Here is a 230,686-nt window from a genome sequence, read left to right on the forward strand (position 1 = left end):
CTTCTTTAAATTCATCAATGGTCATATCTTGTTGACCTAAGATTTCCTCTAAATCTTCATCAGATTGAATCTGGTACATCGCTTTAATCTGATCAAGTTGTTGGTTGGCATCTTCTTCAGACACTTCAATTCCTTCTTCATTGGAAGCCTGATTCAGTAGTTCGGTATTCACTAACATGTCTACCGACTGATCCTTCAACGCATCGTCCACTTCCGTTGACTCAGAATCAACTTCTCCACCCATCATCATCTGAGATTGTTGTTTCGTTTGTTCATATTGCTCAATAAAAGCATCTTTTGACACATCAATTCCATTTATAGTTGCTACAACATCTGGAATCTCATCATAATTTGTTTGTACGGCTGGAACTTCCGCTGCTTGCTCATCAGCCTGGTCTGGCTGTTCATTGGAGTCAGCATTTTCTTCTGCATCTCCTGAGCAGGCTGCAAGCCCAACAGCAAGAGCAAAAGCAGATAAACCTAAAGTGAATTTACTATACATTTATTTTTGACCCCTTTCTATATCTCAAGTCTAGGGGCAGTGTACCATAGGTTGACCAATGGAAGAAATCATCGTGCGCACCAGATAAGATAATTGTGTAATGATCTCAAAAAAAAACACGCTAAAACACGCGGGAAATACCGCTACTACTGGCTTCCTTCCTAAATTAACAAAAACTTTGTGAAATCACAGAACAGCCTTATTGAGGGATCGAACGAAGGAAATTACCAGAACAAAAATCTCTAATTTGTTCATCTGAATAGTGTTTTGCTAACTCATCAATGAAGTTTGAGTAACACCCGGCGTGTTCTAGCCCGACCACATGATCAGAGATCCCATCAAAGTCTGAGCCAAATCCAATAGACTTCTCTCCTCCAATTGAGCATAAATACTCCATGTGACGCAGCACATCTGTTATTGTCGCTTCTTGTTGCTCTGTTTCTGTCAAAAACTTCGGGAAAAAGACCATACCCATATATCGATTCTGCTTAAATAATGCTTGAGCTTGTGCATCATTTAAATTTCTCGGGTGTGGGCAAATAGAGGTAGAATTGGAATGACTAGCTATGGCATAATCGGCAACCTCTATCGTATCCCAAAAACTTGTTTCACTAAGATGAGAAACATCGGTTAGAAGTTTATGTTCATTATGTCGACGAATGGTTTGTCGACCAAAATCGGTAATGCCTGCTCCTCTTGATTCTAGAACCCCATCCGCACAATGATTTGCTTCATTCCACGTTAACCCAACAGAAAGTACACCCTGCTCAATGAGGATCAAATGTTTTTCTTCATCCGCTCCAACTGCATCCATGCCTTCTAACGTTAAGATGGCTCCAATTTCTCCTTCTTTAAGTGACGCAAGCTCTTCCCATTTCTTGATGTGTTTAACTTGAGGAAAAGGACGAATGATCTTTTGATGGAACAAACGAATTTGCTCAAGCACCGCCTGAAATTTAAGTTCTTGTTTGATAAACGGTTCAACAAATAGCGCAAAACATTGGACTTTCACCCCACCGGATTGAAGACGTTGTAGATTCACGTCCAACGCCTGACTATCTAGAAACGATTGCTGAGGATTCATCCATAGTTTTAATAAGACATCACAATGTGTATCGATCACTTGTATTTGCGTGCTTTTTTGTACCATACCATCAGCACCTTTCAGAATGATTCATCATAGTTATATAGAAGAATAGCGAAATCGTTTGGAGGAGTTTTTTTATGAGTGACCAAAAATCAAATGAATCAAAAAGTTCAGGTTATCAGGATGTGATGCGCTCCATTGATGATTTTTTTCATCAGACTTATCGACGGTTTCAACCGCCTCCATTTTTCTCTCAATCTATAGCGATTCGGACAACTGATTCTGAGGATGCCTTTATCATTCACGCTGAGCTTCCAGGTGTAGATAAGCAGCTTATTCGTATTGAAGCCTTACCACATGTGCTCGCTATCCGTACCCTATCGGCCGAATCTTCCGAACAATCTGTCGAAAGAGAACGGTTGGTCTCAGTTCCATTTGTTTATAACGACAGTGATATAAAAGCAAACTATGAAAATGGCTTATTGCGTATTACTATCAACAGACATCGACAAAATATTACCATCGATTAAGGAGGGATCCATTATGTTAAAGCCTTATCAGGATCGCCGCCACCCGCACTATCATCATTCTTATCAAGGAAGACCACCCTACTATCAGGGACCAATGAATCCAAGAAGAATGCGCGGAGCAGGTGTACGGCCTCATCCACATGCACAGCCCGTTTCAAAAACAGGATTTATAAAAAAAGCCTTTACTTCAGACGATGGAAAATTTGATGTTTCTCGCACAGCTCAAACGGTTGATCAAGTCATTAAAACCGTTCAACAGGTGTCCCCTTATGTCAGAAAGGTAGGCGCATTTTTTATAAAGTAATGCTTATTTCAACAACAGTCCATAGGCAAGGGTTTGATTCTTATTTATCAGCTTTAAGCCTTGACTTGATTTATAATCAATTGTGACTTGCGAGCCGATTTCATCGCTCGCTTTTTTGTTATAAACAAACGGTTGACCCGCAATTTCTTCTTGTTGATCTTCGCCTGGAATGAACTTGGACCGTTCTAAATAAAATTCAATCATCGTACTACATTCATACGTATCTCTTGCCACAATACGAATCGCCTGGTCTGGCTTATGATTCTCGTTGAAAAACTTTTTTGCTTCTTCTGTAACTATGATGTTCATTTTACTCTCTCCCTTTTCATTTGTTCTTGTGTTCCACTATAGTAAATCATCTTGGTCAAATAAGTATTCATATGGAATATCCATGAACATGTACAATGAGTCCGAAATCGGATATGCAAATGTTCGGATCTGTTCATCCCGTTCAATATCTGTATATAAATCGGAGAGAATTCCTTTTTTCTCGACATCCATACGAACAATATTCTCCAGAAAGTAAGGTCGCCAACTCCAGTTTTTGTGGAGTCCCTCCATTTTCAAAAGCCAGTTGCCACTGTCATCTTTTTCAGCATTGGCTGTTTGTTGGAAGCCTTCTTCATTACATACATAGATTCGAAAAACATACTGATTAAGATTTTTTGCAATATCAATAATCATATTGTCTAAAGGTGTATGAGGTTTTATTTGTTTCATTGTTGCACGAAGGGCAAGACTTAATTCGTTAGAGAGATCGAGCTGAGCCTGCACCTTTCTTCGTTCATACGTAATAAAATGGTGAAAGTCCTTTTGCATTCTGTCCTTACATGCATCTTCAGAGATCATCTCTTTTGCTGACGTCTTTAGATAGGGACCTTGATAATAACGTGCTCCATTTCTCCATGCATAATTAAGCTGGTTAAACGTTGTAATTCCGTCAAAGAGCAACGTCGCGCCAATTTTTCTAGATAGCATAGTGAGCGATTGATGGACATCCCCGTAAAGATGAGGGAGAGAATCTTGATCCAAAAATGAGACATTCACCCGGATAACATTTGGATTAGTCAAAGCAATTTGATCAAGCTGACTGCTACTTTGACCAAAATTATCAATCCCGATTCTAATCCCAAGGCTCTGAAAATATGTGAGTACATGTTTAATTTCTTTATAATATGAATGAACATCTTTTTCATTAAGTCCAATAATTATTTGATTATACGTAATAGACTGTTCAAGTATATATGGTTCAATTCGGTTTAATAAACTTTCTCCTGCATCTTTTACTAGCTGTCTCGCATCATAGTTAAAGTATATGGCCCCTTTAAATCCGGTTGCAGAATATTGGTCCAATGCAAGCTTTTGCAAATGATCATCTAATTCATTTCGGTATTCAGAGGGAATACTTTTGTCAGAGAAAAACCAACCAAGTCTTTTAACACCTTCTGGAGTGACTAATCTAGCCACAACTTCATACCCGACAACAACCTGTTTTTCTGCGCTAAAAATCGGCAAGAAATAAGGAATGACATGTTCTTTATCCATCATAATATCTAACGGGTCCACCTTAAGACCACCTCCCTAGCAAACGTAGCCATTTAATTATAGCATATGTGGGGACTCATTCAGCTAAGGAAACGCCTGATCAAACGGGCTGTTTTTTTAGGCTGCTCTTCCGGAACAAGGTGACCGGTGTGCGGAAGAACAATTAACGATGCGTTCGGTAAATCCTGTTGAAGCTTATAAGCAGAAGAGACGGGAATAAGGGAATCCTGTTCTCCCCAAATAATTAAGCATCTATGTTGAATTTGATGAATATCAGTTGAGCTCATATCACCTTCTCTTTGTCTAATCAAACAAATGATCGACTCATAAAACGCTTTATCTTTTAATGGTCTACCATACTGGCTGACCATTTCGTCTGTGACTTGCTCTTTTTTATACATGATCTGTTCAATATATGAGCGACAATCCGTCGAACTTCCCCATTTATGGAGGATTGGTGCAACGAAAGGAAGATAAGATGCATAAAAATAAATTTTTTTCACTTGATGTAAATAAGCGGATGCAGATAAGAGGACCAGCGAATCGACAAGCTCAGGTGATTGTTTCGCTGTATAAAGAGCAACCTGCGCACCCATTGAATGGCCAACGATTGTTACATTTTTCAAATGATAGAGTGTTATGAGCTCTGAAACTAACTGAGCGTAGCTTTTGAATTCGTAGCAAAATGTTTTTTGTTTTCCACTCAGGCCAAACCCAGGCAAATCTAAACAGACGAACTCATAATTGGAGGGGAGAGAAGCGATCAACTTTCTAAAGCTAAAGCTTGAGGATAAAAATCCATGGATAAAAAGTAGTGTACCCTTGCACTCTTTTCCTTCACATGGCCACCTCTCAACATATACATGAGTCCCTTGCATATATAAGGTGGTTTTAAGATGGGTTCGCTGCATACATTTCTCCTCCTTCACACTTGTAGGATATCCGTATACTGTCGACCTTACTCAGTGCATAATAAAAAGGGCATATAGCTTTTAGCTATATGCCTTGCAACTCTATTTGGATAAATCATACGGCGTTTCTTGGTATACATAATAGTTCAACCAATTCGTGAATAATAAGTTCGAATGCGCCCGCCAACGAAGGGTTGGTGGAACCGTTTGATCATTATCTGGAAAATAATTAATCGGCGGTTGAATATCTTCTCCTCTACTTATATCTCGTTTGTACTCTTCATCAAGAGTGGTTACATCGTATTCAGAATGCCCTGTTACAAAAATATGCTTTCCATCTTTTGAAGAGACGAGATAAAGTCCTGCGTCTTTTGACGTACTTAAAATGTCCAATTCGTCTACAGCCTGTACATCCTCAATACGTGTTTCTGTATGTCTAGAATGCGGAGCAAAAAATACGTCATCAAACCCTCTAAGTAGCTTAATCGGGGCTGGATTTACAGCATGCTCAAACACTCCAAAAAGCTTTTGGTCAATCTTGTGTTTTGGGACCCCATAATGATGATACAAACCTGCTTGTGCACCCCAACAAATATGTAAGGTAGATGTGACGTTTTCTTTGCTCCAATCCATTATCCATTGTAGCTCTTCCCAGTAGTCAACTTCTTCAAAATCTAATTGTTCAACCGGTGCACCTGTAATGATCATCCCATCAAATTTCCGTTTTTTAATGTCATCAATCGTTTTGTAAAAGGTTCGTAAATGCTCATGAGTCGTGTTTTTAGAAACATGCGTTGATGGGTATAAAAAAGACACATCTAACTGTAATGGTGAGTTACTTAATAGCCTTAATATTTGGGTCTCTGTTGTTTCTTTAATAGGCATTAAGTTCAAAATCACAATGGATAGAGGTCGAATATCCTGGCTATACGCCCTACTTTCATCCATAATAAAAATATTCTCAGCGTTTAGTATCTCTCTCGCTGGAAGGTGATCTGGTATTTTAATTGGCATCTCTCTATTCCTCCCTAACCATTACCGAAAAGCTTTTATTATATTTAAAATAACCTCATTATTAAAATAACGTATCATGAATACCATCAATCTGCAATCATGCAGAAGGAGGAGCACGTTATGCAGCTTCGGCTAGAATGGCAATACAAACCCCCCAAATCCAAAAAATCGTACTGGATGAAATCAGAGTCTATGCCAGCAAAAGAGGCCTTACTTTTAGAAGAGGATCTGACTCGAACAGGCCGAATGATCTCTGTAGATTTCTATGATGAGCTTGACGATAAGTGGACCAAAAAAGAAGTCCTGACTTTCTTCAAAAAGATGGAGACAGAACCTCAGGATATCGTTGCTTTTATTGATGGAGGGTATCATCGAGAAAGTGGCACTGCCGGATTAGGGCTATCTATTTATTATACACAGAACCAACAACGATGGCGTTATCGTGTCAATGAACGAATTGAGGGCATTGATAATAATAACGAAGCTGAATTCGCAGCTCTAGCGTATTTGTTTACGATCTGTGAAGACGTTGGCATACACCATCAGTCGATCACGATTCGAACCGATTCCAAAACACTCTACCACCAGGCAAATGGTGATTGGCCTTGCTATGAGAAAGAAATGGTTCAATGGTTAGATCGAGTTGAAAAGAATAGTGTAAAACTGGGTCTACGACCGCAATATGAACTAATCGGCAGACAAGATAATAAAGAGGCTGATCAATTAGCCTCGCAAGCGTTACAATCCATTTTCATTCAAGGTAAAAAAGAACAAACAAAAAACTTGCCTGGGAAAAAAGTCTTTTAAACACATAAAGGGTAGAACAATCACCACGCTCATCGCTCCAGGAGAAACCTACGCTACTGTTTTTGATCAGCCTAACGGCGGTCGTACTATATCCATTACTCTGGACTCTTCCATATAAAAACAGCCTTCCATTTCTTAACTAAAAGAAATGTAAGGCTGTTATATCTTTATAAGGGATCTCCTAATTACAAATCGACCCATTTTTTTATCCGCAAATATTATAGCTAGTCCCTTTGCCGTATACTGAGCTCTGTTATGATTTGATCAGCATAGTAATCTTGAAGTCTTGTTACACCGAGTGGTTCCTGCTTTCGTCCATATGTTTCGTGATGAAAGTCAGAACCGCCAGAGCGGAATATTGCGCTGCCGGTTACTTGTTCGGCTTCTTCACAAATCTGTTCATATCTTTCTTGATCCTGCTTTTCATGGTCTCGATGGTATACTTCAATTCCATCCATTCCCCACTTAGTAATCCAATGAATAAGCTCATGATCCAACCCATAATATCCTGGATGAGCAACGATTGAAAGACCACCGACTTCATGAGTCCAATCAATGGCTTCTTTGACCGTCATCTCACGCTCTTTTTCTACATAACAGGGCTTACCTTCTGCTAGGTACCGGTCAAAAGCTTCGGCTACTGTCTTCACCACATCATGTTTAATCAGGACCTTTGCTACATGAGGTCGGCCGATACTTCCACCGTCTGCCTCAGCCAAAACTTCGTCGGCCGTCACATGAACTCCAACATCTGAAAGCTTCTGAAGCATAATGTTCATACGCCTTTGTCTCATGTCCCGTTGCTTAGATAACATCTGTTGAAATGCTTCATGATGAACATCGACACCTAAACCAAGCATATGCACACTCTTTTTCTCAAACACACAAGAAAATTCAATGCCTGGTAACACTCTTACTCCAAGGCGTTCGCCTACCTTCATGGCTTCAAATGTGCCATCAACCGTATCATGGTCTGTTAAGGCAATTTGTTTTAAACCAACAGCATGGCACTTCTCAACAAGCACAGATGGAGAGTATCCACCATCTGAAGCTGTTGAGTGCATATGAAAATCACTATCCGTTCCCCCAGGAAGTTTCATCTACTCTCTCCTAATGTTTATTGCCATTCTCTAGCTATGAGATACTTAGTTCTTCCACCAAGTATCATAAATGTTAGCTGGCAGCTGACGTTTATGCTCGGTTATTTTATATCGCTCTTCAAGTTTTGCTGCGATCTGAGTATCAATCTTTTTACCTTCCAAGTAATCGTCAATTTGATCATAAGTCATTCCCAACGCTTGCTCGTCAGGTATACCTGGCTGATCATCTTCTAGATCAGCTGTAGGAGCTTTTTTGTATAAATGCTCTGGAGCCCCTAGTTCTTTAAGTAGCTGTTTGCCTTGTCGTTTGTTTAGTCCGAAAAGTGGTGTGAGATCACATGCACCATCTCCAAATTTTGTATAGAATCCTGTTACTGCTTCTGCAGAATGGTCTGTACCAATAACAAGGCAACCAAAGTGGGCACCAAGATCATATTGAGCCTTCATTCGCTCACGTGCTTTTGTATTACCCTTTAGGAAATCAGATAGTGGCTCTCCAACAACTGTTTCAAATGTTTTGGCAGAAGCGTCTACTGCTGGTTTGATATTAACGGTGTGAGTTCTAGTTGGCTCGATAAATTGAACTGCATCACGCGCATCCGCTTCATCCTTTTGCTCTCCATGCGGAAGACGCACAGCATGAAATTCATAAGATGCCCCAGGATGCTCAATGTTTAATTCGTTAATGGCAAGTTGAGCTAGTTTTCCTGCAAGGGTGGAATCTTGTCCCCCTGAAATACCGAGAATATATCCTTTTGCTTTACTCTTAAGTAAATAATCTTTAAGGAATTGCTTACGTGTTTGGATTTCTTCAATCGAATCCACTGCAGGTTGAGTATGTAGATCCTCAATAATAGATAACTGTGTTTCGTTCATAGTGTTTCCCTCCACATAATTAGTTTACTTTTTCTTTTCCCTTAATTGATGAGGACTACTCTTTTTTTTACCCAATTGATCTAATTGATCCATTTTTCCTTCGGATGCAAGGATATCTCGTTGCCATTCTCCAAATAAATCATAATGTGGATAGCCTTCTCGAATGTGGATCCATTCTTTTTTTAACCCGTACTGTTCTCCCCAGGTTGCTAGTCTATCTAAATCACGGCAGGCAACCTTTGTAACGCTTGTACAATGTGGGAATCGCTCATCTAGCCAAAAGTGCGTCAAAAATGCAATCTCGCCTGCGGTAACTTGCTCTTTCCATTCGCTTAGTATGTTTCGGTTAATTCCAAATGCCATCGTTTAATCCTCTTTCACATTAACCTTAATCTCTTCATATTTCGCAAACCATTCCGGAAAAACTTTTTTAAAGGCTGCTGGCTTAAATGTCTCTTTATTTACAATAATGTGTGTAGTGGACCCCTCAACACATACCTCATCCAACTGATTGATAATTTGATAGGCGTAAACGGTCCTCAACCCATCATTTTTAGCAATCCACGTCACCACGGTTGCGGTATCACCATAACGAACTGGTTTTTTATACGTGGCCTGCACATCATAAACGGGTGCATAATAACCTAGATTCTCCATCTCTACATAATTGTAACCAATGTCTTCAATGAGACCTGTCCGACCTAGTTCAAAGTATTTCAGATAGTTGGCGTGATATACGACACCCATTGCGTCTGTGTCTGCGTATAACAATTGTATGTCTCGTTTACTTTGGAATTCCACGACATGTACTCTCCTTTACCTACTGCTTCTCAATCTGTTCTCTCTGGGTAATTATAACATAAGAGCAGTGGTTCTCAATTGATAGCTCCTTGCTATGCCTTCTCTACATCTAGCTTTGTAATTTCTTGAAGCGCCTTTGTATCAGGCGATTCTATCTGTGATACTCTGATTGCCTGCTGTTGTACAATGCGTTCAAATAGTGAATCAATATACCGTCCGTTTGAAAGATGACCTTCTTCTGGAACAATTTGTTTCGTTTCTACCATGGCATCCTCTGTGAAATGATAGCCATTCCTCTCAGCCAAATGACTTAACATGATGATAAGCTCGTCATGAGTATAGTCATCAAACACAATATGCTTTCGAAAGCGCGAGCGCAAACCTGGGTTGACTGCAAGTAATTGTTCTATTTCTTGCTCATAACCCGCAAGAACCACCACTAGGTTTTCATCATGAATCGTCATCGCTTCAACCAGCGCAGCCACTGCCTCTTGGCCATAATCGGACCCTGCACCCTGTATTAATGAGTACGCCTCATCAATGAACAGGACCCCACCCAATGCATCTTTGATGACTTCCTTCGTTTTGATCGCTGTTTGTCCACTGTATCCGGAAACAAGATCAGCACGGCCAACACGGACGAGATGACCACGTTTTAAAAGTCCGATTTCCTTTAATGCCTGAGCATAGATAGAAGCCACTGTTGTTTTTCCTGTTCCAGGAGATCCACTAAATACCGAGTGGAGCTGGACTGGCATCGCTTGAAGGTTTTGCTCTCTACGTAATCGTTGTACCTCGGCATACGCAGTTAACTTGCTCACTTCATCCTTAACCTGTTGCAAGCCGACGAGTTCATGTAATTTTGAAAAGGCTAGCTGTCGATTGCTTTGATGACCCTGTTTAAAGTGATTAGCTTCTAATAAGACAAAATCTTCCTTTTCTTCTTGAAGAGCTTCTGATGCACCTTTTTCAAAAATGGCTTCTAATACTAGATTCTGAACGGTTCGAGCATTCCCAAATGTTTGATCCACTTGAGCGCGTTCAATCTCTTCACGCAATGAAACCAATGCCTCTTCTGTAAGGATAAAATCATTTTCAATTGCCATGTGCTCACTTATTTCAATGAGTTCATCTATGCTGTAATCAGGCAAATGGAGATGATTCTGTTCAGGGAATCGACTTCTCAGACCTGGATTTGAACGAAGGAACGTTCTCATTTCTTCAGGATATCCGGCCATGATCACTGCAAATGTTCCAGCATATTGACCACTAGTCATAGCTGACACCAAAGTATCAATAACCGTTTGCCCATAGTCATTCCCTGATGCATCTGCTCGCTTCAAGCTATATGCTTCGTCAATAAATAACACACCACCCGACGCTCGTTCTATCGCCTGAAGGGTCTGCTCTTCTGTTTGACCTACATATCCTGCCACAAGCTGTGAACGATCTACTTCTAATACCGATTCTTGTTTTAATAAACCTAGCTCATAATAGGTTTTAGCCAATAATCTAGCTATCGTTGTTTTTCCTGTACCTGGATTACCCGTTAAAATCATATTCAGATTGATTCCATCCTTGGTCTTGTATCCAGAACGTTCTCTCTTTTTTTGATAGGTTAAAAATTGATAAAGCTTCTGAACACGTTTTTTGACCTCTGTTAAGCCAATCATCTCAGATAACTGATTCAGTGCAGATTCATCAACTGTGTTACCTGTGATTTTTTCTAACTGCTCCTGCCACTGTTTCTGGAGGACCTTTATCTCTTCTACAGCCTGCTTGAGCTCTTTAAACTGAGAAGCAGAGTAATAAACGCCATCTAGAGAATGCGCATAAGCCTCTGTCGTTTTAGCAATACGCAGAAAAGGATCTCGAAACTGGATAAAGAGATCCCATAATGCTTGGATCGTCTCTACTCGTTCTGGAACCACATCTTTTGCACTCTCTTGTATTTGACTATATTGAGTCTTCAGCTTCTCCTCTGACTGGAAAAATTGTTCTGCTAGATGGTAATAGGCTTCTGCTGTTTTTCGCTTTGCTGAACCATGATCCGTCTCACGTATAGAAGGATAATCTGAAGGCACAGCTACACGTACAAACTCATCTAGTAAGATTTCCACCTGCAAGGTCTGAGTCATGTTGTTTTTTGGATCGTATCGGTTTGCTTCATTGATCCACTCTGTAATTAATGAGTCCATTTTAGATAATCGATTAAATCGAACAAGTGCTAGATGAGACAATGCATCTGCATAAAGCTGACTCTCTTCACTTTTCAGATGATCATCCCACTTTGAAAGGCTTCGCCACAATCTGGTCTCATCTAATTCCGTTCGACCCTCTTTAATTTCGACCATCCAGTTCTTTAATTCTTGAACTGATTCCATTGACTGTAGCATGTGCAACACTCCTTAACGCTCTACGTACATATTTATTTCACTATAGCAGAAATTTTTTTATTGCTAAAGAACAATACCTTTTCCTGTTCGGCAAAAAAGAAATCATCCACCCCAATAAGTCAGGATGAATGATTTCTGTTGTTACCCTTTTGGTGGAACATAATCGGGGTGTTGATTTGATTTTGTGTTCATGGTTTTACCCTTGTTAGAATCAGACTTCCTAGGTTGAGTTCCTAAATGATCCGGACGAAACTGCTGCCCTCTTTGATTAGGTTTGCTCATATGACACCTCCTACTAGATATACCATTAGGATGAGCAGTGCTGAACAATCCTATCCGCTAAATCAACCTTATTCGTCTTTATCTTTGCGACGATTCTTCAGTAAATCTTCAAGCGCATCTAAAATCTCATCTTGAGATAAATTTGAATCATGGTCAGATTCCTTTTTAGATGGTTTATCTGGTTGATCAATGATTTGATCTTCAGTTGTTGTTTCCTGTTCTGAAGGCTCTTGAAGTTCAACCGGTTTTCTCTTCTCCTGTTCATGTTGGACGAGACTACTTGGTTCATTTACTTCATAAAAGTCACCTTCAACCGTCACATACTTCCGCTTCCTTCTTGTCTCTCCGTCTAATAAACTATAGATTACCGGAATGACAACCAATGTTAGGAACGTCCCACTAATTAAGCCACCAATAATTGCAACGGCCATTGGTTGCTGAAGTTCAGCACCTTCTCCAAATGCCAGAGCAAGTGGAACCATCCCTAAAATTGTGGTTGCTGATGTCATGATAATTGGACGTGTCCGCAGTTGGACAGATTCGACCAGTGCATCATGTGTGGACATCCCTTTTGCTTTAAGTTGATTAACAAAATCAAGCATCACGATTCCGTTATTGACAACAATACCCAGCAGGATAATGAGTCCAATAAATGCGGTGATCCCAATAGCTGTTTGTGTAACCACTAATGCAATCGACAATCCAATGACAACAAGTGGAACAGTAAACATGATAATAAATGGTAGTTTGAACGACTCGAATTGGGCAGCCATAATTAAATAAATGAAGACAGCTGCTAAGACAATCGCTAAAATCATACTATTGATCGAATCATCTAGAATTTCCTGTTCACCACCATATGTAAACGTTGTGGTGTCCTCCAGTTCTAGATCATCAACAATCGTATTCACCGTGTTTGTAATATCACTTAAATTTGAGGATTGTGCGTACGTTATCGTAAATTCGACAGCACCCTCTTGATTCATTCTCTGGATTGCTGCAGGACTTTCTCCTTCTTCGATACCTGCCACATCACTTAATACAATATATTCACCCTCAGAATTCCGAATGGTTAAATCCTCTAATTCAGAAATTGTTTCAGTCGCTTCCGACTCAAGCTGAACAATAACATCCAGAAACTGATTATTTTCTTCGATGACCGTTGCGGTTTCACCGCGAGTAGATGTATTGACCTGTTGGGCAATTTCACCAGGAGTCAGTAGATTCTCTCTAGCTGCTTCCTCATCAACCTCAATCACAATTTCAGGTACTTGTTCTTCAATACTTAATGCGATATCTCTCACATTTTGCTCTGAATCCAATTCGTCTTGTAACTCTTCTGCCTGCTCATATAACCTTGTTTGATCGCTATCGGTTATCGTAAACTGTAGCGTATTAGCTTCCCCACCAAAAGCAGCTGAAGAAGTAAAGGCACGGATTTCTGCATCAGAATCTGCACGCTCTAATTCACGCTCAATCGATTCCACAAATTCAGCCGAACTTTGAGTTCGATCATCCTGATCAACCAGAGATACTGTAATATCAGCCGTATAGCTTGATTGATTGCCACCCATCGCTTGATTGTCACCTGAACCCGCTGAACTTACATAATTCTCGATCTCACGGTAATCATCTAACACCGATTCAATCGATTCAACCGCCTCTTGGGTACGCTCTAAACTCGTTCCCGGCTCCATTTCAACTTCAATAGTAAAGCTGCCTTGGTCGCTGTCTGGAATCAGTTCAGTACCAACTGTTGTTAAGCCACCTATCCCAACTAGTAATAGTAAAAAGGTCATAAATAATACAGCAATTCGGTGCTTAAGTACCCAAATCGTTGACCCTCTAAGCCAGCTCATCATTGGTGACTTACGTCTCTTTTCTTCTGATGATTCATTTGGCATTTTAAGTAATCGACTTGCAAGCATAGGTACGACCGTCATCGCCACTAGCAAAGAAGCTAATAAACTAAATGAAACAGTGTAAGCAAGCTCTTTAAATAAATCACCTACAATGCCACTGATAAATACAATTGGTAAGAAAACAGAGATTGTTGTTAATGTTGATGCAATGATTGCTCCACTTACTTCTTTTGTGCCATCAAATGCGGCTTGCTTAGGTTCTTTTTTCATTGATAAATGCCTGTATATATTCTCAATCACAACAATGGCATTATCGACAAGCATTCCAATACCTAAAGCTAAGCCACCAAGACTCATAATATTCAACCCTATATCGGCAAAAAACATAAAACCAAACGTCACTATCACTGAAAATGGAATAGCTATTCCTACTATGAATGGTGTTTTCAAATTTCTAAGGAAAAAAAGTAAAACAACCATTGCGAGTAGCCCACCAAATATCAGTGCACTTGTCACACTATCAATAGAAGCTGAAATAAATTCCCCTTCATCGTATAGAACCGCTGTATCTAAATCTTCATAGGTGGATTCAAGTAAGAGTTCATCTATGCGATCATTCACCGCATTTGATATTTGAACGGTATTCGCACCGGATTCGGGCATAATGCTAAGCTGAATCGCTTCTTGCTGATTCGAACGAGTGATCACCTGCTGATCCTCGAGCTCAACACTTACATTAGCCACATCATTTAACGTGATTTCAGCATCAGTAATTGAACTGCCTACCACTACATTCTCTAAGTCTTCAACATTATTTAATTCACTAATGACTCGAGTCGTTAAACTCAAATCATCACGGATAACTGTTCCCCCAGGCAAAGAGATGTCACTGGCCTGAATCGTTGAAACAATATCACTTTGACTTAATCCAGCCTCTTCTAGTTCAGATTGGATTAGCTCTACCTGAATCTCTTCTGTCAAACTCCCACTTTCACCAACACTGGCTACTCCTGGAACTTTCAATAATTCATCTTCAAGATCTTTTACTTGATCTTGAAAATCAATTAAATCATCGTTTGACGTTACAGCCATTTGAATCATTGGCATCATGGATGGATCGAACTTTACAAAGCTCGGTTCATTCGCATCACTTGGTAAGTTAGCACTTCTGATCGTATTAATAATGTCTAATTCCACATCATTAATGTTCGTCGACCAATCGAATTCAAGAATAATCATCGATGTGCCTTCCGTTGAATTTGAAGTCATGTTTTTTAATCCCGAAGTTGTAGCTAATTGCTGTTCTAATGGGATGGTAACCGTATCTTCTATTTCGTTCGGATTCACATCACTATAACTTGTTATGACAGCAGCAACTGGAGGATTAATCTCCGGAAAAAGCTGTAGAGGCAGCCGTGATATGGAAACAATACCGATAATAATAAATAATATCATCCCCACTATCGTAAAAACTGGCCTTTTAATTGAAAAATTGATCATGTATGCTGCTCCTCCATCTTCCTATTGTCATTTTTGTATGTATGTAGTAATGAACACACTAATTCAGTCATTATATTCCCTCTTTTTAAAACAAGAAACCTTTTCTACCGTGTCAATTATATGAACAAAAAACAGCCTGTTAAAAACAGGCTGCTTCTATTGTGCTTATTAAGCAAGTTTACTACGTAAAACCATTGGTAGAATTCCACCGTGGCGGTAGTAATCAACATCTACGTCACTATCAAAACGAACAAGCGCTTCAAATGTCGTAACGTTTCCGTCTAAGTCTGTTGCTGTTACCGTCACATGCTCACGAGGTTTTACTTCATTCGTGATATCAACACTAATCGCTTCTTTACCGGTTAAGCCTAGAGATTCTGCCGTGTCTCCATCTTTAAATTGCAATGGAAGTACACCCATTAGAACGAGGTTACTACGGTGAATACGCTCATAGCTTTCTGCGATAACCGTTTTGATTCCAAGTAGATTCGTTCCTTTAGCCGCCCAGTCTCTTGAGCTTCCCATTCCATAATCCTTACCTGCAAGAATAGCAAGGCCTGTCTGGGTTTCTTTGTATTTCATTGCCGCATCATAAATAGGCATCACTTCATCCGTTGGCCAGTAAGTAGTGAATCCACCTTCTGTACCTGGAGCTACTTCATTACGAATACGGATGTTAGCAAATGTTCCACGCATCATCACTTCATGGTGTCCACGACGAGAACCATATGAGTTAAAGTTACGAGGCTCAACACCCTTATCGATTAAGTATTTCCCTGCTGGCGTTGTTTTACCAATCGCACCTGCTGGTGAAATGTGATCCGTTGTAACGGAATCACCAAATTTACAAATGACTCGTAAATCAGAAAGTGACTCAATCGTACCAGGCTCCTGCGTTAATCCTTCAAAATAAGGAGGGTCCGCAATGTATGTGGAATCCGCATCCCATTTGTATAGAGAATCATCTGTTGTTTCAATTTCGTTCCAACGCTGATTAGCAGTGAATACATCCGCATATTGCTCTTTAAACAACTCTGGTGTCACTGTTTCAGCGACAACTTTTTTAACTTCGTCCGTTGTTGGCCAGATGTCTTTGAAATAGACGTCTTTTCCATTCTTGTCTTTTCCAAGTGAATCATTTTTAAGATCCACATCTACATTACCAGCAATAGCATACGCCACAACTAACGGTGGAGAAGCTAGATAGTTTGCTTTAACAAGTGGGTGGATACGTCCTTCAAAGTTACGGTTACCAGATAATACTGAAGTAACAGTCAAGTCGTTAGCAGAGATCGCATCTTCAACCTCAGGCTCAAGTGGCCCCGAGTTCCCAATACATGTTGTACAGCCATAACCAACATTATTAAATCCTAATGTGTCCATATATGATTGCAGACCTGCTTTAGCTAAGTAACCTGTTACAACCTTAGAACCTGGTGCAAGTGATGTCTTAACGTATTCAGGAACTGTAAGTCCAAGCTCAACTGCTTTCTTCGCAACAAGACCTGCCCCAAGCATTACGTATGGGTTAGACGTGTTTGTGCAGCTTGTGATCGCAGCAATCGCAATGGCACCAGTTTTCATGCTTGTTGTACGACCATCTTTATATTCAACATCAACTACTTTGTTGAATTCTTTTTTATCAAGACCAAGACCTTGAGTACCAGATGGAGCTACAACTGCCTTATGGAATTGTGACTGCATATCTGTCAGTTTAATCAAATCCTGTGGACGTTTTGGTCCAGATAGATTTGCTTCAATTTCAGATAAGTCAACTTCTAAAATATCTGTGTACGTTGGATCTGGTGTTTCACCCGGTACGTAGAATAGTCCATTGGCTTTGCTGTAGTCTTCAACAAGCTTAATTTGCTTTTCTTCACGACCAGTTAGTCTCATGTAATCAAGTGCCTCACTGTCAACTGGGAAGAACCCACATGTTGCACCGTATTCAGGAGCCATGTTAGAAATGGTTGCACGATCAGCTAAAGGCATTTCAGAAAGACCTGGACCGAAGAATTCAACAAACTTTCCAACTACTTTTTTCTCACGAAGTACTTGTGTTACTTTAAGAGCAACATCAGTCGCTGTGGTACCGCTTGCTAAATTACCAACAAACTTTACTCCAACCACTTCTGGAACTGGGAAGTATGATGGCTGTCCAAGCATTCCTGCTTCAGCTTCAATTCCTCCAACACCCCAACCAAGGACTCCAATACCATTAATCATTGTAGTATGAGAATCTGTACCAACTAGTGTGTCAGGGAACGCAACGGTCTCGTCTCCTTGTTTCACTGCTTGTACAACATTAGCTAGATATTCTAAGTTCACTTGGTGAACAATACCTGTAGCTGGTGGTACTGCTTGATAATTATCAAACGCTTTTTTTGCCCAGTTTAGAAACTCATAGCGTTCTTCATTACGTTCGAATTCAAGATTCATATTAAATGCTAATGAATCATCTGTACCAAATTTATCAACCTGTACAGAGTGATCAATAACTAGATCAACTGGGATTTCCGGATTAATTTGCGCTGGATCTCCACCCATTTTAGCCATTGCCTGTCTGAGGGCAGCCAAATCAACAACTGCTGGAACTCCTGTAAAGTCTTGTAGAATAACACGTGCTGGTTTAAATGGAACATCGATTTCTTGCTGACCAGATGTACCCCATTTCGCCAAATTTTCTACGTGCTCTTTTTTGATTACGTAATCATCATATTGACGCAGAACAGATTCAAGGAGCACTCTCACTGAAAATGGTAGCTTGCTTACTTGGCCTATTCCTGCCTTCTCTAGAGCTTCAAGTGCATAATAGTGATATGTTTCTCCCTCGCTCTGAAAGGAAGAACGTGCATTAAATACATCATTGCTTTTTGACATGTTAGACCCTCCTTCTCCAAACTATCTTACCTTAAATCGACAATATTGTCTAAACGTGCGACTGCTTAGAAAGCGCTTTAATATATGTGGTTTCGCTCCCCTTAAATAGAATAGCAAAAAAAGGACAGATTAGAAACCATTTTGACGTAAATACTAAAATGAAGACATTAAACTTTTAAACATTAGGAGGATGCTTTGTGACAGAACACCATAATGCAAAGGACAGTAGAAGAAACGCTGGAAAAGAAAGACGCTCCGGTCAGCCTGAACCACTAAGCGGATCAAAAAAGGTTAAAAAATCGAATCATGTCAACCAAACCAACGGGGAAGGCTAACTCACCCCTTACAATCGGGCGTTTTGGCAGTCCAATATGAACCCATCGCATATGATGTACCATCCGTATAACAAGGAGGTGCTTTATATGGGTGGGTACGAAAAAAGTAGTGGATTTGCACTAATCGTTGTGCTTTTCATTTTGCTAGTAATTGTTGGAGCGAGCTGGCTATAAAATGTGATGAAATAGCGTTATATATAGTAAAAGGAGAGGACGCAGCTGATGCGACCTCTCCTTTTGTGTACCGATTTATTGTGACCATCCTGGCTCATATGTATAAATGGTTACTCCATGATGCCTTGCTTTGCCTCGAAAATGTTTTAAATCATCTGCATCCATTAATACTTCTCTAAACAATAGAAAATCTGCCTTTTCTACACTTACATCTGCTCTAGATCCTGTGCGCAGTTCTTCTAATAGAGAAATTGCTTGCTCTTTTGTCATTGTCTCCACCTATTTCTATGTTATTCTAAGATTATCTTAGTAGAGGATGTGTTAACATGCAACTAACCTATCACGTAAATGCTCCCGTAACAGCGATAGAAATGGCAGAAGTGTTCAAATCATCAGGGATCAAAAGACCGGTAGATGATCTTGCTAGAATAGAGGCTATGCTTGATGCTAGTCCGTTAGTTATTTCTGTCCGGGACCAAGATCGATTAGTGGGCATCGCTCGTTCTTTAACAGACTTCTGTTACTGCTGTTACCTATCTGACTTAGCTGTTTCAAAAGAATATCAAGCTGCTGGAATTGGTAGCGCTCTACTAGACGCAACCAAAAAAGAAATCGGTGAACAATGCGCCTTAATTCTTTTATCTGCTCCTGGAGCCATGGACTATTATCCGAAAGTTGGATTTCAACACGCATCCAATGCTTTTATAATTCCACGAAATCGCTAATATAAAAAGTTGAATAGAATTACTTAGAAAGGATGACCTCTAAATGTCGGATTGGTTTATATGGTTTATTATCTTTTGGACTATTTTCTTAATTACCATCATGTTTATTGGCGGCTACTTCATGTTCCGCAAATTTCTCAAACGCCTTCCAAAGGAAGATGGGAAGTCTATACTTGATTGGCAGGACCACTATATTCAAACAGCCCTTCCTCTATGGAATGAACCACAAAAAAAATTACTGAATGAATTGGTTGAACCTGTTCCTGAATTATTTCGCGATATTGCCAAAGGAAAGATTGCAGGCAAGATCAGTCAAATTGCTTTAGAAGAGAAAGCCTCTTCTATTACAGAACCACATATCATCCGAGGGTATATTTTGGCTACACCAAAACGTGACCACAAGTTTCTTGTTAAAACCTTAGAAAAAAAGAAAATAGATCTTGATCCATATAAACATTTATTTGATGCTACTTCGTAAATTTATGTAAAAGATTACAAGTATTCTTTTAGTTATAACCGTTGCCATTTATGGCCTTTATCAGTACTCTTGAACTTGAGTGATATAAAGAAGGGACGTCTTGATGTTGACTAGTAACTTATATGAAATCATTGAAAAGAAACGCCAACAGCTAGTTAAGGCGTCTCGTTCAAACGACTTGTGTTCTTCTCAAGTATTAAAACTTAGCCAGGAACTAGACAGGCTTTTAAACCAATACGACAAAGAATTAAAGCGCACCTCTTGCAGCTGACTGCAGGGTGCGCTTTATTTTTTTAGGAAACAGCTTCTGCTCCCTTTTGAAGTTCATACATGTTTTGATATAGTCCATTTTTTGCTAGTAACTCATGATGATTACCTTGTTCAACAATCTCACCCTGATGCAATACTAAAATATGATCTGCATCTTTAATCGTCGAAAGTCGATGGGCTATAGCAATGGTTGTTCGATTGGTCTGCATTCGCTTTAATGCGCTTTGTATGACTTCTTCTGTTTCTGTATCAATACTAGCCGTCGCTTCATCTAAAACAAGGATTTTCGGCTTATGTGCCATCGTACGTGCAAAAGAAATCAATTGCCTTTGTCCACTAGATAACGTAGATCCTCGTTCACTTACTTCGGTCTCCCATTGATCTGGAAGCTTATCGATGAACCCATCTGCTCCAACAAGTTCCATTGCTTCCCTCACTGCTTCACTAGATATCTGAGGACGTTGAAGGGAAATATTGCTTTGTATGGTGCCGCTGTACAAAAAGGAATCTTGAAGAACCAGTCCCACATTCGAACGAATCTCTTCATTTGTAAGCTTAGAGATTGACTGACCATCTATCAAAATCTCACCTTTTTCTAGTTCATAAAACCTCATCAACAAATTAACAATGGAGCTTTTTCCGCTTCCACTGTGCCCTACCAAAGCAAGTGTTTGTCCTTTATTTACTTTAAACGATATATTCTTTAGGACATCTACATTCTGATCGTACGAAAACGTTACATTTTTAAATTCAATACTACCATTTGTAATGGCTACTTCCTCTTCTCCTTTTTTATCAGGAGCATATTGCTTGTGGTCCATTAGTGAAAAAACTCTTCCTGCTGAAACGATGGCTTGCTGATACATGGATAGGCGCATCATTATTTGATTCACTGGCTCAAAAAAACGATCGAGGTAATTCACAAAAGCATACAATACGCCTATTTCAATGGTTGTCTGTAGTGATTGTACACCAAAGAAACTTAACACAACCACCAATGCAGCAATCGCAAGGATATCAACCATGGGCCGCAGTAATAGTCCATCGACTTTCATTGCTTTTAATCCTGCTGCCATGTGTGAGTCATTGATCTCAGAAAACTCTTTTCTAAGCCTCTTCTCTTGACGAAACATTTGTACGATCGCCATACCTTGAATTGATTCATTCATTTTTCCATTCAGTTGACTTAGTCGCCCACTCATATTGGCATAGAACTTAGCACTCATTGATCGATAAATTCGCATAAGAACTAAAATGAGTGGAAGAAAAATAAGACAATATAGGGCAAGCGTTGCATTCAGATAAAACATAGCAACAAAGGTCCCAATTAAAAATAAAAAGTTTTGAACAAACACAGCTAAAACACTCATATAAAGCTCTTTTATAGACTCCGTATCATTTGTGATTCGCGAAATGAGTCCACCCGCAGCCGTGTTATCAAAAAAGGATAAGCCTAGTTTTTGAACATTTTTAAATACATCCATACGTAGAGTTTGAATAATCTTCAGGGCGATCTCCTGAAACATGTATCCTTGTATATAAGAGATAACCACTGCCCCAATATGTAGAATGATGTAGGTTACCGCAAGCCAAACAATTGGAGTGGTTGGAAATTGTGCAGGAGCTAAATAGTCGTCGATAAAAATTTTAACCAAAATCGGTCCAACGAGTTCAGCCGCTGTGGCCACTAATAAGAGCAAAAGCGCAATCGTTATCTTTACTCGGTGTGGCTTTATATAGCGTAATAATCGGAACAAGATCTGCTTCTGGTCTTTCCCTGTTAAGACACGATCATCATGCTTCACGATTAGCCCCTCCTTTCTCAACCAAACTCTCTAGCTGTTGCTGATTATACATAGTGCTATACCAGCCTCCAGAAGACATGAGCTCCTGATGGTTTCCTTGTTCGATAATTTCTCCATCACTTAACACAATAATGTTTTCAGCATGGTGGATTGCGCTTAACCGATGTGCAGTAATTATATTGGTTTGACCTTTTCGATGTTCTTTAAGTTGCCCAAGTATGTATTCTTCCGTTGCCGCATCTACAGCTGATAACGAGTCATCTAAAATGAGTACTTTTGGATCAATAATCAGTGCACGCGCAATGGAGATCCGTTGTTTCTGCCCACCTGATAACGTGACTCCACGCTCTCCCACTAATGTATCGTACCCTTCTTTAAACGTCACAATATCTCGATGAATGCCTGATAACTTACAAGCATGTATAATCTCATCCATCGTTGCTTCAGGTACGGCAAATGCCACGTTATCAGCAATACTTGCTGAGAATAAAAAATGATCTTGAGGAACCATGCCATACATCTCTCTTAATCGATTCATTTTTATAAGCCCAATGGACTGTTCACCAACTTTTATGCTTCCGTCCGTCACATTATATTCTCTTTGCAATAACCGCAGTAACGTGGTTTTTCCACTTCCTGTTTTCCCAACGATGCCAAGTGTTTGACCCTCTGGAATTGTGACATTCATATTATGCAACGCAATGGATGGTGAACCAGGATAACTGAAAGTAGGAATAGCAACTTGAATCGGTCCATGAACCGCTTCATCCCCTAAGCCTTCATCATCTTGAATATCACGTTTCTCTGCTAATAATTGTTGAATGCGATCATAGGAGGCTCGACCACGTTCTACGGTGTTAAAGAACATCCCTAATGCCAACATTGGCCAAATCAATAAACTAAGATATACAGTGAAGCTGGTTAATTCACCAATTGTCATCTCTCCACTTATGACATATCTCGCTCCAAAGGCAACAGCTAAGAAATAGCAGATTCCAACGATTAAAGAAATCGTAGGCGAGAATAAGGCATCAATGCGTGCAACTTTTATATTTTTATCAACGACATCCAATGACTTCAGACGGAATTGTTCTGTTTCCGCTTGCTCTTGGCCAAAAGCCTTTGTCACTCTGACACCGCTAATGACTCCTTGCACATTATCATTCAATTCTGAAAACGAGCCTTGTGCAGCTCGAAAACGTTTATGTAAAAGTCCCCCATAATAACTTGTTAATATCGCCATAAGCGGCATAGGAGCTAAAGTAATCAACGTGAGTTTCCAATTAATCACGATGGCCATGGTTAGAACCACAAACCCACCCATCGTAATGGCGTCCACAATCGTTAAAACACCTTGCCCTGCTGTCATTTGAACTGCTCGCACATCATTCGTCCCATGGGCCATTAAGTCACCCGTTCGATAGCGTTGGTAAAACCGACTAGACATCGCCGTAAAATGCTGATAGAGCTGGTTTCGAAGCGTTCGTGCTAAACGAATCGAAGCACCAAATATCATAATACGCCAGACATAACGTAACACATAGGTGAGAACCCCTACCCCTACAAGTAAACCAATCCATCCCCATAAAACGTCCATCGTTAACGTAGCATCATTAATATGGTCAACGACTCTCCCAATGACATAAGGAGGGACAAGAACAAGGAGCGAGACAACAATTAATACAAGAATTCCAATTAAATACGCTTTCTTTTCTTGCTTAAAAAACCACCACAAATCTTTATATACCCGCATATTATGTCTCCCCATAGCAGAAAACACCCCGGTTAAGAGGTGCTTGCATCATTTATTTAGTTTGCTGCTTCTGCATCGCCTTCATCATTTGATTAATCTTTTTCTGTGATGGGTTTTGTCCCATTTGCATCATCATCACTCGTAACATTTGCTCATTAATAGGTGGGTTCTTTTTCAAGTAAGACATCATTGTTTTACGTGCAATAAAGAATCCGATAGCCAATCCTGCAAGAACGGCTACAGTATAACCAATAATATGAATCCACATCTCGGTGTACGTCCTCCTTCAAACTAGATCAAACGTTCGGATGCATTCCGAACATACTCGTCTATTATATCGTATATTGATGCGCTTTAAAAGGATCGCTTTTCAATTCGAATGAGTGTTTTGGAAGGCTTGTACTTTTTTTATCGGACCTAACCAGCCAAACCGCTGTTGACCAACATTTACAGCAAAGAAATACGCATTCAATTCTTTTAATCGTTCAAATAATCTTGTTTCAATTTCCATCTTTCCAAAAGCCATTAAGAGCAAATGATGATCTCTTAACTTCACATCTACCCAGCTTCCCGTTGAATGATGCTCCATACGATACGTAGAAATATTCACACGTTCACTACTTAAATAATGGTCTTCTTTCGCCAGGGTCTTAAGAAGATCACTTGTTGGTAGTGGTTTTGTAATGTACTCAATCTGTTTAGTTAACAAGGGTTTAAGCGTATGATCTGCCTGGAATCGTTCACAAAATAGGTTAAATAGTTTGATTTCCTGTCCATAGTAACGATTGACAATCTCTTCATCAAGCAGATATAGCTGATAGCTTCTCATCTAAACCCTCCAGTTTAACGGAATTTGAGCTTAGTATACACCTTGTCAACTAAAAAGGTTGTTTGTTGGTGTCGAACAATTCGTCGACCTATGTCTAATCTAGACAAAGAAAAAAGGAGCTAGGACAAAACGTTTTTAGCTAGCTAAAAAACCCGAATCCTTATGCTGTTTAACGAGCATAAGGATTCAGGTTTTTGTAAATCAAAATATGAGAGTGGGATACCGATTCGGACATACACTGCGCTGGTTATTCTGAACTGTAATTAGAGTTGAGTTACTTACAGTTTAGTGTTGCTACAGCTGTGCATTTCTTTCAAATCCCATACGCTTTTTATACCGAATTATTGAAGCAATGCTTTAGCTTGTGCTACTACATTACCTACAGTAAATCCATACTCAGCTAAAATTTCAGAGCCTTTACCAGATGCTCCAAAACGATCTATTGCAAGAATTTGACCTTCATCCCCTACATAACGATCCCAACCAAGTGAAGAACCAACTTCAATACCTAGGCGAGCTTTAATATGTTTTGGAATGACGCTATCCTTGTATTCTTTTGATTGAGCTTCAAAACGATCCCAGCTTGGCATGCTTACTACACTAGCAAAGATTCCTTCTTTTTCAAGCTCTTTCTTCGCTTCAATGGCAAGAGATACTTCAGAACCAGAAGCAAGAAGTAAAAGGTGTGCGTCGCCATTTGCAGCATCCACCACATAAGCTCCTTTTTTAGTTCCTTCGTATGCATTCTCAGCCGTACTTTCAAGCGTTGGAAGGTTTTGACGGCTCAAAATAAGTGCTGTTGGCTGATCTGTAGACTCCAGAGCCAGTTTCCAAGCAGCAGTTGCTTCATTTCCGTCAGCAGGACGAATAATCGACAGGTTTGGCATCGCTCGAAGTGCAGCTAACTGCTCAACCGGCTCGTGCGTTGGACCATCTTCTCCTACCGCAATACTATCGTGAGTAAATACATACGTAACAGGAAGACCCATTAACGCTGCTAATCGGATAGCTGGACGTAAATAGTCAGAGAAAACAAAGAACGTTCCTCCAAATACTTTTAATCCTCCATGAAGAGCCATACCATTCAGGGCTGCTCCCATGGCGAACTCACGTACACCAAACCAAATGTTTCGACCATCATATTGGTCACGGCTGAAATTATCTTGGCCTTTTAACGTTGTGTTATTAGACCCAGCTAAGTCAGCTGAACCACCAAATAGCTCTGGAATTTGTGTAGCAAATGCATTTAATGCTTGTCCCGCAGATGCACGACTTGCAACACTAGTACCAACCTCATGTACAGGAGCTTCTTTGTCCCAGCCATCAGGAAGTTTGCCAGATAGAGCTCGTTCATACTCTTTTGCAAGCTCTGGAAACTCAGCCTTGTAGTTTTCAAACAGTTGGTTCCATTCTTTTTCTTTTTCAGCGCCTTCTTCAACCACACGAGCAAACAATTCTGCTGCTTCGCTAGGAATATAGAAATCACCTTCGTAATCCCATTTGTATGCTTCTTTTGTTAATTTCACTTCATCTGCACCTAGTGGCGAGCCATGAGATGCTGATTTTCCTGATTTATTTGGAGAACCAAAACCAATTGTCGTCTTCACTTCTATTAATGTTGGACGTTCATCAGCCTTAGCTGACTCAATTGCTTTAGAAATCTCAGTTACGTCATTTCCATCTTCAACACGAATCACTTGCCATCCGTACGCATTGTATCGATCTTCTACATTCTCAGAGAATGAATGATGTAGGTCTCCATCTAATGAAATATCATTAGAATCATATAGAACAACCAATCGACCTAATTTCAAGTGACCAGCAAGAGAAGCAGCTTCAGCAGAAACGCCTTCCATTAAGTCACCATCACCACAAATGCTATATGTGAAATGGTCAACGACAGGGTAATTTGATTTGTTATACGTAGCTGCTAAATGTCTCTCAGCCATTGCCATACCAACAGCCATAGCAACACCTTGTCCAAGTGGACCTGTTGTTGCTTCTACACCAGGTGTATGACCATACTCTGGATGACCAGGTGTGCGGCTTCCAAGCTGTCTAAATTGTTGAAGATCCTCTAAGCTTAAGTCATAACCTGTTAGATGCAAAAGGCTATACAAAAGCATTGAGCCATGCCCCGCAGATAAAACAAAACGGTCTCTATTGCTCCATTCTGGATTACCAGGATTATGATTCATAAATTTTGTCCATAAAGCAAAAGCCATAGGAGCTGATCCCATCGGCATTCCCGGGTGTCCTGAGTTGGCTTTTTCCACACTATCGATAGAAAGTGTTCGAATGGTGTTAATTGCAATATTCTCTGCGTTTGTAGACATATGTATGTTCATCCTCCCATTTAACTTTCATTTTTCTTTATTCACCCTCATCATATACAATCTAAATCAATTCTACAAGGTCAGACAACTGCAATTGAGTACAAAAAAAGGACTACTTATAGTAGTAGTCCTTAATGTGTTGGCCCATTATTGTGCTTCTTGCTCTCTTTTAACGCTTCTGGAGTGACGTCTGTACCTTCCTCATCAACAACGGTTACAGAGTGAAGCTGATTTTCAAAAGATTTTCTAAAGCCCTTTAGGTATTCCGTACGTAATTCTTTTTGTTCCTTTGCTTCTGAAAGTGTTAGTCCACTTTCTTTCGCTTTTTTGGCTAATTGATTAATGCGGTTTAATTTATCTTCATGAAGCATCCTAAACACTCACTTTCTAGTACAGTTCTATGAGTGGTATGTTACCATGACTGCCGAAAACCAGCAAATTCAATGACTTGAATTCTTATTTCTCTTCAGATGGTAAGTCATTCATATATTCCTTATACCTTCTATGAACAGTTGCTTTCGATAAATTATAACCAAGTCCTTTTAATGTTGCAGAGATATCGTAAAATGCCAAGCCGCGTTCACGTAACCGAATAATCTCCTGTAAAGGAACATCAAGCCGTTCTCTGCCACCGCCACCAAGGTTAGAGAAATTACGTTCAGGCTGATAGCCATCAGCCATCGCCCTTCTCATGCCTCTCTTAATCTTGAGGTTATGTAGCTTTCGTTGATACTCCTCTACAATAGACACAATACTAAGCACCATTTCATCTGCTTCAGAAAGATGAAGTTGTTCTTGGTCCTGAAGCGTATAAATATGGATACCGTACTTTTTTAATTGATAAAGCAGAGCCATTCTTGCATGTCCGCGAGCCAATCGTGTTTCATCCTGAATGACTAAGCAATCAAATGCTTGATCTTTTGCAAGGTCAAGAATATTTAATATTTCTTCTCGTTCAATTTCATACCCACTTGCTTTTTCTTTTATGACGGACACTAGTGCCCAGTTATTTTGTTTAACCATCAATGTGAGCTCTTGCTCTTGTCGGTCTAGCGACGTTTGTTGTTCTTCCTTTTCTGTACTTACTCTACAATAGATTAATGCCCTATTCGTTGTTGTTACCATCTTCTTCTCCACCACTAAATTTGTAAGCAAACTTCTCATTGCCCTCAGATCTATTATCTGTTTCTATCACTTGATTATCTTCTATCTGTTCAGACTCAACAAATTGATGAGACTCTTGATTATGATCCTCTATACCATCCACCACTCGTTGATCACTCACTGACCCGGGAAGTAAAATCGTTACATACATAAGAAACAACGTACAAACAGCTGCTCCTAGTAAAATAAATTCCTGACCTGTCCACTTTTTACTCATAACACTCACCTCTTATAGAATGTTTGTTCGCCTTTTATGATAAAGGGAACATTCGTTTGTGTCAACTAATAATTCAGAACTTATGTTTGCGTTACATATGTTCGTATGGTACGATTTATCTATAAAGGAAACGTTAGAGGAGTGTACTCGTATGACAAAGCTTTCGAGGCGTCAGGAAGAGATTCTTGGCTTTATAAAAGTAGAGGTTCGTAAGAAAGGCTATCCACCTTCCGTTCGGGAGATTGGAGAAGCAGTTGGACTAGCATCTAGCTCGACTGTACATGGTCATTTATCAAGACTAGAGAAAAAAGGTTATATCCGACGAGATCCAACAAAACCAAGAGCCATTGAGGTTTTAGACTTAGAAGAGCTAACTTCTGAGAATGATACACCTAAGCGTCAGGCGAGTTATGCGCCAATTATCGGTAAAGTTACAGCAGGTCTTCCTATCACAGCAATTGAGAGTATAGAAGACTACCTTCCGTTACCTGAGCATATGTCGGCTGATGATAATACATATGTGTTGGTGATCGAAGGTGAAAGTATGATAGAAGCCGGTATTTACGATGGTGACATGGTCATTGTCCGCCAGCAACAAACAGCTAATAACGGTGATATCATTGTAGCGATGACAGACGAGAATGAAGCCACGGTTAAACGATTCTTCAAAGAAAAAGACCGTATCCGACTTCAACCCGAAAATGCTTCAATGGATCCTATTATTCTTTCTTCTGTTACCATTCTAGGAAAAGTCATTGGTGTATTTCGTACGATTCATTAACATCCAAAACCCGCGCTGGATTCAAGCTCGGGTTTTTTTGTACAATATTGGTGATATGTTTCTTTGAATTCTATTTTTAAATACGGTACATGAAATTAATTGAAGAGGGAGAGTTATGTATGAAAATAACGTATAAACAGACAACGGATCAAATTACCACGGATATGTTAGAAGGTTTCTTTGATGGCTGGCCATCCCCACCTTCTACTGATAAGCATTTAGAATTACTTCAAAAAAGTAGCCATATTACTCTTGCCATTGACGAGAATACACAACAAGTTGTTGGCTACATCACAGCGATATCAGATCAGGTTCTATCTGCTTATATCCCGTTATTAGAGGTCTTACCAGATTACAAGAATAACGGGATAGGCAGTGAATTAATACATAATCTTTTAGATCAACTAAAGGGTCTTTATATGATTGACCTGCTATGTGATGCACCCTTACAGGAATATTATAAAAAGTTTGGGATGCAACCAGTATCAGGTATGTGTATACGCAACTATTCGAAGCAAAATGGGGAATAAAGTTACTAGAATTACCCGCCCTCTCTATAGATGACAAACAATAAGAACCCTCAGTTCCTAGAAACTGAGGGTTCTTATTTCTATTATCCTTTTACACCAGTCAAAGCAATACCTTCAATGATTTGTCGTTGTGCAAAGACGTAGATCACGAGCACTGGAATAACCGAAATGGTGGCGCCTGCCATCATAAGCGGCCAGTTGGTGACATACAGCCCTTTAAAGGTTGCAAGCAGAAGTGGAACGGTATAAAGATTCTGATCACTTAGGAATACGAGTGGCTGAATAAAGTTGTTCCAGATCCCAATGAAAGAAAAGATTCCAAATGCTGCAAGGGCAGGTCGCACTAACGGTAAGATGATTTTTAAATAGATGTATAGTGGATTTGCTCCATCCATGACCGCTGCCTCTTCCATCTCCTTAGGAATACCCATGATAAACTGACGTAGAAGAAAAACGCCAAAGGCATTAAATAAGGCGTTCGGTACCAGAATGGATAAATGGCTGTTCACCCAGCCAATGGTATCCATAATAAGGTACAAAGGAATTAGCGTTACTTGCATCGGTACCATCATTGTAGCCAAAAAGGCGATAAAAAGAACACGTGAACCTGGGAACTTAATTTTCGCAAACGCATACGCCGCCATAGAGCAAGTCAAAAGCTGACAGAAGACAACAACAAAGGAAATATAGAAGCTGTTGAAATAGGCGCGCCCAAACGGCATGGCACTTAATGAGTCGGTGATGTTACTCCACATAATCGGGTCCGGAATCCATACAGGTGGAACCGCAAAAATTTGCTCAAATGACTTCAAGCTACTTAATGCCATCCATATGAATGGACCTGCCATAATAAACGAACCAATAATCAGCACAATGTGCAGAGCAATACGTGATGGTCTGAATTGAGATGTCCGAGTTGGTTTTACCTTTCCAGGTTTCTCAGGGCGTATTGGTGTATTACCTTCCTCCATCTTCATAATGCACCCACCTCCTTGATACTGAGAATTGTATTAATGTAAAAATTAAGATAATGACAAACAGTACCATGGCTGACGCCGTACTTGGACCAAATGCAGATCGACCAAATGCCGTTTCATAGATATGGTATACCAGTGTATAACTTGCTTTACCTGGTCCACCCTGTGTCATCACATACGCTTGGTCAAATACTTGGAACGAACCAATAACCGTCATGATGGCAACAAAAAAGGTTGTTGGTGACAAAAGCGGGAAGGTGATATGCAAGAATTTCTGCATTGGACTTGCGCCATCGATATCGGCGGCTTCGTAATAGCTTCTTGATATGCCTTGAAGTCCTGCGAGGAAAATCACCATATTTGTGCCGAGTCCCCACCAAATACTTAAGCCTGCAATCGACGGGAGAACGAGGTTACGATCGGTTAACCAATTGGGCCCGTCAATCCCCACCATGGCAAGTAATTGATTAATAAGACCTATGTCTCCATTTAAGAGCCACATCCAGATAACACCAATGGAAACCGAGCTTGTTACGACTGGCATAAAGAAAAAGACACGGTAAAAGGTTTTACCTTTGACTTTGTTTAAGGCTAATGCCACCAGCATGGCCAACGTTATGCCAAGAGGAATCACAAGAATAGAATAGTAGGCGGTGTTCACTAGGGCTGTGATAAAGTTATCATCTCTAAATTGACCTATATAATTTGCAAAACCAACAAATTTTCTTTCTCCAAACCCATCCCATTGCATAAAGCTTAGTCCAAAAGCAAAACCCAATGGAAGAATCGAAAAAGCCAGCATGCCAATTAACTGTGGGGCAATAAAGAAATATCCCCACCACTTGCGCTTAGAGTCATTCATCTGAGGTTCCCCCTTCTCTATCCATCATTTGCGAAAAGGAGTCAGGGATCGTTACTCTGACTCCTTTCACTTATTCTGTTAGGATTCTTCAAGCATCGTTCGCGCCATTTCAGAAGCTTGATCTACGGCTTCTTCAGGAGTAAGATCACCTAAAAGCATAACTTCGTATATATCCTCAAGTTCTTTATTTAAGCCTGGTGCTGTAAACTCATACCCAACCACACGACCTGTTTCACGTGCATCCAGTAAATACGATCCATGGTCTGGTTTTTCTTGATTCACTACGACGTCGTCAATGCCTTCAACGGATGGTACTGCGTTACCTTCTCCATCAAGTCTTGTTTCCTGTCCTAACTGTGAAGTATAGAATGAAACAAATTCTTTTGCTTCTTCAACATGATCACCTTTAGCATTTGCACTCATGTAAGCGGTTGCAATATTAACGCTAGGAATTTGTTCATCCGTGTTTGTTGGCCACGGGATGTAATCGAACTCGATACTTGTTTCTAAAAACATCGGCGTTAACCAACGTCCAGCTGCCACCATTCCCACTTGATTGGACATAAACATGGCATCCATTCCTTGACCCTCAGGCAAGGTACCAGAGAATATAAAGTTATCTTCACTGACCATACGTTCTACAAATTCAAAGGCTTCTAACGTTTGTTCGTTCTCATCAGCAACAATTTTATTATCTTCCTCAAACAATCCACCATTAGCCCAGATCCAGTTAATGATGTTTCCATGGCCACCTTCTTGTACAAAACCATACTTACCTGCGTCTCGTAACGCTGAGGTTACCTCTTCCATCGCTTCCCAATTCCAATTTCCTTCATCAAAATACTCTTGTGGTGATTTAATACCTGCTTCCTCAAACATGCCTATGTTGTAATACATCAGAAACGGATTACAATCAACTGGTAATCCGTATATCTGATCATCCTTTTGGGAAGCTCCCCATAACCCTTCAGCAAATTCATCTGCTTTTACGTGAGAGGCATCTGAATCTAGAAAATCATTTAATGGCTCGATCGTTCCATTTGAAATCAATGTGGATATGTCCTCGGCGCCAACATAAAAGAGATCTGGTGCCTGACCTCCTTGAAGTCTTGTTGTTAGTGTTTGGAAATAGTTGTCGTTCGGAATCCCTGTTAACTCAACCTCAACATCTTCACTCTGCTCGTTAAAAGCATCAACCGCACGCTGATACACTTTTAACTCGGCTGGGTTGCCCCACGCAGAAAATGTAAGCTCAATCTTACCATCGCCTCCAGAAGACCCTGAGCTACATCCACTCAGAGCCACTAATCCAATAGCTAAACCTCCCAATACTAACACACCAGATCTTTTTTTCATGTTGTACTCCCCCTGTTTTTTATGATCGTTCCATCATTGGTACTGAGGTAGGTAATCTCCATGGGCGTCAATTAGTTCATCACACATCGCTACGATGTCATCAATGGATAACTCAGCTTTTGTGTGTGGATCAAGTAAAGCTGCTTGATAAATATAATCTCTTTTCTTAGTTACTGCTGCTTCGATGGTCAAAAGCTGTGAATGAATGTTCGTATGATTTAAACCTGCAAGCTGTAATGGTAAATCTCCAACATATGTCGGTGTGATTCCACTACGATCAGCTATACAAGGAACTTCTACCGTTGCTTTGGCTGGTAGATTACTAATAAGGTTACCAGTGTTTAAAACGTTCCCACCAAATTTAAACGGCTGGTTCGTTTCAATCGCTTCAATGATTAGTGAGCCATATTCTTTAGAGCGTGTATGAGTAATGCCCTCAGCTGTGAGTGTTTTTTGTACCTTCTGCCAGTTGGCAATTTGCTCTTCACAACGTCTTGGGTATTCATCAAGTGGAATATTAAGCTGTTCAATCAGCTCTGGATAGTTTGACTTAATGAAATAAGGATGATATTCAGCATTATGCTCAGATGACTCTGTCACATAATGACCAAAGTGCTCCATTAACTTAAATCGAACCATGTCATTATGGCGTTCCTTTTGCTTCTCTTTTGCTCTACGCTTAATCTCAGGATAAAGATCTACACCGTCCTGCTTAACCTCAAGCAACCAGGCCATATGATTGATGCCGGCAATTTTTTCTTGAACACGCGTATGATCCATATCTAAACTCTTAAAGAGATCCTTCGTACAAATTTGAACGCTATGGCAAAGACCTACAGATTGAATACCTGTATGCTGCTGTAATGCCCCCATTAATGTCGCCATTGGATTCGTATAATTCATAAATAAGGCATCAGGAGCTACCTCTTCAATATCTCGTGCAAAATCAAGCATAACTGGTATCGTTCTCAACGAACGGAAAATTCCACCAATTCCTACTGTATCAGCTATCGTTTGTCGTAAACCATACTTTTTTGGTATCTCAAAATCTATAACAGTACTAGGCTTATATCCTCCAACTTGGATCGCATTAAACACATACGCTGCACCTCTTAATGCTTCTTTTCGATCTGTATACGAACGAATTGTTACATCCGAATCAAGAGCTTCAGCTAGTTGAGTTAATAAGTTTTGTGATTCACTCATTCGTTTCTCATCAATATCGTATAGTGCAAATTCAAAGCCTTTAAGAGCGGGGACCAACATACAATCTCCCAACACATTTTTCACAAATACTGTACTGCCTGCTCCAATAAACGTAATTTTAGACATACAAATATCCCTCCATCATCAATTGGTTCTGTTATCAAATAGAAATTCTTGCTATACTATCTATAAAATCATCATACAATGAAAACGCTTACTTATATACGGTAATTAATGCGGCGTTAAGGGTAAATTAGTTGCATTAGTTTTCCATCCTCATGTAACCATTTTGCTTCACTGGAGGGTAAATCTATGCTAGAAAAGAGTGCCATGATGAATCAAATGTACGAATTTGACTTTAATCAGTTGAACCATAAACCATCTGTTTTACTTACAAACCTTGGCTGGGAAACACGTTCTGAAACGAGTTATGATTACCATGGTCTAAAACGAAGTCACAGTCATGGATTTTTGATCTTTCAATATACATTGTCTGGCGTTGGTTGTTTAGAATACGAAGGCACGCATTATCGCTTGAAAGCCGGAGACGCCTTCTTTGTCTCTGTACCAAGTAATCACAGATATTATGTTCCGGAAGATGAAGAGCCATGGGAATTTGTTTTTTTAACATTAGGAGGCGAGGAAGCTGAACGAATATGGAGAGATATTGTTTCGGTAAAAGGTCCTGTTACTTCAATTGGCATTAATGAACCCATCATCAAACTGTTAATGTCCATCATTCAAGAAACCATGTCTGACCGACTCGATGATCCGTTTCAAGCGTCGCTTCACGGCTATCAGTTTTTACTTACATGCATGAAACATTTTCTTTGTTATACAGAACCGGATACGGAACCACATAGCTATAAACAAGCCATTCGTTACATGGAAGAAAACTATCATCAATCGATGTCTCTGGATGATATTGCCGAGCAAGTGTTTTTATCACGTTATGCACTGATACGTTTGTTTAAAAAGTATGCTGAGACAACGCCGATCCAATATTTAAATAACTTACGCATTCAACAAGCATGTAAGTTATTAATTCATACAAACAAACCAATAAAAAATATTGCGGTAGATGTTGGCTATGCAAATGCTAATTATTTTAATAAGGCTTTTCGAAAAGCAATGGGCTTATCTGTCGGCAGATACAGAGAAAGTGGAAGGTATACTTAATTGAAACAGACATTTTTAATTATCATAGAAAACGAACCAGTATGCTCGTTAAACAGCATACTGGTTCGTTTTTTGTGCGATATCATAATAAAAGCTTTAGTGTATTAATAGCTACTATTCCATTGCTTCACAAACATTGCTGTACCACTGATCGCAACGGAGAGGTCGGTCTTTGCATTTTTTACATGAACAAATACACGGCCATCCCGTCCGATCTCCTGGCCTTGTTCAACAACTAGCTCATATGCTTCAGCTCCTGGATGAATATAGCGTGCGTAATAAGCACCCATTACTCCTGATGCCGTTCCTGTTACGGGATCTTCAACTGTTCCTGAAAAAGGAGAGGAAAAGTGCCTTGCATGCATATCAGCCTTAGGATCAAACGTTTCGACACAAAATGGGTGAACCGATACACGCGGCATGTCTGTTAATATGCTTGGAAATTTCTCTTGATCTGGCTTCATGTGAGAAAATGCCGTTAACGACCGGATGGGAATGAGTAATGTCCAAATTCCCGTACTGCCATATGTAATCGGTAGTCGTTCGTCTAGATCTTCAATGGTTAAGCCAATGGACGCCATCAAAGAAACCTTCTCCCCTTCGAACGGAGAAAATCGCGGAGCAGCTTGCTGCATACGACAAACGTTATGAGCCATCTCAACAGGCAAAATGCCCGCCTTGGTTTCAATCGTAATGGTTTCTTTTTCAGGGAGTTGTTCTAATTGTTGTAGAGCAAAACATACAGCCATTGTTGCATGACCGCACACATTCATTTCATGTCCTGGGGTGAAATAACGAACACCAAAATCCGCTACGTCAGATGAGACAATAAAGCTAGTCTCGTTAAAGCCTACTTCTTTCGCAATATGTTGCATGTCATTATCCGTCAAATGCTCCGCGTCTAGAACAACGCCTGCAGGGTTCCCTTTATCTATTTCCTGACTGAAAACATCCCAGTGTAGAACGGCAACAGATCCCATGATATGACCACCTAATCTTTTGATAGATTATGAAAATCGGGTAGATCCAATTGATAAAAGGCTAAATCTAACCACTTCTCAAACTTAAATCCAGCTTTTGTAATGGTTCCAGCATGTGTAAAGCCTAGTCGTTCATGAACCGCTATACTATTTGTGTTAACGGCATCAATGCCTGCAATTAAGGTGACAAATCCAGAATCCTTTGCCATTTGTATGAGTTCCACTAATAACTTACTTCCTATGCCTTTTTTACGATAATCACTATGTACATATACGGAGTGCTCTACCGTATATTGATAAGCCGCATGAGGTCGGAACGATCCATACGTTGCAAAACCGTAGACTTGCCCATCTTGCTCCCCTTCAAAAACAATGACTGGAAAACCAGCCGACATTTTTTCATCAAACCATTGTTTCTGCTGTTCTAATGTATTTGCTTTATAGTGATAAACAGCCGTTGTATGTAGAATGGCCTCATTATAAATCGTAAGTATAGCGTTCACATCTTGTTCCTGTGCAGGTCTAATCATTCAACTATCTCCCTTTGTCAAAAATCTAGCAACCACTATCTTGTGCCTTACATTAATTCAGCTAATAAGCTCCTTACTGAATTTGCTGTTCGTATATCGCTTGCCAGCATGCCATCCAATTCAATCGCTTTAGCAGCCATTTTACTTGAAACACCACTTAAAATTAACTCAGCACCTAAAAGCTTTAGAACATCTCTCAACTTTATCAAATCTCTTAACACTAAATCATTAAATGTCGTTAAACCCGATAAGTCTACAATTAGAGTTGTAATTTTTTGATGCACAACCTCTTTTGTCGAAATATCAAAAATGCTGTTAAATCGATGTTCATTCATTTCACCAATTAAAGGTAAGACCGCAATATCTTTTAGAAGAGGAACAATTGGACAGGCAAGCGATTTAATCTCTTGCAAGGATCGCTCATAGCTCTCCTCCACTTCTCTTCTATACGTCACATCTTTTTGTACACCAATAAAGTATGTCTTATCTTCATAGTCCATATGGAGACAATCTACTGAAAGGTTGTTCCAAAATGACTTTCCGTCTTTTCGATAGTTTAACAATTCAACGGTAACCGACTTCTTTTGATGAATGGCTTGTCTTAAAACATCCACTTCGTTTGAATCCGTATCCTTCCCTTGAAGAAAGCGACAATTTTGACCAATGATTTCATTCTGTTCATATCCTGTCATCTCAAAGAACCCTTGATTTGCATAAATGATCGGATTATCGTCTTGGTTGGGATCCGTAATAATGATTCCTGCCCGCGTATGATTTAATGCCTCAATGAGAAGCTTATGATTTGCAAAGATGCGTTCCATGTAATGAACCCTCCGACTAAAATGAAGTACGTTTATTCTTTATCATACCAAATTAAGCAGAGAAAAAGAATGGAGTGTGTTTCCATCCTTTTAAAAAAAGCTAGTCTAATCTGTTTTGTTAGTAATGTAGTCATTGTTCGCAAATTAGTCATAACTATTTTAATGAAAGACTATGACAAAAGTCGTAATCCCTTTATAATGTGTAATGGAATTAAATACATAAATAAGGGGTATATTATGAAAAAATTACTATGTTCAGCTGGACTAATCAGCTTATTAGCTCTCACAGCCTGTGGAGAGAATCAAGAAGCATCATCAGAGGACGCTGAATCCACATCTGCTGAGTCCGTTGAAGAAACAAATAATGGGGAAGAAGCAGCGGATGAGTCAACAGAAGAAACCGAAGATATTGAGGAAACGGTTGATAATGATTGGGATCATCAAGTAGGAGACACAAATGACGATGGTTCGTTATTGTTATTAGCACGTAATGACTCATTTGATGAAATCGAAACTGGATCGATGACACTTACTTTGCCTCAAGTGACGGTAAGTGAAGTTGTAGAATGGCCATCTGAAATTGCCGAGTTTTATGAATTTGAACCAACAGGTATTATTCAAATTGATATGGAGCTTTCGAATGCATCAGAAGAAACCATCTTATTCTATGCAGACCAAGCTACAATCACTACAAGCACAGGCGAGCAATTAGAAGCAGATTTCTTAGCAAGTGATCATATTGACGGAGATTTCATCGGAGCCGTAAATAAAAGCGGAAGCGTACGATATATGCTCAAAAATTCTGACCCTAACGAAATTGAATGGGTACGCGTACTCATTGACGCACCGCATGATGAAGAAAGTTTTGATAATGTCGGTGAAAAAGTAGATGTACAGATTGATTTTTAAAGATTGAGCCTTTAATGGCTCTTTTTTTTTGAGAATATAATCAAATATTCACCTACATTCTATCTATAAATCTATCTGGCAAAATATCATCTTCTTGTATTCGTAGTAGTAGCCACACAGCTTGTTCTATATCATTTTCTTTTTCGGCAAAATATAACAAGATTCTGTTTCTATTCTATAGCTACCTCATCGGCATGTAGCAATCGGGCCGAAAGTATTCCTTATAGCTTTCCTATGTTTCAAGGAATCTCAATGTCCAACCCTATCAATGCTTTGTAACACAAAAAAAGAGGGACATCTCCATTTAAACGCCCCCTTTTTATGTATTATTCCTTTCTCAAAACAGCCGACTGCTCATTGAAAGTAATACCGAATATCATATAGGATTGTAAAAGGTGATCTAATATCCAACCATTTGCTGCTTCCTCGTTTAAAATTTCACTTAACTTCTCTCGACTTTTTTCGGTTGTTACATAAGGTAATTTAATTACTTTATATTCCATATCATCGCCTCCATCCATATTATAGCAGAAGATTATATGTTAAGGTTTACCATTCTAATTTTTTGAAAGGGAATCTCTTATATGTATAATTTAGATTTAGTTTTCTGTCGAAAAGATGGTAGATATGAAGTTTATTCAAGAAACACTTGGACACGAATCAATGCAAATTACCAACGAAATATTGTTCCATGTAAATCACAATGTTTTCTGAGCCAATCAAACAGCCCTTCTCTGAAGACTCTTTCTACCAATTCTTATCAGAGGAAAACCTTTCCGCTCAACAAATTCATAAATACCTTTTTCTCATGTATCTTAGTCCCAAAAGGGCATTTTTCACAATCGGATGGCATGATCATGAATGGTTTCATGTTCTTTCTCCCCATATTAAAAAAGCCTGCGTCATTCGCATGACCTTTTACATTAATATTCTTATTCCTTGGTAGATAACCGATAGGATAAACAAACCACCAAAAATAAATGCTAACATGTTTACTATATTTTTCGAATCTTTTCTTATATCCAATAAAATCATTAGATAAGTAATCGCTGCGATAAAACACCAACTTGCATCTAACACCTTATTATCAGTGAAGAATGCTAAAACGAATATCACTACGCTAAGCAATACGAACCAAGGCCATACATTTTGGATTCCCTTCACACCATCACCCCACTACCAAATAATAGCATATGAGTGGGTAAGCCGTAATGCTGAGTCAGACCCTAGTATGAAATGTATTCAATTAATTATTTGGAGACGGCTCAGAGAGTATCACATCAGATGTCTACGCGCATATCAGCGAGAATATTGAAAGAGACACCATAGAAAGCTACAAAAATTATATAGAATCCATTTTTCATCGGTCAAATAACGGTCATTTAAAAACCTCAGCCTCTTCCACCTCTAAACAAACGGTCAAAATAAAAAACCCCCAACACCAAAAGCGTCAGGGGTCCAACTTATTAATAGGTTTCTAAATATTGATCTCTTTCCCACGGATGTACTTGTGTACGGAACATATCCCACTCGATTTCCTTCGCTTCGATGAAGTGCTCTATGGCGTGTTCGCCTAGGGCTTCGACGATGACTTCATCGCCTACGAGTTTGTTAAGAGCGTCTTTAAGTGTAGCTGGAAGGTCATTGATACCTTCTTCGACACGCTCTTCTTTGCTCATTACATAGATGTTGCGGTCGGTTGCTTGTGGTGGAGTCATCTTGTTTTTGATTCCGTCAAGACCGGCTGCAAGCATTGCTGCAATAGCAAGATAAGGGTTAGCTGCTGGGTCTGGGCTACGAACTTCAATACGTGTGCTGATTCCACGAGATGAAGGGATACGAATAAGTGGTGAGCGGTTACGCATCGACCAAGCAACGTATACTGGTGCTTCATAGCCTGGAACTAGGCGCTTGTAAGAGTTCACAATTGGGTTCGTTAATGCAGTGAACGCCTCTGCGTGCTCAAGGATTCCAGCAAGGAACTGCATAGCCGTTTTGCTTAGCTGTGATTCTGTATTTTTATCAAAGAACACATTTCCTTTTTCATTAAAAAGGGACATGTTGCAGTGCATACCTGAACCGTTTACACCAAACAATGGTTTAGGCATAAAGGTAGCATGAAGTCCGTGCTTACGTGCAATCGTTTTAACTACAAGCTTAAATGTTTGGATGTTATCGCATGTCGTAATCGCATCCGCATATTTGAAATCGATTTCGTGTTGTCCAGGAGCTACTTCATGGTGAGATGCTTCAATCTCAAAGCCCATGTCCTCAAGTTCAAGTACGATATCACGACGACAATTTTCACCTAGATCCGTAGGAGCTAAGTCAAAATATCCACCTTTATCATTTAACTCAAGTGTCGGCTCGCCTTTTTCATCATTTTTGAATAAGAAGAATTCAGGCTCTGGCCCAATGTTAAAGTCTGTGAAGCCAAGTGCTTCAGCTTGTTTAAGAACTCGCTTAAGAATACCACGTGGGTCCCCTTCAAACGGAATCGGCTCTTCACCTGGTTTAGTTGGCTGATAGATATCACAAATTAGACGTGCTACTTTACCCTTTTCAGGTGTCCAAGGGAATACAACCCACGTATCTAAGTCAGGGTATAGATACATATCTGATTCTTCAATGCGGACAAAGCCCTCGATTGATGAACCATCAAACATCATCTTGTTGTCTAATGCTTTAGAAAGCTGATCAATTGGAATCTCTACGTTTTTGATTGTTCCTTGCAGATCAGTAAACTGCAAGCGAATAAAACGGACATTATCCTCTTGAGCAATGCGTGTAATGTCTTCTTTTGAATATGATGACATGGTATGTACCTCTCCTTTATTCGAATGAATTTATAGGAAGAACATCTGCACAAGGCATAGTTCGACTTATTTATTTTATATTTTTAATACTTTCCCTCTTTCTCATCCTACTAAACGTCGGTGTTCGCGTCAAATTCTGAATCTTCTAGTTATTATGGGATAGAATACCATCTAATGCTTGCATCACAGCTATTTTTACATGTTCATATGTTAATCCACCTTGCACATACGCTGTATAGGGTGGACGAATAGGACCGTCGGCTGTTAATTCGATGCTTGCTCCTTGGATAAAGGTACCCGCTGCCATGATCACGTCATCACTATACCCAGGCATAAACCCAGGCTGCGGCGTAACATGTGCATTTATTGGTGAAGCCGCTTGAATAGCTTGGCAAAAGGACACCATCGACTTGGCATCTGGAAAGTGCACGGCTTGAATTAAGTCCGTACGAGGCTTGTTCCAAGCAGGTGTGGAGCGATGACCAGCTAGTTCGAGCAGTGAAGCAGTAAACACTGCTCCTTTTACAGCTTGAGAGACAACATGAGGGGCTAGGAAAAAACCTTGATACATTTCAAGTAAGCTATAAAGGCTCGCTCCGCCCTCTGCCCCAATACCTGGTGCTGCTAGTCGATAGGAAGCCAATTCGACATATTCAGCCTTGCCTGCTAAGTAGCCACCTGTTTTCACAAGGCCACCACCTGGATTTTTGATCAATGAACCTGCCATTAGGTCTGCGCCTACATGGCATGGCTCAAGCTCTTCAACGAATTCTCCATAACAGTTATCGACAAAAATGACGACATCCTCTTTCACGCTGCGAATGTCTTTAATCATAGCTTCTATTTCCTTGATTGTAAAAGACGGTCGATCGGCATACCCACAAGAACGTTGAATACCAATCATCTTAGTCTGAGGGCCAATGGCAGCTTGAACAGCTTGCATATCCACTGCTCCATCTTCAAAAAGATCAATAGCTTGATAGGTTATGCCAAATTCCTTAAGAGATCCTTTTCCATTTCCACGGATTCCGACAATCTCTTCTAGCGTATCATATGGATTTCCTGTGATATAAAGCAGCTCATCTTTAGGACGAAGCACACCGAATAAAGCTGTTGCAATCGCATGTGTGCCAGAGATAATTTGTGGTCTAACAAGAGCAGCTTCTGCTCCAAATACATCAGCATAGACCTTCTCTAAGGTGTCTCGACCTGCGTCATCATAGCCATATCCTGTTGACGGAGTGAAGTGAAAGTCTGATACTTGATGCTTTTTAAACGATTCCATCACCCTAGCCTGATTATGCAAGGCTACCGCTTCAATTCTTTGGTGGGCTTGTTTAATTTGTTCTTCCGCTTGTGTTGCTAGAGAAACTATTTTTTCTGCATTCTGTAAATTCATGAGGTCTACTCCTGTTCTGGTTCTTCAGCACGTAACACGGATACAAGCGGACTATCCGCCATGACATATCCTGATACACTATAGCTATTTTTGTCTTCATCCCATTCCAGGTTTTTGACAATTGTATTGGTTTTAATCGTAGACAATAGTTTGCCATCGGAAGGCTCCACTTGTACTTGGTATTCAAGCATTTGCTTAATAAGCTCTCGTTCGATTTGCTCTGTTAATAATGTGATGTCTTCTGGCTTATAGGCACTCATCTCAACTGAAGGATATGAATGATCCGGGTAAAAAGCTCCAGTCCGCTTCTCTTCTTTATTATAAATAATCAATTGCGGAATGTGATCCACTTTTAATTCGTTGATCAGCTCTTGTACTGTATGCTGATGCTGCTCATATTCCTGGTGGGAACTATCCACAACATGCAAAATCAAATCAGCCTCAGCCAATTCCTCTAACGTGGAACGAAAGGCAGCGATTAAAGAGGTCGGTAAATCACGAATAAAACCTACTGTATCTGATAGCACAACGCCTAGACCCGATGGTAAACGAAACTGTCTAGTTGTCGGATCCAGTGTAGCAAACAGCATGTCCTGCTCAAGAATGTCGGCTTCAGTTAACCGATTGAGCAATGTTGATTTGCCTGCATTTGTGTAGCCAACAAGTGCAACCTGGATTATATTATTTTGTTGACGACGCTCTCTATAGCGTTTACGATGCTCTACCACCGTTTTTAGCTGTCGCTCAATATCAGTCATTCTACGCTTAATGTGACGACGATCCGTTTCTAGCTGAGTTTCACCTGGCCCTTTACTACCAATTCCACCACCCTGTCTAGACAAGGCAAGACCTTGACCTGCTAATCGAGGCAATAGATAACTAAGTTGCGCCAGTTCAACCTGAAGTTTACCTTCTCTTGAATTCGCTCGTTTTGCGAAAATATCTAAAATAAGTTGGGTACGATCAACCACGGTTACACCTGTCTCACGGTTCACATTACGAACCTGACCGGTGGTTAGTTCGTCATTAAATACGATTAGATCCGCTTCCACTTCTTCTGCTAGCAAAGCCAGTTCTGCGACTTTACCCGCACCAAGGTACGTTGAAGGTTCTACTTTATCTCTATTCTGTGTAAGTGATGCCACAATATCTCCGTCAACCGAGCGAACTAAACCATCCAGCTCTTTCATCGATTGTTCAAAGCTTGCTTCGTTCCCGTTAAACTGGCACCCAACAAGGATTACCCGTTCTTTTTTATTCTTAGTAAATGTCAATAGTCTCTTCCTTCCTAACACACGTAAGAAGCAGAATCTATGTTCTGCTTCCCTTTCACGATTCATAATCTCATTTATGCCGCTCTTTAGAGTTTATCATGACTATCCTGAAATTTAAAATCCTCGGCTGTTAAAGTGATAAGTGCCTGCTTATCATACAGATGATATTTCATTAATCGAACAGCTTGTTGCCTTACTGCCTTTTCAATTAGGTTCCGCATATACCGTCCATTACTAAAGGTAGATTCATTTTCTAAGCGAATGATTTTCATATGATCTCGCACTAAAATCTCTGCTTCTTTATTCAGCTGATAATCACGATCTTTAGCCATTCCGTGAATCATTTCCATCAGTTCCTGAGTGGAGTAATTCGGAAAATCAATGGTAATTGGGAAGCGGGATGGGAGTCCAGGATTTAAGGAAAGGAAATGGTCCATCTCTTTGGAATAACCGGCAAGAATGAGAATAAAGTCATGTAATTTATCCTCCATCCCCTTTACGAGGGTATCTATTGCTTCCTTTCCAAAATCCTTTTCTCCTCCTCGAGCAAGCGAATAGGCCTCATCAATAAATAAGACTCCACCACTTGCCTGCTTCATCAACTCCCTCGTTTTCTGGGCCGTATGACCAATGTATTCTCCTACCAGATCCGCACGTTCTGCTTCCACAAAATGTCCTTTTGATAGCACATGCATGTCGTGAAAAAAACGCGATATGACCCGAGCCACTGTTGTTTTACCTGTACCTGGATTTCCCTTGAATATCATGTGTAAAACCTGTTTATGTGTCTTTAATCCTTGAAGCTCTCTTCGCTGATTCATATAAAGCCAAGCGTAGATCTCCTTGACTAATCGTTTCACTTCTTCTAAACCAACATATTGCTTTAATTGTTCCTCAAACCGAATGAGCGTATCATGTGTTTGACGCTCTTCCTCGGTTTGCATCCAATCATCTGTTCCTGCTGTCTGACCTTGCTGATTCAATACGACATTTATTCGAGCATTTTTCTTCAAGTTTGTTGGGTGATTCATCTCACATCCCCCTTTTCCAATCTAAAACTGTATTTACTACGTACACTACTATACGCTTTTGCACAAAAAGCGTGACAATCGCCTATTTTCTTCTTGATTCAAGTGTATGTATTGGTATACTAAAAAGAAAAGTGAGGAACCAGCTTATGACTGATTTGTATACTCATCCTGAATTTGTTATTGATTTTCTTGATTCATTGAAGGAAAAGGGACGTGCATCTTCAACTATTAAGCGGTACAGCTATGATTTAGAGGACTTTTTTAAATGGATGATGAACTACCATGACAAAGATGCGTTTACGGTCTGGTCCACATTGACCTATGACCAGTTAGATGAGTTCTTTTTGTATCTTATGGAGAAAAGAGCGTACAAAGTACGAACAATTCGTAGAATTATTTCCGTTACAAAACAATTAGCTAAATTTACGATTACTAGTGACTTAATCACTCGACATCCTGCCACCATTTATGATGCTCCTAAGCTTGAGGTATCCCCTTTGACACGAGATGAATGGCTGTCTCATGAAGAGGTAGAACGCTTGCTTACATCCGTTCAGTCTGAAGACGGTCTGACAGAAAATCAAAAGCTAGCTCGTCCTATGCTAACCAAACGAAATGATTGGATTTTTTCGTTATTTTTAATTTACGGGTTAACCTTACAGGAAGTCGCTCGAATCTCGATGTTTGATATTCAGTTTGCGCGAAATCAACTGCTCATCAAATCAAGCATGGATGCAACAAAATCGAGGACGATTGATTTGAAGGAAGAAGACAAACAAAAGGCGTTTACATATTATCAAATGATCCCTGAGCCTGTTCGACCAAGACAGCATAGCAAGGAACCATTCCACATTGCCTTTGATTTTCAGCGAAAGACTTTTCACTGGTCGTATGAACAAGATCATCCAAAGGCACTGACGGAAATAGCAATTCAAAAAATGATACGGAATGAAGTGGAGCGTGCCGGTTTACGTAAAGGGATCTCCGCTCAGCATCTCCGTCATACCTTTATTCTACAGCAGCTTTGCTCTGGAACATCGGTTAGTGAATTACAACAGTACCTAGGCTTTTCAAGCGCCTTATCATTAGATCGTTGTTTATTAACATTAGACCATTTAAATGAGCAAGAGCGCTTATTATTAATTAGTTAAAATAAAACAAGCTGTTCCTAGCCTAATGGGCTTCGGGACAGCTTGTTTTTTTGATGAGGGTTCGACCTATTCGTCTGCTTCGGTTTTTAACTGAACATTTCGCTGAGGTGCAAAGGTTGAGATCGCATGCTTATAGACAAGCTGTTGCTTTCCTTCTGTTTCCACAATCACCGTAAAGTTATCAAATCCTTTTATTTGACCACGTAATTGAAAACCATTAAGTAAAAATACTGTAATAGGAATCGAATCTTTACGTAGTTGATTTAGAAATTGATCTTGAATGTTAATTCCTTGTTTCATCTGTATAGACCTCCTCTGTTTATATGTATACATTCGTCATTTACGAATCGTTTCCTTCAATGAAATTCTTAATTTGACTAAAAAGTACATCTTTCTCTTCCATTCCAGCATCAAACCATGTGATATCCATCTTGTTACGGAACCAGGTCAGCTGGCGTTTCGCATATCGACGTGAATTTCTCTTTAATAAATCAATCGCTTCTTCTTTTGTGCACTCACCACGTAGATACATGATGATTTCTTTGTAACCGATCGCTTGGGCGGATGGTTGGTCGTTTAATCCTTGTTCCATCAACGACTGTACCTCAGATAATAAGCCATCTTCCATCATCTTGTCTACACGTTGATTGATTCGTTGATACAGAAGATCACGATCGAGATCTAAGCCAATAGCTAGAAATGGACGCGTTGGCTCTTGAATTTGTTGCTTAGAGAACGGCTCACCTGTTACATGATGCACTTCTAACGCCCGAATCACTCGTCTCACATTGTTTTGATGGATATCAAGGGCTGCCTGTGGATCAACAGCTGCTAGTAGCTTATGAACGGATTCATTGCCATCTGTAGCCGCCATATTTTCCAATCTAAGACGAAACTCTCTATCTTCCGGGCGATCAGCAAATTGATAGCTGTGGGTTATGGATTGAATATATAAGCCTGTCCCACCTACTAAAACTGGCTGTTTGTTCCGCTTCGCTAGATCATCAAGCAACACCGTACACCGTTCTTGAAATTCAGCAACCGAAAAGGATTCATCCGGTTCTTTGATATCAATTAAATGATGCGGCACACCGTCCATCTCTTTCGTGGTGACTTTGGCTGTTCCAATGTCCATGCCCTTATACACTTGCATGGAATCACCACTAATCACTTCTCCATCTAGTGCTTTGGCTAGCTTGATTCCCAAATCTGATTTCCCTACAGCTGTAGGCCCTGCAATGACCAAAAGCTTTTTCATGATATGCAGCCTCACTTTATCTCTGTTTCCTTATCTATTATACCGTAATGGAACTTGGCAAGCTTTCTTTTTTTTACTTGAAAGCCATACTCTGAAAAACGTGTACTTTGCCAATGATCCTTCAAGACCACTCGTCGCTTGGCGACTCGAATCGCCTCATTCACAACTTCTTGGCTTAGTCCTTGGTATCTAGCAAAGTGTTTAAGTCCTTGAATGCCAGTTGATGCATCAAGTGCCACTTCAAACATTGGATCAAAGTAGACCACGTCGTAGGATTCGTCCGGCAATTGTGCTAATAGATCCTCATGTTGACCAGAGAGGACCTTTATCGATCGCATGGCTTTGAGTAATGGTTCGTCTGCATCTTCCCATGTCGTTAACCCCGACTGAACCATATACGCAACCACTGGATTGGCTTCGATCCCACACACTGTTCCGGTTGGTCCAACGGCAAGCTTCGCGATGACAGCGTCCGCTGCGAGCCCTAATGTACAATCTAATACCTGATCCCCTGCCCGCAACCCGCATGCTTCAACAAACACATCGTAGCCGGAATTCAAGTAGGCTTTTGATCTAACCGCCGCAGCATTTGGGTGATAAAAAAAAGGAACGCTTGTACTTTGTGAATAAAGGGTTAAACGATTAGCCCCTACCACTAGTAAATCTGACTTCCATTGAGCGATCAACTCTTCTACAGATCGATCATTTCTCGCTTTATACGAATGACCTACATCTTGCGCTACTTTTTTGGCAGCTGATTCTAATTGAGCGGCTCTCTTTCGTGCGGTTGTTATAATCAAATCCGTTTCCTACTTCCTACATGACCCGCTTAAACATTTTTTCCATTTCATAGGTCGTAAAGTGAATAATAACTGGTCGGCCGTGCGGACACGTAAAGGGGTCCTCACAGGTTCGTAACGTCTGAAGCAACGACTCAATTTCATCGTCTCTCAAATGACGGTTTGCTTTTATCGCCGCTTTACAAGCCATTAAAATCGCGGCATCTTCACGCAACTTTCCGATATCAATTCGAGCGTTTGTAAGAAGCTGATCTAGCAGCTCTCGAACCGTTTCCTCTTCCAATCCATTTGGAAACCAAACGGGATGGGAGCGTACACGGAACGTTTGATGACCAAATGAGTCCAAAAAAACACCAACGGCCTCAAGCTTATCTAAGTTCGACTCAATAACAGACGCTTCATGCGCAGTAAATTCAATTGTAAAAGGTGTTAGTAATTCTTGAATATGTGGTGTCTGTTCAGCAACCTTCACACGAAAATATTCATAATTAATTCGTTCCTGGGCTGCATGCTGGTCAATTAAATATAAACCATCTTCATTTTGAGCAAGGATATAGGTTCCGTGCATCTGACCAATTGGATAAAAAGCAGGAATCCTTGGTTGATTGGTAGATTCCGTTACACTAGGCCTCTCAACATCCTCTACAAGTGGCGTAGTGTCTTTCGTCTCAAGAACCTCATCTTCTTGCTTACGTTCTTGAGTCTCAGCCGGTTTATTAAAGCTAATAGGCTCGGTTTCCCGAACGTGTAACACCGAATGGTCTTGAGCGTTAGCATGAGGTTGTTGCATAGGACTCTTTTGATGTTCTTCCTCAAAAGCTAAAGGAAGCTGTGTTGAAACATCCGCTGCTTTTGTTTGCTTTGGCTTTGACTGATGTTGTTCTGGAATAAGCTGTTCTTGTTGAAAGGCTGTTTTGATTGCAGTCGTTAACAGTGTGCCAAGCTCAGCTTCCTTGCTTAAGCGAACTTCAAGCTTAGCTGGATGAACATTCACATCCACTAACGTAGGATTCATTTCAATTTGGATCACAGCAACCGGAAAGCGGCCTATAGGCAACAACGTATGATATCCTTGCATAATCGCTCCTGCAAGCGCGTAGTTCCGTATATAACGTCCATTAATATAGACTGACATATATTGACGGGAGGAGCGGTTAATCTCTGGACGACAGACAAAGCCAGTAACCTTATAATCTAGTGACGATTCTTCAAACGTAACGAGCTTTGTCGCAACTGATCGCCCATAGATTTGAGCCATTACCTGTCTGATATCCCCGTTTCCAGATGATTTGAGGACCTGCTTGTTGTTATGAACATACTCGAATGAAACATGTGGATTTGACATGGCTAATCGATTCATGACATCACTCACATGCCCTGCTTCTGTATGAGACGTTTTTAAATACTTCAAGCGAGCAGGTGTATTATAAAAAAGCTGAGAAATGACAAGCTCAGTGCCCTTTCTTGAATGGGCGGCTAATCGTTTAATTAACCTTCCCCCCTCAAGCTGTAGCTCCACACCTTCACCAACACCTGTGCTAGTTTTTAATAATACATGCGATACAGAGGCTATACTTGGCAATGCCTCGCCTCTAAAACCTAATGTGTGAATGTTAAATAAATCACGATCGGTTTGAATTTTACTCGTCGCATGGCGTAAAAAGGCCGTTTCTACATCCTCAGGAGCCATGCCACTACCGTTATCTACGACCCGAATTGAACGTAGTCCGGCTTCCTCTAGCTCTACGAGAATCGTTGTACTTCCTGCATCAAGAGCATTCTCCACAAGTTCTTTCACAATGGAGGCTGGTCGCTCCACCACTTCTCCAGCTGCAATTTTGTTGGAAAGTGCATCATCTAGCTGCCGAATCGCTGCCATCGTCAACCCTCTCCTTTCTATCTCTTAGTTCTTCAAATTCTTCTGCCACTCATTGATTAGCTGCATCGCTTCAAAAGGGGTTAAATGCATGAGATCTGCTTGTCCAATTGCCGCAAGCACTTGCTTTTCCTTTTTAGTCGGAGCTTTTTTGGATACTTTCTCATCATCGTCTGATGCAAATAACGAGAGTTGGTGATCTGATTCTGCTATTTCAGTAGGTTGAACGGTTTCTACAGATTGATCAATTGAAGCAGCCGTTTCCCTTTCAGCACCTTCAAGCTCAGCTAAGAGCTTTTCTGCTCTCGCCGTGACAGTATGAGGTAGTCCTGCTAATTCGGCCACATAAATTCCATAACTTCGATCAGCAGGCCCATCGATTACTTTGTGCAAAAATACAACATGTCCATCTTGCTCTGCGGCTGATACATGGATGTTTTGTAATTGGGTTAAGCTGTGCTCCATCTCTGTCAATTCATGATAATGAGTCGAGAACATGGTTTTAGCTTGAATCCGGTCATGAATAAACTCCATGATGGCTTGAGCTAAGGCCATGCCATCATACGTTGATGTACCCCGTCCGATTTCATCAAGTAATAACAGACTGTTTTGCGTTGCTTTTGTTAAGGCATGTTTTGTTTCAAGCATTTCAACCATAAACGTACTTTGACCACTGGCCAAATCATCAGCCGCTCCAATCCTTGTAAAGATCTGGTCAAACACTGGCAAGTCCGCCTCGTCTGCCGGAACATAACATCCGATTTGAGCCATGACCGCACTTAACGCCAGCTGTCTCATATATGTACTTTTCCCGCCCATGTTTGGACCAGTCAAAAGCAACATGCCACGATCTTCACCCATCGACACATCATTTGGAACATATTGTCCACGTGGGATCACCGTTTCAACAACCGGGTGACGATTGTTTACTAGCGTAATCTTACGGTCCTCAGAGAATGTAGGTTTTACATACCTACGTTGCTCACTAACAGTGGCAAAGCTTGCATATACATCAAGCTCACTCATGTGACGCGCCAAGCGCTGTAGATCAGGTACAAAGGTTTTGACTTGGTCACGAATTTCCACAAACAAATTATATTCAAGCTTTTCCGTTTGGTCATTTGCTTCAAGAATGAGCGCTTCCTTCTCCTTTAATTCCGGAGTAACAAATCGTTCTGCATTCGTGAGCGTTTGTTTTCTTTCGTATCGTCCTTCTGGAATAGAAGCCGCGTTTGCACGTGTGATCTCAATATAATAACCAAACACACGATTATAGCCTACTTTCAAGGTACGAATGCCAGTTACTTGACGCTCTTTCGCTTCAAGCTCAGCTATCCATTGTTTACCGTTTGCACTGGCATCACGGTAGGTATCCAAATCATCATGATAACCTGATTGAATGATGCCACCCTCCTTTAAAGAGATCGGTGCGTCTTCAATTAAACTCTTATCTAATAAATCAGCGATTTGTTGATATGTATCAGAATCGTTGAACCAGTCCTTAGCAAAATCAGCCTTCATGTTAACGAGTAGCTGCTTAATAGCTGGCAATCGTTGCAATGACCGTTTTAATTGGACAAGCTCCCTAGGTGATACACTTCCATACGCCACACGGGCAGCAAGGCGCTCAAGGTCATACACAGCCTTTAACTCATCTCGAAGCTCTTCCCGCTCAAAAAAGTGAGTCAAAAATGTCTCAACCGCACTCTGACGATCTACAATCTGATCCTTAGAAACAAGCGGGCGTTCAATCCATTGTCTTAGCATTCTGCCGCCCATTGCTGTTACCGTTTGATCCACAATCGATAGAAGCGATCCTTGCTTGCGCTTTTCTCTTAATGTTTCGGTTAATTCCAGATTACGCTTTGTATGCTGATCCATCTTTAAATAAGAGGAGGATGCATAATAGGTAGCCGGTTGCAGATGGGCTAGTGATCGTTTTTGTGTACGAACAAGGTAACGAAGCAAGCGAGCATAGGTTGCCTCGAGCTTTGACTGCTTCAAGTCTTTATACACCCAAGCATATTCTTGTTGATCGTCTAGTTCATCTTCAAACGAGATCGTTAGCTGTCTTTCTTTTTTTAGACGGTCCAGCAAAGAAGTATCACTTGTACTCGCTACTATGACTTCTTTAGACTTGGAGGCGAGCACTTCCTGGACTGCATCTTCCTGCTCATCTCCTGTAACCGTTACCCGACCTTCACCTGTCGACAAGTCCGCAAATGCTACGCCATAGGTTCCATCCTCACACAGATGAATGGTCGACAAATAGTTATTTTCTTTCTCCTGAATAAAACGATCACTCATCATCGTTCCTGGTGTTAAAAGCTTCACCACTTCTCGCTTTACAACACCTTTGGCTGTTTCAGGATCTTCCACTTGTTCACAAATTGCTACCTTATAGCCCTTTTCAATTAATCGGGTCATATAATTCTCAGCCGCATGGTGCGGGACACCACACATTGGGATGCGCGTTTCACTTTGTCCTCGCGCCGTGAGGGTAATCTCTAACTCTCTAGATGCTTTGATCGCATCTTCATTAAATAATTCATAAAAGTCACCTAATCGAAAGAATAAGAACGCATCCTCATACTGTGCTTTTATCTCTAAATATTGCTTCATCATTGGGGTTACTTGTGCCATACCTGCCTCCAACCGTACATTCATTCATTAAGCTATTATATCATATTGGCTACTTTGCCTGCACTTCAAACAGAAGTCAAACTCCTAGAATTTATAGGGAATGAACAAAAAAAGAGCGGTGTGTACACCACTCTTCGTTTGTTACTTATCTAATTCTTCGTGCATAAAATGTGGGTCTAAGTTCTCTAATTCTTCATCCGTCACTTGATCCACATAGTCAGCAATTGGATACTCTTCAACAATTCCCTGTGGATTCACAGCAACAGCTACTTTGGTTTCGCCAATACATTCAACAATAAATTCTCTTTCCACTTGCACGTCCACGGTTGTTCCATTTTCAGAAACGACCGCTTCAAGTGTATTTGGCTGCTGAACTGCCCGTGCAACGACATCCAAATCCTCTGTTAACACATTCTCATCCTTCATGGACAATGGCACAATGTCGGTGTACGTGACTGTCTGAGTAGCTACGTCTGTTTTCGTATTATTGGTATACGAGAACCAAACATTAATGTCATAGGTACCTTGCACTTCTACGGTATCTCCCCGTTTTTCTGCATCGTAGCTATGATTGATGATCCAGCATCCTAGAATACTGGTCGGCCTATGTGCAGGCGTAATATGGTGTGTTGCCTCTGAGAATTTACGTCCTTTTCCACAAACGGCCTTTGTAATAATCTCTCGGTAACTAATCTCATTTTCAGACATTTGTTGACCCTCCTATTCTCATACTTGCTGGCTGGATGATTTGTCGGCTATTGCCTACCGTTCCGCCTAATCACCCCCATCCTATGCAGGGAGTCAAACGAATGTGAACCAAAATGATAGGTAGAGCAAACCGTTTCTATACAAGATATGAGCGGACAAAACAGAATAGTACATGAATCTCTGAACAAAAAAAGAGAGCCACACACCTCTATAGGCATATGACTCCTCGTTTTTTATTAAAATGGGCTTTTTACCGTACGTCCCTTTAACAAATCACCGTCTGTAGAAATAATAATTTCATCCGTCACGGTTTTTGAGATCGTATTCGAAATCATTTGAAGCAAATAATTCACTTCTACTTGACTGTGTTTAAATTCCTGAACTAAAGGAATTTGGTCAATCTCTTCATGTAGTGCATCAATTCGTGCATCCACTGCTCTTAAAGCTTCGGTTTTTCCGTAGTGCTTTAAGTTTACCGCTTCTTTTTGCTCTTTTTTTATTTGAGCAATCAGTTCCTGAATACGAAGATGATCATTCACCTGTTTTTCAGCACGCTTATAAAAATCTACTTCTTCTGTCTCCGCAACCATTTTAGCCAATTCCTGTGCTTTTTGGCGAACATCTTCTTTCGAATAAAGTTTTTTCATGCGCTTAGACCTCCACCATTTCTGTTATTTCTCCATTTAAGGACCAGGTTTTTGCTTCAGTAATTTTCACGTGAACAATCGTACCAATCATTGATTCAGGTGCTCGGAAGTTTACCGTACGATTCGTACGCGTACGTCCTGCAAGAACATTCGGGTCTTTTTTACTTTGACCTTGGACAAGTACTTCAACCACTTGATCTTGATACGCAAGATTTTTCTTTGCAGATAGCTCATTTACTAACAAATTCAGTCTAGCTAATCGTTCCTTTTTCACGTCCATCGGCACATTATCTTCCATCTTAGCTGCTGGTGTTCCTTCACGAGGTGAATAAATATACGTATACGCACTATCAAACTCGACTTCTCTCATAAGTGAAAGGGTTTCTTCGAATTGCTCGTCCGTTTCATTAGGGAAACCGACAATAATATCCGTAGTGAATGAAGCATTTGGTATCGCTTGTTTGATCTTCCCTGCGAGTTCCAAATAACTTTCACGTGTATACTTACGTGCCATGAGCTTTAAGATTTGGGAGCTGCCATGCTGAACAGGTAAATGAATATGTTCAACAAGATTACCACCTTGAGCAAGTACCTCGATTAAGCGATCATCAAAATCACGTGGATGACTCGTTGTAAAACGAACACGAGGAATATCAATTTTGTGAATTGCGTCCATTAAATCGCCTAACCCATACCCATTCTTTAAGTCTTTTCCGTATGCGTTAACGTTCTGTCCTAGCAATGTAACTTCCTTATACCCAAGTCTTGCAAGCTCTCGAACTTCAGCAATGATATCCTCTGGAAGTCGGCTCCGTTCTTTACCACGAGTATAAGGCACAATACAGTAGGTACAGAACTTGTCACAGCCATACATAATGTTAACCCAGGCTTGTGTTTTGCCTTCGCGTTTACGAGGCATGTTCTCGACAATATCGCCTTCTTTTGACCACACTTCAACAACCATTTCTTTACCAAAAACAGCATCACGAAGCAAATGAGGCAAACGATGAATATTGTGCGTTCCAAAAACAAGATCAATGTGTTGATGCTTTTGGAGGATACGATTGACCACGCTTTCTTCTTGTGACATACAGCCACACACACCAATAATTAATTCTGGTTTTTCAAGTTTCAAAGGTTTAAGATGTCCTATTTCACCGAACACTTTATTTTCAGCGTTTTCACGAATCGCACAAGTATTTAGTAAGATGACATCTGCTTCTTCAGTTACGTCTGTTGACTCAAATCCCATTTCGGTTAACAGACCCGCTATATTTTCTGAGTCATGTGTATTCATTTGGCAGCCATACGTTCGAATTAAGAACTTTTTCCCTGCACCTAAATGACTTAGTTCAGGGGGAATGACGTGCTCGGGACGAATAACTTGTGTCGTCTCTTTCCCTCGGCGTTTTCCTTGTTTGTAATCAGGTTGCTCATGAATCGTAATATCTCGTCCATTAATTCGCATAACCTTTTTGTCTTCATCTTCAGAGATGATTTTAGCCTTAGAAAAGTCAAAATACTGACTGTAATCCTTTTTAGGCGGGCTTTGCTTTTGCTTTTTATTTATATGAGTGTTACCTGTTTGTCCTAATCGTTGTTCCTCGTTCATATTGAGTCAAACTCCTTCCAAAAACATACCGTTCTACTAATCGTATATTATACGTGCCAAACGCTATAAACACAATGCAAAGCAAACAGAGAAACAAAGAAAAAAAGCGTTTATCTGTTGAAATAATCAATAGATAAACGCTTTTTTTGCTTACAGAGAATTAACGAGGTTCAATAATCAGTTTAATGGCCGTACGCTCTTCCCCATCAATCTCAATATCAGTAAAAGCAGGAATGCAGATAAGGTCTATTCCACTCGGTGCCACAAAACCTCTAGCAATGGCGACCGCTTTGACTGACTGATTGAGCGCTCCCGCTCCAATCGCCTGTATCTCTGCTGAACCGCGTTCTCGAATGACTCCAGCTAGAGCGCCAGCTACAGAGTTTGGTGTAGATTTTGCTGAAACTTTTAAGACATCCATTTCCGAACCTCCTCTGAGTATGAGTCATTAGGTTTGCTTGCCGTAGATCAACAGGTGGTTAAAAGTAGGATCATTCCTCTATCGTGGAGAGAAACGTACTTCATACTTATTAAAAGAAAGCGTAAATATTCCTACTTACATCTCTAAGTATGGGCGATCATCATTAATAAGCACACGTTTGATAGATGTTGCCTGTCCTGTTTTGGAATTCACATCTACAACCACACCACTCAACTGTTCCCTGCCTGATGCTACTTCAAACCTTGCAGGAAGATTTGTCAGAAATTTATGGAGAACTGGTTCTCGCTCAACACCTAATATTCCATCGTAAGGACCCGTCATGCCAACATCCGTGATATAGGCTGTTCCTTTTGGCAAAATTCGTTCATCTGCAGTTTGAACATGAGTATGAGTTCCCACAACAGCTGTTACTCGTCCATCTAAATACCAGCCCATCGCAATCTTTTCGCTCGTCGCTTCCGCATGAAAGTCAACAAAGATATAAGGAGTGCGTTTTTCTGCTTCTGCAATTAACTCGTCTGCTTTTCTAAAAGGGCAGTCGTTTGCAGGAAGAAATGTACGTCCCATTAAATTAATGACCGCAATTTCAATTTGATTAATTTGAACAAAAACCATACCAGTCCCTGGTGTTCCCTCAGGATAATTGGCAGGACGCACAAGCCATTTTGCCGAATCAATAAATTCAAATACATCACGGTTCGCCCATGCATGATTTCCTAATGTAACTGCCTGAGCACCGGCATCTAAGAATCCTTTATAAATCTTTTCTGTAATCCCTTTACCTGACGCGGCATTTTCCCCATTAATCACTGTTAATGTGGGTTTATGTTGTTTCTTTAACCGCTTCAAATATTCTTGAATCATATGACGTCCTGGGGAGCCTACAACATCTCCAATAAATAAAATTTTCATGATAACCTCTTTCTTTGATCATAGAAACAAAATAAAGCGGCATTAGCCGCTTTACTTCGCATACTCAACTGCCCTTGTTTCTCGGATAACCGTTACCCGAATGTGTCCTGGATAGTCAAGTTCATCTTCAATTCGTTTTGTAATATCTCTTGCCAGTTTATGTGCAAGAATGTCGTCTACCAGATCAGGGCGAACCATAATCCGTACCTCTCGTCCTGCTTGAATCGCGTAGGTTTTTTCTACACCTTCAAATGACTCAGAGATCTCTTCAAGCTTCTCTAAACGACGAATATACGTCTCAAGTGTTTCGCGTCTTGCGCCTGGGCGAGCTGCTGATAAAGCATCTGCTGCAGCAACAAGGGTTGAAATCACCGATGTAGACTCCGTATCTCCGTGGTGAGAAGCAATGGCATTAATGACAACAGGATGCTCCTTATACTTCGTAGCGAGCTCCACTCCAATTTCAACATGGCTTCCTTCCACTTCATGGTCAATCGCTTTCCCAATGTCGTGAAGAAGACCAGCACGTTTTGCAAGCTTCACGTCTTCACCCAGCTCAGCTGCCATCAATCCACTTAAGTGCGCAACCTCAACGGAATGCTTAAGGACATTTTGTCCATAACTTGTGCGGAATTTCAAGCGTCCAAGGATCTTAATTAAATCTGGATGTAAACCATGAATACCCATTTCAAATGAAGTCTGCTCACCATATTCACGAATCGCTTCATCCACCTCACGTCGAGACTTATCAACCATCTCCTCGATACGTGCTGGGTGAATTCGTCCATCTTGAACTAACTTCTCAAGAGCAGTACGGGCAATTTCGCGACGGATTGGATCAAATCCAGAGAGAATAACAGCTTCAGGTGTATCATCAATAATGAGATCAATACCTGTTAATGTCTCAAGCGCTCTGATATTACGACCTTCACGACCAATAATCCGCCCTTTCATTTCGTCATTTGGAAGGTTTACAACAGAAACTGTTGTCTCAGCTACATGATCAGCAGAACAACGTTGAACCGCTAACGAAAGCAATTCTCTTGCCTTTTTGTCTGCCTCTTCTTTTGCTTGGGACAATCGTTCTTTAATCAGAACAGCTGTTTCATGTGCAATCTCCTGCTCAACCTCTGATCGAACAGATAGTTTCGCTTCCTCACGACTCATACCAGATATACGCTCAAGCTCAAGCTGTTGCTTTTTAATGAGCTCATCCACTCTACTGTTCATCTCTTCAATTTGTCGTTGTTTTTTGGTGAGAGATTCCTCCCTTTTCTCCAAAGAATCTTCTTTTTTATCGAAGGTTTCGCTTTTTCGGTCTAGAATCTCTTCTTTTTGTACCAAACGATGCTCTTGTTTTTGAATCTCATTCCTACGTTCACGAACCTCACGTTCCGCTTCTGTTCGAAGAGTATGAACTTCATCCTTTGCTTCAAGAATGACCTCTTTCCTATTCGCTTCAGCATCACGTTTTGCATCTTCTACAAGTTGATTCGCAGCATGCTCGGCGCTCACGATCTTCGCTTCTGCAATGGATTTTCGAACAAGATATCCAACAACTGCACCTAATGCAGAGACAACAAGTATAATGAGGATGAGAATATACAGTGGTATATTCATTTTTTCACCTCCTCTTGCTATCTAATTGTTGGTTCAATAACTCAGTTTTGCATAGATCTCTTTAATAGTAATCTTAAGTTCCATACATGAAAGCGGGAATAAAAAGGTAAAAATAAAAGCCGCTCCATGTCTTAATTGTAAAGTGCACTACCCTTGATGTCAAGCTGTGGAAATAGGCGTAACTTCACTAATACCATCGCGAATAGACACGTCAAATGCTCGGTCTGCAGACTCCGTTAAATGGTGGTTATGCGTTACCATTATAATTTGTCTACCAAACATCGTACTTAGAGATTTCAGAAACTCATATAAGTAATACACATATTCATTTGAAACATGTTTTCCAGGTTCATCAAGAATCAGGGGTCCACTCACTTTAGGTTGAACGGTTTCCATTAATGCAACACGTAAAGCTAACGTAACGATATCAACGACTCCGCCCCCACGAGAATCTTGAGGTTTGGTTTTCACCTGAATCCCTTCATATTCTGTCGTAACGTAAAACTCTGCTACTGTACGATTCCCATGCTCCTCTAGCTCAATCTGGAAAAAGAACAATGGACCGAATACATATTGAAGAGCATTTGTAACAAGTGTCTCCATTTGTTGCCTGGCTTGCTCTCGCGCATATTCTGCAGATTGCTGTAGTAACACTCGTGCTTTTTCATATACATCAATCGTATCCAGGTACTCATTTAATTTGGCTTCCGCTTGTTCTAATTGATCGGTTAACACTTGCCTACGTGCATCAAGCCTTGTCCACGTATCATGTGCTTGTTTTAAGGATTGTTGAAGCTCAGCGATTTTCTCACGACTCATGACGGATCAACTCTTTTGGAATTAATGTCCACGTCTTCTCCATAGCTTGCTGAATCTCCGTCTCTAGCCTACTAATCTCCTGATCTAAGCCTTCTGGCTCGACACCCAGCTCTTCCAATTCCTTAAGGATTCGTTCTTTCTGATTCTCAAGCTCTTCAAGCTTTGCCTCAGCACGGTATCTAACATCTCTCGCTTGATCAATGGCTTGCTTCATTTTTTTTAAATCCTGTTCGATTTGATTCATAGTCTAGCTCCCCTTTATATCAAAATTAATGTGAATGGCTATGTTGAATCACTTGTCCACAAGTTGGGCAAATCCCGTCTTTTTTTAGTAATTCCTCATATCGAGACTGAAGAGTGTTCATTTCTTGTTTTTTGTTCTCGACAAATTGGTTGCCTTCTATGATTCGTTTCTTAATATCCGTATACTCTTTTTGCTTTGAATACATCTGCTGATAGGTTTGAAGATTTGTCTGAATGTGATCTATGGTAGGGCTGAGTTTTTCTACTTCGATCGTTTTTTGCGCACGGGTACGCTGTTCTACTAACTGCTTTTGTAACTGTTGATATTGATCAGATAGGAGGGATAGCCGTTGGCGCTTTTGTTCCAACTGTTTCATGTCTTCCTGCCAATTTGTATCAATCTCTTGTACAAATGTCGTTTGTTCCATCACGTTCTCTGCTTTTGCTTTCACCTGAAGCAGCTTCATGAACTGTTTATTAAGATAGGCAAGCTTACTACGCCTTGTCTCTAATTCCTCACTCTTACGACGTGTGAGTTCTGCTTGTTCAATTTCTTTTGTTGATTCCAGCTGTTGTTTAACTCGCTCGGTTTGTTGCTCATAACTTTGATATTGATCCCTTAGTTTAGTAAAAGCAGTAAGACGCATGGTCGTCGTTTGTATGGTTTGAAACAGCTGATCGATTTTAGGGAGTTCTGCTACAGCTTGCAGTTGACGTTTGACTTCATGAATGGACTCTGTATTTGTTTGTAACGTCTTTTGTTTATCTTGAAGAGTCTCTAACGCAGTCTGTTTCGTTGTTATCTCTTCTAGTTCACTATAGGCTTGTTGAAGCTTTTGGCCTGTTGTAACGATATCCTTATAGGGCTCCAGTTCTTGTTGGAGGTTCTCCGTCTGTTCTTCACTCCAACGTTTGCTTTGATTTAAGGAGCTTAAGTCTCTTGATGTATCGCGAATCGCAGCATCTAAAAAGTGAGCTCCACTAATACGACCTATCGTTTTGGCTCTCATAGATCCTGGTTGTTCGAGTAAAAACGGACCATCAAGCTGTTGTGCCAGATGAATCGTCAATTCGTGGTCTCGATCAATCTTAAGAGCTCGCATACCATGAAGCTGCAAAACCTCTTCGGGAACGTGCTGACCAAAACTTTCAAATACCTGTTGCGGCTCTCCAGCTTTTTCAATCATATAACGGTTTTTAGAAGAGGTACGTTCACGAATCACTTTATTCCCGTTATCAAACTGTACCGTCACTCTTACAAAATCACTGCCAGCACGAATAAAGTCTGTACCTCTTGGTTGGTTAAACAATGCCCATCGAATGCCACGGATAACAGCCGTTTTCCCACTGTCAGATTGACCAATTAATACATTAAGTCCATCTGTAAATGAAAATCTAGAATCGAGATGCGACTGAAAATTTTCAAGTCGTACATCGGTGATTTTACTCATCCATGTCACCTCCCCAGCTCTCTTCCACCTGAGTCATGCGACGAAGAGCCTCCTGTTTGACCCGCTCCTCTACGCTTGATAGGGATGCAAGCTCACGAATAATATCATTCATATGTAGATTTTTAAAATCACTTTGCTCCTTCACCTGCTGAACAAAAGCATTTAATTTTTCTTCTTGATTTAATGCCTTTTCCACATATGAACGATCAAGTACTTCTTCGCCTTTTTTTGCCGTGGTTAATACTCGTTCTTTTAGTGTAATCCCTTCTTTTGTTACTTCTCCAATCACTACCTTAGGCATTCGATTAAGTTCCATCCAATGGTTGTTTATCCGAGAAATAGCTCCTGGGTTACAGATGAATTTCCCGTCTCGTTCTTTTATCCCAAAACCTCCATGGAAGTGACCAGTCAAAATCACGTCAGCTGGTGTTGTCCAAATATGATCCACTAACGTGTGAGGAATGCCTTCTGGTAGTGCCTTTTCTACTAACATACTATGAACAAGGTGAATCATAAAATCAGCATTGTGTTGATTAAGAGGATAATAATCTAGCTTTACATCCCGTTGATCTAGATCATAGTGATAAGGTTGTCCAGATATCTGAACCTTCACTCCATCCTTCTCAATAACCAATGGTTCATTTGGATGAATGATTGTCATAATCCCAAACGAATCTAGCAAACCTAACATCGTTCGAGAAATCGTCTCTGGATTATGACCAAACGTATCATGATTGCCCGAAATCGCATAAATCGGGATATTTACTGCTCGAAATAACTTCGCAAACTGACCAACTACATTTGGAGACAAATCCGGACGATCAAACACATCTCCACCATGTAGCATCAAATCTACTTGTTCTTTCTCAGCAATGGACATTACTTCTGTCAACTTTTCTTTGATTGTTTCCGAGAAGCTGTCTAGTCTGTTTTTTGGGGTTGTTCCCCTGATATGTGTATCCGTAAAATATAGAAATTTCATCTATTTTTTCACCTCAAACTGAAAAGAATAAGCACCAATACGGTGCTTATTCAGCTAGCTATTTTATTTTAGATCCAATGGAACATCTTCAAAGTCTTCTTCTTTTGGAGCAGGTACATTCACTTGGCCATCTAAGCCGTGATGAGCCCGAATAAGCCCTTCAATCTCATCCATCATTTCTGTGTTTTCTTTCAAGAAAATCTTAGAATTTTCTCGTCCTTGTCCAATTCGTTCTTCCTTAAAGGAATACCATGCTCCACTTTTTAAGATGATATCTAACTCAGCAGCGATATCAAGAACAGAACCTTGCTTCGAGATTCCTTCTCCATACATGATATCAACTTCTGCCTGTTTAAATGGAGGAGCTACTTTATTTTTTACAACCTTAATTCGTGTCTTGTTCCCGACCATCTCATTGCCTTGCTTAAGTGTCTCTGCACGACGTACTTCTAGTCTAACAGATGAATAAAACTTCAGTGCACGACCACCTGGTGTTGTTTCCGGGTTACCGAACATCACACCGATTTTCTCACGGATTTGGTTAATAAATAGGGCAATCGTTTTGGACTTGCTGATCGCACCTGAAAGTTTACGAAGAGCCTGAGACATCAAGCGAGCTTGCAAACCTACGTGACTATCTCCCATATCCCCTTCAATTTCTGCCTTTGGAACAAGGGCAGCCACACTATCAATGACAACGATATCCACAGCTCCACTACGAACAAGTGCCTCAGCAATCTCTAAAGCCTGTTCTCCTGTGTCTGGTTGTGAAAGAAGTAATTCTTCTACATTAACACCAAGCTTTTGCGCATAGACAGGATCAAGAGCATGCTCAGCATCAATAAATGCAGCCGTCCCACCATTAGCTTGAACTTCAGCAATCGCGTGAAGAGATACGGTGGTTTTACCAGACGATTCAGGTCCGTATACCTCGATAATACGTCCACGTGGGTACCCACCCACTCCTAATGCAATATCCAAAGCAAGTGATCCACTTGAGATTGTGGCGATTCGCTGATCGGTCTGATCTCCTAATTTCATAATAGAACCTTTACCAAATTGTTTTTCTATTTGGCGCAGAGCCATATCTAATGCTGCTTTACGGTCACTCATAGCAATCTCTCCTCTATATAAGCTCAAATTATTATTGTTTGTTCATTCATCACTTACGTTCTTCTTTCAATCTACTGTTCTATCATAACTCGTTTTTTGAGATTTGCCAATAGAAAACCGAACATTTATTCGTATTTTTTTCAAGCAGGCAGAGTGGGGTCATAATTAGGTGGAATGAGTGGTGGTTTTTTTCAAAAGAGAGGATTGAAAGAATAAGAAGGATGCAGCCTTATCATTAAAACTGCATCTTCACATGTTATTTCGGAGGTGTTTGGTGTCGATTTGTCCGTTTCGGACGAGGTTTAGCTGGTTCAAGATTCACTTTTGCTCCATTTAGACGAGAATGGCGTAACGCTTCGTATACAAAAGGTGCAGATTCCTCGGGGACATCTACAAACGTAAAGTTGTCAAACACATCGATACGGCCGATGCTTTTAGTTGGAATGCCAACCAATTTAGCAATTTCATCGGAGACGATCTTGGGGTTGAGTTTGACGTTACGCCCGACATTAATAAAGAATCGGATCATGCCGGCTGCTCCACCTGTCTCACCAAACTGATATCCAGGTTCGTCTTTACTTGAATCTGACGAGAAATGAAGCTGAAGCAAAGCCCTGACAACATCCTCTCCTGAATATTCATTTAGAAGCTCATTGACCAAAGGATCAAATAACTCTCGATCGTTCCCTTTTGAATCAATGGTATCCATCACAAGCTTCTTCCACGAGCTTTGTTGTTTAAAAACAACATCCTCAAGTGTTGGAACAGCATGAGAAGGGATCGTCATCTTAATCTCATGTTCAATCGAACGTAAATGCTTCATTTCTCGAGGTGTCACTAATGTTAAGGCGAGACCTGTTCGACCCGCTCGACCTGTTCGACCAATTCTGTGAACATAGCTCTCAGGATCCTGTGGAATGTCATAGTTAATTACATGACTAACATTTTGAACATCAATTCCACGTGCCGCTACATCTGTAGCAATGAGAAATTCAATAGAGGAATCTCTAAACTTCTTCATCACATCATCACGTTGCGACTGAGACAGGTCACCATGTAAACCATCTGCTAAATAACCACGTGCCTGCAAAGCTTCCGTTAATTCTGCTACCCCTTTTTTTGTTCGACAAAAGAGAATACCGAGCTCCACCTCGTCACTGTCAATAATCCGGCAAAGTGAATCCACTTTATTGCGCTCAAGCACTTTAAAGTATCTTTGCTCAATTAAAGGAGCTGTCACTTCTCCTTTGTTAATCGTGACGGTTTTTGGATGACTCATATATTTTGTAGATAGCTTCCGGATTGCTTGCGGCATGGTTGCCGAAAAAAGTAATGTCTGTCTTTTTGTATTAACCTGACTGAGGATCGATTCAATGTCTTCTACAAACCCCATGTCAAGCATTTCATCTGCTTCATCTAGCACAACCGTATGAACCCGGTCTAGCTTTAATGTTTGGCGACGCAGATGGTCTAGAATACGTCCCGGTGTACCAATAACTACGTGAACACCTTGATTCAATGCACGGATTTGATGGCCAATTGACTGACCTCCATAGATCGGAAGAGTTCGGATCCGTTTATGAACGGAAAGTTTCTGGAGCTCTCCAGAGACTTGAACCGCAAGCTCCCTAGTTGGAGTCAATATTAAGGCTTGAACATAAGGCTCGTTTGAAACCTTATCAACAATTGGAATACCAAAAGCGGCCGTTTTACCTGTTCCGGTCTGCGCCTGACCGATGACATCTCCACCTTCAAGTATGACTGGAATAGCCTTTTCTTGAATCGGAGATGGTTCTTCAAAACCCATTTCCTCAATGGCTCGTTTAATTGCTTCAGAAATCTGAAAGTCTTTAAAATAAGTCATTGTGTTGCATTCCACCTTTTAAGTTCGTTCAACAAGTAGAAGCAGCTATACTTAACAGCACGTTCTCGAATGGCTTGGCGATTTCCGCTTAACTGAATTGGAAAAACGACCGTTTGCTGATCAAATCCCGCAATACCGATAAAGACCGTTCCGGGATCTTTCCCTTCTTGAGCATCAGGACCTGCCACTCCAGTAAAAGAAACACCAATATCAGCGGACATGATCTTCCGGACATTACTTGCCATTTCAACTGCACATGCTTCACTTACTACCCCACTCTGCTTAATGGTTTCTTTCGACACTTGTAATAAGTTTTCCTTCACCTCAGCTGAATAAGCTGAGATTCCTCCATTAAAAATAGCTGAAGTTCCTTTAAAAGCTGTTAGTCCAGATGTAAAGAGGCCAGCAGTAAAACTTTCTGCGGCTGAAATCGTTAATCCAGCCTTCTTCAACTGAATCACTAATTGCTCCATGAGACCAATTTCTCCATAGCCATAAAAATGCTCGCCTACTCGGTCTTGAATTAGACGTTCTGTCTCATCTAATAGCCGTTCAGCTTCATTGGCATCCGTATGTTTAACTGTCAGTCGAAGTTTAACCTCACCATGACTAGCCAGAGGAGCAATGGTTGGATTTGTTTGCGCATCAATAAGATCTTCAAGATCTGTTTCAAGCTGAGACTCACCAATTCCGAAGTAGCGAAGCACTCGGGATGTAATCGCTGTTCCTGAGCCATCTAATAGCTTTGGTTTCAACTCCATCTCAAACATCGGTTGAAGCTCTCTAGGAGGACCAGGCATCAAAACTAGCTTACATTTCTCTGTTTCAAGATACATTCCTGGAGCCATACCTGTATGGTTTGTTAATACAGTTGACCCTTCAATGACAAGCGCTTGTTTCCTATTGTTTGGAGACATTGGACGATTACGTTTCTCAAAATAGGACGTAATCGATTCCAAAGCAGCTTCATCATGAACTAATGTACGCCCGCAGAAAATAGCAGCTGTTTGTTTTGTTAGATCATCTTTTGTTGGTCCAAGCCCGCCTGTCAGAATGACAAGATCCGCTCGTTCACTGGCAAGCTCTAACGACTCGGCAAGTCTTTTTTCATTATCACCAACAACTGTATGTACGTACACATCAACGCCTATTTCAGCCAGTTGCTTTGAAAGATACTGTGCGTTTGTATTTGTAATTTGTCCAAGTAAAAGCTCTGATCCTACGGCAATAATTTCAGCATTCATTTAACTTTCCCCCGTATCATTTCGATTTTAAAAGCACATGCTTACTTTTAATAAAATAATCAACTCCGGAAATAATCGTTAAAATCGTCGCAATCCAAATCATAATTTGATCAAATGGGATCGATAACGCCGCAAATGGAACATTATGTAGCAAACAAGCTGAGATGGCAATAATCTGAGCTGTGGTTTTCCATTTTGCTAACTGACTAGCCGCAATCACATCACCGTCCGCCGCAGCTACCAGACGAATCCCCGTCACTGCAAATTCACGACTTAGGATGACAATAACCATCCAAGCTGCAACTACTCCAGACTCCACTAGTCCAATAAGCGCCGCTGTAACAAGTAGTTTGTCAGCTAAAGGATCAAGGAATTTCCCGAAATTTGTAATCAGGTTTAATTTTCGAGCAAAATAGCCATCGAGCCAATCTGTTGCTGATGCAAAAATGAAGATAAGAGCTGCAATTAAATCTGAGACAGCAAGTTCAGTTCCGTAAAATTCAATGACACCAAATGGCCAATCAATTAACAAGAACAACATAAAAACTGGAATTAATAAAATGCGAGAAATCGTAATTTTGTTTGGCAGATTCAAAATAGGCCCTTCTTTCTTAAGCAAAGTTCTTTATCATTTTTATTCTCTTCTCTCTGGTTCAGATAAGAGATAACCGTTTCATTATTGTATCATATCCTCCCTACAAACATTCAAGTATAGCCACCCTTATTGAGTAGAGTTAAAAAAGTCGCCCCTGTTAGAAACAGGAACGACCATGTTTTATTCGGCATTATACGTAATTTCGAGCTTTTGATGAACAAGATCAAGCGGCATGTCTACCTCTTCACCATTAATAAACACTGTAGCATTCTGAGAAGCACCTAAGTTAATTAGGATGGACTCTTCGTCACTATAATCCTCAGATATTTCATCACCTTCACTAAACAGTCCGGATGACACAATAAAGTCTCCATCTGCATTTCGAATATCTGCACTACAGTCACCACTGAATTCAATCGTCAGTTCAAACTCAGATGCCTCTAGATCAAACGAAGACGTATTACCAGTACTATCATTAAGTGTTAACTCACTTGTCGGCTCTTCTTCCGGTTCAGGCTCTTCACTTTCTTCATCATTACCCGCTTCCTCACCCTCTTCAACAGGAGCTGGATCTTCCTCTTCTGGTTCAGGCGTTTCTCCAAGTTCAACCTCTATTGGAGAGTCTGGTTCAGAATCAGCTGGGTCTTCTGAGTTTAAGAACTGACTCCTAAACAGCGAAATACCTGCTGCAATGATAATGATAAAGACGACAACTGCTACAACGGGCAAAATAGAAGATGCACGTGATTTTCGTTGTGGTGGACTCGATACAGGTTTTCGTCGTTCTGACCTAGACGGGATATTCTCTGCATCTTTACTTGGCTGTGGTAATTCATTTTTATGTTGCTCTAACAGCTCCGTTGCGTCTAACCCTACGGCTTCAGCATACGTCTTCACAAATGCTCTTGCATAAAACAACCCAGGCAATGAATCGAATCGTCCTTCTTCAATTGCCACTAAATATCTTTTTTGAATTTTTGTCGTTCGTTGTAAATCCTCAAGAGAAAGTTGTTTCTCTTCGCGTGCTTGCTTTAATTGCAATCCTAAATCTGACATCTTTCCACCTACCTACACCTTTAGCTTATATCAAAGGAAGAGAATCCAGGCTCGACTACATCATAGGTGATTTTTTCATTCTCATCATTACGCAATTCAATTATGCAGTCAAAATCCTTGAGTTCATATTCCGTTTCTCTGACAAAAATATCTGGATGTTCAACAACCTTCACCACTGGTTGCCTCATTACTTCAGCAACTAACGTTCTATGCTTCTCTGTTGATCTCATCGTTGACACAATTCCATCAATAATAAATATATGGTCTCCGCCGAGCTCATCTTCAGCTAGCTGACTACGCACAGTCTGCCGAAGTAACGTTGACGATATGAATGACCAGCGTTTATTCGCACATACACTTGCTGCGACCACAGATTCGGTTTTACCTACACGAGGCATACCTCGTATCCCTACTAAATAATGGCCCTCACGCTTGTACATTTCAGCCATAAAATCAACCAAAAGACCCAGCTCACGTCGGATAAACCGAAATGTCTTTCTTTCAGCTGCATCTCTTTCAATGTAACGTCCGTGTCTAATCGCCAAACGGTCTCGCACTCTTGGTTCACGAAACTTGGTGACTGAGACACTTCCAATCGTATGTAAAATGGATTTAAATCGCTCAACCTGGTCATCATTGTCGCTACTTAGCAACATCCCACGTCGGCTGTCGTCAATTCCGTTAATCGTCATAATGTTAATAGAGAGCATTCCTAATAAAGAAGAAATATCACCCAGAATCCCTGGTCTGTTTTCTAATAATTGATACTCAAAATACCATTCCTTCACACTACAACACCGCCTCATCTAATCAAAGAGTGGTCAATCATATGATCTGACAAATTAAGCTAAAAATTTCACTACTTTTGTTAATGATAATGGATTTTTAACGCAATTGAAAGGATTTTATAGATGCAATTTATTTTATTTAGACATAGCTTACAATCATATAGAAAAAAAGGCGCCGCTCTTATTATATGCGGCACCTTAAAAACATATGACTATTTGTGATCAACCAGTTTAACCATCATGTTTGCAATGGCGTGCTGTTCTTCTTCATCTGCTACTTGCCAAAGTTCAGCTAGAACCCGTTCCTGTTCATTCTTTGGCTCTACTTGACTTGCAAGGTATTCACCAACTTGATACGCCACATCTGAAATAACTCCTTCAGATAAGCCTTTATCCTGAGCTTGATCCAAACGTACATTTAAAAATTCTTTCCAGTGGTCCCAGTTATCAACAACTGACATCGTTAGATTCCTCCTTTTATTGTACTACGCAATTAGCATTCGTTATTTGTACAATTTTATACAGAGAATTTTGTTCTTAATGCCAAGCACCATTAATTTCAATGATTTGTCCATTGATATAACTAGAACCAGAACTAGCTAAAAACTCAACAGCATTCGCAATATCTTCTGGCGAGCCTAATTTCCCAGCTGGAATTTCCTCTTTAATGAGTCGCAGATCCTCCGAATTATAGGTTTGCATCATCTTGGTATCAATAGCTCCAGGTGCCACAGCATTCACTTGAATGCCACTTGGAGCCACTTCTTTAGCTAAGCCTTTTACAAAGCTATTCATTCCACCCTTTGCTGCTGAATAAGCGACTTCATAGGAAGCACCCGTGACTCCCCATATAGACGTAATCGCAATGATTTTACCAGATTGTTTTCTAATCATTGCCGGTAGCAGTTGTCGTGTGATTTTGATGGGATTTAACAAATGGACCGTCATAAGCTCCGAAAGCTCTTGGTCTCCTACATCTGTTAAAAGCCCCTCTAATGAATGGCCCGCTGTATGAATCAGAATATCAATCGAACCAGCTACCTGCTCAAGGAGACGGCTTGAACCGTGCTCATGAGACAAATCTGCTTGAATGATCACTGCATCAGCACCTTGGCTTACACAATCTTGTTGCGTCTGCTCAACAGATTCTTTGTGATGACAATAATGCAAATACATTGTCACACCTGGTTTGGCAATTTTTTTTGCGATAGCTGATCCAATATCTCCTGATGCACCCGTTATTAAAATATGTGCATTCGCTACACTCAACTCTCGGCTCTTACTTGGCAAACCGTTGACCTTGAGAGTTGAAAATGATCTTGAAGGATTGTCTCTAGGTCTTCCTTTGTAAAGGATTCAAGGACTGGTACCACATCAAATAAATTCATCTGATTAAATTGATAACGTGTAAATTGAGTCGCAATAAAATCAGGTGAGTTTAATGATCGTAAGAATGAACCAATCTTTTTCTTCACGGCACGTTCCATGCTTGTTTGATCGATCTCTGCTGCTACAAACGCCTGAATCATCTCTTTAATTTGATCAGCCAGTTTGTCTGGGTCCGGCGAATCTCCTCCAATAATCGTAAACCCGAAACCACCTTCTCCTGTGTATTCGTAAGAAAAGCTATCGTCAATTAAACCAGACTGATACAGCGTCTGATAATTACCTGAGCTTTGACCAAACATCAAATCTAAAATAATCTTGATGCCTAGTTCACGTTTCAAAAGGTCCTTGCCTTGACGCTCAGTACCGATTTCTTTAATTCCAACAAGACATTTTGGTGCTTGAACAGGCATACGAATAATCGATTTTTCCTTGGCAACGTGTTCTGGTTCCTGATCAAAAAAGCGTTTAATATCCTGTGGAGGCGCAAAGCTTTTTCCTGCTTGGTTTGCTTTAACTTGCTTCATCACTTCTTCTGGATCAACCGGTCCCACTACAAATAACAACATGTTGCTCGGGTGATAGAAGGTATGGTAACACGTGTAAAGCCAATCCTTTGTTATGTGTGAAATCGATTCAATGGTACCAGCAATATCAATTTTGACAGGGTGATGGACAAAAAGGTTTTCAATCACACCAAAATACAGTCTCCAGTCAGGGTTATCATCATACATCGTAATCTCCTGATTAATGATACCCTTCTCCTTCTCCACGCTTTCCTCCGTAAAATAAGGATGTTGCACAAAATCAACTAACGTCTCTAAGTTCTTAGGGACATTAGATGTGCTTGAGAATAAGTATGCCGTACTCGTAAAGCTGGTGAAGGCATTTGCCGAAGCCCCTTGTCGACTAAAGTCATGAAAAACATCACCATTCTCATCTTCAAACATTTTATGCTCCAAAAAATGAGCGATGCCATCTGGTACAAGTCGTTCTTCGTCTCCATCAATCGGTACAAATCGATTATCAATAGACCCATATTTTGTTGTAAACGTGGCGAATGTTTTATTAAAACCTTCTTTTGGAAGAATATAGACATGAAGTCCATTATCTAAGGTTTCATGATAAAAGGTTTCGTTTAATTGCTTAAACGGTACTTGATTCATTCTATTCATCTCCCTTCAAGAAATAGATCGTGTCTAACTCACATTTTTTTGCAGCCTCTATGATTTCTTGCTTACTGACTTCATCAATTTGTTGAAGTAAGTCTTCAATTGACCCTGAAGCACCACTCAAGACTTGACGGTAATTTAATTCAATTTGTCCAGAAGCCGAATCAGACGCCTCAAGCAACTGGTTTCGAAGCATGGATTTTGTTTGATCGATCTCTTCATCAGTGAAATCACCCTGTTTCATCAAATCAAATTGTTCCTGAATGATTTCAACCGCTCGATCATATTTCGCAAACTCAATTCCAGCCATCACCATTAATATGCCTTTATGACTTTCTAATCGTGAGGCTGCATAATAAGCAAGACTCTCTTTTTCACGAACATTTACAAACAGCTTGGAGTGTGTAAAGCCACCATATAACCCGTTAAAGACCTGCATAGCTGCATAATCTGAGTCCCCGTAGTGAGTGTGGGTTCGAAATCCAATGTTCAACTTACCTTGTTTAATCTCTTGTGCCTCTGCCACCACTTTAACGTCTTTGACAGAAGGAGATTTAGAAGGAACCGCTTTTTCATGGCTGTTTGACTGGTTTAATTGAAAAGCTTGGTGAATTTGATCTGTGACTACTTTCTCGTCTACATCTCCTACTACATACAGGTCTATGTTGTCTGTTTGCAAAAGCTTCTGATAGTAATCATAAAGCGCTTTTGGTGTGATAGCCTCAACCCCACTGCGATCTCCGAATGCAGGAATTGCATAGGCCTCTCCCTCACACATGACCTCTGTTGCCCTCATATTGGCGTAACGCATTTTATCATCATACACAGACTCAATGCGTTGAATTAATGTTCTTTTCTCGGTCTCTACCACTTCAGGTACAAATGCGCCTGCCTCTGTATGCGGATGAAGCAATACGTCAGAAAGGACATCTAAAGCTTGCTGAAGCAACGAATCTGTATCACGTAAATAGCGTTCATTCGCTACATCCATAAAAAACGTCATAACATGTTGTTCACCACTTTTACGAACATCTCCACTAAGACGCGCTCCGTACAAATCGTCCAAATGAACTCGTAGTTTTTGACGTGATGGCCATTGTTTCGTTCCGCCTTGAAGAACATGAGGCAATAACGCTCGAAGTGAAACCGTTTCTTTTTCAAGTGGCGCACGAAGCATTACCATGATTGTTGTTGTTTTATACTTATCTGTCTTCATCACATGCACGTGGATGCCATGATGGTCAAATACTTGTTCTTTTTGTTCCATATTAGCACTCATCCCTCTCAATTTAAGCCGTAAAATGCAAGCCTGCATATCCTTCTAGTATACCATATTAAGGAATCATTCATGCCTCCCCAAGGCTTCAACACGCAAAAAAACCAACCGATTTCATTGAATCGGTTGGGTAAAGCTTACGACATAAATCGTTTTCGGAGAACATGAAATTTAAACTTATCAGCGCGAAAGTAATTTTGTGAATATAAGATTGGTTGATCATGTTGATCATAATGAGTTTGATTAAGAAGAAGCAATGCAGATCCAGCATCCGATTCGAGCAGTTCAGACACCGTTTCGTGATAGCCTATAGGTTCTATATACGTTACAGCATAGGTGATCGTTTTTCCAATTTCACTTAAAAACTGAAAAAGCGACTTTGTTTCATGTACAGAACGATTAGAAAGAAGATGATAAGGCACACGATCAAGACAATAAACGACAGGTACATCATCTGCCGTCCGAAGACGTTCCACTTGAAATACTTGATCCAGATCACGTTGTTTAAATAACTCTTGATCTTGTTCAGTGGCTTCTTGAACGGAATCAGATAGAAAAATGGTCCCCGGTTCCATATTCGCTTTTTTAATCATATCTGTTACACTCGATAATTCCTCTATGCCTGCCGAGAGCATCGGTTTTGCATTCACAAATGTCCCCACTCCATGCCTTCTGACCAAAAGACCTTCATCTTCCAATAGCCGGAGTGCTTCACGCAAAGTGGCTCGACTCACACCTAATAATTTAGCTAATTCAAATTCAGAAGGAAGCTGCCTTCCCTCTTCATATTTCTCTATGTCTTGACGAAGCTTATCTATAACTTGCAAATATAGCGGTCTGTAATCAGTTTTGATCACAGTCTCTCCCCCCATTCATCTTCTTCACAGCCTAAGACGAAGATGCTTCATCCTCTGGATTGGCTGAAATTAACACTTCACGCGGTTTACTTCCTTCATACTTCCCTACTACTCCACGTAATTCCATTTCATCAATTAACCTAGCTGCTCGCGTATAACCAATGCGAAATCTACGCTGTAACATGGAAACAGAAGCTGTATTCATTTCAACAACAAGATCAACTGCAGAAGAATAGAGCTCATCTTGCACTTCTTGTTTTGGTGCTTCCACCTCTTCAGTTGGTGTCATTTCCTCTTGATATTGTGCTTTTTGTTGTGATATTACAAAACTCACAATGTCCTCTACTTCTTCATCTGATAAGAACGCGCCTTGAATTCGTGTTGGTTTATTTGCTCCAACCGGCAAGTACAACATATCGCCGCGACCTAATAACTTCTCCGCTCCACCAGAGTCCAAGATCGTCCTTGAGTCTGTCTGAGAGGAAACTCCAAAAGCAATCCGAGAAGGAATGTTTGCTTTAATAACCCCTGTAATAACGTCAACTGATGGCCTTTGCGTAGCAATAATCATATGAATTCCAGAAGCTCTTGCCATCTGCGCAAGTCGTGCAATGGAATCTTCCACGTCACCAGATGCAACCATCATAAGGTCAGCTAACTCGTCTACAATCACAACAATGTACGGGAGAAACGGTTGCTTCGCGTCTCCAGCTTCATTTTGTTTTCTTATTAATTCATTATAGCCTTCCAAATTCCTTGTTCCACTATGTGAAAATAAATCATAGCGACGTTCCATTTCCGCAACAACCTTTTTCAAAGCTTGAGACGCTTTTTTAGGCTCTGTCACTACTGGCGTTAAGAGATGTGGTATCCCATTATACACATTTAACTCAACCATCTTAGGGTCAATCATCATTAATTTTACTTCATGAGGTTTTGCTTTCATTAAGATACTCGTAATAATTCCATTAATACATACACTTTTCCCACTACCCGTTGCACCAGCAACTAATAAATGCGGCATTTTATTTAATGGAGCTAGCACCGGTTCCCCGGAAATATCGCGACCAAGCCCAACAGCAAGAACATGTTCCTCTGCCTTTGATGGCGCTGAATCTAATACCTCACGTAAGGAGACAATCGCCACCTCTTTATTTGGCACTTCGATTCCGATCGCTGATTTGCCTGGGATTGGTGCTTCGATACGAATATCCTTTGCGGCAAGAGCAAGGGCAAGATCATCAGCTAAATTAACAATTTTACTTACCTTCACACCAATGTTTGGATTCACTTCATATTTTGTAACGGCTGGTCCTAAATGAACCTTAGTCACTCGAGCTTTCACACCAAAGCTATCCAACGTTTGCTCAAGCTTTCTAGCATTCGATGTTAGCTGTTGTTTTTCTTGATGCTGCCCCGGAGTGGATGCAGCCTTAAGTAGTTCAAAAGAAGGTAATATGTACGATTCGTTTGTTTCTCCAGCTGTTACAAGTGAGGTTGTGACTAACGTATCATCCACAACCGTTTCTTCATTTGCAGGCTCTTTGTCTTTCGATTTGTTAACCTCATTCTGCACAGTTGCTGTCGGCTCATTCACATGATTGTCTTGGTATGCATTTTGTGAGAAATCAACAATTTCCGGAATTTCCTCTGAATACGTTTCTTCAGGCACACTAGAAGGAACACGATCCGTCCTAGTCGGTTTACTTTTTTCCTTATTTTTCTGTTCTGTCTTTTTCTCTTCACGTAAGGTCCGTTCTTCCTTCATCTTTTCACGTGACTGCTTACTCCATTGAAGGCTCTCTTTAAAGAGTGAGGTTATAAAATCCACAAAACCTAGATAGGTTCTTCTAAACCCTTTGCCAAGCATTTCAGAAACAGATCTACCTGTAATTAGGATCACACCGATCACCATTAAAACGATACATAAAAAGATCGTTCCTCCACTTGCAAAAAGAAAGTGACTAACAGCAAATGCAACGGCACCAATCATTCCGCCTCCAAGCTCACCACCTGAACTGTTCCCACTTGCTTCAAGCCAAAACAAGTCCCAGGTGTTACGTATGACGGAGGTGTCAGCAAATCCTTCACCTGCCCCTAGCGTGCGGAATAAACTCCAGTGCCCAAGTAAAGCAAGCGAGAGAACAACGATATAAAAACCTGCCATACGCCTTGACCAAAACGTGGGCTTTGTTCTCTTAAACATAATGTACAGAGAAATAACAAGCAGCCCGATAGCCAAAAGAAAGAACCATTCTCCTAGAAAAAAACGAAACAAACGAACAAAGGCTTCTCCTACACCGCCTAGTCGAGCCAGTGTGACAACCGCCATAACAAGTAATCCCAAGCCTACAATTTCATAAGTCAGCTGAGATTTCCAATTTGTCTTCTTTCGCTTTTTACGTCTTGCCATAGTACGGTCACCCTTTTATCCATTCGTCTATCCAGTATACGAATAAGCAGCCAGACTGGCTGCTTATCATGTATTCGATGGCTACTATTATAGCATATTAAAGATGGAGAACGAGCAATTAAATTAGCGGATTTGCATCTATAATTGCACCCGGGGAGAAGCGCGGATCTAAATAAAGAGAGGAATCTCCACAAACTAGACGAACAACTTTGTATTTTCCTGTTTCAAATGGCTCGACAATTAGTTGACCACTACCAATAGGAATACTCATCTGCTGACTGAAGGCATCCGATTCCTCTGGATACACTTCTTCTAGTGGCATCATCGTATATAAGATCATTGAATGATCTCTCCTTGCTTATAATCTTCTATCAGCTGATTAAGTTTCTTCATTGCTTGTCCAATCCCGCCCACTTCATTAATCAATCCGCACTCCACAGCGTCTATTCCTATCACATTGGTTCCAATATCTCGAGTTAGATTGCCCTTAGAAAACATGAGCTCTTTAAATTTTTCTTCGGAAATATCAGAATGAGCCGTCACAAACCGAATGACTCGTTCCTGCATTTTATCGAGGTATTCAAACGTTTGTGGAACACCGATCACCATGCCTGTTAAACGAATTGGATGAATCGTCATCGTAGCCGTTTCAGCAATATAGGAATAATCAGACGCCGTTGCAATAGGCACACCAATTGAATGACCGCCACCGAGCACCAACGTAACAGATGGCTTTGACATAGAGGCAATCATCTCTGATATGGCTAAGCCAGCTTCAACATCCCCACCAACAGTGTTTAAAATGATGAGTAAACCCTCAATTTTCGAATTCTGTTCCGCTGCAACGAGCTGAGGAATAATATGTTCGTATTTTGTTGTTTTATTTTGTGGAGGCAATTGCATATGTCCCTCAATTTGACCTATCACCACTAAACAGTGAATGTTGGACCCTTCCATCTCTGGCACATTGGTCTGCCCAAGTTCTTGAATTTTTTCAACTAGTGATGCTTTTTTAGCATCTTGATCCGTTTTTCCATCATTCTGCTGCTGTTCTCGTTTCTCGCTCACACGATCCACTCTCCTTCTTTGTGTACATAGCCGTAGTATGGTCGATTCCAGCTTTCATCATGCGTTCGATCCATTTAACTGATTTACGAAGATAGTATTTAATTGGATAGGTGAGGAGGTAAATACGGATGTATGGATGAGGAGGTAGAAAGGGTCTGGATAGAACCTTCTCTTTCCATGTTAGAACCTCTGATCCCGCGTTAGATCCTTCTCTCTCCATGTTAGGCGCTCTGATCCCACGTTAGATCCTTCTCTTTCCATGTTAGAACCTCTTATCCCATGTTAGATCCTCCTCTTTCCATGTTAGCTCCTCTTATTCCACGTTAGATCCTCCTCTTTCCACGTTAGCGCCTCTTATCCCACGTTAGATCCTCCTCTTTCCACGTTAGCGCCTCTTATCCCGCGTTAGATCCTCCTCTTTCCATGTTAGATCCTCTTATCCCACGTTAGGTCTTCTTTTTCCCATGTTAGCTCTTTCTTCCAAGTTCCCCTTCCTTTATCAATCCTTCTCAACAAAAAAAGGACAGCCATCAGGCTGTCCTTTTTCTTCCTACTATTATACTTCCATTATGATTGGTAAAATCATTGGACGTCGTTTGGTTTTTTCGTAAAGGTGGCGGCTTAAGCCTTCTCTTACATTACTCTTTAACGATGACCATTCGCTTACTTTTTCAGACATGCATTTTTTTAGAATATTGCTCACTAATTCATTCGCATCTTCTAAAAGCTGTTCTGATTCGCGAACATATACAAATCCTCGAGAAATAATATTTGGACCTGACTCAATGGTTCCGGTCTTTTTGTTAAGTGTAACAACAACAACTAGTATGCCGTCTTTTGATAGAAGTCTACGATCACGTAAAACAATATTACCAACATCACCAACACCTAATCCATCGATTAGTACGTTTCCTGAAGGAACTTTGCTGGCTTTGCGAGCTTGTTTGTTTGTGAACTCAATCACTTCGCCTTTTTCAACGATGAAGATATTCTCATCAGGGATACCTACCCCTAAGCCTAGTTGGCGATGCGCATGCTGCATACGAACTTCACCATGAACAGGTAGGAAGTATTTTGGTTTCATCAAATTAAGCATTAACTTAAGTTCTTCCTGACTTCCGTGTCCAGAAGCATGAACCTTAGATGAACCATAAACAACTTCTGCACCAATGCGGTGAAGCTTATCGATGACAGCAGAAACAGATTTTTCATTACCAGGAATAGCAGAAGCTGCGATAATTACTGTATCGTATGCATTAATCGTAATTTGGCGATGTGCGCCTTTTGCCATACGCGTTAAAGCAGACATCGGTTCACCTTGGCTACCCGTTGTTAAGATAACTAATTGTTCGGGCTTGTACTTGTTGACTTCATCCAGCTCGATAATTAAATCTTTTGGCGGAGCTAAATAACCCAAACGTGTAGCAATCGAAATGACACGAATCATACTTTTTCCAACAATAGCTAGCTTACGATTGGCTTTGGCTGTTGCTTCGATAATTTGTTGAATTCTGTGTACGTTAGATGCAAAAGACGTCACGATGAGGCGGCCTTCCGTTTTACGGAATACTTCCGTAATTCCTACCCCAACTTCTGATTCAGATTTTGTTGTACCAGGACGTTCTGCATTTGTACTATCAGAAAGAAGACAAAGGACGCCTTTATGACCAATGTTCGCCATCTTACCAATATCAGCTTGCTTACCATCTACAGGAGTTTGGTCAAACTTAAAGTCACCAGTATGTACAATTGCTCCTTGTGATGTTTCAACACATACTCCTACGCAATCAGGAATACTATGGCTTGTCCGGAAAAACGAAACCGGTGTAGAGCCAATCTTAATTCGTGACTTGGCATCAATCGTTTTTAATTTTACTGAACGCAGGATGCCTGCTTCTTTTAATTTCTCTTCTACAAGTCCAAGTGTTAGCTTTGTGCCGTAAACAGGTACATTTACTTTTTTCAACACATAAGATAATCCACCAATGTGATCCTCATGTCCGTGTGTTAGCACAATTCCTTTTACTCGCTCAGCTTGTTCCGTTAAATAAGAAACATCAGGTATCACAATATCTACACCTAACATATCGTCATCAGGAAACATTAAGCCGGCATCTACAATAATAATATCTTCGTCTACTTCAATTCCATACATGTTTTTTCCAATTTCGCCTACTCCACCTAAGGCAAATACGCGAATTTTCTCAGTGATCTGCTTCGACAATGGTCTTTCCTCCTATACATTTATGCAAATTTCTCATATCAAAATCGGCGGCATTATGAATAGTCGCCTGGTCGATTCCGTTCCCCAGTTAATACTAATGAATATTTCACTTATTCATCATGAATAAGCACCCGAACGCATCACTTGAAATTAGTATACCTTATTTTTCTAATGAAAAACAAGGTACAACCAAAAGGAAAAACCCGACTTAATAAGTCGGGTTTTAAACATTCTATGAAAAAAAGGATTCAACAAGCACTTCTTCTTCAGGAGATAGCGAAATGAGTGGCATTCTTGTTGCCCCTGCATCCACACCTGTTTGCTTTAAAATATGTTTTACACACACTGGATTTGGTGCCAGAAATAAAGCTTTCATTTTTGGCAATAGGAATCGGTGCAGCTGTGCAGCGCGTTCGATCTCTCCTGTCTTAAAGGCTGTAACTAGTTCTTGCATTTGTTCACCTATGACATGAGAGGCTACAGACACTACACCATGAGCGCCGATTGAAAGTGCGGGTAAAGCCATTGAATCGTCCCCACTATATACAAAAAAGTCTTCATCCGTTTGTTCTATAATCGCTGCCATTTGCTCAAGATCGCCACTGGCTTCTTTTAGTGCTGTTATATTTGGAAGTTGCGACAACGCAATCACTGTCTCCGGTAGCATATGTGCACCTGTTCGATGAGGAACATTATATAACATCACAGGTAAGGAAACGGACGCTGCAATTTCCTTGAAATGAGCGAACATTCCCGTTTGTGATGGGCGGTTGTAATAAGGCACAACTGCCATAATTCCATCTGCTCCAAGTGCTGTTGCTTGTTTTGACATAGCTACAGACGAAGCGGTATCGTTTGTACCCGTTCCCAAAATAACTGGCACTCTTTTATTGGTATACGTAATAACAAAACGGAATAATTCTTCTTTTTCTTTAGCTGACAACGTGGGAGATTCACCAGTTGTTCCAGCTACAACTAGTGCATCCGTACCCGTTGTAATCAAATGGTCAATCAAGTTGGCTCCTGCGTCGAGGTCTAGCTTCCCTTTTGAATCAAAAGGGGTCACCATCGCTGTCCAAACATGCCCGAAATCCATTTGCTCACTCTCCTCGATGTCCGAAATACTACCCTTTTCCAAGACCTACTTTTTCAAGCTGGAACATGTGGTGCAGGGCATTCACTGCCTTAATCATGTCTTCATTTTTGACTAATACCCAAATGGTTGTATGGGAATCAGCTGATTGTAGGATTTGTACATTTTCAGATGATAAGGCGCTCACAATTTTTGCAGTTACCCCAGGAACACCTGTCATACCCGCACCAACTGCTGAAACTTTAGCACAATTTCGCTGTACTTCTGGTCGAAAGCCCATTTTCGTTAATGTCTCAATAGCCCGATCAGCCGCTGCATCCATAACCGTGTATACCACACCACTTGGTGAAATATTTATAAAGTCAACACTGATCTTTTCCATAGCCATTGATTTAAATACTTTTTCCTGAACATCATAATGACCTTCTTGAGCAGACACCTTGATTTGTGTCACATTAGCTAAATGTGCAATTCCCGTTATTAGCTGTTCCTGCACATCACTGCCTGCTCCTCCAGAGTGCATCGTCGTAATTAATGTCCCTTTTTTATTCGAATACGTTGAGCGGATATGAATAGGGATTTTAGCTTGCATGGCAATCTCAACCGCCCGCGGATGTATAACTTTTGCCCCTTGGTACGCCATATTGCAAATTTCATTATATGTCATGGTTTCAAGTGGTCGAGCTTTCTCTACAATACGTGGATCAGCTGTCATTACACCTTCTACATCCGTAAAAATATCTACCCACTCAGCATGGACTGCAGCTGCAAGAGCCGTCGCTGAAGTATCACTACCTCCACGTCCAAGTGTTGTTGTTTCTCCTGATTTGGATTGACCTTGAAATCCAGCTACAACTAATACATCGTGTTGAGATAACAATGTACGCAGGTGATCTGATTTCATATCGAGAATTTTTGCGCTTGAAAAATCTTCATTTGTACGAAAACCTGCCTGCGCGCCAGTCATAGCCATTGAGCTCAGTCCCAAAGAGGAAAGAAGATTGGAGAATACCACAGCAGAGATGACCTCTCCACATGAGGCTAATAAATCTTGTTCTCGTTTAGGTAGACCTTCTCCTGGCAGTGAAAGTAAGGTATCCGTTGCATATGGATCTCCTTCGCGTCCCATTGCAGAGACAACCACAATGACTTTTAATCCGTCGTTTATGGCCTTTCGTACATGATTTGCTGCTAGTTTTCTTGTTTGATCATCTTTAACAGAGGTTCCTCCGAATTTTTGAACGATTAGTTTCATAGCTCACACTCTTCTTAAGATAATAGTTCTTGCTTAATGAGACTTTCTGCGATTTGAACAGAGTTTAATGCTGCGCCTTTTAGTAAGTTATCTGACACAACCCAAAAATGATAGCCATTTGTGCGATCTAGATCTTGACGAATTCGACCAACAAACACATCATCTTCACCCACACAATTAGCTGCCATTGGGTATAGTTGCTGAGTTGTATCATCTTGGAGTGTTACGCCTGGTGCATTTGTTAACAGACTTTTCAGCTCGGCAACCGTTGTGCCCCCTTGTTCTGTCTCAATATATACAGACTCTGAATGGCCTGTTTCTATTGGTAAGCGGACACATGTTGCAGCCACTTCAAGATCTGCATTATGAAGAATTTTTTTGGTTTCATTCATCATTTTCATTTCTTCAAATGTATAGCCATTTTCTTGAAATACATCGATTTGTGGAATCGCGTTAAACGCAATCTGGTAGTGCTTTTTATCTCCACCCACTGGCAGGATCTCAGCTTTTGCTTCTTTACCTGCAAGCACATCTGCTGTTTGGCTCTTCAGTTCGTTAATTGCTTCTAATCCTGCACCAGAAACCGCCTGGTAGGTTGAAACAATCACTTTCTTTAATCCAAGCTTTTGACGAATGGGCTCAAGTGCTACCACCATTTGTATAGTTGAACAATTTGGGTTTGCAATGATGCCTTTGTTCCATGTTAGATCCTCTGCATTCACTTCAGGCACAACGAGTGGAACAGTGGGATCCATGCGGAAAGCACTTGTGTTATCAACAACTATTGCACCTCTTTTTACTGCTTCTGGTGCTAAAGCCTTTGAAACGGATCCTCCAGCACTAAATAAGGCAATTTGTACTCCCTCAAATGATTCTGGTGTTGCTTCTTCTACCGTGTAAACTTTTCCTTTATAGGAAATCTCTTTCCCTGCAGACCTTTTTGAAGATAATAGTTTCAGATTCGCAATCGGAAATTCTCTTTTTTCTAACGTGGCCAGCATTTGCTGTCCTACTGCACCTGTTGCCCCAACAATCGCAACATGGTATCCATTCTTAGACATAATAATAATCTCCCTTCCCATCCAACAAGTTCATTTTCTCTTTGGCAAACGCCAATATACTCTATTAAACTGTACGGGAAAAAGGGGTTTTGTGCAACCTTGGTACTCTAATCTCGGAACTTTTCAATAATTACTGGTTGAAGTTGCTTGCCTAAGATTGCAGCTTCTACGGTTTCTGGCAAAGATTCCATTCTTGCAACCAAAGATGTGGGTTTTTTGTCTGGAGCGTCTTGACCAAATGGGATGAAATAAATATGTTTGGCTCCCATTAACTTCATAATATTCACCCCATTTAAACCCAGTGCATCATTTGTGGAGATACCTAGTACAACTGGGTTTCCATTACGTAAAGTTGCTTTTGCTCCCATCAATACCGGGTTATCTGTTAATGCATTTGCAAATTTACTAGCTGAATTCCCTGTTAGGGGTGCTATGACCATACAATCAAGTGGAGTAGTTGGTCCAAAAGGTTCAGCCTTTACAATCGAATTAACTAGAGGTTCTGGTGTAATAGCTGCGATTTGTGCTAGCCAATCATCACTATCACCAAACTTTGTATCTGTTGACTCCACGGTGAACGTTGCAAATGGAGTGACTTTAGCTCCTAACTCTACTAACTTCTTCATTTGTGGCAGCACCTCACCATATGTGCAATGAGAACCCGTTAATCCAAAACCAATATGTTTGCCTTTAAGCGTCATCTTGATCATCCTCCTCTTCTTCACTTTTCAGTAAATCTGCAAGAATATTAGCGAGAATCTGTCCTGCGGTTTTTGGTGCCACGATACCTGGCATACCCGGGACTAGCATAGCCTTCATGCCGCGTTTTTCCGCATATCGGAAGTCCGTTCCTCCTGGTTTGGATGCCAAATCAATAATAAAGGCGTGAAGTGGCATTTCAGCAAGGACTCGAGCAGTAATCATACGAGCAGGAATGGTGTTAATACATATATCAATGTCTTTAAGCTCCTGTTGAATATGCTTTGTGTGGAAAGGTTTTAGACCCATTTCACTGATTCTGGCAAGATTAGCTGTTTCACGGGCACCTACCTTAACATTCGCGCCCAAAGCAGCAAAGCTCCGTCCCAATGTCATGCCAATTCTACCTAATCCAAGTATGGCTACATTGGCATGATGGATCGTGAAATCCGTATGCTGAATGGCCATCATTAAAGCTCCTTCAGCCGTTGGAATTGAATTGTAAATGGCCACATCATCTCGTTCCATTAATTTAACAAGCGGCCTGTTTGCCTGTGTTTGAAGTTGATCTAGAAAGGCATTACTAATCCCTGTATAAATCGTACAGTGTTGAGGCGTGCTCTTTAACTGGTTAATCGTTAATGTTAAGCTCTCATTTGAAAACACCGTATCAATCCAGCCATCAGCACTCATCCCACTAACTGGTAGGATAATGGCATCAAGCGTTTTCCAATCAATTTCATCCATCGTGTATTTTGAAGCTCCAATAAAACCATCATCTAACTGATCAAAACCTGCTAGGGAGATCTTGGCATCTAACGTTGAGAGCTTTCTTATAATTTCTAAATGCCTGGCATCTCCACCGATTAATAAAATATGTTTACCCGTTAACACATGGCCCCTCCTTTGATTCATAGTTAAGAGCCCTGGCAAAAACACAGGGCATGCTTACTAGGAGTTATCTGTGTACCATCATATGTAACGAAAGATAATCAGTGAATACTGCTTACAGCTCTTAACCCAATAGACAAAAAGAGACCGCCCCAGTTGTTGGGCGATCTCTTTTTGTCTATTGGATGGTGTCTACATCAATAATAATCATGTCTTCTCCGATTTTTTTTATTTGTTGCCAATAAACGGTCACAACTTGATCTTTCTTGCCAAATTGAAACCAACGAGAAGTAGGAATAATAAATGCTGTAATTTCACCTGTTTCTTCATTAATTAACAAGTCTGTTTGTCCCAACACACCTAATCGTTCACCCTTTTGATAATCCACAATTTCTTTACTAGAGATCTCACTTAATCGCACGATCGATCCTCCTCTATTCCGCCATACCTATCACTATGTTTCTTTGCATGTAAAAAGACCAGCCTCAAGAGGCTGGTCTCAATAACATTATGATTTTAGTGAAGCTGGCCACTCGCCTGTAGTGCTGACAAGTGATAAAGCAGGTTTAGACGTCAAAACACGCTCTGATAACGCATTAACAGAATCAAGAGTGACTCCGTTAATTTCATCAAGCATTTGATCGAGTGTTCTATGTTGTCTAAGCATTAGTTCATTTTTGCCGTTACGACTCATGCGACTGTTGGTGCTTTCTAAGCTAAGCATTAAGCTGCCCTTAAGTTGCTCTTTTCCATTTTTTAGTTCTTTGTGAGTCATTCCTTTTAAAGCCATCTCACGCGTTGTATCATCAATCGCTTCAATAAGAGCATCAAGCTGAGATAATCCGGTACCTGCATAAATGGTTAACATGCCACTATCCGTGAAGGAGGAGTGGTAAGAGAAAACCGAGTAACATAATCCACGTTTTTCACGAATTTCTTGAAAAAGTCGGCTACTCATACTGCCACCAAAAGCATTGTTCATCAGTACAAGTGAGTAGATAGATGGATCGTCAATAGAAAGGCCATCATAACCAATACATAAATGTGCCTGTTCCGCTTCTTTCGCACGAATCCGTCGGTCTTGAACAAATTGAGGCTTAGTCAACAACTCAGTATGGACGCTTGGTTTGACTTTTGAGAACGTTGCTTTTAACTGTTCAATTAATGTCTCATCAATATTTCCTGCTACTGAAATAACCACATAGTCACCTGTGTAAAACCGGTCCATATATGCGCGTAAATCATCTGCGGTAAAGGAAGCAAGCGTATCGTCTGTTCCTAGAATAGGATACGCAAGAGGATGCGTGCCATAACAGGCTTCACTTAATAACTCATGAACCATATCGTCTGGTGTATCTTCAACCATACGGATCTCTTCACCAATGACATTTTTTTCTTTTTCTAATTCTTCCTCATCAAATGTTGAATTAAAAAACATATCTTGAAGGACATCTAATGCAATCAGCGAGTGCTCATCTAGCACTTTAGCATAGTAACATGTGTACTCCTTAGAGGTAAACGCATTGACCTGACCACCGATTTGGTCAAAAGCCTCTGCAATGTCTTGCGGTGTTCTGGTTTCTGTTCCTTTGAAGAGCATATGCTCTAAAAGATGAGAGAGACCATTCTCGGATTGCGTTTCATTCCTGGATCCTGTTCCAATCCAGATGCCCATTGAAACCGAGCGAACGGTTTCGATAGGCTCCACTAAAATTCGGACTCCATTAGCTAAATCAATTTTTTGTATCAAAGTCTGACCCCCTACTTTTGTCCGATGACTGAGGGAAATTCGTTCGTGTCTCAGCCATTAACTCGGACAGCGTTCCAATTTCATATCCTTGTTCTTTAATCCCCATTATTAACTTTTCTAATCCTTTTGCCGATGCATCAGTAGGATGCATCAAGATCGTTGCACCTGGATGCAGCTTGCCTAACACACGATCGACCATTTCCTGTGGTTGTGGCTTACGCCAATCTATTGTATCTACAGACCAAAGAATGGTATTCATATCTAATTTCGCCGCTTCTTCTACAACTACATCTGTGAAACTCCCCCCAGGGGGTGCAAACCATCTAGGCGTAACGCCTAATGTAGCGTCAATGACATCGTTCGTTCTTTTCATTTGATCTATGATCTCAGCTCGTGATATTTTCTGCATATCTGGATGAGAATACGCATGACTTCCGATTTCATGACCTTCCTCATAAATCATTTGGGCCACTGTTGCATTATTATGAACCCATGATCCATCTAGAAAAAAAGTAGATTGAACCTGTTGCCGATTCATTGTTTTTAATAGCTCAGGAATATATTCATTCCCCCAAGCAACATTCACAAGTAAGGTAACCATTTGTTTTTGTTCATTTCCTCGGAAAATCGGAGAAGGAGGGAGATCTTCAAGGTGAACGTGCGGCTCCACTTCTTTAAAAACAAGTTTCTTTTCATCAAATTCCCCAAGCTTCTCCATCTTATCATACGATTTTTGAACGTCAACCTCCACTCCATTATAGCCAGGAACGGCTTTCCATACTTTATCAACCCGAGCATCCATAGGAGAAATGTGGTATTCCTTTGCTTTTTCCGTAATTTGTTGAACCATTGGATTGTCTTTTGTTGAGACGATCTCTACTTGAGTTTCACGGATAGCTTCAACATAAGAAAGAGTGAATGGATTCTGCAGTGCACCAGCTGTTAACATGATCAAAACAAGAACAATACCAGTATGAATTAAGGTTTTCTTCATAGCGAAACCCCCTCTTCATCGAATCTATGTAAGAGGAGGACAAGGTAGAACTTAGTATAAAGCAAAAAAAGACTGGATTACACCCAGTCCTTCGTTACAATCTTATTGTTTAGCTTCCGCCTGTTTTTCTTTCTCTTCTTTTAAGATAACTTTTCGAGAAAGATTCACACGACCTTGGTTATCGATTTCGGTTACGCGAACCATAATCTCATCACCAAGTTTAACGACATCTTCAACCTTCGCAATGCGCTCTTCAGCAAGCTGAGAAATATGAACTAATCCGTCTTTGCCTTTAAATAATTCAACAAAGGCTCCAAACTTTTCAATTCGTTTGACTTTACCTAAGTAGGTTTCGCCTAACTGTACTTCTCTAACAATATTCTCAATAATTACTCGAGCTTTTTCATTCATTGGCTTCTCAGTTGAAGAGATGTAAACTGTTCCATCTTGCTCAATGTCAATTTTGACACCAGTCTCTTCAATAATCTGATTAATGATTTTACCACTTGGTCCAATGACATCACGAATCTTGTCAGGGTTAATTTTCAGCGTCATAATCTTCGGAGCAAAGTCAGAAAGATCCGTACGATGTTCACTAATTGCTGTCAACATATTCTCTAAGATGACCATGCGTCCGCGTTTTGCTTGAGCAAGGGCTTCTTCTAGAATTGTGCGATCAATCCCTAAGATTTTAATATCCATTTGTAACGCTGTGATTCCGTCTTTTGTACCAGCAACTTTAAAGTCCATGTCTCCAAGTGCATCTTCCATACCTTGAATATCAGTTAGCACACTGACATGTTCTTCATGCTTAACTAGACCCATGGCAATTCCGGCAACTGGTGCTTTAATAGGAACACCCGCATCCATCATAGCTAATGTACTAGCACAAATGCTTGCCTGTGAAGTCGAACCATTTGATTCAAGTACTTCTGATACTAAACGAATTGTATATGGGAAATCTTCTTCAGATGGAATAACCGCTTCTAAGGCACGCTCACCTAAAGCACCGTGTCCAATTTCACGACGACCAGGTCCTCGAATTGGTCCAGTCTCCCCTACACTAAATTGTGGGAAGTTATAATGGTGCATAAAACGTTTCGATTCTTCTAGGCCAAGGCCATCAAGAATCTGAACATCTCCAAGTGCGCCAAGCGTACAAATACTAAGTGCTTGAGTTTGACCACGTGTAAACAAACCAGAACCGTGTGTTCTTGTTAAGTAGTTAACCTGTGATGACAACGGACGAATTTCATCAATAGCTCGTCCATCAGGGCGTACTTTCTCAACTGTAATTAGGCGGCGAACTTCTTCCTTCACAAACTTTTGAAGAATCACCTTTACTTCTGATACAGAAACCGTTTCGTCTTCTTCAAATGGTTCCACTGTCTTTTTGATAACGGAATCAATCGCTTCTTGACGAGCATGCTTTTCATGTATCTGAACCGCTTGCTTTAATTCTGTCTCTGCTAACTCACGAATTCTTGCCTCAAGATCAGCGTCTGTTGTTTTTAAAACAACTTCTTTTTTCTCTTTGCCCACTTGTGCAATAATTTCTTCTTGGAAAGCGATAAGACGTTTGATCTCATCATGACCAAACATAATGGCTTCTAGCATAAGTTCTTCTGATAGCTCTTGCGCTCCAGCTTCAACCATATTGATGGCATCTTTTGTTCCTGCAACAACAAGGTTCAGATCACTTGCTGCTAATTGATCAGTAGACGGGTTAATAATTAATTCTTCCCCGTTACGTCCTACAGTTACACCTGCAATCGGGCCAGCAAAAGGAATATCTGAGATCGATAAAGCCAATGATGATCCAATCATTGCAGCCATTTCAGAAGACGCGTTCAAGTCAGAACTCATAACGATGCTGATAACTTGAACCTCATTACGGAAACCGTCTGGAAATAGAGGGCGAATGGGACGGTCAATTAAACGACTTGTCAAAATAGCACGTTCGCTCGGACGCCCTTCACGCTTAATAAATCCACCTGGAATTTTACCAGCAGCATATAAACGCTCTTCATAGTTAACAGTAAGAGGGAAAAACGGCAGATCCTTTGGTTCCTTTGAAGCAGTTGCTGTTGAAAGTACAGCACTATCTCCATAACGGACAAGTACTGCGCCGTTTGCTTGCTTAGCAAGCTGACCTGTTTCGATTGTTAGAGTGCGGCCTGCCCACTCCATTGAAAATTCTTGTTTACCTTGTTCCATTAGCGCGTACTCCTCTCTTGCATAGAATAAATCACGTTCATCCTAGTATGACCAGCATGTTAGGTGAGCATAATTGGTATTTGAATAATTAGTATCTAACCAAGAAAAAAGCGGGAACATGTCCCCGCTTTTGTCGTGTTTATCGGCGTAAGCCAAGCTTGTCAACTAGATCACGGTAGCGCGCTACGTCTTTATTACGTAAGTACGTTAATAAGTTACGACGCGAACCAACCATTTTCAAAAGACCACGTCTTGAATGATGATCCTTCTTATGAGTACGTAAATGCTCATTTAGTGTGTTGATTTGCTCAGTAAGGATAGCTACTTGAACCTCTGGAGAACCAGTGTCAGTATCATGCGTTTTAAATGTAGCAATTAGCTCATTTTTACGCTCTTGTGTTAATGCCATCCTAGTCACCTCCTTTAAATTTTATCCAGATTCCGAGCAGACGTTGGTGAAGCGCCATGCCAAGAAACGGCTTTGTACATGAATTACTATACCTTGCTTTACCACAAAATGCAAGGGGTGAACATCAGTTAGTCTAGCTTATGACCTTTTGCGAACGTTTCTGTTTGCTGCTTATCTAAGGCAAGCTGCTCTTTCAGTTCATCAATTCCGTTAAATCGTTTTTCATCACGAATACGAAGAAGCCAAGAGATGTGTACAGTTTCCCCATAAATTTGCTTATCAAAATCGAGCAAATGCACTTCAATGTTAGGGACATCTGGGCGTTCATTATGAAACGTCGGTTTATAGCCAACATTACACATTCCCATATAGGATGAACTTCCAATTTTCACTTCCACAACATAGACACCTAATTTAGGGATAAGATAACGCTGTGAAAGTTTGATGTTAGCCGTCGGAAAGCCGATGGTTCTCCCACGTTTTTCGCCATCCTCTACTGTACCCTGCACTTGATAATAACTACCTAACAGTTCAGGAACATCCTCAACTCTTCCTTCTTGAAGCAGCGCTCTTAATGCAGTTGAACTCACTTTTATCCCTTCTTTTTCTACCTTAGATACGGATGTTTGGCTAAATGCATCTTCTGCATGCTGCGGAAGAGTCTCCATCGTTCCCTTCCCCCACTTGCCATATGAAAAGTCAAATCCAGCCACTACATGCCTAGCACCTAAGGAAATTAGATATTGATGTACAAATTCCTTTGGTAGTAAATCAGCAAATGATTGATTAAATTCTACCACATACGTCCGATCAACACCTAGTTCTGCTAGCTTTGCTAATTTATCTGGCAAAGGTGTTAAAAAACGCATCGGCTGCTTTAACTGCTGAAGAACTTCTTTAGGATGAGGATGAAACGTCATGACTGCACTAGTCATGTTGTTTTCATTCGCATAGTCAACCGCTTGTTTGATCACATACTGATGACCTTTATGAACACCATCAAAGTAACCTAAGGCAAATACTGTCGGCTCTGAAGAAAGCGAGGAATGATCAAAAGGATGACTCAAGTAAATAGTCTGCATCATTCCTCATCCTTTCTATTTTGTTGTTCCGGTGGAGAAAATAAAATCTTCTCGGGTTTCATTTTATCCGGCTTAGTTGAATGTGGTTTATAAATAGCAAGTAGCTCTTCTTTGCTAGAATAAACCACCACTCTTTCGCTTGCTCCAAGTTCTTCTGTAGTCAGTACAGCACCATTTCTTATTCTAGCTTCTATCGCTGCATTCACTTGAATAACTGGCCAATCGCTTAAAGCTTCTTCAAAAGGCCGAAGTTCTTCGAGACGATGTTCCATCTCCATGTTTTCTAACTGCTCCAAAGTCACACAATCCGTCAACGTAAAAGGACCAGATGCCGTACGGACCAAAGTTGACATATGGGCCGGATACCCAAGTGCTTCTCCAATAGATACTGCTAATGTACGTATATACGTTCCTTTACTGCATGTGACAGAAAAACGGATGGAATATGTATCATCGGATCGTTTTTCAAGATCTATTAGATTGATTTCATGTATGGTAATACGTCTTTTTGGTCTCTCTACTTCCTGGTTTGCTCGGGCATATTCGTACAAGCGTTTCCCATTTACCCTCACGGCTGAATACATAGGGGGAATCTGTTCCTGTTCTCCTAAAAATGAGTCTAGAACGGATGTGATCTCTGTTTTTGTCCATTCTTGACGAACCGGCTGTTGTTCAACGACTTCGCCATCAGCATCCTCTGTGGTAGTCGAAAACCCAAGCGTCACTTCTCCCTCGTATGTTTTTCCGAAATCGGACATGTATTCAGCAACCTTTGTTGCTCTTCCAACACAAATAGGAAGCACACCTGTAACACTTGGATCCAGCGTCCCAGTGTGTCCTACTTTTTTGGTTTGGTACAATCGCCGAATTCGATACACACAATCATGTGACGTCATGCCAGCTGGTTTAATAAGCGGTAGTATTCCTGTAGGCACCGGTCGCACTCCTCTCCAAACAATTCCATCTGCAAAAAAAGGATAGGAAGCTATATGCTCCGCTATCCTTCCTTTTAGTTTGAATCGTTGTTTTTGTTAAGATCTGATAGCAATGTCTCTATCCGATTACCATAAGCAATCGATTCATCCATCTCAAACTCAAGCTCCGGTGTTTTACGTAAACGAATTCGTTTACCTACTTCAGAGCGTAAAAAACCTTTTGCTTTATTTAATCCTTTTAAGCTGGCTTCTTTATCTTCATCACTGCCAAGAACCGTAATAAATACTTTCGCTTGTTGTAAGTCACCAGTCACGTCAATACCTGTTACTGTAACAAACTTCACACGAGGATCTTTTAAGCCACGAAGTAAAATATCACTTAGCTCTTTTTTCATTTGTTCTGCTACTTTATTTGCACGAACTTTACTCATATTGTCACCTCATTGAATGGCTAGAGCCAGTCCATTTGTGTCAGCGTCCGTTCAGAGTCAGGATCCGCATCAATGAGCGCTAACGCTTTTTGCAATTCCTGATCACATCGTTTTTTTGTGGTAGAAACCACTACGATGCTAAGCTCTGCACGCTGCCACAAATCCTGATAGCCTGTTTCTGCAACGGACAGATTATATCGCTGTCCCAAGCGAACGAGCAGACTTTTTATAACAGCTCGCTTCGCTTTTAACGAACCTGCCTCATAAATAAACAGCTCACACCGGACAGCACCTATAATCATTTCCGTTCGATTTCTTCCATTACATACGCTTCAATTTGGTCGCCCTCTTTGATGTCGTTAAAGCCTTCAAGAGTGATTCCGCACTCATACCCTGCAGAAACTTCTTTTACATCATCCTTAAAGCGTTTCAGCGCGTTAATGGCACCTTCATAAATAACAATTCCATCACGAATTAAACGAACCGTTGAATTACGTGATACTTTTCCTTCTGTTACATAAGAACCGGCAATCATACCGATCTTAGATACCTTAAAGGTTGTGCGGATTTCAACTTGACCAATTACTTTTTCTTCATACTCTGGGTCAAGCATTCCTTTCATAGCTGATTCAACTTCATCAATCGCATTATAAATAACACGATGAAGACGAATATCTACTTTCTCAACATCAGCTGTACGCTTAGCATTTACATCTGGACGAACGTTAAAACCAATAACAATCGCATTCGATGCAGAAGCAAGAATGATATCAGACTCAGCAATAGCCCCAACACCTGTATGAATGATGTTAACCTTCACACCTTCTACTTCGATTTTTTCTAATGAGCCGCGCATCGCTTCAACAGAACCTTGCACATCCCCTTTAATGATAATGTTGATGTCTTTCACTTCACCCTGTTGGATTTGGTTAAAGAGATCATCCAAGGAAACGCGTGATGTTTCTGTACGGTTATCATCACGATGACGCGCATTTCTAGCTTCCCCAATTTGACGAGCTTTTTTCTCATCTTTGAACGCTTGGAACTGATCTCCAGCAAGAGGGACATCGTTTAAACCAGTAATCTCTACAGGTGTAGATGGTCCAACTGATTTCACTCTACGACCAAGATCATTCACTAATGCACGAACACGACCGAATGTATTTCCTACAACCAGAGGATCTCCTACATTTAGTGTACCTGCCTGAACAAGTAATGTAGCAACTGGTCCGCGTCCTTTGTCTAACTGTGCTTCAACAACAGAACCGACAGCTAGCTTATCAGGGTTCGCCTTTAATTCCTCTACTTCAGAAACGAGTAGAATCATTTCAAGAAGTTCATCAATTCCTGTACCATTTATTGCCGCAACATTGACAAAGATTGTTTCTCCGCCCCATGCCTCAGGAACCAATTCAAACTCTGTAAGCTCCTGCATTACACGATCAGGATTTGCACCTTCTTTATCTACTTTATTCACAGCTACAATAATGGGAACCCCTGCCGCTTTCGCGTGGCTAATTGCTTCTTTTGTTTGTGGCATAACACCATCATCTGCCGCTACAACTAAAATCGTAATATCGGTAACCTGAGCTCCACGAGCACGCATCGTTGTAAATGCTGCGTGACCAGGTGTATCAAGGAACGTAAGCTTTTTGCCATTCGTTTCAACTTGATAAGCACCAATATGTTGCGTGATGCCTCCTGCTTCTCCTGCCGTTACCTTTGTGTTACGAATAGAGTCTAAAAGCGTTGTTTTACCATGGTCAACGTGACCCATAATTGTCACAACTGGAGGACGCTCTTGAAGCTCCTCTGAAGAATCATCAGCATTGTAATTATCAATATCCAATTCATCAACTGGAATAATTTCCTCAGCTTCAACTCCATAATCTGTAGCAATCAGTTCAATCGTATCTTTATCAAGTTCTTGGTTAATGGTAACCATCACACCAAGACCCATTAATTTTTTAATAATCTCAGACGCTTCTCTATGAAGCTCTTTTGCAAGCTCACTAACCTTTAACGAACCAACAAATGTAATTTTTTCTGGAAGCGGCATCTGTTTCACAGGCTGCTGAGTACGGTTTCGTTGGTTGTTATTACGGTTCCGATTTCGGTTGTTATTACGGTTTTGTGGCTGATTGCGATTTTGGTTATTTGGTCGTTGACCACCACCTGGCTTCTTCGCTGCAGGTCTTGCAGCTTGACCACCCTGGTTAGTGTTCGTTGGCTTTGGACGGCTTTGTTGACTTTGTTGGCTCTGCTGCTGTTTCGGAGCAGCAGGTTTGCTTTCTTGTTGAGCCGGCTTAGCTTGATTTGACGATTGATTAGATGCCTTTTTTAATGTATCCTCATCCACAACAGACATGTGATTTGACACCTCCACACCCATACCTTTAAGTTGGTCGATTAATTGTTTACTTTGAAGATTATGTTCTTTTGCGTATTCATATATTCTCATTTTTTTCATATACTTACCTCCACATTCATTGGTCCAATAATTCGGTTATTTTTCCTGCAAATCCCCTGCTTTTGATGCCAATGACTACTCGTTCTGCTTTGCCTACTGCCGCTCCTAAACTCGCCCGATCCGCAACCTGTTGAAGCGGGATATTGTAATAAAGGCATTTATCTTTCACCTTTTTAGCGGTTGATTCAGAAGCATCTCCAGCCAGCAAGACAAGACAGACGCTTTTTTTCCGTACATCCTTTAACACAAGCTCTTCTCCTGTTACAAGCTCTCTAGCTCTGGCAGCAAGTCCAAGTAGAGATAGCCACTTTTCTGATTGTGATGTCATTTGCCACCAGTCCCTTTTGGTCTCGCCTCAAGGAGCTCATCGTATTGTAATGGAGTAACCGTTACGTTCAGATGCCTCGAAAGAACATCCTTCTTTTTGGCTAGCAAAAAAACCTTCTCATCATTTGTCAGATAAGCACCACGGCCGTTCTTTTTCCCAGTGGGATCGAGTAAAACGTCTCCCTCTGGTGAGCGAACAATCCGAATTAAATCTTTTTTAGGTTTCATCTCATTCGTTACAATACATTTTCTCAGAGGAATCTTTCGCTCGCTCACAGATCCATCTCCTTTTAACTTCTATTCCCGTTCGTCCGAAGTATAATCCGTTGATTCTTCAAACGTATTATCTTCTGTCACCGGGACCGGTTCAAACTCTTTATCGTTCAGCAGACCAAGTTCTTCTGCTTCCGATTCGCTTTTAATATCAATTTTCCAGCCTGTAAGCTTTGCAGCTAAACGAGCATTCTGACCACGTTTACCAATAGCCAGGGAAAGCTGATAATCGGGAACGATAACTTGAGTCATTTTATCTGCCTCATTCACATTTACGCGCACCACTTTTGATGGGCTTAATGCGTTGGCAACATATTCAACTGGGTCTTCTGACCATTTGACAATGTCAATTTTCTCACCTTTAAGTTCATTTACAATCGTCTGAACACGTTGTCCCCTCGGTCCAACACAAGAACCAACTGGATCAACTTCAGGATTCTCAGAATGAACGGCGATTTTTGAGCGATCTCCTGCTTCACGGGAAACAGACTTGATTTCTACGGTACCATCATAAATTTCAGGAACCTCTAGCTCAAACAAGCGCTTTAGTAAACCAGGGTGTGTACGAGAAATAAGGATTTGTGGACCTTTTGTTGTTTTTTCAACCTTGGTAATAAAAGCTTTCATACGGTCATTATGCTTATAAGATTCGTTAGGCATTTGTTCATTAAGTGGAAGCAATGCCTCTACCTTCCCTAGATCAACATAAATAAAGCGATGATCTTGACGTTGAACAATACCTGTCATGATATCTTCTTCACGGTCAATAAAGTCCGAATAAATAATTCCGCGTTCTGCTTCACGAACCCGTTGTGTTACAACCTGTTTAGCCGTTTGTGCTGCAATACGACCAAAATCTTTTGGTGTTACTTCAATTTCAATAATGTCATCAAGAACATAGTTTGGGCTCATTTGGTGCGCATCTTCTAATGTAATTTCTAAGCGCGCGTCAAAAACTTCCTCCACAACTACCTTACGTGCAAAAACACGAATGCTACCATTATCGCGATTAACATCCACACGAACATTTTGTGCTTGATTAAAGTTACGTTTGTATCCTGAAATCAAAGCAGCTTCAATAGCCTCTATGATGATATCTTTTTTAATTCCTTTATCATGCTCTAGCGTAGATAATGCTTCCATAAATTCAGTATTCATGAAATGATGTCCCCCTTTCAAACTTAGGCCTTACTTAAAATAAAATGGCTAAACGCGCATTTGCGACTTTTTTGTATGGAATGTGGAACACTTTCTTTCTTGTTTTGATCTTGACTTCTAACTCAATAGTCTCATCATCAAAAGAAATCAAAGTCCCCTCAAATCCTTTTTGTCCTTCAACCGGTTCATAGGTTGAAATGGCAATATATTTCCCGATCGCTTTGTGGAGATCTGTTGCTTTTTTTAGTGGACGTTCTGCTCCTGGTGATGATACTTCCAGAAAATAAGCTTCAACAATTGGATCAGTACGATCCAACTCTTCGCTCAAACGCTCACTTACCGTTCCACAATCATCTAAATCAATGCCTGAATCGGAATCTATAAACACACGCAAAAACCAATCAGGCCCCTCTTTCTTGTACTCAACTTCAACGAGTTCAAGATTAAGTTCAGCTAAAATTGGTGTCACTAAAGTTTCAACTGTTGATGTGACGTTCCTGCTCAAGCTTTACCCTCCTTACATTCTATCTATTGAATCATTCGTTTCGACTAACATATGAGGCATTACAAAAATGAAAGAGTGGGTTGCCCCACTCTCCTCCGAACGTATTCTAAGTATTACCATATCAAGATTAGCATAGTCACACTGTTTTTGCAACTGACCCGCCGTCCTCTAGCATTCTAAAAAAGGGACAGTTGATTGGAGTCTGGTAAGCCTTCTAAGCACCCATGATCATCTAAATTCTCGACCACTGTTTTAGTTAGCTTCGCACGCTGCTGTAAATCCTCTTTGGAGAGGAACTCTCGCTCTCCCCTAGCTCGTACAATATTATGGGCAGCATTGGTCCCTACACCCGTTAATGAGTTAAATGGTGGAAGTAGACTATTGCCTTCTAAGAGAAATTCATCCGCTGACGAGCGGTAAAGATCTGCTTTTTGGAAAGAGAAGCCTCGTTCGCACATCTCTAGTGCTAGCTCTAAAACAGTAAGAACCGCTTTTTCCTTCGGTGCTGCATCTAATCCTTTTTTGTTGATTTCATCGATTTTTGCCCGTATGGCTGTGGACCCTTTAATCATGGTATCCATATCAAAATCATCTGCTCTTACGGTGAAATACGATGCGTAATACAAAATTGGGTGATGCACTTTAAAGTAAGCGATACGAACAGCCATCAAAACATAAGCTGCCGCATGGGCCTTTGGAAACATATATTTAATTTTTAAGCATGATTGAATATACCAATCCGGAACATTATGCTTTTTCATTTCATCAATCCACTCAGGCTGTAACCCCTTGCCTTTACGGACAAATTCCATGATCTTAAAAGCCAAAGAAGAATCAAGGCCTTTGTAGATTAAATAAACCATAATATCATCTCGACAACCAATCACATCTTTTAATTCACACGTTCCATTGTATATTAATTCATTCGCATTATTCAGCCATACATCTGTTCCGTGAGATAAACCAGAGATCTGTACAAGTTCCGAGAATGTGCTAGGTTTTGTTTCCTCAAGCATCTGACGAACAAACCGAGTACCAAACTCCGGAATTCCAAGAGTCCCCGTTTTGCACATGATTTGTTCCTCGTCCACGCCAAGAACATCCGGGCCACTAAAAATCTTCATAACCTCAGGGTCGTCGGTTGGAATGGTTTTTGGATCAATTCCACTTAAGTCTTGCAGCATACGAATCACTGTCGGATCATCATGCCCTAAAATATCAAGCTTCAGTAGATTATCGTGGATGGAGTGAAAATCAAAATGAGTGGTTTTCCATTCTGAATTTTTATCGTCAGCTGGAAACTGAATCGGACTGAAATCATGAATGTCCATATAGTCTGGCACAACGATAATACCACCGGGATGCTGTCCCGTTGTTCGTTTTACTCCAGTAGTACCGGATACAAGCCTGTCGATCTCCGCTCCACGCATCATAAGATCATGATCGCCCTGGTATCCCTTTACATATCCGTACGCTGTTTTTTCGGCTACGGTTCCGATCGTTCCCGCTCTATATACATACTCTTCACCAAATAACTCTTTTGTATATTGGTGAGCACGTGGCTGGTAGCTTCCAGAGAAGTTCAAGTCAATATCCGGAACCTTATCCCCTTTAAACCCTAGGAACGTTTCAAATGGAATATCTTGACCATCCTTCACATACGCCGTTCCACATTCAGGACAATCTTTATCCTTCAAGTCAAATCCTGATGCTACACTTCCGTCATCAAAAAACTCTGAGTGGCGGCAGCTTGGGCACACATAGTGTGGTGCTAAAGGATTCACTTCCGTAATTTCCGTCATCGTAGCGACAAGTGAGGACCCTACTGAACCCCTAGATCCAACAAGGTACCCATCTATTAATGATTTTTTTACAAGCTTATGCGAGATTAAATAAATAACAGCGAACCCGTGGCCAATGATACTCTTCAGTTCTTTTTCAAGACGAGCAGTCACAACCTCTGGCAGCTCTTCTCCATAAATACTTTTGGCCATATCATAGCTCATCTGTCTGATCTCTTCATCAGCACCTTCAATTTTAGGTGCATATAGATCATCTGGAACAGGCTGGATGCCATCCTCAACTCGATCAGCGATGGCATTTGTTTGAGTGACCACTATATCTTTAGCTGTTTCTTCTCCTAAAAATGAGAATAATTTTAGCATCTCAGTTGTCGTACGGAAGTGAACTTCAGGGAGCTCTTGTCGGTTTAATGGATTGGCTCCACCCTGAGAGGCAATTAAAATCTTCCTGTTAACATGATCTTCTTTCTGCAAATAATGTACATTCCCGGTTGCTACTACTGGTTTCTCTAGTTTTTTTCCGAGTTCTACAATATTGCCGATAATCTCATGCAACGCCTCTTCATTTTTAACAAGCTCACGCTCAATTAAATGCGTATAGTTAGAAGGAGGTTGCACTTCTAAGTAGTCATAGAACCCAGCGATGCTCTCTACTTCATCCGCAGATTTCTGCATCATCCCTTCAAATACTTCTCCTTTGTCACAAGCAGAGCCAATGATTAAGCCCTCTCTATGTTTCGTGAGCTGTGACCTTGGAATACGTGGATTTCTAAAGAAGTATTCAAGGTGTGAAATACTAATTAGTTTGTACAGGTTTTTCAAACCCTGCTGAGATGTGACTAATATTGTACAATGCGATGGTCTCTGCCTATGAAAGTTTCCTTGTCCCATGTGCAAGTTGATCTCATCATGAGATAGTATTTCTTTTGCGCGTGCATCCTTTATCATCTTCCACAATAAATAACCTGTTGCTTCAGCATCATAAATCGCACGGTGATGGCTAACTAGTTCAATATCAAACTTCTTACACAGTGTATTCAATCGGTGGTTTTTCAGCTCTGGATAGAGAAAGCGACCTAATTCCAGTGTATCTATAACTGGATTTGTGACTTCTTCCTTGCCAATCTTTTTGTAGCCGACATTAAGAAAGCCAATATCAAAGCTAGCATTATGAGCAACTAGAACTGAGCCTTTTGCAAACGTATAGAAGTCTTTTAAGACATCTTCTACTTCCGGTTGCCCACGGACCATATCATCAGTTATGCCGGTAAGATTCATGATCGTATTACTTAACGGCTCATGAGGATCAGCAAATGATTCAAAACGATCAATAATTTCGCCGTCTTTAATTTTTACAGCTGCCAATTCAATAATGGAATTATACACAGCAGATAAGCCGGTAGTCTCCACATCAAATACCACATATTCGGCCGTTTCAAGGTCGAGCTTCTGCTCATTGTAAGCGATAGGTACACCATCATCCACCAAATTGGCCTCTAGACCAAACAATACCTTTATTCCGTGTTTCTTACTAGCTGAATACGCTTCTGGGAAGGCCTGTGCAACCCCGTGATCTGTGATCGCCATTGCCTTATGTCCCCAAGCCGCTGCCTGTTCAACATAACGACCTACTGATGTCATCGCATCCATCTGACTCATCGATGAGTGAAGATGAAGCTCTACACGCTTCTCTTCCGCATCATCTTTAATGACTTCTGGCTGGATCTGGTTAATATCATTAGCAATCATAACAAGGTCACGCACAAAGGTGTCGTTTTGAATACCACCACGGACCTTCAGCCACATGCCTTTTTTAACAGCAGACAGTAGAGGCAGATCTTCTTTATCGCGAGAAAAAATCTTAACTAGTATTGAATCCGTGTAATCTGTGATTTTGAACGTTAACAGAGATCGTCCACTACGCAACTCGCGAATCTCAGAGGCAAAGACTAAGCCTTGGACCGTAATTCTGCGTTCCTCATCAAGAATACCTTCAATTGGTGTCGCATCATCTTTAATAGGATACCCAAGCATGAGAGGTTTACCTTGCAAGTCATTAGCTGCTTGCTCCTCCGCTTTCTTCTTCTCAATCATCGCTTCCACAACTTTAGAGTGATCCTCTTCTTCACGATTTTTGACGAATTGTTCGAACGCTTGAGTCGATTCCTGGAACTTTGCCTCAAGTAGAACATTAGGCAGCCCAAATGTGGCCAAACAGTCATTTAACGGTTCAGCAAGCTTACGCTTTAAAGCAATTGCCTCTGTTTCATTGCGAACATTAATTGTTGCTACGCGCCCATCAAACCTAGGCGTTTGATTTTTAAGAAGGTTACGAAGACCGTCCGAAACATCCGTTACGCTTGCAGCAATTAATGGCCAGTACCCTAGCCAGATCGTTTCAGAAGGAGTAGATGTTTCATAGTGAAAGCTATGGGTTACTTCTGCTATATGTTTAAATGTATGAGTAAGTCTATCTTCAACTAATTGATACACCTCAGCTGGCACAAGCTGAGGAAGTGCAATATGAAAATGCCAGCTTTTTCTCTCTTTTGAAATGACAAGTTTGCGGATATGCCCATTCGTAAAATACCCCGAAATAATCTCATCGGGTATTTGCAGCTGGCTTAACAATAATTGCAACCGCTCTTCTCGTATTTGCCTATCTTGATCGATTTCAAGCACCTCCTTATCACTTATTCTAACAAATAAAAAAGGGCTGATACAAAAATCGGATCAGCCCAAACAAATCATTTGTTTGAGAGTTCCTGCAGTTTTGATTGAATCGCTTCTGCAAGATCATCTACATGTATATCTTGTGAATCACCGGTTGATCGAACCTTGACTTCAACAAATCCCTCTGAAGCCCGTTTACCTACAGAAATACGTAATGGCATACCAATTAGATCAGCATCCTTAAACTTAACTCCTGCACGTTCTGGACGATCATCATATAAAACGTCCCAGCCAGATTCTTTTAATGAAACGTATAGTTTTTCAGATAACGCAGCCTGTTCTTCATTCTTTGAGTTTAATGTCAGTAGATGAAGGTCAAATGGCGCAACAGATACTGGCCACACAATCCCATTCTCGTCATTATGTTGCTCAATAATTGCAGCGACTGTCCGAGAGATGCCGATTCCGTAGCAACCCATTTTATAAGGATTAGCACGGCCATTTTGATCTAAATAGGTAGCTCCCATTGATTCCGAATAAAAAGTACCTAGCTTAAACACTTGTCCAATCTCAATACCTCGCGCAAATTGAATAGTACCTTGTCCGTCCGGTGAAGCATCACCTTCCTGAACTAAGCGAAGATCCGCGTATTGATTAATCTCTAGGTCGCGGGCAAGATCTACTTGAATGGCACATTCATCTTTTACACTTGAGTTCAGAAGCACACCTGTTAAGCCTTTAATCGATTGATCCGCAATGATTCTATGTTCTTTTGCATCAAATACCGAAAGCAAACTAGGCTCTACGTTAAATGCTTCTTCAATCTCTTGATCACTTAAAATAGTGAAAGATTTAACATGCAATTCATGCATTGATTTCACTTCATTTAGCTCATGGTCCGCTCGTAACAAAATCAATGCAATGTCTTCATCTAGCTTCACAGCTACCGTTTGCACGGTATTGGATAATGGCCATTCTAACTGCTGAGCGGCTTCACTAATCGTTAATGCCGCTGTAACTGTTGATGTAGCCATTGGTTTTGATTCAGCTTGAGAATCCAAAGCTTGTGAGGCTACTGCAGCCATCTCAATATTAGCAGCATAGCTAGAGCTATCAGAATAGGCGATTGTATCCTCCCCTACATCTGCTAATGCCATAAACTCAAACGTATCTTTCCCACCCATTGCACCAGAATCCGCAATAACGGCACGGAAGGTTAGTCCAACTCTAGTGAAAATACGTTCATAGGCTTGATACATGGCTTGATAGGTTTCGTCTAAGCTTTCTTCCGTATCATGAAAAGAGTACGCATCCTTCATAATAAATTCTCTTCCTCTAAGTAACCCAAAACGTGGACGTCGCTCATCACGGAATTTAGTTTGAATTTGGAAAACATTTAAAGGAAGTTTTTTGTATGAAGCGATCGAATCGCGAATGATGCTTGTAATCACTTCTTCATGAGTAGGTCCAAGAGCAAAGTCACGACCATGGCGATCCTTTAAACGAATCAACTCTCCACCCATTTTGTCCCATCTACCTGTTTCTTGCCATAGCTCGGCAGGATGCAGGGTTGGCATGGTTAATTCTTGAGCATCAATCGCTTCTAATTCCTCGCGAACAATGGTTTCTACTTTTGCAATGACACGTTTGGCAAGCGGTAAATAGGTGTAAACACCCGCTGCCGTTTGACGCATCATACCTGCTCGCAGCATCAGCTGATGACTTGTGACATCTGCATCAGAAGGTACATCTCGTAATGTTGGTAACAAAAAGGTTTTTTGTCTCATGAATCCTAGTCCCTTCTCTGTTTCGATCTTTACATAAACAGCTTACTTATATCATTCCAAGTAACCACAATCATTAGTAGCATTAGAAATGCAAATCCAACGAATTGAATCATTCCTTCTTTTTGTGGATCAATCGGTTTTCCTCTTATGGCTTCATAGCCAATAAAAACAAGTCGCCCACCATCCATAGCTGGAATAGGTAGTAAGTTCACAATTCCTAAATTCACGCTTAACATCGCTCCAAAATTAACTAGCGTTAAAATCCCCATGGATGCGGCTTCACCCGTAATGTTGTAAATTCCAACTGGGCCAGCAATGTAATCAAGTGAGAATTGACCAGTTATAATGGTACCAAGTGTCTTAAAGATTGATATTGTCAGCTCATAAGGCATGATAAATCCTTCTAATAATGCTGATCCAAAGTTTTTCTCAAGAACTGGAATTACACCCAGGTGACCAATTTGTTCCGGTCCTAAGTCTCGAGAAATCGTCTCAGCATCAACTTGAATCGTTTGGCCATCCCGCTCAATACCTATTGTTAACGTTGAATTAGGGTTTTCTTCAATAATAGACGTCAATTGTCTCCACGTTGAGACATCTTCCCCATTCACATTCTGAATGACGTCATTCTCTTGAAGACCCGCTGCTTCCGCACCAGAGTCTGGCGTTACGCCTTGAACTTCTGAGGTCGGAACTCCTGTGATCGATGCATACACGACAAACAGTACAAACGCTAAAACAAAGTTCATTAATGGACCAGCAAAAATGGCCATTGCGCGTTTTCCAACGGACTTCGAACCAAACTGACGATTATACGGCGCAATTTGATTTGGTACTTCATCCTGAATAACATCTGCACGTTCATGCACATGATAAAGCACGCGTTGCTCTTCATCATCAAATGCTTCAATAATCAATTCTCTCTCTAAATCAATTCGTTCTACTTGAACGACTTGGGCTTCAGGATGTTTTGATTTATTATTCACATAAATTTTCGTTACTTTATCTTGTTCATCCAGAACTAGTCCGACTTCATAGCCGGGTTTAATTGAAACTTGTTCAGGATCTTCTCCCGCCATCCGCACGAATCCACCGATCGGTAGTAGTCGAACAGTATAGATTGTCTCATCACGTTTAAATGAAAACAGCTTCGGCCCCATTCCAATTGCAAATTCACGGCAGAGAATTCCGGCCCTTTGAGCAAAGTATAAATGCCCCCATTCGTGAACAAATACAAGGACACTGAAAATAACCAGAAATGAAAGTAAAGTATTCAATGTTAATCTTCTCCGCCTTTCGTATTACAATTTTGATTCCACAAACAATCTTGTTTGCTGATCTGCATCTAAAATCTCTTCAAGATTTGGCTTTGAAATCAGAATATGTCGATTCAATGATTCTTCAATTAAATCTTCAATCTGTAAAAATGTAATCTTGTTTTTCAAAAAAGCAGCTACAGCCACTTCATTAGCTGCATTTAATACAGTAGTCATAGTACCAGCACTACGTCCAGCCTCATAAGCAAATCGCATACAACGATAACGATCCATGTCCAACTTTCCAAAATGGAGTTTCTCCATTTCCCATAAGTTTAACCTTTCCCCTGCCTCACGCGCAAGTCGATCCGGGTAGGTTAAAGCATATTGAATAGGAATTCTCATATCCGCTGTTCCAAGCTGAGCCATGACGCTCCGATCCACAAATTCAATCATAGAGTGAATAATACTTTCCCGATGCATCAACACGTCGATTTGCTCATATGGCACATTAAATAACCAATGGGCTTCAATGACTTCTAAACCTTTGTTCATCATCGTAGCGGAATCGATCGTAATTTTAGCACCCATTGACCAGTTTGGATGATTTAGAGCCTCTTTAACCGTTACGCCTTCGAGATTTTCTCTCTTGCGATCTCTAAAACTACCACCCGACGCAGTAATGATTAATCGATCAATCGTTTTCGGGTTTTCACCATTCAACGCTTGAAAGATAGCCGAGTGCTCACTATCAACTGGAATCAACGATACTCCATGCTTATTCGCTTCAGTGGTCACAATATGACCAGCGGTTACGAGCGTTTCTTTATTTGCAATCGCAATATCCCGTCCTGCCTTGATAGCTGCTAGTGTAGGTTTTAAGCCGACACTACCAATTACAGCATTCACTAGCACATCAGAAAGCGGATGACACGCTACTTCCATCAATCCTTCTTCGCCAAATAGAACCGTCGTATAATCGCCCACTTCTTTTCTTACGATCTCAGCATCCGCCTCGTTCATCACACTAACTAAAGCAGGCTTAAATTCACGAATCTGTTCTAAAACTAACGTAATATTAGACCCTGCAGATAAGGCTACTAACCTAAAAAAATCTGGGTTTGTTCTAATGACATCAAGAGTCTGTGTGCCGATTGAGCCCGTTGACCCTAATAAACTAATCTGCTTCAAACAATCACTCTCCCTATACTTCTCTACCTATTTATAGATGGCTCATATTAATTGGATTAAATGGAGAATGGGCATGACAAAAATTAAGCTATCAAAACGGTCTAAGATCCCACCATGCCCAGGTAATACATTCCCTGAGTCTTTCACAGCATAGTGACGTTTTAAAGCTGACTCAACTAAATCACCAATCTGGCCAAATATCGCGGTAACAGCCATAATGACAAAAGCAGTTGTTATTGATATGTATGTAGATAAACTAGGAAGGATAAAGTAAACAATTGTCCCTATGACTAAGGCAAATACAACTCCCCCTAATGATCCTTCGATTGTTTTATTTGGGCTAATATCGGGCCACAATTTACGTTTCCCTATAGATCGTCCAACAAAGTAGGCAGCTGAATCCGTTGTCCAAATTAACAAGATCACAAATAACACCAATGCCATACCAATTTCCGGTGTCTCTCTAGTGAGCATCAAATAATGGAAACCGAAACCAACATAAACAGAAGAGAGAACAACAAAACCAACCTCATCAAATGTAAACGTATTTTTAGTTAATACGGTTAGCATAAGCATGATTAGAATAAAGAAAATAAATAGTTCTACTTTTGTAAATGGAAACGGGAAGACCGCATGGAACCAACTTGATGGAACAAGCAAAATCCACATGGACACTAAACCTGTTATACCCGTCAACGAATTCGCCTTCATTTTTTTCATTTTTAATAGTTCGATCATCGCAATGGAGGCAGCTAGACTTACAGCCAAATTAAAAATGATGCCCCCGAATATAATCATTGCTATCATTACGATGCCAAAACCTATACCTGTAATTATACGCTGTTTCACAACGATTCAGCCCCCTTATGCCTAGACACCGCCATATCGACGTTTTCGTTTCTGATATACTGCAATGGCCTCTAAAAAGTCCTTTTCTTTAAAATCCGGCCATAATATATCTGAAAACCAGAATTCACTATAGGCAAGCTGCCAGAGCATAAAGTTACTTAAACGAATTTCTCCGCTTGTACGAATTAATAGATCAGGATCTTTTAATTGTGAAGTCATTAGTTGTGCATGAATATGTTCTTCTGTAAGCGTATCGGCTTTTAATTCACCACGCTCAATTTGTTTACCAATGGATTTTACGGCTTCTAGCATTTCAAACCGACTACCATAATTCAAAGCAAAATTAAGGATCATTCCGGTATTATGTTTTGTATCTTTTATCGCTTTTTCCACAGCTTTAAGTGTGTGGTCTGGCAAATGTTCGGTTGTTCCCATCAGACGGACTTGAACATTATTTTTTATGAGCTTTGGAAGCTCTGCGCTGAGGTATCTCTCAGGTAACCCAAGTAAATAGTCAACTTCCTTTTTGGGTCTTTTCCAATTCTCAGTAGAAAAGGCGTATAGCGTTAAGACTTCGATTCCTATATCGCTAGACGTTCGTACAATTTTTGTGACTACTTTCATTCCCTCTCGGTGTCCGGCAATACGAGGTAACCCTTTTTTCTTAGCCCACCTACCGTTGCCGTCCATAATGATGGCGACGTGTTGCGGGAGATTCCCTTCCTCTACTTGATGATCAGGTAAATCAGCCGCTGTTAAGTTTGCTTTCCATTTAGAAAATCTCTCAAGCATTAGTGCGCCCTCCATCTATCCAACAGTTACGTAAAATCATAAGAATAAAAAACCCCCTGAAAATAGAGGGTCTTATTCTTGATTCATTTTACATGGAAATCGCTCACACTTCCATAATTTCTTGTTCTTTTTGATCCGCTTCTTTGTCGGAGCTTGCGATAAACTGATCAGTTAACTTTTGGATTTCATCTGTGGATTGTCTTAGTTCATCCTCAGTTAATTCTCCATCCTTTTGTTGCTTTTTCAATTCATCATTTGCATCACGACGAATGTTGCGAATCGTCACTTTCGTTTCTTCAGATGTTTTCTTTACAATCTTGACAAGATCCTTACGGCGTTCCTCTGTTAAAGCTGGAATCGCAATACGAATTAATTGTCCGTCATTAGAAGGTGTTAACCCAAGATCCGCTTTTTGAATCGCTCGCTCTACATCTGAGATTGACGACTTATCAAAAGGTTGGATAACTAATAAACGAGCTTCAGGAACTGAAATTGTAGCCAATTGATTTAGTGGTGTAAGCGCTCCGTAATATTCAACCGCTACGCGATCAAGAATGGCCGGATTTGCACGCCCTGCTCTAAGTTTAGCTAATTCACGTCGTAACGCTTCAATCGCCTTTGTCATTCTTTCTTCTGCTTGTTGCTTTACTTCTGCTGACATTATTTCGTCCCCCTCACTATGGTTCCGATCTCTTCTTTTAGAACGGCACGTTTGATATTACCTTCTTCGAGAATTGAGAATACAACCAATGGAATATCATTGTCCATGCAAAGTGATGAAGCTGTAGAATCCATCACAGCAAGCCCTTCTTTTAATACATCCATATATGTAATCTCCGTATACTTAACAGCTGTTTCATCAATGGATGGATCTGCGCTGTACACACCATCAACTTTGTTTTTAGCCATCAGAATGACTTCAGCTTCAATTTCAGCTGCACGTAAGGCTGCTGTTGTATCTGTCGAAAAGTACGGATTACCTGTACCTGCCGCAAAGATAACAACACGTTTCTTTTCAAGATGACGAATGGCTTTTCTTCTGATGTAAGGTTCGGCAACTTGGCGCATTTCGATCGACGTCTGAACTCTTGACTGCACGCCAATATCTTCTAGACTGTCTTGTAAAGCTAGTGAGTTCATAACTGTAGCAAGCATTCCCATATAATCAGCTGTTGCACGATCCATACCTTTTGCGCTACCAGCCATACCACGCCAGATATTTCCTCCGCCCACTACAATCGCTACTTCAACATCTAATTCTACAATTTCTTGTACTTGTTTAGCAACAGATTGAATGACAACCGGATCTATCCCGTAACCTAAATCACCTGCTAGTGCTTCCCCACTTAACTTTAACACAACTCGATTATACTTGTTCATCGTTACCTCCATCAGCTCTACGCGAAGTCTTCTTTTATTGCAAAACCATTGTTTTTTGAAAAAAGGGACACACAGGTGTCCCCTTTTTGATATTATTTATTTATTTGTGACATAACTTCTTCTGCAAAGTTCTCTTCACGTTTCTCAAGACCTTCACCAACTTCAAAACGAACGAATGATTTAACTGTTGCGTTTTTAGCCGAAAGGAATTTGCCAACCTTCTGATCGCCATCTTTAACAAACGGCTGGTCTAATAGGCAAACTTGCTCGAAATATTTGCTAAGACGGCCTTCTACCATTTTCTCAACAATGTTTTCTGGTTTTCCTTCATTAAGTGCTTGTTGCTTAAGAACTTCGCGCTCACGGTTTACTTCTTCAGCTTCTACTTCGTCACGAGATACATATGTCGGACGGATAGCAGCAACGTGCATCGCTACATCTCTTGCAAGATCTTCATCTGAAGAACCACCGATTACTGTTAATACACCAATGCGTCCGCCTTGGTGTAGGTATCCACCAAATGCATCTCCATCTTCTTTTTCAACAACTGAGAAACGACGAAGAGAAAGCTTCTCACCAATTTTAGCGATTGCTGAATTGATATATTCTTGAACCGTTTGTCCACCATCTTTAAATGGTTGCTCAAGAGCTTCTTCAACTGAAGCAGGTGATTTAGCAAGTAAATGCTCAGCAAGCTCCTTAACTAACGTTTGGAAGCCTTCGTTTTTAGCTACGAAGTCTGTCTCAGAGTTTACTTCGACGATCGCTGCTTTATTACCCTCTGTTACAACTGCAGAAAGACCTTCAGCTGCTACGCGATCCGCTTTTTTAGCTGCGCTAGCGATTCCTTTTTCACGTAGGAAATCGATTGCTTTTTCCATATCTCCGCCTGTTTCTGTTAGAGCTTTCTTACAATCCATCATACCTGCGCCTGTTTTTTCGCGCAATTCTTTTACCATACTAGCTGTTACTGCCATCTTTAAGCGCCTCCTCTAATTTCATTCAGGTTTTAAATTCGTACAAACGTGACAAAAAGAGCCGTAAAGGGCTTCTCCCCTTACGACCCTTTTTGGAAACGTCATTAAGCTGTAGTTGTTTCTTCTTCAACTTCCGCTTCTTCTTGCTCTTCATGTGCTGTTGCTTCAATAACTGCATCAGCCATTTTACCAGTAAGTAGTTTTACTGCACGAATAGCATCATCGTTACCAGGAATAACATAATCAATCTCATCCGGGTCACAGTTTGTATCAACAATTGCAACGATTGGAATGTTCAGCTTGTGAGCTTCAGCAATCGCAATACGTTCTTTGCGTGGGTCGATTACAAACAAGGCATCAGGAACGCCTTTCATATCTTTAATACCGCCAAGAAACTTCTCAAGACGATCTTTTTCTTTGTTAAGAAGGATTACTTCTTTTTTAGGAAGAACTTCAAACGTTCCGTCCTGTTCCATTTTTTCTAGGTTTTTAAGACGTTTGATACGCTTTTGAATGGTTTCAAAGTTTGTCAACGTCCCACCAAGCCAGCGCTGGTTAATGAAGTACATTCCGCAGCGTTCTGCTTCGTCTCTTACAGAGTCTTGAGCTTGTTTCTTTGTGCCGACAAAAAGGATTTTTCCTCCGTCTGCAGCAATGTCGCGAACAAAATTGTACGCTTGCTCAACTTTTTTGACCGTCTTTTGAAGGTCAATAATGTAAATACCGTTTCTTTCTGTGAAGATGTAGCGATCCATTTTTGGATTCCAGCGACGAGTTTGGTGACCAAAGTGCACACCAGCCTCGAGCAATTGTTTCATGGAGATAACTGCCACATCAAACACCTCCTCTTATGTTGGTTTTTGTCTTCCTCCGCTCTCATCATCTTTCAGTGACACTAGTTGCCCAGCACCCTCACTGAAATCAGAGGCGTGTGTAATAAACACCGTGGATTAATATACCATATCAAACGAGCTCGTGCAACTGTTAGTTTGCTGTTTGTTGAAATTTGATGATTAAATCGACTTCCCCTTTTCCCATATTCAATTCTTTGGCAATTTCATTAGAGGGAATTCCTTGTTTATGAAGGGTTAGTATTTTTGCATGTGGTGATTGTTGATAAGAGATCTCTTCTTGATTTTCAATCGGCATAGGTGGTATGTAACTTTGCGTTAGATCTTCATCTTTTTCTTCCTCTGCCTCACGACTCATTTGTTTAGGTGAAGGCGAGCTCTCGGAAAAAAGGCTTGCAACTTGATTAGTCACACGCTCATTTCCCTCTTTTATTTCATCAGCAAATGAAAACAAAGAGTGTTCAACTTCTTCTCGAGCCTGTTCACTTTCTTGAAAGCGCTCGGTAAGTCGTTTCACTTCCTTTTCCATTGTTTGGAGACGCAAAAAGAGAAAGCCTGCAAGACACAGGCTAAAAAGACTGATTAAAATGGCCATGTCGGCTCCTCCTTATGTTGAGTAGTCAATATATGTACCTTTATCTGGGTGATGACTTTTGGAAGATGCGGGTTGCTCGTCTTGCTTTTTTCGTTTTGAAAGAGATGGTTGACGCTTTGTAGATGGAGGAAACCTGGCAGGGTGGTCTAAGTTAGAGCGAGGACTTTGCTGCCTGCTTTTCACATCCGCTTGACGTTGCGCCTCCGCCATCATTGCTTCATTCATATGAACACGTTGCTGCAACTGAGACTGCATTTTACTGCCTTTAAATGTATTGGATAATGATCCAAGTGCTTCAATCGGCTTAAAGCTCATAGGCTCCTCCTGCGTTCATCAACTTCTTAAAATTGCTTCTCCATCACTTGCTTTAACTTAAACAATGCCTTTGAATGGATTTGTGAGATTCTTGATGTTGACAGCTCTAAGATATGTCCAATTTCCGTCAAAGTTAATTCTTCATAATAAAATAAACTAATAACCAGTTGTTCCTTTTCCGTTAACGTTGAAATAACTTCCGCCAATTCGGCTTTTGTTGCTAATTCAACTAATGAAGTCTCTGGTGTTTTTGTTAACTTATCTTCAATCGTTGCGGCAAATGATTCTTGACGGTCTGCATCTTGTGTTGGCTCATCAATCGACAAAATATTAGCCACAAATTGCTCGGCCATAATTTGAGCCACATCTGCTTCGTCCATTTGAAGGAATGTTGCGACTTCAGCACTTGATACGTAACGCCCTTCCTGCTGTTCCAATTTCTCAGATGCTGCCTCCACTCGTTTGATCTTTTCTCTCATTGAGCGAGATAACCAATCTTCCTTGCGTAATCCGTCAATAATCGCTCCCCGCACCCTAAATGAAGCATATGTATCAAACTTTAAATCGCGATGGGGATCAAACTTTTCAAGGGCATCTAATAATCCATATAACCCATGACTTGTCAGCTCATCCTTTCGCACACTTCCTGGAAGTCCTACGGAAATTCGCTGAACGTGAAACTGTACCAATGGCAGGTATAATCGGACCAACTGATCGCACGCTTCTTTGTTTCTCTCAGTAAACCAGGCCTGCCAGATTTTCTCTTCATCCTTTAACTTTACGTTTGGCAATGTACTGCACCTCCATTATCATACTTATCACGCATGTTGACCAGCTAAATGACCTTTGTACCTAAATGAACCGTACGGATGGTTAAAGCCTGCGTCTTGGGGTCAAATAAGATGGTCCGGCCATTTGTCCCCCCCGTATCTTCCGCTACAAGCGAGATGTTTAATTGGTTTAACTGTTCTTTTACAGCGACTACATTTCGTTCTCCCACTCGCATCATTTCATTGCCTGATGAAGCGAACATTTGAGCACCTCCAGCAATTTTGGCTTTTAAACGGTAAGTGGAAGCTCCTCTTCGAACGAGTTCTGATGTCAATTCTGGAATTGCCACATCAGCAAACTTTCCGATCTTGTGCACCTTTTTTGTTGAAATCGATGCGGAAGGTAGCATGATATGCGCCATACCAGCATGGTTGCTTCCCTCTTGATAGATAATGACCCCAACACACGATCCTAATCCAGATGTTCTTAATGGTTGAGATAACTCTGAATAAGCGATTTCAGCCATTCCAATGGTGATTACCTTATTCATCGATATTTACTCCCAAGGACTGAAACAATACGTCAAAGGTTTCAGGGTCAAACAGAAGTAGGATACTACCGAAATTCCGACTTGTTTTCTCCCCATCAATTTTCATTTGTGTCTCTATAAAAATAGCGACATCACTTTGAATTAAAAGCTGACTTAGCCCGTGACTGATAATCGCTCCCGCCATATCAATTGATAAGTCTGGTACATCGCGCGAGACTGTTAGACTAGTAAGGTCTGCAAAAGCTGAAAGGAAGGAGCCAATGACTATATTTCCTGTCTCAAGATACGCAGAGGTAGCGTAATCATTTAAGCTAGATCGATCCGTGCCATATACCGGTCTTCCTGTTAGCTGTTGAATAAGTGATTCCGAGTGAGAAACATCAGAAAAAAAGTAAACACTTCCAGGCGTATCTCCGTGAATTCTTGCATAAATGGCAGCAATCTCATTCTCTGAACCTCCCATTCGATCAGGAAGGTCCTGAAACGGAATGACTCTCGCTTCTGGAACACTCATTTCAATGGTTTTTCCTAATAAAGCAGATAAAGACGTTGCAGCATGTCCAGCTCCTATGTTTCCTATCTCTTTTAATACATCTAAATGTGCTGGTTGAATAAAGTCATATTCCTTCAAACAATACAGCCTCCTTTAACAACTAGAAACGATTCGTGATGCCAGATCATGTAGGTGAACAATCTCGTCTACTGAATTTGTTCGAATCGCCATCTTTGGCATTCCGAACACAACACTTGTTTCTTCTGACTGAGCTAACGACCAGCAACTTGGATTTTCCTTTAGTTGCTTAAGTCCTTTTGCACCATCTGCCCCCATACCTGTCATAACAACAGCCACAACTGCAGCATTGTTTAATTGTGATACCGAGTGAAAAAGTACATCAACAGATGGCCGGTGTCCGTTAACTACTGCTAAATCAGTCAGCTTACAAACCCAATTCCCATCTTTTTCGATAATCATTAAATGTTTTCCACCCGGGGCAATATAAGCATAACCATTTCTTAAAAGGTCTCCATGTTCAGCTTCTTTTACGTGGATAGAGCATAAGCTATTTAACCGATCAGCTAACGACTTCGTGAAACCTGCTGGCATATGTTGTACAATCACAATAGGCGCAGGTAAGGTATCTGGAATGTGTACTAAGACATCCTTTAACGCTTTAGGTCCCCCTGTCGATACGCCAATGGCTACTAGCTTTCTTAACGTAGGGGCGATTTGTGGCGCAACTATATTAGGTTCCGCTTTTGGAAGCACCTTCGGCATCACAATTGTTGCCCTCACAGCAAGCTTAACTTTCTCTCTTAATTGTTCTGCAATCGTAAATAAGTCGAGTGAAATCGGACCACTTGTTTTTGAAACGAAATCTACTGCGCCATTTTCCATCGCTAACATCGTGGTGTGACCGCCTGCTTTAGTTGTGCTACTTACCATAACGACTGGACAAGGTCGCTCTTTCATAATGATTTTCAAAGCCCCAAGACCGTCTAACACCGGCATTTCGACATCCATCGTAATAACGTCCGGTTTAAGAGTTAGATTCTTAACAGAGGCGTCCGCTCCATTTCTAGCTGTTCCTATAACCTTAATGTCAGAATCAGCTTGTAGGATATCGGTTACAACCTTACGCATAAATGCGGAGTCATCTACTACTAACACCTGTATTTGTTTCATGATGGGTAGCTTCCTATCTGTGCTTGATATTCTTCTTATTTTTCATGACAGTTGTTGATTCAGACATCCATCGACTAAGCCGTTGGAAAAATGGTGTCTTCTGAACGGTGTCCCATTCCTCTTTCTTAAATGAAAGATACGAATGCATAATTTTAGTGGTTGCCATACTAACTTTTGATTTAGTTTGATAAACGGAATAAGGTATTTGCGCTTTTACCGCTCTTGAGACCACACGGTCATGAGGTACACAACCAAGCTTTACAATTTCAAGCTGTAAAAATTGTTTGGCTACCTGAGACAGGTTAGCAAGTGTATGTGCTCCTTCTTTCTCAGAGTCGGTTTGATTTGCCACAGCAAAAATAAGAGGCTTATCTGGCAATCTTGTTAACTGTTTTAATAAACTATAGGCATCTGTTAAAGCTGTAGGTTCTGGAGTAGTGACAATGATTAAATCATCCGCGGCAGAAAGAAGTTGTAAACTTTCCTCTGTGACACCTGCTCCCAAGTCCAAAAAGATATAATCAAAGTGATGACTTAAACTTTGAAGTTGCTGTTGAAAATAACTCATATCCGCTTGAGAAAACTGTGCCATATCAGAAAGTCCTGATCCTCCAGCAATATAGGAAACTCCATATGAGGTACTTTCAATGACGTCCCACACAGCCAATCGATTTTTTATCATGTCGATTAAATGATAGGAAGGTTGTACTCCCATAATGACATCAATATTTCCCATTCCACTGTCCATATCAAGAATAAGTGTACGGTGTCCAATGTTATTTAATCCCAATGCCGTATTCACTACTAGGTTGGACTTACCTACCCCACCTTTGCCACTTGCAACGGCAATAATTCGAGCATGTACCGTCTTATTCATTCTTCGTCTTAAGCTTTCAGCTTGATCCATCAAAAACAATTCCTTCCATCACAGCTGATACCACTACATCCTCATCGGCGTGAAGAACATCGTCTGGAACATTTTGACCATTTGTCAAAAATGCGATCCCTAGCTTTTCATCTAGGCAAGCATTGATCAGAGCGCCAAAAGTAGTTGTCTCATCCTTTTTTGTGAAGATAAGCTGATAGACTGGAAGTTGTTTAAATTGTGTGATTACCGCCTTCATGTCTGAATACTTGGATGTTAACGATAAGACCAAATATAATGATGCTTGTTCAGAAAGCAGAACGGTTTTTTGTAACTCTTTCAAGTAAAAATCGTGCGTAAAGTTTCTTCCTGCCGTATCCACTAATATCAAATCATAGTCTTCATATTTAGTTGCGGCTTCATGGAAGTCCTCCATGGAATACACAACATCAATTGGAACGTGAAGAATGGAAGCATATGTTTTTAATTGTTCAATTGCTGCGATTCGATACGTATCCGTTGTTAAAATCGCAACCTTCTTATCATGTTTTAATGTTGCCTCAGCAGCTAGCTTAGCAATCGTGGTTGTTTTTCCAACACCTGTTGGGCCAGCAAACACCATATACTTCCTTTCAAAAAGCGAACTACCCATCTTAACATCTTGAAGATGTTTCTTTAACCATTGCCTCGTATGTTGATAAACCGCCAATGTTGTTCGCTTCTCTTTAGGTTGGCTATACCAATAACCGAATAATTCTTCCTTTAGTTGCGTCCGAATCTCTGCACTAACTTCTTGTTTTTCAAATTCGCGATCCAATTGCTGAATAATCTCAGGTTGATTATTCCGATCACTCTCGTGAACAGTTGTGGGATTTATTGGCTTCCACACCTGTTCTTCAACAATAGGTTGTGTTGGTATTTGCTTATCAGGCATAGGTTCGATTCCCTTAGAAACCCGTCCACTAGTAGACTTCGTAACCGTCGTTGGATCTAAGGCCGCTGTAACCTCAAGGCGTTTCTTTGCAAAAAAACCAAACCATCCACCTGTTGTAATTTCTTTTGTATGTAGAATCACAGCGTCACTGCCTAGCTCTGCACGAATTTGGGTCAGAGCTTCAGGCATCGACTCCGCTTGGAATTTTTTTAATTTCATTCTGCATTCACCACCCCAACACTTTGGACCTCAACATCAACTTCAAGTTCGTTATAAGATAGGACTGGCACAGTTGGTAAATACCGTTCTAGTAGCTGTCTAACGTACATCCTAACAGCTGGTGAACATAGCAGAACAGGGGTTTGTCCCATTTGTGATAAGCGATTCGTTTCCTCAACCGCTGAATCTAAGATTTTCTGTGAATGTGCGGGATCCATTGACATAAAAGGACCATGTTCCGTCTGCTGAACAGAATCGGCGACAATTTTTTCAACAGAGCCACTTAACGTAACAACATATAACGGCTCATTTTTAGTTGAAACTTGAGTTGAAATCTGTCTAGATAAGGACTGTCTGACGTATTCGGTTAACAAATCCATATCCTTTGTCATTTGTCCATAATCTGCTAATGTCTCAAATATCATCGGTAAGTTTCGAATTGAAACATTCTCTTTTAATAAGTTTGTTAGTACGCGTTGAATATCACCTATAGATAATAGATTCGGTGTCGTTTCTTCTACTAGCACCGGATACGTTTCTTTTAAGTGATCAATTAGCTGTCTGGTTTCTTGACGACCCAGTAATTCATGCGCATGGCGTTTGATTACTTCTGTCAAATGAGTTGATACGACAGAAGGAGGGTCGACAACGGTATAGCCAGACATTTCGGCTTTCTCTTTCATGTCTTCACCAATCCATAATGCGGCAAGTCCAAAAGCAGGCTCTATCGTTTCTACACCGACAATGCTCTCATCCTCAAATCCGGGACTCATTGCCATATAGTGATCTAAAAGTACTTCCCCTTTAGCAATTTCATTGCCTTTGATTTTGATAATGTACTCATTTGCCTGCAATTGAATGTTGTCTCTTATTCGAATGACTGGAACGATCATGCCTAGTTCTAACGCCATTTGACGACGAATCATTACCACCCGGTCAAGAAGATCTCCTCCTTGATTGGTGTCTGCGAGCGGGATCAAACCATATCCAAATTCAAATTCAATGGGATCAATTTGCAAGAGGTTTACAACGTTTTCCGGTGACCTCATCTCATCTGTAGAAGCCTCTTCACCCGCTTCATCTGGCAAATCAATATCTGGCGCCCGAGCTTTCACATCTTGTAATCGCCAACCAGCGAAAGCTAGCAAACCAGCCATCGAGAATGTCAGCACCTTACTAATTGGAGTCGCAACCCCTAGTAAAAAAATCGTTGCTGCTGTTACATATAATAATTTCGGATAGGCAAAGATTTGTTTTGTAATATCTCCACTTAAGCTACCTTCAGATGCCGCTTTGGTCACCATAATACCTGTAGCTGTTGAGATTAGAAGTGCTGGGATTTGTGTTACTAAGCCATCCCCAACCGTTAACAATGTATAGGTTACAACGGCTGTATTTAAGTCCATGCCCATTTGCATCATACCGATAATAAGTCCAACAATCATATTAATGGCAACAATAATGATACTAGCAATCGCATCTCCTTTTACAAACTTACTCGCTCCATCCATAGAGCCATAAAAGTCAGCTTCTTTTTCAATTTTTTCACGCCGTTGCTTTGCTTCAGCATCTGAGATCAATCCAGCATTTAAATCAGCATCAATACTCATTTGTTTACCTGGCATCGCATCTAATGTAAAGCGAGCCCCAACCTCAGATACCCTTTCAGCACCCTTTGTAATAACAATAAATTGGATGATAACTAAAATGATAAAAACAACAAACCCTACGATTGCATTTCCACCAATAACAAAGTTTCCAAAGGTATCAATGACATTTCCTGCGTCCGCATTACCTAAAATCGATCGAGTGGTTGAAACACTTAATCCAAGTCGAAACAAGGTAATCAGCAAAAGTAGTGTCGGAAATATTGAGAATTGCAGAGAATCCGTTGTGTTCATCGCTACTAGAATGATTAATAGAGAGATTGATATATTAAATATAATGAGAACATCCAGTATGGGAGGCGGAAGCGGAATGATTAACATAACGATAATCATGATGACACCAATTAATACAATTAAATCTTTAAACTTCATAAGTACCTCTTCCTCCCTTCTTTATGTTCTGTGGTTTTGACCCACTGATTGTTTTTCTTTTAAGCGATACACGTATGCCAAAACCTCCGCAACAGCCTTAAATAAATCTGCCGGTACTTGCTGACCAATATCTGTTTGATGGTATAAAGCCCTTGCTAACATTCGATTTTCAACCATTGGAATGCCGTGCTCTTGCGCTCTTTTTTTAATCCGTTGAGCCGAGAAATCCATTCCTTTTGCTACAACAAACGGCGCCTCCGCTTTGCTTTCATCGTATTTCAAAACAATCGCAAAGTGAGTTGGGTTAGTTATGACGACATCAGCATTTGGAATTTCCTGCATCATACGCTGCATCGCAAGCTCCATTTGTTTTTGTTTACGTTTGGATTTAATCCTCGGGTCACCTTCAATATTTTTGTGCTCATCCTTAATATCTTTTTTAGACATTCGAATTTGTTTTTCGTGATCATAACGCTGGTAGATATAATCCGGGATGGATAGGATCATTAATAATATCGCTACCGCCAATCCCATCATGATCGTTAGCCAACCAATCACACCCATGGCATCCGTAATCGACTTTTGTGATAAAAGCATCACTTCTTCCAAATGGGTCCAAATAATGATCACCACCGTTGTCCCAACAAGCGAGATCTTTAGGACAGACTTTGAAAGCTCTACTAACGCTCTGGCAGAAAAGATTCGTTTGAACCCTTTAATTGGGTCAAGCTTGTTTAACTTTGCCTTTAGTGGTTCTGTTGAAAACATGGCCCCAACTTGAATGAAACTACCAAACGATCCTGCAATAGCTGCAAGAAGCATGAGCGGAAGTACCGCTGTCAATGCTTGCGTTGAAACGGTTAGAAACAACCTGGCAACAGACTCAGGAGTTACCTCTTCAACTAAGTAATTGGTGAAGATCTCTCTCTGCATATCAGCGAACATTGAAACAATTATACTCCCGCCGTACATCCAGAGAAAGAGAAAAACAACTAACATCATGATGGACGTATTAACATCCGTACTTTTGGGTACCTGACCCTTTTTCCTTGTTTCATCTCTTTTTTTGGGTGTGGCCTTTTCTGTTTTCTCATCTGCAAAAAATTGCAGATTAAGTTTGATCAGAGCGATCTCATCCACCCCCAAGTAATTGAAGCAATGTTCTCATGACAAGAATCATCTCATTAAATAACGTTTGAACAATCATCATAAAAACAGCCATATACACCATCAATAAAGGTAGACCAACTAGAATCTTTAATGGCATCCCCACAACAAACACATTCATTTGGGGAACCGTTCGTGACACCATGCCTAACGCTAGGTCAACTAGAAATAAGCAGCCTGAAATGGGAAAGGCAATTTGAATAGCAATAATAAACATTGTAGATAAAATCGATATCGCCTGTGTTAAGACTTGTTCATCTCCAAAAGGCAATGTCAATTGATCTAGCGGGACGTATTGGTAACTGTAAAAGATCCCATCGAGCAACAGGTGATGACCATTTACTGTTAACAAAAATAACAAAGCAAATGTATACAGATATCCACCTGTTAAAGGGCTTTGAGCACCCGTTTGAGGATCTACTACATTAGCAATCATAAATCCTAATGTGAAATCAATGAGGCCCCCGGCCACTTGAATCGCATATAACAGAATCATGGCAGCTAGCCCTACAGCTAGCCCAACACCGATTTCTTTTATTATTAATAAAATATAGTTCCAATTAAAGACAAGCTCAGGTATATCAAAAGCTAGAACCATCATCCAGGCGAGCATAAGTGAAAGTCCTAGTTTAAACATCATAGGAACTGACCGATGAGAGTAGAGAGGCAATACGACCATAAACGAGCTAACACGAATAAAAATTAATAAAAAAGCCGGTAAATACGTCATTAACTCTGTCATTAGCCAATAAACCGATGTAAGTTAGAATAAATTTGATAAGTAAAGTTTGTAATTTGACTCAACATCCAAGGCCCAAAAATAACTAACGCGAATAATACCCCAACGATTTTTGGAATAAATGCAAGTGTTTGTTCCTGAATTTGAGTGGTTGCCTGAAAGATACTCACTAGAAGACCTAAAACTAACGCAATAATAAGGAGAGGGCCGGCTACTAGTAGCACTGTCCACACACCGCTTTCAGCTATTTGAATCACAAATTCCTGGCTCATTTTAGCACCCTCCCCTTACTGAAAGCTTAGAAGTAACGATTGGACAATTAAATACCAACCATCAACAAGAACAAATAATAAGATTTTAAATGGTAAAGCAATCATTACTGGTGGTAGCATCATCATACCCATTGACATTAGGACACTTGCCACAATCATATCAATGACCAAAAACGGAACAAAAATCAAAAAACCGATTTGAAAGGCTGTTTTTAATTCACTAATCGCAAATGCCGGAACAAGCGCAGTTAATGGAATGTCTTCAAGTGTTTCTGGTCTTTCTAGACCGGCATAGCCCATAAATAAAGCAAGGTCTTTCTCACGAGTATGATTCGACATAAATTCTTTAATTGGCACAGTCGCACGCTCAAAGGCTTCTTCTTGAGAAATTTCTGCATTAGCAAATGGTTGTAATGCCTCATTATTAATCTCTGCCATCACAGGTGCCATAATAAAAAATGTAATAAATAAAGCAATTCCAATGAGCACCTGATTGGGTGGCATCGATTGAGTGGCCAACCCCTGCCTCACAAAGGATAGAACGATAATAATTCGTGTAAAACAAGTCATCATAATTAAGATGGATGGAGCCAGGGTTAGAACCGTAAGTAAAAGAAACAGTTGTATCGTAGTTGCTGCATTCTCATTACTGCCAGTAATGCCTGTCAAATCAAAGTTATTAAACAACCCCGTTGTAGATAGAATCAGATGATCAAACATCATGGCTTACGCTCCTTTAATACCTTCTCAAGATCTTGCTGCGATTGTGACGCCTCTTGCAGTTTTTTAGAAAAAAGCTCTTGAAAGGAGGAGTGTTTGTTTGATTCACTTTGACCCATAAGAGAATGTGTTTCTGAGCGGCTCACCTTCGATTTCATCCAATCCATCGCTTTTTGAGCTGGTACTTGAATGTGTTGCTCTTGCTCACTTTGAAGCTTAAATAATTGCTCCTGCTCTTCCTCCGAGTCTATCTCTGTTAGGAGTTGAATAGACTCCCCTACCCCAACAACTAGTACTCGGTTTCCTACTTTAATTAGTTGAACCGAACGATTGGGCCCAAGCGGAACCCCGCCAATGTTCTCTAATAATTGCGATTGTCGAAAGGTTTTAGTCCTTTTGCTTAAAAAACGCAACAAACCATAGATCAATGCAATAATAAGTGCAAGAGAGCCGATAAGCTTTAAAAGTGTTAAAAAACCACTATCTTGATTACCAAACGGCACGGCTTCAACTTCATCACTAGAAGCTGAATCTTGCTCAAATCCCCAGGTTTCTTCTGAGTCTTCAGCCTGTTCCTTGCACTCATCCGTTAAATTTTGACCCACATTTAGGCAATCAGCTGCCTCTGCAGTTGCAACAGGAGACAAGCTGATACTTCCAAATACGACCAACACCAAAAGCAGTTTAAGCAAGGGTCTTGTTAATCGCATCAATCACACGCTCTGCTTGGAAAGGCTTCACAATAAAGTCTTTGGCGCCCGCCTGTATAGCATCAATAACCATTGCCTGCTGGCCCATCGCCGAGCACATAATGATTTTAGCGTTTGGATCAAATAGCTTAATTTCTTTTAACGCACTAATGCCATCTTTTTCAGGCATCGTGATATCCATGGTTACAAGATCAGGAGATAGCTCTTTATATTGCGTGACAGCTTCATTTCCATCCGCTGCTTCCCCCACTACATCAAATCCATTTTTCGTTAAAATATCTTTAATCATCATTCGCATAAATGCAGCGTCATCTACTACTAATACTTTTTGTCCCATTACAAATCATCCCTCTCAGTTAATTTAAATTTCTAATACGTTCTGCTTGACTAACAATATCAGTCACTCTTACACCAAAGTTTTCATCGATTACAACAACTTCACCTTTAGCAATTAATTTTTCATTTACTAATATGTCTACAGGCTCTCCCGCTAACTTATCTAGCTCAATAATGGAGCCTTGAGTAAATTCTAAAATATCGCGAATCGATTTTGTTGTGCGTCCCAGTTCAACTTTCACATTTAGCGGAATATCCAAAAGCATATCAAGATTGCCAGTTTGAGTGCTAGATAGTTGTGGCTGATCAAAGCTTTCAAAGGCTGCTGGTTGAATATTTGTTGAAGCTCTTCCTGACATCCCCCCTACATGTTGAGTAGATTCTCTTGGTGCTGATGTATAGGAAGGTTGGGGTGGGGTAACTTGTACCTTCTCTTGTTGACTGATCACTTCTGGTGCTGGTTTTTCTTCTGGCTTACTAATTTCCTCTTCTGGATTCGTAAGATTCTCAATAAACTTTTTAGCGAACGGTAGAGAAACAATCTGCATTATTTTAGAATCAATTAAGTCTCCAACTTGTAATTGGAAGGATATCTTGACTAGTACTTCTTCTGTCGGAACATACTCGGTATTTTCACCGTTTTTTATATCCATGACATCCACGGAAGGAGGTGAGATATCAATCTTCATATTAAACAAAGTCGACATAGAGGTAGATGCAGATCCCATCATCTGATTCATCGCTTCTTGTACTGCACTAATGTGCATATCTGTTAAATCTTCCATTGGATTTGTACCATCACCGCCTAGCATTAAGTCAGCAATAATGGCCGCATCAGTTGTTTTAATCATAAACAGGTTGGAGCCTTCAAATCCTTCAGTGTATTCTACTTGAACGGCCACATGGGGACGAGGGAATTCCTGTTCTAAATGTTTCTTTTCGACTACGGTTACTTCTGGCGTTGTGATATCTACTTTTTGGTTCAACAATGAAGATAAAGCTGTTGCAGAACTACCAAAGGATATATTACCAATTTCACCTAACGTATCTCTTTCCATATCTGTTAAGTACTCGTTCACATCTAATTCATTTGAACCGGAGGAAGAATCAGCTTCTGCATCATCTGTTCCCATTCCGTTTAGTAATGCATTTATTTCCTCTTGAGAGAGCATACCGTCACTCATTCATCTGCCTCCTCTAATACATGAGTTACTTGAACTGCTAGTTTGTTCTTTTGTTTTCCAGGCTGTGCAAGATATTTTGATTCTCCTCCTACACTTAAAACGAGTGGATCATGAATCGATTGATTTAATTCAATGACATCTCCTTCGCCTAAATGGAGGAATTCTTGAATCGTCATCTCAGAACGTCCAAGCTCAGCTTGAACAAGTAAAGGTGTATCACGTACTTGCTTTTCAAGTTGCTTTTGTTCATTAGGACTTCTTAGCTTTTTGTTTTCTTGGAGCCAATAATGATTTGATAATTTAGGCAAGATCTCTTCTAGAACCATATGCGGCAAGCAAATAGTAATCATCCCCGATGTTTCGGCTATGCTTGTCGAAAGCGAAATGACAACAACCGTTTCATTTGGAGGGACCATTTGCAAAAACTGCGGATTCACTTCAATCTCATCTAAAATTGGATCAATTTCTACAACAGAACTCCAAGCCTCAGTAAAACTATCTAATGTACGCTGAAAAAGAGCAGACATCAGTTTTGTTTCAATTTCTGTTAAGTTATCAATCTTATTAACACTAGCTCCCTTACCACCCATTAATCGATCAAGCATGGCATAGGCAATATTCGGATTAACCTCCATCAAGATTCGTCCGTTTAATGGTGTAGGTTCAAACACATTCAAAATCGTCATCTTAGGGATCGAACTGATAAATTCTTCATATGGCAGTTGATCTACAGAGGCGACATGTATCTGGACAAACGTTCGAAGCTGAGCCGAAAAAAAACTGGTTAACAATCTCGAAAAATTCTCATGTATTCTCGTAAGACTGCGAATCTGTTCTTTCGAAAATCGCAAAGCCCGCTTAAAGTCATATACACGGACTTTTTTCTGCGTTTCTTCTTTCTTTAGCTCCTCCGCATTCATTTCACCTGTAGATAAAGCGGATAAGAGAGCATCAATTTCTCCTTGCGATAATACATCTGCCAATGGCCTCACCTCTTAATAATCGCCTGCTTATTGTAAAACCCACTCTGTCATATAGACTCTTTGCACGGATCCTTTTTGCATAAGCTCATTAATTTGTTCTTGAAGCTCAGCCTCAAGTTCAGATTTCCCGTCCGGTCCTCTTAACTCTGAAGCTTCTTTGCCCGATAACGTTGTAATGATAATGTTCGTTACCTGAAAATCTCTTTTTTCAAGTTCTTCTAATGCCTCTTTGCTGTCCAATTGAATTTTATATTTAGAGCGGACAACTCCATCGCTTAACAGATTCGTAATGAGCTCCTCCGTATCATAAGAACGTTCAATGATCTCATCGATGGTCGGCTCAGTATCCGCTTCAGCTTCTGCCGTAATGTAATCCCAAGATAAAAATACAGCTCCACCAGCAACAGCTAAAGTTAATACCATAACAAGTAAAACAACTGATAACTTACTTTTAAACACTTATTCCCCTCCTTTGGACTTACTTGACCCGTGAATTCCAATCTCTGAAAATCGATGATTAATTAGGTCAAATACTTCCTCAAACTCATTCTTAACTAAAATCTTTTTACCTCCAACAAGCGTAATACTTGTTTCTGGAATAGCTTCCACTTGCTCTATCAGCAAGGAATTTAATAAGAAAAATTGTCCATTTAACCGTTGTAATCGTATCATTTAATATGTAGCAGGCACTTAATGTGCCTGCATGCCTCCTATACTCTAATTTAGATATTAGCGTTTAAGATTAAGAAGCTCTTGCAAAATTTCATCTGATGTTGTGATGATCTTAGAATTGGATTGGAACCCACGTTGCGCCACAATCATCTCAGTAAACTCTTCTGAAAGGTCAACGTTAGACATTTCAAGAGCAGAGGCATTAATTGAACCGGTACCATTAGCTCCAGGTGCTCCAATCTCTGTCGGTAAACCAGAGTTCGCAGTAGGAATAAACGTATTTCCACCTACTTTTGATAGTCCCCCTGAGTTAGGAAATCTGAACAACGCGATCGTTCCTGCTACTTCTGCGTCTCCATTCTCATTTACGAGATTTACAGATCCATCCTTACCTATAGAGAAACTTTGAGTTGTATCTGGTATATTGATTGCTCCACCATTAATTCCATGAACAATAAACCCTTCTGCTGTTGTCATGTTCCCGTTAGAATCAAGATAAAAATTCCCAGAGCGAGTATAGTAATCTGAAGCGCCATCGTTGACTCTAAAATAGCCTTCACCTTCAATGGCAAGATCCAGACCTCTTCCAGTAAACTGGCTTGTTGCGCCTTCATGGATCGTATCAATAGATCCAAGGGCTGAACCCGCTCCAACCTGCTTAGAGTTAATACCGCCTCTTCCATCTTGTTGAGCTGCTGTAGCCCCTGTTAGTTGCTGACTCACAAGATCTTGGAAGGTTACGCGACTTTTCTTAAAACCGTACGTATTGACGTTTGCAATGTTATTCCCAATGACATCGAGCTTTGTTTGAAAGTTCTTCATTCCGGATATGCCTGAGTACATCGATTTAATCATTCTAATTCGCTCCTTTTTATGTGAAACTGCTTCTATCAATCCGCAGTTCGTGGCATCCCTAAATGGGTCCTGCCAGTATTATGAATCTAATAATATCGTTCCATTAATATTGGTAAATATATGGCTTTCCGCCTCTTGTCGGTTTAGGGCCGTAATTATCGTTTGGCTTTTTGTATTCGCGACTAATGCCGCATCCTTTGTTACAACTAACGCATCAGTTATGCCTTTTTTACCTGCTTCTTTTAACTTCTCGGAAATAGTATTCCATTGCGCTTGGTCTAACTGTATTCCTCTAGTAGCTAGCCTTTCATTTGCATGTTTGCTAATGGTAAGCTGCTGACGCTCTTCGTGTAATATTTGACTAAATGATTGTTTACTTGGCGAATGAGCTCGTCGGCTTTGATGAACTTGTGGTGAAACAGCCGTTGCCTTCAAATGCATGGAAGGATCGATCATTTGTTCGGTTCCACTTCTTCTGGCGCTTCATTACTAGGCTTAGCCACTCCTACAATTTGTCTTTCGGAAATCCATGTTCCATCTTCAAGCTCAATCTGCACAGCACGTTCCTTATCATATTTGACCGAGGTAACTTTGGCGGTTTTTTGTTCACCAGAAAGCTTGTCTGAGTTTGCTACTTCAAACGTTACCTCTTTCCCAATTAGATCGCTGAATTTTAAAAGTGATTGATTTGCTTGTGACTGAACAAATCCTTCTAACGTTTTGTTCATGTTAGTCATTTGTTCTAAAGAAGAGAAGGTAGCCATCTGGGCAATGAATTCTCGATCATCCACCGGGTTACTTGGATCCTGATGTTGAAGTTGAATCAACAAAAGCTTTAGAAAATCATCCTTGCCCATGCTATCTCCATTTTGAACTCCACGTGTTTGTTTCGGAAGCGCATAATCATTCGTGATCAATGTCATTTGATTCACCTACATTTCTAGTTTGAAATAAATCTTCTAGTAGTGTTTTAAACGAAAAACTTGCTGTGTTTCCAGGTTCCTCTGTTTCATCTTGATTCGTACGATCTTGCTCTGATTGCTGATCTTTTTGATCCTGTTGATTATGTGGATTCGTATCTTCTACATCAATCTGTTCAATTGAGATGCTTTGCTGAACAAGAGACTGTCTAAGCTGTGGCAAACTCCGTTCAACGAGTTCTTTTGTTGAAGAAGAATCTGCTAGAATCTGAGCTGTCAGCTTTTGACCCATTTGAATAAATTGAATTTGCAACTTACCTAAATGCTCAGGAAAAAGCTTTAATGTAAACTGAACCTGACCATCTTTTAATTGGGTCATGGTTCCCTGTTGAAAAATTCGTTGTAGCTGCTTAACAAAACGCTGCTCTTCAGAGCGATGCAGACTCTCCTGTTCTAATAATGGCTGAGTAGCTTTCATTTCTGATGGTTGAATTGAAGATAAATTTCGATCAACAGGCAATGGCTGTTCAGCATTGGATTGATTATTCATTTTTGCTGCAACTAAAGTTGAATCCTTGCCAGTCTCTTTTAGTCCGCTATGTTGCATCACTTGATTTCCTTGCTCTTCTTTGGCAACTTGTCCAAGACCTTGCTGATCATCTGGAACTATTTTTGCCTGTTTATCTGAAGATTTAAGCTGTTGTAAAAGCTTTTCAAGATCCGCCGTTGTCTCTAACTCTTTTTGCGGAAAATCATACGTTGTTTTTCCAGGGTTAACTACCTGTCGAACCTCAGCTAATATACTACTAAGTGTTACGTTTCCTTCACCCTTCAAAAATGATTCCACTTGACCGCTAATGGATTGATAGGCATCCTCTATTTTAGATATCGTAGACTGTCCATTAAGATTCTTGCTTAACCGTTCAGCCTTTTGAAGTTGCTCAATTTCAAACTCAATATCCTGATCTTGCTTCGAATCGTTATTGACATTTCCCTCACTTGAAACCATAGCAACTTGAGGATAATAACCAGGAAACACACGCAGTTGTGGCCATTGAATTTTCCCTTGTTGGTTATTAATCGTCTGATCCACCGCCATATTACTAGATCTTTGATTCAAAAAAGGATCTTCTTGTCCACCTTCTACTGCATGATTACTAAAAGACATAATAAGTGACGTTAACTCATGAGCATCTAAATACTCAGAGACCAAGTGAGGATCCAGCGAAAGGATTGTTTCGACCAATTCTTCAATTTCATTGTCAGTAACAAAATCGTTTGGTCTGGTCACCCGTTCTATAGAAGCTGATTTTTTAGTCATAGCAAGATCGTCCGCCTCTATTTTCTGAAGCCATTGGGCAAACGCTGGCACATGGTTAGCTTGCTCTGCTTCTATGCTTTGATTGAACCGATCCGATGACTCACCTGTCGTCCGCACCGACCTATTTGAATAAGTCTCCTGCTTTCCTGATGCGCTTTTAGGTGAGTTTCCTAGCATGGCTAGTTGGCTTCCTACGTCATTCACATTTTCACCTCCCTTCAGTTTAAGGCTTCAGACCATTCACGAACTAAAGCAGCCGCCTTTTCTGTTTCCATTTTTGCTAAAATGGCTGACTTTGTTTCAGGCTTAACGTCTGCTAGTTGCACAACGATTTCTTCGACTGATAATTCATTTAAAATAGCCGCAGCTGCTTTGGCTGACATTAGTTCATACGTTTTAGCAAGGTCTTTGCTACCATCAGATGTAAGTTGACCTGCCTCTTCACTTGCGTTAGTTTGTTGGAGCTCAGCTTGATCCGTTTCCAGCGACTCAAGTTGTTCACGCGTGTCAGATAAGGTAAGTTCGGTTTCTTGAAGCATTGATTTCGTTTGTTCCAGCTCAACAAGTAAGCTTTCATTTTGAGACTTTAAATCGTTTGGTGTTTCGGTTATCGAATCTTCTGTTTCATCACTTACGAAAGAAGAAAGCACCGGAGTTTCGGCAGCCCATTTCTTTCCTCCCTCAATGACATCTATCCCGATTAATGGTCCAATAAAAAATAGAGCAAGCATCAGCACAACAACCAATGGAAACACAACCGCTAGTAAAAATGTTTTGAGGCCACTGCCCTTCTTTTTTTCGTTTGTCATGAGTTCACCCTTTTATTGTCTAACAAATCTTTGGATAGATAGCTCATCCATTTGCATTTGATCAAGACGTTTTTCCTCAAGCGTAAATTGCATATATTTCTTATCACGAACTTTTTCGTGTTTTTTATGTTCAAAAGACGCTTCTATAAGAAGTTTGTGCTTCAAATCCATCTGTTCTCTTGCTCGCTGAGTTAGTTGTTGTTGCTTTTGAATAGCTTCTTGTAGAAACAACATACTCGATTGCATCAATTGAATATCTTGAATCGAAACTTTTTGGGAGAGTTTGTCTCGTGCGTCTGTCTCAAGTAGTTCTTTGCGTTTCAGCAGGTGATATAATGCTGTCGCAACCTCTTCAAACGTCTTGACTGCATCAGAGTATACATTCTCTGCCTCTTCCTTCTCCCGTTCACATACATCCATTAGCTTTTGTAATGAGTAGCGAAAACTCAAGCTTCAGCGCCTCCTTAGAATCGGTCAAGTAACCTTTTCTCTGTGTCTTCAAATGTCACTTCTTCATTGGTTGCTTGTTTGATAAAGGCTAAAATATCCGGATGAGCGCCAACTGCCTCATCAAGCTTTTGATTTGAGCCTCGCTTGTATGCTCCTATAGAAATTAAATCCTCGGCATCTGTATATACAGCTAGCAATTCACGCAAATGTGACGCAGAAGCAAGGTGTTGTTCCGTCACAATATCACTCATTACTCGACTCACGCTTTTTAAAACGTTTATCGCTGGAAACTGGCCTTTGTTAGCTAAATTTCGATCTAATACTAAATGCCCGTCCAAAATTCCCCTAACAGCATCAGCTATAGGCTCATTCATATCGTCCCCATCAACCAGGACCGTATAAAATGCCGTGATACTGCCATGAACATTAGTTCCAGAACGTTCTAACAAACGGGGAAGCATCGCAAAAACAGAAGGTGGATACCCTTTTGTCGTTGGCGGTTCACCAATGGCTAATCCTATTTCCCTTTGTGCCATTGCGAAACGAGTGACTGAATCCATCATTAGATTGACACTTAATCCAAGGTCTCGGAAATATTCCGCGACGGCTGTTGCTGTCATTGCACCCTTTACTCGCATTAAAGCTGGTTGGTCCGATGTCACAACGACTAATACCGTTTTCTTCATTCCTTCTTCGCCCAGATCCCTCTCAACGAAGTCCTTCACTTCACGTCCGCGCTCACCAATTAATGCAATCACATTTACATCTGCCGCAGAATGTTTAGCAATCATCGCAAGCAATGTACTTTTCCCCACACCACTTCCGGCAAAAATACCGATTCGTTGTCCCTTTCCAACACTGAACAATCCGTCGATCACACGTACTCCTAAACTCAAACACTCCGTAATACGGGGACGTGATAATGGATTAGGAGGAGCTTTCTCTGCTGGAACTCTACTAAATGCGTTATCGTGAGTTATACCTGAAAGAGGTTGTCCAACCCCATCTATAACATGACCAATTAGATCTTTTCCCACCGGTATCGTTAATGGTTGTTCTGTGCATTCAACTAAATTACCGGGAGCAATATCCACTGTATCTGAGAGTGGCATCAACAGCACACTATCCTCACGAAATCCAACTACTTCTGCACGAATACGCCCATTGCCATCTCTTCCTGAATGGATGAAACAAATGTCACCTACAGCCGCATTTGGTCCGGAGGACTCAATCGTTAACCCCACCACTCTCGTTACTTTGCCAAACCATTTATGAACAGAGAGAGAAGGGACAGCATCAAGAAGAGCTGGATTGATCATTCGAAAGCTCCTTTTGTTTCTGGAGTAATTGTTCCTTAATACTCGTAAGTTGTTCATCGACCGAGGCGTGTAAACGACCTTGTTTGGTTTCAATCAAACACGCTTTTTCATCTAGTTGGTGATCGGCAATAATTAGCATCTGAGTTGTTGAAGACAAAATAGATGTAAGCACATGTTTTTGCTCTAATACTTTTTGGTACCAATTAGGATGAACAAACAGCTTGAGATCTTCATGCTCTCGCGCTTCAAATACCTGCTTTTTTAAAAATTGAATTTTGTTCTCATCCTGATCTAATGTCTGTCCAAGAATTTTTTCAGCAAGAAGATATGCTAACTTAATCATTTGTGGTTCAGCTTGAGCCATAAGGTCGGCCCGTTGTAATTCTGCCTGCTGAAGAATGTCCTGAGCTTCAAGAATCTTATCGCTATAGGTAGCCCAAACGACTTGCTCGGCTTCCTTATATCCCTCGTCGTAACCTTTTGTTCGATGTTCTTCAAAAAGTTGTTCAGCCTGACGGGACAACTCCTCTTCTTTACGCTCAAAAAGTTCTGTCAGTTGTTCAGATTGCAGCTCAGCTTCATCCATCATTTGCTGAGCTTGTTTCTCCATGTCCTGCAACCGGCGCTCGGCCTTCAATTGGGTTGAATGATCGTCTTCTACAGGTGAATATGAAAATTCTTGTTGTTGTAACTGCATCGGTTTAATTGTAATCATCCGTTGTGTTGTTAACTTAGTTTCAGAGTGAGATTTAATGATCCTAGACAAGGACATCATCCCCTCCGCCTCTTGCAACAACAATTTCACCAGATTCTTCTAACTTACGAATAACGGCCACAATACGAGATTGAGCTTCTTCTACATCACGCAAACGAACAGGTCCTTTGTATTCCATTTCATCTCGGAATGCGTCGGCCATACGCTGTGACATATTGCTGAATACCACTTCTTTTACTTCCTCGCTTGCTACTTTTAACGAAAGTTGTAAATCTTCATTTTCTACATCACGAATAATTCGCTGAATAGAACGGTTATCCAATGTTACGATATCTTCAAATACAAACATCCGCTTCTTAATTTCTTCAGCAAGTTCAGGATCTTGAATTTCAAGTGCATCAAGTATGGTTCGTTCTGTTGACCGATCTACTCCATTTAATACTTCTACAACGGCTTCTACTCCACCAGCTTCCGTATAATCCTGTGTCACGGTTTGGGAAAGCTTCTCCTCTAATATCATCTCAACTTGACTAACAATTTCTGGTGATGTACTGTCCATTATCGCAATGCGTCTAGCGACATCAGCTTGTACTTCTTGTGCAAGCTCAGAAAGAATTTGCCCTGCTTGCGATGAATCAAGATAAGAAAGGATCAACGCAATCGTTTGAGGGTGCTCATGTTGAATAAAGTTTAAAATCTGATTAGGATCCGCTTTTCGAGCAAAATCGAACGGCCTAACTTGAAGGGTTGAAGTAAGGCGATTAATGATTTGCATCGCGCTGTCTTCCCCTAAAGCTTTTTCTAGAATACTTTTAGCGTAGCCAATCCCACCTTGTGAGATATAATCCTGTGCCATCACAATGTGATGAAACTGTTCTAGTACTTCCTCTTTCACAGAGCTTTCAACTTTACGAATGTTAGAAATCTCTAATGAGAGCTGTTCAATTTCTTCCTCTGATAAATGCTTATAAATTTGTGCAGAGACATCAGGGCCAAGCGATATAAGTAAAACAGCTGCTTTTTGCCTGCCCGTTAGTTCTTTATTTGTAGCTCTTGCCACTTCTCTGCCTCCCTTAATCTTCAGCTAGCCAAGAACGTAACAGCTTAGAGAATTCCTCAGGTCTCTCTTTTGCCATACTCTCAAGCTGCTTGCGTTTTTCATGAGCAGGTCCACTACCTTCTCTAGGCAAATCAGGAATCTCTTGTTTATCTATTCCTAATTGATTATCTAGCTCAAGCTCTTCCGTAGCGACTTCGAGTTGTTCCTGCTTTTTGCTTCTTGCTAGTAACACTACTAATACGATAACAGCGAGCAGTAATAATCCTGCTAAGACGTAGATCCAAGTAGGTACCGCTTGAGGATTCTCCGGATCTGCCAGTTCAGTTTTCCCAGCAAATTGATGAGATGTAACCATAATTTTAGAATTAATTTCCTCTTGTGTTAAAGCTTCACCATCTACTTCGGGTAATGTTGTCCGAACAATGGTGCCTAGTATTTCTTGAACGTCGGCAATTTGCTGAGCAGGAAGTGTATCCATACCTTCTGGTGGCTCAAGCATTACTTGTAAACCAACATTTCGAATTTGATATGGGCTTTCTGTAATTTCACGATTAATTCGATTGACCTCATTATTAATACGGTCTTCCGTTCGCTCCCATTCAGAATTCTCGTTGCCTTCACCTTCTACATAGTTCGGTATGCCCTCACCAGTTCCAGCCGTACCACCTTCAGGAACCGTCCCTTCACCCGTATAGGCTTCAGAAATCCGTTCTACACTAACAGCAATACCTTCCATATTCTCTTCGTCAACTGGTTCAACAAGTTGTTCTGTACGATTTTCTTGAGTAAAATCAATATCCGTAGTCACAGAGATTAGCACCTTATCGGGGCCAATCATAGTTCCTAGCATTTGTTGTAGATTACGCATCATGTCCTGCTCAATTTCACGTTGAATGTTACGTTGTTGTTCAAAAGCAGCTAATGTAGAATCTCCATATGAATTACTTTCATAAGAGTAACTATTAAAGCTTTGATCAGATATAACAATATTTTCTATAGGTAAATTAGGTACACTCTTTGAAATAAGATGATAAAGTCCTTTTACTCTTTCTGGGTCGAGTTGAGTGCCAAACTGTAAATCTAATACGACGGCTGCCGTGGCAGATTCTTGAGTTGAGCTTAACCACACACTCTCCTCTGGCAACGTGATCATTACATTGGCATTTTGCACACCATCAATATTTCTAATTAAATTAGCAATCTCTGTTTGAATGGCTGCTCGTTCCATCACTGTAAATTCATTATCAGTCATACCAAATCCCGAAGAATCAGAAAAAACCGAGTAATCAATACTTCCACTTTGAGGAATGCCTTCAGCTGCTAGTTCAACTTTTAAAGCATCTACATCTCTCTCAGGTACTTCAATTGTCATTCCATCTTTAGATACCCGAGATGGAATCCCCTTAGAATCAAGTGTCTCTTTAATCTGCCCTGTTTCTTGAAGAGAAAGCTGGCTGTAAAGTGGCACATATGTTTGTCTAGTGGTGAAGTATGTAAGAGCCGCAATGAGTAACACAATAAGGATAAATCCAGCAGTCAGCCAGAGTTTTTGCATTGGCTCTTTTTGTGTCCAATATGTTTGTATACTATTCTTATATCTTGCTAATGTCTCGTTCATGCGACCTCCTGGCAACCCTGCATAGTTCATTCATTCCGACCATGAATTTTATACCTGCATTCTCATGATTTCTTGATAAGCCTCCACAACTTTGTTTCGAACTTCAATGGTAGCTTGAAGTGAAACGGATGCTTTTTGACCAGTAATCATCACATCATGAAGTTCAACTGGTTTGCCAAGCGCCAGATCTTCTGTTTTTTTACTCGATTCATTTTGCATGGTATTCACTTCAGACAACGCATTACTTAACGCCGCTTTAAAACTTGCTTGCGCTTCTCCAGGAGTTATTGATTCCGCTTTTATTGGATTTATTCCTTGCGTTGGATTAAATGGGCTTTGTAACGAAATTGGATCCATATCTTAACCTCCTATTTGCCGATCTCAAGTGTTTTTAGCAGCATATTTTTTGACGCGTTTAACGCCGTTACATTCGCTTCATATGAACGTGTTGCTCCCATAAGATCAACCATCTCTCTTAAAGGATCAACATTGGGCATTTCAACGTACCCTTCTTCATTTGCATCGGGATGATCGGGTTGGAATACCATTTTAAAAGGAGTAGTGTCCTGTTCTATGGCTGATACCTTTACTCCACCTAACTCTTTGTTTAGAAAAGATTGAAAGCTTTGATTTGACTGGTTTGGGGATAACGAGACCATTTTCCGTCTATATGGTTGCCACTCTCCATCAACTAGCTCTCCTCTGGTTGTTTCTGCATTAGCCATATTTGAAGAGACCACGTCCATCCGTAATCTCTGAGCGGTTAATGCTGATGCACTTGCATGAAACCCATTAAACATCGACATACTTATTTACCTCCTCTTATAACAGATTGCAGAGAAGAGAATCGACCATTCAGACGCTCAATGAGCGCATTGTACTGAATTTGATTTTCAGCAAGATCAGCCATTTCTTTATCGATATCTACTCCATTTCCATTGTGATGATATTGCCCTTTTAACCCGTCAAGTTTAGATGAACCACCTGAACTACCTTTGAAATCCACGTGTTGAGTTTGTGTTTTCTGTGCAGACAACGTTGGTTCTGCTAGCTCTCTTTCAAGAGATTGTGAGAATGGTTGTTGTTTTGGTTTGTATCCAGGTGTATCAGCATTGGCAATATTATCAGCAATAGACATCTGCTTTTGCTGAGCTTGATTAATACCTAGTTCAATAGACCGAAATGACGTACCTGAAAAAAGATCCATGACAATTATCCCTCCAAAGCGTACAAAAACGACATTATTCTGCAATAACTCTATATCTTTTTCACTACTTATAAGGAAATTGTACTCAAATTCGCAACCATTGTCTAACTATGTTTCTGTAAAACCTACAATTTACTATATAATACCCATGTCTTTATACACTAATATTTAGCATTTATTTCTATTTATAGTTTTTTACTTCATGAATACGCTTACTCTTGGGTTTGTTTTGATTTTCCTTGCATATATTTACCCATATTTTTGATATTTTCAGGTTTGATTCTCATAATCAATTTCTTTAATGTTCCAAACATACAAAAAAGACCCTCCTTAAGGCGGGGGGTCTTTTTTCACACATATGGTTATTTCGCTTTCATACGCTCTAATTCATTTAAGAATTTATCATTCAGGACCTTAATATACGTTCCTTTCATTCCTAACGAACGTGATTCAATGACACCTGCACTTTCAAGCTTGCGAAGTGCATTAACAATAACAGAACGTGTAATACCTACTCGATCAGCTACCTTACTTGCAACAAGAAGCCCTTCTCTACCATCAAGCTCCTCAAAGATATGCTCTACTGCTTCAAGCTCACTATATGAAAGAGAGCTAATCGCCATTTGAACAACAGCTTTGCTTCTAGCTTCTTCTTCAATTTCTTGCGTTTTTTCATGAAGAATTTCCATACCAACAACTGTTGCACCATATTCAGCAAGAATTAAATCATCGTCGTTAAATGAATCATTCAGACGAGAAAGAATTAATGTACCTAGACGCTGACCTCCGCCTTTAATTGGTACAATTGTTGTTAGTCCTGATTTAAATAAATCTTTATTTTCAACCGGAAAAGCCGTAAACTCACTTTCAATATCAATGTTTGCAGATGTATCGTCTACTTTAAAAAGGCCTTCTGTGTATTCTTGCGGAAATTGTTTTTCTTCAAACATTTTTTTCATACGATCATTTTCAATCTCTTCTTGGATAGAAAGACCAAGAATTCTTCCGCGGCGGCTAAGTACATAAACATTTGAGCTAATGGTCTCCGCTAATGTTTGAGCCATATCTCTAAAGCTGACATGTTGACCACCTGATTTTTGAAGCATATCGTTAATTTTTCTAGACCTTGTTAGCAAATCCATTATCTAATCTCCTCCGAAATAACCATTCGTTTATAAAATAAATTGACTTAAATCTTTATTTTTTGCAATGGAAGAAAGCTTTTCTTCCACATATTCAGATGTAATTGTGACTTCACCTATTGAAACCTCTGGTGCTTCAAATGATAAATCTTCCAACAACCGTTCAAGTAATGTATGCAGTCTTCTTGCTCCGATGTTTTCGGTTTCTTGATTCACATCAGCTGCAATCACCGCAATCTTACGAACAGCATCGTCCGTGAAAGTGATTTTTATACCCTCTGTTGCGAGCAATGCTTGATACTGCTTTAATAAGGCATTATCAGGTTCCAAGAGAATTCGTACAAATTCTTCTACTGAAAGATTTGAGAGCTCTACCCTGATTGGAAAACGCCCCTGTAATTCAGGAATCAAATCAGATGGTTTTGACATATGAAAGGCACCAGCACCAATAAATAGAATATGGTCGGTTTTGACCGATCCATGTTTGGTTACAACCGTGGACCCCTCAACAATAGGAAGAATATCTCGTTGCACACCTTCTCTAGATACATCGGCTGTTTGCTGACTTTTTCCAGCAACTTTATCAATTTCATCGATAAAAATAATACCAAGCTGTTCTGCCCTTCGAATCGCCTCCTGATTGACATCATCCATATCAATCAATTTCTGAGCCTCATCTTCGGTTAATACTTTACGGGCATCTGAAACAGGTAATTTTCGTTTCTTTTTCTTCTTTGGCATAAGATTGCCAAACATCTCTTGCATATTCATACCCATTTGTTCCATGCCGGCTCCTTGGAACATATCAGACATCTGCTGATTTTGCTCCGAAACCTCAATGGTGACCATACGATCTTCAAGTTCACCTAAAGCCAGTTTGTGAGCCATTTTGCGTTTTAGTTCTTTTTGAGAAAGTTCTTCTTCTGTTTCACTTTCGTCTTCATCGGACTCCTCGTTAGAAAAGAACATTTCAAAAGGATTCTTATTCGGTGATTTGCGTTTTCCAGATGGCACAAGTAATTCAACAATTCGGATATTGGCCATTTCTTCCGCACGACCTCGTACAGTTAATAGTCGTTCATCCTTTATCATACGAACACTTGTGTCAACAAGATCCCTAACCATCGATTCGACATCACGACCTACATAACCCACCTCAGTGAACTTAGTTGCTTCCACCTTGGCAAAAGGTGCTCCGACCAACTTAGCTAGTCTACGAGCAATCTCTGTCTTTCCGACTCCGGTTGGACCAATCATGAGTATGTTTTTTGGCGTGATTTCTTCCTTTAGTTTATCATCTAGTAAACTGCGGCGATATCGGTTACGTAAGGCAATCGCAACAGATTTCTTTGCGCTTTCTTGCCCAACGATATATTGATCAAGACGACTGACAATTTCTTTAGGCGTTAATGAATCCTTCATAAGCAACTCCTCTCTCCTTCGGGTTAAGAAAGTTCCTCTACGATCAGCTGATCATTTGTATAGACACAGATCTCTCCTGCCGTTTCTAAAGCCGCTCGTGCAATCTCAATGGCACTTAATGAAGGAGCATATGTTTTTAGCGCTCTTCCAGCAGCAAGTGCATAGTTCCCACCTGAACCAATGGCAAGGATGCCATCATCAGGCTCAATGACTTCGCCGGTTCCAGATACTAAAAGGATTCGTTCTTTATCCATAACAATGATCATCGCTTCAAGCTTTCTTAATACTCGATCGCTACGCCATTCCTTAGCTAGTTCAACAGAAGCACGCTGAAGATTACCATTGTACTCTTCTAGCTTACTTTCAAATTTCTCGAATAATGTAAAAGCGTCTGCTACAGACCCAGCAAATCCAGCGAGAACTTTCCCACCGTAGATACGTCTAACTTTTTTTGCTGTATGCTTCATGACAACTGCATTTCCAAAAGTCACCTGTCCGTCTCCAGACATTGCGCTTTTTCCTTCGTGCTGGACAGCAAAAATTGTAGTAGCATGAAATGTTTGGTCCATGCTTAGCCTCCTTTCAAAACGATTAAGCTCGAGGATGGTGATTCATATACACATCTCTTAATCGATCTTTTGTAACGTGCGTGTAGACTTGAGTTGTCGATAGATGCTCGTGGCCAAGCAGTTCTTGAACCACTCGCAGATCCGCCCCATTGTTAAGTAGGTGTGTGGCGAATGAATGCCTTAGTTTATGCGGGCTAATCCGATGGTAAAGAGCGGCTTCGTCCATTCTTTTTGTTAAAATAGTTCGGTAGCTGCGCTCTGACAATGCTCCACCTCGATAATTCAAGAATAACTGTTGATTAGGCACGGAGCTTTTAGACAGTAATTCTGGCCTACCACGAGATATGTACATTTGCAGTGCATGGATTGCATAGGAACCAATCGGAACATATCGTTCCTTTTTCCCTTTTCCGTATACTAATACTGTACCAATTGAAAAGTCCAAATGGTCAAGCATAATAGAGGTACATTCACTTACACGCATTCCTGTAGCATACAACAACTCAAGTAATGCCCGATCACGTAAGTCTAAAGGAGTATCTCCATTTATTCCATCGAATAACTTTTGCATTTCTTCTTCATACAAGAATTGAGGTAATCTACCTTCTGCCTTTGGCAAAGAAGCATGGGCAAAGACATTTTCTTTAATCAATTCTTCTCGTTTTAAAAAATGACAGAAGCTACGCATTGAGGAAATTCTACGTGAAACTGTTTTCCTTGCGTAGGATTGTTCAAATAACTCACTTAAATATACGCGCAGATCAGCATAGGTTACGTTAGATATAGACTCTAACCCTTCTCGCTTCATAAATGCATAAAAGGCATGAATGTCGCGTGTGTAATTCGATAACGTATGAGGTGAGCAGCCTTTCTCAATCTGAAGATAACGCATAAAGCGTTCCAGCCATTGCTTTTCTACGATTTGATCCAATTGACTCACCTCTCCTAAGCTACTAAATTCTAACACGGCAAACAGGCAAAGACAACGATATTCACATTTCTTTCATAAAATTCTGAATTGTAGTCAATGCGCGCTCAGCCAGCTTTTCATAACGATCTTTTTTGACTTTAATACGTTCATCTAACGGTCTTAATAGTCCAAAGTTCGCGTTGATTGGTTGAAAATTCTTTTTAGCTTCTGTTGTAATATATTCAGCCATCGCTCCTAATATCGTTTCCTCAGGGAAAATGAGCAATTCTTTGCCTTGGACTAGTCTGGCTGCGTTAATTCCAGCAATCATTCCTGCCGCCGCAGATTCAACATAGCCTTCCACGCCTGTGATTTGACCAGCAAAAAATAAGTCCTCACGTTCCTTAAATTGATATGTGCGGTTTAATAGCTTAGGTGAATTAAGAAATGTATTTCTGTGCATGACGCCATACCTTACAAAGTCAGCCTGCTCTAAACCAGGAATCAAACGGAACACTTCTTTTTGCGGACCCCATTTTAAATGTGTTTGGAAACCAACCATGTTAAATAGTGTACCTGAAGCGTTATCCTGTCTTAATTGAACAACGGCAAATGGACGTTTTCCCGTTTTGGGATCATCCAGACCAACGGGCTTCATTGGACCAAATAGCATTGTTTTCCGTCCGCGTGACGCCATGACCTCAATCGGCATACACCCTTCAAAGAATATCTCCTTCTCAAATTCTTTTAAAGGAACAGTTTCCGCAGCAATTAGCGCCTCATAGAAACGGTCGAACTCTTCCTCCGTCATTGGACAATTTAAATAAGCGGCTTCTCCCTTATCATACCGACTCTTTAGATAGACTTTCTCACGGTCTATCGTTTCTGCATCGATAATTGGGGCTGCAGCATCATAAAAATAGAGCGACTCCTCACCAGTTAGTTCTCGAAGACTTGTAGACAACCCTTCAGAGGTTAATGGACCCGTAGCGATAATAGTCGGGCCATCAGGAATCGAATCAATTTCTTCATTAAATACGGTTATATTAGGATGGTTTCGTACACTTTGTGTTACGGCATCAGCAAAATCATGTCTATCAACTGCTAAAGCACCACCTGCTGGCACAGCCGCTTGATCTGCTGATGAAATAATAACAGAGTCTAGTCTTCTCATTTCTTCTTTTAAGACACCTACTGCATTTGTTAGTGAATTACCTCGCAATGAATTACTGCAAACCAATTCTGCAAATTTATCTGTATGGTGAGCTGGTGTTTGTTTAACGGGACGCATTTCATATAGGTGCACATGAATACCCTGCTTAGCGATTTGCCAAGCAGCTTCACTACCTGCTAAGCCTGCGCCGATCACCGAAATTATTGGTTGTTCCATAGATTGACTTCACCTTTCTTTTATAGCTTGCTTAATGAATAGTACACGTAGCAAACAGGACTGTCCAGTATAACCATTTTTTCAGGTCAGACAGTCCTTCATCGCTTTTATTTAGTTTGTGTCTTTCTCTGAATAGTCACAAGACACACACTGTACCTGCACGCTCTTTTTTAGTTTCTTTTCTACTAACAGACTAGAACATTTTGGACACGGTCTAGCAATTGGCTTATCCCATGAGACAAACTCACATTCAGGGTACCGATCACAACCATAGAAAATGCGTCGTTTCTTGCTTCGACGTTCTACGATGTTGCCTTCTTTACAAGTAGGACATTTCACACCAATGTCTTTTACAATGGCTTTGGTATTACGGCACTCTGGAAAGTTTGAGCAAGCCATGAATTTACCATAACGTCCCATCTTATAAACCATTTCAGAACCACATTTCTCGCAATCTTCGCCAGCTGGTTCATCCTTGATTTCAACTTCTTTCATTTGTTCTTCTGCTACAGTTAGTCGCTTCTCAAATCCTTGATAGAAGGAGTCAATGACATGAATCCATTGATCTTTGCCATCTTCAATGGAATCGAGATCCGTTTCCATCTTAGCTGTGAACTTAACATCAAGAATTTCAGGGAAGAAATCAACGATCAATTCAAGAACGATATCACCAAGCTCTGTTGGAATGAATCGCTTTTCATCAAGCGAGACATAACCACGTCTTTGAATCGTATCGAGAGTTGGTGCATACGTAGAAGGTCTACCTATACCTAACTCTTCCATTGTTTTCACCAATCTAGCTTCCGTATAACGCGGTGGTGGTTGTGTGAAGTGTTGGTTAGGGTCCAAATCTTTTTGTTTAACGGTTTGACCTTCTTCAAGATTAGGAAGCAGGCGATCCTCTTCTTTTTTCCCATCATCATTTCCTTCAATGTACACTTTCATAAAACCAGGAAATTTCACTTTTGACCCTGTAGCTCTAAAAATAACTCCATTGTTATCTAAATCTACAGTCATCGTATCCATAATAGCTGGGGCCATCTCACTAGAGACTAAACGCTCCCAAATTAATTTATAAAGTCTAAATTGATCTCGTGAAAGGTACGCCTTCATTTCTTTTGGATCATACGTAACAGATGTTGGACGAATCGCTTCGTGGGCATCCTGTGTCTTCTGATCTTTTTTTACGTTTCGAGCGCCATTACCTGTGTATTCTTTACCATAGTTTTCTTCAATAAATGTTTTGGTTTCTTCCTTAGCTGTGTCTGAGATTCTTGTTGAGTCTGTACGCATATACGTAATCAAACCAACCGTTCCCTGCTTACCAAGGTCAATACCTTCATATAATTGTTGAGCAATCATCATCGTTTTTTTCGCGCGGAAGTTTAGTTTTCTAGCTGCTTCCTGCTGAAGAGATGATGTTGTAAAAGGGGCTACTGGATTTCTTTTTCGCTCCTTCTTCTTCACAGATTGCACATCAAAGTCCTTGCCTTTCAGTTTCGCTAGGACTTGATTCACATCTTCTTCCGTACCCAGTTCTTTTTTCTTTCCGTCAATGCCATAGAACTTCGCTTCAAATTCATCCTTATTTAAAAGAAAAGTTCCCGGAATACTCCAGTACTCTTCTGGTATGAAGGCCTGAATTTCTTTTTCGCGGTCTATAATCATCTTGACTGCAACGGATTGCACTCGACCAGCGCTTAATCCTTTTTTTACTTTCTTCCATAATAAAGGACTAATATTATAACCGACCAACCGATCTAGAATACGGCGGGCCTGCTGGGCGTCAACCAAATCCATATTAATTGGACGTGGCGTTTTAAACGCATCTTTAATCGCTTGCTTCGTAATCTCGTTAAATACAACGCGACACTCAGACTGTTCATCTATATCAAGGCTATGAGCCAAATGCCACGCAATAGCTTCCCCTTCTCTGTCGGGGTCAGCCGCAAGATAAATTTTCTTCACTTTTTTTGCTGCGGTTTTTAATTCTTTTAATACGGGACCTTTCCCGCGAATCGTAATATACCTTGGTTCAAAGTCATTGGTTACATCTACACCCATTTGACTTTTTGGTAAATCCCTTACATGTCCCATTGATGCTTTTACAATATACTTTTTGCCTAAGTACTTACCAATGGTCTTTGCTTTGGCGGGAGATTCCACGATTACTAAATAATCGGCCATACAGCCACTCCCTCTCATCTATAAATGAAATCCTCCTCATTATTAAACACACTTTTACTGTTTGTCAAACATAAGAAAATGATTTCAATACTTTTTTTGCCATAATTATGGATGATTTCTTTATCTCTTAACTCTTTGATTCATATGTCCATTCCCCATTCTTCTTTAATATCATTGGCGTCTCTGACAAGCTTTGCGCCTTGTTGTATCAAGTGATTGGTTCCTCTTGAGACAGATGAAAAGATAGGACCAGGTACAGCAAAAACATCTCTTCCTTGTTCTAGTGCTTGATCTGCAGTAATTAATGAACCACTTTTTTCTGCTGCTTCTACAACCAGAACCCCTCTTGAGAGTCCACTAATGATTCGATTACGAGCTGGAAAATGCCATTTCTGTGGGGGAACAAACGGAGGATATTCTGTGATAACGAGATGATTTGTCACAAGATGTTCATATAGGGACAAATTCACTTTCGGATAGACAAAATCAAAACCCGAACCTATCACTGCAATGGTTTTTCCCTTTTGTTTAATTGCTTCGATATGAGCGAGTCGGTCAATACCCTTTGCTAAACCGCTGACAATAATCGTTCCTTCATTAATAAGAGGTGGTAAAAGGGCATGGATACTTCGTTCTCCCAAACGTGTAGGGTCTCTTGTTCCCACAACAGCTAAGTTAGTAGATGATTGCAGAAGTGAGGTATCTCCACGTGTATAGAGCACCCATGGCGGATCATATATCTGTTTTAAGACCAATGGATAGTCTGGATCAAAAAATGTGACAGGGCGAATCGATTGTTGATAAAAGGAATTGGAAATGTCAGCTGGAGTTTGTACATGAAGATCAAAATAAAAGTCTTGAGGTTTTTTAAACGTAGAGGGTAAAAAGGCTGATAGTTGTTTTAGATTCATAGAATAGATCTGCTGCAGTTGAGGGTCTTTACGTAGAATATGAGATATCCTACTCCAAGTCATGCTACGACAGCTATGTAAATGAATTAAACGTTGCCTAAAACTAGACAGATTCAGTCACATCCTTTCTATTAAATGAAGGTATAGCAAAATAGACCGATAGGGGCCTAAGAAATCGACCTGTTAAAAAGCCGTTCTTAAGCAGTGCCCCTTCGGTCATTTGCTCAGTATGAAACTACATTATGATTTAGTAGCTTCGTGTGTTGTGCAAGCTTCAAGAAGATCATTTTCTTTTAAAGCCGCGATTAAAGTGTCACCCATATCAGATGGTGTAGCAGCCACTTTTACGCCACAACTTTCAAGTGTTTTGATCTTTTCAGCAGCAGTTCCTTTACCACCAGAAATGATCGCACCAGCGTGCCCCATACGTTTGCCTGGAGGAGCTGTTTTCCCACCAATGAAACCAACTACTGGCTTCGTCATGTTGGCTTTTACCCATTCAGCTGCTTCTTCCTCAGCTGTACCACCAATTTCACCAATCATGATAACCGCATAGGTATCAGGATCTTCATTAAACAATTTTAGCGTGTCGATGAAATCTGTTCCATTAACAGGATCTCCTCCAATACCAACAGCTGAAGATTGTCCAATACCTGCTGTTGATAGCTGATGAACAGCCTCATATGTTAATGTACCAGATCTTGAAACAACACCTACGTGTCCTTTTTTATGAATGTATCCTGGCATAATACCAATTTTACACTCATCCGGTGTAATAACTCCCGGGCAGTTTGGTCCAATTAGACGCGTATTCTTTCCTTCAAGGTAACGTCTAACATCTACCATATCAAGCACTGGAATACCTTCTGTAATACAAATAGCTAATTCGATACCAGCATCTGCTGCTTCCATGATCGCATCTGCTGCAAAAGCAGGTGGAACATAAATAACAGAAGCGTTAGCGCCAGTTGCTTTTACTGCTTCTTCAACTGTATTAAAGACAGGAATGCCTTCAATCTCAGTACCACCCTTACCAGGTGTAACACCACCAACGACATTTGTACCGTATTCAACGGCTTGTTGTGTATGAAAAAGACCTGTTGCTCCTGTAATTCCTTGAACAAGTACTTTTGTATCTTTATTAATGAGGATACTCATTTCTCCACGTCCCGCCTTTCTATTTCACTAGAGCTACGATTTTTTGTGCACCATCAGCCATTGAATCTGCAGCGGTGATATTTAAACCAGAATCTTTAAGGATCTTTTTACCAAGCTCAACGTTTGTTCCTTCTAAACGAACAACTAGAGGAATTTCAAGTCCAACTTCTTTTGTTGCTGCAATGACACCTTCTGCAATAATGTCACATTTCATAATTCCACCAAAGATATTAACAAAGATTCCTTTTACATTGGAATCAGATAGAATGATTTTAAATGCTTCTGTTACTTTTTCAGCTGTTGCGCCACCACCAACATCTAGGAAGTTAGCAGGATCACCACTGTAATGCTTGATGATATCCATTGTCGCCATAGCTAGTCCAGCGCCATTAACCATACAACCGATGTTTCCATCTAAAGAAATGTAGCTAAGATCGTATTTAGAAGCTTCGATTTCTTTTACATCCTCTTCTTCAAGATCACGGTATGCAAGAACATCTTTTTGTCTATATAGTGCATTGGAGTCGAAGTTCATTTTGGCATCTAGAGCCATTACTTTTCCGTCTCCAGTTGTAACTAATGGATTAATTTCAGCGATTGAGCAATCTTTTTCTTTAAACACTTTGTACAGACCAAGCATAAATTTAACCGCTTGCCCAACCAATTCTTTTGGAATGTTAATGTTAAATGCAAGACGACGTGCTTGGAAACCTTGCAGTCCTACTGCTGGATCAATAATTTCCTTGAAGATCTTCTCAGGAGTTGCTTCAGCTACTTCCTCAATTTCAGTTCCGCCTTCTTCTGATGCCATCATAACAACACTAGAAGTTGCACGGTCTAAAACAAGGCCAATATAGTATTCATTCTTAATATCGCAGCCTTCTTCAACGAGTAAGCGCTTTACTTCTTTACCTTCAGGACCTGTTTGATGCGTAACAAGTACTTTACCTAAAATCTCGTCTGCATATGTACGTACTTCTTCGAGATTTTTTGCTACTTTTACACCGCCAGCTTTCCCACGGCCACCTGCATGGATCTGTGCTTTTACAACGGACACGCTTGAGCCCAAATCCTTCGCTGCAGAAACAGCTTCTTCTACAGAGAACGCAACCTTGCCGTTCGGAACTGCTACGCCATATTGACGAAGAAGCTCTTTCCCTTGATACTCATGGATATTCATTCTCTCTCCTGCCTCCTGTCGATTGCATACGTTTGCATGCCTTTCAGATTTTCACCCCTTCTTGGGGGAAATTCTATTCTATCTTAGCATTTTTTCCGCATGGATGGGAAGCAAATCGCAATTATTAGAAAAAACCTTGCTATTCTTTTTCTGTTTTTGTCGATTTTTTAGTGAATGTCTGCGATTTTTCATTGGTCTCTACATTACGCTTCTTTTTTTTATGACGTAAACGAGAAATCGATTCTTTTGCTTCAATTTCAGAAACTGGCGAAAAGATACCAAATTCACTGCCTATCTCTTTCGTATACTTGTTCTGCTTGTGGTCTGATTTAGACATAGAAAGCACCTCTGCCTTTTTACTTTTCAGTCTTCCTCAGAATGAGGTGCTTGATTCCTATCAATCCGATAAATAAATGCGAATAATTCTGCAACCACTTCATATAGCTCCGGTGGGATAGAGTCATGAATCATCAACTGGCTTAACAGCTCAACAAGTGTCTCATCTTCCTGAATTGGAACCTGCGATTCATTGGCAAGACGGATGATGTCACTTGCAACAAACCCTTCACCCTTTGCGACAACAACGGGCGCATCATTTTGGTCACCTTGATAACGAAGAGCTACAGCCTTAAGCGAATGTTTTTTCATATGCGTATATCCATTCCTTGATAATGTGTGTGTACAGTAGGCTTTAAGGGTTCCTTAGCTTTCACCTTACCTGCTTCCCAGCTATTCCACGATATAGAAGATAATTTAAAGTCCTGCTTACGGAGGCTTTCTCTTAAATGAGGCTCAAGTAATTGTATGAGTGCAGATGGCTTGTCTAACGCGTTTGTTACGTTCACTTGTACAATTTTGTGTTGGATGGTCACTTGGATCATGGTTTCCTGCAAATGTTCAAGTTCAAGGAAGAATAACAAGCGACAATCATCTGGGTTTAATTGTCCGTCCTCTTGTTTTTTCCCTTGCCATTGTAAGGTCATATCCGTTTGATGTTCTCCAAGCTTCATTGGAATTTGAACAAGCACATTCACTAACGAGTCACTCTGTACCGAATGAAGCTGGTATCCAGTTATTTTGTTAAGCACTTGTTCCGCCTGTGCTCGCACCTCTGGAGATCCACTCTCATTTACCAACTGCAGCAAAACACTTTTAATTGAAGATGGCACAGGCTTGCCTTCGTGAAAGTCTGCTTCATGTTGGTAACCAGCTCCTTGCATCAGTTGTTGTAATTGATTGACAAAAGGAATTGGTTTGCCTTCAGTGATCACTGTTTGTGTAACAGATTGCCGAAGGGCTGTTTGCACAATATCTTTTTCAGATGAGTCTAAGCTCTGCTCGAAAATCGTTGCCCATTTAGCAGAAACTTGCTTTTGATCCGATGGATTTGGCAACAGCTGTTTCACTAAGGATGTCTGCTCTACCTGTTCTTTGTTCCACTTTGACACAAGTTCATTTGGTGAGGTTTGCGGAGTGAGCTGAGGCCAATCAAGTTTTGCTAATACACGAACCGCTACTTGTTTCGTTTCTTGATTCACTTCTGGATCCTGGATCATCCGAATGATCTGATCAATAGGAGACCTCGTGATAGGTCCTTGTGCACGCTGTAGCATCGTTTGAAGCGTTTCCCCTGACTTTGTATCACCTAGTGTACTAATTAGCTTTGAAAGGCTTTCAGACAACCCCTCGGTTTTTTCCAAAGAAAGGAGCGCATGATATACCGTTGGGGTTAGAGGTAGCTGTTGTCGTATCATCGTATCAATCATTTTCAGGCCAGACGACATCGATGTAGCATTCGATTTTATCAACTCGGTTCCATCAGTTAATTGATTTTGAGTAAAGGGTATACCGGCATGTTTAAGATGCGCTAACAGAGCTTGACCTTCTTTGCTAGATGTCAGCTTTGTGCTGCCAAACGATTCAGATCTAAATGAATCTTTAGGCGTGTCCGGCTGCACAATCTGTAATCGCGGAAGATCTTTCCCTTCCTTAACCATAAACCAATAGGAGCTGCCTGCTGCAACAGGCGTTTCGAGCTTTGCTATGACGGTCATCCCACGTATCGATACCGATGCGAGCTGGTCAGGATAATGCTTTAGTACATTCCCAGTAAAGAGTTGACCCGGTTTTAGTGAAAGCAGAGGTGATTGGTTTCGCCCAGAAAGCGCGTCTTGCGAAAACAATTGACTGATTCCATACATTCTTTTCTCTCCCCTAACTTATGCACTCTTAGCTTAGCTAATATAGTCTTTAACTGGCTGGAACGTCCGTCGATGTGCAGGTGTAACCCCATAATTTTTAAGAGCCTGCAAATGTGAAGCGGTACCGTATCCCGCATGAGTCGCAAATCCATATTGCGGATATTCTTGATCTAATTTTTCCATCAAACGATCGCGCCAAACTTTAGCTAATACAGACGCTGCTGCAATGCTCAAACTTTTTTGATCGCCTTTTATTAATGAGGTTTGTTCTACTTCAATAGGTAAGTTCATTGCATCTAATAGTAAGTAGTCAGCTTGAACAGACAGATCACTAACAGCGAGTTGCATGGCTCGCTTTGTTGCTTGATAGATATTGATTTCGTCTATTAATTCGACATCTACTTCCTGGATGGAATATGCGATAGCCTGTCGTTTAATTTCATCAAAATAAAATTCCCGCTTTTTTTTACTTAGCTTTTTAGAATCCGTTAAACCTACCAACGTTGTGTCCGCTGGAAGAATTACGGCTGCAGCGACCACTGGGCCTGCTAATGGTCCTCTGCCCGCCTCATCAAGGCCTGCAATACATTGAAACCCTTGATTTGTGATTTCGCGCTCATATTCCTGCATACGCTCAAACATTGCAAGCAGCTCATCCTTTTTTTCTTGTTCCCTTTTATATTGTTTTAATAAGGACTGTACCCCTTTTCTAGGGTCTTCCTCCAGCTGCTGAATATATGATCTTGCTTCTGATGTAGATGCAGATGCTAGCTGTTGTTTAATTTCGCGAATGGATTGGTTTTGCATAATCTTTCTCTCCCTATGTATATCGTCTCATTCGATGTGTAATTAAAGGCAAAAACCGTTTAAGGAGTAGTCTCTTTAAACGGTCTTCTCTTCTATATCTGATGGTTTTTCGAGGGTAACAGCTCCGAGTGTTCCAGATCGAAGTTCCCGAAGAATCGTTTCTGCTGTTTTGTCATAATCAACATAACCGCCTTTTTGTAGGAAGCCTCGTTTTTCGCCAATTAGATCAAACAGCGCTACATCGTCTTCTGGCAGCTCGTCCACTCTGTATCTGTCTCTGATGACATTCGGATATTCTCGTTTAAGATATTTCAGCACAAATAAAGCAATGTCCTGAAAATCAAGAAGTTCGTCTTTAATTGCACCAGTTGCAGCTAAGCGATACCCTGTAATCTGATCCTCAAACTTCGGCCAAAGAATTCCTGGTGTATCCAAGAGCTCTAAAGAAGTTCCGATCTTGATCCATTGTTGTCTTTTTGTGATACCAGGACGATCCCCTACATTCGCTGTACGCTTTGAAGCAAGACGATTAATAAGAGTTGATTTCCCTACGTTTGGAATCCCTAAAATAACCACACGGATTGCACGTGGTTTCATTCCTTTAGATTTCCACTTTTCAAATAAAGGATTGGCTAACTCCTTACACGCAGCATCTATTTTCTCTGTCCCATGTCCATTCTGAGAATTAATCGAAATCACATAAGCTCCTTGTCTCCTAAAATACTGAGCCCATGCTTTTGTTTGAATGGGGTCTGCCAAATCTGTTTTATTCAGAAGAATTAACCGTGGTTTTCCTTGAGCCAGTTCATCGATCACTGGGTTTCTTGAAGAAAGAGGAGCTCTTGCATCTAAAAGCTCAATTACAACGTCAATAATTTTTAATTTTTCCGTTACCTCACGGCGCGCCTTTGCCATATGACCCGGGTACCACTGTATTGCCATTCCAACACCTACTCTGTTATTTTTATATTTCTTATTGGCCAAAAGGTGAGGCTAGCTCCACCGATTACATTGTCCTTATGAATCGGACCAATATCACGACTATCCTTACTTCGTCTACGATTATCCCCCATCACGAAATAGGAATCCTCTGGAATAACTGATTCTGAAGTGAGTTCGTCCAATTTAAAATCACCCGTAAGCACTTCTCCATCATAATAATGCTTCATCTCATCAAGAAAAGGTTCTGAAACAGGTTCTTGGTTTACATATAAAGTATCATCTCTATATTCTATTTCTTCTCCTGGTAACCCAATAATTCGTTTAATATAGTCATTTCCACCTGGAGCATGAAAAACAATGATATCAAAACGTTCAGGTTCACTCACTTGTAGGCCAATTTTATTAACGATCATTTTATCATTAGACTCTAAGGTCGGCAGCATGGAATCACCATCGACAACTACGGATGCAAACATAAAGGTTCGAATCACAAATGCTAATAGAAGCGCTATAACAATCGCTTTTACCCATTCCCAGGACTCTGATTTTTCTTTTTTCATTACACAGAACCTCCAACGGGCTGTAGGAATTCATTCGTATGACGAGAAGGTCATTCACTATATTAGTTTATCATATTCATTCTTTGAATAGTAATGACAGGTATGAGATGTTTTTAATAATCATTAATAAAAAGTAAATAATCATTCCTTCTCTTACTAAATAAACCAACAATTAGAATATCTCTCAGAAAACAAGAGGATAAACAGCTTTGAATCCCGGTATCAAAGCTTGTCATATTAATGGTAAAATAAGTACGATTAGAATGTCCATTAGAAATTGACAACTACATACATATAAATGAGGTGGATTTTAACATGACAATCCTTACTGAAGATGAATTGAAAGTATGGGCGATTAACAAATCAAAGATTGTTGCAAACACAAAAATCGATATACACGGAATTACGAGTAGAATTCTAATTGAGAACAAATCTGATTTCCTAGCATTACAAGAGCGGATCCAAGATAAAATCATGTACTATTATTACCAATATACTCATAAAGGGCACTACTATGTTGAGGATATTGAAGATGCTATGAGAGAATGTCAAACCATTCTAAAAGATAAAGTACGAGAAAAATTAGTCGATCATAATCGCCAAATTGAACAAATTGATTTTAATAAACCTTGTAGCTTAATGCTTTATTATATTGATAATGGCTATATCGTTTACAATTGGGAGTCGGCTTACTATTTGGGTAAACTACCTTTGAAAACTGCAAACCCAGGACTCTTCTATGAAAAACAGGTTCAAGACTCGCAATCTAAAAACTAAGAGGATTTCTTTTATAGACGATCACTGATGACGTAACCGAAGAATCTGTACTTAAAACACAAATGACGAGCCATCCATAAAGTGGGTGGCTCGTCATTTGGTTTGTTTATAAGTCATTGTTTAAACATGAGAAACAATGAATTCTGCTTTTCCTTTAAGGGTATACTCTTTCACACCGTTTGGTAAGATGAAGTGCTTATTTTTTTTAATGCTGTAATCAGTTCCCTCAATACTCATAACCGCCTCTCCCTCTAGAACACTTACTTGTAAGAAGTCGTTCTCTAAATGAAGGGAAGCATGACCATCAAGCTGCCAATGGTATACTTTAAAATAATGCTCTTCCACCAATTTCTTTTGCACTAAATCACCGAAAGCTTTTTCGGTGCTTTTCACTGCATAATCATGATGAGGTACGGTCGTTACCTTAATAGATTGATCTAAATGTAATTCACGCTTATTTCCATCGGAGTCCGTTCGTTCATAATCATACACGCGATACGTGATATCTGAGCTCTGTTGGGTTTCAAGTATGACAATACCTTTGCCGATTGCATGTATCGTGCCACTTGGTACATAAACAAAATCGCCTGCTTTTACTTTAACCCGTCGTAAAAGCTTGTCCCATTCTCCTGAGTAAATCATATCTTTCAGTTCTTGCTCATTTTTTGCATGGTGACCAAGAATAAGCTCAGCGTTTTCTTCAGCACTCACTACATACCAACACTCTGTTTTACCGTATGGGACTCCCTCTACTTCACGGGCAAATTGGTCATCTGGATGTACCTGAACGGAGAGATTATCCGCTGCATCTAATAGTTTCACAAGCAATGGATACTCTTCTTTTGTATCACTACCTTTATTAAAGAGGTACCCTTCGTTTTCCCAAACCTCCTTTAACGTCTTTCCCGATAGTCTTCCATTCTCAATCACATTCTGACCGTTAGGGTGTGCAGAGATTACCCATGCCTCCCCAGTTTGTTTAAATGGGATATCATAACCAAATTGAGTGTTTAATTTTTCTCCACCCCAAATACGCTCCTGAAAAACAGGCTTTAGAAAAATAGGTTCATTTACGCTCATAAGTACCTCCAATATATTTAACGTTTTCATAGTCTCTCTATACTATAATTCCTTACTTGTTTTCTAATGCTTTGTATGCAAGCATTAAAGCCCCTGAAATGCCAGAATCATCACCTAATCCTGGTCTAACAATGTAAGTAGATAGTTCCGGAATGGATACATACCCCTGCATAAATTCAGTTAGATGAGTTTGAATGGCATTAAAAACGTGCTGCTGGTTACTCACTCCCCCACCAAGAATGATTTTTTTAGGTGAAAGAATTAATATATATTGCATCAGTGCCTGGGCTAGGTAATACCCCTCCAAATCCCACACATCATCTCTGCCAGAGAGTTCTACACCTTTTAATCCCCATCTTTCTTCAATAGCTGGACCAGCAGCCATCCCTTCTAGACAATCTCCGTGATAAGGACAATTTCCTTGATACGTGTCTGTTGGATGACGCCTTACTACTATATGGCCCATTTCAGGGTGTGAGAATCCTTGAAGTAGCTGTCCTTGAACAATCGCACCAGCACCAATCCCAGTTCCAACGGTTATATATAAACAGCTATCCAGTCCTTTAGCAGCTCCAAACGTTGCCTCACCGAGTGCCGCCGCATTCACATCTGTATTAAATCCAACGGGTACGTCAAGGACTTCTCTAACCTTTTCAACAATCGGATAGTCTTTCCATGCTAACTTAGGTGTAGATGTAATCGAACCATATGTTGGACTATCTTGATCAATATCAATAGGACCAAATGAACCAATACCAATTGATGTCACATCAAATCGTTTAAAAAATTTGAACACCTCGCCCATTGTTTCCTTGGGTATAGTCGTTGGAATCTTCACTCTCTCGATAATACGACCAGTTTCATCACCGACTGCACACACAAATTTTGTTCCACCCGCTTCAATTGCACCTAACATTCTATTTCCCCCAGACATATCTATACATCTATTTTGCAGCTTCACACGTGAACATGACGCTTATTCATAGATCATTTTAGCTTTTAAAATAAATTCATTAAAGCTTCTTGCTGTACTTAGAACATACGCATGATTTTCTCTTATAATCTCAACTATGAAATCGTAAATTCCCATAGCTTCTTCATAATCTTCTTTACTAATTGCTAATAAAAAAATCAATTGAGTTTGCTGACCATTGCCCCAATTAATAGGTTCCTCGGCAAGCGCAATACCAATTTGTGTGCGCTTTGATAACAGGTTTAGTGGATGAGGTATTGCAACCCCTTCACCAATTAACGTGGAGCCTAGTTCTTCTCGTTTTAAAATGGCACTTGTAAATTCCTCTTCATTCTCAATGACTTTTTCTTCAGCCATGGCTTGTGTAAGTGTTTTGATCGCATCTTCTTTATTCTTAAACGATCTTTTAAAAAAGAGAGTAGGTGAAAAATACTTTAGTAAAAGGTCAGTCGTTTGACTTATCTCTCGGGTTATTTTTTTATCCAGCTCAATAATCTCTTTTTTTGATGGTAATGTTTCTATCTTGAAGACAGGTTTATTTTTCTCTTCTATTTGGACAGATGTTATAACAACATCTTCCTCAATATAGGGAAGTGCACTATACTTTTGTGCGGAAATTGTTTTTGTAATAAACAGGTTCGGAATCGCTTGCTTAATGGTTGTTTCAATCATTCGAGCCGTTCCGAATCCTGAACCACAAACAATTAAACACGAATTATGACGTTCATATTTAACCTGGTAATTTCGTTCTAATGACGCACCAATATGCAGAGCTAAATAAGCAATTTCTCCTAGATTAATCTCATACGGAAATTCGTCTTTAATGGATCTAATTGCATATAAAGTAACCTCATAAGCAAGAGGAAAATACTTTTTAATATGTTCTTCCATTGGATTTCTAACTCTAATATTATTCTCTGCTCGATAAAGCATAGAATGAATATGGCTTTTCAAATCATTTATCAATTGTTCATCATTTTTAAGGTCATAATAATAATTTTCATTTATTTTATCTAAGAAGGACTGAATATAGGCATCAAGAACTTCATTAAATAATGGATCTTGATCAGACTTAACAATTACTTTACTTTTAACTTGAATAAAAAGGTAATCCTTTTCCGATTCAGAGATCTCCATCCCAAAAGTATCCGTTAGTAAAGCAATTAACTGATCCATTAATTGCGTGTAAGGTTCACTGTTTTTTTCTTTGGCATTAAGATCAAGTACAAATTGATGTTTGATCCGGTCTGCCATAACAACAAGGTAGTAAATAAAATTATTTAAGTTTTCATCTGTAAAATAGAGATGAAAGATATTAAATAAAAGAGGGAGTTTCTTTTGTAATGTTTGTACGTATTCTTTTTGCTCTTTCCATTCAAAATATGTTTCGATTTGAGAAAAATCAATACTATCATCAATAATTGATATAAGCGTATTCCGTTTTTGAATCTCTGTACCTTCTATCAAGATGCCTTTGCCTACTTTTGAATGCAGGGTAAGCTGATTATGATTCAATATGCTTCGAATTCCATTTAGCTCATGGCTTATCGTCGTTCTGCTTACATACATTTTTTCGGCTAACTCTTCCAATGTCATGTATTGGTTTTCGTTAAGCAAAATGAGCACACATTGTTTCATGCGTCCGTCTTTCGTATTGATATCGAAATAAAGTGGTGAGGAAGCACGACTTCCTTTAAACTGAAGAAAATTTTGTTGGTCGAATACGTTAAAATATAACCCTTCACCACGCATATTCTTAATGAGAAACCCATGATTTTTGCAAACTTCATTCATTTCCTTAATTTCTTTTCGAATGGTACGATCAGAAATCGATAATAGCTTTCCTATTTTTTCTCCATTCAACTTATACTCATTTTCTTCTAAGAGGGTGAATATTTTATTCTTCCGTATATCATCAAACATTGTATTCTCCTGTCCATGAAGGGTCTTTCCTCATTTGAATAATATAGAGATGTAGTCTCTCAACGTTTGTCTTAATGAACTAAACCTAAATCGTTTGAATGAAAGAATGTCCACCTACTCCAATGAGCAGGTGGAACCTGTGCAAACATAGATTATAAACGGATAGAGATCGTACTGAATTGATATGGTTTTAACGTTTCTAATTCTTCTGCTTTTGTTGATTCATCCAGCATAACAAATTGACCATTTTTCACGAGTTCGTCTTCAATCGTAGACGTTTTATGAACATACGGATTAAATACTCGTACAACGAGTTCATTTGTTTCTTCCGCTTTTTTAATGGTGCTTATAACCGAATCCATGTTTTCGTAATTCAGTAGATTATAAGACAATTCATTGCTTTTCTCTTCATCACGATACACATAAATCATTCGACCATTTAAGAAATCAGAGAATTGATAGCACGTTATTGGTGATAAATGTTCTTTTGCTGTTTTAGCAATATCAGCTTCATCAAACGTTGTGTTATTTTTGACACTGTATGCAAAGGTTGCCCTTACTTTACCCAATAACTGCGCATCTGGTGTTTCAACAATGCTCTCTCCAGAAGCTCTGCCTGGACGATACAGCAAGTCTGTTTTCCCCATATGGCTAAACGTTCTAAATAAGGTTAATTGAATCGTATCGTATGACTCTCCTACGATTTCGTATTCCCTTACCCCTTCTGTAAAGACAGTCGCGACACTAGATTGATCATGTAAAGAAACAAAGCTTTGCATTGGTTCGATCGAAATAGGTGCTTCCGCCCAATTCTCTTCCTCCCAGACTTCCATCTCTGGTAAATAAACCGGCCTAGTAACTGTTCCAAATAACTGATCAGCCGTTGAGAATTTACTTGCGATCTCTGTATTAAACTGTACACATAAACGGTGACTCAACACTTGATTATCTACCTCGACCTCAAAACGAATCAGCTCTTCACTTTTTCTAAGTGCAACCATTGTTTTAAGAACAAAATCACGATCAGCCGTCTGATTTGCACGACCTTCTAGATCATAAGGAACCTTCATTTTTAAAGTAAACTCAATATGCTCTTCTACTTCAGACGTGAAGTAATTAACACTTATTAATTCTGAATCAGTAGAATATGATACTAAGTCTTGTCTTGGTGGAGAATAATTATACGAGTCTCCATCATCGCCATTTTCAACAAAGATCATTTGGTTTGTGTATTCTTTTGAAGACTGTTTGTCTACAATGGTTAACGTGTTATTTTCTGCTAGCTTCACTTTAAAGTATTCATTTTCAATTTCTGTTTTAGGTGATTCTTTAATCATTTTATTTGCTTCTTCATCATTTAGTTCAAGGTAAAAGCTATCATAGCCAAAGCCATTTACATTTGTTACATGTAATAGAATTTCAGCCAAGTAAACTTTTTTTGGTGCATAGATATCTTTACTCGGATTCAATTTAATTGTTTGATTTAGAACATAGTCTGTTAATTCTACCTTATTTGTGATCGCATAAGGAATGTTGTTTCCATTATAGTCTTTAACCGTAAAGTTTTCCTCTGGAATATACAGAGCTACTTTTACCACTCCTGTACGGCGATAAGGCAGTGGATTAAATAAGGTAAAGTTTAAATCGTGTTGATATGGGATTCTTTCCGCGACTAATCTCATATGGAGATCAAGTAGATTCTTTGCTTTCTCATCTGCTAATTTGTAACGGAATTTAACATCAAGGTTTGTTGTATCACTATTACAACCACCAATGCTATCATGAGCCGCATTTTCAAACATTAGCTTCCATATTTCTTCAAGCTCTCTATGCGGATAAGGGTTTCCTAAAGAGAAGCTTATAGACAGAATAGGCTCAAGAACATTAACAAGGAAGTTCTCAATTTCATTGTTTGCTTGCTTCAAGTCTGCTCTGGTTGAGAATATCGACTTGTGTAATCGACTATGCTTGCCTTCTGTTAATTCCCCTTTAATAACGGGTAGATTGTCTACATCCTTCTCTAATTCATCAAAAAACTGCTCTGGGGAGTGAAGGACATACTCTCTACTCTTATCCAATTCATTAAATTTCTCAATGATCTCTGGCAGATTAAGCCTCATTGGTGCTTGATCTAACCCATTAGGGAAATAAACGTTTTTAGTAGAAGCTTTTGCTTCTAGCTTACCAATAAACTCTTCGATATAAGGAAGTGCATCTGCATCATCTTCCGGAATGTTTCCGCCATGATAATATCCAAATGGAATTTGTTCAGCAAGCATTTGGGTACCGTCATCGCCTTCCCATAAAAATTCCGTTTGTTTTAAGCGGTTATCTGCAACCCCTCGCCAGAATAGAAAGCGATCGATACCGAAATTTTTGTAGATTTGCGGCATGTTTCCACCTTGTCCGAATGAATCAGGCACATAACCAATGTTCATGGAATGTCCCAACTCTTTTGCATATTTAGTACCATACAAAAGATTTCTCGTGACTGACTCCTGAGAGATAACCAACTGATCCGTCTGTGTATACCAAGGTCCAGTTAACAATCGCTTCGCTTGAACTAATGCTTCAATTCTCTCTTTATCTTCTGGACGATATTTTAAATAATCCTCAATTAAAGAAGTTTGAGCATCCATTAAGTAATAATTAAAATTTTCGTTGGTTTCCAACGTGTCTAAAACCTCACTCAGATGCTTAACTAAATAGACCGTTGAACGTGACGATGTAAAATACCATTCTCTGTCCCAGTGAGTATGGGGGATAACATGAACCTTTGTTTTTTTCATTATAGTTTAACTCCTTTTTCTTCACCTAAGTTAACGTAGCACCACTTATCAAAAATAGATTCCTGCCTGCATAACTTATCAGCAGGAATCTATTCGATTGTTCGAAGGTTAATCAAATTCAATATTTGGTATCGTTTAATTAATCAAAGTTAATCTCAAGTTCATCCAGCTCGTCTGATTTCTGCTCCGTTTTACTCGCTTTGACAGCCTTTTTTTCATCTCGAAAATCAACTAGTAAATTTGCACCGATTCCGATAATAAGGGAACCAGCAAGAATACCGATTAAGTATGCCCATCCGCTTCCTACAGTGAAGAAGCCGTAAACTCCCCCTACTGGAGGCATAATTTCATGGGCACCTAGTAGGATGGCAATGGCTGCCCCAGAGGCGCCAGCTACTACATTTAATGGAATGAGTTTCAAAGGGTTTTTCAAAGTAAAAGGTATAGCTCCCTCTGTTATTCCGATAATCCCCATAATAAGCGAGCCTTTCCCTGACTCTTTAAGCTCTGGAGAATAATTTCTTTTCTTCAACAAGGTAGCAAGTCCATACCCTAAAGGTGGAATACAAATCGCAATATTGACAATGATGGCTGGTAGATAAATGCCACTCATCAACAGTGCATTTCCTGCCATCCAAGCTGCTTTGTTAACCGGTCCACCCATATCAAAAGCAATCATGGCTCCTAAAACTAACGCTAAAACAACATTATTCACATTATTTTGGGTCATCGCCGTGATCCATTCTAATAATGAGGTATTAACCCAACCTAAAGGTCCTCCAAGAACTAAGGCCATTAAGATACCTGTAGCTCCAACCGTAATTAAAGGTAAAATAATAAGCGGGACTGCAGTAGCAAGTGAACCAGTAATCACAATTTTCTTCTTCACCCAATTTGTTACCCAACCTGCGAAGAAACCAGCAACAACGGCACCAATAAAACCAGCATTTGTGGAAGTCGCTAAAGCGCCACCAACAAGAGCAGCTGCGAGCGCCGGCCTACCTGCTATGGAAAAAGCAATAAATGCAGCAAGCACTAAATTCAATAGCCCTATGGCTGTCCAACCTACCTGCTCAAATAAGTAAACATAATGTAAAAAGCCACCTGTATCAGCAAATTCACCTAAATCAGTATAACCCGCAATAAAAGCAATAATTTTTGATACTGCAACTACCAAAGATCCAGCAATAATTACTGGTAGAATATAGGAAATACCTGTCATTAAATGTGTTTTAAATTCTGCGGCTTTTGATCTCATCTTCTATTCCTCCATTTAGCCTAGGACTGCTTTCTTTTCTCTAAAGCTTGAACAATTTTTTCAATAACGGCTTCTCCATTAGAAACAGCTTGCCCTAGTTTTACTCTTACAACTGGCTTTCCTTTAAAACGTTCTTCCCCTTCAATAGCCTTATCTGCAGCAATAATGACTGCATCCGCTTCTTGAATATCTTCTTCTGTTACTTCGTTAACAAGACCTAACGCTCCCTGTTGCTCCATCTTTACTGAATGGCCTAGCTTTACTCCGGCTTTTTCTAATGCTTTTGCTGCCATTGGCGTGTGAGCCAAACCAGCAATACAAGCAGTTACCCCTACAAAGTTCATTTTCACACGACCTCCTTTTCAACACTTTTTAATAAATTTAGGACATCTTCTTTGATTTCAATTTTAGATAAGCTTTCTTGGAACTCTTCTTCCATTAAGTTACCTGCTAAAGCTGATAGAATTTGAAGATGTCTCGTTCCTGCCTCTTCCGTGGGGACAAGTATGGCAAATACAAATCGGACTTTAAAATGGTCCGGTGAATTCCAATCAATTTTTTCATTCATTTTCAGAAAGAATAACGCTGCATTGTTAACCGTTGTGCTTTTCGCATGTGGAATGGCAATACCTTCTTGAAAAGCCGTAGAGTATGTATTTTCTCTACTAATCAAATCTTGTACTAATTTCTCTTTATTTTGGATAACACCTAATTCCTCTGCCTTTGAGGAAATGAAATCTAAGACATCATCTCGATTGCTTAATGTAACATCTAAAAATATCTGGTCTTCTTGTAACAGCAATCAATATCTCCCCTTTCGTTTGTTATCGCTTACAATAGTAAGTATAGAACCTATTCGTGGATTGCTTAATACAGACTTTGACCAATTAACTTGGAAGAAAGTGAACTACCACACTGAGCTGAGGTGCTAGATCCACTTTCTCACTCTTACGCGCCCTGTATGGACGAATATTAAGTAAAGGACATATCTTGGTTCATTACAATCTAAGTACATGTATTTAGGGATTCTACTGCTTTTAAAGCTATGACTGTTCATGTTAAATGTGTTAGTTGGTTTGATGGATAAAGCAAAAAAAGAACGCTACCCTTAAGGAGCGTCCTTTTCATTTACGCTTAAATCGTCGATCTAGTCGTGATAGATGTTTACTTGATTTCACCTTCCGTCTTACAAAAAGGCTCTCATCCTCTCTGCTACTTAATGAAAATTCCATGCGTAAAACATCCACGTTTACTTTAGAAAAACTTTATTGTCATGAGATATATTTTAACTATGCATTTTATATAAAATCTTAAGGGGAAGTCTGATGAGTACTTATAAAACACTATCACTAATCTGTTTCATTATTTCTATTTTACTTTGGATTCCTAATGTAATCTTTCAAATTTCTTTGCAGCTAAAGGACATTCTAATTAAAGCACAGTGCCATCCTTCAATTACCTGTAACGTTTGTGTAACGCCTATTAATGTATATTAATTACAATTAATCCATTAATAAAAGGTGTGATCTTATTGCCTATTCAAGTATATGATAACGCTCTCTTAGGTCAAGCTAAGGACTCCAAGTGGATCTACTATTTGATTGAAGACTTATCTAAACAAGGTATACTTCCAACCGTTCCAACTTTGTGTCATCTTACTAAATCATCTAGGAAAGATGTTTTTGGTGAACTCGATTCTCTTTTTAATCAAGGAAAAATCGAATGGTTAAATGAGCATACAGTAATCAGCGTACCGAAGCCTAAGTGGTACATTAACTATCTCAACTCAAATGACCTTTGAAGTACATTGCTGACCAATACATATACATCATCGAAACAGCTCCGAAATAGGGACATACTTTCTTTATTGTTTTAGACGTTTGGTGAGTTTTCTAAGTATCTTGCTATCGATTGCTTAAGATATGTTGAGAGGATGTATTTAAATCAATCTTCATGAGCCATACTATTTCTTCTAGAATAAGAACTTTAACTTTAGTTACATCGTAAAAGTGAGCAGTCTTATTTCCAATTTTTTAAAGTTATTGGTGACGTATATTCCCTGCAACTAAACTCCTAATAAAATAAAGAGAATATCCTTCTAAAAAGACAAATTATAAAAATAACTTTATAATTTGTCTTTTTTTGTCGAACGACTATTACTTTATACCTCCATCATGTATACTACAAAAGGTTTCAAAATATATAAAAGGGGTTTTAAAGTTATGAAAAAAGTATTTAAGTTTGGCTGTCTTCCTATTATTATTTTAATCGTACTAATTGCTATTATAGCGGCAATAACTGGTGGAGATGATTCAAATTCATCATCAACTACTTCTGAAGCAAATGCCGACGAGTCTAATCAAAATGATTCAGATGAAAGCAATGAAGAAGAATCAACTGAAGATGTTGAAGAAACAGTTAAAATGGGAGAACCACTTGACGTTAATGATATTATTTTCACAGTTTCAGATCTTACAACATCCGATACTATTGGAAATGATTTCATAAATGAAACTGCTAAAGGTGAATTTTTGCTACTAAGCGTTTCTGTAGAAAACACAAGATCAGAAAAATTAACAATGAGTAGCGACTACTTTAAGTTAATTGCTGGTGGAGCAACTTATGAATCAGATGTAACGTATAGTATTTATCTTGAGGACGATTCAATAATTTATGAAGATATTAATCCTGGCCTAACACTAAATGGTGTTGTTCCATTCGATGTTCCACCGGGTTTAGATCTTTCAGACGCAGTAATCCAAGTTCAAACTGGAGTATTTGGTACTGAAACTGGAGAGATTGATATAGCTCAATAAACAATTCAAAAGAGCCAATTAAGGCTCTTTTTTCTGTACATAAAACAAAAAAATGGGGAGTAAAAATGATTGATTCATTTTACTCCCCTCATTTCACATCATCTTAATTAAAGTTCCACGCATAAAACGTCCACTTTTCAACATCGTCAATATAGTACTCCCAAGTGCCAGCATATTCAGTATCGTAAATATAACCATCTTCACCGAAGAAAGCTGTGCTAGGTAAATTTCGTGGAGGTATACAATCCTCAGCAGGACATAAACCACTTTCACCGGTTAAAGGTGCATATCTGAAGTCGTCAGAAGCAGGATTATATGCATGAGGAACACCTGTCTTAGTAGTGGAATCGACTGAGATGCTTGGCACAGAATCAACTCTCAAGAATGCTGACCAAGGATATCCCTTACCATCAATCCATCCATCATCTTTTACAGTGCCCTCAGCTACACTTTCATTTGAATCTTCTTCTTTTGATTCAGTTGAGTCTTCTACTATCTCTGGCTCATCTTGTGCCTCATCAAGAGAAGATTCGTTATCAGTAGAATCTGAATTATCGCTTTCTTCATTATTTATTTCCTCTGACTCTTCATCCTCTTCTACTATTGTCCCATTCTCACTTACTAAATCATCTTCTTTTTCATGTGTTATTTCAGCACTCTCTAATCCCAAGTCTGCAATTATAAAAGCTAAAAGTTCGTCATTCACTTTATCTAAATCTATTTTGTCTATGTCTAAGAATGGATAAGATTTGTATTTAAAGTTGTTACTTACCTCAAAATCCTCATTATAAAGAGTTCCGTAATCAAAGGATGATTCATCTAAACCTTCTGCAGTAACTTCGGTGGGTTCTTCTTCTTTGTCTCCTTGGCTTAATGATAATTGTAAACCTGTACAAGCTGATAAAAGTACAGTACATAATATTAATAAGGAAAAATTGAGTTTTGATAGAGCGGAATTATTCAAAGACCTCTCCCCTTTTCGATTTTGTAGAAGTAATACCAATGTAAATTATACAACATTAATTCTATTTATAACCATATATATTACGAAAAAAGGGCAGAATACAGAATCTAAACTGTATAATCCCCTTAATTTCATTGCATTAATCTTTCCCACGTATTCTGTTCTGTAATACCATCTACCACTAGCCTTTACTACGTTGGAATGCCTTCACAGCACTATCAGTACCGTTTCCAAATACTCCATCAACGGCCAACTTAGCACCATTAATATTCAAAGAAGATTATAGTAATCTAACCCAAAACTCTTGAGTAGACTTTAATCTATGTGTTCGTGCTACAGCCTTACTTTTTTAGCACCAAAGATACCTTCAATACCAACACCATCAAAATACTGATATTCGCTCACAGAAGCATCCTTGGTAAGTTTCTCAGCAAGTCCATCTACATCTAATCGTTTAAAGCTTACTTTAGTTGGATAAGAACGACTATTCAAGAAATCATGCAGTGGGTGCCGGTACTACAGGCGCTGTGATCTGTGTCCCTTCCGTAAATTTATCAGATCCTTAAGCAATAGCATCATTTTGAAAATGTGGCATATCCCAACCCCACATAGCATAACCCCAACTTAATACTGCGTCTTGCATAAGCTTAATAACTCGCTTGTTATGCCGACGCATTGTTCTTAACTCAAAACTGAGCCGTTAGATATACGTCAGATGCAGAAGCGGATCAAGCATTACGCACGGGAATCAGGTGTAGAAAAAGAAGTCGCTAACACGCCCCTGTATGCGCAAATGTAAGCGAAAGAGCATAACCCCCTTAGGCCAATGAAATTCGACAAATCAAGCGCATCCATAAACTTCAAAAAAAAACACAAAAAAAAGAGCACTCCTCAGACCGAGGAATACTCTCTTTAAATACATCAACAGTTAGCTTATCTGCGAAGTTCTTTAATGCGGGCAGCTTTTCCACGTAGGTTACGTAGATAGTAAAGCTTAGCACGACGTACTTTACCGTAACGTTTCACTTCAATCTTATCGATTTTAGGTGAATGTAATGGGAATGTACGCTCAACACCTACACCATAAGAAATTTTACGAGCTGTGAATGTTTCGCTGATTCCGAATCCACGACGTTTGATTACTACGCCTTCAAAAAGCTGGATACGCTCACGAGTTCCCTCAACAACTTTAACGTGAATCGTTAATGTGTCACCAGGACGGAACGATGGAAGATCAGTACGAAGCTGTTCGTTTGTAATTTCTGTAATAATGTTACTCATTGTCGTATTCCCCTCCTTCCAAACAGACGTTCATGTCGGGTCGCCGCAGCGGAACATCTTGATAGTGGGCAAATTGCCACAAGATATATACTAGCATAGATAAAACCATGACACAAGATTGTTTTAAAAGAAATGCCAAGCTTTTTTACCTTACACGTCTTTTTTCCATTCTTTTAGCCAGGTTTGTTGTTGTTTTGTTAGGCTACTTTCATTCAGCAAGTCTGGACGTCTTTCAACTGTTCGTTTCAATGATTGCTTTGCTCGCCATTCTTCTATTTGTTTATGATGACCCGACATTAAAACATCAGGCACATCCATCCCATTATATGAGGCAGGACGAGTGTATTGAGGATGTTCTAGTAAGCCTGTTGAGAACGAATCAGAGATTGCTGACTCTTCATTACCAAGAACTCCAGGAAGCAATCTAGTGACACTATCAGCGACTACCATAGCACCTAGTTCACCACCAGTTAAGACATAATCACCTAGGGAGATTTCATCTGTAACCAAATGGGTTCGAATTCGTTCGTCAAAGCCCTCATAATGCCCGCAGATCAAGATTAGTTGATCTTCTTGTGCCAGCTCTTCTGCTTTTTTTTGATTGTAAGGCTCGCCTTGTGGGCATAACATAACGACTCTTGGTTTCGTATCAGGTTGTTTAATTGCTTGGACTGCATCGAATATTGGCTGCGGGGTTAACACCATTCCTGCGCCACCACCATAGGGATAATCGTCCACTCGATGATGTTTGTTTGTTGAAAACGTTCTAAAATCCGTTACGTGAAAAGAGATCAGGCCTTTTTCAGCAGCTGATTTTAAAATCGAGCTACCAAAGACACCTTGAAACATTTCTGGAAACAGACTCAAAACATCAATTCTCATACATCCAAACCTTCTAGCATGTGTATCGTAATGGTTTTGTTGTTCACATCTACTTCACGAACAACAGACTCGATATACGGGACAAGTAAATCCTTTTGACCTTCTCGTTTAACAACCCAGACGTCATTTGCTCCTGGGCTAAGAATTTCAATAATTCGTCCAATCTTAAGTCCTTCTTCACTGACAACTGTACACCCAATAATTTCGTGATAATAATACTCACCAATTTCAAGCTCTTCTTGCTTATCCGCTGAAACATACAACGTTAGTCCTTTAAACTGTTCAACTAAGTTGATATTTTCATACCCTTCAAAGGTAACTAACTCAAACTGTTTATGACTACGGTGTGTGATTATTTTTAATTCAAGGTAGCTGCCATCCTCTTTACGAATAGCCAGTGTACTGCCCTTAGCAAATCGTTTCTCTGCAAAGTCTGTACTTGATAGAATACGCACTTCTCCACGGACTCCATGAGTATTAACGAGTTTCCCTACCTTATACCAATCCGTCATCAGAACGCCTACTTTCTCGAAATTGTTCAATGGTTCCATCTCGCACAACCATTTCAAGCTCTTGCCCTTGATCTGGCCATGTATCACCAATGTTAAGCTCCACAATCGCTTGTGCGTACCCATCTGCAATCTCTGTACCCATTTCAAGTTTCTGTAGTTGCTGGAGCTTAAACTCAATGCTTTTTCTTTTTTCCGTTCGCTTGTTTATTTCTTGTTCATATCGCTTTCGTACTTGAAATTCCTTTGAAGACGAACCTTTAATGGCTTTTTGAAGTTGAAAGTGTAACTGGTCCATCTCACGTTGAACCTGCTCAATCTCTTCATGTAACCCTTTAGCTAACGTTTCTTTTTTGAGCTCAGTAAACACTTGTTTTATGGCAACGGTTTGCAAAAACTGCATGTCATCACTCTCCCACATTAGACAGGTGTGGCGAATCTCGCCTTAAAAGACATACAAGAAAAGGGAGAGGTTTCCCCCACCCTTTCTTTATTCAACGATATCCAGCTTTACTTTCTTGCCCTGCTTATTAACAGCTGCATACACAACTGAGCGCAGAGCTTTTGCTGTTCGTCCGTTTTTACCAATGATCTTTCCCATATCGTCCGGATGAACCGTTAATCGTAAATAAACTGTCTGATCTTCTTGATGCTCTTCAACCTTTACAGATTCCGGATCATCAACAAGTGATTGAGCTATATGTTCAACTAACGCTTTCATCACAGATCACCTCTAGAGAAATTACTTTTGGTTTTTAGCGTTATGAAGCTTTTCCATTAAACCTTCTTTAGAGAAAAGGTTACGAACTGTGTCAGAAGGTTTTGCACCTTTTAACATCCATTCAAGTGCTTTGTCTTCTTTAACAGAAAACTGAGCAGGTTGAGCAATTGGATTATACGTTCCAATTTCCTCAATGAAACGTCCGTCACGTGGAGCACGGGAATCTGCTACTACTACACGGTAGACAGGAGCTTTCTTTGAACCAATACGTTTAAGTCGAATTTTAACAGCCATTGCGCTGTACACCTCCAAGATTATTTACACAATTTAGTATAATATCATCAATTCCACTCTCATACAAGACTTTCTTTTATGAGGAGAATAGATTTTCATTTAAAATGGGAGCTTAAAGCCACCCATACCTTTGCCACGCTTGCGGCCTTTTCCACTTTGCATGCCCGTCATCTGCTTCATCATTTTTTTCATATCTTCAAACTGCTTTAACAGACGATTTACATCTTGAATCGTTGTTCCGCTACCTTTTGCAATACGGCGGCGGCGACTACCATTTAAGATGGACGGATCTTGTTTTTCCTTTTTGGTCATAGAGCGAACAATCGCTTCTACCCGACCAATTTGTTTTTCATCTACTTGTAGGTCTTTCATGCCTTTATTTTTTTTCATGCCAGGCATCATACCAAGTAGATCTTCGAGTGGCCCCATACTGCGGACCTGCTCAAGCTGTTCTAGAAAGTCGTCAAACGAAAAATCAGCTGTACGCATTTTTTTCTCAAGCTCACGCGCTTTTGCTTCATCTACATTCGTTTGAGCTTTTTCAATCAGCGTTAGCACATCACCCATTCCAAGAATACGTGAGGCCATACGATCAGGGTAAAAAGGCTCAAGTTGATCTACTTTTTCACCAATACCTGCAAATTTAATTGGTGTATTGGTTACAGCTTTAACTGAAATAGCCGCCCCACCACGTGTGTCTCCATCCAACTTGGATAAGATTACACCGCTTAATCCTAGCTGATCGTTAAACGTTTCAGCTACATTGACAGCGTCCTGACCCGTCATAGCATCAATCACAAGCAAGATTTCATCAGGTTCAACAGTTTCCTTGATTTGACTCAATTCACCCATTAACTCTTGATCCACATGTAATCGACCAGCGGTATCAATCAAGACGTAGTCATGATGATCTTCCTTCGCTTTGGCAATAGCTTGCTTTGCAATCTCAACTGGACTGACTTGATCTCCAAGTGAGAAAACAGGCATATCTATTTGCTTACCTAACGTCTCTAACTGCTTAATCGCAGCAGGGCGATAGATATCCGCCGCAACAAGCAACGGCATACGATTATGCTTTTTGCGAAGATAATTTGCAAGCTTGGCTGAAGCCGTTGTTTTACCAGCCCCCTGTAAACCGACCATCATAATAACGGTTGGAGATTTAGAGGAAACGGCTAGTTTGCTTTGCTCACCACCCATTAAAGCGGTCAGCTCTTCGTTTACAACTTTTATGACTTGTTGACCCGGGGTTAGACTTTTCATAACCTCTTGGCCAAGTGCCTTTTCTTTCACATCAGCAATAAATTGTTTAACGACTTTAAAGTTCACATCGGCTTCCAGTAGTGCAAGCCTGACTTCGCGCATCATTTCTTTAATGTCCTGCTCACTGACCTTACCTTTGCCACGAATCTTTGTCAGTGTACCCTGGAGCCGCTCAGCTAAGCCTTCAAATGCCATATTACCGCCTCCTAGTCCAGTTTCTCAATAGATTCTATTAGATTCTGCATCTCTTCAGGAGTCGCGTTCTGTTGAATAGCTGTTTTCGTCTGAGTTAGCAGGCTTGTTCGCTTTTCAAACTTATCTAAAAGCATTAACTTGTTTTCATACTCTTCAAGCATCGCTTCTGTACGTTTGATGTTGTCGTACACGGCCTGACGGCTAACTTCAAACTGCTCGGCAATTTCACCTAGGGAAAAATCATCTAAATAATACTGGGACATATATTCGCGCTGCTTCAGAGTGAGCAGGGAATGATAGAAATCAAACAAATAGTTCATTCTGAGCGTTTTATCTAGCACGAAGCTTCACCCCTTGTTAAGTGATTCCCCTTTACGAGAGTTTATATTACAGCAGACGAACTCCTGTGTCAAGTTTTTTTCTTAACAACTATACTCAGCTAGGATGCACGTCTTCGGGAGAATCTAGCACATCCTTAAACAGTCCATATACAAACTGATCAGCCAAGAATGGTTGTAAATCATCCTTCTGTTCTCCAAGCCCAACAAACTTAACTGGAATGTCTAGCTCACGCTTAATGGCCATGATAATACCACCCTTAGCGGTTCCATCAAGCTTCGTTAATACAATACCTGTCACATCGGTTGATTTGCCAAACGTTTTAGCTTGCACCATTGCATTCTGACCAGTCGTGCCATCCAGCACGAGTAACACTTCATGTGGAGCCCCCGGTACTTCACGTTCAATGACACGTTTGACCTTTTCAAGTTCATTCATGAGATTCACTTTATTCTGCAGTCTTCCTGCCGTGTCACAAAGTAGCACGTCGGCACCACGTGATTTCGCTGCCTGAATAGCATCATACATAACAGCTGCTGGGTCTGAACCTGCTTGTTGCTTAATCACATCAGCTCCAACACGTTCGCCCCACACTTCAAGTTGATCAATGGCTCCCGCACGGAACGTGTCTCCTGCAGCCAGCATCACCTTTTTACCCTCTTGGGTTAAATAATGCGCCATTTTTCCGATAGACGTTGTTTTGCCTACACCATTCACTCCAACAACTAACACTACTGTTAAGCCATCCGTCTGCAGATTTAATTGTTGAGCTTCCTTTCCTTCATCAAGCATGCCAGCAAGAATTTCAGAAATAACAGGCTGAACATCTTTCGTATCCTTAAGGTTACGAAGTCTTACCTCATCCTTAAGCTGATCAATCAGTTCCATTACTGTTGAAACACCAACGTCTGAGCTAATTAACAGTTCCTCTAGCTCTTCAAAAAAGTCTTCGTCCACTTTTCGATACTTATATACCAGTTCATTCATGCGGCCTGCAAAGGATTCTCTTGTTTTTTCCAGACCACTTTTAAATTTGTCTGTTACTTCATTTGTTTGGTTGGAAATCTTATCTTTTAATTTCTGAAAAAAACTCATACTCATTCCTCCTAGCTTTCAATTAATTCTTTTGTCTCTTCCAACTTAACCGAAACTAGCCTAGACACGCCAGATTCTTGCATGGTTACGCCATATAATACATCTGCTTCTTCCATTGTCCCACTGCGATGAGTAATGACAATAAACTGTGTTGCTTCGGAAAAATCTTTTAGATATTGAGCAAATCGACTAACGTTTGCTTCATCTAAGGCTGCCTCTACTTCATCCAGTACACAAAACGGTACAGGGCGAACCTTCAGAATAGAGAATAATAACGCTATGGCTGTCAACGCGCGTTCACCACCGGATAACAAAGCTAAGTGTTGAAGCTTTTTCCCTGGTGGACGTGCCATAATATCCACTCCTGTTGAGAGTGTGTTGGCTGGGTTCGTTAAAACTAAGTCCGCTTCTCCACCGCCAAATAACTTCCGGTATACCTCTTGAAAATGACCTCGAACCTGATTAAACGTTGATTCAAATCGTTTGGTCATCTCCTCATCCATCTCGGCAATTACTTGATGAAGTGTTTCTTTTGCTTCTTGTAAGTCTTGTTGCTGTTCTAGCAAGAAGGAGTATCTTTCATTAACACGTTCGAATTCTTCAATTGAGCCGATATTTACTGGACCCAATTCTTCAATGGTCAGTTTGACTAACTTTAATCTTGTTTTGGCATCATCAAGCGTTCCAGTTAAAGGATATTGCTTTGTAGCTGCTTCAAAGGACAATTCATATTCAACTCTAAGCTTCTCTAAACGGTGCTCTAAGTCAACATCTAAACGGTTCATTCTGACGTCGTGATGCTTATATTCATCATGAACCAATGCATAGTGACTCTGGTCCTGTTTAAGAGACTGCTCAAGTTCAGCATATTGCCCATCTAATAAAGTACGTTTCTCTTCCAACTGCTTTAAGTTTATCTGCGCCTGTTCTTTCTCATGCCTAAAGTGAGCAATTTGAGCCGTCAGCTGTTCTTCTCCATTAGAACCTTCATCCATTGTAGACGTGAGAAGTTCATATTCATCACGTAAGTTTTGCACATCGTTTTGTGAGTCATTCACTTGTTGCTTCGTTCGATCTAATTGCTCACTAACATGCTTCACTCTTTGTTTGGACTCCGCCTCTGAAATTCGAATACTCACTAATTGCTCCTGAAGCGACTCTTTGGAATGTTGCTGCTTTTTTAATTGTTCCTCAAGCTTTTCAATTTCACTCTTCCAATCTTCCTGTTTCTGATTGGCTAATGACAGAGATTCAGACAATTGTTCTAATCTAGCATTCATTGTCTGCTGTTCTTTTTCGGCAGCAGCTTCCTCACGGTCCATGCGCACGTATTGCTGCTCCACATTCACAGATGTTAATTCAAGCTCTCTAACCCTAGAGTGTTTTTCCTGCCACTCAGAGCGTTGAAGCTGAATCGTTTGCTGTACGTCTTTTAACTCACGACTAAGCTCTGTTCGTTTGTTCTTTTTGTCTTGAATACTTTGTTCAAGCTGATAGACGCTTTTATCCAGTTTTTCGGTTTGGGCGGTTAATTCATCCAATTCGCGCTTTCGGCCAACAAGAGAGGATTGCTTCTGTTTCACACTTCCCCCTGTCATAGAGCCACCAGGATTCACCACATCCCCATCTAAAGTAACCATTCGAAAACGGTGTCCAGTTCGAGCAGCAAGTCTGTTTGCTCCTTGAAGATCTTTAGCGATGACGATATGACCAAGCAAATTAGTAAGGGCATTCTCATACGTTTTGTCATAAGTAATCAAATCAGCTGCTACACCAACAAACTGCTCATCATTTGTTAAAAGTTGCAACTGTGCCGGAGGAATCGTCCGCGGCTTTATGACAGTCAGAGGCAGAAATGTTGCTCGCCCAAGTCGTCTCTGTTTAAGAAAATGAATTGCATCTCGTGCATGTTGCTCATTATGAACAACAATATGTTGAGCGGCTGCCCCCAAAGCCGTTTCAATGGCCAATTCATGTTGTTTGTCAGTTCGAATAAGCTCTGCTACAGCTCCAGCTATACCTGAGAGAGTGGTTTCTCTCGCTTTAAGAATTTCCTTGACTCCCTGATAAAAACCTGAGAAGTCAGATTCCATTTCACGAACAACTTCACTTCTCGATTTTGTTTTTTGCAGGATTCGATACGCTTCATACAACTTGGATTCACTTTGTTGGTATTCATCTTCAAGCTTTGTTCGAGCAGCAAGTAAGTCCTTTTCTTTTTGTTCACATTGATCTAGCTTTTCCTTTATCACTCTTGCTTGCTGTTCAGCCTCTTTTAATTGTGAGACCACTTGATCACGTTGAGTCATCGATTGTTTATTTTCTTGCAAAATCCGGTCTCGTTTATGTTTTTGCTGGCGCTTCTGTTCATCCAGATACCGCTGTTCATTTCGAATAGATGCTTGTTCATTTAGGACTTCAATGTAATCAGCCTTCAATTGTTCCAGCTTTTCCTGCATCCCAGGACCTGTTCCAGACAGACTGTCTTCTAGAGATCGAAGCTGCGCACGCCACTTAGAAAGTTCAGCTTTTTCTTTTTGGACTTGTGCCTCTAATTCACTCGCTATGCCCGTCAATTCTTCAACTTTATGATCTTTTTCTTCAATTTCTTCTTTTAATTGGTCGATGTTATGCACAGCATTCTTTTTACGTTCTTGAAGAATTCCTTTACGACCTTCTTTTTTCTCTAATTCTTCACTCACATTCAGTCGATGCTCTTGAGCATTCTGTAAAGCTTCCGCCACGGCTTTTGATTCTGTACGACATGTGGCAATGGCTTCTTCAGATTGCTGAATTTTAATGGAGTGCTTCTCTAACAGACTTTTTAGAGATTCTAGCTTCTCTTTGGCTTGAGTCCAGCGTGAATGAAGATCATCTATCTCAGCAGCGGTAATCGTAATATCTTCATTCTTTCGCTTTTTCTCCGCCTCTAAGTATTCCTTCGCAATTGATGCTTGTTCACGCAAAGGCTCAACTTGTGACTCGAGTTCATGCAGAATGTCTTCTACTCGATTCACATTCTCCTGTGTTTCATTTAATCGCTTTTCAGCCTGGATTTTTCTCGTTTTATATTTTAAAACTCCAGCAGCCTCTTCAAAAATCAACCGACGATCTTCGGATTTACTACTTAGTATTTCTTCTATTTTACCTTGGCCAATAATGGAATACGCTTCTCTTCCAAGTCCTGAGTCTAGAAATAACTCCACAATATCTTTTAATCGACATGGCTGTTTGTTTAAAAGATATTCACTATCTCCAGAACGATAGACACGTCTCGTTACACTCACTTCACTAAAGTCGATATTTAAATGTTGGTCTTCATTATCTAGAATTAAACTAACCTCGGCTACATTTACCGATTTACGTGAATCACTTCCCGCGAAAATGATATCCTCCATCTTGGAGCCACGTAATGATTTCGCAGACTGTTCACCCAGCACCCAACGAATGCTGTCCGATATATTACTTTTTCCACTTCCATTTGGCCCAACAACTGCTGTGACACCTGGCACAAATTCGACATTTACTTGTTCTGCAAAGGACTTAAATCCTTTGACTTCCAACCGTTTGAGGAACATCTATTCCCTCCTTGCTCCGAGATCTTTTATAATAGTTTAGCACGTGCAGTCTACCCCACATCACAGTTTACTAAAGGATAAGACAAACCCGGTATGAGTATGATAGGATAAGTTCTATGTAAAGTAAAAAAGGAGGTCCACAATGGACTTAACAGCTAATTCAACTGAAAATATGAACTATATGCTAAAACAAATTGAAACCAAACTACAAACGGTAAATGCAGGAGCATTAAACGCTGAGAAGTTTGATTCATCTAAGTATGATGAGATTCGTGATATTTATGAATGGGTTCAAAAACAAGCATCGGTTTCCGTTAGAGAAATGGAAGCCATTGTTTCAGAACTTGGCCAACTGCGAAAGTCATGACCATGTAAAAAAGGCTGTTGTCAAATCCGACAGCCTTTTTTACATACAGTCAAACGGATTCGTATTACACGTTTCCTACATCAGCTTTCAGCGATACTAATGCCTGTTTTGCTGCTAGCTGTTCTGCTTCCTTCTTGGATCGGCCAATCCCATCCCCGAGGCTTGTTCCGTTTAATTGTACCTCGGAAACAAACTCACGGTCATGAGCAGGACCTCTTTCCTGCACAATAACGTATTGCAACAAACCAAGCCCGTCACGTTGTACAAACTCTTGAAGTTGGCTTTTGAAATCCATTTTATGCGAAAAAGCACCCTCGTTTATCTTTGGATACATCGTTTGACTCAGAAACAGATAGACTGCGTCTAGGCCTTGATCAAGATACAACGCCCCGATAAATCCCTCAAATACATCTGCCAGTAAAGCAGGACGAACACGCCCCCCAGTTACCTCTTCACCTTTCCCTAATAGCACAAGTTTCCCGAAGTTAAGCTCACTCGCAAATCGAGCAAGTGATGGTTCACAAACAATAGACGCACGAAGCTTTGTCATATCGCCTTCACTCATATTTGTGTACTTTTTATAGAGATATTGTGAAACGGCAAGCTCTAGCACAGCATCCCCAAGGAATTCGAGTCGCTCATTATCCGTCGATGCATATAAGCGATGCTCATTCACATAAGATGAATGGGTAAAAGCCTGAATCAACAACTTGCGGTTTTCGAATGTTAATCCGGTGCGGACAAGCAGGTCATCAAATTGACGCTTTTGTTCTTCAGACAAAACAAGACGACGTCCACCGCCCTTTTTGTCATAGTGATTTCTAGATCTACGATATGGTTTTGATTGATGTGACATGTTGACCTCCAACACGGATAGTAAGCTTACACATTAAATTGTATCAAAGTTTTAGCAAAAAGCTATGTAAAAGTTAACAAAAATCATCTGATAATAAACAGCAAATCCCACATGGCAGCGCCACATGGGATTTAAATAATTACTGCTGGCTGTCTATGTAAGTAATGACGTCTCCAACAGTTGCAATTTTTTCTGCTTCTTCATCAGAAATTTCAATGTCAAATTCGTCTTCAAGTTCCATAACCAGTTCCACCACATCTAGTGAATCTGCTCCTAGATCATCTTTAAAAGATGCCTCAGGTTTAACTTGCGCCTCTTCAATATCAAGACGATCGACAACGATTTTTGTTACACGTGAAAGTGTATCTGCCATATTCATTCACCTCCTCTCAAGAAAGCTTGGTTTGCTTAGCTAGATGAATTCTAACGGCAATTGTTGGTGCTGTCAAGATGCACTTTGACATACCAGCTGTTTTACGGCATAACTAACCCGCCATCGACATGTAACGTCTGTCCAGTCATATAGTCTGCGTCACTACTTGCCAAAAATCTTACAACGGATGCCACTTGTTTGGCTGAGCCAAATGAACCAAGAGGTATTTGAGTCAGATACTGATCCTTCACTTCTTCAGTTAGCACTTCCGTCATATCACTTTCAATGAATCCTGGCGCAATAGCATTGACGTGTATATTTCGATTAGCAAGTTCTTTTGCCATTGATTTTGTTAAACCAATCACTCCAGCTTTGGCAGCCACATAGTTTGCCTGCCCAGGGTTACCCATAACGGCAACTACTGAGGAAACGTTGATGATTCGTCCATAACGCTGTTTCATCATTTGTCGAGCGACTGTTTTGGCACAGTTAAAGACACCTTTTAAATTGGTGTTTATTACGGCATCCCAGTCATCTTCTTTCATTCGAATTAATAGATTATCACGTGTGATACCCGCGTTATTCACTAGGATATCAACTCGTCCAAATGCTTCAATTGTTTGTTTGATTAAAGACTTTACTTCATCAGCATCTGCAACGTCGGCCTGAACAGCCAATGCGTCTCCACCGATGTCTTTAATATCTTGAACCACTTGTTCTGCTCGTTGTTGGCTACCGGCATAATTCACAACGACCTTGGCCCCTTTTTCAGCCAATTCCATAGCAATTGCTTGCCCTAGCCCTCTAGAAGCTCCTGTTACAATCGCCACTTGATTCTGTAACATTATTCTGCCCCCTCTTTCATTTTCTTAACAACTTCGGTTACACTCTCACGATCGGAAACAGCAAAAGCCGAAACATTTCGGTTAATCTTCCGCATTAATCCAGTTAATACATTGCCTGAACCAATTTCGATAAACGTATCAACACCAAGATCAATAAGACGGTTGATTGTCTCTTCCCATCTTACAGAGGAATAGACCTGTTCCACCAATTGTTGACGAATCACTTCTCCATCAGTTGTTTCAGTTGCTGATACATTTGCAATAACCGGTACACTACTATCTTCAATCGTTTGATCGTGAAGTAATGCTGCTAGCTTTTCAGCGGCTGGCTTCATTAGACTAGAATGAAAGGGACCACTAACCTGAAGTGGAAGAACCCGTTTAGCTCCTGCATCCTTCGCCAGAGCTCCTGCCATCTCTACACCTTTAGCCGTACCTGAAATCACAATCTGTCCAGGACAGTTCAAATTCGCCAGCTCAGCTACTTCTCCAGACTCTGCAACACGTGTTTGAATCTCGCGTAGGCTATTTGCATCAAGTCCAAGTACGGCAGCCATCGATCCTTCACCAAATGGGACAGCTTCCTCCATAAATAAACCTCGGCTCCGCACAGAACGCAAAGCGGTTTCGTAGGACATCGCACCTGCCGCAGCTAACGCACTGTATTCGCCAAGACTATGACCTGCCACATAATCTGGTTCGACCCCTGCTTCTTTCACTAGTTCAAGTACAGCTAAACTCATTGTAACTAAAGCGGGCTGTGTGTTTTCTGTCCGTCTAAGAACTTCGTCCGGACCTTCTTTCATGACTGCAGATAAAGAAAATTCTAGCGTCTGATCTGCAAGTTCAAATACTTGACGACATGAAGGTTCCGATTCGATCAAATCGGCTCCCATACCTACCTTTTGAGAACCTTGTCCCGGAAATAAAAAAGCCACTTTTCCCATATTACTCTCCCTTTTCTTCCTGGTATTGAGGCATTTTCGACAACTCCGCTTTTACAAGCGCTGCCACCTGCTGATCAACCATTAGTTTTGCTTGACGGATCGCATGAAACATGGCCGTCTCGTCCGATGATCCGTGTGCCTTTATAACAGGCGCCTTTAATCCAAATAATCCAGCTCCGCCGTATTCAGAGTAACTCATCTTTGTTTTAATATCGCGAAAGCTTGGCTTTAAAACTCCAGCAGCCAGCTTAGTTTTAACTGATTTTGTTAATTCCTTTTTAATTAGTCCAAATAATGAAGCAGCCGTGCCTTCTATCGTTTTCAAGACTAAGTTTCCAGAAAAGCCATCACAAACTACAACATCGGCTACGCCATCTAACAAGTCACGTGCCTCCACATTGCCAATAAAATTCAGATGGGACTCTTCAAGTAATGGATACGTAGCTTTAATCAGCTCGTTTCCTTTGCCACTTTCAGTCCCAACATTTAAGAGACCTACTCGAGGATTATGAACTTTCTTGACTAACTGCATATACGTACTGCCGATGATGGCATGCTGAAGTAGATGTTGGGGTTTAGCATCCATATTCGCACCAACGTCTAATAAGAGAAACCCCTTACCATCCATTGTCGGTAACATCGGTGCAAGAGCTGGGCGATCCACGCCTTTTATTCTGCCGACATGTAATAATCCAGCCGTCATTAAAGCCCCTGTGTTACCGGAAGAAATACAGGCATCTGCTCTTCCTTCTTTTACTTCGCGCACTGCAAGAACCATAGACGCATCCTTTTTTCTACGCACTGCATGAGTCGGTTTATCGGTATCTTCAATTTTTTCTGTTGTATGTATGATTGAAATTCGTTCATCATTTGTAAGAAGAGCACGGATCGCCTCTTCATCTCCAATAAGCGTAATCTCAAGTTCACTAAATTCCTGAATGGCCTTCATTGCCCCTTCAGTTTGTGCCTTTGGAGCATGATCTCCCCCCATGGCGTCTAGAGCGATTTTCACTTGTCTTCCTCCTCGGTATTCAAGCTAAGCTCTTTGGGCTTGAACGGTACATAATAAATTCACCTGAGAACACTTTTTCCTTCTCAACATAACTTTCTACTGATACGGTGGTTCGTTCTTTTTCGATTCGATTAACCGTTGCTTTTGCAACAACTCGTTCTCCCGTCCTAACTTGACGTTTAAACCGAATGGTTGCTTTGGCTGTTAGGGCAAGTTCGTCATTAATGACTGCAACAGCAAGTGAGTTAGCTTGCGCAAACAAATAATGCCCTCGCGCAATCCCCGACTTGCTAAACACCTCTTCTGTGCTAACTTCAAAGATAGAGATTGCTCGCTCATCTAGCTGTAAATCAATAATCTCACCAAATACCTCTTCAGCGGAGATCGAACGGAGTTCATCTAGCTGCAGCTCTGCTACTCCCTTAATTCTCTCCCGTAGCTCAGGGATGGACAGCTCCATTCGATCTAGACGAATGGTTTGAATACTTACCTCAAAATGAGCGGCAAGCTCTTCATCCGTCATGAATGGTTGTTGCTGCAAGGTATCCTGAAGAAGGGCTTGCCTATCCTTTTTTTTACGTCGCATTCTTAGCTGTCCTCCTTCGGTACTCCCACCAAAATCAACTCTTATGACTAGGTACTAAGACTAGTATAAACATGATCTGATGAATATTTCAACCGCTAATCTAATTTGCCTTGATCCAAGGCGCCTGTTTGCTTCAAGTAATCTTTCAGCACCTGATACTCTGAATCTTCCCAAAAATGCTTTGACTCAACTAAGGCAGCAGCATCTTGCCTTGCCACTTCAAGGGTGCGATAATCATGCACGACATCTGCTACCTTAAAGTCAGGAAGTCCGCTTTGTTTCGCCCCAAAGAAGTCTCCTGGTCCACGTAGCTCTAGATCGCGCTCAGACAATACAAACCCATCATTGGTCTCTGTCATAATACGCATTCTCTCTCTTCCGTTCTCCGTCTTTGGATCGGATAGTAGCACACAGTACGACTGAGCGCTTCCTCGTCCAACACGTCCGCGGAGCTGATGGAGTTGAGCTAGACCAAATCGATCTGCATCATAAATAACCATCATCGTTGCATTTGGTACATTCACCCCAACTTCAACAACAGTCGTTGAGACCAACACTTGTGTCTTATTCTCATCAAATGCTTTCATGACTTGATCCTTTTCCTCTGAGGCAAGCCTTCCATGCATTAAACCCACTTGAAAACGCGATTTAAAGAACTCCGTAAGGATCTGGTGGACATCCATGGCATTTTGAACATCAAGCATCTCTGATTCCTCAATAAGCGGGCAAATAACGTAGGCTTGTCTTCCTTGCTTTAACTCTTTTTCAACAAACCCAAGCACTCTCTCAAGCATATCGTGCTTTGCCCAATAGGTTTCAATTGGTTTTCTTCCAGCTGGCATTTCATCCAAAATGGATACATCCATATCTCCAAATACAGAAATAGCTAAAGTACGAGGAATCGGGGTGGCTGTCATAAATAGGACATCCACATGATCTCCTTTAGAACGCAACTGCCTCCTTTGGTTCACACCGAATCGATGCTGCTCATCCGTAATTGCAAATCCTAAATGATGATAGATCACATCATCTTGAATTAACGCATGTGTACCAACAGCTACATCAATTTTCCCTTCAGCAAGATCAGCTAGCAGTTCTTTACGACGTTTACCCTTTAACGACCCACTAAATAGTTCTACTCTTTTTCCGAGTGGTTCAAACCAGGCCTGTAACGATTCGAGATGTTGCTCCGCTAGGATTTCTGTCGGGACCATTAAAGCTGTTTGATAGCCTGCACGAATGACCCCATATAAACAAGCGGCCGCTACAACGGTTTTTCCAGAACCCACATCCCCTTGCAACAGTCTATTCATCTGATAGGGTGACTCCATATCACGAATAACTTCATCAATCACACGGTGCTGAGCCTTGGTCAATGAAAATGGAAGAGAGGAAATAAATTCTTCAATATGAGTAGAATCAATCATCAACCCTCTACCCACATTTTGCTCACGCTGATTTTTTCTAAATAACTGCATCTTTAATTGAAAATACAAAAATTCTTCGTATACCATTCGTCTCCGCGCTTGCTTTATGGTATCTTGACCAGACGGTTTATGAAGCTCATGTACCGTTTGCTGTTTATCCATAAGCTTATACTTGATTCGAATCGCTTCTGGTAATGGTTCTGGGAGATCCTCACCGAACTGTTTTAAAGCGGCGGTTATGGCTGCCTTCAGCATTTTACTAGAAACCGTACTTGAAGCAGAGTAAACAGGTTCAATCGTTTGATCTTGCTCTATTGCCCCTTTTTGCAGTTCAGTGCCTGTGATCGTCATACGATGACGATCCCATTTTCCCGAGATTGTTACTTCATCTCCAAGTGTCAGCTGATTTTTAAGAAAGCCTCGATTAAAAAAAGTGACCGTTACTAACAACCGACCAACTAGCATACGAAAAGAAAGGCGGTTTTTTTTCTTACCATAATACCGAACCGATGCTTCATTATGGATTACGCCAGTAACAGTCACTCGCTCATCATGCTCTGCTGTTTGCAAGTCTTTTAGCTTATAATCCTCATATCGAAATGGATAATATTCGAGTAAATCACCCACTGTGCGAAGCTTTAACCCTTCAAACAGCTTGGCTTTTTCCTCTCCAATTCCATGTACTTCTATAATGGAGCGTTCGTAGGGACTTCGCTTCATTTGTCTAATGAAACTCCAAAGATTTCCGCTTCAAGACGACGCCCCGTTGGCGTTGCGGCTAATCCACCCTGTGCCGTTTCTTTTAATGCGACAGGCATCGTTTGTCCAATTCGATACATGGCATCAATCACCTCGTCACAAGGAATTCGACTTTTAATCCCAGCAAGAGCCATGTCAGCTGCTGTAATCGCATTTGAGGCACCCATCGCATTCCTCTTCACACAGGGAACCTCAACTAAACCAGCTACTGGGTCACACACGAGACCAAGTAAGTTCTTCAAGGCAATCGCAAGGGCATGACCAGATTGCTCAGGTGTGCCTCCTGCAAGCTCAACTAACGCCGCAGCTGCCATACCTGAAGCTGACCCTATCTCCGCTTGACACCCGCCTGCCGCACCTGATATTGATGCATTATTTGCAACAACAAAACCAAATGCTCCTGAAGCAAACAGATAATGAATCATTTGATCATCTGTCGGCTGAAGACGTTCCTTCATACCAAACAAAACTCCCGGAACCACACCTGCCGCACCCGCAGTTGGTGTTGCACAGATCGTACCCATTGCTGCATTCACTTCATTCGTTGCCATCGCCTTGCTAACAGAGTCCAATAAGAAGTCCCCACCAAGGGCATTGCCACGAGCAATATATTCTTGAAGTAATTTGGCATCTCCACCGGTTAATCCAGAAACAGACTTAATATCTTCAGACGTACCGCGTTTAATCGCTGCTTTCATTACCTCTAAAATATTTCTCATTTGTTCAAATACTTGTTCCCGGCTGCGCCCCGACTCTTCCACCTCTTGTCGAATCATTACCTCCGAAATAGAAATACCATCAAATTGCGCCAACTCTATTAGTTCTGCTGCATTCCGAAACATCATGACGCCTCCTTCTTATTACTCATAAATGTTAGATACTAGTTTAATATTTGGAAGCGATCGTAGTTCATCAAGCAATTTTTGCTCTACATTCTGGTCCACTTCCATAACCATTAAAGCCTCTTCACCTTTGTCTCTGCGTGATACTTCCATATGACCAATGTTCATCTCATATTTGGCCAATAAGTTTGACACGGCCGCTATCACTCCATACCGATCATGGTGAACAACAAAGATCGCAGGGTGGTTCCCTGACAAACGAAGCACAAATCCGTTCATTTCAATAATCTCTATCTTTCCTCCGCCAATCGAAATTCCGACCAACTCTAAGTTTTTGTGCTCATTCTTCAAGACGATTCGCATCGTATTTGGGTGATCAGTCACGGCATCTTCTTCATGAAAAACAAATGTCATCCCAGCTTTGTCAGCTAACTGAAAGGATTCCCGAATGCGTGGATCATACGTATCAAAGTCGAGAATTCCTCCGATAACTGCAACATCCGTTCCATGACCTTTATAGGTCTGAGCAAATGACCCGTATAAATGAATGTCTGCATGTGATGGATCTCCGCCAAATAATGTGCGGGCTACTCGTCCAATTCTTGCAGCCCCAGCTGTATGTGAACTGGATGGACCAATCATTACTGGACCAATAATATCAAAAACTGTCCGATACTTCATGTGCTCCTCCTTATTTATCTACTTTAGTAAAAAAAGACCGACCTTAATGGAAGCGTCAGCCTTTTTCACAAAATTTATTTAGTCGTTGCTTTTGTACACGAAATGGAAACAGTTCCTGGTCCAACATGTGCACCGATTACAGCTCCAATGGTTGTCATTACAACTGATTCTACCTGACATTCTTGCTTCACACGTTGGACGAGCTCATTAGCTAACTCTTCGTTTAATGCGTGTGAAGCGCCAATATGAATGGGTGAATCACCATATTGTTCCTTGATGATCTCTACAATTCGAGAGATGGCCTTTTTTGGCCCCCGCGCCTTATCTAGTGGGTAGACTTCGCCTTCTTCAGATAGTGAAAGAATAGGTTTTACCTTTAATAAAGATCCTAATATAGCAGAAGCTTTGCCTATTCTACCGTTTTTCTGTAAGAAGTGAAGTGTATCTACTAGAAAATAAACATTTGTGTCCTTTGTCAGTTCGTCCAATCTTGCTTCAAGATCTGCTACAGGTTTATTTTCATACGCAAGTTCAGCCATCTCTGCGACCATAATACCTATAGCATAGGATGCTTGACGAGAATCAACGACCCTTACGTCCACTTCATCTTCAAGACTTGCTTGAGCAATCGTAGCAGCTTGATACGTTCCACTAAGCTTTGAAGAAAGATGAATAGAGAAAATGACCTCGGCCCCTTCAGATTTCAAGGCACGATATACCTCTTCAAACTGGTGAGGAGTTGGCTGTGACGTTGTTGGAATAACATCTTCCTTTTCTATTTTTTCATAGAAAGCCTCTGGAGTTAACGTAACTCCGTCTTCATAGGATTCCGTTTCAGAGAAAACAACGCTTAATGGGATGACTTCAATGTTCCATTTTTCCACGATTTCTTTTGGAATATCCGCCGTACTATCCGTGACAATTCGTATTGTTGGCATCCGTCATACATCCCTCCTACTATTTTGTAGCTACTTGTTTATTCAACTGAAAATATATACGAATACAGTGGCTGTCCACCTTGATGGACATCTAATTCTACTTCCGTGAATTGTTTCTCAAGGTAGCGAACTAATTCCTCTGTTTCTTTTTCCGATACATCTTCCCCAGCTAGAACGGTAACCATTTCACTATCTTCATCAATCATATGAGAAAGTAGTTCTTTAGCTGCCTCAACTAGTTGATCATGAGTATTGACGATCTTCTTTTCAGAGATCCCAATGTAATCGTCTTTATTAATCTTCAAACCTTCAATCTGGGTATCTCTTACTGCATAAGTAATCTGACCAGATTTAACCGACTTCATCGCTTCATTCATATGAGAAGCATTTTTATCAATATCAATCGATGGATTAAATGCAAGAAGAGCCGAAAGTCCCTGAGGAACAGTTTTTGATGGAATGACTATCGCTTTTGCATCCACCACATCCGCTGCCTGCTCAGCAGCCATGATAATATTGCCGTTATTCGGCAGAATTAAAATATTCTTAGCATTGACCTTATTAATGGCACTAACGATGTCCTCCGTACTTGGGTTCATCGTTTGTCCCCCTTGAATCACTTCACCTGCACCTAAGCCTTTAAATAACTTAGAAACTCCTTCGCCCATCGAAACGGTTACAATTCCAAACTCACTTTTAGGCGTTTCTTCTTGAACAGTCTCTTTTTCACCGTAAACAGCTTGAGTCTCGTCAAGTAAATGAGTATGCTGTTCTCTCATGTTCTCAATCTTTATGTTAATAAAGTCTCCGTAGCGTTGAGCTTTGGCTAGCACCTCACCTGGATACTCGGCATGAATATGTACTTTAAGCAGATCTTCATCCGAAACAACCAATAGAGAATCACCAATCTCACTTAGTTCGTTACGAAAATCTTCTTCTACAAACGCTTCTTTTTCTAATCGTTTCTCATCAAAACGCACCATAACCTCTGTACAGTACCCAAACTCTATATCTTCAGTAGCCATATGAGCTTGTGCATGATGTTGATGATGTTCAATCTTTACAAGATCGGCCATATTAGGTGTAGTAGGTTGTTGATCCTTTAGCTTTTTCCCTTCAAGTACAGCTAAAAATCCTTCATAGATATAAAGTAAACCTTGACCACCAGAATCAACGACGCCCACTTCTTTTAAAACAGGAAGTAAATCTGGGGTACGCTTAAGTGAGGCTTTGGCTTCTTTAACCACGGCACTCATGACTTCAATAATGTCATCACTTTTTTTGGATGTCTTTACACCTTGTTTAGCTGCATCCTTAGCCACAGTTAAAATTGTACCTTCAACAGGCTTAATAACTGCTTTATAAGCCGTTTCTACACCTTTTTCAAAGGCTATAGCGAATTCTTGAGACGTTAACGTTTGTTTTCCTTCTACCGCCTTTGAAAACCCTCTAAACAACTGTGAGAGTATCACGCCTGAGTTCCCACGAGCACCCATTAGCAACCCTTTAGCAAAAGCCGATGCAATTTGCCCAGCATCCTTTACTTTCTGAGATTGCACTTCTTTTACACCGGATGTAATGGATAAATTCATATTGGTTCCTGTATCGCCATCTGGTACAGGAAACACGTTAAGTGAATCAACAATCTTTACGTGCCTGGATAAATTTTCTGCTCCCTCAATATACATTTGAGCGAGTTTATTTGCTTCTAGTCTCTTAACCGTCACTTCCATTTCCTCCTAACCACCCCTAAGTGTTTAACACTCGAACACCTTGCACAAAAATGTTGACTGATTCAACATCTAAACCAAGCATCTGTTCTAATTGATATTTCACTTTTGTTTGCACATTATGTGCCACTTCTGAAATCTTTGTTCCATAGCTTACAATGATATACATGTCAATATGGATGTCCTCTTCAACTTCTCGAATCACCACACCTCGGCGGAAATTCTCCTTACCAAGCAAGTCAGACAGACCATCTTTTATTTGCTTTTGTGAAGCCATTCCTACAATGCCGTAGCAATCTACCGCTGCGCCACCAGCTACGGTTGCCACAACGTCTCTTGAAACATCTACCATTCCAAGCTGTGTTTTCATTTCAATAGACATACGTATCCTCCTTTAAGAATTGCACATTAGCTTCATTTTACTATACATTAAGTGAATATGAAAGAAACAATAGGGTGTCAAGGTAACAACCTTGATAAACTTCTTGCATTCTATTGCTTTCTTTTTATGCCTATGCTAAGATATTCAGGTATGAATTGGACTCATCATTTGGTTGAATGAATAAGGAGGTGCAAGTCATGGCCCGTGTTTGTTATATTACAGGCAAAAAAGCTCGTACTGGTAATAAGCGATCTCACGCTTTAAACAAAACTAAACGCCGTTGGGGAGTTAACGTACAAAAGGTACGTATTCTTGTTGACGGTAAGCCGAAACGTGTTTACGTTTCAGCTCGTGCATTAAAGTCAGGAAAAGTTCAACGCGTTTAATGAATCGCAGCAAAAAAAGCACCGTTCACTCGGTGCTTTTTTGCTAGGCTTTTTTAAACGAACTAAGAACGGCCCGCACAAATCCACCGATAAATTTGGGCAGCTTGATGGTATAAAACTTCATGGCTCCTCCTCCTTAGCGAAAATCGCCGAAAACCAGCTAATCATTCACAACTTCGACTTTGAGCTGACAAGCCTTCTCCAATTGCTTACTCTTCTCTACTCTATCGCTTGCAGGTGCAAACTATTCCTACTTTCCTAAAACAGATGAAAAAAAGCGTAAGAAGTCAATCAGAACAGCCAAGCTGTCCTTTACCATCATGCTATGCCCAAACAATGAAAAACAGAACTACAACTCTTCTTCATGTTAACGAGAACGTAAACTCTCGATTGCTTCAGAACGATCGCTTTTACCAAACACCGCTGACCCTGCCACAAGCACTGTTGCTCCTGCTTCCACACAAGCCTTAGCCGTTTCTGGATTTACGCCTCCGTCCACTTCAATTTCATATGTATATTGATTCTTTTCCTTGTATGCCTTAAGTTCCTTAATATTGTTTAAAACACTCGGAATAAACTGTTGTCCTCCAAACCCAGGATTAACAGACATTTGCAACACAAGATCGACTTCTTGCAAAATCGGTAGGACATGTTGGACGGGTGTTGCCGGATTTAAGACCACACCAGTCCTCACGCCATGTTCCTTGATTAACTGGATGGTTCGATGCAGATGTGTACATGCCTCTACATGAACTGAAATGATATCAGCTCCCGCTTTAGCAAAATCAGCAATATACTGATCCGGGTTAGAAAGCATTAAATGAACATCTAAGGGTAGCTTTGTAATTGGTCGAATGGCTTCAACAATCATGGGTCCAATCGTTAAGTTAGGTACAAAGTGTCCGTCCATGGCATCGATATGAACGTAATCCGCTCCAGCTGAATCAATGTCACGAATTTCTTCTCCTAATCGTGCGAAATCAGCTGAAAGAATAGATGGCGCTATCTTAATCATTAGTTAGTATCTCCTTTTTCTTTGGTTAATTTCCTCTAGAAACGTAAGATAATGCTCATAACGATAGGGTTGGATCATACCTTCATGTAATGCATCCTTAATGGCACACTTAGGCTCAGATGTATGCAAACAACCTCTAAACTTACATTCTGGCATCCTTGACGCCATCTCTGGGAAATAAAGCGCCAAATCCTCTGCCTCAATGTCTGTAAATTCAACAGAGCTGAAACCAGGGGTATCTGCAACAAGTCCCGTCCCGATGGAGAGAAGCTCAACATGACGGGTAGTATGCTTTCCTCTACCCAAATGAGTTGAAATCTGATCTGTTTCAATCTCTAGATTTGGTTTTAATGCATTTAATAATGAGGATTTGCCCACACCTGATTGTCCCGCTACGACGGAGATACGATCATTAAGATCTGGCATAAGCCATTCAAGCCCTTTCTCCCCTTCGTTTGTGGTGAGACGAACGCGATAGCCTATTTCCTCATAGTGCCTCACGTACGATTGAATCTTCGCTTCCTGTGTTTCATTTAGAAGATCTATTTTACTAATCACAATAACCGGCTCAATTTGAGCGGCTTCGATATGAACCAAAAACCGATCTAAAAGATGCGTACTGAAGTCTGGTTCCAATGCGGAGAAAACAAGTAACACCTGATCTACATTTGCGATGGGGGGGCGAATCAATTCATTTTTTCGTTCATGTAGCTCCATAATATATCCATCTGTTTTGTTTTCTGCCTCATACTCGACGTGATCACCCACAAGAGGTTTTCGCTTTTGTTTACGAAACAACCCTCTACCTCTGCATTGAATATACAGGTCTTGATCTTGAACATAATAAAATCCACTGAGTGATTTTACGATTAATCCATTTGGCATAAAAACCTTCTTTCATTCTAGTTATTTGGACCGAAAAACAAAGGGCGGGCAAATGCCCGGCCCCTTTTAATCATACGTTCGTTCTTCTGAATTTTTTACAAGTTCATCGTTAATATACAAATCAAATGAACCTGATTGACTTGTACTCACTCGAAGAGGAACAACATAGGTCTTAGACTCCGTTACTTCTTCTTCAATGAAGACCTCGTCTTCACCATCTGTTGTTACATCACGGAACACAATGCGTATATCAAATACTTCACCTGCATCCTGCTCTTCTTGTGAGACTTCGATTGCTTGACTGACTTCAATGATTCGGCTTGGTTCCTCATCATCTACCGGAGGATCCTCATCGACTGGATCCTCAACTGGATCTGGATCTGTCTCATCTTCTTCTGGCCCACGAGAGATAACAATTTCCACATCACTGCCTTGATCAAGCATCTCAAAAGGTTCAGGGCTTTGACTAATAACTCTACCTTCTGCAATAGAATCATCATACTCAAAACTAAAGCGTCCTCTTAAGCTATACTCATTAAAGTAAGCACGGGCTTCAGCCTCCGTATCCCCTTCTAAGTTTCTTAATCGGATTTGTGACTCCACCGCGTAGGTAAGATAAACAGTGGTTGTTGAAGGAACAATTGCTGATCCAGACTCCGGTGTCTGACTTAATACCGTGCCTTCCTGTTCCTCATTACTATCACGAGTCACTCGTTCAACATTCACATTCAACTGTTCCAGTAGCCGTTCCGCTTGCTCGATCGGAAAGCCTGTATAGTCTTGAAGTGTAATTTCTTCCTCTTCGCCACTCACTTGTAGCCTGATCGTTGAACCTTCCTTAACGGTAGACCCAGCACGTGGGTTTTGTGAAGCAACATGGCCTGGCTCAACGGAATCATCGTCCACCTCTTGAACATCTACTGTTAAATTAAGGCCTTCAAGCTCTTGCTGAGCATCTTCCAATGGTTCATCGATCACATCTGGAATTTGGACCTCAGCCACCCTAAAAACATTTGGTAACACAGCAAATGCAGTAGCACCTGCCACAAGTGTAAAAACGGCCACAATAATCAGGATAAATAGCCACTTTTTTCGTTTTTTCTTTTTTGGAGGCTTAGCCAACGGTTTCGCTTGTTCGGTTTCTTTTTCCTTCGTAACCGTTACAGGTTTTGTCGGTTCAGCCGCGATCGTTTTTTCCAAGTCGTCTGAGTCAGATAGATGACCGACAATAGGAATAGCTTTTGTTACTTCTTGACTATCATCCATTTTGTATTGATAAGGCGATTCATTATAACGATCTGGATCTAGTAATGTGTATGCATCTTCAGCCATTTCTTCAGCTGATTGATACCTTGCTGCTGGATCCTTCATCGTCGCTTTTTGAATCATGTTTTCTACGCTTTGAGGAATCGCTGCATTTATTTGTTTAATGGAAGGCATATCATTTTGCAGGTGTTTAATTGCAATGGAAACAGCCGTATCTCCAGAAAAAGGCAAGATTCCTGTTAACATCTCGTATAAAACAATACCTAATGAATAAATATCAGAACGGTATGTGATGTGACCTCCGCGTGCCTGTTCAGGTGAAAGGTAATGTACTGATCCCATAACAGAATTCGTATGTGTAATGGTAGCAGCAGACATAGCTCTGGCTATACCAAAGTCAGCCACTTTTGCGTCTCCATCTTCACTAATAAGTATATTATGTGGTTTAATATCACGATGAACAATTTGATTCGCATGGGCATGGGCCATAGCAGCAAGAATTTGTTTTAGATAATCTAAAGCAAGATCAACTTGAAGCGGACCATCACTCTGAATAACTTCCTTTAACGTTTGTCCCTTGACGTATTCCATCACTATATAGTAAAGATTAGCCTCTTCACCTACATCAAAGATATTGACAATATTCGGATGAGCTAAGCTAGTGGCGGATTGTGCTTCTCTACGGAATCGTTTAATGAACTGCTCATCATCTGAAAATTGTGGTTGCAAAACTTTTACCGCAACATGCCTGTCCAAAATGACATCAAGCGCCAAATAGACATTGGCCATTCCGCCGCCGCCAATACTTTCTAAAATTACATAGCGATCACTTATTCTTTGTCCTATCATACAGATCACCCAACCCTATCAGCAGCTGTTGGAAATCGAATCAGCGCAATCGAAATATTATCTTCGCCTCCGCGTTCATTGGCTTGCTGTATAAATGTTTCTGATACAGCTTCAGCAGAACGATCGGACGAAAGTAACACGCCCATTTCAGATACAGAAAGTTTATCAGATAAACCATCAGAACAAAGAAGCAAATCACGTGTTTCTTCAATAGGTAAAATCATGACATCCATCTTGATGGAAAGCTCTGTGCCTAGCGCACGTAACAAAACATTTTTTCGTGGATGGTTCTCTGCTTCTTCCGCAGAGATCTGTCCGGTTCTTCGTAATTCTTCAACTAATGAATGATCTGCTGTTTTTTGAGAAAACCCTTCATCCGTGCGGATATATGCGCGGCTATCTCCAATATGACCGATTGCAACGTACTCATCTGTACAAATGGCAGCTACCAACGTAGTCCCCATTCCCTTACAATCCTCGTGATTATTCGCATATTCATAAACGGATTCATTAATCTCAGTGAATTGCTGCTTAAGCCAAACTTCTGCTTCTTTAGCTGAAAGTGGCTGTTTAAGACCTTCCCAAGCTTCTTTTAAAAGCTTTGAGGTCATTGCACTTGCGACATCTCCTGCACGATGTCCACCCATGCCATCTGCGACATACGCTAATAATCCAGCATCGGTGACATACGTACCACCCGAATCTTCATTATGTGTTCTTACTTGGCCTACATCTGATAAAAAAACGTAATCTAGAAGGGTTGTCATTCATCCACCTCTTTTCTTATTCCTCTTCTACTTTCAAAGAGTCTTATGATTGTTTTTTAAGAGCTGCAATAAAAAAACCATCTGAATGATAGTCTTGCGGTAGAACAGTTAACATGCCTTGATCAAATCTTTGAGGTAAGACTTGGATAGGCAAGCGATTTTTCAGATCTGAATCTAGTGAAAAATCGGGATGATTCTTGAGAAACGCCTTGATGGTCTCTTCATTTTCAGCTTTGTCCACTGTACATGTACTATATACTAATAGACCGCCATTTTTAACTCGTGTACTAGCAGCTGATAAAATATCTGCTTGAATCCGAGCAATTTGTGTGACATCTTGTTCTGTTTTTGACCACTTAATATCTGGCTTTCTCTTTAATACTCCAAACCCTGTGCAAGGAGCATCTACAAGCACACGATCGTATTCATCCGCATGATCCACTAGCTTCCTAGCGTCAAGTGCTTCTGCTTTAATCGATGACAGGCCTAGTCTTTTAGCTTGAGCTTGAATCAGCTTTATCTTTTGTGGGTGGAGATCTAGTGCAAGAACTTGTCCCTCATTGTTCATACGTTCTGCCAAATGAGTTGTTTTTCCCCCAGGAGCGGCACAAGTATCAAGAACATTCATACCAGGTTCGGGAGAAAGGGCAGAAGCAACCATCATGGAGCTTTCATCTTGAGCCGTAATAAGTCCTTGCATATAAGCGTCGGACTCAAAGACCGCTCCTTTCTCGATAATCACGCCCACTTCCGTAAATTCGGCAGCCACCGCCTCAATTCCTTCACTGGTCAATTGATGGATGACTTCATCTCTTGTTGTTCTTGTAAGATTTACCCTCATCGTGACTGGAGCCGGAAGTAGATTTTCATCACACATTGCCTCTGTTTCTTCTTGACCATATTGGTCAATCCATCGCTTAAGTAACCAAACAGGATGACTCGACTTAATCGACAAACGTTCAACCGGGTCTTTGATCAAATCAAACGAAGGTCGTTGCGCACGTTGAAAAGCACGTAGCACACCGTTTACCATGCCGCTGATTCCTTTGTGACCATTTTTCTTGGCAATGGTCACCGCCTCATGAACGACCGCACGTTCTGGCACTCGATCCAGATAGACCATCTGATAGATGGACAAACGAAGCAGAACCAGGACCCATGTATCTAGCTTTTTTAAGTCTTGTTTAATAAATGGTTTTAGATAATAATCTAATGTCAATTTTCTTTGAATCGTCCCATAGACAATTTCTGTTAGCAAGGCTGAATCACGTCGATCAAGCCCGGCATTTTTTCGTGTTTCATTTAGAAGCAGATGACTATACGCTTGGTTTTTCTCAATTTTCACCAAGACATCGAGGGCTGCTTCACGAACTGTTTTACTCATTGTATTCTCCTAACCTCATTCCAATAGACAATCTTGATCCCACACCTCGATTAAATGAGGCCGCATCCATACGCTTTTTTCCAGCAGGTTGCAGTTCAATGACCTTAATATTCTCGCCATCACCTGTGCTTACAACCATACCTTCGTCCGTTAGCTCGATGATTTCTCCCGGTTTGCCTTGCTCAGATGAACGTTCGACTAATTCTGCTTTCCAAATCTTAAGGTTTTGGCCTTCAAGTGTTGTATAAGCGACTGGCCATGGGCAAAGTCCACGAATCTGGTTAAATAGATCACGCCCACCTTTGTTCCAGTCCAGTTTCTCCATCTCTCGCGAAATATTTCGCGCAAAGGTCGCTTTTGAATCATCTTGTTTGATCGGCGTCACTGTTCCATCAATCAAGCTGGCAATTGTTTCTGTTAACAAAGGAGCACCAATCTGACTTAACTTATCATGTAAGCTAGCAACGTCATCAGTATCCTCAATGGACACTCGTTTCTGACTAAGAATATCTCCAGCATCAAGCTTCTCCGCCATATACATGATTGTAATTCCTGTTTCCGATTCACCATCAATAATTGCTTGATGAATAGGTGCGCCTCCCCGATATTTCGGCAATAAAGAAGCATGTACATTTAGACATTTGTACTGAGGTATTTCAAGCAGTTCTTTAGGCAAAATTTGACCAAAAGCTGCTGTTACAATTAAATCCGGTTTAAGCTCAGCCACTGTTTCCCACTCTAAACGAATTTTTTCCGGTTGAATAACTGGCAATCCGAGTCGTTCTGCTTCTACTTTAACCGGAGGGGGTGTTAATTTCTTTTTTCGTCCTACTGGTCGGTCAGGTTGAGTGACAACAGCCTTAACCGGGTATGTTGAATGCAGCTCCTGTAACACAGGCACAGCAAAATCTGGTGTTCCCATAAATATAATGTTCATCATCACACTGCCTTTCGCCTCACATAAAAAAGTAAGGGTGCATATCTAGACTTATTTGAAGTTTACCTTGTGTGGTATCACGCAAGTAATGCTGCAGTATTTGCTGCAATGCCTCCGTTAGCCTAGGTTCATTTTTGTATTTTATCATGCATTGATAGCGATATCTATCTTTTATACGGGCAATCGGAGAGACGACCGGACCGAGTATAACCGTCTCACTGCCAAGCGTACTCTTTAAGTAATCCGAGATCTTTTGTGCCTTCTGAATAACATTTGGTAGGTCAGGGTCAGAAATGGTGACAAGCGCCATATAACGATAAGGTGGATACTCCGCCGCCTTACGCTGTCTCATCTCCATTTGATAAAAAGTATCATAATCATGGCTTTTAACGAGTTCAATACTATAGTGCTCAGGTGTGTAGGATTGCAAAAGGACTTCACCTGGTCGTTGGTGCCTGCCCGCTCTTCCACTTACCTGTTCAAGCACCTGAAACGTTCGCTCTGCAGATCGGAAGTCAGGAATATGGAGCATCGTATCTGCAGCAAGGACTCCCACTAGCGTGATATTAGGGAAATCCAACCCTTTTGCAATCATCTGCGTACCAAGCAGGATGTCTGCGTCACCATTTCCAAACGCATCAAGTAATCGCTGATGTGACCCTTTTGTTCGTGTGGTATCCACATCCATTCGGATGACCCTGGCTTCTGGTAGAACACGCGTTAATTCTTCTTCTACTTTTTGAGTACCCGATCCAAAAAATCGGATATGTTCACTTGTACATTCTGGACATTCCACCGGCATCGTTTCTTCATGACCACAGTAATGACATTTAAGAGAGTGATTGCTACGATGATAAGTCAAGGAAATATCACAATGTTCACATTGTGGCACATACCCGCAATCTCTACACATTACAAACGTCGAATATCCACGTCGATTTAGAAACAGTACACTTTGCTCGCCAAGCTCAAGTCTTCGTTTCAATGCTTCCATTAATGAGACAGAAAACATCGAACGATTACCTGCTCGAAGCTCCTCTCGCATATCAACAATATCAACGGTTGGCATCGGTCGATTATTGACACGATGCTTTAGCGAAAGCAGTGTGTATACTCCTTTTTGGGCTCGTGCAAAGGTTTCAAGAGATGGTGTAGCACTCCCCAAGATTACAGGACATTGATGGTGAACACTTCGTTTAATCGCTACTTCTTTTGTGTGATATCGCGGCATATCTTCCTGTTTATAGCTTGTCTCATGTTCTTCATCCATAATAATTAATCCGAGATTCGAAAATGGAGCAAATACCGCAGAGCGTGCCCCAACCACAACTTTCACTTCGCTACGGTGGATTCGTCTCCATTCATCATACTTCTCTCCAACTGAAAGACCTGAATGCATGACCGCTACTTCTTCACCGAAGCGAGACTTAAATCGAGAAACGATTTGAGGTGTTAATGAAATTTCTGGAACGAGCATAATTGCCTCTTTGCCTTGCTTCATTACTTCGTCAATTGCTTGAAGATAGATTTCTGTCTTCCCACTACCTGTTACCCCGTGTAACAAAAATGTCTCACTTCTCTTATCCACGATTGCCTTTTTCAGAGGTATAAAAGCCTGTTGTTGCTCATCTGTAAATGGAAGAGGAGGGGATGGTTTATATCGAACTCCTTGTAAAGGGTCGCGATAAGTCTCTTGATCCCACTCTAAAACGAGCTTTTTTTCAATTAATGACTTTAACACTGCACGGGTTGATTGTGTCGCAGTCAACACCTCTTGCGAACGTATCGGTTCAGCCTTTTGTTCGATGAAATGTATGATCTCTAGTTGTTTATGTGCTGAGGATTTAATTGAGGTTAGGTCCGCCTCTTTGTTTACCTTCACCCATTTCTCCATCTTTTTCTTCGCTTTTTCCTTTACCACATAATGCACGACTAACTGTCCTGCATCTAATGCTTTTCGCACAAGTCCAAGCTGTGATCCTAAGTGGTCAACCGCATCTTTCCAAAGGACCTTTTTATTCTGTTGAAAAAGAGGTTGAAGCGGCATTTCTAATTCACGATGAGCGACCAAAAGATGTAGTTCTTTCATGACAGACGTTTTTAAGGCGGCCGGTAACATTACCTGAAACGCACTAATTTGAAAACAAATAGTGGTATGTGCTAACCATCGTCCTAGCTGTAAGAGTTCACTTGTTAGCACTGGGACAGGGTCTAGGACTTCTTGCACAGACTTTAACTTTGGAACATCACTTGTAGCCGTGACCTCAATGACAAAGCCCTGGATCTGCCTTGGACCAAACGGAACAATAATACGCATCCCTGGTTGAATGATCTGCTCTAGATGAGCCGGAATCAAATAATCAAACAGACGGTCCGTTTGGGCAGCAGGCACATCTACAATCGTGCGAGCGATCATTTACTCTCATACTCCTTTTTAAATGCCTCGATCGAATCGAGAATATGAGTTGCCGCCTGGTTTTTGCTCGTCAGCGGAAAACGTTGTTCTCCACCCTTACGATCATAAATTGAAATGATGTTTGTATCCCCATCAAACCCGGCGCCTTTTGCTGATATATCATTTGCTACAATCAAATCTAGCTGTTTTTTTGCGAGCTTGCCTTTGGCATAGTCTTCAACATTCTCTGACTCTGCCGCAAAGCCAATAAGAAGCTGATCAGTCGTTTTCTGCGAACCTAATTCCATTAGAATATCCTTTGTTGCTTCAAGCTCAACTGACCATTGGTCCTGTTTCTTTTTATGTTTTTGAGCGTATGTATAAGCCGGTCGATAATCAGCAACCGCAGCGGATTTAATTGTAATATCACTCATAGCGAATTGATTGATGACTTCGTTGTACATTTCCTCTGCAGTTGTGACTTGTTTCAATGTCACACCGGCCGGAGGGTCAAGGTTAGTAGGACCCGTTACGAGAGTCACTTTTGCCCCTTTTTCAACAGCCGCTTGGGCAAGAGCATAGCCCATTTTTCCTGAAGAATAATTGGAAAAATATCTAACAGGATCAATGGCTTCACGAGTGGGACCTGCTGTAATTAACACCTTCTTATCCATCCAGAAAGGGTCTTTTTCTGTAAAGTGAGCCTGCAATACATTCACGATATCTTTCGGTTCGGCCATTCGTCCTTTTCCAATCCAACCACAAGCCAAATAACCCGCTTCCGCATCAAGTAGCTGATAGCCAAAAGTATCAAGCTTTTGAATATTTTCTTGAACAGCAGGGTGGTTGTACATATTAATATTCATGGCTGGAGCGATGTAAACTGGCGCTAAGGTCGCAAGTAACGTGGTTGTAACCATATCGTCTGCCAACCCATTAGCAAGCTTACCAATCACATTTGCCGTAGCTGGAGCAACAATACAGAGGTCTGCCCAATCCGCAATGTCGATATGCGCAATCTTTTCCGGATTTGGTTCCGTGAATGTATCCACATAGACAGGATTTCTTGATAAAGCCTGAAATGTAAGTGGCTGCATAAATTCCTGCGCAGACTTTGTCATCATCACCTTAACCTCTGCTCCTGCCTGTACCAATTTACTCGTTAGATCACAGGCTTTGTAGGAGGCAATGCCACCTGTTACGCCAAGTAAGATTTTTTTACCTTTTAGCATACTCCTCGCCTCTTTCATAAAAAAATTAATCTCTATCCATCATATAAGAAAACAACCTATTTCCGCAAAAATAGGTTGTTAGGTGTTCTATTCAACAGTATCTTCAGGCTGTAGTCGTTCGAATGTCAAATGGTCCTCAACGATTTCTTCAAGAGCCATTCCTACGGCTTTGAACGATTTTGGCTTTTTAACCAATGGACCTCGACGAGCATCTTCGCGAATTTCTCTAGCACGTCTTGATGATACCGTTACTAATGTATACTTTGAATCTAATTTCTCCATAAGAGAATCAATTGAAGGATATAACATAAACTATTCAACCTCCACAAGTTGTTTGTATTTTTCAATCAGACGTACTCTTTTGCAATGCTCTGCCGTTACAATCGATTTGATCCTGTTCACGGCAAACTCAACTGCATCGTTTTCTACTACGTAATCGTACATTTTCATTAAATCAATTTCTTCTTTAGCGACCGTCATTCGCTCATCAATCACTTCAGCCGTCTCTGTCCCACGTCCAACAATACGGTTACGTAATTCAGCAAGACTAGGTGGCATTAAGAAGATAAAGACACCTTCTGGAAACCGTTCACGAACTTTCATTGCTCCTTGAACTTCAATCTCCAAAATAATATCTTGTCCTTGATCCAGTGTTTCGCGAACATAATCTACAGGGGTTCCGTAGAAGTTCCCAACGTACTCTGCCCACTCTAACAACTTGTTATCGGCAATCATCGTTTGGAACTGCTCGTGGCTCTTGAAGAAGTAATTCACTCCATCTATTTCACCAGCTCTTGGCTTCCGAGTTGTAGCCGAGACTGAATATTGGATGTCCGTTTCCTCGCTACGCAAGGCTGCACAAACCGTTCCTTTTCCTACTCCCGCTGGGCCAGACAACACGATAAGCAGGCCTTTTTCTTTTTTCATGTTAACCGTACCTCCATCTTTAACTCTTTTCTTACGAGTCGTCGGAATTGTCTTCTTTGACAGTGAGTCGCTGAGCCACTGTCTCTGGTTGAACAGCACTTAAGATCACATGGTCGCTATCTGCCACGATCACAGCTCTTGTTCTGCGTCCATAAGTAGCATCAATCAACATGTTCCGATCACGCGCATCTTGAATGATACGTTTAATAGGTGCTGATTCAGGGCTAACGATGGAGATAATCCGGTTCGCCGAAACAATGTTGCCAAAACCTATATTAATCAAGCGTATACTCATATTGGCATCCCCCTGTCTAATTGAGCCATCTCTCTTCGCTTGCTCTTATCTAGTTATTATACCAAATAATTCCTACTATTATACGAATCACATACTATACATACGATAACGTGTTATTTGTAATGGTTTATGTAAGGAGATCGCATCCCTTCTATTCTAACGGACTTTGGCATGAACAACAAGTAGTCATCTCATTTTCCCTTCTCTTTTAAAATGAAAAACTCCATGCCATAGAGTACTAGCATGGAGTAACATGATTTATTTTTTTCTTTTTACTAATTGAAAGCCACCTAACACGACAGTAGGTATCGCAGCTAAGCTAAGAACGAGTAGCCACTCCCTGAAGGATACAGGTACGGTATGGAACACCGGCTGTAGGGCCGGAATATATAAAACAGCTAGCATTAATAATGTAGAAATGATCACAGCAGCAACTAGATACAAATTCTCGAATGGATTCCGGTGATAAACCGAGTATTCACTTCGACAATCAAAAACATGTATGAGCTGTGCCATAACTAACGTTAAAAAGGCGATCGTTTGGGCTCTTACTAAATCACCATCATGTTCTTGATACACAAGCCAAAACGCAGCTAACGTCACTGCTCCAATCATAAAACCACGACTGATAATTTTCCACGTCAATCCCCGAGCAAATACACCTTCATTTGGACTACGTGGTTTACGCTTCATAACGTCGCCTTCAGCTTGATCCATGCCGAGAGCCATTGCCGGTAAACCATCCGTTACTAGGTTTACCCAAAGAATTTGAATTGCTGCAAGAGGTAAAGGTAAGCCTAAAATCATCGCAAAAAGCATAACTAGGATTTCACCGACATTAGAAGCCAACATATAGCGGATGAATTTGCGAATATTTTCATAGATATTTCGACCTTCTTTTATCGCTTCTTTAATTGTAGCAAAATTATCATCACTTAAAATAAGAGAAGATGCTTCCTTAGCCACATCTGTTCCTGTCATACCCATGGCAATACCAATGTTCGAGGCTTTAATCGCCGGTGCATCATTTACTCCATCACCTGTCATCGCCACGATATGGCCATTTGCCTGCAAGGCCTGTACGATACGCAGCTTATGTTTCGGAGACACTCTAGCGAATACATACATCTGGTCAATACCTTCAGCTAATTCTTCATCTGAAAGCTTTGAAAGCATTTGACCATCTACTACTTTTCCTCCTGAAGGCAAAATATCTAATTGTGTGGCAATAGCCTCAGCTGTAATTTTGTGGTCTCCTGTAATCATAATTGTTCGAATACCGGCTTCACGGCACTCCGCAATCGAGTCTTTCACTTCTGGTCTAGGTGGATCAATCATCGCTTGGATACCAATTAACGTAAGATCTTTCTCCGCTTCTTCTGCCGATTGTATCGATTCAGAATGAGCAAGAACTCGAAAGGCAATCGCGATTGTTCGTAATGCCTGACCGGCCATTGAAGCAACTGCTTCATCAAGCTCGGCTTTTCCTTTTGCGCTCATGCGTTCACTTCGATTTTGTCTAAGCATCAAGCTTGTTCTTGATGCAATAACATCTGGAGCCCCTTTTGTAATGAGAATTCGTTGTCCTGATCGATCTTTGACAACCACACTCATCATTTTTCTCGTTGAATCAAAAGGAAATTCTTGCACAACTTGATATTGTTTCGAGAGTCCCTCTTTACTATATCCAGCCTTAAGTGCAGCTACAACGAGTGCCCCTTCAGTCGGGTCTCCATCTAAAACAAATCTCGATTTTGAACGACCAAATCGTTTATCATCCTTGCGCTCAGTAATGACCGCGTGACTACAAAGTAAACCGAAGCTTAACAGTTGAGCTAAATCTCGATTTTGATCAGGCTTAACAACTTGACCGTTTCCTTCAAATTGTCCATTGGGCTCATACCCTGTACCCGAAACGTCCCAATACCTACCACCACTCCAAAGCTTAGTGACGGTCATTTTGTTTTGAGTTAATGTACCTGTTTTGTCAGAACATACAACGGATGCACAGCCAAGCGTTTCAACCGCTGGTAATTTACGTACAATCCCCTTACGTTTGATCATGCGTTGTACGCCTAGTGCCAATGCCACTGTCACAATCGCAGGAAGTCCCTCAGGTATAGCTGCTACAGCTAATGAAACCCCACTTAAAAACATCGTGTTTAATTCATGACCTTGAAGCAATCCAATGACTACAACCAAAGCCGTTAACAGCAAAGCCACTGCAATGAGCATTTTCCCTAATTGCTCCAACTTCATTTGAAGTGGTGTCACTAAAGTCTCCGTTGTCTGAAGCAAGTGCGCAATTTTACCCATTTCAGTATTCATACCCGTACCAATGACAACACCTTGGCCATTTCCTTGTGTAATCATCGTACCCATAAAGAGCATGTTTTCTTGGTCACCAATTTCTAGTTCTTCCGCTTCTAATCGCTGAGATTTTTTATGAACGGGCACTGATTCTCCAGTGAGAGATGCCTCGTCCACACGAAGCTCATTGGTTACGATCAGTCTAATATCAGCACCAATTCTGTCGCCACTCTCAAGCCTTACCAAATCGCCTGGCACAACTTCAGCTGACGGAATTTTCACCCATTCTCCATCACGTTTTACCATCATTTGCGGAGCAGAAAGCTCTTTAAGCGCATCTAATGATTTCTCCGCTTTTCGCTCTTGCACGTAACCAAGTACTCCATTTAATAGCACAATAAACATAATTGTGATCGCATCAATTACTTCACCAATTAACCCAGATATTAAGGTAGCAGCTAATAAAACAAGGACCATAAAATCTTTAAACTGACCAATAAAAACGAGGAAAGCAGGAGTCTTTTTCCCTTCCTCCAACTTATTAGGTCCAAATTGATTCAATCTTTTTTTAGCTTCCTTGTGACTTAACCCCACTTCCGGATCTGATCCGGACTTTCGTACAACTTCCTCTACCTCATCACGATACCAACTCATCTAGACACCCCACCTACAGCCTCAGCTTAATTTGGCCAAGCCAGTCTCTTATACAAGCCATCTTATTCAGTCACTAGCCAAAACATGCTATACTCGTGGAAGTGAGTTTTTTTAAGAGGTGATGAGAGTGTCCTTTGATGGAGTTATGACACGCGCAGTTATTCATGAATGTGCAGAGCAATTGGCCAATGGCCGTATATCTAAGATTTATCAACCGTATAAGACAGAGCTTATTTTTACGATTCGGGCGAATGGACAGAATCATTCCTTGCTTCTTTCTGCAAACGCAAATTTTGCAAGAGCCCATCTAACAGCTGAAAAATATGATAACCCTTCTGTGCCTCCAATGTTTTGTATGCTTCTTCGTAAACATTTAGAGGGTGGGATTATTCGTTCCATTAAACAAGATCAATTGGATCGCATCATCCATCTAGATATCACAAACAAGGATGAGCTTGGTGATGAAAAAGAACGTCGTTTAATCATTGAAATTATGGGCCGCCATAGCAATATTATGCTCATTGATCCGGAAACACAGGTCATCATTGATAGTATTAAACATGTTCGATTGGATCAGAGTAGCTACCGAACAGTAGGTCCGGGACAAGTATACAAAAGACCTCCCGAACAGCTAAAAATGGATTTAACTGCAGCAACCGAAGATGATGTGCTAAAACGTATAGATTTTAATGCTGGCAAACTAGCCGGACAACTTGTTGATCAATTTGCCGGGTTATCTCCATTACTATCTAATGAAATAGTTTTCCAGGCTGGCATGGCTAATCGAGAAACGTTACCTAAAGCCTTTATGAGTGTGCTTGCACCTATCCTACGTCACGACTATCAACCTGAAATGGTGATTACGGATAAAAAAGAGTATTTCTCTAGTATTCCACTTACCCACGTAGAGGGAAAACGGTTGAGCTTCCCAAGTATCAGTGCATTACTGGACCGCTATTTCTACGGAAAGGCTGAACGAGACCGCGTTAGGCAACAAGCGTTTGATTTAGAGCGTTTTCTTCGAAATGAATGGCAAAAAAATAAGCGTAAGCTAAAAAAATTGCGCAAAACTCTAACGGATGCTGATCAAGCAGCCGTTTATCAAAAGTCCGGAGAATTGCTAACGGCTAATCTTTATCAGATTAAAAAAGGTGATTCAAGCGTTGATGTGATTGACTATTATGCTGAGGATGGCCAGACCATGACGATTGAGCTTGATCCGCGTAAAAGTCCTTCAGACAACGCACAGGCCTACTTTAAACGTTATAACAAAGCGAAAAAATCAATTTTAGCTGTACAACAACAGCTAACGTTAACTGAAAAAGAAATGGACTATCTTGATGGATTATTGCAACAAATGGATAGTGCATCTCCGAGGGATTTACAAGAAATTCGTGAGGAATTAATGGAGGAAGGCTACATTAAGAGAAAACAATCCAAGAAACCTCATAAGAAGAAAAAAGAGGTTAAACCTCAACTTGAACGTTATGTATCAACAACTGGACTTGAATTTTTAGTAGGTAAAAACAACACGCAAAATGAGTACTTAACAAACCGTATGGCACGCCAAGACGAAATCTGGTTTCATACAAAGGATATCCCTGGTTCTCATGTGGTGATTCGCTCCACTGAACCAGATGAACAAACGATTAAAGAGGCAGCAACGGTTGCCGCATTTTTTAGCAAAGCCCGACTATCTTCCTCTGTACCTGTTGACTACACACGTATTCGACATGTCAAAAAACCTAATGGGGCAAAACCAGGTTATGTCACATATGACAGCCAAACAACGGTGTTTGTCACACCAGACGAAGATCAAGTGATGAGCCTGCGAGCAAAGTAATTCAGAGGCTTAGCACTTAATATGATGTAAACAAAAAACAACGGACGATCCCATGTAGGATCGTCCGTTTTACGTTCGTAAAAATGTATTTTCATTCGAACCTACCAATAAACAAGCGGATGAAAATGGAGGACCGACACCTGTGGGATAAAAAGGAGGCCACTGAAAAAGTCAGTTAGCAATAAGCTCATGGGCACCGCTCCAGGAGAAACCTTCGCTTTCCACGGGAACGGCCTCAGCCCTTGAAGTGGAAGGGCACCCCTTCAATGTCTTCAGACTCGTTCTGTCCCGTAGGAGTCTTCGGTTTCTCCTTCCGCTACTGTCCGATCAAACAATGACGAACCGATTGTTCCTTCTTAGAAATAGTCGTCGTTTTGGTCTGCCTAGATCTTTTTATCCCTGACTTTTCTTCCGTTTTATATTTATAAGAGAACTCCTCACTAAATATTGATTCCTTTTCAGTTGCCTCGATAAAAAAGCATATTGAAATGAACGGTCTTTACTGGAATTCAATGTCTTCCCGCGGATGCGTGCCCCATTTTCGTGAGCGATAGCGAAGAACCTTATATGGTTAACTTCTGAATCCTATATAAAAGAGGCGAACAATGATGTGTCATTGTTCGCCTCTTTTTGCGATTAAAAGAAATCTTTTCCAGCATCGTTATTTGTTCTATGTCTAACATATATGACTATTTCGCCATTAAATCTGTTTACTCAGTCATCCACTCTTCAGATTGAGGGTTTTTTCTCCATTGTGATAACATCGTTTGCTCTCGTTCGCTTATTAGTTCTGTATCCTTTGCTACTTGGATAAGCGTTGTGTAGTCGGTTAACACTTGTGCTTCTATGTTATATTCGTTCAAATTGTCTAGAGCTTTTTGTAGTTCATATGTAAAAATAGCTGCTACACCAAGAACCACTCCATCATCCTCTCGAATCGCGTCTACTGCAGATAACGAGCTACCTCCTGTTGAAATCAGGTCTTCAATGACTACTACTTTTTGTCCTGCTTCTAATTTACCTTCAATTCGTTTTTGCTTACCATGGCCTTTGGCGCTTCCGCGAACATAAATCATAGGCAGATCAAGAAGATCACTAACCCATGCTGCGTGAGGAATACCAGCTGTAGCCGTCCCTGCAATCACATCCACATCTGGGTAATGAGTCTTAATTAAGTCCGCAAGTCCCTTTGCAATCTCTTGGCGCACAGCTGGAAACGATAACGTAAGGCGGTTATCACAATAAATAGGAGATTTCATACCGGAGCTCCATGTAAACGGCTCGCTTGGTTTTAAACTAACCGCTCCAATAGATAGTAATTTCTCAGCAACCGTTGTTTTTGTTGTCATGCATATCTCTCCCATTCTTGTTTCATCTTTTGATAGGCTGTTAGCGGGTCATTTGCTTGAGTAATACTACGCCCTACTACAATGCCCCAGCTCCCATTTTGTCTAGCTTGTGCTGGTGTGACGATTCGATGTTGGTCACCTTTGTCGTCTTCTGGCATACGTATGCCTGGAGTGACGGTTAAAAAGTCAGTCCCACACACTTCATGAACCTTTTGCACTTCAAGAGCCGAACAGACAATGCCATCTAAGCCTGATTGTGCTGTCATTTGTGCATAGTGAGCCACTACCTCATCCATAGGCTGTTGAATTAAAAGCTCATTTGAGAGCATCTGATCATCTGTGCTTGTCAGCTGTGTCACACCAATAAGCTTCGGACGATTTTGTCCACTTTTTGTTCCAGCTTCAAGACCTTCCCTAGCAGCAGACATCATTTTTTGCCCACCAGCTGCATGGACATTCACAAGATCAATTTCAAGATTAGCTAAGGCCTTCATCGCTTGATGTACCGTGTTTGGAATGTCATGTAGCTTAAGATCCAGAAAAATCCTATGACCTTTTTGCTTTAATTCTTCAATCACTGTCGCACCTTCACGGTAGAAACCTTCCATCCCTATTTTCAAATCCAGTGGTTCTTCACCAAAACCTTCAAGGAAATGTTGGCGTTTCACACGGCTATCAAAATCAAGTGCAATAATTAGCGGATGCTGCATGTTTCTCTCCAACTCCCTCCGATAAGTTCTTCTACTGAATCAACACCTAATTCATCAAGCATAGCTGGAAGCTTTTGAATTAACGTCGGACAGATGGTTGGATCAACAAAGTTTGCTGTACCTACAGCTACTGCACTCGCACCAGCAAGCATAAATTCAATAACGTCCTCGATGGTTTGAACACCACCCATACCAATAATCGGAATTTCGACTGCTTGACTCACTTGGTGAATCATTCGGATTGCTACTGGTTTAATAGCAGGACCTGATAACCCTCCGTATTGATTGGCTAAGATTGGTTTCCTTGTGCGAATATCAATACGGGACCCTAGTAATGTATTAATCATAGATAGACCATCAGCGCCTGCTGCTTCGACCGCTTTGGCCATAGTAACGATATCTGCAATATTTGGAGAAAGCTTTACATAAACAGGAACGGATGAAACACGTTTTACTTCACGTGTTAACTCAGCCGCCACTTCTGGAATCGTACCAAATGCAATTCCACCTTTTTTGACGTTTGGACAGGAGATATTTAATTCAAGCGCATGAACATTTTCGACTTTAGAAATGGCTTCAGCTACTTCAATATAATCTTCCATCTCAGAGCCTGCTACATTTGCCAGAATCGGTACATCATAGTTTGCTAAACGTGGTAGCTCATTTTGAATAACCGCTTGTAAGCCAGGATTTTGTAAGCCGATGGCGTTCAGCATACCTGATTTTGTTTCTGCTACTCGAGGTGTCGCATTGCCGAAGCGCGGTTCAGCTGTTGTTGCTTTAATCGCAATCGCACCAAGTTCACTTAAATCATAAAACTCAGCGTACTCTTTTCCAAATCCAAAGCAGCCTGAAGCAGGCATGATTGGATTTTTCATTGTAAGCCCTGGGATCTTCACTTGTAATCGACTCATAACACAACCTCCCCTACCGGAAAGACCGGTCCATCTGTGCACACTTTACGATACACTGTGCCCTCAGGATCTGACTCGACATGACAGACACAGGCAAAACATGCTCCGATGCCACATCCCATTCGCTCCTCGAGAGATAGAAACACTCGTTTCTCACGGTAACGCTCAGTAAGTGAAGCAAGCATTGGTGTTGGGCCACAAGAGTATAAAACATCGAAGGAGGCATGTTTTTCATCTATTGCATCTGTCACAAAACCTTTGGTTCCATATGACCCATCAACAGTCGCAACATACACAGGGCCAAGCTCAGCAAACTCCTCTTCATAGAAGACATCCTGTTTCGATTGAAAACCAAGGATGGTTGTCACATGTACATCTTTTTTAAGAAGTTCTTTTCCAAGGTAGTAGAGAGGTGGAACACCAATTCCTCCACCTACAAGCAAGACGGACTCTCCCGGCTTTGCTTCTTCAACCGGAAAACCATGGCCGAGTGGACCAAGGATATCCAACGTGGCTTCTGGCTTTTTGCCAGAGAGGCGAGTGGTTCCCTCGCCTTCCGCACGGTAAATCATTTTCATCTCGTTTTTATCTAAGTTCACATCGCATATACTTATAGGTCGTCTAAGCAGCAAGTCATCATATTGATCGATCTTTACATGTAAAAATTGACCAGGCTCCTGCATTTCTTGAACCAAATCACCAGAACATGTAATCTCGAAAATATTACGGGCGATCGGACGCTGTTGAATAATGTCGAGCGTTCCTCTTTTTTTCATACCAACGACCTCCCTTACCCTTTTGTCTGCATGGCTGGCATGCTCTCTGATGAAAATGTGATGGATTCAAGCACTCGCAATAATGCATCTGCTGTATCAATCGATGTTAAACAAACAATGCCATTTTCAACTGATTCTCGACGAATACGGAACCCATCTCTAGCGATTTGTTTGCCACGAGTGAGTGTATTAATAACAAACTGTGCTTGTCCTTGACGAATTGTATCCAGAAGATGCGGTTTTTCTTCACCAATCTTGTTAACAACCTGCACCGGAATCCCCGCTTCTTGAATCAGTTTAGCTGTACCTGAAGTTGCCTGTAAGCTATACCCAATTCTGTGGAAGCGATGAACCAAGCTCATAGCTTCTTCTTTGTCTTTATCAGCAATGGTAAACAAAACAGAACCATGGGTCGGAATCTTCATTCCAGAAGCAATTAATCCTTTATACAGTGCTTTCTCAAGCGTTGTATCTCGGCCCATCACTTCACCCGTTGATTTCATCTCTGGCCCTAACGTAATATCCACACGGCGTAGCTTAGCAAAGGAGAAGACGGGTACTTTCACAGAGACTTCTTTAGGCTCTGGCTGATAACCCGTTTGATACCCTAACTCTGGTAATGACTTTCCAAGCATAACCTTTGTTGCTAAGTTCGCCATCGATACACCGGTAATTTTACTCAAGAATGGTACGGTACGACTAGATCGCGGATTTACTTCTAGTACGTAGACGTCATCCTTATGCCATACAAATTGAATATTTAGTAGGCCGACAATCTTTAATCCTCTTGCAATAGCAATCGTACGATCAATCAAACGTTGCTTAAGTTCCTCTGGAACAGATTGAGTTGGATATACAGCAATGGAATCCCCTGAATGCACACCAGCTCGTTCAATATGTTCCATAATTCCTGGGATAAAGACATTTTCTCCATCTGAAATCGCATCTACTTCAAGCTCTTTACCTGTTAAGTAGCGGTCAATTAAGACTGGATGTTTTGGATTTACTTTGACAGCATTCGCCATATAGTTCAGCAACTCTGCTTCTTTGTAGACAATCTCCATCGCTCTTCCACCTAGTACATAAGACGGGCGGACTAGGACCGGATAACCAATGTCTGTAGCAATCACTACTGCTTCTTCTACACTTGTTGCCGTGCGACCTAGTGGTTGAGGAATCTCAAGCTTAAGTAACGCTTGCTCAAACTTATCGCGATTCTCGGCACGATCCATATTTTCTAAAGATGTTCCTATAATACGTACACCACGCGCTTCTAGCTCGTCCGCAAGGTTAATGGCTGTTTGTCCACCAAATTGTACGATGACACCTTCTGGTTGCTCTAGATCAATGACATGCATTACATCTTCAACCGTTAATGGTTCAAAGTATAATTTATCGGATGTACTAAAATCGGTAGAAACCGTCTCCGGGTTATTATTCATGATAATGGATTCGTATCCTGCTTCACGAATCGCCCAAACTGAATGAACCGTTGCATAATCAAATTCGATTCCCTGTCCAATACGGATTGGTCCAGATCCTAATACTAGAATGCTTTTTTGATCGGAGCGCTTTGATTCATTTTCTTCCTCATATGTTCCGTAAAAATAAGGAGTATTTGATTCAAATTCTGCTGCGCATGTATCAACCATTTTATAAACAGGTACAATGCCCTTTTCTTTGCGTGTTTGGTATAGCTCGGATTCCTCCATACCCCAAATGCGCGCAAGGTACGAATCAGCAAAGCCCATGCGTTTGGCTTTGTACAGAAGCTCATCATCATTTCGATTTTCGAGCAACTCATTCTCTAGTTGTACAATTCTTTGCAATTTCTGCAAGAAGAAGTAATCTATTTTTGTTGCATCATGTAGTTGCTCCAATTCAATTCCACGACGCAGCAACTCAGCTAATGCAAACATCCGTTGGTCATCTGGACGCGAGATTTTCTTTATTAAATCCTCGGTTGAAAGTGCTGGCATATCTGGATCAATCAAGTGATCATATCCAGCTTCAAGGGAACGAACTGCCTTCAGAATGGACTCTTCAAACGAACGACCTATCGCCATGACTTCACCAGTTGCTTTCATTTGTGTTCCAAGGCGACGATTAGCTGCTTCAAATTTATCAAAAGGCCAACGAGGAATTTTGGTTACCACATAGTCAAGCGCTGGTTCAAAGCTTGCATACGTTGTTCCAGTAATCGGATTTTTCAATTCATCTAAGCTATATCCGACGGCAATTTTTGCTGCCATCTTTGCGATTGGATATCCTGTTGCTTTTGAAGCCAGTGCTGAAGATCTACTGACACGTGGGTTTACTTCAATAATATAATAGTCATTGCTGTCCGCATCGAGTGCGAATTGAACATTACATCCGCCTTCAATCCCTAAAGCTCGAATAATAGAAAGGGATGAATTACGCAACATTTGGTAGTCGCGATCGGTTAATGTTTGGCTTGGGGCTGCCACAATCGAGTCACCCGTGTGCACGCCAACTGGGTCAAAGTTTTCCATATTACATACAACAATCGCTTGGTTTTTGCCATCTCGCATGACTTCATACTCAACTTCTTTAAAGCCAGCAATGCTTTTTTCCACCAAACATTGTGTCACAGGACTGTATTTTAACCCACTGGTTACAATCTCAATAAGCTCTTCTTCTGAATGAACAATTCCTCCACCTGTTCCACCCAAAGTATAAGCCGGGCGAACGATAACAGGGTATCCAATGACTTGTACAAACTGAAGCGCTTCTTCTAACGTATGAACGATCTCACTCTCAGGTACAGGCTCATTTAATTCGTACATTAAAGAACGGAATTGCTCACGATCCTCTGCCTGTTGAATGGCATCAAGCTTTGTACCAAGCAGTTCAATCTGATAAGTCTCCAGAATGCCTGACTGCTCAAGCTCCATCGCCATATTTAATCCTGTTTGTCCACCCAGTGTGGCTAAAATACCGTCCGGCTGCTCTTGACGAATGATTCGACTAACAAACTCAAGTGTGATCGGTTCAATATATACACGATCGGCCATCGTTGTATCAGTCATAATGGTTGCCGGATTTGAATTAATTAAGATGACTTCATAGCCTTCTTCTTTTAAGGCCTGACAAGCTTGCGTACCTGCATAATCAAACTCTGCTGCTTGACCAATAATAATCGGACCTGACCCAATCACCAAAATTTTATTTATATCTGTTCGTTTCCCCACGCTGATCATCCCCTTTTTTGACTAGGCTAGTACCTTCGTTGTCTGTTTTGTGTTCATTAACTCCATAAATTGGTCAAACAAATGATTGGCATCCTGCGGCCCTGGTGATGCTTCTGGATGGTATTGAACGCTAAATGCTGGATACTCCTTATGTGCTAACCCTTCAACGGTTTCATCATTTACAGCAATATGTGTCACTTTAAGATTGGTATCATCAAGAGAGTCTGCGTCCACTGTGTAGCCGTGGTTCTGAGCTGTAATATCAATCGCTCCAGTAGAAAGCTCTCTAATTGGGTGATTGGACCCACGATGACCAAATCGTAATTTACTTGTTGTGGCTCCTGAGGCTAATGCAAGAAGTTGGTGACCAAGGCAGATTCCGAATAACGGTACTTCACCTACCAACTCTTTGACAGTTTGAATGGTTTCTGGCACATCCTCTGGGTTTCCTGGTCCGTTGCTGACTAGAACACCGTCAGCACCTAGACGAATAATTTCATCTGCTGATGTATGATAAGGAACAACAACTACGTCACAGTTCCGCTCAATTAGTTCCAACAAAATTCCGTGTTTCATGCCACAATCAATTAATACGACTCTTTTTCCTTTTCCCGGTACATGGTAAGGATCTTTTGTCGACACTTGAGCCACTTGATCCTTGATCGCTGCACTTTCTCGAAGTTCTTTTGCTACCTGCTCAACATCAACATTCATGGAACAGATACGCCCTTTTAACGTACCGATTTCACGAATCATGCGAGTCAATTTTCGTGTATCAATACCAGATAATCCTGGAATTCCTTTTGCTTTTAAAAGGGTGTCAAGTGATTCCTCGTTGCGCCAATGACTTGGTTCTAGTTCTACTTCGCGAACAATAAGTCCGTGAATAGCAGGACTAATGGATTCGAAGTCGTCTCGATTAATCCCATAATTTCCGATTAACGGATACGTTAGCGTAACAATTTGTGCACAATAAGAAGGATCAGAAAGGATTTCCTGATAACCCGTCATCCCTGTATTAAAAACAACTTCACCACTCATTTCCTGATCCGCACCAAAACCTTCTCCTACAAATACTTCTCCATTTTCTAAAACAAGCTGTTTTTTCATAGTGAGCCGGTCTCCTTTTTCCATACTAGTTGTCCATCTACATACGTACGTACTGGCCATCCTGCACATTCCCACCCATCAAACGGCGTATTGATTCCTTTTGAAGCAAATGTATGCTTTTGGATTGGCTCTGTTTGATGAAGATCGACCACCGTAATATCTGCTTTCATTCCTGCTTCAAGCGTGCCAGCTTGGATACCAAATGTTTGAGCTGGTATGTGAGTTAACCAATCAACAAGTTGTTTTAACGTAATAATCTCTTTTTTAACGAGCTCAGTATAAAGCAGTGGAAAAGCTGTTTCTAATCCAACAATACCAAACGGCGCACGCTCCATTGGTGCATTCTTTTCCTCTTCAGTATGAGGTGCATGGTCTGTTGCAATAAAATCAATGGTCCCATCGAGCAGTCCTTCAATAAGTGCTTGTTGATCATCTTTTCCTCTTAAAGGAGGGTTCATTTTATAATTTGTGTCTAAACCTGGAATATCATCCTCACTCAATAATAAGTGATGTGGAGTAACTTCTGCAGTTACTCGAATACCCGCCCTTTTAGCATCTCTTACAACACGTACAGACTCTTTTGTGCTAATATGGCACACATGATAATGAGCTCCTGCGGCTTCCGCTAGTAACACGTCACGTGCGATATGTACCGATTCACACACAGCCGGGATACCGTTGATTCCTTGTTCCTTTGAGAAGTTGCCTTCATGAACGGCTCCACCTTGGATCAATGTGTTTTCTTCACAGTGTGCCACAATAGCCATGTCTACTGCTGCAGCACGTTTCATCGCTTCAAGCATCACGCCCGCTGATTGCACTCCTACACCATCATCTGTAAAAGCAAAGGCACCAGCATCCTTTAACCCTTGAAAATCAGTTAACTCTTGTCCAAGCTGCCTTGTTGTGATCGCTGCGTAGGGCAACACATGAACCGAACCAGTCTCTTTTGCTCGTTGCACAAGCCAACTCATTTGTTCAGGAGTGTCTGGCACAGGTCGTGTATTAGGCATCGCTGCAATGGTTGTAAATCCACCCTTAGCTGCTGCTTTTGTACCCGTTTCAATGGTTTCCTTCTGTTCACCACCTGGCTCTCTTAAATGAACATGAGCGTCCACAAGTCCAGGAAGAATAAGTTTTCCTTCTAGATCAACCGTTTCTGTCATTTCATGTGAGCCTGCTTCATATTGAATCTCACCATTTATTATGAAAAGATCCTGTTGTACTTGGTTCCCATCACTTGTTAGTACCTGTCCGTTTATTAACTTCGTTCCCATGCTAATTCCCCCTTAGATATGTGCAAGTGCTCTTTTTAATACAGCCATTCTAATAAACACACCATTTTTCATCTGTTTAAAAATTCTTGATCGTTCACATTCAACCAGCTCATCGGCAATTTCGACTCCTCGGTTCACCGGAGCCGGGTGAAGAATAATGCTATGTTTTCTCATTCTTTGTTCTCTATTTATCGTTAAACCAAACTGTTCATGATAATCCTCTTTAGAGAATGTTGCCTCGCCATCGTGACGTTCGTGTTGAATTCTTAACAGCATCATTACATCTGCTTTTTTCACTGCTTCATCCATCGTTACATACGTGTATTCATGATCAAACCCGTTCATCCATGAGCGTGGTCCGCTAATTGAGACATGAGCGCCTAACTTTGTAAGGATCTCAGCGTTCGACCTTGCCACACGGCTATGTCGTAGGTCGCCACAAATGACAACCTGTAATTGTTCGAAGTCACCAAACTCCTGTTGAATGGTAAGTAAATCAAGGAGTGATTGAGTCGGATGCTGCCCACATCCGTCACCTGCGTTGATAATCGGGATATTAATTTTCGGAAGTAGATCGACATAATACTGATCCTCAGGATGTCGGATAACAGCTACATCTGCGCCTATTGATTCAAGCGTTTTTATGGTGTCATAGAGCGACTCTCCTTTTTTCACACTTGAGGTTTCGCCATCGAATTGGAGCAGTTCCAAACCTAATTTCTTTTCAGCTACTTCAAAACTAAAACGAGTTCGAGTGCTCGGTTCAAAAAAAAGGTTTGCTGCAAACATTGGTTTATCAGGGGACCATGTTTTCCCATCTGCAAAGGCCTGCGCCTCATTTAACAATTCTTGAACCTCTGCGGTTGTTAAATCTGACATAGCCTGCAATCCTTTATTTCGTTTGATATCAATATTCATTAACATCTGAACTCCTCCTTTAATGCATCCCGATTTTATAAAAAAATGCCTGGAAAGTGACACTTTCCAGGCAGATAAAAACAGACAGGTGGTGCCTGTTTTTGATTATCCATACCTTAAAAGTCTCTCTGTACTTTTCTTAAAGATAGGTTCTTCTATAGATTATTTACTATTCTCAGCTGATAGATCTGTGGTCATCTCTGAGAACATATCGGATTGACCATAACTTTGCTCTTTGTTAGGAAGAACAAGATGAAGGAAAATACCTGCAATGGCCGCTACAGCCATTCCTGGAATTTGGACTGATTCATTCACTTGGATGAATGCTCCACCAATTCCTAAGACTAGAATAACGGATGATATGATTAGGTTACGTTTTTCTCCGATATTAATACCGTTGTCAATCAGCATACGTAGTCCTGATGAAGCGATAATTCCAAACAAGAGAATGGATACTCCACCCATCACAGGAGATGGAATAGATGAGATGAGTGCAGATATTTTTCCTACAAACGAGAATGTGATCGCAAGAACTGCTGCACCCCCGATAACAAACACACTAAACACTCGTGTAATTGTCATAACCCCAATATTCTCACCATAAGTGGTGTTTGGTGGTCCACCAAGAGCTGCTGCAATCACTGTTGCTACCCCGTCTCCCATAATCGAACGGTGTAAGCCTGGCTTTTTAATGAAATTACGTCCAGCTACCTTACTAATGACCATTTGCTGTCCAATATGCTCAGATAATGTTACAACCGCAACTGGCACCATGATGAAAGCAATACTCCAAGAGAAACTAGGTGAATACGTGACAAATGGAACCATTAATTCTGGAACCGAAAACCATGCGGCCGAGGCAATACCTGATGTATCAACTAAGCCTTGAAAGTAAGCAAATGTATATCCAACAATTAAGCCAAAGAGAATTGGCACAAGACCGAAGAATCCTTTGAAAAACATTGTGGCAACAATCGTAATGCCTAATGTGACTAATGCTGTCATAAGATAAGACACACTGTACTCAGAAGTAGCTGTATACATAGCTTGGTCAACTGCACTTCCAGCTAAGCTCAACCCGATAACCATAATGACGGGTCCAACTACAATTGGCGGTAGAATTTTCATCAACCAGCCCACTCCGACCGCTCTAATGATTAACGCAACAACCCCGTATACTAAACCGGCGAGAAATGCTCCAACCATGGCCCCTTCCATTCCATCAATCAGTTGTGCTGACTGAATCGGAATAATGAAGGCAAAGGACGAACCTAGATAAGCGGGAATCTGTCCTTTTGTCACTAGTAGATACGCTAATGTGCCAAGTCCACTTGTTAAGAGCGCTGTTGCTGGGCTTAAATCCACTAAGAATGGGACTAAAACTGTTGCCCCAAACATTGCGAATAAGTGCTGAAGACTGAATAGCAGCCATTTATCTGCTCTTGGTATTTCCTGAATGCCTACTTCTTTTCCATGTTCCAAAGTAATCTCTCCTACTCCTAATTCCTAACTAAAAACCCCATTGCGAGGCACTGGGGTTTAAGAAACAGACGTGTGCACACTAAACCATGCTTCGTCTTCTCTATCACCCTCTTGCCAGCCTCTCTGGACTGTTTTTAAAGAGGTGTTAATGTATACTTGTTTCTGAACGCTGTTCAATAATAACTTCATCTGCGCCATCTGATTCATCTAATCTAGCCGCGATGAGTTCAGTTTTTGAGGTTGGAACATTTTTGCCTACAAAATCAGGTCGTATCGGAAGCTCGCGATGTCCGCGATCCACTAACACGGCGAGTTGGATCTGTTCAGGGCGCCCTAAGTCAATTAAAGCATCCAGTGCAGCACGAACCGTACGTCCCGTGAACAACACATCATCGACTAAGATAACTTTTAGACCAGAAATATCTACTGGAATGTCCGTGCCTTGAAGCACCGGCTCATCCTCTTGATTTTGTGGACTTAAGTCATCACGATACAATGTGATATCCACTTCTCCAACAGGGATGTCCTCCCCTTCAATCTGTTCAATCCTTTCAGCAAGGCGGGTAGCTAGATGAATGCCGCGTGTTTTAATCCCAACTAGCACACAATGCTCGACGCCTTTATTTCGTTCAATGATTTCATGGGCAATACGTGTAATCGCACGACCAATTGCTGCCTCATCAAGGATAACTCGTGACATAGATTCATCTCCTTTTTTTCGATTAAAAAAGACCTCTTCCCGACACTGGGAAGAGGTCTAAATCGCACAGATACAGTTCACCCGCAGATGGACGAATATCTATACTTGCCGTTTCCTTCCCAGCCTCACAGGACTGATCTTAAAGGATCATTTGATTATTAATAGTATCGCAAAGTTGTCGACTATTGTCAACGACTATCTTGAAGCTTTTTCAACAGGATGCTCATATCCTCAGGCATTGGCGCTTCAAATAAAAGCTCCTCACCTGAACGAGGATGGGTAAAGCCAAGCATAGACGCATGTAATGCCTGTCCTTTTATATCTAATGTTTTCTTCGGTCCGTATTTAGGATCTCCGGCAACCGGATGCCCAATATATTTCATATGAACACGAATTTGATGCGTTCTACCCGTTTCTAACTGGCAGTTAATATAGGAATAATTAGCGAATGTTTCGATGACCGTAAAGTGAGTCACCGCGTCACGTCCATTCTGATCGGTCACAGCCATACTTTGACGGTCTCGCTTGTCGCGACCAATTGGTGCCTCAACTGTGCCATGCTCATGTGGGATGACCCCATGAACAATCGTCTGATACAAACGTTTAGTTGTTTTCGCTTTTAATTGACTGACAAGTGATTCATGTGCCAGGTCTGTTTTTGCGACCATGATAAGGCCTGACGTATCTTTATCAATACGATGCACTATACCTGGGCGAATGACACCATTAATGCCCGGCAGGTTTGGACAGTGATGAAGCAAAGCATTAACAAGCGTTCCATTTGGGTGTCCTGGCGCAGGATGAACCACCATGCCACGGACTTTATTAATGACAATCACATCATCATCTTCATAGACAACATCTAAAGGAATATCCTCTGCTACAGCTTCTAGTTCAACCGCTTCAGGTATCGTTAATATAATGTGATCTGCTTCTTCTACTTTATAATTACTTCGTACTGGTTCATTATTTAATTGAACATGTCCATCCTTAATCCACAATTGGATTTGACTTCTTGAGATATCCTCCATCAAATCAGTCAATAACTTATCAATACGTGTCTTTACTTGCTGTTCGTCTACTACAAATTCATACGTACTCATGCTGAGCGCTCCTTCTTTGCTTTCATTTCATCACGGATAAACTTCAGCAAAAGAAGACCTACCCCTACACATAATGCTGAATCAGCTACATTAAAAATAGCAAAATCATATCCAAAAATATAGGTATCCGCAAAGTCCACCACTTCACCTCTAAACACTCGGTCAATAAAGTTACCGATGGCTCCACCTAAAATCAAACCAAGCGGAATGCCTAAAGAAAGTTGTCCTTTTGCTTCTTTTTGAATATAATAAATCAGCCCTGCCACAACAACCACAGTTATAATGTAGAAAAACCACATCTGCCCTTGCAAAATACCAAAAGCAGCTCCCGCATTCCGATGTGACGTTATATACGCAACATCAGGAATTAACTCAATACTTTCTCCACGTTCCATGTTTACAACAACCAGCCATTTCGTTAGCTGATCTACAGCAATCATAAATAATGCAATTATATAAGGCAATTGTGTTCCTCCACTCATTCCAATCACGTGACGTGCTACGTTAGCATTGTAGCATAAAAAAAAGGCGATGTCCTCACTCCATCGCCATAATCCTTATTCATTCTCGTTCTCATCCCACTCATCCGTAAAATGATCATACGTATGATTCGGTTGAATCGTTATACTCTCTTGCCCTTGATAGCCATTCATATCCGTACTCAGAAAATTTTCATACGGTTCGACGGCTCCTACATTTTCACTTTCTTCTGAGACATTATCCTCATACGTCAGCTCCTGTTCATTAAAACGAGCCACAGATTGATACGCGTCCTCACCATCAAACTCCGTTTCTCGGTCATCACGATCATAGTTGTGAGCGCCAAAACCACCTAATACCTCTTCTTCAACCGGTCGATATTCAGGCATCTTCTCACTCTTATTTGTACTGGCTGTTCTCGCCAAAGGATTTGCTTCAAGGCGCTCTTGCGGAATCGCTTGCCCTGTCTCTTCACATCTTCCATACGTTCCATCATTTATTTTTTGGAGAGCATGCTGAACCTCATCATATTCATGCCTTAGCTGCGCATGAAGAGCCATATCTTTTTCCCGTTCATATAGATCAGTCGCTGAATCTGCAGGATGATTATCATATTGAGACAGTTCACCCGTTGAAGCTGAGAGTGATCCCATTTTTTCAGATTCAAGATGCTCATCTAATCGTTTTTTTAGCGCCTGCTCTTGATTCACAAGCTGAGCTTTTAATTTTGCGTAATCATTCATTGTAGGACTCCTTTATTAATATGGATTCCTCTTAGAATGACCCGAACGAGCCCAATTCATGAATAAGTGAGGGAAAGAAAAGATTGTTTTTTATTGGCTTTGCGGATATGCGTAGCTCTTCGCTGATATCTGTAACTCTTTACTGATTTCATGCTCTCTTTACTGATTTCTGCGCCTCTATACTGATATCTACACTTCTTTACCAATTCCCTACTCCTCTGTATCATCCTCCCCTACTTTCCCCATTCTCCCCATAACAAAAAACGGTCCTCAAGCCAAATGACTTCGAGGACCGTTTTTAATTAGTTTAGACACTTATTTTGCGTAGTACTTGCGAATAATCTCTGCATTGTGCGGAGTAAGATCCGGGTATTCAGGGTCTTTCCCTACATCAGGAGAAACAACCCATGAGCGGGCACAAATTTCACCTTCTGCTTTTTCAACAAGTACAGCTAGATTTTCAAAGCCAGTTGCTTCAGCTGGAGCTTCGTCACGTCCGCCAGCGATGGTCACTTTTGAAACAATAAATAATTTTTCCAATTGACCTGCTGATTCAAGGAGCTCGCGTGTTTCTCCACTCGCATAAAGAGTTAGGGCCGATGTTAAAGATTTACCAATCACCTTGGCATTACGCGCTTCTTCTAATGCTTTTAGAACATCATCGCGCAAGGACATGAATGTCGTCCACTTCTGAACAAGAGCCTCGCTCTGCTCAAAGGTTTGAGCATCCGGCATATCTGTTAACTGGACACTCTCCTCAGTAACACCTGGGATGTGCTCCCATACTTCATCTGCTGTATGAGCTAAGATTGGTGCAGATAGCTTCACAAGAGAAACAAGTACGTCATACATCACAGTTTGGAAAGCACGTCTCTCAGGATGATCCGCATGTTCGATATACAATGTGTCTTTAGAGATATCCATATAGAACGAGCTAAGTTCAACCGTACAGAAATTGTGAATCAAATTGTAGACCGTTGAAAATTGGTACTGGTCATAAGCTTTTTTCACATCTTCAATTAACGTATTCAACTTAACCACCATAAAACGGTGAACCTCGCCCATCTCTTCATAAGCTACACGATTTGTTGATGGATCAAAGTCATGCAAATTCCCTAACAAGAAACGGAACGTGTTACGGATTTTACGGTATACTTCTGACACTTGTTTCAAGATTTTATCTGACACGCGATGATCGGCTTGATAATCTACGGAAGATACCCATAAACGGAGGATATCGGCACCAAGTTGCTGCATCACTTTAATTGGTGCGATGACATTTCCAACCGACTTACTCATTTTACGGCCATCTCCATCCATTGTGAAACCGTGGCTTAACACACCTTTGTATGGTGCTTTTCCAGTAACAGCAACGGAGGTTGAAAGAGATGAATTAAACCAGCCTCTGTATTGATCAGAGCCTTCCATATACAAGTCTGCTGGACGCTGTAGGTCATCTCTAGCATGAAGAACAGCCTGATGAGATGATCCTGAGTCGAACCACACATCCATGATGTCTGTTTCTTTTGTAAATGTACCATTAGGACTGTGTTCAGACGTAAAACCTTCTGGAAGAAGATCTTTTGCGTCCCACTCAAACCAGATGTTTGATCCATGTTCAGCAAATAGACTAGAGATGTGTGCAATCGTTTCATCCGTTAAAATCACTTCTCCGTTTTCCCCATAAAGAACAGGAATTGGCACGCCCCATACACGTTGTCTAGAGATACACCAATCTCCACGATCACGGACCATATTGTGCAAACGATTCTCTCCCCATGCCGGAGTCCACGTTGTCTCTTTAATCGCTTGTAGTAAGTCTTCACGAATGCGGTCAATAGAAGCGAACCATTGCGCAGTAGCACGGAAAATTACAGGTTTTTTTGTTCTCCAATCGTGCGGATACGAGTGGGTAAAGAAACTTAACTTAAGAAGAGCTCCCACACTTTCTAGCTTTTCCGTAATTGGTTTATTTGCTGAATCATAGAAAATCCCTTCGAATCCAGGTGCTTCATCTGTCATGACCCCTTTATCATCTACAGGGCACAACACATCTAGACCATATTTTCTAGAAACAATAAAGTCATCTTCCCCGTGACCTGGTGCCGTATGAACACAGCCCGTTCCAGCATCAACAGTTACATGATCTCCACACATGACTAGGGATTCACGATCATAAAATGGGTGCTGTGCTGTTACATATTCAAGCTCTGAGCCCTTCAGTGTTTTCACAACAGAATGTGCGTCCCACCCTAACTCTTCGACAAGGCTATCTAATAATCCACTCGCTACAATGTAACGATCTGAACCGACTTCCACAACACTATATTCTAGGTCAGGATGAACACTAATACCTAGGTTGGCAGGAAGAGTCCAAGGTGTTGTTGTCCAAATAACAAATTTCTCATCACCATGTAATACTTCTTTACCATCCTTGACAGCAAACGCTACATACACTGACGCAGAGCGCTTATCGTGATACTCAATCTCCGCTTCAGCAAGTGCAGATTCTGATGTCGGCGACCAGTATACTGGTTTTTTGCCTTTATAGATCAAGCCTTTTTTGGCCATATCCCCAAACACTTTAATCTGTTCTGCTTCGTACTCTTTATCTAACGTAATGTATGGATTCCACCAATCACCACGCACACCTAGTCTCATAAATTGCTCTCTCTGGTTAGCCACTTGTTCTCTAGCATATTTCTCACAAAGCGCACGGAATTCAGCCGTAGTCATTTCTTTGCGTTTAATCTTCTTGTTTTTAGTTAACGCCGTCTCAATTGGAAGACCATGCGTATCCCAACCTGGTACGTAAGGGGCTTGGAAACCATTCATTGATTTGTAGCGGACAATAAAATCTTTAATAATTTTATTCAACGCGTGTCCGATGTGAATGTCACCATTGGCATATGGAGGTCCATCATGTAAAACAAAAAGTGGTTTGCCTTCTCCACGTTTTTGTACCTTTTCATAAATGTTCATGTCATCCCAAATTTGTTGTTGTTTCGGCTCCCTATTCGGCAGACCTCCACGCATTGGAAATTCTGTTTTAGGCATAAGTAAAGTATCTTTGTAATCCATCATTATTCCTCCTTGTTCTTCTCAAAAAAACAGAAAAAACCTCTCATCCCAGAAAGGGACGAGAGGTTCTCCCGTGGTACCACCCTAATTTAAAGACTTGTATCGTCTTTACTTTAGCATTCGTAACGTGAATGACTCGTTGTAGCCTACTGCCGATCATTCGGGTTCAGTACAAAACAAATAGGTGATTCATACATAAACGTCATATCGGGCTCTCACCATCCCCGATTCGCTTAAGATGAGCTTGATTATGTATCGGTCCTATTCCTAGTCTTAGCATCATATAGTTTTAGTATGAATAGTATATGCGAAGCTTTTTGTAAACGCAAGTGCACGCTTATAATTAGGCTTTTTCTTCAAAAACCGACTGATCTTCAGCTTGTTCCTCGTCAAAAGTATCCCAATCATCTGTTTGAAGCATTTCAAGCTGAGCTTCAATTAACATCTTAAAGCGCATCTTATAGACAGAGGCCTGTTTCTTAAGCTCTTCCATCTCCATCATAACCTTACGAGACTTAGTTAAAGCATCATTCACAATACGGTTCGCATTCTTTTCTGCTTCTTTCACAATTAATTGCGATTCCTTCTGTGCATTACGGCGAAGTTCCTCTGCAGCTTCTTGTGCAACAAGAATAGACTTGTTTAGCGTTTCCTCGATGTTGTTAAAATGATCTAACTTCTCTTCCAATTTGGTAACCTGCTCAAAGAGGTCTTTCTTTTCTCTTAGCACGGACTCATAATCCTTAATTACCTGGTCAAGAAATTCGTTTACTTCATCCTCATCGTAGCCGCGAAAGGCACGAGTAAATTCTTTGTTATGGATGTCTAATGGGGTTAAAGGCATTAATGCCACCTCCGTCAATTTGCGTTTTGTTTTGGCAGATCATGCCTACCTGTTAAGAATGTTATGAACTTTATAGATATACCTCTTACATTCTACCTTATGTAATGCAAGCCTGTCAGCCTTTTTTCGCCCAACGAGCACGAATTTTTTCTTTTTTTGTCGTTCCTTCGATCATAAGCAGTCTACTGCGTCCCCATCCCCGAACCGAAAGATGGTCGCCTTCTCGCACTACAAAGGCTGATTGCTCCGTTTGACGCCAATTCACTTTGACCAATCCTCGTTCGACAGCATCCGCTGCTTTTGAACGTGACACGCGATATATTTGTGCTAACACAGTGTCAAGTCGAAGTGAACTAATGGTACCAGCTGCTTCTATCCATTTTTCTTCTGGTAAATGAAAATGATCTAACGAACGTTCCTGAAAATCAATCGTTGCGCGGCCAGCTGATAAGACATTCATCCGAACGTAGTCAGCGGACTCTGAAGCAACTATTAGCTGAATTCGACCATCGTCAACCGTCATATCCCCAAACTTTTCACGGCGTAATCCTGAACCCATCAGAGCTCCTAATACATCACGATGAGAGAGTTGAATAAACTTTACAGGGTATGATGCCTCAAGCAACGTCAAAGGCCATTCGTCCGGATCTAATACCAAATAGGAAGGATGAATATAGGCTCTTGAGCGCTCTGTACCAGTAGCACCACCCCACATCTTGACCAGTACATCATCCTGTTGTCCGATTAACGATTGAACAATGTCTTGCTGACGAGGATCAAGGAAGTCAGTCATCTTATCCTGATGCCTGAGCTCCGCATTCTCCTTCCAGGTTAATACCTGATCAATAAATGGTCGTTCCTCTGGTCGAAAATGATCGTATAAGGTCATAGTAGATAAGTAACGAATAGAAACCTTAACCCATTCGTTGCCATGTTCAATACTAAAAGAGAAACGATAGGTGACAAGTCAATCATACCAAGTCTCGGTACAAATTGACGGAACATGTCAATGTATGGCTCTACCAGTCTGCCAATCATTTGCCCAATAGATGATTCCCTAGCATTCGGAAACCAAGACATTAAAACCCATGCTAATATAAGAAAAGAATATAACCTTGCCGCTTGAAGAATCAAATATAATAAAACTTCCATACCCTTCTACTTCCCCCGTTTCTAATACCTATCAAATTCATTAGAGATCATCTCTGTGATATTACCAGAGATTTCTACATTATCCGGTGTACACAAAAAGATGTTTGTCCCTAGCTTGTGAATATCCCCACTAATAGCATAAACCGTACCACTTAAGAAGTGCACCATATGCCTTGCCTGTTCATCAGGTAGACGCTGCATGTTAATAATCACGGCTTTACGATTTTTTAAGTGATCAGCTATTTGCTGAGCTTCGTCATCTGATCTGGGCTCCATTAAGACCATCTTAGATGATTTTTGTGCACTTTGTAAGCTGACAACATTAGCTTGTGATGAAACGGACTGCTGTGTATCTTTAGGTTGTGTATGTTGAACATGCGACTGATTACGCGCTTTGCGAGTTGGCTTTTCACCCTCAGTATTGTCATCTACAACTCTTTCATACTCTTCTACATGCTCGTCCATCGCAAAATAGTCTCTAAATTTAGATTTAAAGCTCATGGTTTTCTCCCTCCTACCATATTAGTCTGCCTTTGTTTCGTTCCCAACTAAAGCTGTACCTATTCGAATGAATGTCGCTCCTTCTTCCACAGCCACACGATAGTCGTTGGACATGCCCATAGAAAGCTCTGAACATGGAGCATAGGGTAGTTGAAGTGCTGCCACTTCATCTCTTAATTCTCTTAATGCTTTGAATATCGGTCTCGTCTTCTCAGCATCCTCCGTGAATGGAGCCATTGTCATTAATCCCACAATGGTAATCGAAGGATATGCTTCTAGTTTTTCAACAAAAGAGATCACTTCTTCTGGATTTAGCCCTGACTTTGACGTCTCACCAGACACATTCACTTGAACAAAGCATTGGACCTTTTGAGAATCACCACTTTGCTTCTGAAACTCTTTAGCTAGTGACAAGCGGTCCAATGAATGAAAGTAATCAAATTCATTAATAACTTGCTTCACCTTTCTTGATTGAAGTGAACCAATAAAATGCCAATACCCTTGATTTCCAATTGCTTTTTTCTTTTCTAGACCTGATTCAGCGCGATTTTCACCAATATGTGTGACACCAGCTTCTAACGCTTTGCGAGTTGTTTCCTCACTGACATATTTCGTTACAGCAATTACGTTAACATCTTTGGTCTGACGATTCGATTTCACACAGGCTTCTTGGATCTGTGATTGAATCGATTGAAATTGTTCTTCAACTGACAAAGTTCTACACCTCTACTTAACGTTGTCCAATTACACTCATCATTCTTCCTGTGGTACCATGGTCTCCTCTATGGGAAAACATTCGTTCATCTGAGAACGTACAAATAGATGAAAGATAAATGTTCGATTCATGTATACCCGCTTGTAACAGCAGACTTTTGTTTAATTGTTTTAAGTCAAGAAGAAATCGTCCATTCTCTTTTTGAATATATGGTTTCTTCATCTCTACAGAAAGACAGTGATCAACTGCTTTAATGACCACATCGTTAACTTCATACGCTTCCCCACTTATAGATGGGCCAATTAGTACATGAATGTCTTTTGCCTCAATACCCTCTTCAGATTGCCAACGTGAAATCATACGAGGACCAATTTGACCAACAGTGCCTTTCCAACCGGCATGAGCAAGACCAATGGTTTGGTAGGATGGTGCAATAAAAAACAAAGGCACGCAATCAGCATAAAGGCTTGTTAGCAAAATTCCCGTATCGCGTGTATATAATCCATCTGTTCCAGCAATGGCGGATTGCAAACTCTCCGTTCCTAAGCCTGCATCTTGTTTACTTACTTTCACAATTTTCGTTTCATGGACCTGTTCTCCTACTATCCAAGTGGACAATGGATACCCAAGTTCTTCTGCTAATTTGTGACGGTTATTCACTACATCCCTATCCGAATCAGCAACATGTAAACCTAAATTAAATGATGAAAAAGGAGACTGACTTACTCCTCCATGTCGAGTGGTAAAACCTGCCGTTAATCCAGGGTATTGATCTGTTAATACTCCCGCTTCTAAAAATGAAGAGGAAACAGGTCGTAAGGTCTGACCTTCATTCGAATGCATATGTGAACATCCCTTCAAAAAAATCACTAGCATACTGATTCCATGCGTCTAGTGTACCACATGTGGCCATGTCAATAAACGACTTTATTCCTGCTTAGTCGTTCGTAGAGACGGCTTCTGTACAAAGTTTGCCTGTGTAGGGTTCGCTCGAAATGGCTGTGTCATTTTTACCAAAATAACATCAGAACCAATTTTGATAATATTTGTCCATGGAATGACCACCTCTTCATCCTTGCCAAACAAACTCATGACTTTTCCTGTACTGCTAATGATAATTGATTCAATTTGCCCACTATCTAAGTTAAGATCGAGATCCGTTAAATGCCCAAGCCTTTTGCCTGTTTCTAAATTCACTATATCCTTTGCCTGAAGGTCTGAAATCTTCATCATCGTTATCACTCCTTACCTCATGTATATGACGGGCTTTCTGTGAACATGAAAAAAAGACCTAACTCTTGGTCAGTAAATGACCGGAGTATAGATCTTTTTTGTTAAATTAGCTCTGTACGTACTTATTCATCTGATTAATCGCCGCTTTTTCAAGTCTAGACACCTGCGCTTGAGAAATACCGATTTCATCCGCCACTTCCATCTGTGTTTTGCCTTGGAAGAAACGCATATTCAAAATGAGCTTTTCGCGGTCATTCAATCGGATCATTGCTTCTTTTAGCGCAATATCTTCCACCCACTTAACGTCTTTGTTCCGTTCATCACTAATCTGATCCATAACAAAGATTGGGTCTCCCCCATCATTATATATAGGCTCAAATAATGATACAGGGTCCTGAATAGCATCTAATGCAAAGACAACATCTTCTTTCGGTACCTCTAGCACACGAGCAATTTCTTGAACAGTAGGTTCTTTTTCTCTTCTTTTTTCCGCCATTAAATGATCACGAACTTGTAAAGCCTTATATGCAATATCACGTAAAGAACGAGAAACTCGTATTGGATTATTGTCTCTTAAATATCGGCGAATTTCTCCGATAATCATGGGAACTGCATAGGTAGAGAACTTCACATTTTGACCTAGATCAAAGTTATCAATAGACTTCATCAATCCAATACAGCCAACTTGAAATAAATCATCCACAAATTCACCACGATTGTTAAATCGTTGTATCACACTTAGAACTAACCTTAGGTTCCCATTCACCAGCTCTTCACGCGCTGGTAGATAGCCATCTTGAAGCTGCCGGAACAGCTCACGCATTTCCGTGTTTTTAAGTACCGGTAAGGTAGATGTATCTACACCGCAAATTTCAACTTTATGTCGTGTCAATTTCTTACCCTCCTGTAATTTGGGAGATGATGTCTAGTAAAGTATCTCCTTGGAAGGGAAAAATATGCACATGACAATGGGTATAAATACGTCCAAAACGATCCACGCTTACTCTCTCTAGTTCAAATTTTTTCAGACAATCTTTAGACCATTTTATTAAATTCTTTTTGGAGTCTTTTTATGATTCGTTTCTCTAATCGTGAAATATAGGATTGTGAAATCCCAAGCATATCTGCTACTTCTTTTTGCGTCTTTTCTTCAAAGCCAGCTAAACCAAAGCGTAGCTCCATAATTTGCTTTTCACGGGCATTTAGAGTGTGAAGTGCTTTTTTGAGAAGCTTCCGATCAACTTTTTCTTCTATACCTTTCGTAATAATATCCTCTTCTGTTCCCAGTACATCAGATAATAGTAGTTCATTTCCATCCCAATCGATATTTAACGGCTCATCAAATGAAACCTCTGAACGTGTTTTGTTATTTCTACGCAAGTACATTAGAATCTCATTTTCAATGCAACGAGATGCATACGTTGCTAGCTTGATCTTTTTCTCCGGATTAAATGTGTTCACTGCTTTTATTAATCCGATCGTACCAATACTAATTAAATCTTCAATATTGATGCCTGTATTTTCAAATTTCCTCGCAATATATACGACTAAACGCAGGTTTCTCTCAATAAGGATAGAACGTACAGCTTGATCACCACTGGGAAGCTTCAACAGTAGATCCGCCTCTTCTTCTTTGGATAGCGGTGGAGGTAAGGCTTCGCTTCCACCTATGTAATAGATTTCATCTGCCTTCATGCCCAATCGATGTAAGACACGGTACCAAACTAGCGTCATTTTTAATTTAATCATTGTTACCTCCTCATGAGCTTTTATTTAGGCATTAGGCTAACTGTTCTTCAGGGATTCCTAGCACTTGCTTTGGATGGAGAATCGCTTTGTATAACCCATCTGGTGAAAATTCCATTTGCTGCACACCCACTAACACATGAGTCGATCGATATACTTGATCTTGAAAACGAACTTTGACTTCGTCTGGTTTAATCGCAGCTAAAAAAGGTTGGGACTGTCCAACTGCTCGAAATGGAATGATGCGCAAGCGATCACTAAGCCATTGAGTGTTTGATGATGAATCGTCCATGTTTAGATGAAGCATAGCCTTCACTACGTCTTGTCCAAAAGCTTCTTCTAATAGATTCGCCTCTATAATCATTACTGGTACGCGGGTGATCGGATCTCTAAGTTGATTCCCACTATCAATCAAGCCATCCATTTTAAAACAATGTTCACCAATAGAAATCTCAACTTTAGCTAACTGCTGAAAATTAACAGCTTTTGTCTCAATTGTGTCAAAACGATGTTTGGAAAAATACCATACAAGCGGAAACCCCAGTACAACTAATAGCCAACTTACTGGACTACCAATTGATGTTTCTGTCCGCAACCCACTAGAAAATAGATCTAGTTCCGTCTGCCAAAAGAAATGAAGAGCAAACAATGCTCCACCCGTCATAAAGGTCACAAAATAAAACATTGCTAAGCCCTGCACATAATACGTCCATCTTTTGTAGCCAAAGGCAATGAGAATAATAAAGGCAGAATAAATCAATTTCGTTACAGGATGATAAAACCAGCTAGCAACAGGAGTAAACATCAGAAACACAATCATTGAAGCAAATAGTGCTGCCAATCCAAATCGTACTTTCGTATGACGACGTTTTAAAACCAATGCCGTTAACAAGAGTAAAAGATAATCAATCAGATAGTTCAGCACCCAAATGAGATCCAAATATATTGTCATCGGATCAAACCCCTTCTGAATGACTCCCAGTATATCCTCTCTGGCTAATGAAAGTCTGTCAGTTCATGACGAGAAAATTCCTCTTATTTTAGGAAGTTTTATAAGATTGTGTCACGCGGAAAATGATGTGGGGAATAACGAGGTAGACGCACAAAAAAACCGCCCTATTGGACGGTTTTACTCATTTGATTAATTTGAGCGATTGCGACGGTTACGAAGAAAAGTTGGGATATCCAACGTTTCTGACTGCTCAGTAGCAGGTGGTTCCTGCTGCTGTGGACGCTGCTGTCTTGGCTCTCTTTGTTGAGAAGGCTCTTCTTTTTGAGTTAAGCCTTTGTTTGGACGTGGCGCAGTTGGTTTAGACTCATTTTCATTGTCCTCAAAACCAGTTGCAATAATAGTAATAACAATCTCATCTTTAAGATTCTCATTTATGACAGAACCAAAGATCATATTTACTTCCGCATCAGATGCGGCAGATACGATTTCAGCTGCCTCATGAACTTCATACAGACTTAAATTGTTTCCACCTGTAATATTCATTAATACTCCTTGAGCTCCATCAACAGATGTTTCAAGAAGTGGAGATGAAATAGCTTTTTTAGCCGCTTCAGTTGCACGGTTCTCTCCCGTTGCAATTCCAATTCCCATTAAAGCAGATCCTTTGTCACTCATGATCGTTTTCACATCAGCAAAATCTAAGTTAATAAGACCTGGTGTTGCAATAAGATCAGAGATACCTTGTACACCTTGACGAAGGACGTTATCCGCTTCACGGAAAGCTTCAAGCATTGGAGTATTTTTATCAACCATTTCAAGTAAACGATCATTTGGAATGACAATAAGCGTATCTACTTTTTCTTTTAGTGCTGCAATTCCATTAGCAGCCTGATTTTGACGTTTACGACCTTCAAAAGTAAATGGACGCGTAACAACACCAACAGTCAGAGCACCAATTTCCTTCGCTACTTCTGCTATAACGGGAGCGGCACCAGTTCCAGTTCCGCCACCCATACCAGCTGTAATAAACACCATGTCTGCACCTTGAAGAACTTCTTCAATTTGCTCACGGCTTTCTTCCGCTGCTTTTTTCCCGATGTCTGGATTTGCTCCAGCTCCTAGACCACGTGTTAACTTACCACCAAGCTGATACTTTGATTCTGCTTTTGACAAGTGTAGAGCCTGTGCATCTGTGTTAACTGCAATAAATTCAACACCTTGTAATCCATTCTCAATCATACGGTTAACGGCATTACTTCCGCCCCCGCCAACGCCAATAACTTTAATCTGTGCTAGTTGTTCCATATCCGTTTCAAATTCCAACATGTTTAAATCCCCCTAATCGCCTGTGTGCCTGTTCGTTATTGTTATTCAAAAAACGACTTAAATAAATTTTTCATTTTTGATTTTTTGTTTTGGTTTTTTTCATCCTGCACTTCATCTGCTGATTCATATGCTGGTTGAGCACGACTTTGCCTTGAAGCTTCCTCTTGTTCAGTTACAGATGCCGCAATTTCACGACCTTGTAGCTTCACATTTCTGCTCGCAAATTGAATGAGACCAACACTTGTTGTAAAGCGAGGTTCTCTGACTCCGATATAATCCGGAATCGCAATTCGAACGTTGCCTCTCAGCAAGTCTTTTGCTAATTCTAACACACCTGGCAACATCACAGTACCACCAGTTAAGACAAAACCACCAGGGAAATCACGGAAACCAAGACGAACCAGTTCTTTGAACAATAATTCAAAGATCTCTTCCATACGTGGTTCTATGATTTGTGCTAGTTCGTACTGAGACATCGTTTGCTTCTCGTTTGAACCAATCGTCGAAAAACTAAATTGTTCCTCTTCGCTTGCCTCGTCCACAAAAGCAGTACCATGTTTTTTCTTAATACGCTCTGCATCTTCTGTTGATACTCTTAAGCCAACCGCAATATCATTTGTGATATGGTCTCCACCAATTGGCAAGACTGAAACGGCTTGAAGCGCTCCTTGCTCAAATACTGAAACAGTGGAAGAGCCACCACCAATATCAATGATACAAACACCTAAACTTTTCTCATCTTTTGAGACTGCAATTGAACCTGACGCTAAGGATTGCAAGCAAATATCAGCAATATCAAGTCCTGCGCGTTCGACACAACGCAATAAATTATGTAATACGGTTTTTGAACCTGTAATGATTGTCCCTTCCATTTCAAGACGGACACCAATCATTCCGCGGGGGTCTGTGATTTCATCCAATCCATCAACAATAAATTGTTTTGGAATCACATCGATTATTTCTCTCTCTGGAGGAATCGAGACGACCTGAGCCGCATCAATGACTCTTCCAATATCCTCAGTTCCAATCTCTCTATCGGGACTAGAAACTGCCACAACGCCATGACAAGGCTGTAGTTGTACATGATTTCCATTTATCCCTACAACAACTTGCTTAATAGATAAGCCAACCATTCGTTCAGCTTGCTCCACAGCTCGTTGGATCGATTGTACCGTTTCATCGATATCTACGATGGCACCTTTTTTTATTCCTTCTGATTCCGCTGTTCCAACACCCAGCACATTAATCGCTTTGTTTGTTACTTCGCCAATAATGACTCGAACATTAGATGTACCGATGTCTAAACTAACATATGTTTCAGTGGTGTTCACTCTGCGGCACCTCCTTATCAATTAATCGCAAGCTGGTTTAATAATTATGAGAAGGTTTTGCCCGTTTATCAATATCAATTCTATAAACAGTTACGTGAACCATAAATTAAAGTGAATATGTAGTACATTCAACATATATAAGGTTATATCCTGTTTAATTGACTTTTTTATTGATATACAAACCTCGTATCCCATTTGCGCTTTTATCCTATTATTTTTACATTTGCGAATCTGTCACAACACATTCTACCTTATTACATGTAAGTTCCTATTAAATTCGTTACTAATTACAAGTCTACACCAAGTTTCATTGCTAGAAAAGCTAAACCTACCGTCAATCTTGAGAAATCTTCACATCGATATAAGGATCAGTCTATTATTATCGACTAAGTAAGGTAGCCTTAGCATTGGTATGAGCCTGTTATTCAGAAGAATCTGTTCGAATCCAATAGGATCCAACAGAAAAAAATAAATCAAAAATCCTCCGGAATGCCTACAGTAGCTAAGCATACAACCATTATGTATGAGGATCTT

The 230,686-nt window shown here is 40.6% G+C and carries 233 protein-coding genes (1 of these 233 only partly in view); 19 read left to right on the plus strand and 214 right to left on the minus strand.

The genetic code is table 11. The features are described from left to right. Together J2S05_RS04945 and J2S05_RS04950 are read right to left on the minus strand one after the other, a co-directional pair. A protein-coding gene (locus tag J2S05_RS04945; protein WP_306980431.1) for a SurA N-terminal domain-containing protein crosses the window boundary here: on the minus strand, positions 1–502 show its 5' portion. Its footprint begins 245 nt before the window's first position; 502 of the gene's 747 nt are visible here — the first part of the coding sequence; the start codon lies at positions 500–502; its stop codon lies off the left edge, out of view. A gap of 199 nt (positions 503–701) precedes the next feature. Continuing rightward, positions 702–1,652 (minus strand): dipeptidase, encoded by a 951-nt coding sequence (locus J2S05_RS04950; protein WP_306980432.1) that lies wholly within the window; start codon positions 1,650–1,652, stop codon positions 702–704. A 74-nt stretch (positions 1,653–1,726) separates the two neighbouring features. Between J2S05_RS04950 and J2S05_RS04955 the strand changes: the two genes are divergently transcribed. Beyond that, positions 1,727–2,119 carry an Hsp20/alpha crystallin family protein gene (locus J2S05_RS04955; RefSeq protein ID WP_306980433.1) on the plus strand — a complete coding sequence of 131 codons (393 nt, stop codon included), beginning with the start codon at positions 1,727–1,729 and terminating at the stop codon, positions 2,117–2,119. A gap of 13 nt (positions 2,120–2,132) precedes the next feature. Further along, the gene (locus J2S05_RS04960) at positions 2,133–2,423 is read left to right on the plus strand and encodes a YppG family protein (RefSeq protein WP_306980434.1); all 291 of its coding nucleotides are present in this window, start codon (positions 2,133–2,135) and stop codon (positions 2,421–2,423) included. A 3-nt stretch (positions 2,424–2,426) separates the two neighbouring features. Here J2S05_RS04960 and J2S05_RS04965 read toward each other — a convergent pair whose 3' ends face one another. The 4 genes from J2S05_RS04965 to metA all read right to left on the minus strand — a co-directional run bounded on the left by J2S05_RS04965 (position 2,427) and on the right by metA (position 5,893). After that, positions 2,427–2,732: an iron-sulfur cluster biosynthesis family protein gene (locus J2S05_RS04965; protein WP_306980437.1), complete on the minus strand. Its 306-nt coding sequence runs from the start codon at positions 2,730–2,732 to the stop codon at positions 2,427–2,429. 36 nt (positions 2,733–2,768) lie between these two features. Next, positions 2,769–3,989, minus strand: a complete 1,221-nt coding sequence (locus J2S05_RS04970) for an EAL domain-containing protein (protein WP_306980438.1) — start codon at positions 3,987–3,989, stop codon at positions 2,769–2,771. A 59-nt stretch (positions 3,990–4,048) separates the two neighbouring features. Next, the gene (locus J2S05_RS04975; protein WP_306980440.1) at positions 4,049–4,879 is read right to left on the minus strand and encodes an alpha/beta fold hydrolase; all 831 of its coding nucleotides are present in this window, start codon (positions 4,877–4,879) and stop codon (positions 4,049–4,051) included. A gap of 102 nt (positions 4,880–4,981) precedes the next feature. Then, on the minus strand, positions 4,982–5,893 hold the full coding sequence (metA, locus tag J2S05_RS04980; protein ID WP_306980443.1) for a homoserine O-acetyltransferase MetA: 912 nt from the start codon (positions 5,891–5,893) through the stop codon (positions 4,982–4,984). Between the two features lie 120 nt (positions 5,894–6,013). On the opposite strand from metA, the gene J2S05_RS04985 reads away from it, so the two are divergent. Continuing rightward, a complete protein-coding gene (locus tag J2S05_RS04985; protein ID WP_306980445.1) occupies positions 6,014–6,700 on the plus strand; it encodes a reverse transcriptase-like protein in 687 nt (228 codons plus the stop codon). Positions 6,701–6,924: 224 nt separating this feature from the next. Here the strand turns inward: J2S05_RS04985 and J2S05_RS04990 are convergent, their stop codons facing one another. From J2S05_RS04990 to acnA, 8 genes are all read right to left on the minus strand, one after another. Further along, positions 6,925–7,800, minus strand: coding sequence for a PHP domain-containing protein (locus J2S05_RS04990; protein ID WP_306980447.1), 876 nt, complete (start codon positions 7,798–7,800; stop codon positions 6,925–6,927). 45 nt (positions 7,801–7,845) lie between these two features. Beyond that, the gene (gene nadE / locus J2S05_RS04995) at positions 7,846–8,676 is read right to left on the minus strand and encodes an ammonia-dependent NAD(+) synthetase (protein ID WP_306980449.1); all 831 of its coding nucleotides are present in this window, start codon (positions 8,674–8,676) and stop codon (positions 7,846–7,848) included. Between the two features lie 24 nt (positions 8,677–8,700). Next, on the minus strand, positions 8,701–9,039 hold the full coding sequence (locus J2S05_RS05000; protein ID WP_306980451.1) for a hypothetical protein: 339 nt from the start codon (positions 9,037–9,039) through the stop codon (positions 8,701–8,703). Between the two features lie 3 nt (positions 9,040–9,042). Beyond that, positions 9,043–9,477, minus strand: a complete 435-nt coding sequence (locus tag J2S05_RS05005) for an acyl-CoA thioesterase (protein ID WP_306980453.1) — start codon at positions 9,475–9,477, stop codon at positions 9,043–9,045. Positions 9,478–9,569: 92 nt separating this feature from the next. Then, a complete protein-coding gene (locus J2S05_RS05010; RefSeq protein ID WP_306980455.1) occupies positions 9,570–11,873 on the minus strand; it encodes an AAA family ATPase in 2,304 nt (767 codons plus the stop codon). 141 nt (positions 11,874–12,014) lie between these two features. Beyond that, on the minus strand, positions 12,015–12,155 hold the full coding sequence (locus tag J2S05_RS05015) for an acid-soluble spore protein N (RefSeq protein WP_306980457.1): 141 nt from the start codon (positions 12,153–12,155) through the stop codon (positions 12,015–12,017). A 68-nt stretch (positions 12,156–12,223) separates the two neighbouring features. Further along, positions 12,224–15,517 carry an efflux RND transporter permease subunit gene (locus tag J2S05_RS05020; protein WP_306980458.1) on the minus strand — a complete coding sequence of 1,098 codons (3,294 nt, stop codon included), beginning with the start codon at positions 15,515–15,517 and terminating at the stop codon, positions 12,224–12,226. A gap of 168 nt (positions 15,518–15,685) precedes the next feature. Beyond that, positions 15,686–18,397, minus strand: coding sequence for an aconitate hydratase AcnA (gene acnA, locus J2S05_RS05025; protein WP_306980460.1), 2,712 nt, complete (start codon positions 18,395–18,397; stop codon positions 15,686–15,688). A gap of 197 nt (positions 18,398–18,594) precedes the next feature. Between acnA and J2S05_RS05030 the strand changes: the two genes are divergently transcribed. Both J2S05_RS05030 and J2S05_RS05035 read left to right on the plus strand, forming a co-directional pair. Continuing rightward, positions 18,595–18,732, plus strand: a complete 138-nt coding sequence (locus J2S05_RS05030) for a small acid-soluble spore protein P (protein WP_306980463.1) — start codon at positions 18,595–18,597, stop codon at positions 18,730–18,732. An 87-nt stretch (positions 18,733–18,819) separates the two neighbouring features. Continuing rightward, a complete protein-coding gene (locus J2S05_RS05035; protein ID WP_306981104.1) occupies positions 18,820–18,906 on the plus strand; it encodes a YjcZ family sporulation protein in 87 nt (28 codons plus the stop codon). Positions 18,907–18,981: 75 nt separating this feature from the next. Here J2S05_RS05035 and J2S05_RS05040 read toward each other — a convergent pair whose 3' ends face one another. Continuing rightward, the gene (locus J2S05_RS05040) at positions 18,982–19,176 is read right to left on the minus strand and encodes a hypothetical protein (protein ID WP_306980465.1); all 195 of its coding nucleotides are present in this window, start codon (positions 19,174–19,176) and stop codon (positions 18,982–18,984) included. Positions 19,177–19,232: 56 nt separating this feature from the next. Between J2S05_RS05040 and J2S05_RS05045 the strand changes: the two genes are divergently transcribed. The 3 genes from J2S05_RS05045 (at position 19,233) to J2S05_RS05055 (ending at position 20,380) form a co-directional block, all read left to right on the plus strand. Further along, entirely contained in the window at positions 19,233–19,631 is a 399-nt protein-coding gene (locus J2S05_RS05045; protein ID WP_306980468.1) for a GNAT family N-acetyltransferase, read from the plus strand. Positions 19,632–19,674: 43 nt separating this feature from the next. Next, entirely contained in the window at positions 19,675–20,109 is a 435-nt protein-coding gene (locus J2S05_RS05050; protein WP_306980469.1) for a DUF2621 domain-containing protein, read from the plus strand. Positions 20,110–20,212: 103 nt separating this feature from the next. Beyond that, on the plus strand, positions 20,213–20,380 hold the full coding sequence (locus J2S05_RS05055; RefSeq protein WP_306980470.1) for an aspartyl-phosphate phosphatase Spo0E family protein: 168 nt from the start codon (positions 20,213–20,215) through the stop codon (positions 20,378–20,380). A 22-nt stretch (positions 20,381–20,402) separates the two neighbouring features. Here J2S05_RS05055 and J2S05_RS05060 read toward each other — a convergent pair whose 3' ends face one another. The 8 genes from J2S05_RS05060 to J2S05_RS05095 form a co-directional block, all read right to left on the minus strand. Beyond that, the gene (locus J2S05_RS05060) at positions 20,403–22,184 is read right to left on the minus strand and encodes an ABC transporter ATP-binding protein (protein WP_306980471.1); all 1,782 of its coding nucleotides are present in this window, start codon (positions 22,182–22,184) and stop codon (positions 20,403–20,405) included. Continuing rightward, complete coding sequence (locus tag J2S05_RS05065; protein WP_306980472.1) at positions 22,174–23,937, minus strand: ABC transporter transmembrane domain-containing protein; 1,764 nt, start codon at positions 23,935–23,937, stop codon at positions 22,174–22,176. The genes J2S05_RS05060 and J2S05_RS05065 overlap by 11 nt, the downstream gene beginning before the upstream one ends. A gap of 52 nt (positions 23,938–23,989) precedes the next feature. After that, positions 23,990–24,205, minus strand: coding sequence for a YneF family protein (locus J2S05_RS05070; RefSeq protein WP_088105199.1), 216 nt, complete (start codon positions 24,203–24,205; stop codon positions 23,990–23,992). A gap of 102 nt (positions 24,206–24,307) precedes the next feature. Next, a complete protein-coding gene (gene sirA / locus J2S05_RS05075; protein ID WP_306980473.1) occupies positions 24,308–24,766 on the minus strand; it encodes a sporulation inhibitor of replication protein SirA in 459 nt (152 codons plus the stop codon). A gap of 341 nt (positions 24,767–25,107) precedes the next feature. Then, positions 25,108–27,102 (minus strand): transketolase, encoded by a 1,995-nt coding sequence (gene tkt, locus J2S05_RS05080; RefSeq protein ID WP_306980475.1) that lies wholly within the window; start codon positions 27,100–27,102, stop codon positions 25,108–25,110. A 131-nt stretch (positions 27,103–27,233) separates the two neighbouring features. Then, on the minus strand, positions 27,234–27,473 hold the full coding sequence (locus tag J2S05_RS05085; RefSeq protein ID WP_306980477.1) for a DUF896 domain-containing protein: 240 nt from the start codon (positions 27,471–27,473) through the stop codon (positions 27,234–27,236). Between the two features lie 85 nt (positions 27,474–27,558). After that, complete coding sequence (locus tag J2S05_RS05090; RefSeq protein WP_306980478.1) at positions 27,559–28,227, minus strand: YneB family resolvase-like protein; 669 nt, start codon at positions 28,225–28,227, stop codon at positions 27,559–27,561. Next, positions 28,208–28,483, minus strand: coding sequence for a hypothetical protein (locus J2S05_RS05095; protein WP_306980479.1), 276 nt, complete (start codon positions 28,481–28,483; stop codon positions 28,208–28,210). Before J2S05_RS05095 ends, J2S05_RS05090 begins: the two co-directional genes overlap by 20 nt. 151 nt (positions 28,484–28,634) lie before the next feature. On the opposite strand from J2S05_RS05095, the gene lexA reads away from it, so the two are divergent. Next, positions 28,635–29,264 (plus strand): transcriptional repressor LexA, encoded by a 630-nt coding sequence (gene lexA / locus J2S05_RS05100; RefSeq protein WP_306980481.1) that lies wholly within the window; start codon positions 28,635–28,637, stop codon positions 29,262–29,264. Positions 29,265–29,389: 125 nt separating this feature from the next. Further along, a complete protein-coding gene (locus J2S05_RS05105; protein ID WP_306981107.1) occupies positions 29,390–29,794 on the plus strand; it encodes a GNAT family N-acetyltransferase in 405 nt (134 codons plus the stop codon). Positions 29,795–29,877: 83 nt separating this feature from the next. On the opposite strand, the gene J2S05_RS05110 is transcribed toward J2S05_RS05105, so the two are convergent. From J2S05_RS05110 to melA, 4 genes are all read right to left on the minus strand, one after another. Continuing rightward, positions 29,878–30,771 (minus strand): carbohydrate ABC transporter permease, encoded by an 894-nt coding sequence (locus J2S05_RS05110; protein ID WP_306980483.1) that lies wholly within the window; start codon positions 30,769–30,771, stop codon positions 29,878–29,880. Further along, complete coding sequence (locus tag J2S05_RS05115; protein WP_306980485.1) at positions 30,752–31,633, minus strand: carbohydrate ABC transporter permease; 882 nt, start codon at positions 31,631–31,633, stop codon at positions 30,752–30,754. The genes J2S05_RS05110 and J2S05_RS05115 overlap by 20 nt, the downstream gene beginning before the upstream one ends. A 78-nt stretch (positions 31,634–31,711) precedes the next feature. Next, on the minus strand, positions 31,712–32,989 hold the full coding sequence (locus tag J2S05_RS05120; protein WP_306980487.1) for an ABC transporter substrate-binding protein: 1,278 nt from the start codon (positions 32,987–32,989) through the stop codon (positions 31,712–31,714). Positions 32,990–33,022: 33 nt separating this feature from the next. Further along, positions 33,023–34,321 carry an alpha-glucosidase/alpha-galactosidase gene (gene melA / locus J2S05_RS05125; protein WP_306980489.1) on the minus strand — a complete coding sequence of 433 codons (1,299 nt, stop codon included), beginning with the start codon at positions 34,319–34,321 and terminating at the stop codon, positions 33,023–33,025. Between the two features lie 186 nt (positions 34,322–34,507). On the opposite strand from melA, the gene J2S05_RS05130 reads away from it, so the two are divergent. Then, positions 34,508–35,374, plus strand: coding sequence for an AraC family transcriptional regulator (locus J2S05_RS05130; RefSeq protein ID WP_306980491.1), 867 nt, complete (start codon positions 34,508–34,510; stop codon positions 35,372–35,374). Between the two features lie 104 nt (positions 35,375–35,478). On the opposite strand, the gene J2S05_RS05135 is transcribed toward J2S05_RS05130, so the two are convergent. Genes J2S05_RS05135 through J2S05_RS05145 form a run of 3 tightly spaced genes read right to left on the minus strand, consistent with a single transcriptional unit; the run spans position 35,479 to position 37,705 of the window. Beyond that, positions 35,479–36,354, minus strand: coding sequence for a PhzF family phenazine biosynthesis protein (locus J2S05_RS05135; RefSeq protein ID WP_306980493.1), 876 nt, complete (start codon positions 36,352–36,354; stop codon positions 35,479–35,481). 11 nt (positions 36,355–36,365) lie between these two features. Beyond that, a complete protein-coding gene (locus J2S05_RS05140; RefSeq protein ID WP_306980496.1) occupies positions 36,366–36,884 on the minus strand; it encodes a GNAT family N-acetyltransferase in 519 nt (172 codons plus the stop codon). 47 nt (positions 36,885–36,931) lie between these two features. After that, positions 36,932–37,705 (minus strand): YtvA family blue-light photoreceptor, encoded by a 774-nt coding sequence (locus J2S05_RS05145; RefSeq protein WP_306980498.1) that lies wholly within the window; start codon positions 37,703–37,705, stop codon positions 36,932–36,934. A 237-nt stretch (positions 37,706–37,942) separates the two neighbouring features. Between J2S05_RS05145 and J2S05_RS05150 the strand changes: the two genes are divergently transcribed. After that, positions 37,943–38,614: a hypothetical protein gene (locus tag J2S05_RS05150; RefSeq protein ID WP_306980500.1), complete on the plus strand. Its 672-nt coding sequence runs from the start codon at positions 37,943–37,945 to the stop codon at positions 38,612–38,614. Between the two features lie 326 nt (positions 38,615–38,940). Here J2S05_RS05150 and J2S05_RS05155 read toward each other — a convergent pair whose 3' ends face one another. From J2S05_RS05155 to spoVK, 6 genes are all read right to left on the minus strand, one after another. After that, a complete protein-coding gene (locus J2S05_RS05155) occupies positions 38,941–39,117 on the minus strand; it encodes a hypothetical protein (protein ID WP_306980502.1) in 177 nt (58 codons plus the stop codon). A gap of 415 nt (positions 39,118–39,532) precedes the next feature. After that, on the minus strand, positions 39,533–39,778 hold the full coding sequence (locus J2S05_RS05160; protein ID WP_306980503.1) for a hypothetical protein: 246 nt from the start codon (positions 39,776–39,778) through the stop codon (positions 39,533–39,535). A gap of 302 nt (positions 39,779–40,080) precedes the next feature. Beyond that, positions 40,081–41,430: a type I glutamate--ammonia ligase gene (gene glnA / locus J2S05_RS05165; RefSeq protein WP_306980505.1), complete on the minus strand. Its 1,350-nt coding sequence runs from the start codon at positions 41,428–41,430 to the stop codon at positions 40,081–40,083. A gap of 145 nt (positions 41,431–41,575) precedes the next feature. Further along, on the minus strand, positions 41,576–42,829 hold the full coding sequence (locus J2S05_RS05170; protein WP_306980507.1) for a methionine gamma-lyase family protein: 1,254 nt from the start codon (positions 42,827–42,829) through the stop codon (positions 41,576–41,578). Between the two features lie 5 nt (positions 42,830–42,834). Continuing rightward, entirely contained in the window at positions 42,835–44,103 is a 1,269-nt protein-coding gene (hflX, locus tag J2S05_RS05175; protein ID WP_306980509.1) for a GTPase HflX, read from the minus strand. Positions 44,104–44,189: 86 nt separating this feature from the next. Beyond that, entirely contained in the window at positions 44,190–45,134 is a 945-nt protein-coding gene (gene spoVK / locus J2S05_RS05180; RefSeq protein ID WP_306980512.1) for a stage V sporulation protein K, read from the minus strand. 146 nt (positions 45,135–45,280) lie between these two features. Between spoVK and J2S05_RS05185 the strand changes: the two genes are divergently transcribed. Then, entirely contained in the window at positions 45,281–46,285 is a 1,005-nt protein-coding gene (locus tag J2S05_RS05185; protein ID WP_306980514.1) for a tyrosine-type recombinase/integrase, read from the plus strand. A gap of 66 nt (positions 46,286–46,351) precedes the next feature. Here J2S05_RS05185 and hfq read toward each other — a convergent pair whose 3' ends face one another. The 107 genes from hfq to lepB form a co-directional block, all read right to left on the minus strand. Next, on the minus strand, positions 46,352–46,585 hold the full coding sequence (gene hfq / locus J2S05_RS05190; protein ID WP_306980516.1) for an RNA chaperone Hfq: 234 nt from the start codon (positions 46,583–46,585) through the stop codon (positions 46,352–46,354). Between the two features lie 40 nt (positions 46,586–46,625). Continuing rightward, a complete protein-coding gene (gene miaA / locus J2S05_RS05195; protein ID WP_306980518.1) occupies positions 46,626–47,543 on the minus strand; it encodes a tRNA (adenosine(37)-N6)-dimethylallyltransferase MiaA in 918 nt (305 codons plus the stop codon). Positions 47,544–47,554: 11 nt separating this feature from the next. Beyond that, positions 47,555–48,343, minus strand: a complete 789-nt coding sequence (locus J2S05_RS05200; protein ID WP_306980520.1) for a class I SAM-dependent methyltransferase — start codon at positions 48,341–48,343, stop codon at positions 47,555–47,557. A gap of 16 nt (positions 48,344–48,359) precedes the next feature. Continuing rightward, positions 48,360–50,222, minus strand: coding sequence for a DNA mismatch repair endonuclease MutL (gene mutL / locus J2S05_RS05205; protein WP_306980522.1), 1,863 nt, complete (start codon positions 50,220–50,222; stop codon positions 48,360–48,362). Positions 50,223–50,246: 24 nt separating this feature from the next. After that, positions 50,247–52,862: a DNA mismatch repair protein MutS gene (gene mutS, locus J2S05_RS05210; RefSeq protein ID WP_306980523.1), complete on the minus strand. Its 2,616-nt coding sequence runs from the start codon at positions 52,860–52,862 to the stop codon at positions 50,247–50,249. A 141-nt stretch (positions 52,863–53,003) separates the two neighbouring features. Further along, positions 53,004–53,570: an outer spore coat protein CotE gene (locus J2S05_RS05215; RefSeq protein WP_306980524.1), complete on the minus strand. Its 567-nt coding sequence runs from the start codon at positions 53,568–53,570 to the stop codon at positions 53,004–53,006. 236 nt (positions 53,571–53,806) lie between these two features. Further along, the gene (locus J2S05_RS05220; RefSeq protein WP_306980526.1) at positions 53,807–54,217 is read right to left on the minus strand and encodes a YlbF/YmcA family competence regulator; all 411 of its coding nucleotides are present in this window, start codon (positions 54,215–54,217) and stop codon (positions 53,807–53,809) included. A 4-nt stretch (positions 54,218–54,221) separates the two neighbouring features. Continuing rightward, positions 54,222–55,829 (minus strand): tRNA (N6-isopentenyl adenosine(37)-C2)-methylthiotransferase MiaB, encoded by a 1,608-nt coding sequence (miaB, locus tag J2S05_RS05225; protein WP_306980529.1) that lies wholly within the window; start codon positions 55,827–55,829, stop codon positions 54,222–54,224. Between the two features lie 160 nt (positions 55,830–55,989). After that, complete coding sequence (locus J2S05_RS05230; RefSeq protein ID WP_306980532.1) at positions 55,990–56,250, minus strand: stage V sporulation protein S; 261 nt, start codon at positions 56,248–56,250, stop codon at positions 55,990–55,992. Positions 56,251–56,385: 135 nt separating this feature from the next. Further along, complete coding sequence (locus tag J2S05_RS05235) at positions 56,386–57,183, minus strand: TIGR00282 family metallophosphoesterase (RefSeq protein WP_306980534.1); 798 nt, start codon at positions 57,181–57,183, stop codon at positions 56,386–56,388. 51 nt (positions 57,184–57,234) lie between these two features. After that, on the minus strand, positions 57,235–58,803 hold the full coding sequence (rny, locus tag J2S05_RS05240) for a ribonuclease Y (RefSeq protein ID WP_306980536.1): 1,569 nt from the start codon (positions 58,801–58,803) through the stop codon (positions 57,235–57,237). A 159-nt stretch (positions 58,804–58,962) separates the two neighbouring features. Beyond that, complete coding sequence (locus tag J2S05_RS05245) at positions 58,963–59,622, minus strand: AAA family ATPase (RefSeq protein WP_306980538.1); 660 nt, start codon at positions 59,620–59,622, stop codon at positions 58,963–58,965. Next, the gene (locus J2S05_RS05250; RefSeq protein WP_306980539.1) at positions 59,612–59,866 is read right to left on the minus strand and encodes a hypothetical protein; all 255 of its coding nucleotides are present in this window, start codon (positions 59,864–59,866) and stop codon (positions 59,612–59,614) included. The genes J2S05_RS05245 and J2S05_RS05250 overlap by 11 nt, the downstream gene beginning before the upstream one ends. A gap of 25 nt (positions 59,867–59,891) precedes the next feature. Next, positions 59,892–61,316 carry an AAA family ATPase gene (locus tag J2S05_RS05255; RefSeq protein WP_306980541.1) on the minus strand — a complete coding sequence of 475 codons (1,425 nt, stop codon included), beginning with the start codon at positions 61,314–61,316 and terminating at the stop codon, positions 59,892–59,894. Continuing rightward, on the minus strand, positions 61,309–62,298 hold the full coding sequence (locus J2S05_RS05260; protein ID WP_306980543.1) for a metallophosphoesterase family protein: 990 nt from the start codon (positions 62,296–62,298) through the stop codon (positions 61,309–61,311). The genes J2S05_RS05255 and J2S05_RS05260 overlap by 8 nt, the downstream gene beginning before the upstream one ends. A gap of 63 nt (positions 62,299–62,361) precedes the next feature. Continuing rightward, positions 62,362–63,411, minus strand: coding sequence for a recombinase RecA (gene recA / locus J2S05_RS05265; protein WP_306980546.1), 1,050 nt, complete (start codon positions 63,409–63,411; stop codon positions 62,362–62,364). 256 nt (positions 63,412–63,667) lie between these two features. Continuing rightward, complete coding sequence (locus J2S05_RS05270; RefSeq protein ID WP_306980548.1) at positions 63,668–65,275, minus strand: DEAD/DEAH box helicase; 1,608 nt, start codon at positions 65,273–65,275, stop codon at positions 63,668–63,670. After that, complete coding sequence (locus J2S05_RS05275) at positions 65,272–66,519, minus strand: competence/damage-inducible protein A (protein ID WP_306980549.1); 1,248 nt, start codon at positions 66,517–66,519, stop codon at positions 65,272–65,274. Before J2S05_RS05275 ends, J2S05_RS05270 begins: the two co-directional genes overlap by 4 nt. A 16-nt stretch (positions 66,520–66,535) precedes the next feature. Then, on the minus strand, positions 66,536–67,114 hold the full coding sequence (pgsA, locus tag J2S05_RS05280) for a CDP-diacylglycerol--glycerol-3-phosphate 3-phosphatidyltransferase (protein WP_306980551.1): 579 nt from the start codon (positions 67,112–67,114) through the stop codon (positions 66,536–66,538). 180 nt (positions 67,115–67,294) lie between these two features. Further along, on the minus strand, positions 67,295–68,170 hold the full coding sequence (locus tag J2S05_RS05285) for a helix-turn-helix domain-containing protein (protein ID WP_306980553.1): 876 nt from the start codon (positions 68,168–68,170) through the stop codon (positions 67,295–67,297). A 20-nt stretch (positions 68,171–68,190) separates the two neighbouring features. After that, positions 68,191–68,976 (minus strand): DUF3388 domain-containing protein, encoded by a 786-nt coding sequence (locus J2S05_RS05290; protein ID WP_306980555.1) that lies wholly within the window; start codon positions 68,974–68,976, stop codon positions 68,191–68,193. 194 nt (positions 68,977–69,170) lie between these two features. Further along, positions 69,171–69,419, minus strand: a complete 249-nt coding sequence (locus J2S05_RS05295; RefSeq protein WP_306980556.1) for a DUF3243 domain-containing protein — start codon at positions 69,417–69,419, stop codon at positions 69,171–69,173. A 76-nt stretch (positions 69,420–69,495) separates the two neighbouring features. Next, positions 69,496–70,227, minus strand: coding sequence for an elongation factor P 5-aminopentanone reductase (gene ymfI / locus J2S05_RS05300; protein ID WP_306980558.1), 732 nt, complete (start codon positions 70,225–70,227; stop codon positions 69,496–69,498). After that, entirely contained in the window at positions 70,224–71,510 is a 1,287-nt protein-coding gene (gene yfmH, locus J2S05_RS05305) for an EF-P 5-aminopentanol modification-associated protein YfmH (RefSeq protein WP_306980560.1), read from the minus strand. The genes ymfI and yfmH overlap by 4 nt, the downstream gene beginning before the upstream one ends. A 1-nt stretch (position 71,511) precedes the next feature. After that, complete coding sequence (gene yfmF / locus J2S05_RS05310; protein WP_306980562.1) at positions 71,512–72,783, minus strand: EF-P 5-aminopentanol modification-associated protein YfmF; 1,272 nt, start codon at positions 72,781–72,783, stop codon at positions 71,512–71,514. 146 nt (positions 72,784–72,929) lie between these two features. Next, positions 72,930–73,649 carry a GntR family transcriptional regulator gene (locus tag J2S05_RS05315; protein ID WP_306980564.1) on the minus strand — a complete coding sequence of 240 codons (720 nt, stop codon included), beginning with the start codon at positions 73,647–73,649 and terminating at the stop codon, positions 72,930–72,932. Between the two features lie 31 nt (positions 73,650–73,680). Further along, complete coding sequence (locus J2S05_RS05320; protein ID WP_306980566.1) at positions 73,681–76,062, minus strand: FtsK/SpoIIIE family DNA translocase; 2,382 nt, start codon at positions 76,060–76,062, stop codon at positions 73,681–73,683. Between the two features lie 118 nt (positions 76,063–76,180). Next, positions 76,181–76,402 (minus strand): YlzJ-like family protein, encoded by a 222-nt coding sequence (locus J2S05_RS05325; RefSeq protein ID WP_306980568.1) that lies wholly within the window; start codon positions 76,400–76,402, stop codon positions 76,181–76,183. Beyond that, positions 76,399–77,130, minus strand: coding sequence for a ClpP family protease (locus tag J2S05_RS05330; protein ID WP_306980570.1), 732 nt, complete (start codon positions 77,128–77,130; stop codon positions 76,399–76,401). The genes J2S05_RS05325 and J2S05_RS05330 overlap by 4 nt, the downstream gene beginning before the upstream one ends. After that, on the minus strand, positions 77,099–77,350 hold the full coding sequence (locus tag J2S05_RS05335; RefSeq protein ID WP_306980572.1) for a hypothetical protein: 252 nt from the start codon (positions 77,348–77,350) through the stop codon (positions 77,099–77,101). The genes J2S05_RS05330 and J2S05_RS05335 overlap by 32 nt, the downstream gene beginning before the upstream one ends. A 336-nt stretch (positions 77,351–77,686) precedes the next feature. Then, positions 77,687–79,354: a ribonuclease J gene (locus tag J2S05_RS05340; RefSeq protein ID WP_306980574.1), complete on the minus strand. Its 1,668-nt coding sequence runs from the start codon at positions 79,352–79,354 to the stop codon at positions 77,687–77,689. A 232-nt stretch (positions 79,355–79,586) separates the two neighbouring features. After that, positions 79,587–80,450, minus strand: a complete 864-nt coding sequence (gene dapA / locus J2S05_RS05345; RefSeq protein WP_306980576.1) for a 4-hydroxy-tetrahydrodipicolinate synthase — start codon at positions 80,448–80,450, stop codon at positions 79,587–79,589. A 28-nt stretch (positions 80,451–80,478) separates the two neighbouring features. After that, complete coding sequence (dapG, locus tag J2S05_RS05350; protein WP_306980577.1) at positions 80,479–81,702, minus strand: aspartate kinase; 1,224 nt, start codon at positions 81,700–81,702, stop codon at positions 80,479–80,481. Positions 81,703–81,716: 14 nt separating this feature from the next. Continuing rightward, positions 81,717–82,763 (minus strand): aspartate-semialdehyde dehydrogenase, encoded by a 1,047-nt coding sequence (locus J2S05_RS05355; RefSeq protein WP_306980579.1) that lies wholly within the window; start codon positions 82,761–82,763, stop codon positions 81,717–81,719. 107 nt (positions 82,764–82,870) lie between these two features. Beyond that, on the minus strand, positions 82,871–83,464 hold the full coding sequence (gene dpaB, locus J2S05_RS05360) for a dipicolinate synthase subunit B (RefSeq protein ID WP_306980580.1): 594 nt from the start codon (positions 83,462–83,464) through the stop codon (positions 82,871–82,873). Beyond that, entirely contained in the window at positions 83,454–84,356 is a 903-nt protein-coding gene (gene dpaA / locus J2S05_RS05365) for a dipicolinic acid synthetase subunit A (RefSeq protein ID WP_306980582.1), read from the minus strand. The genes dpaB and dpaA overlap by 11 nt, the downstream gene beginning before the upstream one ends. Positions 84,357–84,531: 175 nt before the next feature. Continuing rightward, positions 84,532–84,774, minus strand: a complete 243-nt coding sequence (locus J2S05_RS05370; RefSeq protein ID WP_306980584.1) for a YlmC/YmxH family sporulation protein — start codon at positions 84,772–84,774, stop codon at positions 84,532–84,534. Positions 84,775–84,861: 87 nt separating this feature from the next. Further along, positions 84,862–86,103 (minus strand): M16 family metallopeptidase, encoded by a 1,242-nt coding sequence (locus J2S05_RS05375; RefSeq protein ID WP_306980585.1) that lies wholly within the window; start codon positions 86,101–86,103, stop codon positions 84,862–84,864. Continuing rightward, entirely contained in the window at positions 86,087–87,097 is a 1,011-nt protein-coding gene (locus tag J2S05_RS05380; RefSeq protein ID WP_306980587.1) for a polysaccharide deacetylase family protein, read from the minus strand. Before J2S05_RS05380 ends, J2S05_RS05375 begins: the two co-directional genes overlap by 17 nt. 102 nt (positions 87,098–87,199) lie before the next feature. Further along, positions 87,200–89,314: a polyribonucleotide nucleotidyltransferase gene (gene pnp, locus J2S05_RS05385; protein ID WP_306980589.1), complete on the minus strand. Its 2,115-nt coding sequence runs from the start codon at positions 89,312–89,314 to the stop codon at positions 87,200–87,202. 139 nt (positions 89,315–89,453) lie between these two features. Further along, positions 89,454–89,723 (minus strand): 30S ribosomal protein S15, encoded by a 270-nt coding sequence (rpsO, locus tag J2S05_RS05390; protein ID WP_306980590.1) that lies wholly within the window; start codon positions 89,721–89,723, stop codon positions 89,454–89,456. A 128-nt stretch (positions 89,724–89,851) separates the two neighbouring features. Further along, positions 89,852–90,805, minus strand: a complete 954-nt coding sequence (gene ribF, locus J2S05_RS05395) for a bifunctional riboflavin kinase/FAD synthetase (protein ID WP_306980592.1) — start codon at positions 90,803–90,805, stop codon at positions 89,852–89,854. Continuing rightward, entirely contained in the window at positions 90,805–91,740 is a 936-nt protein-coding gene (gene truB, locus J2S05_RS05400; protein ID WP_306980594.1) for a tRNA pseudouridine(55) synthase TruB, read from the minus strand. The genes ribF and truB overlap by 1 nt, the downstream gene beginning before the upstream one ends. Before the next feature lie 74 nt (positions 91,741–91,814). After that, on the minus strand, positions 91,815–92,171 hold the full coding sequence (gene rbfA / locus J2S05_RS05405; RefSeq protein WP_306980596.1) for a 30S ribosome-binding factor RbfA: 357 nt from the start codon (positions 92,169–92,171) through the stop codon (positions 91,815–91,817). Between the two features lie 20 nt (positions 92,172–92,191). After that, positions 92,192–92,473, minus strand: coding sequence for a DUF503 domain-containing protein (locus tag J2S05_RS05410; protein WP_306980598.1), 282 nt, complete (start codon positions 92,471–92,473; stop codon positions 92,192–92,194). Continuing rightward, positions 92,470–94,641, minus strand: a complete 2,172-nt coding sequence (gene infB / locus J2S05_RS05415; protein WP_306980600.1) for a translation initiation factor IF-2 — start codon at positions 94,639–94,641, stop codon at positions 92,470–92,472. Before infB ends, J2S05_RS05410 begins: the two co-directional genes overlap by 4 nt. 16 nt (positions 94,642–94,657) lie before the next feature. After that, positions 94,658–94,969 (minus strand): YlxQ family RNA-binding protein, encoded by a 312-nt coding sequence (locus J2S05_RS05420; RefSeq protein WP_306980603.1) that lies wholly within the window; start codon positions 94,967–94,969, stop codon positions 94,658–94,660. Beyond that, entirely contained in the window at positions 94,966–95,244 is a 279-nt protein-coding gene (gene rnpM / locus J2S05_RS05425) for an RNase P modulator RnpM (protein ID WP_306980605.1), read from the minus strand. The genes J2S05_RS05420 and rnpM overlap by 4 nt, the downstream gene beginning before the upstream one ends. A 21-nt stretch (positions 95,245–95,265) precedes the next feature. Then, complete coding sequence (nusA, locus tag J2S05_RS05430) at positions 95,266–96,399, minus strand: transcription termination factor NusA (RefSeq protein ID WP_306980606.1); 1,134 nt, start codon at positions 96,397–96,399, stop codon at positions 95,266–95,268. Positions 96,400–96,433: 34 nt separating this feature from the next. After that, the gene (gene rimP, locus J2S05_RS05435; protein WP_306980608.1) at positions 96,434–96,904 is read right to left on the minus strand and encodes a ribosome maturation factor RimP; all 471 of its coding nucleotides are present in this window, start codon (positions 96,902–96,904) and stop codon (positions 96,434–96,436) included. Between the two features lie 176 nt (positions 96,905–97,080). Then, positions 97,081–101,379 (minus strand): PolC-type DNA polymerase III, encoded by a 4,299-nt coding sequence (locus tag J2S05_RS05440; protein WP_306981109.1) that lies wholly within the window; start codon positions 101,377–101,379, stop codon positions 97,081–97,083. A 74-nt stretch (positions 101,380–101,453) separates the two neighbouring features. Then, positions 101,454–103,166, minus strand: a complete 1,713-nt coding sequence (locus tag J2S05_RS05445) for a proline--tRNA ligase (RefSeq protein WP_306980610.1) — start codon at positions 103,164–103,166, stop codon at positions 101,454–101,456. A gap of 29 nt (positions 103,167–103,195) precedes the next feature. Then, a complete protein-coding gene (gene rseP / locus J2S05_RS05450; RefSeq protein ID WP_306980612.1) occupies positions 103,196–104,443 on the minus strand; it encodes an RIP metalloprotease RseP in 1,248 nt (415 codons plus the stop codon). 24 nt (positions 104,444–104,467) lie between these two features. Further along, positions 104,468–105,613 (minus strand): 1-deoxy-D-xylulose-5-phosphate reductoisomerase, encoded by a 1,146-nt coding sequence (locus tag J2S05_RS05455; protein ID WP_306980614.1) that lies wholly within the window; start codon positions 105,611–105,613, stop codon positions 104,468–104,470. A gap of 42 nt (positions 105,614–105,655) precedes the next feature. Beyond that, positions 105,656–106,462 carry a phosphatidate cytidylyltransferase gene (locus J2S05_RS05460; protein ID WP_306980616.1) on the minus strand — a complete coding sequence of 269 codons (807 nt, stop codon included), beginning with the start codon at positions 106,460–106,462 and terminating at the stop codon, positions 105,656–105,658. A 21-nt stretch (positions 106,463–106,483) separates the two neighbouring features. Further along, on the minus strand, positions 106,484–107,254 hold the full coding sequence (locus tag J2S05_RS05465; RefSeq protein ID WP_306980618.1) for an isoprenyl transferase: 771 nt from the start codon (positions 107,252–107,254) through the stop codon (positions 106,484–106,486). Positions 107,255–107,357: 103 nt separating this feature from the next. Next, a complete protein-coding gene (gene frr, locus J2S05_RS05470; RefSeq protein WP_306980619.1) occupies positions 107,358–107,915 on the minus strand; it encodes a ribosome recycling factor in 558 nt (185 codons plus the stop codon). Then, complete coding sequence (gene pyrH / locus J2S05_RS05475; protein ID WP_306980621.1) at positions 107,915–108,634, minus strand: UMP kinase; 720 nt, start codon at positions 108,632–108,634, stop codon at positions 107,915–107,917. The genes frr and pyrH overlap by 1 nt, the downstream gene beginning before the upstream one ends. A 92-nt stretch (positions 108,635–108,726) precedes the next feature. Further along, entirely contained in the window at positions 108,727–109,611 is an 885-nt protein-coding gene (tsf, locus tag J2S05_RS05480; RefSeq protein WP_306980623.1) for a translation elongation factor Ts, read from the minus strand. A gap of 104 nt (positions 109,612–109,715) precedes the next feature. Then, the gene (rpsB, locus tag J2S05_RS05485; protein WP_306980624.1) at positions 109,716–110,444 is read right to left on the minus strand and encodes a 30S ribosomal protein S2; all 729 of its coding nucleotides are present in this window, start codon (positions 110,442–110,444) and stop codon (positions 109,716–109,718) included. A gap of 151 nt (positions 110,445–110,595) precedes the next feature. Next, the gene (locus tag J2S05_RS05490; protein ID WP_306980626.1) at positions 110,596–111,057 is read right to left on the minus strand and encodes a DUF6115 domain-containing protein; all 462 of its coding nucleotides are present in this window, start codon (positions 111,055–111,057) and stop codon (positions 110,596–110,598) included. 12 nt (positions 111,058–111,069) lie between these two features. Next, positions 111,070–111,372 carry a hypothetical protein gene (locus J2S05_RS05495; RefSeq protein WP_306980628.1) on the minus strand — a complete coding sequence of 101 codons (303 nt, stop codon included), beginning with the start codon at positions 111,370–111,372 and terminating at the stop codon, positions 111,070–111,072. A 26-nt stretch (positions 111,373–111,398) separates the two neighbouring features. Continuing rightward, positions 111,399–112,163, minus strand: a complete 765-nt coding sequence (locus J2S05_RS05500; protein ID WP_306980630.1) for a FliA/WhiG family RNA polymerase sigma factor — start codon at positions 112,161–112,163, stop codon at positions 111,399–111,401. A gap of 44 nt (positions 112,164–112,207) precedes the next feature. Next, complete coding sequence (locus J2S05_RS05505) at positions 112,208–112,693, minus strand: chemotaxis protein CheD (RefSeq protein WP_306980631.1); 486 nt, start codon at positions 112,691–112,693, stop codon at positions 112,208–112,210. Beyond that, positions 112,686–113,324 carry a chemotaxis protein CheC gene (locus tag J2S05_RS05510; protein ID WP_306980633.1) on the minus strand — a complete coding sequence of 213 codons (639 nt, stop codon included), beginning with the start codon at positions 113,322–113,324 and terminating at the stop codon, positions 112,686–112,688. The genes J2S05_RS05505 and J2S05_RS05510 overlap by 8 nt, the downstream gene beginning before the upstream one ends. Positions 113,325–113,339: 15 nt before the next feature. After that, positions 113,340–114,377: a protein-glutamate methylesterase/protein-glutamine glutaminase gene (locus tag J2S05_RS05515; RefSeq protein WP_306980635.1), complete on the minus strand. Its 1,038-nt coding sequence runs from the start codon at positions 114,375–114,377 to the stop codon at positions 113,340–113,342. A gap of 13 nt (positions 114,378–114,390) precedes the next feature. Further along, positions 114,391–115,284 (minus strand): MinD/ParA family protein, encoded by an 894-nt coding sequence (locus tag J2S05_RS05520; protein WP_306980638.1) that lies wholly within the window; start codon positions 115,282–115,284, stop codon positions 114,391–114,393. Beyond that, the gene (locus J2S05_RS05525) at positions 115,271–116,395 is read right to left on the minus strand and encodes a flagellar biosynthesis protein FlhF (RefSeq protein WP_306980640.1); all 1,125 of its coding nucleotides are present in this window, start codon (positions 116,393–116,395) and stop codon (positions 115,271–115,273) included. The genes J2S05_RS05520 and J2S05_RS05525 overlap by 14 nt, the downstream gene beginning before the upstream one ends. After that, positions 116,392–118,434 (minus strand): flagellar biosynthesis protein FlhA, encoded by a 2,043-nt coding sequence (flhA, locus tag J2S05_RS05530; protein ID WP_306980641.1) that lies wholly within the window; start codon positions 118,432–118,434, stop codon positions 116,392–116,394. Before flhA ends, J2S05_RS05525 begins: the two co-directional genes overlap by 4 nt. Positions 118,435–118,455: 21 nt before the next feature. Further along, the gene (gene flhB / locus J2S05_RS05535; RefSeq protein ID WP_306981111.1) at positions 118,456–119,565 is read right to left on the minus strand and encodes a flagellar biosynthesis protein FlhB; all 1,110 of its coding nucleotides are present in this window, start codon (positions 119,563–119,565) and stop codon (positions 118,456–118,458) included. 1 nt (position 119,566) lies between these two features. Further along, positions 119,567–120,343, minus strand: a complete 777-nt coding sequence (gene fliR / locus J2S05_RS05540) for a flagellar biosynthetic protein FliR (protein WP_306980642.1) — start codon at positions 120,341–120,343, stop codon at positions 119,567–119,569. Further along, entirely contained in the window at positions 120,343–120,612 is a 270-nt protein-coding gene (fliQ, locus tag J2S05_RS05545) for a flagellar biosynthesis protein FliQ (protein ID WP_306980644.1), read from the minus strand. The genes fliR and fliQ overlap by 1 nt, the downstream gene beginning before the upstream one ends. A gap of 15 nt (positions 120,613–120,627) precedes the next feature. Continuing rightward, positions 120,628–121,335, minus strand: a complete 708-nt coding sequence (gene fliP / locus J2S05_RS05550; protein WP_306980646.1) for a flagellar type III secretion system pore protein FliP — start codon at positions 121,333–121,335, stop codon at positions 120,628–120,630. Then, the gene (fliO, locus tag J2S05_RS05555; RefSeq protein ID WP_306981113.1) at positions 121,332–122,042 is read right to left on the minus strand and encodes a flagellar biosynthetic protein FliO; all 711 of its coding nucleotides are present in this window, start codon (positions 122,040–122,042) and stop codon (positions 121,332–121,334) included. The genes fliP and fliO overlap by 4 nt, the downstream gene beginning before the upstream one ends. After that, complete coding sequence (locus tag J2S05_RS05560; protein ID WP_203087224.1) at positions 122,017–122,379, minus strand: response regulator; 363 nt, start codon at positions 122,377–122,379, stop codon at positions 122,017–122,019. The genes fliO and J2S05_RS05560 overlap by 26 nt, the downstream gene beginning before the upstream one ends. Before the next feature lie 19 nt (positions 122,380–122,398). After that, the gene (gene fliY, locus J2S05_RS05565) at positions 122,399–123,562 is read right to left on the minus strand and encodes a flagellar motor switch phosphatase FliY (RefSeq protein WP_306980649.1); all 1,164 of its coding nucleotides are present in this window, start codon (positions 123,560–123,562) and stop codon (positions 122,399–122,401) included. Continuing rightward, the gene (fliM, locus tag J2S05_RS05570; protein ID WP_306980652.1) at positions 123,559–124,545 is read right to left on the minus strand and encodes a flagellar motor switch protein FliM; all 987 of its coding nucleotides are present in this window, start codon (positions 124,543–124,545) and stop codon (positions 123,559–123,561) included. Before fliM ends, fliY begins: the two co-directional genes overlap by 4 nt. Before the next feature lie 27 nt (positions 124,546–124,572). Beyond that, positions 124,573–125,004 carry a flagellar basal body-associated protein FliL gene (fliL, locus tag J2S05_RS05575; RefSeq protein ID WP_306980654.1) on the minus strand — a complete coding sequence of 144 codons (432 nt, stop codon included), beginning with the start codon at positions 125,002–125,004 and terminating at the stop codon, positions 124,573–124,575. Next, on the minus strand, positions 125,005–125,217 hold the full coding sequence (locus J2S05_RS05580) for a flagellar FlbD family protein (RefSeq protein WP_306980656.1): 213 nt from the start codon (positions 125,215–125,217) through the stop codon (positions 125,005–125,007). Positions 125,218–125,274: 57 nt separating this feature from the next. After that, positions 125,275–126,072 carry a flagellar basal body rod protein FlgG gene (gene flgG / locus J2S05_RS05585; RefSeq protein ID WP_306980659.1) on the minus strand — a complete coding sequence of 266 codons (798 nt, stop codon included), beginning with the start codon at positions 126,070–126,072 and terminating at the stop codon, positions 125,275–125,277. Positions 126,073–126,150: 78 nt separating this feature from the next. Continuing rightward, on the minus strand, positions 126,151–126,528 hold the full coding sequence (locus J2S05_RS05590) for a TIGR02530 family flagellar biosynthesis protein (protein ID WP_306980661.1): 378 nt from the start codon (positions 126,526–126,528) through the stop codon (positions 126,151–126,153). Next, entirely contained in the window at positions 126,525–126,995 is a 471-nt protein-coding gene (gene flgD / locus J2S05_RS05595; protein WP_306980663.1) for a flagellar hook assembly protein FlgD, read from the minus strand. Before flgD ends, J2S05_RS05590 begins: the two co-directional genes overlap by 4 nt. Then, positions 126,976–128,517: a flagellar hook-length control protein FliK gene (locus tag J2S05_RS05600; protein ID WP_306980666.1), complete on the minus strand. Its 1,542-nt coding sequence runs from the start codon at positions 128,515–128,517 to the stop codon at positions 126,976–126,978. Before J2S05_RS05600 ends, flgD begins: the two co-directional genes overlap by 20 nt. A gap of 14 nt (positions 128,518–128,531) precedes the next feature. Beyond that, positions 128,532–129,122, minus strand: coding sequence for a MotE family protein (locus J2S05_RS05605; RefSeq protein ID WP_306980668.1), 591 nt, complete (start codon positions 129,120–129,122; stop codon positions 128,532–128,534). 12 nt (positions 129,123–129,134) lie between these two features. Continuing rightward, positions 129,135–129,572: a flagellar export protein FliJ gene (gene fliJ, locus J2S05_RS05610; protein ID WP_306980670.1), complete on the minus strand. Its 438-nt coding sequence runs from the start codon at positions 129,570–129,572 to the stop codon at positions 129,135–129,137. Positions 129,573–129,586: 14 nt separating this feature from the next. Then, entirely contained in the window at positions 129,587–130,891 is a 1,305-nt protein-coding gene (gene fliI, locus J2S05_RS05615) for a flagellar protein export ATPase FliI (protein ID WP_306980672.1), read from the minus strand. Next, positions 130,869–131,657 carry a flagellar assembly protein FliH gene (gene fliH, locus J2S05_RS05620; RefSeq protein WP_306980674.1) on the minus strand — a complete coding sequence of 263 codons (789 nt, stop codon included), beginning with the start codon at positions 131,655–131,657 and terminating at the stop codon, positions 130,869–130,871. The genes fliI and fliH overlap by 23 nt, the downstream gene beginning before the upstream one ends. Further along, positions 131,650–132,666: a flagellar motor switch protein FliG gene (gene fliG, locus J2S05_RS05625; RefSeq protein ID WP_306980675.1), complete on the minus strand. Its 1,017-nt coding sequence runs from the start codon at positions 132,664–132,666 to the stop codon at positions 131,650–131,652. Before fliG ends, fliH begins: the two co-directional genes overlap by 8 nt. A 13-nt stretch (positions 132,667–132,679) precedes the next feature. Continuing rightward, positions 132,680–134,284 (minus strand): flagellar basal-body MS-ring/collar protein FliF, encoded by a 1,605-nt coding sequence (gene fliF, locus J2S05_RS05630; protein ID WP_306980677.1) that lies wholly within the window; start codon positions 134,282–134,284, stop codon positions 132,680–132,682. Between the two features lie 48 nt (positions 134,285–134,332). Further along, complete coding sequence (gene fliE / locus J2S05_RS05635) at positions 134,333–134,641, minus strand: flagellar hook-basal body complex protein FliE (protein ID WP_306980678.1); 309 nt, start codon at positions 134,639–134,641, stop codon at positions 134,333–134,335. An 11-nt stretch (positions 134,642–134,652) separates the two neighbouring features. Next, positions 134,653–135,090 (minus strand): flagellar basal body rod protein FlgC, encoded by a 438-nt coding sequence (flgC, locus tag J2S05_RS05640; protein WP_306980680.1) that lies wholly within the window; start codon positions 135,088–135,090, stop codon positions 134,653–134,655. Positions 135,091–135,092: 2 nt separating this feature from the next. Next, complete coding sequence (gene flgB / locus J2S05_RS05645) at positions 135,093–135,491, minus strand: flagellar basal body rod protein FlgB (RefSeq protein WP_306980682.1); 399 nt, start codon at positions 135,489–135,491, stop codon at positions 135,093–135,095. Between the two features lie 362 nt (positions 135,492–135,853). Continuing rightward, the gene (gene codY, locus J2S05_RS05650) at positions 135,854–136,633 is read right to left on the minus strand and encodes a GTP-sensing pleiotropic transcriptional regulator CodY (RefSeq protein WP_306980684.1); all 780 of its coding nucleotides are present in this window, start codon (positions 136,631–136,633) and stop codon (positions 135,854–135,856) included. Between the two features lie 30 nt (positions 136,634–136,663). Then, positions 136,664–138,055, minus strand: coding sequence for an HslU--HslV peptidase ATPase subunit (hslU, locus tag J2S05_RS05655; RefSeq protein WP_306980686.1), 1,392 nt, complete (start codon positions 138,053–138,055; stop codon positions 136,664–136,666). Between the two features lie 23 nt (positions 138,056–138,078). Further along, the gene (gene hslV / locus J2S05_RS05660; protein ID WP_306980688.1) at positions 138,079–138,624 is read right to left on the minus strand and encodes an ATP-dependent protease subunit HslV; all 546 of its coding nucleotides are present in this window, start codon (positions 138,622–138,624) and stop codon (positions 138,079–138,081) included. Positions 138,625–138,646: 22 nt separating this feature from the next. Next, positions 138,647–139,555 (minus strand): tyrosine recombinase XerC, encoded by a 909-nt coding sequence (xerC, locus tag J2S05_RS05665; protein WP_306980690.1) that lies wholly within the window; start codon positions 139,553–139,555, stop codon positions 138,647–138,649. Between the two features lie 61 nt (positions 139,556–139,616). Beyond that, complete coding sequence (gene trmFO / locus J2S05_RS05670) at positions 139,617–140,924, minus strand: FADH(2)-oxidizing methylenetetrahydrofolate--tRNA-(uracil(54)-C(5))-methyltransferase TrmFO (protein WP_306980692.1); 1,308 nt, start codon at positions 140,922–140,924, stop codon at positions 139,617–139,619. 111 nt (positions 140,925–141,035) lie between these two features. After that, entirely contained in the window at positions 141,036–143,111 is a 2,076-nt protein-coding gene (topA, locus tag J2S05_RS05675; protein WP_306980694.1) for a type I DNA topoisomerase, read from the minus strand. Positions 143,112–143,251: 140 nt separating this feature from the next. Beyond that, positions 143,252–144,085, minus strand: coding sequence for a DNA-processing protein DprA (dprA, locus tag J2S05_RS05680; protein WP_370873603.1), 834 nt, complete (start codon positions 144,083–144,085; stop codon positions 143,252–143,254). A 177-nt stretch (positions 144,086–144,262) separates the two neighbouring features. Then, a complete protein-coding gene (gene sucD, locus J2S05_RS05685; RefSeq protein WP_306980698.1) occupies positions 144,263–145,180 on the minus strand; it encodes a succinate--CoA ligase subunit alpha in 918 nt (305 codons plus the stop codon). A 19-nt stretch (positions 145,181–145,199) separates the two neighbouring features. After that, the gene (sucC, locus tag J2S05_RS05690; protein ID WP_306980700.1) at positions 145,200–146,360 is read right to left on the minus strand and encodes an ADP-forming succinate--CoA ligase subunit beta; all 1,161 of its coding nucleotides are present in this window, start codon (positions 146,358–146,360) and stop codon (positions 145,200–145,202) included. Positions 146,361–146,499: 139 nt separating this feature from the next. Further along, positions 146,500–146,697 carry a hypothetical protein gene (locus tag J2S05_RS05695; RefSeq protein ID WP_306980702.1) on the minus strand — a complete coding sequence of 66 codons (198 nt, stop codon included), beginning with the start codon at positions 146,695–146,697 and terminating at the stop codon, positions 146,500–146,502. A gap of 26 nt (positions 146,698–146,723) precedes the next feature. After that, on the minus strand, positions 146,724–147,008 hold the full coding sequence (locus J2S05_RS05700; protein ID WP_306980705.1) for an EscU/YscU/HrcU family type III secretion system export apparatus switch protein: 285 nt from the start codon (positions 147,006–147,008) through the stop codon (positions 146,724–146,726). Further along, positions 147,005–148,561 carry a hypothetical protein gene (locus J2S05_RS05705; protein ID WP_306980706.1) on the minus strand — a complete coding sequence of 519 codons (1,557 nt, stop codon included), beginning with the start codon at positions 148,559–148,561 and terminating at the stop codon, positions 147,005–147,007. Before J2S05_RS05705 ends, J2S05_RS05700 begins: the two co-directional genes overlap by 4 nt. 33 nt (positions 148,562–148,594) lie before the next feature. Then, positions 148,595–149,368, minus strand: a complete 774-nt coding sequence (locus J2S05_RS05710; protein ID WP_306980707.1) for a ribonuclease HII — start codon at positions 149,366–149,368, stop codon at positions 148,595–148,597. Positions 149,369–149,443: 75 nt separating this feature from the next. Continuing rightward, positions 149,444–150,310: a ribosome biogenesis GTPase YlqF gene (gene ylqF / locus J2S05_RS05715; protein WP_306980709.1), complete on the minus strand. Its 867-nt coding sequence runs from the start codon at positions 150,308–150,310 to the stop codon at positions 149,444–149,446. 8 nt (positions 150,311–150,318) lie between these two features. Continuing rightward, positions 150,319–150,870 carry a signal peptidase I gene (gene lepB / locus J2S05_RS05720; protein WP_306980711.1) on the minus strand — a complete coding sequence of 184 codons (552 nt, stop codon included), beginning with the start codon at positions 150,868–150,870 and terminating at the stop codon, positions 150,319–150,321. 315 nt (positions 150,871–151,185) lie between these two features. On the opposite strand from lepB, the gene J2S05_RS05725 reads away from it, so the two are divergent. Continuing rightward, on the plus strand, positions 151,186–151,647 hold the full coding sequence (locus tag J2S05_RS05725; protein WP_306980713.1) for a hypothetical protein: 462 nt from the start codon (positions 151,186–151,188) through the stop codon (positions 151,645–151,647). Between the two features lie 120 nt (positions 151,648–151,767). Here J2S05_RS05725 and manA read toward each other — a convergent pair whose 3' ends face one another. From manA to J2S05_RS05760, 7 genes are all read right to left on the minus strand, one after another. Next, complete coding sequence (manA, locus tag J2S05_RS05730; protein ID WP_306980714.1) at positions 151,768–152,727, minus strand: mannose-6-phosphate isomerase, class I; 960 nt, start codon at positions 152,725–152,727, stop codon at positions 151,768–151,770. Between the two features lie 52 nt (positions 152,728–152,779). Further along, positions 152,780–153,643 carry an ROK family protein gene (locus J2S05_RS05735; RefSeq protein ID WP_306980717.1) on the minus strand — a complete coding sequence of 288 codons (864 nt, stop codon included), beginning with the start codon at positions 153,641–153,643 and terminating at the stop codon, positions 152,780–152,782. 60 nt (positions 153,644–153,703) lie between these two features. Next, entirely contained in the window at positions 153,704–155,623 is a 1,920-nt protein-coding gene (locus tag J2S05_RS05740; protein WP_306980718.1) for a BglG family transcription antiterminator, read from the minus strand. 152 nt (positions 155,624–155,775) lie between these two features. Beyond that, complete coding sequence (mngB, locus tag J2S05_RS05745; protein ID WP_306980720.1) at positions 155,776–158,412, minus strand: mannosylglycerate hydrolase; 2,637 nt, start codon at positions 158,410–158,412, stop codon at positions 155,776–155,778. A 139-nt stretch (positions 158,413–158,551) separates the two neighbouring features. Beyond that, complete coding sequence (locus J2S05_RS05750; RefSeq protein ID WP_306980722.1) at positions 158,552–159,670, minus strand: PTS fructose transporter subunit IIC; 1,119 nt, start codon at positions 159,668–159,670, stop codon at positions 158,552–158,554. Positions 159,671–159,690: 20 nt separating this feature from the next. Continuing rightward, complete coding sequence (locus J2S05_RS05755) at positions 159,691–160,014, minus strand: PTS fructose transporter subunit IIB (protein WP_306980724.1); 324 nt, start codon at positions 160,012–160,014, stop codon at positions 159,691–159,693. Positions 160,015–160,016: 2 nt separating this feature from the next. Continuing rightward, positions 160,017–160,472, minus strand: coding sequence for a PTS sugar transporter subunit IIA (locus J2S05_RS05760; protein WP_306980727.1), 456 nt, complete (start codon positions 160,470–160,472; stop codon positions 160,017–160,019). A gap of 729 nt (positions 160,473–161,201) precedes the next feature. Here J2S05_RS05760 and J2S05_RS05765 point away from each other — a divergent pair. Then, the gene (locus J2S05_RS05765) at positions 161,202–161,471 is read left to right on the plus strand and encodes a hypothetical protein (RefSeq protein ID WP_306980730.1); all 270 of its coding nucleotides are present in this window, start codon (positions 161,202–161,204) and stop codon (positions 161,469–161,471) included. A 421-nt stretch (positions 161,472–161,892) separates the two neighbouring features. Then, entirely contained in the window at positions 161,893–162,486 is a 594-nt protein-coding gene (locus J2S05_RS05770) for a DUF4352 domain-containing protein (RefSeq protein WP_306980732.1), read from the plus strand. A gap of 103 nt (positions 162,487–162,589) precedes the next feature. Here the strand turns inward: J2S05_RS05770 and J2S05_RS05775 are convergent, their stop codons facing one another. From J2S05_RS05775 to smc, 13 genes are all read right to left on the minus strand, one after another. Then, positions 162,590–163,450, minus strand: coding sequence for a hypothetical protein (locus J2S05_RS05775; RefSeq protein WP_306980734.1), 861 nt, complete (start codon positions 163,448–163,450; stop codon positions 162,590–162,592). Between the two features lie 181 nt (positions 163,451–163,631). Then, on the minus strand, positions 163,632–163,724 hold the full coding sequence (locus tag J2S05_RS20475; RefSeq protein WP_370873604.1) for a peptidoglycan-binding domain-containing protein: 93 nt from the start codon (positions 163,722–163,724) through the stop codon (positions 163,632–163,634). Between the two features lie 59 nt (positions 163,725–163,783). Beyond that, positions 163,784–163,942, minus strand: a complete 159-nt coding sequence (locus J2S05_RS05780) for a hypothetical protein (protein ID WP_306980736.1) — start codon at positions 163,940–163,942, stop codon at positions 163,784–163,786. A 441-nt stretch (positions 163,943–164,383) separates the two neighbouring features. After that, entirely contained in the window at positions 164,384–164,731 is a 348-nt protein-coding gene (gene rplS, locus J2S05_RS05785) for a 50S ribosomal protein L19 (protein WP_306980738.1), read from the minus strand. A gap of 150 nt (positions 164,732–164,881) precedes the next feature. Next, complete coding sequence (trmD, locus tag J2S05_RS05790) at positions 164,882–165,613, minus strand: tRNA (guanosine(37)-N1)-methyltransferase TrmD (protein WP_306980740.1); 732 nt, start codon at positions 165,611–165,613, stop codon at positions 164,882–164,884. After that, entirely contained in the window at positions 165,610–166,125 is a 516-nt protein-coding gene (rimM, locus tag J2S05_RS05795; RefSeq protein ID WP_306980743.1) for a ribosome maturation factor RimM, read from the minus strand. Before rimM ends, trmD begins: the two co-directional genes overlap by 4 nt. Continuing rightward, positions 166,109–166,525, minus strand: coding sequence for a YlqD family protein (locus J2S05_RS05800; RefSeq protein WP_306980745.1), 417 nt, complete (start codon positions 166,523–166,525; stop codon positions 166,109–166,111). The genes rimM and J2S05_RS05800 overlap by 17 nt, the downstream gene beginning before the upstream one ends. A gap of 87 nt (positions 166,526–166,612) precedes the next feature. Further along, a complete protein-coding gene (locus tag J2S05_RS05805; RefSeq protein WP_306980747.1) occupies positions 166,613–166,843 on the minus strand; it encodes a KH domain-containing protein in 231 nt (76 codons plus the stop codon). A gap of 21 nt (positions 166,844–166,864) precedes the next feature. Beyond that, entirely contained in the window at positions 166,865–167,137 is a 273-nt protein-coding gene (gene rpsP, locus J2S05_RS05810; RefSeq protein ID WP_306980748.1) for a 30S ribosomal protein S16, read from the minus strand. Positions 167,138–167,236: 99 nt separating this feature from the next. Next, the gene (gene ffh, locus J2S05_RS05815; RefSeq protein ID WP_306980751.1) at positions 167,237–168,595 is read right to left on the minus strand and encodes a signal recognition particle protein; all 1,359 of its coding nucleotides are present in this window, start codon (positions 168,593–168,595) and stop codon (positions 167,237–167,239) included. Positions 168,596–168,606: 11 nt separating this feature from the next. Next, a complete protein-coding gene (locus tag J2S05_RS05820) occupies positions 168,607–168,936 on the minus strand; it encodes a putative DNA-binding protein (RefSeq protein ID WP_306980753.1) in 330 nt (109 codons plus the stop codon). Positions 168,937–169,030: 94 nt separating this feature from the next. Beyond that, positions 169,031–170,029 carry a signal recognition particle-docking protein FtsY gene (gene ftsY, locus J2S05_RS05825; RefSeq protein WP_306980757.1) on the minus strand — a complete coding sequence of 333 codons (999 nt, stop codon included), beginning with the start codon at positions 170,027–170,029 and terminating at the stop codon, positions 169,031–169,033. Between the two features lie 11 nt (positions 170,030–170,040). Continuing rightward, complete coding sequence (gene smc, locus J2S05_RS05830; RefSeq protein ID WP_306980760.1) at positions 170,041–173,607, minus strand: chromosome segregation protein SMC; 3,567 nt, start codon at positions 173,605–173,607, stop codon at positions 170,041–170,043. Between the two features lie 142 nt (positions 173,608–173,749). Between smc and J2S05_RS05835 the strand changes: the two genes are divergently transcribed. Continuing rightward, positions 173,750–173,974, plus strand: a complete 225-nt coding sequence (locus J2S05_RS05835) for a DUF1128 domain-containing protein (protein ID WP_306980762.1) — start codon at positions 173,750–173,752, stop codon at positions 173,972–173,974. Positions 173,975–174,038: 64 nt separating this feature from the next. On the opposite strand, the gene rnc is transcribed toward J2S05_RS05835, so the two are convergent. From rnc to J2S05_RS05895, 12 genes are all read right to left on the minus strand, one after another. Next, on the minus strand, positions 174,039–174,830 hold the full coding sequence (gene rnc, locus J2S05_RS05840; protein WP_306980764.1) for a ribonuclease III: 792 nt from the start codon (positions 174,828–174,830) through the stop codon (positions 174,039–174,041). A gap of 139 nt (positions 174,831–174,969) precedes the next feature. Continuing rightward, positions 174,970–175,203, minus strand: a complete 234-nt coding sequence (gene acpP, locus J2S05_RS05845) for an acyl carrier protein (RefSeq protein WP_306980765.1) — start codon at positions 175,201–175,203, stop codon at positions 174,970–174,972. 101 nt (positions 175,204–175,304) lie between these two features. After that, the gene (gene fabG, locus J2S05_RS05850; protein ID WP_306980767.1) at positions 175,305–176,048 is read right to left on the minus strand and encodes a 3-oxoacyl-[acyl-carrier-protein] reductase; all 744 of its coding nucleotides are present in this window, start codon (positions 176,046–176,048) and stop codon (positions 175,305–175,307) included. Continuing rightward, complete coding sequence (gene fabD, locus J2S05_RS05855) at positions 176,048–176,995, minus strand: ACP S-malonyltransferase (protein WP_306980769.1); 948 nt, start codon at positions 176,993–176,995, stop codon at positions 176,048–176,050. Before fabD ends, fabG begins: the two co-directional genes overlap by 1 nt. Before the next feature lies 1 nt (position 176,996). Beyond that, positions 176,997–178,007: a phosphate acyltransferase PlsX gene (plsX, locus tag J2S05_RS05860; RefSeq protein WP_306980770.1), complete on the minus strand. Its 1,011-nt coding sequence runs from the start codon at positions 178,005–178,007 to the stop codon at positions 176,997–176,999. Between the two features lie 19 nt (positions 178,008–178,026). Next, positions 178,027–178,593 carry a transcription factor FapR gene (gene fapR, locus J2S05_RS05865; protein ID WP_306980772.1) on the minus strand — a complete coding sequence of 189 codons (567 nt, stop codon included), beginning with the start codon at positions 178,591–178,593 and terminating at the stop codon, positions 178,027–178,029. Between the two features lie 95 nt (positions 178,594–178,688). Next, positions 178,689–180,740 (minus strand): ATP-dependent DNA helicase RecG, encoded by a 2,052-nt coding sequence (gene recG, locus J2S05_RS05870; protein WP_306980773.1) that lies wholly within the window; start codon positions 180,738–180,740, stop codon positions 178,689–178,691. After that, complete coding sequence (gene sdaAA / locus J2S05_RS05875) at positions 180,737–181,621, minus strand: L-serine ammonia-lyase, iron-sulfur-dependent, subunit alpha (RefSeq protein WP_306981115.1); 885 nt, start codon at positions 181,619–181,621, stop codon at positions 180,737–180,739. Before sdaAA ends, recG begins: the two co-directional genes overlap by 4 nt. 18 nt (positions 181,622–181,639) lie before the next feature. Then, on the minus strand, positions 181,640–182,302 hold the full coding sequence (sdaAB, locus tag J2S05_RS05880; protein WP_306980775.1) for an L-serine ammonia-lyase, iron-sulfur-dependent subunit beta: 663 nt from the start codon (positions 182,300–182,302) through the stop codon (positions 181,640–181,642). Positions 182,303–182,376: 74 nt separating this feature from the next. Continuing rightward, the gene (locus J2S05_RS05885; protein WP_306980777.1) at positions 182,377–183,240 is read right to left on the minus strand and encodes a DegV family protein; all 864 of its coding nucleotides are present in this window, start codon (positions 183,238–183,240) and stop codon (positions 182,377–182,379) included. A gap of 38 nt (positions 183,241–183,278) precedes the next feature. Then, positions 183,279–184,967 (minus strand): DAK2 domain-containing protein, encoded by a 1,689-nt coding sequence (locus J2S05_RS05890; RefSeq protein ID WP_370873605.1) that lies wholly within the window; start codon positions 184,965–184,967, stop codon positions 183,279–183,281. 22 nt (positions 184,968–184,989) lie between these two features. After that, the gene (locus J2S05_RS05895; RefSeq protein ID WP_306980781.1) at positions 184,990–185,352 is read right to left on the minus strand and encodes an Asp23/Gls24 family envelope stress response protein; all 363 of its coding nucleotides are present in this window, start codon (positions 185,350–185,352) and stop codon (positions 184,990–184,992) included. A gap of 197 nt (positions 185,353–185,549) precedes the next feature. Here J2S05_RS05895 and rpmB point away from each other — a divergent pair, with 197 nt between their 5' ends. Then, on the plus strand, positions 185,550–185,738 hold the full coding sequence (gene rpmB / locus J2S05_RS05900; protein WP_251604846.1) for a 50S ribosomal protein L28: 189 nt from the start codon (positions 185,550–185,552) through the stop codon (positions 185,736–185,738). A 43-nt stretch (positions 185,739–185,781) separates the two neighbouring features. On the opposite strand, the gene spoVM is transcribed toward rpmB, so the two are convergent. The 13 genes from spoVM to J2S05_RS05965 form a co-directional block, all read right to left on the minus strand. Further along, positions 185,782–185,862, minus strand: a complete 81-nt coding sequence (gene spoVM / locus J2S05_RS05905; RefSeq protein WP_251608929.1) for a stage V sporulation protein SpoVM — start codon at positions 185,860–185,862, stop codon at positions 185,782–185,784. Between the two features lie 243 nt (positions 185,863–186,105). After that, on the minus strand, positions 186,106–186,753 hold the full coding sequence (gene rpe, locus J2S05_RS05910) for a ribulose-phosphate 3-epimerase (RefSeq protein WP_306980784.1): 648 nt from the start codon (positions 186,751–186,753) through the stop codon (positions 186,106–186,108). A 3-nt stretch (positions 186,754–186,756) separates the two neighbouring features. Beyond that, the gene (rsgA, locus tag J2S05_RS05915; protein WP_306980785.1) at positions 186,757–187,638 is read right to left on the minus strand and encodes a ribosome small subunit-dependent GTPase A; all 882 of its coding nucleotides are present in this window, start codon (positions 187,636–187,638) and stop codon (positions 186,757–186,759) included. Positions 187,639–187,704: 66 nt separating this feature from the next. Next, positions 187,705–189,753 (minus strand): Stk1 family PASTA domain-containing Ser/Thr kinase, encoded by a 2,049-nt coding sequence (pknB, locus tag J2S05_RS05920; RefSeq protein ID WP_306980787.1) that lies wholly within the window; start codon positions 189,751–189,753, stop codon positions 187,705–187,707. 5 nt (positions 189,754–189,758) lie between these two features. Further along, positions 189,759–190,520, minus strand: coding sequence for a Stp1/IreP family PP2C-type Ser/Thr phosphatase (locus tag J2S05_RS05925; RefSeq protein WP_306980789.1), 762 nt, complete (start codon positions 190,518–190,520; stop codon positions 189,759–189,761). Between the two features lie 43 nt (positions 190,521–190,563). After that, positions 190,564–191,904 (minus strand): 16S rRNA (cytosine(967)-C(5))-methyltransferase RsmB, encoded by a 1,341-nt coding sequence (gene rsmB / locus J2S05_RS05930; protein WP_306980791.1) that lies wholly within the window; start codon positions 191,902–191,904, stop codon positions 190,564–190,566. Then, on the minus strand, positions 191,897–192,844 hold the full coding sequence (fmt, locus tag J2S05_RS05935; protein ID WP_306980793.1) for a methionyl-tRNA formyltransferase: 948 nt from the start codon (positions 192,842–192,844) through the stop codon (positions 191,897–191,899). The genes rsmB and fmt overlap by 8 nt, the downstream gene beginning before the upstream one ends. Before the next feature lie 16 nt (positions 192,845–192,860). Beyond that, the gene (gene priA, locus J2S05_RS05940) at positions 192,861–195,257 is read right to left on the minus strand and encodes a primosomal protein N' (protein WP_306980795.1); all 2,397 of its coding nucleotides are present in this window, start codon (positions 195,255–195,257) and stop codon (positions 192,861–192,863) included. Further along, a complete protein-coding gene (coaBC, locus tag J2S05_RS05945; protein WP_306980797.1) occupies positions 195,254–196,468 on the minus strand; it encodes a bifunctional phosphopantothenoylcysteine decarboxylase/phosphopantothenate--cysteine ligase CoaBC in 1,215 nt (404 codons plus the stop codon). The genes priA and coaBC overlap by 4 nt, the downstream gene beginning before the upstream one ends. Before the next feature lie 87 nt (positions 196,469–196,555). Continuing rightward, on the minus strand, positions 196,556–196,777 hold the full coding sequence (rpoZ, locus tag J2S05_RS05950; protein ID WP_306980799.1) for a DNA-directed RNA polymerase subunit omega: 222 nt from the start codon (positions 196,775–196,777) through the stop codon (positions 196,556–196,558). A gap of 3 nt (positions 196,778–196,780) precedes the next feature. Then, positions 196,781–197,395 carry a guanylate kinase gene (gene gmk, locus J2S05_RS05955; RefSeq protein ID WP_306980800.1) on the minus strand — a complete coding sequence of 205 codons (615 nt, stop codon included), beginning with the start codon at positions 197,393–197,395 and terminating at the stop codon, positions 196,781–196,783. Between the two features lie 31 nt (positions 197,396–197,426). Next, the gene (gene remA, locus J2S05_RS05960) at positions 197,427–197,690 is read right to left on the minus strand and encodes an extracellular matrix/biofilm regulator RemA (protein ID WP_251604868.1); all 264 of its coding nucleotides are present in this window, start codon (positions 197,688–197,690) and stop codon (positions 197,427–197,429) included. A gap of 258 nt (positions 197,691–197,948) precedes the next feature. After that, positions 197,949–200,654: a calcium-translocating P-type ATPase, SERCA-type gene (locus J2S05_RS05965; protein WP_306980803.1), complete on the minus strand. Its 2,706-nt coding sequence runs from the start codon at positions 200,652–200,654 to the stop codon at positions 197,949–197,951. 127 nt (positions 200,655–200,781) lie between these two features. On the opposite strand from J2S05_RS05965, the gene J2S05_RS05970 reads away from it, so the two are divergent. Then, positions 200,782–202,497, plus strand: a complete 1,716-nt coding sequence (locus tag J2S05_RS05970; RefSeq protein WP_306980805.1) for an Rqc2 family fibronectin-binding protein — start codon at positions 200,782–200,784, stop codon at positions 202,495–202,497. Positions 202,498–203,207: 710 nt separating this feature from the next. Here the strand turns inward: J2S05_RS05970 and pyrE are convergent. The 26 genes from pyrE to ftsA form a co-directional block, all read right to left on the minus strand. Further along, a complete protein-coding gene (pyrE, locus tag J2S05_RS05975; protein WP_306980808.1) occupies positions 203,208–203,846 on the minus strand; it encodes an orotate phosphoribosyltransferase in 639 nt (212 codons plus the stop codon). After that, the gene (gene pyrF / locus J2S05_RS05980) at positions 203,843–204,556 is read right to left on the minus strand and encodes an orotidine-5'-phosphate decarboxylase (protein WP_306980810.1); all 714 of its coding nucleotides are present in this window, start codon (positions 204,554–204,556) and stop codon (positions 203,843–203,845) included. Before pyrF ends, pyrE begins: the two co-directional genes overlap by 4 nt. Further along, on the minus strand, positions 204,541–205,470 hold the full coding sequence (locus J2S05_RS05985; protein ID WP_306980812.1) for a dihydroorotate dehydrogenase: 930 nt from the start codon (positions 205,468–205,470) through the stop codon (positions 204,541–204,543). Before J2S05_RS05985 ends, pyrF begins: the two co-directional genes overlap by 16 nt. Next, complete coding sequence (locus J2S05_RS05990) at positions 205,467–206,246, minus strand: dihydroorotate dehydrogenase electron transfer subunit (RefSeq protein ID WP_306980813.1); 780 nt, start codon at positions 206,244–206,246, stop codon at positions 205,467–205,469. Before J2S05_RS05990 ends, J2S05_RS05985 begins: the two co-directional genes overlap by 4 nt. A 14-nt stretch (positions 206,247–206,260) precedes the next feature. Next, positions 206,261–209,458, minus strand: a complete 3,198-nt coding sequence (carB, locus tag J2S05_RS05995) for a carbamoyl-phosphate synthase large subunit (RefSeq protein ID WP_306980814.1) — start codon at positions 209,456–209,458, stop codon at positions 206,261–206,263. Positions 209,459–209,479: 21 nt separating this feature from the next. Next, a complete protein-coding gene (locus tag J2S05_RS06000; protein ID WP_306980816.1) occupies positions 209,480–210,568 on the minus strand; it encodes a carbamoyl phosphate synthase small subunit in 1,089 nt (362 codons plus the stop codon). After that, positions 210,565–211,845, minus strand: a complete 1,281-nt coding sequence (locus J2S05_RS06005) for a dihydroorotase (RefSeq protein WP_306980817.1) — start codon at positions 211,843–211,845, stop codon at positions 210,565–210,567. Before J2S05_RS06005 ends, J2S05_RS06000 begins: the two co-directional genes overlap by 4 nt. A 12-nt stretch (positions 211,846–211,857) precedes the next feature. Further along, entirely contained in the window at positions 211,858–212,769 is a 912-nt protein-coding gene (locus J2S05_RS06010; RefSeq protein ID WP_306980819.1) for an aspartate carbamoyltransferase catalytic subunit, read from the minus strand. A gap of 156 nt (positions 212,770–212,925) precedes the next feature. Then, complete coding sequence (locus tag J2S05_RS06015; protein WP_306980821.1) at positions 212,926–214,245, minus strand: solute carrier family 23 protein; 1,320 nt, start codon at positions 214,243–214,245, stop codon at positions 212,926–212,928. A 145-nt stretch (positions 214,246–214,390) separates the two neighbouring features. After that, positions 214,391–214,945 (minus strand): bifunctional pyr operon transcriptional regulator/uracil phosphoribosyltransferase PyrR, encoded by a 555-nt coding sequence (pyrR, locus tag J2S05_RS06020; protein ID WP_306980823.1) that lies wholly within the window; start codon positions 214,943–214,945, stop codon positions 214,391–214,393. A 188-nt stretch (positions 214,946–215,133) separates the two neighbouring features. Continuing rightward, positions 215,134–216,048 carry an RluA family pseudouridine synthase gene (locus J2S05_RS06025; protein ID WP_306980824.1) on the minus strand — a complete coding sequence of 305 codons (915 nt, stop codon included), beginning with the start codon at positions 216,046–216,048 and terminating at the stop codon, positions 215,134–215,136. Continuing rightward, positions 216,045–216,512, minus strand: coding sequence for a signal peptidase II (gene lspA, locus J2S05_RS06030; protein ID WP_306980826.1), 468 nt, complete (start codon positions 216,510–216,512; stop codon positions 216,045–216,047). Before lspA ends, J2S05_RS06025 begins: the two co-directional genes overlap by 4 nt. Before the next feature lie 93 nt (positions 216,513–216,605). Continuing rightward, complete coding sequence (locus J2S05_RS06035) at positions 216,606–217,271, minus strand: TraR/DksA C4-type zinc finger protein (protein ID WP_306980828.1); 666 nt, start codon at positions 217,269–217,271, stop codon at positions 216,606–216,608. A 315-nt stretch (positions 217,272–217,586) separates the two neighbouring features. Beyond that, entirely contained in the window at positions 217,587–220,352 is a 2,766-nt protein-coding gene (gene ileS, locus J2S05_RS06040; RefSeq protein ID WP_306980830.1) for an isoleucine--tRNA ligase, read from the minus strand. 343 nt (positions 220,353–220,695) lie between these two features. Beyond that, positions 220,696–221,196, minus strand: coding sequence for a DivIVA domain-containing protein (locus tag J2S05_RS06045; protein ID WP_306980832.1), 501 nt, complete (start codon positions 221,194–221,196; stop codon positions 220,696–220,698). 115 nt (positions 221,197–221,311) lie between these two features. Then, positions 221,312–222,085 carry a YlmH family RNA-binding protein gene (locus J2S05_RS06050; protein ID WP_306980834.1) on the minus strand — a complete coding sequence of 258 codons (774 nt, stop codon included), beginning with the start codon at positions 222,083–222,085 and terminating at the stop codon, positions 221,312–221,314. After that, positions 222,082–222,348 carry a YggT family protein gene (locus J2S05_RS06055; protein WP_306980836.1) on the minus strand — a complete coding sequence of 89 codons (267 nt, stop codon included), beginning with the start codon at positions 222,346–222,348 and terminating at the stop codon, positions 222,082–222,084. The genes J2S05_RS06050 and J2S05_RS06055 overlap by 4 nt, the downstream gene beginning before the upstream one ends. 21 nt (positions 222,349–222,369) lie before the next feature. Beyond that, positions 222,370–222,849 carry a cell division protein SepF gene (locus tag J2S05_RS06060; protein WP_306980838.1) on the minus strand — a complete coding sequence of 160 codons (480 nt, stop codon included), beginning with the start codon at positions 222,847–222,849 and terminating at the stop codon, positions 222,370–222,372. A gap of 21 nt (positions 222,850–222,870) precedes the next feature. Then, positions 222,871–223,563, minus strand: coding sequence for a YggS family pyridoxal phosphate-dependent enzyme (locus J2S05_RS06065; protein WP_306980840.1), 693 nt, complete (start codon positions 223,561–223,563; stop codon positions 222,871–222,873). Between the two features lie 16 nt (positions 223,564–223,579). Continuing rightward, positions 223,580–224,407 (minus strand): peptidoglycan editing factor PgeF, encoded by an 828-nt coding sequence (gene pgeF, locus J2S05_RS06070; protein ID WP_306980841.1) that lies wholly within the window; start codon positions 224,405–224,407, stop codon positions 223,580–223,582. Between the two features lie 84 nt (positions 224,408–224,491). Then, positions 224,492–224,797 (minus strand): YlmC/YmxH family sporulation protein, encoded by a 306-nt coding sequence (locus J2S05_RS06075; protein WP_306980843.1) that lies wholly within the window; start codon positions 224,795–224,797, stop codon positions 224,492–224,494. A gap of 106 nt (positions 224,798–224,903) precedes the next feature. After that, complete coding sequence (sigG, locus tag J2S05_RS06080) at positions 224,904–225,689, minus strand: RNA polymerase sporulation sigma factor SigG (protein ID WP_306980845.1); 786 nt, start codon at positions 225,687–225,689, stop codon at positions 224,904–224,906. A gap of 143 nt (positions 225,690–225,832) precedes the next feature. After that, positions 225,833–226,546 (minus strand): RNA polymerase sporulation sigma factor SigE, encoded by a 714-nt coding sequence (sigE, locus tag J2S05_RS06085; protein ID WP_306980847.1) that lies wholly within the window; start codon positions 226,544–226,546, stop codon positions 225,833–225,835. A 31-nt stretch (positions 226,547–226,577) separates the two neighbouring features. Then, positions 226,578–227,495: a sigma-E processing peptidase SpoIIGA gene (gene spoIIGA, locus J2S05_RS06090; protein WP_306980848.1), complete on the minus strand. Its 918-nt coding sequence runs from the start codon at positions 227,493–227,495 to the stop codon at positions 226,578–226,580. A 189-nt stretch (positions 227,496–227,684) separates the two neighbouring features. Beyond that, positions 227,685–228,821: a cell division protein FtsZ gene (gene ftsZ, locus J2S05_RS06095; protein WP_306980850.1), complete on the minus strand. Its 1,137-nt coding sequence runs from the start codon at positions 228,819–228,821 to the stop codon at positions 227,685–227,687. Positions 228,822–228,862: 41 nt separating this feature from the next. Further along, positions 228,863–230,152, minus strand: coding sequence for a cell division protein FtsA (ftsA, locus tag J2S05_RS06100; protein ID WP_306980852.1), 1,290 nt, complete (start codon positions 230,150–230,152; stop codon positions 228,863–228,865). Between the last annotated feature and the right edge of the window lie 534 nt (positions 230,153–230,686).

It is taken from the genome of Alkalicoccobacillus murimartini (assembly GCF_030813245.1).
GTDB classification, from domain to species: domain Bacteria; phylum Bacillota; class Bacilli; order Bacillales; family Bacillaceae_D; genus Alkalicoccobacillus; species Alkalicoccobacillus murimartini.

Excerpts from the sequence above, each read along its gene's own strand:
- codY (WP_306980684.1), bottom strand. The coding sequence starts at position 136,633 with ATGGATTTGCTAACAAGGTCTAGAAAAATTAACGATATGCTTCAAAAA.
- J2S05_RS05710 (WP_306980707.1), bottom strand. The coding sequence starts at position 149,368 with ATGCAAAACCAATCCATTCGCGAAATTAAACAACAGCTAGCATCTGCA.
- J2S05_RS05255 (WP_306980541.1), bottom strand. The coding sequence starts at position 61,316 with ATGAGTAAAATCACCGATGTACGACTTGAAAATTTTCAGTCGCATCTC.
- trmD (WP_306980740.1), bottom strand. The coding sequence starts at position 165,613 with ATGAGAATTGATGTTTTGAGTCTGTTTCCAGAAATGTTTCAAGGTGTC.
- J2S05_RS05290 (WP_306980555.1), bottom strand. The coding sequence starts at position 68,976 with ATGAGGCGGTGTTGTAGTGTGAAGGAATGGTATTTTGAGTATCAATTA.
- J2S05_RS05120 (WP_306980487.1), bottom strand. The coding sequence starts at position 32,989 with ATGAAAAAAAGATCTGGTGTGTTAGTATTGGGAGGTTTAGCTATTGGA.
- J2S05_RS05380 (WP_306980587.1), bottom strand. The coding sequence starts at position 87,097 with ATGAAGAAAACCTTAATTCATACTGGTATTGTTCTTGTTTTGATCATG.
- frr (WP_306980619.1), bottom strand. The coding sequence starts at position 107,915 with ATGTCAGCAGAAGTAAAGCAACAAGCAGAAGAAAGAATGACAAAGGCG.
- ftsZ (WP_306980850.1), bottom strand. The coding sequence starts at position 228,821 with ATGTTGGAATTTGAAACGGATATGGAACAACTAGCACAGATTAAAGTT.
- J2S05_RS05040 (WP_306980465.1), bottom strand. The coding sequence starts at position 19,176 with ATGACAAAAGAGCAAGCAATTTCTCTATTAGAAGAACTGCGCACAGGA.
- gmk (WP_306980800.1), bottom strand. The coding sequence starts at position 197,395 with ATGAAAAAAGAAAAAGGCCTGCTTATCGTGTTGTCTGGCCCAGCGGGA.
- J2S05_RS05155 (WP_306980502.1), bottom strand. The coding sequence starts at position 39,117 with ATGGAATATAAAGTAATTAAATTACCTTATGTAACAACCGAAAAAAGT.
- J2S05_RS05150 (WP_306980500.1), top strand. The coding sequence starts at position 37,943 with ATGAAAAAATTACTATGTTCAGCTGGACTAATCAGCTTATTAGCTCTC.
- rpsO (WP_306980590.1), bottom strand. The coding sequence starts at position 89,723 with ATGGCATTAACACAAGAGCGTAAAAATGAGCTAATTGCTACATTTAAA.
- J2S05_RS05605 (WP_306980668.1), bottom strand. The coding sequence starts at position 129,122 with ATGACAAACGAAAAAAAGAAGGGCAGTGGCCTCAAAACATTTTTACTA.
- J2S05_RS05755 (WP_306980724.1), bottom strand. The coding sequence starts at position 160,014 with ATGAACTTTGTAGGGGTAACTGCTTGTATTGCTGGTTTGGCTCACACG.
- coaBC (WP_306980797.1), bottom strand. The coding sequence starts at position 196,468 with ATGCTAAAAGGTAAAAAAATCTTACTTGGCGTAACAGGTGGCATTGCC.
- J2S05_RS04985 (WP_306980445.1), top strand. The coding sequence starts at position 6,014 with ATGCAGCTTCGGCTAGAATGGCAATACAAACCCCCCAAATCCAAAAAA.
- sirA (WP_306980473.1), bottom strand. The coding sequence starts at position 24,766 with ATGAGAAGCTATCAGCTATATCTGCTTGATGAAGAGATTGTCAATCGT.
- dpaB (WP_306980580.1), bottom strand. The coding sequence starts at position 83,464 with ATGACGCTTAAAGGCAAACATATTGGTTTTGGATTAACGGGTTCTCAT.
- J2S05_RS05925 (WP_306980789.1), bottom strand. The coding sequence starts at position 190,520 with ATGACAACCCTTCTAGATTACGTTTTTTTATCAGATGTAGGCCAAGTA.
- mutS (WP_306980523.1), bottom strand. The coding sequence starts at position 52,862 with ATGGCACAAGTAACCCCAATGATGAAGCAATATTTAGAGATAAAAGCA.
- fliR (WP_306980642.1), bottom strand. The coding sequence starts at position 120,343 with ATGACAGAGTTAATGACGTATTTACCGGCTTTTTTATTAATTTTTATT.
- J2S05_RS06060 (WP_306980838.1), bottom strand. The coding sequence starts at position 222,849 with ATGAGCTTTAAATCTAAATTTAGAGACTATTTTGCGATGGACGAGCAT.
- spoVK (WP_306980512.1), bottom strand. The coding sequence starts at position 45,134 with ATGAATCACCCAACAAACTTGAAGAAAAATGCTCGAATAAATGTCGTA.
- fliF (WP_306980677.1), bottom strand. The coding sequence starts at position 134,284 with ATGAACGAGACATTAGCAAGATATAAGAATAGTATACAAACATATTGG.
- lepB (WP_306980711.1), bottom strand. The coding sequence starts at position 150,870 with ATGAAAAAAGAAAAATCAGAGTCCTGGGAATGGGTAAAAGCGATTGTT.
- J2S05_RS05135 (WP_306980493.1), bottom strand. The coding sequence starts at position 36,354 with ATGGGATCTGTTGCCGTTCTACACTGGGATGTTTTCAGTCAGGAAATA.
- J2S05_RS04990 (WP_306980447.1), bottom strand. The coding sequence starts at position 7,800 with ATGAAACTTCCTGGGGGAACGGATAGTGATTTTCATATGCACTCAACA.
- sucC (WP_306980700.1), bottom strand. The coding sequence starts at position 146,360 with ATGAATATCCATGAGTATCAAGGGAAAGAGCTTCTTCGTCAATATGGC.
- J2S05_RS05335 (WP_306980572.1), bottom strand. The coding sequence starts at position 77,350 with ATGGAGAGAGAAGGATCTAACGCGGGATCAGAGGTTCTAACATGGAAA.
- J2S05_RS05695 (WP_306980702.1), bottom strand. The coding sequence starts at position 146,697 with ATGTCTAAATCAGACCACAAGCAGAACAAGTATACGAAAGAGATAGGC.
- J2S05_RS05085 (WP_306980477.1), bottom strand. The coding sequence starts at position 27,473 with ATGCTTCATGAAGATAAATTAAACCGCATTAATCAATTAGCCAAAAAA.
- J2S05_RS05515 (WP_306980635.1), bottom strand. The coding sequence starts at position 114,377 with ATGAAACAAATACAGGTGTTAGTAGTAGATGACTCCGCATTTATGCGT.
- J2S05_RS05045 (WP_306980468.1), top strand. The coding sequence starts at position 19,233 with ATGCAACTAACCTATCACGTAAATGCTCCCGTAACAGCGATAGAAATG.
- J2S05_RS05065 (WP_306980472.1), bottom strand. The coding sequence starts at position 23,937 with ATGCGGGTATATAAAGATTTGTGGTGGTTTTTTAAGCAAGAAAAGAAA.
- J2S05_RS05740 (WP_306980718.1), bottom strand. The coding sequence starts at position 155,623 with ATGTTTGATGATATACGGAAGAATAAAATATTCACCCTCTTAGAAGAA.
- J2S05_RS05095 (WP_306980479.1), bottom strand. The coding sequence starts at position 28,483 with ATGAGTAAAAAGTGGACAGGTCAGGAATTTATTTTACTAGGAGCAGCT.
- J2S05_RS05525 (WP_306980640.1), bottom strand. The coding sequence starts at position 116,395 with ATGAAATTAAAAAAATTCCAAGCGGAGTCGATGCCTGAAGCTCTGACC.
- fapR (WP_306980772.1), bottom strand. The coding sequence starts at position 178,593 with ATGCGACGTAAAAAAAAGGATAGGCAAGCCCTTCTTCAGGATACCTTG.
- acnA (WP_306980460.1), bottom strand. The coding sequence starts at position 18,397 with ATGTCAAAAAGCAATGATGTATTTAATGCACGTTCTTCCTTTCAGAGC.
- J2S05_RS05235 (WP_306980534.1), bottom strand. The coding sequence starts at position 57,183 with ATGAAAATTTTATTTATTGGAGATGTTGTAGGCTCCCCAGGACGTCAT.
- J2S05_RS06005 (WP_306980817.1), bottom strand. The coding sequence starts at position 211,845 with ATGGGAACGAAGTTAATAAACGGACAGGTACTAACAAGTGATGGGAAC.
- flgD (WP_306980663.1), bottom strand. The coding sequence starts at position 126,995 with ATGACATTGATCACGAATGATTATGCGCTTCCGAAACAAACACGTGGA.
- flhA (WP_306980641.1), bottom strand. The coding sequence starts at position 118,434 with ATGAAGTTTAAAGATTTAATTGTATTAATTGGTGTCATCATGATTATC.
- fliE (WP_306980678.1), bottom strand. The coding sequence starts at position 134,641 with ATGGATCCAATTTCGTTACAAAGCCCATTTAATCCAACGCAAGGAATA.
- spoIIGA (WP_306980848.1), bottom strand. The coding sequence starts at position 227,495 with ATGACAATATATTTGGATCTCATTTGGGTGCTGAACTATCTGATTGAT.
- J2S05_RS05270 (WP_306980548.1), bottom strand. The coding sequence starts at position 65,275 with ATGACTTATTTTAAAGACTTTCAGATTTCTGAAGCAATTAAACGAGCC.
- tkt (WP_306980475.1), bottom strand. The coding sequence starts at position 27,102 with ATGTCTACAAACGCAGAGAATATTGCAATTAACACCATTCGAACACTT.
- miaB (WP_306980529.1), bottom strand. The coding sequence starts at position 55,829 with ATGAACGAGGAACAACGATTAGGACAAACAGGTAACACTCATATAAAT.
- J2S05_RS05490 (WP_306980626.1), bottom strand. The coding sequence starts at position 111,057 with ATGGCCATTTTAATCAGTCTTTTTAGCCTGTGTCTTGCAGGCTTTCTC.
- J2S05_RS05505 (WP_306980631.1), bottom strand. The coding sequence starts at position 112,693 with ATGAATAAGGTAATCACCATTGGAATGGCTGAAATCGCTTATTCAGAG.
- rplS (WP_306980738.1), bottom strand. The coding sequence starts at position 164,731 with ATGAGTAACATTATTACAGAAATTACAAACGAACAGCTTCGTACTGAT.
- yfmH (WP_306980560.1), bottom strand. The coding sequence starts at position 71,510 with ATGAATCAAGTACCGTTTAAGCAATTAAACGAAACCTTTTATCATGAA.
- mutL (WP_306980522.1), bottom strand. The coding sequence starts at position 50,222 with ATGGCAGCGATTCGGCAGCTAGATGATGCACTTTCCAACAAAATTGCA.
- yfmF (WP_306980562.1), bottom strand. The coding sequence starts at position 72,783 with ATGGAACAAAAAGAACAAGTATTTGACCATCATGGCATCCACGTGCAT.
- fliY (WP_306980649.1), bottom strand. The coding sequence starts at position 123,562 with ATGAGTGACGGTATGCTCTCTCAAGAGGAAATAAATGCATTACTAAAC.
- mngB (WP_306980720.1), bottom strand. The coding sequence starts at position 158,412 with ATGAAAAAAACAAAGGTTCATGTTATCCCCCATACTCACTGGGACAGA.
- ylqF (WP_306980709.1), bottom strand. The coding sequence starts at position 150,310 with ATGGCAATACAGTGGTACCCGGGTCATATGGCAAAGGCGCGCCGTGAG.
- topA (WP_306980694.1), bottom strand. The coding sequence starts at position 143,111 with ATGGCCGATTATTTAGTAATCGTGGAATCTCCCGCCAAAGCAAAGACC.
- sucD (WP_306980698.1), bottom strand. The coding sequence starts at position 145,180 with ATGAGTATCCTCATTAATAAAGATACAAAAGTACTTGTTCAAGGAATT.
- J2S05_RS04960 (WP_306980434.1), top strand. The coding sequence starts at position 2,133 with ATGTTAAAGCCTTATCAGGATCGCCGCCACCCGCACTATCATCATTCT.
- pyrF (WP_306980810.1), bottom strand. The coding sequence starts at position 204,556 with ATGCAGCATCCGCTAATTATTGCACTTGATTTTGATAGCCGTGTGAAA.
- rsgA (WP_306980785.1), bottom strand. The coding sequence starts at position 187,638 with ATGCCAAATGGATTAATCGTAAAATCACTCAGTGGATTTTATTATGTT.
- J2S05_RS05000 (WP_306980451.1), bottom strand. The coding sequence starts at position 9,039 with ATGGCATTTGGAATTAACCGAAACATACTAAGCGAATGGAAAGAGCAA.
- hslV (WP_306980688.1), bottom strand. The coding sequence starts at position 138,624 with ATGGACCAAACATTTCATGCTACTACAATTTTTGCTGTCCAGCACGAA.
- J2S05_RS05770 (WP_306980732.1), top strand. The coding sequence starts at position 161,893 with ATGAAAAAAGTATTTAAGTTTGGCTGTCTTCCTATTATTATTTTAATC.
- J2S05_RS05420 (WP_306980603.1), bottom strand. The coding sequence starts at position 94,969 with ATGACATCACAATCAGAAAAGTGGCTATCTCTACTTGGACTTGCTGCC.
- rny (WP_306980536.1), bottom strand. The coding sequence starts at position 58,803 with ATGAATATACCACTGTATATTCTCATCCTCATTATACTTGTTGTCTCT.
- fliQ (WP_306980644.1), bottom strand. The coding sequence starts at position 120,612 with ATGAGCCAGGAATTTGTGATTCAAATAGCTGAAAGCGGTGTGTGGACA.
- J2S05_RS06055 (WP_306980836.1), bottom strand. The coding sequence starts at position 222,348 with ATGGAAGTTTTATTATATTTGATTCTTCAAGCGGCAAGGTTATATTCT.
- J2S05_RS06045 (WP_306980832.1), bottom strand. The coding sequence starts at position 221,196 with ATGCCTTTAACCCCATTAGACATCCATAACAAAGAATTTACTCGTGCC.
- manA (WP_306980714.1), bottom strand. The coding sequence starts at position 152,727 with ATGAGCGTAAATGAACCTATTTTTCTAAAGCCTGTTTTTCAGGAGCGT.
- J2S05_RS05020 (WP_306980458.1), bottom strand. The coding sequence starts at position 15,517 with ATGATCAATTTTTCAATTAAAAGGCCAGTTTTTACGATAGTGGGGATG.
- rsmB (WP_306980791.1), bottom strand. The coding sequence starts at position 191,904 with ATGAGTAAAACAGTTCGTGAAGCAGCCCTCGATGTCTTGGTGAAAATT.
- metA (WP_306980443.1), bottom strand. The coding sequence starts at position 5,893 with ATGCCAATTAAAATACCAGATCACCTTCCAGCGAGAGAGATACTAAAC.
- J2S05_RS06010 (WP_306980819.1), bottom strand. The coding sequence starts at position 212,769 with ATGTTAATGAATATTGATATCAAACGAAATAAAGGATTGCAGGCTATG.
- hslU (WP_306980686.1), bottom strand. The coding sequence starts at position 138,055 with ATGAAGGATTCATTAACGCCTAAAGAAATTGTCAGTCGTCTTGATCAA.
- J2S05_RS05035 (WP_306981104.1), top strand. The coding sequence starts at position 18,820 with ATGGGTGGGTACGAAAAAAGTAGTGGATTTGCACTAATCGTTGTGCTT.
- rnc (WP_306980764.1), bottom strand. The coding sequence starts at position 174,830 with ATGTCACATCAATCAAAACCATATCGTAGATCTAGAAATCACTATGAC.
- J2S05_RS05050 (WP_306980469.1), top strand. The coding sequence starts at position 19,675 with ATGTCGGATTGGTTTATATGGTTTATTATCTTTTGGACTATTTTCTTA.
- J2S05_RS05185 (WP_306980514.1), top strand. The coding sequence starts at position 45,281 with ATGACTGATTTGTATACTCATCCTGAATTTGTTATTGATTTTCTTGAT.
- J2S05_RS04955 (WP_306980433.1), top strand. The coding sequence starts at position 1,727 with ATGAGTGACCAAAAATCAAATGAATCAAAAAGTTCAGGTTATCAGGAT.
- J2S05_RS05320 (WP_306980566.1), bottom strand. The coding sequence starts at position 76,062 with ATGGCAAGACGTAAAAAGCGAAAGAAGACAAATTGGAAATCTCAGCTG.
- J2S05_RS05260 (WP_306980543.1), bottom strand. The coding sequence starts at position 62,298 with ATGAAATTTCTATATTTTACGGATACACATATCAGGGGAACAACCCCA.
- J2S05_RS05015 (WP_306980457.1), bottom strand. The coding sequence starts at position 12,155 with ATGAGCAAACCTAATCAAAGAGGGCAGCAGTTTCGTCCGGATCATTTA.
- J2S05_RS05010 (WP_306980455.1), bottom strand. The coding sequence starts at position 11,873 with ATGCTACAGTCAATGGAATCAGTTCAAGAATTAAAGAACTGGATGGTC.
- J2S05_RS06050 (WP_306980834.1), bottom strand. The coding sequence starts at position 222,085 with ATGACCTTATACGATCATTTTCGACCAGAGGAACGACCATTTATTGAT.
- J2S05_RS05735 (WP_306980717.1), bottom strand. The coding sequence starts at position 153,643 with ATGTTAGGTGCAATTGAAGCGGGTGGAACAAAATTTGTGTGTGCAGTC.
- rpe (WP_306980784.1), bottom strand. The coding sequence starts at position 186,753 with ATGATTAAGATAGCGCCATCTATTCTTTCAGCTGATTTCGCACGATTA.
- J2S05_RS05055 (WP_306980470.1), top strand. The coding sequence starts at position 20,213 with ATGTTGACTAGTAACTTATATGAAATCATTGAAAAGAAACGCCAACAG.
- J2S05_RS05090 (WP_306980478.1), bottom strand. The coding sequence starts at position 28,227 with ATGGTAACAACAACGAATAGGGCATTAATCTATTGTAGAGTAAGTACA.
- J2S05_RS05410 (WP_306980598.1), bottom strand. The coding sequence starts at position 92,473 with ATGATTATAGGTGCTGTCCGGTGTGAGCTGTTTATTTATGAGGCAGGT.
- J2S05_RS05750 (WP_306980722.1), bottom strand. The coding sequence starts at position 159,670 with ATGAGATCAAAAGCCGCAGAATTTAAAACACATTTAATGACAGGTATT.
- pnp (WP_306980589.1), bottom strand. The coding sequence starts at position 89,314 with ATGGAACAAGGTAAACAAGAATTTTCAATGGAGTGGGCAGGCCGCACT.
- sdaAB (WP_306980775.1), bottom strand. The coding sequence starts at position 182,302 with ATGAAGTATCGGACAGTTTTTGATATTATTGGTCCAGTAATGATTGGT.
- J2S05_RS05705 (WP_306980706.1), bottom strand. The coding sequence starts at position 148,561 with ATGTATGGAATCAGTCAATTGTTTTCGCAAGACGCGCTTTCTGGGCGA.
- J2S05_RS05580 (WP_306980656.1), bottom strand. The coding sequence starts at position 125,217 with ATGATACGATTACAACGGTTAAATGGACAATTTTTCTTATTAAATTCC.
- sdaAA (WP_306981115.1), bottom strand. The coding sequence starts at position 181,621 with ATGTTTCGGAATGCAGCAGAACTAATAGAGTTGGCGCAATTTGATGGT.
- ftsY (WP_306980757.1), bottom strand. The coding sequence starts at position 170,029 with ATGAGTTTTTTTCAGAAATTAAAAGATAAGATTTCCAACCAAACAAAT.
- J2S05_RS05230 (WP_306980532.1), bottom strand. The coding sequence starts at position 56,250 with ATGGATGTCTTAAAAGTTTCAGCAAAATCTACACCAAACTCTGTAGCT.
- rbfA (WP_306980596.1), bottom strand. The coding sequence starts at position 92,171 with ATGAGTAAAGTTCGTGCAAATAAAGTAGCAGAACAAATGAAAAAAGAG.
- hfq (WP_306980516.1), bottom strand. The coding sequence starts at position 46,585 with ATGAAACAAGGAATTAACATTCAAGATCAATTTCTAAATCAACTACGT.
- J2S05_RS05130 (WP_306980491.1), top strand. The coding sequence starts at position 34,508 with ATGCTAGAAAAGAGTGCCATGATGAATCAAATGTACGAATTTGACTTT.
- ileS (WP_306980830.1), bottom strand. The coding sequence starts at position 220,352 with ATGGATTACAAAGATACTTTACTTATGCCTAAAACAGAATTTCCAATG.
- melA (WP_306980489.1), bottom strand. The coding sequence starts at position 34,321 with ATGTCTAAAATTACGTTTATTGGAGCAGGCAGTACAGTATTTGTGAAA.
- pknB (WP_306980787.1), bottom strand. The coding sequence starts at position 189,753 with ATGATAGGACAAAGAATAAGTGATCGCTATGTAATTTTAGAAAGTATT.
- pyrE (WP_306980808.1), bottom strand. The coding sequence starts at position 203,846 with ATGACAACAAAAACAACGGTTGCTGAGAAATTACTATCTATTGGAGCG.
- miaA (WP_306980518.1), bottom strand. The coding sequence starts at position 47,543 with ATGAAAAAGCTTTTGGTCATTGCAGGGCCTACAGCTGTAGGGAAATCA.
- J2S05_RS05355 (WP_306980579.1), bottom strand. The coding sequence starts at position 82,763 with ATGTCTAAGAATGGATACCATGTTGCGATTGTTGGGGCAACAGGTGCA.
- ffh (WP_306980751.1), bottom strand. The coding sequence starts at position 168,595 with ATGGCATTTGAAGGCTTAGCTGAGCGGCTCCAGGGTACACTGACAAAG.
- J2S05_RS05445 (WP_306980610.1), bottom strand. The coding sequence starts at position 103,166 with ATGAGACAAAAAACCTTTTTGTTACCAACATTACGAGATGTACCTTCT.
- ribF (WP_306980592.1), bottom strand. The coding sequence starts at position 90,805 with ATGCAGACTATTTACTTGAGTCATCCTTTTGATCATTCCTCGCTTTCT.
- J2S05_RS05295 (WP_306980556.1), bottom strand. The coding sequence starts at position 69,419 with ATGTCAGTTGTTGATAACTGGGACCACTGGAAAGAATTTTTAAATGTA.
- J2S05_RS04965 (WP_306980437.1), bottom strand. The coding sequence starts at position 2,732 with ATGAACATCATAGTTACAGAAGAAGCAAAAAAGTTTTTCAACGAGAAT.
- J2S05_RS05560 (WP_203087224.1), bottom strand. The coding sequence starts at position 122,379 with ATGGGACAAAAAGTATTAGTAGTAGATGACGCTGCATTTATGCGAATG.
- spoVM (WP_251608929.1), bottom strand. The coding sequence starts at position 185,862 with ATGAAGTTTTATACCATCAAGCTGCCCAAATTTATCGGTGGATTTGTG.
- J2S05_RS05805 (WP_306980747.1), bottom strand. The coding sequence starts at position 166,843 with ATGAAAGCGTTAGTTGAACATATAGCTCAATCACTTGTTGATGATCCG.
- J2S05_RS05725 (WP_306980713.1), top strand. The coding sequence starts at position 151,186 with ATGACAATCCTTACTGAAGATGAATTGAAAGTATGGGCGATTAACAAA.
- pyrH (WP_306980621.1), bottom strand. The coding sequence starts at position 108,634 with ATGAACAAGTATAATCGAGTTGTGTTAAAGTTAAGTGGGGAAGCACTA.
- pyrR (WP_306980823.1), bottom strand. The coding sequence starts at position 214,945 with ATGTCACGAGTTATCCTTGATGAGGCAGCAATTGGTCGTGCGATTACA.
- dapG (WP_306980577.1), bottom strand. The coding sequence starts at position 81,702 with ATGAAACTAATCGTTCAAAAATTCGGAGGAACCTCTGTTAAAGATGAT.
- lexA (WP_306980481.1), top strand. The coding sequence starts at position 28,635 with ATGACAAAGCTTTCGAGGCGTCAGGAAGAGATTCTTGGCTTTATAAAA.
- J2S05_RS05285 (WP_306980553.1), bottom strand. The coding sequence starts at position 68,170 with ATGTCAGATTTAGGATTGCAATTAAAGCAAGCACGCGAAGAGAAACAA.
- nusA (WP_306980606.1), bottom strand. The coding sequence starts at position 96,399 with ATGAATACTGAATTTATGGAAGCATTATCTACGCTAGAGCATGATAAA.
- J2S05_RS05800 (WP_306980745.1), bottom strand. The coding sequence starts at position 166,525 with ATGCAGTTTTTGCAAACCGTTGCCATAAAACAAGTGTTTACTGAGCTC.
- J2S05_RS05070 (WP_088105199.1), bottom strand. The coding sequence starts at position 24,205 with ATGTGGATTCATATTATTGGTTATACTGTAGCCGTTCTTGCAGGATTG.
- J2S05_RS06025 (WP_306980824.1), bottom strand. The coding sequence starts at position 216,048 with ATGAGTACGTATGAATTTGTAGTAGACGAACAGCAAGTAAAGACACGT.
- tsf (WP_306980623.1), bottom strand. The coding sequence starts at position 109,611 with ATGGCAGTAACAGCTAGTATGGTAAAAGAATTGCGCGAAAAAACAGGC.
- J2S05_RS05115 (WP_306980485.1), bottom strand. The coding sequence starts at position 31,633 with ATGAATGACTCTAAGCGCAAGTGGTGGGGATATTTCTTTATTGCCCCA.
- J2S05_RS05990 (WP_306980813.1), bottom strand. The coding sequence starts at position 206,246 with ATGAAAAAAAGAGGAACGCTCGACATTATTCAACAGCGTCCGATCGCC.
- dprA (WP_370873603.1), bottom strand. The coding sequence starts at position 144,085 with ATGACTTGGAGTAGGATATCTCATATTCTACGTAAAGACCCTCAACTG.
- priA (WP_306980795.1), bottom strand. The coding sequence starts at position 195,257 with ATGATCGCTCGCACGATTGTAGATGTGCCTGCTGCCCAAACGGACCGT.
- flgG (WP_306980659.1), bottom strand. The coding sequence starts at position 126,072 with ATGATTAAATCGATGTACTCAGGCATATCCGGAATGAAGAACTTTCAA.
- pgeF (WP_306980841.1), bottom strand. The coding sequence starts at position 224,407 with ATGCATTCGAATGAAGGTCAGACCTTACGACCTGTTTCCTCTTCATTT.
- fliP (WP_306980646.1), bottom strand. The coding sequence starts at position 121,335 with ATGATGTTTGATCATCTGATTCTATCTACAACGGGGTTGTTTAATAAC.
- J2S05_RS06075 (WP_306980843.1), bottom strand. The coding sequence starts at position 224,797 with ATGATGAAGATTTCAGACCTTCAGGCAAAGGATATAGTGAATTTAGAA.
- J2S05_RS04950 (WP_306980432.1), bottom strand. The coding sequence starts at position 1,652 with ATGGTACAAAAAAGCACGCAAATACAAGTGATCGATACACATTGTGAT.
- J2S05_RS05895 (WP_306980781.1), bottom strand. The coding sequence starts at position 185,352 with ATGTCTATTGAAATGAAAACACAGCTTGGAATGGTAGATGTTTCAAGA.
- glnA (WP_306980505.1), bottom strand. The coding sequence starts at position 41,430 with ATGTCATCATATTCAAAAGAAGACATTACACGCATTGCTCAAGAGGAT.
- J2S05_RS05170 (WP_306980507.1), bottom strand. The coding sequence starts at position 42,829 with ATGAATTTACAGAATGCAGAAAAAATAGTTTCTCTAGCAACACAAGCG.
- sigE (WP_306980847.1), bottom strand. The coding sequence starts at position 226,546 with ATGATTAAATTAAAAATGACGCTAGTTTGGTACCGTGTCTTACATCGA.
- fliO (WP_306981113.1), bottom strand. The coding sequence starts at position 122,042 with ATGCGATTAACAAGACCCTTGCTTAAACTGCTTTTGGTGTTGGTCGTA.
- J2S05_RS05495 (WP_306980628.1), bottom strand. The coding sequence starts at position 111,372 with ATGAGCTTTAAGCCGATTGAAGCACTTGGATCATTATCCAATACATTT.
- rpmB (WP_251604846.1), top strand. The coding sequence starts at position 185,550 with ATGGCCCGTGTTTGTTATATTACAGGCAAAAAAGCTCGTACTGGTAAT.
- fmt (WP_306980793.1), bottom strand. The coding sequence starts at position 192,844 with ATGATGAACATTATATTTATGGGAACACCAGATTTTGCTGTGCCTGTG.
- flgC (WP_306980680.1), bottom strand. The coding sequence starts at position 135,090 with ATGTCGATGTTTAATGGGTTTCATGCAAGTGCATCAGCATTAACCGCT.
- fabG (WP_306980767.1), bottom strand. The coding sequence starts at position 176,048 with ATGTTACAGAATCAAGTGGCGATTGTAACAGGAGCTTCTAGAGGGCTA.
- J2S05_RS05590 (WP_306980661.1), bottom strand. The coding sequence starts at position 126,528 with ATGATCGATCCTTCCATGCATTTGAAGGCAACGGCTGTTTCACCACAA.
- dapA (WP_306980576.1), bottom strand. The coding sequence starts at position 80,450 with ATGGATTTCGGGCATGTTTGGACAGCGATGGTGACCCCTTTTGATTCA.
- trmFO (WP_306980692.1), bottom strand. The coding sequence starts at position 140,924 with ATGGAACAACCAATAATTTCGGTGATCGGCGCAGGCTTAGCAGGTAGT.
- J2S05_RS05215 (WP_306980524.1), bottom strand. The coding sequence starts at position 53,570 with ATGTCTGAAAATGAGATTAGTTACCGAGAGATTATTACAAAGGCCGTT.
- remA (WP_251604868.1), bottom strand. The coding sequence starts at position 197,690 with ATGAGTATACGCTTGATTAATATAGGTTTTGGCAACATTGTTTCGGCG.
- rpsP (WP_306980748.1), bottom strand. The coding sequence starts at position 167,137 with ATGGCTGTTAAAATTCGACTTAAACGTATTGGTTCAAAGAAAGCTCCT.
- J2S05_RS06000 (WP_306980816.1), bottom strand. The coding sequence starts at position 210,568 with ATGAAAAAACAGCTTGTTTTAGAAAATGGAGAAGTATTTGTAGGAGAA.
- J2S05_RS05275 (WP_306980549.1), bottom strand. The coding sequence starts at position 66,519 with ATGAATGCTGAAATTATTGCCGTAGGATCAGAGCTTTTACTTGGACAA.
- acpP (WP_306980765.1), bottom strand. The coding sequence starts at position 175,203 with ATGGCAGATACACTTTCACGTGTAACAAAAATCGTTGTCGATCGTCTT.
- J2S05_RS06035 (WP_306980828.1), bottom strand. The coding sequence starts at position 217,271 with ATGAATGATTACGCAAAATTAAAAGCTCAGCTTGTGAATCAAGAGCAG.
- J2S05_RS05250 (WP_306980539.1), bottom strand. The coding sequence starts at position 59,866 with ATGAATCAAATCGAACAGGATTTAAAAAAAATGAAGCAAGCCATTGAT.
- flgB (WP_306980682.1), bottom strand. The coding sequence starts at position 135,491 with ATGGATCTTTTTTCAGGTACGTCATTTCGGTCTATTGAACTAGGTATT.
- J2S05_RS05145 (WP_306980498.1), bottom strand. The coding sequence starts at position 37,705 with ATGGAACGCATCTTTGCAAATCATAAGCTTCTCATTGAGGCATTAAAT.
- J2S05_RS05140 (WP_306980496.1), bottom strand. The coding sequence starts at position 36,884 with ATGATTAGACCTGCACAGGAACAAGATGTGAACGCTATACTTACGATT.
- J2S05_RS05220 (WP_306980526.1), bottom strand. The coding sequence starts at position 54,217 with ATGAAAAAACTTTATTCGAAAGAAGATGTTCGCCAAAAAGCACAGGAA.
- J2S05_RS04975 (WP_306980440.1), bottom strand. The coding sequence starts at position 4,879 with ATGCAGCGAACCCATCTTAAAACCACCTTATATATGCAAGGGACTCAT.
- infB (WP_306980600.1), bottom strand. The coding sequence starts at position 94,641 with ATGAAAAAAATGAGAATATATGAATACGCAAAAGAACATAATCTTCAA.
- rimM (WP_306980743.1), bottom strand. The coding sequence starts at position 166,125 with ATGACGGATTGGTATAAGGTAGGGAAACTCGTTAATACTCATGGAGTC.
- J2S05_RS05700 (WP_306980705.1), bottom strand. The coding sequence starts at position 147,008 with ATGAAAAAACATTCGCTTAAGGCTGTAGCTCTTCGTTATCAAGGTGAC.
- fabD (WP_306980769.1), bottom strand. The coding sequence starts at position 176,995 with ATGGGAAAAGTGGCTTTTTTATTTCCGGGACAAGGTTCTCAAAAGGTA.
- J2S05_RS05245 (WP_306980538.1), bottom strand. The coding sequence starts at position 59,622 with ATGAGTCGTGAGAAAATCGCTGAGCTTCAACAATCCTTAAAACAAGCA.
- J2S05_RS05465 (WP_306980618.1), bottom strand. The coding sequence starts at position 107,254 with ATGCTTGAGAGATTTTCTAAATGGAAAGCAAACTTAACAGCGGCTGAT.
- recG (WP_306980773.1), bottom strand. The coding sequence starts at position 180,740 with ATGAAGCGAAGTCCCTACGAACGCTCCATTATAGAAGTACATGGAATT.
- J2S05_RS05885 (WP_306980777.1), bottom strand. The coding sequence starts at position 183,240 with ATGCCAACAATACGAATTGTCACGGATAGTACGGCGGATATTCCAAAA.
- nadE (WP_306980449.1), bottom strand. The coding sequence starts at position 8,676 with ATGAACGAAACACAGTTATCTATTATTGAGGATCTACATACTCAACCT.
- J2S05_RS05520 (WP_306980638.1), bottom strand. The coding sequence starts at position 115,284 with ATGGATCAAGCTGAAAGCTTAAGACGAAGAATGAATAAGACGGTACAT.
- J2S05_RS05325 (WP_306980568.1), bottom strand. The coding sequence starts at position 76,402 with ATGATCTTATATACGATGATGCCACTAGAAGAAGTGTATCCAGAGGAA.
- smc (WP_306980760.1), bottom strand. The coding sequence starts at position 173,607 with ATGTTCCTCAAACGGTTGGAAGTCAAAGGATTTAAGTCCTTTGCAGAA.
- J2S05_RS05965 (WP_306980803.1), bottom strand. The coding sequence starts at position 200,654 with ATGAGTTGGTATCGTGATGAGGTAGAGGAAGTTGTACGAAAGTCCGGA.
- rpoZ (WP_306980799.1), bottom strand. The coding sequence starts at position 196,777 with ATGTTATATCCTTCAATTGATTCTCTTATGGAGAAATTAGATTCAAAG.
- J2S05_RS05835 (WP_306980762.1), top strand. The coding sequence starts at position 173,750 with ATGGACTTAACAGCTAATTCAACTGAAAATATGAACTATATGCTAAAA.
- recA (WP_306980546.1), bottom strand. The coding sequence starts at position 63,411 with ATGAGTGACCGTAAAGCAGCATTAGATATGGCTCTGCGCCAAATAGAA.
- fliI (WP_306980672.1), bottom strand. The coding sequence starts at position 130,891 with ATGATCAATCCAGCTCTTCTTGATGCTGTCCCTTCTCTCTCTGTTCAT.
- J2S05_RS05110 (WP_306980483.1), bottom strand. The coding sequence starts at position 30,771 with ATGAAGATGGAGGAAGGTAATACACCAATACGCCCTGAGAAACCTGGA.
- J2S05_RS05985 (WP_306980812.1), bottom strand. The coding sequence starts at position 205,470 with ATGAGTCGATTACAAGTGAAGATCCCAGGGCTTACAATGAAAAATCCA.